Source organism: Legionella genomosp. 1, assembly GCF_900640215.1.
GTDB classification, from domain to species: Bacteria; Pseudomonadota; Gammaproteobacteria; order Legionellales; family Legionellaceae; genus Legionella_C; species Legionella_C quinlivanii_A.
This window is the reverse complement of the sequence record NZ_CAAAJH010000004.1, coordinates 1-230,686: the sequence shown is the minus strand read 5'-3', so window position 1 is coordinate 230,686 and position 230,686 is coordinate 1. Positions and strand designations below refer to the sequence as shown.

Sequence of the window (230,686 nt, the reverse complement as noted above, 5' to 3'; positions counted from 1 at the left end):
GAAAGAGAGAGTGAGTTTGCTGTTTATGATCACTTTTTTTCCCTCAGTGAAAAGACCAGGGATGCTATTTTAAGTTTGACTGAAAACAGAATGGACATTATTGAAGTTCCGTACAGCAGTTTGCATTATGCCTTTGGATCGGTGCATTGCACGATTGAAGAATTCTATCAGACTAAATCCTGAAAAGATGGCTTCGTCTTCATCAGGGATGATAGTCTTTAGGTGTTTTGCCATTCAAAAAATAAAGAAATGCCAATAGTTGTGCGACAGCGACATAAAGCTTTGGCGGTATTTCACTATCCAGTTGCACCTGTGCAAGCAAGGCAGTCAATTCCTTATTTTCCTGGAGAGGAATGCCATGCTGTTTTGCCACCTGAATAATTCGCTCGGCAATTTCGCCTTCCCCCTTGGCGGTTACACGTGGTGCTTTTTTCCCGTCATAATGCAGAGCAACTGCTTGCCTGTTCTTTTTAATCATACTTTAATATCCAATAATTTAAGATTGGCCGTATCCAGCTGATTTTCTTCAAGTCCTTGGCGCAAATGCCAACTGCGTAAGTTTAATCCGGCTTCTTTCAATAATTCACTAAAGTCCGCTGCATTTTCCTGCAGTATCTCCAGTGTAGAGGCGATTTCGCTGTTTAACTGGACATCCAGAGCATCTCCCTGCAAAGTTAATTTAGCTTGTATGGCACCTAAATGTTCCAAATTGACTGCAAAGCGAATAGACCAGTTACTTTCCTGGGCATTCCGTTCAGGTTCTTCTTTAATTAAAAGCGGGATAATATCGGCTTGCTGGCTAGTATTGACGGGCAAATCAACCATTACACTGTAAGGGATGTTGTTGGTGTGGAGTAAGTGAGTGAGCTGGCCCGCCGTAATTCGTGCCAGTACGTGTTCCAGGTGGTCACGCACCAGCGGCAGCAATTCATCAATGGCTAAATCGGCCATCGGAGAAGGTCTGGCATAGGGCTGCGGCAAAACACCAGGCAGAGGCAGATTTTCTTTTTGAACCGAGTGATCGCCGGCTATTGTGATAACGCTGCTGTTATCAGGATAATTTTTCTGAATGGCCGCCAGCAATTGCAGGCATTGGCCTTTAAAGTCATTTCCCAGATTCGATTGCTTATTAAAATTAAGCAGGGAAGCTTCCAGAAAATAACCGCTTTGTACCAAGGCCTGCTGAAATTTCTGCGGCAGATCGTTTAAGGGAACGATACTTTGCAGCAATTGCTGTGCTTGCGTTCTAAGTGGTTCAGGAAGATTTTCCTGATTCTGCATAACGCTAAGCAGGGGCATTAACTGGGTGGCTGGCAGTTGCCGCGGCAAGTAATGTAATAAGGCCTGATTTAAGGTGTTTAAGGGAACAGGGTCTTTAATGACTTGTAAAACGGTAGATTCCCCTGTTTTAGCGACTTTGATCTCCAGTAATTCGCCTGGTGTAAAATGATGAGAAGTTTTGGCATTGATGTTCTGCCCATTGATATTGATGCTGACTTCATTCGCATTTTGAAAGTTCACGACGGCTCTTAAAAGCTGCCCGATATAAAGCTCCTGACTTCTGCCAAGACGAGGTTCGCTGGAAACAGGATTTAAACGCAGGTTTTGGGCAATAACCAATTCCGTGGCCATCTTGTTCTTCCTTAGGGCCGCAGGCACTCACTCCAAGGATCACTGCCATTGAGTTAAGGAATTTTGTCCTTCCCGCAAAGGCGGGAATCCATTCCTCAACTGCCATTGTAGCTAGCCCAGAGATGGATCCCCGCCTTCGCGTGGAAGACATTAAATATACAACTAAGCTTAACTAAATGATAGTAACCCCCAAGGATAAGCCCTGCACATTTACTGCAATTCTTATAAGAGTATACACTTTTTATAACGCAAGATCTGGCTATTACCGCTTTTTTCACGTAGCTTATACGCAGATTTTCATTGAGCATGCTTGATGGTTCATGAAAGGATTGGAACTAATTGACAGGGTGTGATGATGCTGGATAGAGCAAGTGTAGTGGATGAGCAGTTCCTTAAAAAAATAAAGGCTGCTGATTTCCCGGCGGCGTTAAGTAATACGCAACCTGGGCAGGCTGGACTCGATAAAAAACTGGCCATTGAGTTATTTGATTCGCAGATTAAATCGCGCCTGCTTGATTTAATCGCCCGCCAACTGAAAGAAAAAGGTTTATCTTTTTATACGATTGGCAGTAGCGGCCATGAAGGTAATGCCGTTTTCGGACAAGTCTTTCGTTCTGCTGATATGGCATTTCTTCATTACAGAAGCGGAGGGTTTTATCTTCAGCGGGCTAAACAGGTCGCAGGCTGTGACGGGGTTCGCGATATCCTGCTCTCTCTGGTGGCGGCTGCAGAAGAGCCGATTGCCGGAGGCCGGCATAAGGTGTTTGGCAGCGTGCCTTTATCTATTCCCCCGCAAACCTCAACAATCGCCTCACACTTGCCCAAAGCGCTGGGCGCGGCAATTTCCATCACTCGTGCCAGAGAGCTGGGCATTGAATCGCGCCTACCGGCTGACTCCATTGTCCTTTGCTCATTTGGAGACGCATCTACCAATCACGCGTCTTCACAAACCACCTTAAACGCCTGCTCCTGGATTGCCAGTCAGGGTTATCCGCTCCCCCTGGTTTTTATTTGTGAAGATAATGGAATTGGTATTTCCGTGCCCACGCCCAATCATTGGATTGGATCCTCTATTAAAAACCGCCCGGCAATTCATTATCTGAGTTGTGATGGATTGAATATAGCGGATACCTTTCTGAAGGCGCAGGAAGCTCAACAAATAGCAAGGCAGAAAAAGCAGCCGGTTTTCCTGCATATGAAATGCGTACGCCTCTTGGGCCATGCGGGTTCCGATATTGAGTCGCAATATCACAGTCAGGCTGAGATTGAACGGATAGAAGCCAATGATCCCCTGCTTCATACTGCAAGAATATTACATGAACAGGACTGGATGAGCCTGGAATCAATGGCTGAGTTATACCTTGATAACAAGTCGCTGATTGAAGCGAAGGCAATGGAAGCTGTTCGTTTGCCGCGCATGAGCAGCGCCGCTGAAGTCATGTCCTCGATTATCCCCAAGCCCACATCAGCTACTCCTTATCCCGTGCCAGACGATGCTGCCCGAATCAAAGCGTTTGGCAGTGCTTATAACCAGCTGAGTCTAAAACGAAATCTTTGCCAGAATATCAATTTCGCTTTAACTGATCTTATGGCTCAATACCCTAATATGCTGGTTTTTGGCGAGGACGTGGGTAAAAAGGGCGGTGTATACCGGGTGACTGCTGATTTGCAGGCAAGATTTGGTCAGCGCCGTGTGTTTGACTCCATTCTGGATGAGACGACAATTCTTGGAACAGCGATTGGTTTATCCCATAATGGCTTTATTCCGGTTCCGGAAATCCAGTTTTTAGCCTATTTACATAACGCGGAAGATCAGTTGCGCGGAGAGGCATCAACCTTGTCGTTCTTTTCCAATGGTCAATATTGTAACCCGATGGTCATACGTATTGCCGGTTTAGCCTATCAGAAAGGCTTTGGCGGTCATTTTCATAATGACAACTCGATTGCTGTACTTCGGGATTTACCCGGTGTGATTGTGGCCTGCCCTTCAAATGGCCCTGATGCTGCTAAAATGTTAAGAACCTGCATAAAACTGGCACATGAACAAGGCCGTGTTGTGGTGTTCCTTGAGCCTATTGCTCTGTACATGACTAAAGATCTGCATGAAAATGGCGATAATGGCTGGCTGTTTGAGTATCCGCCTGCTCATGAAACCATTGAGGCGGGAGAGGTTGGTGTATTCGGTGAGGGGGATACAGTGATTCTTAGCTATGCCAATGGCTACTACTTATCACGCCAAGCCGCCAAAATTTTACGCGATCAATACCAACTCAAAGTGAAGATCGTCGATTTACGCTGGTTAAGCCCTTTGCCTGCACAAGCCATTTTACGCGAAGTAGCAAAGGCAAAGCGTGTTCTGATTGTCGATGAGGGACGGCGCAGTGCCTCCATTAGCGAAGGATTAACCACCTTGCTTGCGGAAGAAGCCTCATCACGTTTGAAAATAAAACGCATTACGGGTGAAGATTGCTTCATCCCATTAGGAACTGCATGGCAATACCTATTGCCCAGCAAAGAATCCATTGTTGAAGCGGTTCTTGATTTGAATTCAGTGAAAAGGGAGAAGGAAAGTGGACGACTTGCTGTTTCTTGAAGAACAATTACAAGATGATGAACGAATGATTCGGGACAGTGTCGCCCGTTTTGTAAACCATGATGTAATACCCTTGATGGCGGAGGCCTTTGAGCACGGTGAATTTCCGCGTCAACTCATTAAGCAATCAGCGGAATTGGGCTTACTCGGTTTAACCTTGCCTGCAGAATACGGCGGGGCAGAGGCATCCTATGTCTCCTATGGTTTGGTATGTCAGGAGCTCGAAAAAGGGGATAGCGGTTTACGAAGCTTCGTTTCTGTCCAAAGCTCTTTATGTATGTATCCTATTTTTCGCTATGGCTCAGAAGAGCAAAGGCTGCGTTATTTACCCGGCATGGCCAGAGGGGAAATCATTGGCTGTTTTGGGCTGACTGAGCCAGACTCAGGATCTGATCCTGCCAGTATGCGTACCTACGCTAAAAAAGTAGAGGGCGGCTGGCGTTTAAATGGTTCTAAAATGTGGATTACCAATGCGCCTATTGCCGACATCGCTATTGTCTGGGCTAAAACCGAAGAAGGGATCCGCGGCTTTATTGTTGACGCAAAATCCAAGGGTTTTTCAGCACCGGAAGTAAAACATAAAATGTCGTTGCGCGCTTCTCTGACAGGCGAGCTGGTATTTGAAGACGTCTTTGTGCCGGATGAAAATTATCTGCCGGGCAGCACTAAAGGTCTTGGCGCTCCACTAAGCTGTTTAAGCCAGGCGCGGTACGGCATCGCATGGGGAGCAATGGGCGCTGCAATGGCCTGCTTCGATGCGACCCGGGATTATCTGCTCGAACGCAAACAATTTGCCAAACCATTGGCTTCATTTCAATTGGTTCAGAAAGACCTGGCGGATATGTATACCGAGATCATTAAAGCCCAATGCCTTAATTTGCAAATTGGCCGCTTAAAAGATCAGCATCGCGAAACACCGGTGATGATTTCTCTCGCCAAAGGCAATGCCTGCCGGGAAGCGATAAAAATCGCCCGCTCCTGCCGTAATCTCTTGGGAGCCAATGGTATCAGTCTTGAATATCCAGTGATTCGTCATATGCTCAATCTTGAGTCCGTCTTTACCTACGAAGGAACAGATAACGTGCATACTCTTGTTTTGGGGCGCCATATTACCGGTATTAATGCCTTTGGCTGATATCGCTGCCTGCCGCGGCTTTGTCCGCGGCATCTTTAACCGAGTTTCCTGCTTTAATAAAAATTTTCAGAGTAAATTGTATTTCTGTAGACCAAATCCGGTCTTATATTGTATAATTAAATAAATAATTGTACAGGCGAAGACTCATGGGCATTCTAAAAACGCGTCCTATTCTTACTCGTGAATATACCAGCAAGTCAAAAGACGATAAGGATGATGAGAAGTCTCTTGCCAGGAAAAAGGCAAAAGACATAAAACTGGGTGAAAAGCCTGATACTTGCCTGAATCCTCTGCAACTTCTAACTCCTGAGTCCGTAAAAGAATCCCTGAAAATCGGCACCAATGAACTCATGCAACAGTCCTGTGTGGGCGATGGAATGGTTAATATGCTAGGTAACGGAGTTCCAGGTTATTACACCACTGGGGTAGATGCCGGTATTGATGAAACCGCAGAGCAGTTTGATGAGACCAATAATCTGAATAACAGCATGTAATCATATGGCCAAATAATGGACTATCCTTTAGCTAGGGATAATAAAAGGTTCAATAATGATTAATAAATTAACAAGATTCTTATTAATCAGTGCATTTTTTCCAACAAGCGTTTTAGCGCATCCTCTGGAAGCTACGGCAAAACCGCCGTTTAGCCCCTATGCCGATATGACTATCAACACCTACTGGGATCCTTCCTATCAGTCAATAGAACCAATGGACTTAAGCAAGATTGCAAAGGAGCAGGATTTAAAATCATTTCGTTTAGCATTCATCACCGATTCAGGGCACTGCCAGCCTGCCTGGGGCGGCCATGCCGCCTATCTTGTTTCGGAGAAGTGGGGCCAGCATTTAACTGACAAATTAATGAAGAATAATGTGGAGGTGACTATTTCATTTGGCGGCGCCTCCGGCACTGATTTATCCATGAACTGTAACGTTGAGCAGTTGAAATTAATTTTAAGCAAAGTCAGGGAGATTTATAATGCAAAAGCTCTGGACTTTGACATAGAAAACAATACAGCGGATGTGCCTACCCTGATTCAGGCATTACAGATTTTTCAGCAGCAAAATCCAGAAGTCACCATCAGTTTTACACTGCCCATCTTGCCAGAAGGGCTAACCAGTCAGGGAAAAGAACTGATTGAAATGGCAAAAGCGACGGAGCTGGTTTTTAACGTCAATATCATGGCTATGGATTATGGCCCAGCCTACACAGGCGATATGGGCGATTACGCAATCGAATCCGCAAACTCTCTCCGAGATGAATTGCGCATTCTCTATCCCAAAAAAACAGAATCCGAACTCTGGTCCATGATTGAAATAACCCCAATGATTGGCGTGAACGACATCAATTCAGAGCAATTTACTCTGGAAAATGCCAGAAAACTCCGTGAATTTGCAATAAGCAAAAACATCGGAACCTTATCCATGTGGTCCATCGCCAGAGACCGCCCCTGCCCGGATAAATGGGCAAGCCCCGTCTGCAGCGGCAACAACCTGCAAAAACAAGCCTACGAATTTACCCAGCAACTCCAAAAGTGATCTTGTCATTTCCAAAAGATCAGAGTATTATTCGCTATCTCGGGGCGTAGCGCAGCCTGGTAGCGTACTAGCATGGGGTGCTAGTGGTCGAAGGTTCAAATCCTTCCGTCCCGACCATCAAATCCCCTTTAAAATCAGTAGGTTGCATCATATTAGTTAAACCCATTAAAAATAAAAATTCTGCTAGGTGTGCTTCTGGGTGTACTTTACAATAACAACATTAAAAGAACATGGAACGTTTATGTTAGAAATGATTCAACAAATTTTCGTTGCGTTAATTAGCGTTGTATTTGCCAAGTGGCTAGACAAAATGTTGGATGGACAAAAATCTAGTCAACATCTATTAAAGATTAGTTCAGAAATTAATATTCTTAATCCACATAAACAATCACTCGGAGAGCAGATTAATGAGAGAGTATTTTTGTCTAACTGGACATATTATTTTGTTACTATGATATTGCTTTATTGTATTTTAGCTTTAGGTTGTATATTAGTTTTTTACTATTCAAAGTTTATTAATCACCCGATCCAAGATAATTTTATGTCTCAGCTTGCTTTAGAATATGTTCGAGGACGAATAACCCTAATTTCAGTAACAGTTACCTTTTTTCTTTATCCAATCGTTAATTTTGTTTCCTCAAGAATATTCAAATTAGTGATAAAAATTCTGAAAATTAAGAGTCTTAGCTTTTCGAGAGCAGAGGTTCAGCAAATTCGAATGGGAACGACTATGGCCCTTTCAATTGGGTTATCAATAGCTTTAATGTATTGTATTTACTAAAAATAATAATAGACAATGAACGCAAATTTCATATTGATCAATGGATTCTGATTTATCCAAGATAGGTTTTAGTAATATTCAAGCGAGAATGCCCAAGTTCACGACTAATAATTGATCTCGCTCGCCTATCAATTTTCTTCTTTTCAGAGTTGAGTTCTTTGGTAGGTTTTTCACCAGCTATTGGACAGGTTAATCCAACCTTTAAAAAATCAAATTCTTTAGTCAATTCCGTGTATCGACGTTGAGCATAAGCGTGACGTAAACCATGCAATTTACAGACGCCTATTAATTTAGCTTGTTGTTGATAATGACCTAAATGCTGCTTATAGGTTCTTTCCGTAGGAATTAGGGACTCACCACGTCTTATCTGTTGCCAGACTTTTGATAGCCATTTCATTTGGTCTTCATTGGTAATTTTAAGCAATCGACCGATACCGCCTTTTGTCCAACTGGGGTTTGATATGCAAACAATCGCCATGCCATGCTTCACTGACTATAAGTTTCATGAATTCTTCCCTACGTAAACCAAAAAGTAATTGTGCTTCAAGTGATAGGCGAATATGTGGATCGGTACATAAGTTTAAATCGATATGGTTTTGTTTTGGGTAGGAATATAAGTGCGTTTAGAAATAAGCGAGTTTACGCAATTTGGACATATAATTCTTGATAATTACTGAACTCTTGCCTTGCTTTTTCCAATGCTCGACCAGTACATAAATATGCTTGGGCTTTAAACCATTTAAATGGCCAACTTTAAAACCTGATTCATGTAAATCTTTCATGCAGCCGTTAATCATATGCTTCATATCTGCTTTACTAGCATAGGAGTAACCCTGCATTTGCTTACTTAGTTGATGTACTGAATAAAGTGCACTGCGTAGCTTATTGCTCATTGAGATAACTCCAAAGTGTGGTGCGGAATTTCAGGCCCATTTCATCCATGATGAGTAAGGACAAACGGTAAGTGGATATTTGAGATGATAATTGTGATCTTAATTGCTGGGCATAAAGATAACGCCAGCATCTCTTTCCAGGGAGCCTTAAGGACTTCATGACCTTTTGCCAGCTAAAACAGATGGCTCTATAACCATAAGTTGTAATAAGACACCCGTTCCCTTGGGTTAATAGATTAAAATCCTGTATAAGCTTTATTTGAGCTTCGGAGCGAAATAGGAATCTTCATATCCTTGCTATTAAAAGTGATTTCTCGAGTCAGTAATAATTAATGTTCTTGAACATGCACTCGAGGCAAAATGCGCATGGCTTCGCTCTAGGTCAAACTAAAATGAAGTTGGAAACCTAAAAGGATTTTGGCAACATGGTCATTGATATTCTCTACTATATCAGCAGAGAATTTTCGAGTTTTCTTCTTAGTTTTCTTTGTTTGTAAACCAAGGCTGAGATTATCGATATTTTCAGCAGTATGACCCACATGGTTTAGAAATTTCGGATGATGGTCATGTAATTCATAAGGGTCGAAGGTTTAACCTTTTTTATGCCAATGTTGAATCAGTCGCTGCAAATGGAGAGGGGGCAAACCAGGCCAATTGGATGGTGCAAGTCCAAGAACAAAGAGATCATCAATCATCCTAAGAATAACAAAGCGACGATATTTTTTACCACGAGGGCTACCGCTATTATTATGATCCAGATACTGGCTCGCTATTTGTCTTAAAGAGTGTTTGCGCATAGTTTTATTCAATCAATATATTTACCCTGTCTTTGGTTTAGTGTTAATCGAGCGATTCACTCAAAGAGGATATTCAGCTTGCGCTGCAAGGCTCGAAATGGTGGGGCAAATCAAGGTTAATGATTATTGTGGTACAACGGTTTTTTAGTGGCTTATCTCCTTATTGTTTAAATACAAAAACGCACGGCAATCCAATAGCAGCTGCCGCTGATCCATGGTTAATAAAGAAGTGATTATTAACTTATCTACCCGATGGGAGCCTATCCTAGAACTACAGATTCCCGACTATACGTCCAGCCACAGGTTATGGGATGAGAGTGGCTTAGCATAAGACCCGAAGGTTTCGCCTGAGTTGCACAGGCTCATCAGTTATGCTTATGAAAAATTTAGCAAAGGTGAGATCTGGGGGCAATAGGTTTTGAAGGAATATTTTGTTCAATCCTGTGGTGTGGGATTGAATTTTTGTAGTTAATTGGTTGATTTTAAATTTGAATTTTTTGATTATTTCTCTGCGTCACTGCAGATGAGTCTGCAGTGATGCAGAGAGTTTCATTTTTAAACTATATTTGTAATAACAATGAAATGGAATTTAAATAAATGCTTAAATGTAGCTTAGATCCGATAAATTTACTGCAAAAAATAATAGAAATATCTCGCTTCAAATCGTTATTTATTCTTGGTGCAGGGGTATCGCATTCCTATATAAAACCTCGATATGATTTAATTAACGATGCTAAAGAGGAATTAGCGAAATTTTTTTCTTATCCATTAGTAAATGATGAGTATGATATTACGGAGGAGGAAAAAATTAGGTTAAAAATAATAGGTAGCAAATTCATTAAGTATAATCCCATAGATGGTAAATTGATTATTGATAACAAAAATATGCAGGATTATTTAGAAAGAATTATTCACGCCAACCCTCAGTTTATTGAATATATATGTGCTAAAAATTATACATTAGATGAATGCCCAGAGTTTTGTCCTGAATATCAAATACTTAATTATCTTAATCCAGCCTCAATAATCATTAATTTAAATCATGATAATTTAGCTGAATTTTTTGTTAAAAAATTAAACGTAATAACTTTGCATGGAACTATTACACCTAAACAAAAAAAAATTATCATGAAGTATCTCTCATTTTCATTAGACTTAGATTTAAGGAAATATTTTTTCAAGGATTTATACTTTGCAACAAGAGAAAGTGAGAGTTTATTAACAAAGCGAGATAGCTATAAACTTCTTTCTGATACTCTTAAGGTCAATAATTTTAAAAACCTTGTTATAGTTGGTTATTCATTTTTTAAGAAAAATTTCTATGAAATTTATGATGTATATACTTATGATTTAATACGTGAATATCTTCAAAAAAATAAAACACAAGTTATTATAATTGATCCATCTCCGAATGATGTGGCCAATATTCTCTGCCGAGAACTTACTTCATTAGATATTAAATGTTATTCAGTTTATTGGAATAGTTTTGTTTGGGCTTATTATAAGACAATAGAATTTAAGCGCACTACTTCACAGTCGCTCGGTTCAATAGATCTAAAAAGGTTTATTGTTTTCTATGATTATTATGCTCAGAACAATTGTACAGATGCTGAGGATAATTATCTTTTAGACCAATTAAGGGATAAGTCTTTTGATTGGTAAGTAGATTGTTTTGCATGTGGGTTACATATGAATTATACGATGTGATATTAGACATTATTCCGCCAACTTTTTTGACCCAACCAGCCTGCAGGATAAGGCCAATAAGCTCCTGACCGATTAACTTTGACTAACTGTTCTTGTAATCCATCCATCATCTGTGCAAAAAGTTTCTCATCAGGATTAATTTGCTGAAATTGCTTCCAGGCTTCGGATTTATAGCTACGTAAGGGATAGAGATACCAAAATTGTTCAAATTTTTGGTATAGATCTTTTAGGTTACTGCTGGGCAGAACATTGAAGTCTGATTTTGAGTAAGCTGATTTTCTGGGTTTGATTGATTTCAAATTTTTTGATGGTAATGATTGATTCTGTTCTGCTTGGGTTGATGGATTTGCTTCAGGCTGAGATTTATTTTCAAGCTCTATCGGCTCATGTGGGTTAGCCAGAAGGCATTTCACAATGAGGTTTTTGGTCGTTGAGCGAATTTCTATGATGCCTTGGCGTGCCAGAGATTTAATTACACGTTTCATTTGCTGGTGACTAGGACAGCCTGTCTTTACGCCTTTGATTGGTGCGACATACAGTGTTTCTCTCAGTGATTGGTAACTGATTTTGCGTTTGATACCGACCATGAAGGTCTTTCTGTCCATGTAGGGGCGGATGCCCATGAGGTAGACTACTCTTTGCATGAGAGGGATTTCGCTGTGGAGTGCGTCCAGTTCGTATGTGGTGACGAATAAGAAATCCATTTTTACTCCTGTTTTAACCCTGTATTTTTATTTCAATTGATATCAAACGCTATCCATTGATGATATTTTAGATAACCAAGATGCATTAAACTTGATTCATTCTAGGAAATTGGTTGAGAGTGTCAATAGGGGAAATGGGTTTGATAGCAAATGATATTCAATGAACCTTATTTTTTTACTGAGAAGTTTTTGCATTGGTAATCGGTTATTTTTGTTCAAAATTGTTTAAAAATTTTTTCTTCGCGCGCGTAAAAACATAAAAAACAGATTTTGGAGTTATGAGGTGGGTCGGCCTGGAGAGTTTTGCTTTGTCGGGTTTTTAGATTCGACAGGCTTTTTCTCCTTGCTAGTCCTGAATCATCCTACGTCGGGTTTGTGCCGGGTTGATGTGTCGGGTTAAGGTCGGCCTTGTTTTGGACGGATTTAGGCTCATTGATTTGGGGAGTAAAAAAATTGTGGTGAAAGTTTAGTTTAATGGCTATCTATTGAGGATAATTGTTTAAATCAGGTTCTTTGTCAAAGGTTTTCTGTAGTTGTTATTTATTTATTGAACGTATATGAAGTTAATTTTTAACTGGTGACAATTTGTCACCGGTTTATCTTTTTCAACCGGTTATAAATTGTAACCATTTGTGATTTACTTTTGGTTTGAATATTAACCCAATATGATTTCACTCTAGCCGCGACTCTGGCCGCGACTCTAGCCGTAACCCTGGAGTGTTGAGGATACTGTTATTTATATAGATTTAATTGAATACATTTTGACTTTTTGTATTTGTCATTAATAAAATGCCGGCTTTTTAGAGGGCTGAATAAAAATTATTCTTTTCGGATGGTCTTAGTTTGTGTTTGTTCGATAATATAGAGTCGTAATACTTGTTCGGTATTTTCATTGATATTGGTTATCTCATCCCCAAATTTTTCCCATTTACTGACAGCGGTGTGTGATTCATGAACCACAGCTTCACCAAATTTACGCAGGGGCATGGAAAAATATGAGCGAATGAATTTAACTTGATTGCCAGTTAATCGTTCTTTTTGAGTAGCTAGTTTTTTATTATTTCATCGGCAATAGACTGAACGTCAATTTTAGGCAGCCATTCGTCGTTGATCTTAATCATTTCTACATTTTCTAATTCAATAGGAAAACCAAGTGCTTCATACAGGAATATGGGTTCAACTTTAGTATTCATGGTATTTCCTTCTTTTTTAGAGAATATTTCTTTCTTATTTTATACTACTCTGTTTTGTTAACTATTTTCTCAATTCGTTTTATATGTTCCAAGGTTTCATCCAAATCGGGGGCTGTACCAAAAAACATATCAACCATCTTGCTATGATCTGCTTTTAATTGCTCCATAAATAGTTTACTAGGATATAAACGCAAAGAGCCAATGACTGCCTCATCATAATTCGCCCATTTTGCAGGGAAGTAAATTGATTTATTGTTTCTAACATCCTCTAGCAATGCAATATCCTGTAATGCTTCTTGGGTTAGATTTTTATGATCTAACATAACAATATCGTAATAATGTCTAAAGAGCCGATAAGGGAGTAGTTTGTCTGGAGAACGGTGGTATTCCGCGTGTAGTAACGTGATCTTTTCCCAATAAGTACGTTTAGCCAATAAAGTACGAACGGTAATTTCTGGCGCTTTGCTTCCAAGTTCTGGTAGTGCTTGGTGACAATAAGAAGTAACACTTTTATTTTCACACGGACTCATACCTCCTCGGGCGCCGAACTCCAGCTTTATGGCTGATTGAATATAGTCATTATCTTTTTTAGGAACGCTATTTGGGTAATGAAAAATCAGACTTTGGTCATCATCTTCATCTGGCTCCAATCGCCACTCTGAATCATCAAAATATGCGGAAAGACTCTTGCTAAACTCATTTTGTAATATGGGCTTTATCTCTTCGCTAATTTTATTTTTGACTTTCTTGCTTAACTCTTCCAGCCGTTTATCTCGCTGTTTGCGTGTATTACAACTTGCAGGATCATTTTCATCGTCTATGCCCATATATTCTTTGCTGAATGTTAAATCAATATCTTCTGAAAAGCGTTCAATTATGTTGTAACATTTTGAAAGTGAAGTCCCTCCTTTAAAAATCACATGAGGAGATAGGTCTTCATTTGAGAAAATTTGTTCCAGAGTCCAGCATACCCAAAAATCCTTCTCAATTATAATTGGGTTCTTAATTGTTGTGGAACGAGCAGTGGCTTCTTCAAAAGCTTGCTGGCGCTCTTTGGGACTAAATTCCAATAGATCTTGCATTATTATTTTCCTAGGATTTTTAAAACTACGTAAATCATCCAGTCTGGTAACTGATTCAATATTTTTTTAAGTTGTGCTTTGTCTCTTTGAGACAATATTTTTTTACTTTTCTGCACCATGTCTTCTGTAATATGATTCTTTCCAATATGGTTTAATGCATTAAGTACCTTAATCACATTGGGATTTAAAGGTATATTATTCATAAATTTTGAATGACTAAATTTTATTGGATAGTTCGCTATGGTTTTTTGTCGGGAGACACCAGAAACAATATAAGATGGTGTTGCTGAAACTTGATCATCAAAGCCAAGCTGATTAGCTAATTGAGCACCACCGGGTTGAATAGTATCACCCTTTTTTGATGCAATTGCTTTTGCTATCGCATCTGGATTTGCTGATAAAGTTCCGAGTTTTGAATGTTTGACAGGAAAATCATATATCCCATGCCCAATTTTTCTGATAATACCTTTTTCAACCAGCCTGAGTAAGGTCACGCCTACTGTATTGCGAGGCGCTATATCAAGAAAATCTTTAGGCGTGAAAACCCAACCGCGTTGTTTCGCTCTGATTCGTCTTAAAATGCTGTCACTCGTTGATTTCATGATTAACCTATGTAATAAATTTTATATCAAAAACATTACATTAAATTATTTAATATGTTAAATATCTATATGATATATAACATTTATTTTTATTTTATATAAATAAGTGCTTTTTAATATTATAGCATGCATAAAACAAACAACAATGTTTTGGGCAATAAATTTTCAATTTGAATAAAATTAGAGGTAAAATGATAAAGAACATACTTTTGTGACAAAATGTCACCGGCTCTTCTTTTAAGGATGACTTTCATTCTTTATGCCAATTATAAGTTATACTTAACCAGCTTCCAACCGGCTGATATTTATGATTACCCAACATTCTTCTACGGCAGAAAAAATCGCTTTATTTCAATCTTTATTTCGAGGGCGTTCTGATGTCTATCCTCGCCGGTTTCAAAATAGAAAAACACATAAATCTGGATATGCGCCTGCTTGTAAAAATGAATGGGTTAGAAATGTCTGCCAAAAACCGCGTATCAAGTGTATGGATTGCCAACATCGACAATTTCTTCCTATAGACGATGAAGTTGTCTACTGGCATTTGCAGGGGTATGACAATAAAGGTCAAGATTTTGTGATGGGTATTTACCCTATGCTATTGGACGAAACCTGTTATTTTCTTGCAGCTGATTTTGACAAAGCAACCTGGGAGCAGGATGCTGTTGCTTTTCTGAAAATCTGTCATCAAAAAAATTTGCCAGCAGTACTTGAACGCTCTCGCTCTGGTAATGGTGCACATGTTTGGCTGTTTTTTGAGGAGTCAATCCCTGCAGCACTAGCAAGAAAATTAGGTGCATCAATTTTAACAGAAGCCATGGAGTCTAATCCTGAAGTTGGCTTGGATTCATATGATCGATTTTTTCCCAATCAAGATACTTTTCCTCGTGGTGGTTTTGGCAATCTCATTGCGTTGCCTCTACAAAAGGCAGCACGTCATGCTGGAAATAGCGTGTTTATTGATGAACAATTACAAGTTATTGAAGACCAATGGGCTTATCTTGCAGGGATTAAAAAAATAACTCGCTTTGAAATAGAACAATTAGTAAGTGAGGCGGAAGCAAAAGGGCGTGTTGTTGGTATAAGATTAGAGATTATTGAAGAAGAAAATAGAACGCCTTGGAAACCGCCAGTACCATTGCCAATCATTGATACATTGCCTAAAACGATACACTTGATCATGAGCAATGAGATTTTTATTGAAAAAGAATCATTGCCATCCCCGTTATTAAATCGACTGATTCGTATAGCCGCTTTTCAAAATCCTGATTTTTATAAAGCACAAGCTATGAGATTACCCGTCTATGATAAACCTCGTATCATTGGTTGTGCTCGTGATTACTCGCATCATATTGGGCTTCCTCGTGGTTGTTTTGATGACATTACGAAATTGCTGCGTGAACTAAAAATTAAATATACCACCCAAGAAGAATTGTTTGCAGGGGAGCCATTAGATATTCAATTTTGTGGTGAGCTTAGATCTGAACAACAAATTGCTGTGGATGCTTTAATCCAATCAGATATCGGTGTTCTTTCTGCAACGACAGCATTCGGTAAAACAGTTGTCGCAGCCTGGATGATTGCTAAGAGAAAAACTAACACCTTGATTGTTGTTCATACGAAACAACTGCAAGATCAATGGGTAGGGCGATTACAAACTTTTCTTGGGCTTCCTGCTAAAAAAATTGGTCGATTTGGTGGGGGGCGAAAGAAAGTTACAGGATTTATTGATATTGCTCTGATTCAAAGTCTTACCAAGCATACTGACATTGAAAGTATGATTTCTCAGTATGGTTATATAATTGTTGATGAATGCCACCATATTCCGTCAGTCAGTTTTGACGATATTATTCGGCAAGTTAAAGCCAAATTTATTACAGGATTGTCAGCCACACTGGTTCGTAAAGATGGTCGTCATCCTATTATTATGATGCGCTGCGGTCCTATTCTTCATCGAGTGGATGCTAAAGCACAGGCCAGTGTTCGCCCATTTGAGCATTATGTTTTTGTGCGTCCAACAAGTTTTCGTCCTTACAAGCAAATCCATGAAAACTTGCGCATTCAATTTCAAGATTTATATGAGGAATTAATGCATGATGATTATCGTAATCAAATGATTTGTAATGACGTGATTCACGCTGTCAAAAAAGGACGTTCCCCTATTATTTTAACGGAACGAAATGAACATCTTGATATACTTCATCAACAATTAAGCTCAGAAGTACAACATTTAATTGTGCTTAAAGGCGGACTCAACGTTAAGGAAATGAAACAAGCTGTTTCTCAGTTAACTTCTATCCCATTAAACGAAGAGCGTGTTGTACTTGCAACGGGGCGATTTGTTGGGGAAGGATTTGATGATGCGCGATTAGATACTTTATTTTTGACATTACCGATTTCCTGGAAAGGAACGATTGCACAATATGTTGGCCGGCTTCATCGATTACATGATACAAAAAAAGAAGTGCATGTATATGATTATGCTGATTTCGCCGTTCCTATGTTAGAACGTATGTTTCAACGAAGATCTAGTGCTTATGAATCTGTTGGTTATAAAATAATACAACCTGCAAGTGCTTATCCAGGATGGCCATCGGACGTTGTTCTACCTGTTGAACCCCTTTGGAAAAATGATTATGGCAGTACCATTAGGCGTTTGGTTTCAGATGGCATTGATAACTCATTAGCGAAATTATTTTCGGACGTTGCAATGTTAGAATCTGATCAAATTGATCGTGCACGTAGCCTCATTGAGGCCTTCTTGTTCTGCCGATTAGAGACATTGCCAGAAACTAAGGGACGGTTTCAATTAAATCACGTATTAACGATTCCATTTGATGGGCTAGGTGGTATGGAAGTGGATTTGATCTGCTGTGATGCACGAGTCGTTATTGAAATTGATGGAATTCAACATCTTTCCTCTAAACAAGCCTATCGTACAGACAGGCGTAAGGATTTGTTACTTCAGGAGCATGGTTACATGGTTTTGCGTTTTCTCGCCGAAGATGTCAGTAAACGGCTTGATATGGTACTTGATGCTATTATGCGTGTACTTACCCGTTCTAAAGTGCCTATTTTGCAATAAAAGATGAATTTATTCCTAAATTTTATTTCTTTTCATTAATTTAATTTATTGATTTATATGAATAAATTTTAATTTTATTCTTGGTTTATTCGTGATTTATTCTTTTTTATTCTTGATTTAAAGATAACTTTTAAACTGGTTACATTTTGTAACCGATTCATATACTGCACTGAATTTAACTTTAACCTTTCAATTGAAAGGGTGGTGGCAATTTGCCCCCACCCTTTGTGATTATGAGTAGGTTACACAATGTAACCTAGTGAGATATTGCTTGTTATTTGACCAATTATTATTGGCTCATTTTTTTTCTTCTTTAAATTTATTTTTTAGAAGCTTAACTGCTTTATCAAAATCTGACTCAATATGCTGCTGTTTATTAAATTTTTCATATTCTGAAAATGCTTTTTGTTCTGCTTGTTTACGAGATATTTTTCCATAACCTTCCAATATTTGGTATTCATTAAATTCGAGGAATTTGTTAACACTCTCAGCAAAACCTTCCATTGTGAGTGTGTTTCGACGCTCTATGATGCCTTCAATGTAGTCAAAAAAACCTGATACAGTCCGTTCTAGTTGTTTGATTTCTTTTTCTGAGAGGTAGTTTTTGCCTACGGTTGTATCGGATTTTAGTATTCTACCATCAGGGGCATTTTTATAAGTCATCATCCCCATAAGAGGTTTATTGGCATCCGCTTTTGAATAAACGATTTCTGATGCTGTCTGACCAGTAATGGCAAAATGAAATTTATCTTGTACGTGAGCATAAAATTGTCTGGTGATTTCAGATTTGGGATCATAATCTATACTGCATTCAGCAAAGATATCCGTGATCTGTTGATAAATACGGCGTTCGCTGGCTCGAATGGAACGGACTCTTTCCAGTAGTTCTTGGAAATAGTCTTTGCCAAAATATCGGCCATTTTTGAGACGCTCATCATCCATCGCAAAGCCTTTGATGATGTATTCTTTCAGCATCTTTGTAGCCCAGATTCTGAATTGGGTTGCCTGCGTGGAATTTACTCGATACCCAACTGAAATAACTGCATCGAGATTAAAATATTTTGTCTGATAGTTCTTTCCATCTTCAGCAGTTGTTTCCAAAATGGAAATAACTGAATTTTGATCAAGTTCATTACTTTCAAAAATATTTTTTAGATGTTTAGATATAGCAGGGATGCCTACATTGAATAGTTCAGCTATTCGTTTTTGAGTCAACCAAAGCGTTTCATTATTCAGTAAAACTTCCACTTTTACTTCCCCATTAGGCGAGGTGTAAAGTAGAAAGTCAGTTATTTCATCCTTGATTGTTAAGCTTTTGGTTGGTTTGTTACTCATATTTGCGACCTTATTATAAATTATGCAGAAGCTATTCCCTTAATTTTGGAACGAGTGAAATGGAATAGGTTGGATGCTGAGCCTGATCATGAAGAAGCTTGGCCCATTTTTCAAGAGCCTCCTTTCGCTGAGGTAGCATTTCATTCTTATTGTAAGTAGCCATGATCTTCGGCATCTTGTGCCCTAAACATTTTTCAATCACCACTGGATCAACATGTAACGCTTCACCAAGCTGAGTTGCAAAGGTTCGTCTTAAATCGTGGGCTGTCCAATGGGGGATGCCGACTCGTGATTGTATTCTGATTACTGCTCTTGGCATAGCTCGGTCGGATAAAATACTTAGGTCGTCTGCGCCTGTAATGACGTATTCTGAATCGCTGTGTGCTTGAAGCTTTCGTAATACCTTTTCAGTCATTTCTGTGAGGTGAATTCTCATGACGATATTGGTTTTTGTATTATCGGCTGGGATTGTCCACAAGGAGTTTCAAAGTCGAATTCTGACCATTTGGCTACTCGTATTTCGCCTGTTCTAACTCCTGTAAGCAGGATGATTTTCAGGGCTGCTCAGATCTGGAAGGAGGTTCCGTGTTCTTCGCTGTCGAGGAATTGCCATAGTGTTTTTACTTCATCTAGGGTTAAATAGCGTTCTCTGGGTTTTTCTATACCGCCTATGTCTCTGGCTCGTATAGTCATGGCAGGGTTAATTAGCATTTCACCACGGCTTACCGCGTAATTAAAGGCTTGCTTTAGTGTGCTTAGTACTTTGTTTGCATGAACAGGGGAGCCGCGGCCTACAATTTTATCCAGGGCTTGGGTGATTTCCCTCGTTTTTAAGTTTTCCAATTTCTTATTGCCCAGCAGGGGTATGATATCTATTTTAATGTGCTGCCAGATTTGCAGAGGTTGGGCGCGGTGTTTTTCAATGTAGTTGGTGTACCAGTTTAAGATCAAATTTTTTACCGTGCTTTGGTCTTTCTATTTTTGTTCTTCAATGTGCTCTTTGGGATTAACTTCCCCATGGCGCATATCGCTTAAATCTATAAAGCGTTTCCTAGCCTCTGATAAACTCATAGCAGGGTAGTGGCCTATACGTTCATCTATCCTTAATAGATAACTTGTTCTTGATTGCTTAATTGCTTCTTGAGTTTTTATATAAGCAAGTAATATTACTATTATTGAAAGGAGCAAAGCCAGAATGGAATAGGTCAGATCTGCCTCAAAATTTTGACCGTCCTCTAAATGAAAAAGGCACACAAGAAAAAAAATGATAACAATCGCTACAAATAATATTAGAGAAGACCATTTTGGATGATTAATAAGAAATCGTTTCATAGTATCTCTACCCTAATGTGTCAAAATAAGACTCTCCCTATTCTAAACAACTTATAACCATTCATATTTATCACTTACTTCATCTGATAGGTTGAATCTATAACCTTTTTTACTTCTTCTTCGCCAAAAGAAAGCCCTTTATTTTTAGCCCATAAGGAAAAATGGTGTAAAGAAGTTACCGTTTTTTCAGTGCCCTTTTCTTTTCTAAGCCAAAGTGCATGTGCTACTTTTTCAGGCGTTATTGTTTTGGTCTTTATTTTCAAGTCCGTTAACAAACCAGGGCAAGTGTTTTTCATGCGTTCAAAATGAGTTTCTTGCTTTATCAATTCTGCAAGAGCAGATATGGCAATGAGACGCATAGACTTTAATTCTTCAATTAAAGATAAGGGGCTAATTTTCATTGCTTCTACAAGCGCATCTCGATCCTGTGTTTTTATCATTTGCACAAAAATAGGTTGTGAACCATTTTGAGTATAAAATATAGTATAGGGGAAAACTTTTTTGTATTGAAAAATTTCATCTTCAGTCTCTTTTATAATTAAACAAAGATCACCAATGTCATAATTAATTTTCCCACTATCATTGTTAAGCATATATTTATCTCCTAATTGGAATTCACCAATGCACCTGCATGATGCAATTATAATCGTATAGATATTATTATATTCATGCCACACAAAATACCAGCAACTCGACTAACTTTCAATAAGTCTTTGAGTTGACACAATTAGATGAACACGCTCGCTCTTCCAGCTGTCGGATTGATGCAGCACTATTTTTTTGCGATTTCATATCATTACTTCCAGGTAGGGGGCTATTGTTTTTCGTGCATCATAAGAGGATTGCTCTTTTATGGTATATGCAAAATAACCCGCCGAGAGCAGTACTATACCTGTAAATGCAAAATTGGCTAAGGTGGTATAGGTCAGAATGAAAAATGACGCCAACCATAAAGCCATCACTATCAGAGCTGCTAATAGAATATTTTTAAATGAATATTCGTAGACGGCATAATCTTTTATCTGATATTTAATAATGCCCAAAACAAAGACTAGTAATCCCAATAGTTGCTAATAAATGACACAGGCCATCCAAAATAGAAGGTCAATTGGTTTGGAAAAGTACAGCCAAAAATGATCCCTGTGGTGATGCCCATATAAAAAATGGTAAACCCATTTTCTGCTTACAGGCCTAGGGCCTTGAATTTAAACCATGCGCACTTCGCTGCTCGCTTTCGCTCGGCATAGAGCTTTGTCCAGATGCCTGCCTTGGTGCAAAACCTGCGTAATAATCAGGCCGTTCTGAATACAGGGTTCTAAGATGCAATTTTCTTATTTCATCAGCTCGCGGTTCTGGCATGTACCATCTTCCTTTCAAGTCACAATAGAAATTCTCAATAAGCCAGGCACCACAGCTTGAGCCATCGGGTTGTTGCATGCAGTTGGGTGGAATGGTTAATTCGTCTTCCTTTCCAATGAAATTATTTTCTCTCAGTTGCCGGCATATCTCTTCGTATCTCGCATCCTCGCGGTAGTCAAAATTCTCACCGCGGTTACTGTCGAAATAACTGACTTTAACAATGGCTTTGTTCTGTATATCAATACGTAACCCCACCCAATGCTGATGGTCTTGAATGGGAATGAGCAGGGTTTCTGAATCTTCCAGTGGCTCATGTTCCAAATAATCAAGCAAAACATTCGCGATGTTATTGCCTGACATATTTAATTGTGCGCAGGCAAGGACAGAAACTCCGGGTAAAGACGGCTGCCGAATCAATAACTGTTTTATGCGCGCAGCCAGAACAGCTTGTATATCTTCTGTCTCATAGAAATAGTTGCAATTGATTCTAACTCTTGCAAAACCTGTTGCTCCCTCAGGTCTTGCGGGTTTTTCCCGCACTGGCTCTTGCGGGGGAGGGGAGTCAATTCGTCTTAAAGTGCGTGGGCGTTTTTGAAAAAAAGAAACTGGAGTGACCACTGGCGCCGCTTCTGGAACCGGTCTGGGTAATTTATCCAGCTCAATCTGGACCTTGGCCAATGCGGCTTCTATCAGAGGACGAGCACGGGTATGTTTGAAATGATTTTTAAGGGCTCGTTTTAAAAAGATTTTTTGCAAAACTAATAATTGAGAAGCCTCATTCAGATTTTTATCGCGCCGTGCCGCTAACTCGTCATTAAGCATTAAAACAGCCTTATGGTCCCTGTAATATTGAAACTCAAAGGTCACTATTTTTACAAATCGAGCCAATTCAGTGAGTGAGTTGAAATTTTGAATAATCAAGGGAATGCAGGCGGTGCTTTTTACCAGCTCAAAGCGTTTTTTTATAGAGCAGGCATCAAATAAGGCTAATAAATAATCCGCATTGTTAATGCGGTTTATGAGAGGATTCAGAACCTCTTCTTCAAGGGAAAAAAACGCAAATACAAGATCTTCGGAATTAGTAAAGGGAATAGGTTCATGTGTTGAGCTGTCATTGCTTTCCCCTTGTGTCAGGCGTACTCTTCTAAATTTTCGTACATATACCTTATCCTCAATGCCAAGTAAGGCGCATAATTCCGCTTTTTTGTTATTAGAGATAGCGGTGTAAAGATCAATACCTGGTCTATCAGGGATATTGATTTTCTCCGCTGTTTTTGTAGAAGTTGAATTCAATTTTCTTCCTGTCTTCGGCAGGAGGATATCTCCTTCCTCTCCCGCCGTTTCATTATCAACTTCCGAATGAAAATCATTGCCCGGTGTCTGCCAGAGGATTTCGCCTCTTTCAAGCTCACTCGCTTCTATTTCTGTATTAGCTGGCCTTATTTCTACGGAGGATCTTGTCTCTTGTCTGGAAAATGGCATGCCTGGAGCTGCTAAACGAACCATTTGGCTCGAAGGGATTTTTAACTGCTTTTGCATTATGTTCAGTAAAGAAGGCAGGTTTTTTAAATTGTCAGCCAGTGCTTCTACAAGATCCTGATGTTCCTCATCTAAACCCGGATAAGGAGGTATGCAATCAAGAGCCTTCAGGAAGCAGGGGAGATAGTTTCTATCCTTGTGAGCCAGTAATTTTACAGAATCAAGAAACTCCAAAGCATCTTCTATCTCCATGTTATCCGTAAGCACGATCCCCTCGGCCAATGGAAGCAATAACTCTTTACTGAAATCATGACAGGTTTCAGAAATCTGTGCTAATTCAGAAAAAATAGAAATAGCTTCGCCGCGATCAGCCTCATAATTAATATGCTGGCTTATCTTCTTTTTAATTAAAAGCGCGTTTAACCAGGCACCCTCCCATTGACTGATGCTTCCCTGGATGAGAAGTTCATTCACCATACTTAGTGCGACCCCCAATTGTTTAGGTGTGTAATCCTTTAAGAGTTCAGTAACTATCTTTTTGAGAAAGCCAAGCGGAATTTTTCCCTCAAAACTTCCTTTTTTTAATACTTCTTGCAGATTCACCAAAATGGACACATAGGAATGAGCAGGATTTTCATCAGGAACTGTATTCTTTTCAAGAAAGGGGGTGATGAATGCAATTAATGGGGCCAGAGGTAAACAGCCAGATAGCATATTATCTCTGGATAAAAAACCCAGAGCGACCATGCCTTGAGAAATCCTTTGCAGGGTTTTTTGCTTCAGGAAATAGGGGTAAATTTCATTAAGACTAATTCGGCCCTGAATTCGGCCATTATCCGATAATAATCCGACGCCAAAAATTGCCAATCCCAGGCTGTCATCATTACCGGAGATTGTTTTCAGGCATTTCATTAAATCAGCAGCTGTGGCCCGCCCCAGAATATGCCCCTGGAACGATAGCGTACCCAGATAATAAACATAATTACCAATATATCGGTCATATTCTGTATAAACCAGAAATTCCTTCAATACATGAATGAGATCTGACATTTCAAAACGATCAGTCAGGCATTCATAATCACCTAATGTTTTTAGGTTAAATATGATAAAACTCCGACTTTTTTTTCCGAAATTATCTTTAGTGTCGGCGTTATATCTGTTGCTTCTGCTAAGAGTAAAATGTTTTAAACAATTACTGATTAGAAGCGCACTCACCTCGCCAGAAAGAGAATTATTCTTTTTAAGACTCTTGAGTAATTCACAAAGGGCCGAGGTAATAATTGTATTATCCGAGCGTTTGACCACTAATGGAAAAATTTTTTCCAAGCTGCCTGCTTGCAGTTGGCCGTGTATTTTTTTATGTTCGTTGAGCTGCGATATCCCCATAATACAGCCTTTTAACGCTCGGTAGTCAGCATCTAGCCTGACTGCTTTGAGCACAACCTGTTCAATTAAATTGGCAGGGATGTTCTGGTCAAGAACTTGGTATAATGTCGATCCCAGGCAAGACAATATAGTGGTTAATGAATATGCAGTTGATTTCTCTTCACGGAGCATACTATTCAGTATTTTGACAATAATCGCTGTAGGGAAGGTCTTTATTGGATAACCACGGCTAACAAGCTCACGTAAATTGGAAATAAAGCGGGACAAATTTGTAGAAACGGCAGTTTTTTCAAAGTGAAGCTTAAGAAGATCGGGGGTTGTTCTCAGGATATTTTCAATATTCGCTAAGTTCTCTGACACATCTGAAACAGAGCGTCTTTCCATTGCTGAAGGTGTTTTTTTAACCAGCTCGTCAATACTACTGAATAGCTGCTCAATAGAGTATTGATTGGTTGAACTGGAATCACTATCCGTTCTTTGTCGTTTTCGAGAGCTCTGCTCTATAGGGCTGTGGCGTCGTTTATTATTCGATGATTCTGAACCTGGCATTTTAGATTCCCTGGCATATTTATACTAATTTTAACAAAGTGCGCATTATTTGCCAGATGTGTCAATTGAATAAAGCGCTATGAGGCCTTGGACTAAAGCTGAGGAAAAATGGTATCGTGATCCATATCCCTTCATAATGTGATTATGTTTTTTATTTGGGTATAATTGGTTAAAAGTAAAATTACCAGTAACTCTCCAGGTACGTCATCCTGAGCGTCATGTACGTCATCCTGAGCATAGCGAAGGATCTCAAACTGCTTAGAGCTGAGCCCGATTCAGGAGATCCTTCACTGCGTTCAGGATGACGTTGAGAGGATTAGATTGAAGTTACATTACCAGAACGCCAAAAGGGGATTAATAATAGATAAAAATTCTGTTCATTTTAAGGCTGTTATTGAATCTCACCTGATATTCAAAATAAAAGGAACAGCAAGACTACTATTCGATACCTGGACTGCGTATGCCAGAGAACGGTATTCTGATTATTTATTCCAGGCTAAAGATGAAGTGCTGGTTCATGACTTGATAATTGCTTTTGCTAAAGGTTTGGAATTTGTCTCGCGGAATGAGAATAAAACTAAACGCAGTCAGCCAGAATGGTCTGTTGGAGTTGTTTTAGATACGGCTTCAGTCGCTTTGCACACTCACTGGTCTCAAGAGTACATTTATAAGCAAACTCATGAGTATAAAGACTTATGCTTCCTGACAACGCTTTCTCAGTTTTTGAAAGTAGATGCAATATCCGTTGGGAAAATAGAGGCACTTTACAGGCATAAATTGAATAAGGAAATCAATAATAGCGAACAGAAGTTAGAGAAGAAAGAGAAAATTGTTGATTTAAATCAATTTAAAAAAAGTAAGAAGTCTGGCGATTTTTTTAAGAAAAATCTGATTGATTATTTGGATTCATTGTATTACGAAAAACATTTTCTGATATTTGGCGATATTCTTAAAAATAAATCCAGCCTAAATTTAGAAAATTTTTTTAATTATGATGAAATTAAAAGTCTTATTGACAGAGTTTCCTAGTTTTTGCTTTCAAGGAGCTTTCAGCCCTATAACTGCAAGCTGACTGCCTGGGAATCATTGGGTTGTATTGAGTTACTCATCATTGTATTAAAAAGGATTTTAATGAAAAAGTTTTCAAGCCTCATGATTTTGATTTTAGTGGCTTTACAGGTCTTTCCTGGCAAAGTATGTTTTTCATTCCCATTAGAAATTAAAGGACAAAAGCAAACTGCTGTTTTGAATAAAGCAGAGCTGCAGACTTTAAAGCTGGAAACGCTGGAGATGGACTATAGCCGCGCCTATCCTAATAGAAAGATGAAGTATCAAACAGTTAGGCTATGTGATTTATTAGATAAATATCAAATAAGTCCTGACAACATTTTAGAGTTTGTCGCAAACGATCAATTTTCTGTTTTAATTCCAGCTCGTCTAATCTTAAATTGTCAAAAGAATGCTTCTATTGCTTATCTGGCTATTGAACCCGATAAAAAATGGCCTGTTCTATTTAATCATACGAATACCACAGCTGGCCCCTATGCGGTCATTTGGACAGATCCCGAACTTTCTTATATTTCAGATGAGTACTGGGCATGGAGTGTGGTCCAAATCATTGAGCATCAGCGTATTAATGAATCGATTGTTATTTCTGCTCCTGCTCGCATACCGCAAAAAATAAAAACAAGAGTTTTAAATGGATACAATATTTACGTTAGTCATTGCTCATCCTGCCATACGTTAAAACATATTGGGAAAGCGACAATAGGCCCAGATCTCATATATCCTAAGACCATCTTTGAGTATTATCCTGACATAAATCAACTGAAACAATTTATACGAAATCCGGATTCTGTGCGAAAGCTCCCGAATTCCCGCATGAGTGGTTCTAGTTATGTGGGTTTAAAAGATGACGATCTGGACGATTTAATTGATTATTTTAAGTTTATTGCTAAAGGCAATAATCCAGGCGTTTAGCATTAATTGAAGGGGAGTGCACCCATCTCCCCTTGAAAACTTAAAGTGATGAAGGATCTTTGTCTTTAATCTTTAGCCAATTATTATTCGCTTTATTTATATAATCTTTAGTATTTTTACTCCAGATCCCCTGTACTCTTGTATTAAGATTCAAATAAAGCTTTCCATCAACGATGGCCCACGCCAGGGGATCGCTGGGTATTTTTTTGCCTACCGAAGTACCAAAAGCACACCAACCGCCATATTGAGGCAGGTATTTTTCAGGATTTCCAGTAAACATTTTCTTATGCTCATCACTGGCAAACAAGTAATTCAATCCGTCATAAAAAACCACATGATCGCCATTACCTTTGACAGGCTTTTTATCCGTAAAATACCCTACTACATCATAGCCTTGCACTGCCACACCAAAATCAGCGGCTTCAGAAAAGGCGGCAGATTGCGCTACAAAAAAAGATAGCAAAACACCCAGCAATCGGGTTTTGAAAAGTCGCATAATAAACTCCTGTCATTCTATTTTTTAATTGCAGTCACTTTGAAATTAATAGTTACTTCGTCCTTTACTTCATCGGTGCTTGACCACTCGCCCTGTCCTACTCCAAAAGCGATTCGTTTAATTCCAGTGCTTCCATTAACAACCCCCTTGTCAGGATTAGGCTGCTCTCCTGTAAACGATAAGACAACCGGCTGTGTTTTATCGCGAATGGTCAACATTCCTTTTGCCTGATAAGCGTTTTCACCTGTTTTCTCAATTTGGGTGGATTTAAACTCAGCCTTGGGGAAAAGCTTGGCATTAAACCAATCCGTAGTAATCAATGTCGCTTTTAACTCAGCATAGGAAGCACTGATGGAGCTAATATCGACAATAATGTCAATGCTGCTATTTTTTAAGTCAGCAGGGTCAACCAGGATTGTGCCGGAGAAATGCTTGAATTCCCCTGAAACTGGCGCTCCATTCTGAGTAGCGGTAAAGATCAACTGACTTTCAGCCGGAACAATCTCCCAGGAAGGCGGGGCTGCCTTTACTGACAGAGGTATCATAGCCAAACAAAGCCATGGCCACTTCCTTTTTTCAATAATCATGAAATCATCCTCCTTAATACATTGTCCCGATTAATAAAATGGTGCTTTAGAGCAGCACTGGCATGAAGAATAATCGTCACAATCAATCCATACCCCAGCCACTCATGAACAAGTTCATAGAACTGCCGCTGTTCTTCATCAGGCACAATGAGATTCGGTAAAGTAAATAAGCCAAAAAATGAAGCAGGCAAGCCGGCTGCGGAAGTAATAAGCCAGCCGGTAATGGGCATAGCGAACATGAAGCCATAAAAAGCCCAGTGCACAAGCCGCGCGGCAATAATTTCATATCGCGGTAATGATAGTTCAGGACTAATATTAATTATCCTCCAGCACAATCTGACTATCACCAAAGCGAGCGCCAATAAGCCGTATTCTTTATGCCAACCATAGAGTTTCAGTTTTTGCAGGCTGATAGGCAGTTCTACCATATAAATACCCATGATCAGCAAGCCTATGATTAGAATCGCCATAATCCAATGAAACAAAATAGCAATCAGACCAAAATGATCGTTACTGTTTTTGAGCAGCATTGTTATCTCCCGGAGTATCAGGCTGATAGGCTTCTGCACCAATTTCAATGCTGACATCATCACCCAGATCAGGCAATAAGGTTTTGATACCAAAATCTGAGCGCTTCAATTCAGTGGTCGCGACAAAACCGGCAGTCATTCGGTCATTAATAGGGTTTTTCCCAACCTTATTAAGCGTAACAGCCAGCGTTATTGGCTTGCTCACCCCGTGCACTGTGAGTATTCCGTGCACATTAGCGCTATTCTTACCCGTCATTTCCACCTTGTCGCTAACAAAAACGGCTGTAGGATAACGTTTCACATCAAAAAACAATTGGCCCTGGAGATGCTTATCTAATTCCGGTATTCCAGTAATAAATTTGGCGACATCAATTGTGGCTTCAACCTTACTGTTCTGAGGGTTCTCTTTATCCAGAATCACAAATCCGTTCACATACCATTTGCCTGTCTGGGTAGAAAAACCTAAATGTTTAATTCGCCATGAAACATAGCTATGCTGATTATCGAGTGTCCATTTTTCTGCCGCATGAAGGGGAAAGCAGGCTAGCAATGCTATCATCATCACCAGCAACTGGCGAAAGAGAACCGTTATTATCATCATTAACTCCCTTGATTATTCTTATTTTGACAAAAACGCCTGCATCTAACTGGCTGGTTTTGTCTCTGATTTAAGGCTCCCGCCAACCAATTTGTCACAGAGACCTTTGGGCATAAGTACGAATGCGTCGGGTTGACTATCCTTGGTGGCAGATCCTGCGCAAGAGGAGGTTGCTGTAGAGCAATCATTCATACCTGCTTTTACAATGCCATAGCATTTTTCATTAGACCCTGAGTCGGTGTTATCTGAGGCTGCAATGGCGCAGTGGCTGGAAGACAGCACTAAAAAAGCTGTAATTGCTGATTGCACAAGCTTGTCTTTATTAATCATTGTAAATATCCTTATTATTGAAATGAAATATCGGTAATAAATCCTGACTGAATCCAGTTTTTTAAAAGAGAAGCAGCTCGCATGCCAATTCCATCTTCATCATGCCATTGACATAAACCTTCACAGAGTTTCCCAAACGATAATCCCTTTAATGTATTGTCAAGGGCCCAGGCTTCATCATCTGCAAGTAAATAAAAGCGATTCATATACTCATGGCGCCACAATACCCAAGGCACTGGTTTAAGGCTCTTGTTCATCGTCGGTAGCTCCTGACCGTTAGCCAATGCTTCCCAGAGGTCAACCACATTCCATGAAAAATTCATGCGGTTTAGTGAGGGATGGGCTTTCAGAATCATGCCTTCCCATAATTCGGTTGGAATCGCTGCCATCTGATCTAACTGAAATACAGGGTTATCCGCGGCATCGAAGGCAAGCCTCATATTCCATTCGAATTGCGCAAGTTCGGCGATAAACGGCTCTCGATAATAACTCTCTAAAAAAGACGCCAGTTTATCCCCATACCAGCGAATGGAACAGTAGGTAGATGGATAAGAGGCCAGATAATCCAGGAACATTTGATGGAAGACCTCATTCCCTAAACAAGTCTTGAGATGAGGGAAGTTGCTGGCCATTGCCTCTTCCAGGCGTGCCTGATAGGCATCACGATATATCTGCAGACGGGTCTTCGCGCATGCAAGCGGGGTATTCACAATCGCCTGTTCAATGTCCAAATCCCCAAAATGTAAATAATTCTGGAAATCACGTTGTAATTGTTCCCAGTTAGTCATGAGCAAAGCTCCTGCATAGCAAGGCTGGCAATCTCTTTGGCCCTCCCAAGCTCGGTCAATAAATCTGCTAATGGTGGGATATGGTTATCACGCTCAATCATGGTTGATACTGAGCCAAATCGTTGCACGGCTTTTTCGTATAGTTCCCAGACCGGGTCAATTACGGATTCATCGTGGGTATCTATCAGATAATTGCCGCAGTTTGAATGCCCGGCTAAATGAATCTGGATGATTTTCTCCGGCGGCAGTGCATTCAAATAATCCATGGGATCAAAACCATGATTAATGGCACTCACATAGACATTATTCACATCGAGCAACATATAACAACCGGATTGTCTCAGGATACTGGTGATAAACTCCCATTCCGTCATCTCTGATTGCTTATAACCAAGATAACTGGAGACATTTTCTATTAGAAATGGTTTCTTCAGGTAATCCTGAATCTGTGTCAGTCGTGACACGATATGCAAAATTATTTCTTTAGTGTAGGGTACAGGCAGCAAATCGTGCATATTCAAACCATTCACACCTGTCCAGGAAAGATGGTCGGATATCCAGACTGGTTCGATGCGGGAAGCCAGCTCCTTCACCTGTTTAAGATAATCCCATTGAATTGGATCGCTGCTGCCTAATGACAGAGAGACTCCATGCATAACCATAGGATAGTGTTCGCGAATTTTGTCAAGATAATACAAAGGCTTTCCGCCTGGAATGAGATAATTCTCGCTGATGATTTCAAACCAGTCTATGTCAGGTAAATAATTCAATATGTCTTCATAATGTTGCGTTCGCAAGCCTAAACCGAAGCCCAAGTATGGCCGCTTTTCAGGCTGTATATTGTAAACATTCATAAGTTCAATAACTCAATAAATTGGGTCAAACGCATCCTGCATCTGACCACATTAAACAGTATCATGGAAGTATTCCATTGTAAATGGATTGCGATGCGCTGGCTTTCTAATTGCAGGGTCAGGTGTTTGGTAAAAAATTCTTGTTTAGCCAATCAGAAATGGCATCTTTGCTGTTTTCAATAATGGTGAGTACATGCTGATACAGCGGCTCTAATAACTCACGCTCTCCTGATTTCCAATATTGGTCAAAGTATTGACAGGCCATTTTTAGTTGAGTTGTGCCGACATACACCGCGCCGCCTTTAATCTTGTGTATCAGCTGCTGAGTTTTATCCCAGTTTCCTTGCTGATGAGCAAGTACCAATTGCTCGGTATCGACTGGCAGGGATTCAGACAGCATGAACTTAAGCATTTCAGAGAGACTGTCAATATCGTTTAAGGTCTTTAATCCTTCCTCAATATCTAACAGAGGGAACTCGGAAAGCTGAAACCAATGTTCCTGTGGGTTAAGGGTTGATATATTATTTTGCTTTTCTGCCAGAGTTTCTGCTTTTGACCTGCGGCCAGGAATAAATGTATCCAGCATATCCTCACAGTTTTTTATTGTCAGCGGTTTGCTAAGTACAGCATTCATGCCAGCTTCAATACAGCGTTTTTTGCTTTCATCACCCACATGGGCGGTTAGTGCAATGATCGGGACATGTGTTTTTTTTGCTAATTCCTGGACACGGATTTGATGAGTTACTTCATAACCATCCAGATCTGGTAAGCCGATGTCCATTAAAATTACATCATAATGGTCATCCTTCCAGAGATCGATCGCCGCTCTTCCTGATTCTGCAATTTCTGCCTCGCAGTTTAATTTTGATAAAATGGAGCGGGCAGCTGTCTGTGCAATGGCATTGTCTTCCACAACCAGAACGCGAAAACGATGATTAGTAGTAACGGCAGACTTTATTTGCTGAGCATAAGTCGTTTCATTGGCCCGATCAATCATTGCGCCGAATGTACTATCCACTCCAAATTCATCCTCCAGAAGGGGCTTTTGCAGAGGGATAAAGCAGGTGAAACAGGTGCCTTTCAGAGGCTCGCTTTCTACATAAATTTCGCCATTGAGTTCATCAATGAATTGTTTCACCACGGCCAAACCCAGGCCAGCTCCTTTATAGATCCCCTGATAGGATGGGGTAAGCCGCTTGAATTGCACATAAATTTCTTCCTGCTTATCCTTGGGAATACCTATCCCGGAATCTTCGACGGTGAGTTTAATGACCAGTTTCTGTTCGTCGCATTTGGCAAGACAGACGGACAGTTTGACAAAACCCTTATCTGTGAAATTCAAGGCATTAGCCAATAGCTCTAAGGCGACTCGGTGAAGCCGCACCTTATCACCAATCACATATTTTGGCAGGGATGAATCAAAATGCATGGAAAGAGACAATTTTTTCTGTGCAGCTTTGGCACGATTTAATCTAATCACATGCTCCAGCACCTCAAAAAGATTGAACTTTTTCTTAAGTTTGGGAATTTCGCCTGAACTCACGCGAACGGCTTCAAGGACTTCATCGAGCAGCTCTAATAGAGCGTGGCTGGAAGCGACCAAATTCTCCGCATACTCCTGAACATTATTGGAATCAGGCTCCATCTTCAACAGGTCGGCAAAGCCTACAATGCCAGTCAATGGGGTGCGAATGTCATGCCGCATATTTTCCATAAACTCATTTTTTGATTGATTGGCGGCTTCCGCACGTTCTTTGGCTTCCTTAAGTGCCTGTTCCAATTGTTTTCGCTCAGTGATATCAATTGAAATCCCAACCACGCCAATGATTTCTTTTTTGTCATCAAAAAGCGGAACCCGATGGGTTAGAAAATGAATAATACGCCCATCGCTGTGGGGAATGGGTGGCTCCTCAATGTTTAATTTGGGAAGGCCTGTGGCAATAACTTCAAGTGTGTCCTTTTTAAAAGATTGAGCTGCATCATCACTCCATCGTCCGATAGTGCGCATTTCATCGAAACTCAAGCCTTTGAATTCATCAATAGAGTCTAAGCCGAACATGTTTAAAACATTCTTGTTACAGCCCACTGCGCGTCCCTCTTTATCAAGCCAATACACGTTGCCTGGCATGCAGCCGATAATGGTTTCATAATAACGGATGACTTTTTCAAGAACTTCTTCAACGCTATGATTCTGGCGATGGTCAATGCTTAAGAGTTGCTCTATCTCACCTAGTTGCGTTTCAGGGCTAATACTTGAATTTTTCATCAGCAGGTCCTTTTATCAATCTCTTATCTCAATTTTAGTGTTTCAAAACTGGTTTTGCTTCGGGGAGCAGTGATTGCAAGTCCAGGGGGCCAGATAACTCGTCGGCAGTTTTTTCTTTGGGGCTGTTGGATGCGGATTGTGCGAAAAAGCCGAGATTGCGAGCGGCATGATGGGCGAGTTTCTGATTAGAGATTAAACCAGATAAGGTTTGCAGGCAGCAGGCGAAATAAAACAGTAAGCCTTTGGTGTTTGGCGAGTAGGTTATCACCGGTTCCATACCGGTTATATTAACAGCAGGAGAATAGGGATTCTGGTCTTTCTGAAAGTGTTTCTCGAATTGAGTATGCAAGGTTTCATAATGTAACTGGATTTGTTTTTCGGATAATGGAAGCAAAGAACAGGTTTCATAGGGTTTTTGATTTCTGGCAGATGCCGCAATAAACACTGCATTGGCTAATTTGAAGAGATCTTCTAATGTCTCTGGCAGTGTTTCCTGGGCTTTTAAAGCATCTTGCCAGACTTGCTTATGTAAAGGATTTATTTCATTTTCAGCTAAGCGATTCAGGCATAGTTTAACGAATGATTTTTCTCTTTCATACGGGTTTTGAGTGGCAAAAAAACTACTTAGACTTAATTGGCTGGATAGTGAGGCCGATGGATTCTCTGAGTTTAATTCCTGCAAAAGGTTGTCAAACGGAGATTGAAAAATGACTTTGATTCCTTGCTGAGAGGCGACTTGGCTCAGCTGTTTCTGGTAAAAAGTTTTTCGTTCCAAAATCAGTTTAATGAATTCGCCAAAGGCTTGATCGGTAATTTGTTGATGGAAGGAGAGTTTGATTCCAAATAAAAGATAATCATAAACAGGCAAATGATAATGTATTGTAATATCTGCATTGGGCTTGGCGAGTGATTTCATTAACAGACAGTTCTTCTCGAACTCATTTAACAATATTAGCTCAAAGGGATTACTGGTCTTATCCTGGGCGTTATCCAGAGGGTTGTCGTGGCGAACCGCGGTAATCCTAGCACCAGGCTCCAGGCGAATCTGATGATTCATCAGCTCAATCTCTTCTCCTTTATCGGGCACAGCCCGAAGGCTCGCTCCAAACATACATCCGGCTGTAACAAATTGACTAAACCCATTAAATTGCTGAAAAGGAGAGGATGACTTACCTAACCAGGGGTAAACATAGGTGCCAAAGGTTTCTTGCTGATTTTTAAAAAGAAGGGGTAAAAATATTTCATCCCGTCGTTGTTTATTAAACAGCACAGCGGGTTTCTCAGGCAGTGGCAAAAGATTCTGCGAGCCTGAGGTATGAGTTAGTGCTGCCAATAAGCCCTGGGTTTTTTTAACAGCACGGGCGTTCGGGCTGGGTAATCTTTTATCGTTTTGTTCCTGGTGAAAACAAAATTCACGATTGTTGATAACGAAACTCTGCGCTTCCGGGGAAACGGATTTATCCTCCGTGTGCGGTGTAACGACTAATAGCCCCCGTTTAAAAAACTCAGGATTGAGATATAAATCCGCATACTGTAGCCAGAATGGCATTCCATTATTTTCCTTAATTTCTCTTTTTTCTTCCATTGCGACTGAACCATTTCAATTAAGCATTGACATATTTATGCTTAGTTTAGCTTAAATTGAGGCTGTCATTAATAATTTTATGCAATGTGATTGAATAGTGATTAAATTTTGCTTTTGGAATTATCGTAGGTTGAGCCCTTGGCTTAATGGTGCTGCCCTAGGATAGTTACCTACGTCCCTCGGACAAGCCCTGAGGGCTCCCCTTATTTTTTCATTCAAAAAATACGTACCCTATCAGGTCAAAATGACTTTAAATAGTGTCGTTTCCGCGTAGGCGGAAATCCATCTTGCAAACAAAGTTAGGAATTACCTTGAGAAATAGATTCCCGCCTACGCGGGAACGACACGATAATAGACCTGTTTGAGCAATGTTAAGCCATCCGCTGACTACATAAAAAATGAGGAGATCCCTCAGGGACAAGCCGAGGGACGTAGGAGTATGGGTAAAGCCCTTAAGTAAGTGCCCTACCAAGGGCCCACCTACAAGTGATTGCCGGATTCCCTTGACTTAATGGCAGGGGCTAATAGGAAGACCTGGACTTTGTCATAAGTAAGAATGAATTTAGTCAGATATGATAAAAAATCAGTAGGATGATTTATGTTAGAGCAAAGCATCAGGAGTGGAAAACCTGATGCTTTGTTTATGAAGAATTAAGCGTGTACTGTCAAACTAATATAGGGTCCACGAAAGCCGAAGTCATTGGTTTCAAGCCCATTAATGCGCTGAATACCATCAAAAGCGATTGTTCCTCTGATTGTATCCAATGCATTGAGGAATTCATTAACCTGATAACCCGCTTCCAGAGTTAAATTGGCAGCATTTGAGAATGCATAAGAATAATTAGCACCCACTTTTGCTGTTATACTGCTTACGACTCTGTCCTGTTTTGGCCAGCTAAACCCGAAGTTTGTACCTGCCAGACTTACGTAGGAGTTTGTTTTGCTTTGCCCAGCTAACAAACCATAATCAAAATAGCCTACCAGTCCAACTCCATAGGCCAGCATATAATTTCCCTCGATACTGACCATTGGGCCTGCACCGTCATATTTGCTAATCATATTACCAGGAGCAGCAAAGGTAAGAGAGTGTTTCAGCTCAGCATAGCGGACACCTACTGAAGGCCGTATTGAGAAATTATGATTTACATCGGTATATTTTCTTCCAACTTTCAGATCAACCTGATCAACTTCGTATTTTAAATAAGCGTCGCTTACAAAACCGAAGGATGGAGGAACGGTTGCATCAGGAAATAAAATACTGCCAAATCCAATGGATCCATTTGAGAAATCATTGATTGCATGTGTTTTATTTTCTAAAAACAGATAGTTGGCTTCGATATTATTGGCAGACATAGGGAAATCGTATCCCAGTTTGACATTCCCTGCCCAACGATGCGGGGGGTTAAAGGGTGTGCTTCTGGCTGTAAAACCGCCTGGGCTATTAAATAACCAGCTATCAGTGACCATGCCAATTCCAGTTTCACTGGGTTTTACATAAAAAGCTGTTCCACCAATATAGAAACCACCAGGTGCATCAACAGCACAAAGTACTGATGTACATCCTGCCTCACCCATGGTTCCCGCAAAGGCAGTTCCTGAGGCGTATATACTTGCTAAAAGCAAAGATAAATATTTTTTTCTATACATCATTATTTCTAAATCCTTTTATTTCGTGACGCTGAATATAGCGGGATTTACTATATAAAAAATATAACTATTTCGCAAATCCTAAAATAACGTAGCATCATGTTTTCTGGTTTAGCTGCGCTTTTTAACTCGCAAGCGGGAAAACACTTTTTATGGTAAGCTCGGCAATAGTATAAAATAGAGCAGATTATGATTAAAGTCGGACAGTATAATAAGTTAAGGGTTATCAAAGAGGTTGCTTTTGGTGTGTATCTGGATGCCTATGATTGGGGAGAGGTTTTATTACCCAGAAAATATGTGCCCAAAGACACCGCTTTGGGTGATCTGGTAGAGGTTTTTATCTATTTTGACTCCGACGATCGAATGATTGCCACTACCTCCAGACCTGCTATTCTGGTAGGTAGTTGTGCGCTTTTGAAAGTGATTGATGTAAATCGCGTCGGCGCATTTCTTGATTGGGGGCTGGATAAGGATTTGCTTGTTCCGGTTCCTGAACAACAGCGTCCGATGGAAAAAAATAAATCCTATCTGGTCTATGCAAAACTGGATAATCAGGGACGAATAATTGCAAGCTCCAAACTGGATCGCTTTTTAGAAAAAAATCCTGGTCAGTTCACGCGTGGTGAAGAAGTGGATTTATTAATTGCGGATACCAGTCCTCTTGGTCGAAAAGTGATTATTAATAATCGTCATTGGGGGCTTATTCATTCTTCAGATATTTTCCAGCCTTTGCAGTATGGTAAAAGAACCCGTGGCTATATCAAAACAGTGCGCGATGATGGCAAAATCGATGTTGTTCTGAGGAAAATGGGGCAGGAAAATATTCTTGACCTTTCGCAGCGAATTCTGAGTGATTTAAGAAAAAATGGAGGCTTTTTACCTCTGCACGACAAGAGTACTTCTCTCGAAATAATGAGAGCGTTTAACGAGAGTAAAAAAAGCTTTAAAAGCGCCATTGGCCAGCTTTATAAACGTGGAGAAATTATTATCGAATCGAATGGTATTCGTCTTGTAGACAAGCCTAAATAATCAAATAGCTTATCTTCTTTCTTCCAGCCAATCATTAATCGCTCGAATACTCTCCGTAATGACCGCTGCGGCCTGCTGATAAAGAGGCTCCAGTAATTTTCTTTGGCCTGACTTCCAGTAGCGTTCCAGATATTGACAGGCCATTTTGATACGAAGAGCTCCCACGTAGACTGCGCCGCCTTTTATCTTATGAGCCAGTTGCTGCGTTTTCTCCCAATTTCCCTGATTATGCGCTTCCTTCATCAAAAGAAAGTCCTGAGGCAGGGAGTCTTTCACCATGAAGCTAAGCATATCGGCGAGTTGACTCTCCGTTCCATTGGTTTTTAGACCTTCTTCAAGATCTAGCAGTGGGAACGCATTCAGTTTGAACAGATGCGATTCGATTTGAGGCAGGTCGGAACGATAGCTATTTTCAGCGCCATTCTCAGGGGCATGACGTCCTGGAATAAAGGCAATGACAATATCAGAGCAATTTTTAGCGGTTAAAGGTTTGGTGAGTACTGCGTTCATCCCTGCATCAATACAGCGTTTTTTATTTTCATCACCCGCATGAGCTGTCAGAGCAATAATTGGCGTATGTGTTTTTTTAGTTAATTCATGGACACGAATGGCATGCGTTACTTCGTAACCGTCAATATCAGGTAAGCCGATGTCCATTAAGATTAAATCATAGTGCTGCGTTTTCCAGAGTTCCAACGCTTTTATTCCATTTTCGGCGATATCTACAGTGCATTGAAGCTTGGTAAGAAGCGATTTAGCCGCATGCTGGGCGATAATATTATCCTCGACCACAAGTACCCGATGTTCGAGAGATTGAACAAAAGGGCCGGGCGGTTTAATTTGCTGTGCATAGGTTGTCTCGTAGAGCTCATCTTCCGCTGTTGATGAATACTCTTCAATTCCCAAATCGTCATCAAGCAGCGGCTCTTGCAGCGGAATAATACAGGTAAAGCAGGAGCCTATCCGCGGTTCACTGGTAACATAAATTTCACCATTTAATTCGTCCACAAATTGTTTGACTACCGATAGCCCTAAACCTGCGCCCTTATAAATGCCTTGATAGGAAGGGGTAAGGCGTTTGAATTGAACATAGATTTCCTGCTGTTTATCTTTGGGGATGCCAATCCCTGAGTCTTCAATGGCCAATTTTATTACCAGCTGTTGCCCCTGACGTTTGGCAAGCAGCGCCGTTAACTTCACAAATCCCGTGTCCGTAAAGTTTAAAGCATTCGCTACTAACTCAAGGACAATCCGATGAATTCGCACCTTATCGCCAATCACATAACGCGGTATCGACTTATCAAAATCCAAAGAGAGCGATAAACTTTTTTGCGCGGCGCGGGCACGGTTCAGTTTTATCACGTGTTCTAAAGAATGCCGCAGGTCGAATTTTTTCTTCAGCTTTGGAATTTCTCCCGAGCTTACGCGAATCGCTTCCAGTACTTCATCCATCAGCTCAAGCAGCGCATGACTGGAGGCAATTAAGTTATCGGCATATTCATGAATATGAGGGGTATTGGAGTCCATCTTGAGTAAATCAGCAAATCCAACAATTCCAGTCAGGGGCGTTCGAATATCATGGCGCATGTTCTCAAGGAACTCGGTTTTGGCTTTATTGGCTTCTTCGGCCATCTCTTTGGAGCGCCTCAGGTCATCTTCCATTTTTTTGCGCTCGGTTATATCGACTGAGAACCCCAGAAGGCCGACAATTTCTCCACTGCGATTACGAATAGGTTGCTTTTGCGTCAGAAAAACCCGCTGCTCGCCTTGCGCGGTTGTGACCAGGTCCTCAAGCGTTAGTGAGGTTCCATCCTGCATTACTTTCCTATCAATCTCATCGATTTTCCTGGCAGCTTCATAATCTGTTATTATTTCATAAATTGTTTTACCTATGAAACCTTGTCCATTATGATCAAACAGGGCGATTTGATTGGTATTTGCCCCCATATAAACGCCTTCTTTGTTTTTCCAGAAAATGTAATTAAAAGGCATGCTATTAAAGAGCAATTCGAGAATTTCTAACTTCTGAGTCGGATTCATCCGTTGCGTTCATCAGATTAACATACGTCTAGTATAGATTGATTTGGATGTTAGTTGAACAACAATAGTGAGCTGTGATCGATGATATCGGTGGGCCAGCGATGAGAAAAATGCATTTTCTGAAAAAATATTGTACATTGTGTATTTAATTTGATATCATGATTGTTCAGGATACTCTACGCCTCGAGGGAAAATGACCGTTAATGTTTTTCTATACAATGTGGTTCCTGTCAAAGCCGATTTGACAGCGCTTAATAACAGGCCCGATACCCCATTTATCCTGATTGGAAGCCAATATTGTTTAAGTCATCTTTCCGCTGAGAATAAAGCGCTTTTTGATGAAATTCATCCTGTTCATAACAGGAGCTTTCATCAAATTCATTATCAGGAAGCAGAGCACATCGTATTGAGCCTTATTAAACGTTATGGCGCAGAAAATTTACGGCTCTTATCCAATGAAGACAGTACCCAATTGGTCTGTGCGCAATTAAGAGAGCAGTATGGTATCCCTGGGAACTCTCTTGCCCAGGTATTGCCTTATGTAAATAAGCTGGTGTCAAAGAATAAACTTCAGGGGCGGCTGAGAATTCCCCGGTTTACCCCTTTTGAGAAAAAAGCCTATCAGACTGACGCAGAACTTTACATCAATGAAGTGGTCCAGTCTATCGGCTTTCCAATGTTTATCAAGCCGATTGATTTAGTCAGCAGCATCGATACATTTCATGTTACCGATAGGGACAGCTTGCGAGCAGTATTTGAAAAGATAGCGGAAAAGCCCTGGGATTTTGAAATTGATGAATTCATTGAAGGCGAACTGTTCCATTGTGATGTAATTGTTCGTGAAAATCGCAGCGAGTTTTTTATGGCGGGTCAATATGCCTGGCCACTGGCACGGTTTTCCAAAGGCTCGCCTATGGGGAGCATTCCAGTAAACGATGATAGCCTGCTTTCCCGTTTAAAAGATTTCACTGAAAGGGTTTTAAACTCGCTTGGCCGTTTTTCATCGGCATTTCATATTGAAGTATTTAAGCATAGTCAAACTGGAGAATTAATATTTCTGGAAGCAGCTGCAAGAACGCCAGGCGCAATGGTTCCTGACATGTACAAAATGATCATGGGCAAGCATCTGGAGGAGTTGCATTATCACGTCCAATTATTTCCTGAGCAGGAATTAACAATTGGGAAGCCGCAAACGCTTGCGGGCTGGATCACTTTTCCGAAAATTGAAGGTACTTTGAGTGAAATTAAAAGACCTGAACTCCCTGTTAATTATCAATTTCTAAGTTTTGTCAAGAATGGGGATTCGATGGAGCAGGCCTCAAGCTTACTGGACAGTGCCTGCAGCATTCTGTTCTGGGACCAGTGTTATCAGAACATAAGCAATACATTTAATTATCTAAGATATTTTAACCCATTAACAATATCCACCAGCGAGCTTTATCTGCCTGGAAACGATTAATGGGTTCACTGAGCTAACTATTTTGGCATTCTCGGTGAGCTTGATTCTTCACTTGGAAAGAAGCCAACTATCTCTATAGGTTGTTTCTTATATCTCTTCAGTTCGGCTGCAAGGGATTTTATTTGTGTTTGCAGAGAGGCTTGCTGATGAAGAGCTTCATTGATTGTGTTTTTTGCTTCTTCTATTTTTGCTTTTATCCGCGTACTTTCAAAGGGCACCTTGGAAAAACACTCTATCGCTTCCAAAAAACGGCGTTTTTCAAAAAACTGATCGCCGGCAACCAGTAATAAATCACATCCATATCCCCAATCAATACATGTTAATGTTTTTTTAAGTGCCTCTACATACTGTTCCTCTTTAATTAACTTCTCAATATCAGTCAAAGCCTCGTCAGTAGTTCGATACATTTTATTCTGAATAAAGCCTTTAATTTTCTGCACTTCATCAGGGGCGAATGGAAGCTTATCAAGAATAACCTGCAACTTTTGTTCACATTGCTGTTCTGTTATGTAAGCAAAAATCAGCTTTGACTCATCGTCAATAGAGAGAAAATTCTCTTCATTATTAAACCAGGATGAGATCTCCTCTTCTCTGGTTTTCTTGAGTGTTTCAGGGCTGTCTGACCAAGATCGTGGGATCCTCAGGCTCAGGTTACACACTGTTTTTTTTTCATATTTTGTATTTTCATATTCTGTAATACAAATATTCACTTGATTAATAAAATCATGATGAGGGATATCGATTAAGCACCTGAATCTCACATAATAACCTGGATTTGACTCATATTTAAATTGGATAGTGGATTTAAGCATTTGCCATACAATTGTTAAAGATTTTACGCAGTATACTTTTTTTGTCCATAAAATGCCATGGATCTAACAACGATCCCCAAGGTGAGATGGGCATTTTGCCCATCTCCTGAATGTTAGTCGTTAGATGCTGGTTTGGAAGTGAGTCCATCCGTTTTTTTACCGCAGCATTTGATGTGATTTGTGGTCACACAGGAACATTGTCCTTTCGGAATGCCGGCACAGGAAGGCTGGCAGCCGTTGCTGCTTTGACCTTGCGTAGTTAAAGTTTGTGAAGCAAAGGCAATTGGGCTGGCAAGAAAACAGCTGCTCAGGAATACCAGACCTATTAATTTAGTTTTCATTGTAACTCTCCTTGTCTATAAAATGGGCATGCTCAAGAAAAGTGTAGGCTATAAACCAGAGCATTTAGTTAAAATGAATCAGTTTATATTTGAAGCAGGTGTTTTCGGGAACTGTAGTGTTCATTTTTTCTTGCATTTTTCAGAGTGATCTACAATGCTTTTCTTTAGCATCAATTAAGAGGGCAACTATCATGGCAGATCGTAAACGCATCTTCATCATTGGCCATTCCGGTGCGGGCAAGGGAGAAGCCTCTCTATTTTCCCTGAGTTCGGATGATGGCGAGATTGATACACACGTACAACAGGTTATAAATGCTTTAAAATCTAAAGATTAAATCCATTAAAAAACCATATAACCGGGGCATCGAATGACTGGTTATATTATTCAATTAAGACAAATGAATCAACTCCGGAAAGTCAGCCATCTGCTAAACTGTTAAGAATATAAACAGACTGTGAGCATAAAATGAGACTCATTATTGCTTTTTTTCTAGGATGGATTGCTTTTGATGTCTCAGCTGCCGAATCAGCCTGTAGCTCTTCAGGGGCTTTCAGAAATGCCAATGGCTGCATGCCTGTCGTTTTTGTGGTACGCCATGCGGAGGATACCGCATCGGGTCCTCATGCATTAACTGCTGAAGGAACGAAGCATGCAGAGTTATATATCAGGTTATTCAATGACTACATATGGGGTGATACGCACAGCATCGGTAAGGACAAAAATCCTGCCTGTGTCTGTCCTGTCGGAAAAATAATAAGTATTAGCGACAAGGGAGGAGATGTTTCCCCGCGTAATCCCAACCCCAATCCCAGCTCAAATCCCTATCAGACTATCCTGAAAGTTAGCGAAAGTCTTGGAATCCCGATTACTACAGATAATGGAGAAACCCAATACTGGAGCAGCTTTCAATGGAGTGCGGATGCCAAGAAAAAACTTTTTGATTACAGCGGTAACCAGGCTCAATTTTCTGTAATAATTGCCTGGGATAAGCAGGGTTTAAATCCCACCGCCGAAGATTATGCCAAGCTGGTTACCTGGCTCAGTTCACCGGAGTCGAAGATATCTTATAAAGACTTTACACCATTGCTTAAGAATTTCCCAAATAAACTTCCCGCCGACAGTTCATTTGCTCTGGATCCTTCAAGGACGACGCTCTGGGTGTATTCCGATCAGAATGAAGAAGGGAAGTTCGTTAATATGCGGGTTTACCAGCAGGTCTTTTACAAAAAGGATTGTACAAGTGATCCCTCATGGGCCCCCAAGCTCGACTCTGAATGTATCATTCCGCAACAGAGGAGTTACTAGCTTGCTTAGATACATCAATTGTAACTCCCCACGTTGTGGATAAGTTTGATATTAATTCAATCAAATCGTCTCACGTCATCCTGAACGCAGTGAAGGATCTTCTGAATCTGGCTTAGTTCTAAGCCGTCTGAGATCCTTCGCTACGCTCAGGATGACGTACCTGGGGAGTTACGTTTGTAAATTTTTCAATCCAATTGGTACCGATATTACAAACAGCTGTTTAATCCAGCTCCTAACTTTATTCAAAATTCGATCTGGGTTGCTTCACTTCGTTCGCAAAGACGACAGGTTTGCTTAATGCTTAAGCAATTCATTCTTCAATTTAAAACCACTACTGCGTTCATCGGGCTGTAAGTAATAAAACCTAAATCCAGGCCTTCACTGACTGCATAGACATAGCCTCCCTGAGTTCCGGCGAATAAAAGACCCGATGAATTAACAAAAAGACTAAACACTGTCTGAGCAATACTTCCCCAGTTACCCCCTCCTGTAAGTGCATTACTGGAATACACATATTCGTTTGCTGTGTTCGTAAACAGACTGTTATTCGCAACATAAACGCCTTTAACCGGGCTACCATCAACCAAACCATTGATTGCAGTCCAGCTGATGCCGTTATTGGAGGAATAATAGACATTTCCATTACTGGTTCCAGCATAAAAGGCACTGGTAGTTAAAAACAGAGCGTTTACCGCGCTTCCATCAGGAGAAGAAAGAAGATTCCAGCTGTTGCCATTATTGACGGAATAGTAAATAAAACCACTGGCGGTTCCTGCATACAGCTGATTATTCAGTACAAACACCGCGTTAATGGCGCTGCCATCAGGAGAGGCGGTTTGCTGCCAGCTATTCCCATTATTCAATGAATAATAAATAAAGCCATTGGCATTCCCTGAATACATCACCAGCGGGTTGATCCATAAACTATTGACCGGGCTGCCGGTTCCTGGCATTTGTGGAGTTGCACTCCAGCTTAAGCCGCCAGTAAATGAATAATAGATATTGCCGTTTTGAGCGCCGCTAAAAAAAACAGGATTGCTGGTAAAACTGACTGAAACCTGATGATTAGCGATGATGTTGGTCACTGTAAAATTGCTGCCGCCCATTTGAACTACCGAGCCATCGACAAGCCACTGATAAACAGAAAATCCTGGGGCGGGATTGGCATACAATGGCAGACTTGCGCCGCTGTTAACCACTTGGGTGCCGCTGGGAGAGACACTGCCGCCACTGCCGGCGCTGATGTTCACTGAGTATTGATTTGCTGCCTGTACGCTGATATTCAGGCTGTTAGCAGGACTGGGTTGATTACAAAGCAGTGGACTGGGATTCCCGTCAGGCGCTATCTGGCAAATAATCGGTCCCTCATTGATTTTGCCGGAAATCTGACTGGCGATAATCTTCAAACTTAGAATGCAGGATTGCTTGGCGGTCAGGATAAAAGGATTCGGACAGCTGCCGGCATCAGTTAGTTGAATGACACCGGCGATAGGTTTCATTGTAATAGTGTGCGGTTTGAGCGACTGGTTAGTCACCAGATATTTAACAATGGCTGTCTCACCGCTTACTAATTGCAAAACCACTGGTGTTTGCGGAATCATGGTGAATACCGGAGAGCCGGCTAGTGCCAGATTGCTTACGAGAGATAAAGTTAACAGGCTTAAGACTTTGAATAGTTGGTTTAATTTGTTCACTTTGCTTCTCACATTCTAGCCATCATTTGGACAAAATTAGGGATGTTTGGGGAGCCCACACCGACCACATCATTCCAGAACTGATTTTCTACAATCGTGAGTGATGAATCCCAATTAAATCCAATCTCCTGATTAAAATAAGGATCATGTAGCTTGAAGGCAGAAACAGGGCCTCCGTTGATGGGCGTTGCTCCGCTGATGACAAGATGGGGCGGGGTAATCAGGTTGATCGCCTTGTTCTGCAGTAAACTGGCGTTATAAACATAGAAATAAGGGGCGGCGAGGCCTAGGGGATGAGCGCCCCCTGCCAGTGCTGCTCGGGCCTGATTGACCAAAGTCACTGTACCTGAAAATAAAGGAGTTGCCAGGCTGGCACCGCCATCCCAACAGGGATTGCAGCCGTCTGAATAGGTTAATAAGCCGGTGTAAAGGTCGCCCAGCATAGCAATATCGGGCAGAGCTCGTTTGTTATTCGTACCTTGGGGATAGCCGCCGACAATAAAATTGCTGATAACACTTTGCCAGGCTGGCGCACTGCGATAGCGGCTGACTCCGCCCATACTGCCTGAGTAGAAGGAGCCATTGACCCGGGTTCCCCAGCCTGTTTCAAAAGCATAATTCCAGAATTGGTCAACAAACAGACTGGTGCCGCTTACAGCAGTTACAAAAGCTGAACTAACCGGATATTGCACGCTCGGTTCTGCGCCCATAATAGTGCATGGCCAACTGCTGGCATAGGTTTGATCACCGCAGTCGCCAGCCGCAAAGTTGACGCTTAAACCCTGGGCTGCAGAAAGCTGTAAAATGGCTTCCAGCATTTCAAATGGATGTTCCACATCATTATCCCAGCTGTTGGATACCACATAGGCATTGGAAAAACCGCCAATGGAAAATTGGTTGCTGGTGATGGTGGTCAGCGCATGCGCTACTTCTGCGTTGTTCACATCATCGGTCATCACCAATACGATGTTGGCGGCCGGAGCAATGGTATGTGAGGCGTCGATATCCAGGATAATTTCACCATCCCATCCATTGGGATTGGCACAGGGGCCGGTGTAGGGAGAGCCGTCAGGCTTGACTACCGCAAAGTTACTGGCATTAAGCTGGGGCAGGCTATTTTCTGTATTGTAATGATTAACATGGTTCAGTATCTGGTTTGGGGTTGAGTTTCCGCAACCATCGATGATCACAATAGTTTGATTAGCTCCATCAATGGCTACCCCATTAACCGGGGGAATTTGATTAAGCTGATAGACCGTTCTCAGATGACTGCCGGACACGCCTTGTAAAGAGGTGGTGGTTGGCAGAGCGGCCGGGGTAAACGAATCCCAAAGGAGTTTTATTTCCTCTGGCTGCCAATGTGTGGTGTCGATATTAACATCTTTAGGTTTGAACCTCCGTTTAGGACTCGCGTAAGGGATGTTGCTCAGTCCACTGACTCCTGCCACATGAGCGGCGATTTTCTGAGGGATCAGTGGGGCCTGGTCATTGCCGTAGAAAATCTTGTTTCTGTAACGATAATTATTCAGTTTGATATGAAAAATCTGCTCGATTTGCCCCGCAGTTCCCGTAATTTTCAGATTGGAGTAGAGCGGCTCAACCTGCATGCCCTGATGCTTAAAATAGCTTGTAACTGCCCTGATCATATTCTCATCGGGTAGATAATCACGTTTCACTTCATCCGCATTCAGGAATTGCTGAAAAGCTGGGCTTTGCGGGTCGTATATAGTCTTAACTATCTGATCCAGCTGTGTTTGATTACGTAATTTAAGCCAGAGAGTAAAACTAAGTCTATTCTCCTGATTGAATGGACCAAGACGTTCTGCCTTCTGGATTAATGATAACTCGGGATTGGGCAGCCGAACATCGGCAGTGTGTGCAAATAACGGTGTGATTATGCATTGCAGCAGGATAAAAAATAGTCCTTTAACCAACATTATGAAATCTCCAATGGGGCGATAAGCTAACTGAAAAACGACAAGGCAGCCATAGCATCGCTAGGGAATCGTCTTTGCGAGTGGCCATCTCTTAGCAGGCGATCTAAAGAGAAATGCAGGAGGGATTATTCTAAGCAAAGATAGAATGAGAAGCAACTAAATGCCCTCAATCATAGCGGGTGGGCTTCGTCCAGCAATTGCCTGAAGCCTGTGGCAATTTGATCCGCATTGGCAATATGATGATTTTTATAGGTAGTTAACAGGCCAATAACATGCATTCCGGCATTTTTGGCGGCATCGATCCCATGGGGTGTATCTTCAAAGACCAGGCAGCGCTCTGGAGAAATATTCAGCTTGCTGGCAGTCAATAAATACCCTTCAGGAGAGGGTTTTCCCGTTTTGACATCATCTGCTGTGACAATGGTGTGAAAATATTGCAACAGTTTGCCTTGGCTGACTTTGGAGAGTACGGCTGATATTTCAGCTCTTGAAGAGCCGCTGCAAATGGCTAACTGATTTACCCTGGAAATCACATTAAAAAGAAACGCCTCAAAATCTGCAATCAGAGGTAATTCATTGTGGGTCTGGATAAGCTGGGTGTATGCGGCGACCTTTTTATCAATCAGATCATCAATTTCTCGCGCCGATAATTTATGGTTTTTATTGTGTATCAGTCGAGGGAACATTTCCTTATCCACGAAGCCCAGATAATGCTCAACATATTCCTCATAGCTCAGTGGAGTTCCCAATGGTTTTAGTGCATGACAGCAGGCCTTGTAATGCAGGAATTCGCTATCAAAAATAACCCCGTCAAAATCAAAGATGATTGCGTCTATTTTCTTAAACAACTCGGTCCAGGGCATATTTGCTCCAGAATATAACTGATGGCCAATCCTTTTATTGTAGACAAAACTCATAGAAAAAGTTTATTCATAGGATGAGGGAGAATGATTTCATGAATGATATTTAGTACTGTTAAGGAGAATGGTATGAGAATAATCAGGAAAATGAAGCCTGAGGACAATGCAAGTATGGCTAAAATTATCGTCGATGTTTTAACCGAATACGGATATCGAGATAGCCAGTCTGGGGGTTATGACATTGATAATTTACCAGATAGAATCAGCGATCTTTATGGTTTCATCCAAAAAGAAGGAGGCGTTTATTTTGTGATTGAGGATACTGAGACCCAGCGCATTTTAGGCGGGGGCGGCTTTCGACCGAATGCGGCTTCTTTGAAATACTCTAATGCCAACCGATTCTTTTCACAGGATTTAATCAATCGAAGCTGCGCCTTGGAAAAGCTGTATTTTTTGCCGGAACTTCGCGGTCAAGGCTTCGGTCTAAAGATATTGGAGGAGATCCAGGCGGCGGCAATAGAGAAAGGATATAGCTCAATCTATGCGGGTACGGAGCCCAATCTTAAACAAGCTCAATCCCTATATAAAAAAGCAGGATTTATCCAGTTGGAAACCACCAGGAAAAACTCTGTTTGTTTTCTTAAAGCACTCAAAAACATGCCGGTGATGAAGCCTGGTACTGAAACCGGAGATGAGAAGGATTGCAATTCTGAAACATCAATTCAAAGTGTATGCGCTCGAACTCAAGCAGCCTGATAAAAATAATCTCACAGACACTGCCATTAAGTTAAGCTCAATTGTATATTAAACTGTCATCCCCGCGAAAGGCGGGGATCCATCTCTGAGCTAGCCACAATGCCGACTGAGGAATAGATTCCCGCCTTTCGCGGGAATGACAGAAGCCCTTGATTTAATGGCAGTGTCCCTGAGGGAGAGAGGGTTTTAGTAAGGTTTTTTTTAAGAGATCGTCTCTGGAAGTCTATTTACCCGCAGTGTCGTTCAAGCCAGCATTGTTCGGTGGCCTGATCGCAAATGCGCACGGTTTCGCAGGGCACATAATAGCGTGGCTCTGCTGGAATATTAATGATGACATTGGGTCCCGGTCCCCAGCCGCCACCGTAAAAACCACCCCAGCCATAACCGCGCTCATAGCCGTGATGATGGTGATCTCTATACCCTCCGCCGCCATAAACACCATACCAGGCTTGGGCATTACCCGAGAAAATTAAGCTTAGAAAGAAAGCCGGAATAAGCAGTTTACTCAATCGTTTCATATTATTCTCCGAAAGAAGCGGATAATTCGTTATGGATTTTACCAGGGCCATTTTTGTTAAAACACAACGTCCTGATTGTCGTGAGTGAGAAGAGGCAGAGTAAGGCACAAAGGATTAAATAATACCCTGGTGCCAGCTTATTCTGAGTATATTTGATTAAAAGCGTCGCAATTAATGGGGTTAATCCTCCAAAAATGGCGAAAGTGATGTTGTAGGCTATTGCTATCCCGGTAAAACGGATGGAAGTAGGGAATAAATCCACCAAAAGACTGGGATAAACCATTATCATGCTGCTTAATACGGCAATTAGCAGCAGCGCCGCACTTAAGCTTGCTGTTGTTTCAAAACTTAATATCAGGAAAATAAGATAGCCGAAAATACTAAATCCGAGGGCGCCAAGACAAAGAAGCCGACGCCGGCCAAGGCCATCGCCCATCCAGCAGAAAAAGAGCATGAGGAATGTATAGATTACCAGTGTAATCGTACTAAAGAGATGGGCCTGTTGTTTGGGATAAGTCAAAACGCCGGAGAGATATCCCGGCAGATAGAGGAATAATAAATTAATAACGGCACAGGCTAACACTGTAAGTCCTACTCCCTGCAAAATCTGCCGCCAGTGATTAGCAAGGGCTTCAAAAAATGGAAGGCGGGTTTGTTTATGTTGTGAGTGCAAGGCCAGGAAGAGGGGACTTTCGCTGAGCTGACGGCGGATAATAAAGCTGATAAGGCCTAAGGCACCGCCTAGAAGGAAGGGGATACGCCAGCCATAACTGGCTAACTGTTCTGCTGTTAATAGCTGATTGAGCAGCAGGCTTAGGCTGTTGCCTAATAGAATACCGATGTTAAGGAAAGAGAAGATTACACCGCAGGCAAAACTTCGCTTTCCCCTGGCAACATGCTCGCAGGTAAAGGTTAGTGCACCAGGTATTTCACCGCCGATGGACAGCCCCTGCAAAACCCGAAGAATAATCAGCAGCAGGCTCGCGCCCAGACCCAATTGCTCGTAGGTGGGCAAAAGACCTATTAGAAAGGTAGGAATTGCCATTAGGGCAATAGAAACGAGGAATGTTTTTTTTCGCCCGTATTTGTCGCCAAAATGACTGAAAATTATTCCGCCCAGCGGACGAATAAAATACCCAATCGCAAAAATCGCATAGACGCTCATTAATGAGGCCAGGCGATCACTTTGTGGAAAAAATATTTCACTGATTAAGGGAGCAAAGATGACGTAAATAATGAAGTCATAAAACTCAAGCGCTCCACCTAAGGCAGCCAGTACAATTGTTTTTTTCTCCTGAGAGGACAAATGAAGCTGCGGCATGAAATAGCCTCTGTGAACTTCGATGCTGCAAAATATCACGAAATTCAGGGAAGTAAAATACCCGCTGTAAGATGTTATTTTTCCCCGCCACTAAAATAAGTATCGCAAGTTGCTACCCCAAAAGGCAAAGGCACATCAGTGTTCAATCCAGCCTGGATGCACTTTGTGAGGGGTGGCTAAAGGATTGCGAGGCTTCTTTGTCTCGAAAACCAAAAAAGCGCAGTTTACGATGGCATTTTCGTTCCCCTTGGGGATGAAACCATTCAGGAAGCTCTGGCTGATCCAGCTCAGGTTTGAATATTTCTATTTCAGATTCTGCGTGCTTTAAGCGTTGAATCATCTCCGGAGAAACTCCTTCTGACTGATGCAGGGGTTCAAAGCCGGCATAATCTCTTTTTAAATTACTCAGAGTCTGCAAAATACTGTGATTAATGACATTGAACCAGCCTTCTTCGCTAAAATAACCGGCAATTTCTTTAAACTGAGACAATAACATCGCTTCTAATTCACTGGGTTTGCTGGCATAAATTCCTGATTCATAAACCAGTAAATAACGAGCCAGTTCATTATTGCGCAAGAAGGTATTGTCAATAGTATTGATTTCTTTGGTTAAGGCTAAGGACGTCAGTTGATGCAAGCCATGTAATGACAGATAAGGACATACAGCCAGAACAAAATCAATCATGGCTTCTTTTTGTGTATAAGCGCTATCACTGTAAGTGATTTTTTCATTGGAGCCTAGATCAATTGGATGAAATCGGCTGTCCTGAAGAATTTCATTTTCCAGTCTTTTGATATCCTCAATTGAAAAATCGGCAGACAGTAATTGTGTATGCCAGCGTTGTACAATACTGCGAGTATGTTGCATAGGTTCCCAGGAGTTACCTGACTTTTTTCTTGCTGCTTTAGCTAGTTTAGTGATTTTATTTGCCATAATCACAAGCTCCCTTTGCGGTTATTTTAAATATCCCTCATTAAAACTAAGCACAGATTTGGCAGGTAAACAACCTTTGGCGCAAATAGCGGTCTAATTAAATCAGGAATATCCGTAGGGATTTCTTCTTTCCCCATTGGCTCTTTTTTCAAAATGCTGATAGTCCTGCAAATCAAACCAACTGCCGCCCCAATCCCAGTGATAGGATTTGAAAAGTTGATAAAACGGGGTATTATCTGCAATTTTTCCTGGATAGGATTGCTTTCGGCTCGCAAAATTCTTAGCTTGCTGCGGTAAAATTAAAGCGCCTTTGACATAGGGATTAATCAGGGGATTAATATCAATAGCGCGTCCATAACTGTGCTGTGAATAGATGCCTGGCTGATTGGTCACTTGGCGGCAGTTAAAGGCGGAAGTATTATTCGCCTGCATGGACAATTCGTCATTGCCCTTATATTCTTCCATTAATTTCATTTGCTGAACAGGGTATTTTTTTTGGTACAGACGGCGAAAAATTTCCACTACTTCCGGGGCAATATCCTGATGAACAATCATCATTCCCTGGTGTGTTTTCTTATCAAATCCCCAGTAAGAAAGTTTGATTAAAACCAGTTGGTTAATAGGAACAGGACAGCCTGGTTTCCATGTGTATTGTTTCATCAAAATTTGAGTCGATTCAGGAATGGATTCGATGCGGCTATTAAAGTGTGAATGGGCGTCTGCATGCATTGAAAAGAGCAGTAAAGTAAAGAGAAAAGCGATGCGTCTCATATGAAAATAAACAAAGAATTTGCAGCGATTATAACATTAAGAGGTGCTGCTATCCAAATCAAACCTAACTCCCCAGGTACGTCATCCTGAGCGTAGCGAAGGATCTCAGACTGCTTGGAACTGAGCCAGATTCAGAAGATCCTTCACTGCGTTCAGGATGACGTGAGACGATTTGATTGAATTAATATCAAACTTATCCACAACCTGGGGAGTTACAATTAAACAGTTGTTTGTAATAACGGTACCAGTTGGATTGATAAATTTCATCAGGATCATACTTCTTTTTGAGTTTTAAAAATTCAATAAATTGCGGATATGCTTTTAGAACCTGATCTTTTCTGGCCCAGCGATGATAGGTCAGGAAGTAGCTGCCATTATGTTCCAGGGCCCTGTCGATAATTAATCGGAAATCATGCTGGGCTTTTGCTATGCCTTGTTTTGAATGGTCTACATGAAAATTGAAAACGATACAGGCATAATCCTGTGTGGCCCAGGGTAAATAACTTTCATTGTCTTTTTTTATCAGGCGTATTGTTCCGTATATCAGATTGATTTTGTATTTGCGAAAATCACCGCGTAATTGATTAAACAAAGAAACCAGCTGATCTCTCGGCACATAAATTTCGCTAATCATTTCCGAGGAATTGGAATCAATCAGCTGATGATAATTATTTAAATAAAATCCCATTTGATGCGTGTCAGATCGATAAAGCTGGCCATTGGTTCCCAGATAATAGTTTGAGTAAATTGTAAAGGCTGCCGATTTGTTTTTATGGGCTAATATCAGCAGTTTTGTCCAGTCCTGATTGGTCAATTCTTTCTGTGCTTTTTGCGTATCGACTTGAATATTGACTGGCTTATACAATGAATAAATGCCTTTCTTCATGAAATCATTCGAGGCGGGATCAATTGCAAACTGGAAATCGCCATACAAATAACCTTCTTTTATGCGCTGACTTACCAGAGGAATGAATTGATCGATATTAATTACCTGCACCTCTCTTTCAAGTGTGGTTACCGGTGCCAGGCGCAGTTTGACAGTTGCAATAACGCCAAAGAGTCCATAACCTCCTATAACCAGTTTGAATAACTCGGCGTTCTGAGTGCGGCTGCATTCCAGCAAATCTCCATTGGCATCCACAAGTGTAAACGATTCGACATCATCAATTATGGGAGACATGTTAAGACCTCTCCCATGAATATTGGAGGACAGGGCGCCGCCAATACTCAATTTGTCCGCCCCGGTTTGCTTTTGCCGGATTCCCCACTGTGGCGGATTCGTTTGATTCTTACGCAGCCAGGCAACTAATTCTGGCCATTCAATGCCGGCCTGAACTTCGACAATCCCTTTGTCACTGTCAAGACCAATTACTTTATTAAAGCGAGACATATTCAGATTAATAGTGCCTCTGCCATATTGTTGTCCGCCCATTGAATGTTGACCGCCGCTAATACTGATTGATAAACCCTTCTGCCTGGCTTTCTGAATAGTATTTTGAATTTCTGTTATTGAAACCGGATGAATGACTTGTAAATGCTGAGTAGGATTTAAGCCGGAATGAATATCATTAAGCAGTATGCCAGGCTGAGTTGGAACAGTTTGGGCCTGACTAATAGAAATAATCAGGCTTAAGGAACACACGACAAGAGCCTGATGCAAAGAGTTCATGACGTTTAACCTGCGAAAATAGCCTGTTTAAAATATAGATTGAATTTTAAGTAAAATCCTTTATTTGTGAACAATGTAATAAGTATTCATGATGTCATGTTCAAGATAGCTTTTTTCAATGTGGGTAAATCCGGCATCTTTTAACATTTCCTCCGCCAGTTCCTCTCCCCAGGCGGCCCCCAGCCCCGCTCCGTTTTGTGACAGTGAAACCGTCATGCAATGCAGACATGAAATGGTATAAATGAGGGGTGCAATAGGGTGATTAGTGTTTTTTTCCACCTGGCTGGAAGTTTTTATATCTTGCATCAGAAACACTCCTTGTGGTTTTAAAGCCTCATAAACAGCCTTGAGGACGTCCTTTGGGCGAGCTTGATCATGAATCACATCAAAGCTGGTAATCAAATCGTATTGATTTTGTTCATGCCATTTCGCTAAATCCCTTCGCATAAAATGAAGATTAGTCAGACCTTTCTGCAGGGCCAGTGCATTGGCATGGTCGATGGTTTCCTCACATAAATCAAATCCATAAAACTGGCTATTGGGAAAATTTTCGGCCATTAAGCTGAGCGCGCGTCCATAACCGCAGCCAATATCGAGCACTTTAATCCCTTGCTGTAGTTGTTCCCTCAAACCATTAACTAAGGGAATAATCTTATCCAGTAAAGCCAGATAAATAGTTTGTCCGCTTTGTTCCGCCATGACGCTGTGAAAACGGTGATAGGCTTCATAAGGCACGCCGCCGCCATGGATAAACGCATTCAGGATTAAATCTTCTACGTTGGCCAGAATAGGAATAAACTGGGCGATCACCGCAATATTATTCGGAGAGGCTGCCCGGGTCAGAAACGCGGCATGCTCCGCTGGTAAAGAATAGAGCTTTTGATGCGTATCATAATCAATGATGCCGCCTGTTACCATCGCATTGAGCCACTCCCGGACATAGCGTTCATTTAAGTTTGCATTCTGGGCAATCGTTTCACTATTTGCCGCGTCCATTGTACTCATTACATCGAAGAGTTTACTGCGATGACCTATTGATATCATTAAGGCTAAAGCGGCGTGGTTCAGAAGCAATAATAAATGTTGCGAAAATTGTTCTGCTTTATCCTGGTCGAAGGCTAGCATGTTGGGTCTCACTATTCCCTGTCATTTAATAAACTTAGGATTGAAATCGGTTTTTTGCAAATCTCAGGTTTGCCCTTTTCGAAGCCGAGATTTGCTATACTATAGCCATGATCTCTTCCTATCCACATAGTATCGATTGGGCTCATCCCTTAATTAAGGAATGGTTCGTTAATCAGTTTGAGACGCCTACCGCACCGCAGATTGAAGGTTGGCCAGGAATCCTGGCTGGCGAGCATACTTTAATTTCTGCGCCAACCGGTTCGGGCAAAACCTTTGCTGCCTTCATGGTTTGCCTTGATCAACTCATGCGCGCGGCAGTGGAAAACAGATTGGAGAATCAAACCGAAGTGATTTATATCTCACCTCTGAAAGCCCTGGGCAATGATATCCAAAAGAACCTTCTTGGCCCTTTAAAGCAAATTCAGGAGAATGCGAATGCGGCGGGCATAATAATGGATGATATTCGGGTGGCTGTCAGAACTGGCGACACACCGGCAAAGGACAGGCAATCGATGTTGAAAAAGCCGCCTCATATTCTGGTAACAACACCGGAATCATTCTACTTGTTGCTGACTGCAGAAAAGAGTCGAGCTTTGTTAAAAACAGTTCGCACTGTCATCGTCGATGAAATCCATGCTTTGGTTAATAGTAAGCGCGGAACTCATCTGGCCTTGTCTCTCGAGCGTCTGGAAAAACTGACCTATGAATTGCCTGTCCGGATTGGCTTATCTGCGACCCAAAAACCCATCGAAGAAGTGGCTAAATTTTTAAGCGGCAGTTCCCGCGCCGTTCCGAATATCGTTAATATCGGTCATCAGCGCCATCTGGATCTTAAGGTAGAGGTTCCTAAAACCGCGCTGGAGGCTGTGACTTCCAATGATGTCTGGGATGAAATTTATGATCGCGTAGCAGAATTGGCCATGCAGAATCGCTCCACGCTGGTCTTTGTCAATACACGGAAACTATCAGAGCGCATGTCGCATCACCTTGCTAACCGCATAGGCAAGGAATTGGTGGCCGCCCATCACGGCAGTTTATCGCGCAAATTACGATTGGCAGCCGAAAATGGGTTGAAAACCGGCGCCTTAAAGGTGATTGTGGCAACCGCGTCTTTAGAACTTGGCATTGATATTGGTACGGTGGATCTGGTGTGCCAGATTGGATCACCACGGGCCTTGGCTGCTGCATTACAGCGCGTGGGCCGTGCCGGCCATTGGCACGGCGCAATTTCAAGAGGCCATTTTTTTGCCACTACCCGCGATGAGCTGCTGGAGTGTGCCGCTTTGGTATATGGTATCTACAGCGGTGATTTGGATCGGTTGATAATACCCGAGCAGCCGTTGGATATTCTGGCACAGCAGATAGTAGCGGCTTGCGCCACCGATGAGTGGAACGAGGACGAATTATTCAAATTAGTGAAACGCAGTTATCCTTATCGTCATTTGAAAAGAGAGGTTTTTAATACCGTTCTGGAAATGCTTAGTGAAGGCATTGCCGCTTCTCGCGGGCGCTATGGAGCCTATCTCTTTCGTGATCGAATCAATGGCATTGTAAAGGGGAGAAGAGGCAGCCGCATGGCGGCCATTATGAATGGCGGTGCAATTCCGGAAACCAATTTATTTACGGTCATTGCTGCTCCTGAGGAGATTGTAGTCGGTACTCTCGATGAAGAGTTCGCTGTGGAAAGCCATCGCGGCGATGTCATTTTGTTAGGCAATACTTCCTGGAGGGTGTACAAAGTTGAAAATACCAGAGGAAGAGTCATTGTTGAGGACGCTCAGGGTGCAGCACCCACAGTGCCTTTCTGGCTGGGGGAAGCACCAGCCCGCAGTAATGAATTGTCTTTACAGGTTTCCAGCTTAAGAAACAAAATAGATGAATTACTTCCAATACCAACAGCTACTGACTCCGCAACTCAGAAAAAAGCAAGGGAATGGTTAACCGCCCACTGTCATGTCAGTGATTATGCTGCGGGCCAAATGATTGATTATGTCTTTGAAGGACGTGCTTTATTAGGGGCAGTTCCCAGCCAAAAGACGATTATCGCCGAGCGGTTTTTTGATGAGTCAGGTGGAATGCAGCTAATTATTCACGCCCCATTTGGTGCGCGTATCAATAAGGCCTGGGGGCTGGCATTACGCAAACGTTTCTGCCGTTCCTTTAATTTTGAATTACAGGCAGCGGCAACGGACGATGGGTTAGCAATCTCTTTAGCCGAGCAACACAGCTTTCCGCTTGAAGATGTTTTTCAGTTTCTCCATCCGGCAACAATAAAAAAGGTTCTGGTGCAGGCCGTTTTGCAATCACCTGTTTTCACAACCCGCTGGCGTTGGGATGCAATCAGGGCTTTGGCTTTAATGCGATACCGCAATGGCCGCAAAGTGCCGCCTAATATATTACGCATGCGTGCAGATGATCTTCTGGCTGCAGTTTTCCCGCAAGCCGCCGCTTGCCAGGACAATCTGGGTGGAAAGGATGTGGAGTTGCCTGAACATCCTTTGATCGATGAAACCATGAAAGACTGCCTGACCGAAGCGATGGATATTGAGGGCTTGCGTGAACTGCTTAAAGCGATTAAAGCGGGAACGATACACTGTATCGCCGTGGATACGCCAACCCCCTCAGTATTTTCGCATGAGATCCTCAATGCAAACCCTTATGCTTTTCTTGACGATGCGCCCTTGGAAGAGCGGCGAACGCGGGCAGTATCTATGCGGCGGATATTACCCGAATCGCTGCAGGGCAATATGGGACAGCTCGATGCGGAAGTGATTGCCGATGTTCAAAGACAGGCCTGGCCAGATATCAGAAATGCCGATGAACTGCATGATTTTCTGCAAACGATGATTGGTCTTTCCCGTGATAATCTGCGTATCCCTGATAGCTGGTCTATGTTGTTTGAACAATTGCAAAATGCGAGTCGTGCGGGTACTGCCCATGTAGAGGGTCAGGCATTCTGGGTTGCAACCGAGAAAAAGAATGCCTATCAGGTAGTTTATCCATCTGCTGTCTTTACAGAGGATTTTATTGACTGGGATAGTCAAGTCTATGAGGCAGATGACGCCTTACTGATGATGCTGAGAGGGTGGATGCAGCATCTTGGCCCAGTCAATGTAAGCGAACTTGTCGATTTATTAAAGTTATCTGAAAGCCAGATCAATAATGGTCTGTTAAAACTGGAAGCAAGCGGTCAGATTCTACGAGGACATTTTCGACAAAACCAGGGCGTAATGGAGTGGTGTGAACGGCGTCTACTGGCAAGAATTCATCAGCAGACACTGGCGAAATTACGAAAGGAAATTGAACCGGTTAGTGCTCTGCAATTTATTCGCTGGCTGGCTAAATGGCAGCATATCACGGGCAAAAGCCAGCTTAAGGGTGAGCAGGGTGTTTTAGAGGTCATCCGCCAGTTACAGGCCTACGAAATTCCGGCAAATGCCTGGGAAAAGCAGATTTTTGCCAAAAGGGTCAGTGACTACAGCCCAGATTTGCTTGACCGCCTCTGTCTCTCGGGTGTGGTGATGTGGGGCAGACCCAGCCTCCATCCCAGTATTGAATCCTCCCTGAAAGAGAAGGATCTTGAAATTAGCAGTTACAAGTCTATTCAGGCGAACAGTGTCACGCCTATAACCTTTTTAATCCGGGAAGAATCAGGCTGGCTGGCTGGAAAATCCGCCTATACTGCAGAGGAATTAAAAAGTTTAAGCTATAACGCCCAAGTGGTTTATACCTACCTGCAAACGCATGGCGCTTCATTCTTCAGCGATATTGTCAGTGATGTGCAGAAGTTAAAGACAGAAGTTGAAAATGCGCTCTGGGAGTTGGTGGCGGCAGGTTTGATAAGTGCTGACAGCTTCGATAACTTACGTGCCATGATAGACCCGCAGCGGCGGATCGGCCGACGCCCTCGCCGCCATAATTTATTCAGTCAGGGACGCTGGTCCTTATTGCGAGCCGCTAAGCCAGTAGAGCCAGAGCGGCGTATTGAGTCCATCTGTCAAATCCTGCTAAAGCGCTACGGGGTCTGTTTTCGCGAGATTGTTATGCGAGAAAAAATTGCGGCGTCCTGGTCAGAATTGCTAAGCGGTTTTCGTCGACTGGAAGCGCAGGGAGAAATCCGCGGCGGGCGATTTATCAGCGGCTTTACCGGTGAGCAGTTTGCATTGGCTTATGCCGTCGATTCATTACGAGCCGCATCCCAGCAATCTGTGGAACAGGAAATTTCAATTTTTGCGGTAGATCCTTTAAATCTGGTGGGTGTGTTATTGCCCGGCGAAAAAATCCCTTCTCGTTCTGGAAGGCAATTGATTTTAAGAACTTAGCCGCATCCTCCAAGCCCAGTTTTCAAAGATTGACCTTGTAACTTGGCGATTCGCCGCCATTAATCACAAAATCAATATTTTTTTTAATAATCATGGCAAACCCTTAAAAATCTCTCTTCCAAGCTGGGGAGAGGGTGATTAAGAGGTGATTTTAAATCCCTCTCTCTAACTCTCTCACTGCCTTTAACTTAAGCTCAAGTGAATATTAAACAGTCTTCCCCGCGCAGGAGGGGATCCATCTCTGAGCCAGCAACAATGCTAACTGAAGAATGGGCTCCCGCCTCCGCGGGAAGGACAAAATTACTTAATTTAATGGCAGTATCTCTAATTACTAATCTCACCGACTGTTATTTTGCCGCTGGTATAGGAATGAGCGCCTGCTCCACGTAGTTGATGTTTATCGACAATTAAATACTCGTCGCGAATCGGTTTTCCTGCAAACCAGCACTCCAGTATTTCGCGTGTACCTGCGGCATACCGCGCCTGGGCGGATAAGCTCGTTCCGGAGATATGAGGGGTCATGGCATGATGAGGCATGGAGCGCCAGGGGTGATCTTCCGGAGCGGGCTGCGGGAACCATACATCGCCTGCATAACCTGCAACTTTTCCATTCTTGCACGCTCTGGCAATGGCATCGCGATCACAGATTTTGCCTCTTGCAGTATTGACGATATACACGCCATTTTTCATTTTGTCGATCAAGGCGTCATTTACCAAATGTTCTGTTTCAGCATGCAAAGGCACATTAATGGTGAACACATCACAAAGCGGGATCATCGATTCCAGTGTCTCATGGTAAACCAGACCTAATTCTTTTTCGGTAGCTTCTGGCAAACGATGCTGATCAGTGTAATGCAGTTTTACATCAAAAGGTTTCAAACGTTTCATGACCGCAAGACCAATTCGTCCAGCGCCAAGAGAGCCTACCGTCATTCCTTCAAGATCGTAAGAACGGGCAGCGCAGTCGGCAATATTCCAGCCTCCATTAATTACCCATTGATAGGAGGGGATGTAATTTCTAACCAGAGCCAGTATCATCATCACCACGTGCTCAGAGACGCTGATGCTATTGGAGTAGGTAACTTCAGCCACGGTGATGCCTTTGGCTATCGCTGCATTTAAATCAGTATGGTCAGAACCGATACCGGCTGTAATCACCAGTTTCAGATTTTTTGCTTTGGCAATCCGCTCGGCAGTTAAATAGGCAGGCCAGAAGGGCTGGGAAATCACGACATCGGCATCAACCAGCTCTTTTTCAAACTCAGAATCTGGCCCTTCCTTGTCAGAAGTAACCACCAGTTGATGTCCCATTTTTTCCAAAAAAGGGCGCAAACCCAATTCGCCGGAGACTGAGCCTAATAACTCGCCTGGTTTAAAATCAATGTGCTCAGGGTTTGGAACGGTCTGACCACCTGGATAGCTATTAATCGCAGGAATATCTTCCCGAGCGTAGGATTTGGGATAGCCGTTTACCGGATCCTTATAAAGAACACAAAGTACTTTTGCCATTAACTTCTCTCCTTGAAAAAATGAGGTATTACATCAATGTATGATCATCATTCAGACTTTGCATGTCAATTACAAAACGGTAGCGCACATCACTCTTGAGGACGCGCTCATAGGCTTCATTCACATAATCAATTGGAATGAGTTCAATGTCGGAGCTGATATTATGTTTACCACAAAAATCGAGCATTTCCTGAGTTTGTTTAATTCCACCGATTAATGAGCCTGCAATACTTCGCCTTTGCGCAATCAGCGGCATAGCAACCATAGGCACATTTTCGGGTGGAATGCCAAGAATAACCATAGTTCCATTGGTTTTCAGAAGCTGCATATAATCACCCCAGTTAATCGCTGAAGACACCGTGTTGATAATCAGATCAAAATGATTAGCGAGTTTGGAAAAGATTTCGGGATTGCTGGTCGAATAAAAATGGTCGGCTCCCAATCGTTTCCCATCGGATTCTTTTTTCATCGATTGACTAAGGACCGTCACTTCGGCACCCATTGCATGAGCAAGCTTGACTCCCATGTGCCCAAGGCCGCCTAACCCAATGATGGCTACTTTTTTACCTGGGCCCGCATTCCAATGCCTCAGGGGAGAGTAGAGCGTTATTCCCGCACATAAAAGAGGTGCTGCGCTATTCAGAGGAATGTTTTCAGGAATCCGCAGAACATAATTTTCATCGACCACGATGGCATCGGAATATCCGCCATGGGTGGTATGTCCGTTAACTCTTTCTTTACTGTTATAGGTAAAAGTAGTGCCTTCCCGGCAATATTGTTCCTCATGCTCCTGACAATTTTCACAATGCCGGCAGGAATCAACAAAACAGCCCACGCCGACATGATCGCCTTTTTTAAATTGGCTGACTTTGGCGCCCACTTTACGGACAATCCCGGTTATTTCATGTCCAGGAACCATTGGAAACAGTCCTGTTCCCCATTCTTCTCGCACCTGATGAATATCGCTATGGCAGATACCACAATATTTTATATCGATTAATACATCATGATCACCGGGAGCGCGGCGTTCAAAACTGTAGGGAGTAAGTTCTTTTTTAGGTTCCAGGGCAGCATATCCTTTTGCGGGAATCATTTTAGTCCTTTTACTGATTTTTTAGTAATCCACATATTAGGCCGATAAAAACAAAAATGCAAAATAATGGATAATCGTTATTGCTTCAGTGCAGCGAGCGATGCTTTCTTGCATCCTGCGGGGAGCTGGGATTAAATTGCAAGTTATTTGTCCAATAGCGATACCATTTAACGCAAATATTTGATATAATGCGCCCCAGTTTTGGCGTCTATTTTCTGGGGGAATGCTTGTCTGACTCATTGGCCTTGGATTCGGGTGTAGTTGGTGTGCCTCGTGGTGGTATGAAAGCCTGGTTGGTTTGTCTTTCTGCAGGTTTATTTTTCTTCTATGAATTTTTTCAGCTAAACATTTTTGATGTAATCAATCAGCCCTTACGGGATGATTTCAACCTGAATGCGGCCCAGCTAAGCTGGATGTCCAGCATGTATCTGTGGGCGGACATTCTTTTTCTGTTGCCGGCAGGATTGATTCTCGATCGATTTTCACCGCGTCGGGTCATTCTGACTGCCATGTTTATCTGTGTGGCTGGCACTTTGGGTTTTGCAGTCACTCATTCGTTTCTCTTAGCCTCTATATTTCATTTTTTATCCGGGATTGGAAATGCGTTTTGTTTTTTATCCTGTGTAGTGCTGGTTTCACGCTGGTTTCCTCCGCGCCGTCAGGCATTTGTGATTGGTTCTTTAGTGACCATGGCCTTTTTAGGGGGAATGACAGCGCATACGCCTCTGGCTCAGTTAGTTAATAATTTCGGCTGGCGAAACGCCCTGCTGATTGACAGCGGCGTAGGCGGGCTGCTGTTAGCATGGATTGCTATCAATATTCAGGATAGCCCCCATAAAAGCAATGTTTCTCGTTCTGCTTCCCGGCCTGAATTACTGCCTGGCTTTTTCCAGGCTTTAAGCAACTCTCAAACCTGGTTAGCCGGTTTATATACTTCTTTTCTGAATCTGCCGATTATGGTGCTTTGCGCTTTATGGGGCGCGAGTTATCTTCAGAAAGCGCATCAGTTATCCGAAATGGCTGCCAGTAATGTAGTCAGTATGATTTTCATTGGCAGTATTATTGGCTGCCCGCTAGTGGGCTGGCTTTCCGATTACCAGGGACGCCGAAAGCTATTAATGATCGCAGGCGCTATAGGCAGTTTAATCGTGGTAATGCCGCTCTTTTTCAATATGGAATTATCGCAGTTCCAGCTAAGCGCTCTCTTTTTTATGCTGGGTTTGTTTACCAGCACACAGGTAATTAGCTATCCATTAATAGCGGAAAGCAATACGTCTGAAAATACGGGTGCTGCAACGGGCATTGCCTCTGTGCTCATTATGGGAGGCGGTGGTATTGGACAGGTTTTATTTGGCTTCCTGATTCAACACCATGCGGGCAGTGGTACACAAAATTACTCAACGGCGGATTTTCAGTTTGCAATGTGGATGTTTCCCTTAGCTATCATCCTGGCATTTATTGCCTCTATGCTCATACGCGAAACTTACTGCAACCGTATTAATTAAGGAGTGAACATGCATATGGTGGAAGAATACCGAGAAACTGGAAAACTTCGTGAGTCATTGCTCCCCTGGCTGGTTTGTGTGAGCGCTTCTCTATTTTTCTTTTATGAATTTATTCAGGGCAATATGTTTGCCTCCATTGCTGACAACATCATGCAGGATTTTCATATTCAGGCTGATAAAATGGCTTTTTTGTCCAGCATTTACTATGTTTCCAATGTAATTTTCCTGTTCGTAGCGGGTCTGGTTTTAGATACCTACTCCACTAAAAAAACAGTATTGCTGGCCATGTTTTTGTGTGTTTTAAGCACATTTATTCTGGCAAATGCTCAATCGTTTTATCTGGCATTACTTTGCCGCTTTATTACTGGTATTGGCAGCGCTTTTTGCTTTCTTGGCCCAATTCGCCTGGCCTCACGCTGGTTTCCTCCTCGCAAGATGGCAATGGTTACCGGTATTATCGTGACCATAGCCATGACTGGCGGCATGTTAGCCCAATATCCTTTAACCAAGCTGGTATCACAGGTTGGCTGGCGGGATGCGCTGATTCAGGTAGGATGGCTGGGAATGGCTATATTATGCCTAATGTTCTTTGGCATTATCGAGAAAAAACAAGTCAAACCATCCTCTTCCTCTCAATCACTGAATGTACTTTCAGTTGCTAAACAAACCTATCTGAATCCTCAAACCTTAAGGGCCGCGTTATATACCAGTCTGATGAATATGGCAATTGCAGTATTTGGTGCCATGATGGGTTCTTTGTATCTGGTACAGCGCCTGGGAGTCAGTAAAGATGATGCGTCAATGGTGAATACCTTGCTATTCCTTGGTGCAATCATTGGTGGCCCATTCATTGGCTGGATCTCCGACAAGCTGGGTCTGAGGATATTACCTATGAAAGTCAGCGTCATTGCATCGCTGGCTACATTACTGGTCGTGCTTTATGCCCCGGTTTCTCTGCCAGTAATGAAGATTTTATTTTTTCTGCTGGGATTTTTTACGGCAGGTCAGGTCATTAGTTATGCGCTGGTTGCAGAAAGTAGTCCCATATCGATTACAGCGACTGCTGTCAGCGTAATCTCGATTTTAACCCAGGGCGGCTACATTATTTATCAGAATCTCTTTAGTGTGCTATTAATGAGTCATGGGGAAATGCAAATGCACGGCGGTACACCGGTTTATTCGTTAGGCGATTACCAGTTTGCTGCCATTATTTTGCCTATAGGCTTGTTAGTCGCACTGTTTTCTCTATGGGGATTAAGAGAAACTCATGGCCGGCATGTGGAGGCGTAATATGTTGGGTCGCGTTTGTATATTATTGATGGATTCTTTCGGTCTTGGCGCGAGTCAGGATGCAATCCGCTATGGTGATCAGGGCGCTGATACCTTTGGCCATATTCACGCTGCCTGTGCCGAGGGGCAAGCCGACCGCGAAAATGTTCGTCAGGGTCCATTGATGCTTCCTAATCTGGCACGCCTGGGCCTCTATCATGCTGCTTTGGCAAGTACCGGTATTCCCCGCATCGATTTGAGCACTCTGGATGAGCCTCAAGGCTATTATGGTTATGCGGTGGAACAGAGTCTGGGTAAAGATACGCCCAGCGGACATTGGGAACTGGCAGGGGTTCCTGTTTTATTTGAATGGGGCTATTTTCCAGATACCCCAAACTGTTTTCCCGAAAAATTGATCGCTGATTTTATCAGAGAAACCAAAATCGCCGGAGTATTGGGTCTTAAACATGCGAGTGGCACCCATATTATTGATGAATTGGGTGAAGCGCATATTCTTAGTAATCAGCCAATTGTTTATACCTCCGCTGACAGTGTGTTCCAGATTGCGGCCCATGAAGATTATTTTGGTTTAGACAGGCTGTACGAAATTTGCGAAGTGGCAAGGCGCCTGGTGGATGAGTACCAGATTGGCCGAGTGATTGCACGCCCCTTTATCGGCAAGCCGGGAGCGTTCACTCGAACGGGAAATCGTAAAGATTACGCCACTTTGCCGCCGGCACCCACCTTACTGGATAAGCTCAAAGCAAATGATCGGGAAGTGATTGCAATCGGAAAAGTAGCTGATATTTATGCCCATCAGGGTTTAACTCAAACCATTAAAGCTGACGGCAACATGGCTCTGTTCGATGCAACTCTGAAGGCTATGAATACAGCACCATCCGGTAGCCTGGTCTTTACAAATTTTGTTGATTTTGATTCTTCTTTTGGACATCGCCGTGATGTTATTGGTTATGCACGGGCTCTCGAAGCATTTGATGCCCGCCTGCCTGAACTTCTGTCGATATTGCAACCAGACGATTTGGTCGTAATAGCGGCAGATCATGGTTGTGATCCCACCCAGCCGGGTTCTGATCATACCCGCGAACATATTCCGGTTCTCGCTTTTGGCAAGAATACTCCCAGCTGCTTTATTGGCAGAAGAGACAGCTTTGCTGATATTGGACAAAGTATTGCCGAATATCTCGCTATTGAGCCACTGGAAAACGGCGTCTCTTTTCTTAAGACAGCAGCCCCTGACAATGTATCCTGAGCGCTTTAATCAATATTGTAATGGACTTGTTAATCGACTGACCTCTCTTCGCAAATCAATCCTCTATATTCTTTGGTCGGCAAACAGGCCCTTAAAGGCTTATGAGATTCTTGAATTGCTGCTGGAAACGAAAATTAATGCACAGCCGCCTACTGTTTACAGGGTCCTGGATTATTTCGTTTTCGCAGGATTAGTGCACAAAGTAGAGTCGATACAGTGTTATACCCTTTGCCAGCAGCCAGAGCAGCATTTGCCATCCGAACTCTTAATGGTCTGTAACCACTGCCATCAGGTGCAGGAAGTGTATGATAACCAGCTCAGGCAATTATTCAAACAGATCACTGAAAATTCTCATTTCAACCTGGGGCAAGCAGCTATTGAATTGAAAGGCCTTTGCCAGCTCTGCGAAGAACAGGGCTGCCTGACTTGCCAGCCTGATTGAGCAGCACCGCCTGAGGCTCATAAAAAATATTTCAATATCTATTGAAAATGACTAATCTATCCCCATTTGACAGCTTTGACTTTAAAAAAGAGGAATCAGCCTTGGAGCAATATCGCGGTACTACGATTCTTTCGGTACGACGAGGGAATAAAGTAATTATTGGGGGCGACGGTCAAGTGACACTGGGTAACACGGTGATGAAGGGAAATGCCCGTAAAGTACGCCGTATTTATAAAGACAAGGTGATCGCGGGCTTCGCTGGCGGTACCGCAGATGCCTTCACTTTATTTGAACGATTTGAGCGAAAACTTGAGATGCACCAAGGCCATTTGGTTCGCGCAGCAGTTGAACTGGCAAAAGACTGGCGAACCGATAAAATGCTGCGCCGCCTGGAGGCTCTGCTGGCTGTTGCCGATCATAAGGCTTCTCTGATTATTACCGGAAATGGTGATGTGATTGAACCGGAAGCGCATGGACTGATTGCAATTGGTTCCGGAGGTCCATTCGCTCAGTCTGCCGCACGCGCTTTGCTGGAAAACACCGAATTATCAGCCCGGGAAATCGTGGAAAAAAGTCTGCAAATTGCAGGTGAGATTTGTATCTACACCAACCATAATTTAACCATTGAAGAATTGGATAGTGAGCATGAGTAATACTATGATGACTCCACGTGAGATCGTACAGGAGTTAGATCGATATATTATTGGTCAGGATGAAGCCAAAAGAGCAGTAGCAATTGCCTTACGGAATCGCTGGCGGCGCATGCAGATTCAGGATGACTCATTGCGCAATGAAATTATGCCTAAAAATATTCTGATGATTGGTCCAACTGGCGTTGGTAAAACTGAGATTGCACGACGGCTGGCCAAACTGGCGCAAGCACCCTTTATCAAAGTAGAAGCTACCAAGTTTACTGAAGTAGGCTATGTTGGGCGTGATGTCGATTCAATTATCAGAGATTTGGCTGATATCGCTATTAAGCAGGAACGCGAAAACGCGATGCGAAAAGTAGAGCATCTGGCAGAGGATGCGGCTGAAGAGCGTGTACTGGATGCCTTGCTTCCTGCCGCTCGTGGTGCCACGTTCGCCAGCGAAAAAGAGAACTCAACCCGGCAGGTTTTTCGTAAACAGCTGAGGGAAGGAAAGCTTAATGATAATGAAATTGAAATAGAAATTGCTTCTTCACCCGTAGGCATTGAGATTATGGCCCCTCCGGGTATGGAAGAAATGACCAGCCAGCTGCAATCGATGTTTCAGCAAGTGGGAGGCAACGGCCGGACTAAAACCCGTAAAATGATCATTTCCAAAGCCATGAAAATTTTGCGTGAAGAAGAGGCGGCAAAGTTAATCAATGAAGATGATATAAAGCAACGGGCTATTGAAAAGGTCGAACAGCACGGCATTGTGTTTATTGATGAGCTGGATAAAGTGGCCCAGCGCGCAGACACTGGAATGAGCAGTTCTGTTTCCAGAGAAGGAGTTCAGCGGGATCTCCTGCCTTTGGTGGAGGGTTCTACTGTGTCAACCAAATATGGAATGATTAAGTCGGATCACATTTTATTTATTGCTTCCGGTGCATTCCATGTCGCGAAGCCTTCGGATTTGATTGCTGAACTTCAGGGACGTCTACCCATTCGTGTGGAGCTGTCGGCATTAAGCGTGGAAGATTTTGTCCGTATTCTTACTGAGCCAAGCGCATCATTAACCGAGCAGTATTCAGCATTAATGGCTACTGAAGGATTAACGCTGACCTTCGACGAAAGCGGCATTCGTCGTATTGCTGAAGTGGCCTGGAAAGTGAATGAACGTACTGAAAACATTGGCGCCCGCCGTCTCTATACGGTTATGGAACGTCTTTTAGAGGTTATTTCATTTGAGGCAACGGATAAATCAGGGGAATCGGTTCACATTGATGCAGCCTATGTTGAAAAGCACTTGGGTAAACTGGTTGATGATGAGGATTTGGCTCGATATATTTTATAAGTTTGTTGCAATGTCTATTGATTAAATAGACAGCGCAATTTAATGCTATAGAATTATGACACTAGCTATTCCTCGGACTATAATCCTATAAAGGATTGAAGATCAAACATAGGTGTTAATGAGAGTGTTTACCAGAAAATCCTCTCTCTCAAGCTGGGAGAGGGCTAGGGTAACTGCCATTAAGTTAAGGAATTTTGTCATTCACGCGAAGGCGGGAATCCCATTTCTCAATCGGCATTATAGCTGGTTCAGAGATGGATCCCCGCCTTCGCGGGGAAGACAGTTTAATATACAACTGAGCTTAACTTTATACTTGAGGAGAGAGGATCTCGAAGGCAAAATGTCTTAGGTTGACGCTTATGTATTGCATTACATTTAAAGAATTGTTGTATTTGTTCCGCGGTATGGCTTATAAGGATCTGAAAGAATGCCAATTCCTTTCATATTGTTGGTAGAGGATAATTTAATTGCTTTGACCACAATTCAAAGTTTAGCCAAGCAAAGCCAGTGCCGCTGGCTATCTGCCGATAATGCTGAACTGGCGTTTAGTTTGGCTATACAAAATCAATTTGATCTGATCATCACTGATTTGGGATTACCTGATTTTTCCGGCCTGGAGCTGGCAACCAGGATCAGAGACTGGGAAGTTTTAAATAATAAAAAACCTGTTCCTATAATTGGACTCACTGTTCATGCCATGAATGAAGAAGCGCTCTCGGCTGGAATGAATGATTTATTTATGAAACCGCTGACGAAGGCTGATTTTCAAAAATTACTGGCTGATTATGTGAGCAAATAACCACTTGTTATATTGTATTTTAATTCATCTCCAGGCGTCTGTGCTTCTATACTAAAATCATACACACGATTTGTGAGATGTATTATGGCAAGACCTCCTCATTCCAAATGGCTTAAAATAAAAGAACAGACCGAAGCAGAAAATAACCATTCTCCGGTTGATACCGACGCTGAAATAAAAAGCAGATTCCTTGATACGCAAGCGGGCAGCCCTGTTGATACGGCAGAAGAGCTTGATGCCCAGGAAAATAATTTAGGGCCTGAGGATAGCCGGATTGAAACAGCTGAAGAATCATCTTTTACCATTAAGCCTTGAAGACTAATCGATAGTTTTACCCTGCTCAAAAATTGAATTTATGATATCCTGTCCTGATTAAAAAAGAGGAAGATTAAATGGTTTTTATATTTACTGTTACAACAAAAGATTACGCTCGTGATGAATTCATTCATTCCTTTGAAATGATGAAATCAGTTCCCGGATTCCAAAGTATTGAACTGTATCAGGACTGTTCTAACATCAATAAATTTACCTGTGTCGAATATTGGGATAGTCATGAAAGCCATGCGCAACATGTGAAAGAAATTCCTGATGAAATCAGAGATCAATGGCTTAACCTTCTGGAAGAACTTCCACAAGGCCAGTTCTGTAAAAAAATTACAGAAATAACCATTTAGCAGCATGCTGTATCCAGAGACTTTTGAAATCGATTACACTCGATCCCGGGCCCCCGTGAGCCCGGACTCTCTGGCGCAATGAGCGCAACAGTAAAACTCGCCGTTCGCTTCTATTCCGTGCCCTATTATTTTACAGGAACAATGCTTGCATTCAGGGGCTAATTCCTGAATAGCGCATTCAAAGCAGTCAAAAGTATAGTGATTGCCATTTTGCTGGATAACCAAAGGATTCTGATAAGCATTTCCACATACTTGACAGGTAGACATAACGATCTCCTTATCGGTGTCTCATTCTTTAACTATAGTCTTATTTGAGACCAATCAGAATCGGATGATCTCAGTTTGCTATAATTTAATAAGGATTGTATTCATTAGGGAGATTATCATGCCACGTGGAGATAAATCAAAATATACGGCCAAACAAAAACGCAAAGCCGAACATATTGAAGACAGTTATGAGAAAAAAGGCGTCCCTCATAAAGAGGCCGAAGAACGAGCCTGGCGCACTGTCAATAAACAGGATGGCGGTGGAGAGAAGAAGTAGGCGATGGACCTTGGCCCAAAGTACGGCTTTACGATGCCACGTACCGTGACTTCCCCAGCCATGTCGTCTTTGCGAACATAGTGAAGCAATCCAGATCGAAACTTGCTCGGGGGGAGACCCAATTGCTTCACTACGTTCGCAAAGACGGTTTTTTGTGCCCCTATATTCAATTTATCAATGCGCAGTTATTCGTCGATTTTTTTGGAAAAGGCCATCGCTATCTCTTTACTTTCAGCATTCGTATACAAATCTCGCAAGGATAGAGACAGTGTCGATTTTAACTCGCTGTCCGCTTCGCTAAACACCTTTGCCCAAGGCTGCCAGTCATCATGCTTCAACTCATTCTGTACCGGCAGCTGAAAGGGTAATTGTTGAGTTAACCAATAAAGCGAAACATCACTTAAATCACGGCTTAAATGATAGGTCTCATCGTTGTCAGGGTGAATCAGCTTTAAATTTTCCAGAATTTCAATCATTTTACCAATATCTACCGCATAAGGTCTTACACTGGCTTCTGTTAATTCTGCCAATGTTAATCCTTTACCTCGCTTTTGTGCTTCCCATAAAAGCTTAAGCCACAGTAAGGCATGAAGAAAACCTGGTAAAGCCGTGCCGGTTCGTCTTTGATGATGTACAGCCAATGCATAGGAAATTTCCGCACCCAATAAGGTAATAATCCATACCCAGTATATCCAGACAAAAAAGATGGGAACGGTGGCAAAAGCGCCATAAAGCAACTGATAGGTATTGTAGCGCCCCAGATAATAGGCAAAAGCCTGCTTTGCTGATTCAAATAAAATGGTTGCGAATAATGCGCCCCAAAACCCGTGGCGAAATTGCACAGGCCGATTAGGTACGACCACATACAAAAAAGTAAAACCGGTTAATGATAGAAAAAAAGGTAAATAATTGAATAAAAAAGAAGGAGTAAATGGCGTCTTCATAAGGGGGAGAGAAAAAAGATAGGAGCTCGCAGCCAGACTTAAGCCTAAAAAGACTGGTGCAAGCGACAAGATAGCCCAGTAAAGTAAAAACGCCGAAACACCGTGGCGAGAGCAATTCACTCGCCAGATTTTATTCATCGCCTTTTCAATAGTCACCATAACTAATAGCGCAGTTACTATAAGAAAAATGACTCCCCATACCGGTAACTTTGAGACTTGCGCGGTAAATTGCTGAATATAGGTCTGTATAACCGCACCGGTAGCGGGGACGAAATTATCGAAAATGAAATTCTGCAGGGGCTGGATAAGGCCCTGAAATACCGGAAATGATGACAAGATGGATAAACCAACGGTCATTAATGGAACGATCGCTAAAAGACTGGTAAATGCTAATGCAGACGCTCGATAGGTGCAGTCATCTTCAAAAAAATGATCCACCACAAAATAGACAAAACGTTTGCTGGTTTCATAGCGGTTTTTCAGCCAGATTTTCAAGTCCATTCGTTCGCACTGTCCTTTAGAGTTTTTATACCTATTGTATCATCGATACCGTTGAGAGTGTTCATCAAACTGTGTCATGGCATGTCACAGATTTGGGAGATCTCTCACTACGTTCGAGATGACGGCGTGCCTCATGCTGTCTGACTGATCTGTTTCAGCTGCTTCCTGAAGGATAATCTAAACATTAGTATTAATCCCAATAGATATACAATGCCCGCCACGAAACAAAAAAAGCCAAAATGAAGATTATTATGCTCTACATAGACATGATTAGCTATCTCCACGCCAATCGCCTGAGCACACATACTGATTAAACTGATCATTGCATATGCTGTTCCTTTTGCAACCGGCGTGCAGAATAACACATAGCGGTTTAATGGTGCCTGCAGTACGCCCAATGCAAATCCATAAATCACAAGGCCTGGCATTAACCAGATGTAACTGGAGGAGAATAGTATTGGAAGTAAATAACAAAGTAATAAACCCAAACTGAAAATCAGGGAACCATTAATAATAATTTGTCTGATCGATAGATGATGGGTGAGCCTGCGCAGATAAAAGTTACCGGCGATTCCGGCACTAAAGATAGGTAATTGCCAGAGTGCATACTGAACAACGCTTAGTTTCGCATCCGTAACTAAAATGATCGGCGAGATGGCAATCCAGGCAATACAGGGAATTGCCAGAATCCCCGAGGCAATCGCACCGATCATGAATTCACTGTTGGTTAGTAACCTGAAATAGTTTCCTGCGATTACACGAGGCGCCAACGAAATTTTCGGTATCAGCTCACCGTCTTTTTTCCGAGCCCCCACTGATTCCGGCATAAAATAGTTCAGACCAAGCAGGGCAATAAAAGTAAAAAATGCGATCAGCAGAAAAATGCCTCGCCAGTGAAATAACAGGATGAAGGCGGCACCAGCCAGCGGCCCAATAAGAGGAGCCAGAGAGGCAACATTGGATAGAACAGCGATTAAACGAATAGCGTCCATTTCGGCAAAAATTTCCTGCAGAGTGGCATAGCCCACCACCGCAATAAAACATAAGCCCATCCCCTGAAAATAGCGGGCGATCAAAAACTGGGTCATTGAGTGTGAGCCGGCAATGAGTAATGTAAAAATTCCAAACAAAGCGACTCCAACGAGCATGACCGGGCGTCTGCCGAAGGCATCCGAAAGTGGGCCTAGAAAAAGCTGCAGACTGGCTCCACCCAGGATATACACGGTTAAAGACGTAGCGATGGCTGCTTCTGAACCATTAAATGATGAAACCACCTGGATCATTCCTGGCATGATCATATCATTGGCAATGTAGGTCAGGAATTGGTACAGAACGAGGAAACCTGCAAAATATAAAGCCTGTTTCCGGGAAATATTAATTAAAGGCTGTGACATGGCAATCAACATAAACAAAGAGAGCATTCACAGATGGTGTTACCAATAGCCGCCAATCATCCAGGCCCGACTGCTGATTTTCACAAATTGGGCAAAGTGCTTTGTAGAGCGAATGAATAGTCTCAAAAAAAAGTTCACTTATTATACATTGCTTTTTAATAGATGGCTATCCGTCAAACTTCTTGCTAATATAGAGGCTCATCAGTTCTCCTGACTGTTGTCCTCTTTTTGGTTGGCTAAGAAAATGAACAACTAACTTCATATTATGCCCTGGTGCATATCAAAGTACCTGACGCTTCAATGTCGGGATTGTTACAAGAATGTAGCGCTCCTGTTCTCTCATGTTGCTATTAATATTTCAGCGGGTTATGAGAGTGCTTTATTAGGATTGAATTATGACTAAGCAAAAATCACTGACGGCAATTCTGCCTTTGTTTTTGGTATTATTTATCGATGGAATGGGGCTGGGTTTATTATTTCCCATATTAAATGCCATCATTATCGAGCCAGGATCGGGCTTTCTACCAGCTTCTCTCAGCGAAGGTATGCGCGATTTTTATTACGGACTGACCATTGGCATCTTTATGCTCTGCTGGTTTTTTGGCGCGGCAGTGTTGGGTGATCTTTCTGATAATGTCGGGCGTAAAAAATCATTGATGATCTGTCTGGTAGGGGCTTTCCTGGGCTATTTGCTATCGGCAATCGCAATTATGTACAGCAGTTTCTGGGCCTTGATTCTCGGCAGAATGATTGCAGGATTTACGGCTGGCAGTCAGCCTATTGCGCAGGCTGCGATTGTTGATGTCAGTTCCGAGGATAACAAGGCAAGAAATATCGGCTGGATCCTCCTGGCGGTTTCCCTGGGATTCGTGCTTGGCCCCGTTTTTGGCGGCCTGCTTTCAGACTCCCGTCTGGTAGGCTGGTTTAATTTTTCCACACCGATGTATTTTGCTGCGGCGATCTCGCTGTTTAACGCGATCATTCTGTCATTCTCCTTTAAAGAAACCTTCACTGGGGGGAATGAGAAAATTAATATTCGCTGGCATCATTCCATCAATATTATTATTTCAGCCTTTAAACATCCCAAAATTTCCAAATATTCGGTGGTACTTCTGATCATGATTTTTGGCTGGAGTAACTATTTTTCATTCATCCCCATGTATCTTTTCCAGTATTACCATTATTCAGTAATGGAAAACTCCTTTTTCCTGGCATTCATGGGACTTGGATTTAGTATTGGCTGCGGCTATATTGTTGATTTTTGCACCAGGCGCTTTGAATATAACAGGGTAGTGATTATTGGGTTATTGATAACCGCTTCGCAAGTGTTGATTATGCTATTGGCCGGCGAAGCCTGGGTTGCATGGACGGCTACTTTTATTATCGGTATTAGCCTGTCAGTCGCATACTCAGTGCTTTTGACTATTTTTTCTCATCTGGTAAGTGCCAGAGAGCAGGGTTGGGTTATGGGCGTTACCGGCTCGATTATGGCCTTATGCTTTGGCCTGACCTCTCTGTTCACCGGAATAATAGCGCAGGTAGGCGCCAGTTTACCTATGCTTCTGGCTGTAGGCGGATTGACGTTTAGCGCCTGGGTACTCTGGATTGTCAAATCGACCATTCGATTGGCATCTCCTCTCCATTCCCCTGTTCAGGAAATTAACGAGGAAGTTCTGTAATGAAACAAAAACCCTATATTTTGATTTTATATTACTCACGCAAAGGGGCCACCGCGCAACTGGCGAAATACATTGCCAGAGGCGTTGAAAGCATTGAAGGGATTGAGGCCCGCCTGCGAACTGTTCCAGCCGTCTCGCCGGCCTGTGAGGCGACAGCTCCTCCGGTTCCAGAGGAAGGAGCTCCCTACGCCAGTCTCGAAGACTTGCAGCATTGCAACGCTCTGGCTTTGGGAAGTCCTACTCGTTTCGGGAATATGGCGGCACCGCTTAAATATTTTCTTGATTCAAGCGCTACATTATGGCTTTCAGGTGCTTTAGTGGATAAACCAGCCTGTGTATTTACTTCCACCGGCTCCATGCATGGCGGCCAGGAGACGACATTAATCAGTATGATGATGCCTTTGCTGCATCATGGCATGATGATTTTAGGGATCCCTTATACGGAAGCGGCGCTTAACACAACTCAATCCGGAGGTACTCCCTATGGCGCTTCTCATGTGGCGGGACTCGATAATCAAAGTCCCTTAACTGAAGATGAAATCGTTCTGGCTCGCCGCCTCGGACAGCGATTGGCTCAGGCAGCCTTGAGACAGTTAGCTGAGCTATAGGGACACTGCCAGAACCAACAGCAGCCAAACCTGTCGTTGTCTTTGCGAACAAAGTAAGCAATCCAGATCAAATTTGAACAAAGTAAGGAGGTGGATTGCTTCGCTAACGCTCGCAAAGACGGTTTTTTGTGTACCTATCTTCCCTCAGTCAATATTTTTAGATAGCTCAGGGATGCATATTTCATGTTGATAACAATCTCTTCATCATGTATAGTAACAGTACATTCTGTATCAGTTTAAAATTAATCCAACTTGTTAGAGATGTCATTATGCATGCAACTTATTCTTACATCCAGATAAACACCAAAGCCTCCTCAATCTCTGCTGCTCTGGTTATTGGAACACTTAAGAATAAGATGACTGTCCTTCGCCTTCCTTGCCTCTTGTCGTTGTAACCTCGGCATTGTGCTTGGACAGGACATTATTAGCGCAACTACTTATACGCAATACCATATTTATCAATGGAACAGATAATCTTGGTTTAACTGAGAGAATCTTATGTTTAATTTTTTCAAAGCATTCAGTACACAGCAGAGTCCACGATTAACTGCTTTCCCAGGCTCACAAATGCGCAGCATATGCGGCCTGAACACTCCTGAGCATCTGGTTACCAGACAGCTCGGTTTTATATTTAGCCAGAAACATTCCAATAATGGCCACTTGCTGCAAATCAATTTACATAATCATCATGTTGCAGATGCAGCTCAAAAGAAAAATAAAGGTGAGGAAAAAGAGCAGGAATTAATCACAGAAGTGACCGACTCGGTGGAAAGAATGGTCAAAAAGCATCCTAACTCGCTATTCATAGGGGTGACACCTACTCAGAAAATGAGTAAAGGCGCTGGTTTGTATCCTGGTCATGGCTTCTCGTTTTTGACCGATACCAAGGGCCAAATCCAGGGTCATGTCAGTAAAAGACCCGATACCTTATCGATAGTGGGTAGGCGAAATGCCTATCGAGATGCCCAATTTGAGGGTAAATCTGCAAGGCAGATGCTGGATGAGCAGATGTATGTTTATAATTCGACATTTAGCCGTTTAAAGTATGATATTGGGAAGTGGCGTGAGCGATCCCTTAACTTAGAGGGCAGCTATCCTCTGTTGATTGTCCAATTACCTTTAGGTCCAGGGGTTAAAGTGAGTTCCAATGACTATTTGGCAAGAGAAAGGGAGTTGATTGAACATAAAAGGCCTTATCATTTATTCCCGGAAAGAAAACCGGATGGTAGTGTGCAACGTCCCAATAATTGTTTAACCGCGGTTGCCCAGGTTGTTTTAGGTTACGAATATTATTCAACGCTGTGCGATAGCATGTACTGCCAGCAGGCTTTGGTTGAATTGGTAAAGCGTGTCATTGAAAATCCAGATAATTTTCTGGAGCAAACCCAGAAATTAAATCTCCTGGAGGGCGTGGAGGACTGTCCTCTAAAAACTGAAGATTATCTGGGCACTTTTCTTTGCTGAAAATCCTCTCCCTCTGGGAGAGAGTTAGAGAGGGATTTAAAATCAACCCTCACCCTTGCCCTCACTGCCATTAAGTTAAGCTCTGCTGTATATTAAAACTGTGATCCCGCGAAGGCGGGGACCCATCTTTGAGCTCGCTATAATGCCAATTGAGGAATGGATTCCCGCCTTCGCGGGAAGGACATAATTCCTTAACTTAACGGCAGTGACCCTAGCCCTTTCCCAGTTTGGGAGAAGGAATTTTCTCATTTTTCTTCCAGAGCGAACCAAGATAGCTGCTGATAACATAAAACACCGGTGTGAAGACAAGTCCAAAAAAAGTAACTCCCAGCATCCCGCTAAATACCGCAACCCCTAATGCTCGTCTCATCTCAGCGCCTGCTCCAATTGCGATAACCAAAGGAAAAACTCCAAGAATAAACGCAAAGGAAGTCATCAAAATGGGTCGTAACCGAAGCCGGGCGGCTTCCATCGCGGCTTTCCAGCGGCTCTCACCCTGGTTTTCAAGCTGGCGGGCAAACTCCACAATTAAAATCGCATTTTTGGAGGCCAGGCCGACTAACACCAAAAAGCCGATTTGCGTCATGATATTGTTATCCATGCCCAATAATTTAATACCAATAAGTGAAGAAAAAAGGCACATTGGGACAATTAAAATAATGGCTAAAGGCAAAATCCAGCTCTCATACTGAGCCGCCAGCAGCAGGAATACAAAAACGACGCTTAAGGTAAAGGCAATTACCGCAGTATTACCAACCGCTCGTTCCTGAAAGGCGATTTCAGTCCATTCAAAGTCCAGGCCATAAGGCAAAAACTGCCGGGCCAGTTGTTCCATTGTGTCCAGTGCGGTTCCGGAGCTATACCCAGGCTTGGTATCCCCTAATAATTCAATAGCGGGATATAAATTAAAATGGGGAATACGCGAAGGGCCCGTAGTGTTTTCTAACCTCGCTACTGAGCCAATGGGAACCATCTGTCCTTCTTCATTACGAACTTTTAAACGGAGCACGTCATCCGGCGTCAGGCGATAATTGGCATCTGCCTGCGCGATGACTCTGAATGTCCGGCCCAGATAGTTGAATTCATTAATGAATACCGAACCCAGGTACACTTCCAGGGCTTCAATGACGCTGGCCACACGAACGCCCAGTCGCTCCGCGCGATCCCTGTCGAAATTAAGACGAAGACGCGGGGTCTTATTTTCAAAAAAGGTAAACACGGAAGTAGTGGCCTCTGCCTGATTAGCGCGGGCAGCTAAATCAAGCGTTGCTTTCTCAAGTTCATTCGTTCCAAGACCGGCCCGATCCTGAATCATCATTTTAAAACCACCGGCGTTGCCGATCCCGCGCACCGGAGGCGGTGGAATCACCACAATGGTCGCATCAAGGATACTGCCAAGCTCCTGACGCATGCGATTAAGAATGCCATCATAAGACAAATTCTTTTTTTCTCGTTTTTCAAAGGACTCGAGAACTGCAAAAATTGCCCCGTTATTTGATGAGTTCGTAAAGGTCGCGCCCGAAAATCCGGTGAAGCCAACCGCATTGGCAACGCCAGGAATTGCCAGCAGTTTGTCAATCGCCTGTTTAACTACCTCATCAGTGCGGGAAAGTGAGGCGCCTGAGGGTAACTGGATGGAGACGATAAAATATCCAATATCCTGTTTGGGGATGAAGCCGCCGGGAATGCTTCTGAACAGAAAAATAGTAGAGCTTATTAAAATCAGATAAATTACTATCATCAAGCCATTTCGGCGAGTCAGCTTACAGACCAGCCTACCGTATTTTTCTGAACCTCTTTCCATGCAGTGGTTAAATCCTCTGGCCATTCGGTGAAAGGGTTTTCGCCAGAAGGGCAGATTTTGCTGCTGATGTTCCGGTGGTTTTCTAAGTAGAAGTGCCGCCAGAGCCGGACTTAATGTCAGGGAAACAAAAACCGAGATTATCGTTGCGACGGCAACCGTGGCTCCAAACTGCTGGTAAAATTTCCCGGAAATACCCTCCAAAAATAAGGTGGGCAAAAAGACTGCGACTAAAACCAGCCCGATTGCGACCAAGGCAGAGCCCACCTCGGTCATGGTTTTCCTGGCCGCATCGCGCGGTTCCATGCCATTATGGATATTTCTTTCCATATTTTCGACGACTACAATCGCATCATCAACCACAATACCAATGGCTAAAACCAATCCAAACAAAGTCAGATAGTTTAATGAAAAACCAATCGCTTCAAGAACTACGAAACTCCCAATCAGGGAAACGGGAATTGCTATGACCGGGATAATTGCTGCACGCCAGGTCTGCAGAAAAATAATAATAACGAGCACAACCAGCGCAATTGCTTCAAAGATAGTATGCTGTACGGCATTGATTGACTCTTGAACAAATAGAGTGGGGTTATAGGCAATTTTATAGGACAAGCCTGGAGGAAAGCGAGGGGAGAGCTCTTTCATGGTGGCAACGATTTCTTTTGCCGTCTGCAGGGCATTAGTGCCTGGTCGTTGGAAAACAGGTAATGCGACTGCAGGGTATTTATTTAACCATCCCTTGATTAAATAATTCTGTGTTCCCAGCTCAACTCTTCCTATATCGCGAAGATAAACAATGCGTCCATCTTTGGACTTGATAATGATCTTCTCGAATTCTTCAGGTTTAATCAGTCTTCCCTGCGTCTCTATGTTAAATTCGATCCCGAATTGCCGATCTTGTGGCTGCTGGTTCAAAATCCCACTGGCTACCTGAACATTTTGTGAGCGAAGGGCTGCTAATACATCGCTGGCGGTAATATCGGCTGAATTCATCAGATCAGGATTGAGCCAAATGCGCATGGCGTATTCACTGGCACCAAAAAGACGAATATCGCCCACACCGTCAATCCGCCGGATTTTATCGCGCAATTGCAGGACGGCATAATTGCCGATATAGGTTTGATCATATTTGTTATTGGGGGAGAAGAGGTTAATCACTAACATTAGGTCAGGCGAGTTTTTCACTGTGGTAATGCCGATGCGCCGAACCTCTTCCGGAAGTTTTGGCTCAACAATCGCCACCCTGTTTTGCACCAAAACCTGCGCCTGATCCAGATCAGTACCAATTTTGAAGGCAATAGTCAGACGCATCTGGCCGTCACTGGTGGATTGAGAGTCCATATACAGCATATTCTCAACTCCATTGACTTCCTGCTCAATGGGTGTTGCCACCGTATCCGCTACTGTTTTGGCATCAGCCCCGGGATACTGAGCAGTCACCTGGATAGTGGGAGGAACGATGGGGGGATATTGCTCAACAGGCAGATTCATATAGGAAAGACTACCCACCAGCACAATGATAATGGCGATAACTGTTGCAAAAATAGGGCGATCTATAAAAAAGTGCGCAATTTTCATTGAGTCAGTTATTCCTTGAGCGTAATAAGTTTGGGTTTCACCAATTGATCAGCAATCTGAATGCGTTGTATCCCATCAATCACTACTTTTTCATTCGCTTTAAGTCCCTTGCGAATGATATAAAATCCACTGTCTCTTAAAGGACCGAGTTCAATATAGACTCGGCTAACCTGATTTTTATCGTTCACCACATAGACAAATTGCCGGCTCTGATCCATGCTAATGGCTTTATCGGGAAGCAATAAGGCCTCATATTCACCACTGGCTATTAAACGCGCTCTGCCAAACAGGCCAGGATAGATTACTGCATCAGAATTTGGAACCAACGCTCTGCCTTGAATGGTGCCTGTTTGCTGATCCACTATATTGTCTACGAAATCCATTTTACCCTGATGCGGGAAGCCTTTCTCATCGGGAAGCTGAATCAGAATCTGGTTAGGGTAGCGATCCGAGCTTGGACGTTTGCCGGCGCGATCCAGCCGGATGTATTTTAATAAGTCATTCTGACTCGCTTCAAAATAGAAATGGATTGGGTCAACCGAAACCACGCGGGTTAACACCGTATCATCCATGCGAACCAAGTTGCCGACACTGACAAAGTAGCGGCTGATCTTGCCATCGATTGGGGAGGTAATCTTTGTAAATTCTACATTCAGTTTCGCCTCATTGACTCGGGTTTCTGCGACTTGCATATCCTGAAGACGTTGATCAATCACTTCTGCGGAAATGAAACTTTCTTTCTGCAACTTAATTGCACGTTCATATCCGCGTTTCGCCACTTCAAACTGGGCCTGTGCGCGTGCCAGTGCGTACTCAAAAGGCCGGGGATCGATAATGAAAAGCACATCGCCTTTTTTTACACGCTGTCCGTCTTTGAATTTGATTTCCTGCAGGTAGCCGGTGACTCTTGCGCGCACATCCACTTCCTGAATCGCCTGAAAGCGCCCGGTATATTCGTCCCATTCGATGATTTTCTTTTTCAAAGGATAGGCCACAATCACTTCAGCGGGCGCTGCGGCAGGTTTTTTCTGCTCTTTATTGCAGGCGCTGAGTGAAACAATGGCAAGGACGATTAGATTAATCAGTATGGTCGTCCGTTTTAATCGCATGAAACTGTTCCTGTTGGGGCTAGAGAAATATCCTAAACGATAGTCATAACGAATCATAGAGCCTTAATGCAAAGTATTTTGCTTTGCGAGGCAATTCGGTAAAATGTGAGTTAATCTTATGACTATGGAATATTAGTTCAGTTTCTCTTTTGAGAGATACTGTATATTTTGTAAGAAGTACTAAAGGGTCAATTTGTGAAAGTTATCAGTTTTAATGCCAATGGGATTCGTGCCGCAGCGCGTGGTGGTTTTTATTCATGGTTAATGCAGCAGGATGCCGATTTTGTCTGTATTCAGGAAACCAAAGCGCAGCGCGAGCAGCTGCTTTTAGATAACATATATTATCCAGAGCCTTATTTTTGCGATTATTATGACGCTGAAAAAAAAGGTTACAGCGGCGTAGGCATTTATGCCCGCCATAAACCACAACGTATTGTAAAGGGCCTTGGGTTTGATTTTTGCGATAGGGAAGGCCGCTATATTCAGTTTGACTATCCCAGACTCAGTGTCGTTTCTCTTTATCTTCCCTCAGGAACCAGCGGTGATATCCGTCAACAGGTAAAATTTGATTTTCTTGAACGATTTGCCCTGCATCTTGATAGCCTGAAGAAAGAGGGCAGGGAGTTAATACTTTGCGGTGATTACAATATCGCTCATAAGCAAATCGACTTAAAAAACTGGCGTTCCAATCAGAAAAACTCCGGATTTTTACCGGAGGAAAGAGCCTGGATGGATAAATTATTCGGCGAATTGGGATTTGTCGATGCTTTTCGGGTAAAAAATCCTCATCCTGAGCAATACACCTGGTGGTCGCAGCGCAGTAAAACCGCCAGAGAAAATAATATTGGATGGCGGATTGATTATCAGGTGATTACTCCTGGTTTAACAGAGTCAGTAAATACCGTGTCGATTCATGCTGCAGATCGCTTTTCTGATCATGCGCCCTTAATAATTGACTACAGTGGAGATTGGTGTGCTTAAATTTGCCAGCTGGAACGTAAATTCTTTAAAAATACGCCTGGAACAGGTTATTGATTGGCTTCAGAAAAACGAAATTGATATTCTGGCCTTACAGGAAACCAAATTACTCGACGACAATTTTCCTGCCAATTTATTCAGAGAGCTAGGTTATCATGTCGTGTTCTCCGGTCAAAAATCCTATAACGGAGTGGCGGTAATCAGTCGTAGTGCACCTCAGGACATTCTTACTGATATACCCGATCTCGAGGATCCGCAACGCCGTATTCTGGCGCTCACGCTGGATGGAATACGCTTTATAAATCTTTACATCCCCAATGGTTCCAGCGTGGGTTCGGATAAGTACCTGTACAAATTGGACTGGCTCAATAAAATAACTGCTTATATTGAAGAGCAGTTGAAGCAATACCCAAAATTAGTCGTTCTCGGCGATTTCAATATCGCACCTGAAGACCGGGATGTGCATGAACCCTCAGAATGGATTGGCAATGTTATGGTTAGTCCTGAAGAACGATTAGCGTTCACCAGCATGCTTAATCTGGGACTAAAGGACAGCTTTCGCCTATTTCCGGAGAATGAGATTGAATTCACCTGGTGGGATTATCGCGCCGCCTCCTTTCGGCGTAATCGAGGTCTGCGTATTGATCATATTTTGCTTAGCCATGAACTTGCATCCTGTTGCCTTAGCTCAAGGATTGACAAAGAGCCGAGACGCGCCGAGCGTCCTTCTGATCATGCACCTGTATGGGTTGAATTAGAGCTTGGAAACTGATTAACTAGTTATTTTTTCAAGGATGAAATGAATATGAAAATGCTTAAGTATTTCTTAGCGGTTTTGATGTGGGCTTGGGGACAGGGGCTGTTTGCAGCGACAACGGAAGAGATTTTGCTGATTGAGAAGGTCAGTACTTCTGAAAAACAGCAGAACATGACTCCAAAACAAGCGTTAATGAAACTTAAAGAAGGCAACCAGCGTTTTCTGGATGGGAAAATGCTGCAGCGAAATTACAGGGTTCAGGCTAAACAATCCTCTTATGGACAATATCCCTGGGCGGTAATTCTCAATTGCATGGATTCGCGCAGCGTACCTGAGCTGTTTTTTGATCAGGGTTTGTCTGATTTGTTTATTCTGCGTGTCGCTGGCAATGTGCTCAATGATGACATGTTAGGAAGCATGGAGTTCGCAACCAAGGTGGTTGGCTCGCGTCTCATCGTGGTTTTGGGGCACAGTTCCTGCGGCGCAATGGCTGGTGCCTGCGAAAATGTGAATTTGGGTCATCTCGACCATATCCTGGATAAAATTAAACCCGTTATTTCAGAGTCGAAAAAGGAAGCGGGCACTGAAAATTGCACGAGTCCGCAGCTACTCAATCAAATTGCCAGAAATAATGCGCTCAATGTGGTTCGACAGATTAGGGAGCAAAGCCCCATCATCCGGGACTTGCTGGACAAGGGGCAGGTTGGCATTGTGGCTGGTCTGCATGATATTAAAACCGGAAAAGTCACCTTTTTTGAAGAGGAGCGCTTGTTAGGCGGGAAGTGAGATCAGATTTTTGAAGAGTTGCGTAATCGAACCAGGCAACTAACCTGTCGTCTTTGCGAACGAAGTGAAGCAATCCAGATCGTACACGAACAAAGCAATGATCTGGATTGCTTCGCTAACGCTCGCAAAGACGGGATTTAATCACCCGTCTTCACTTATGCAACAACGCTGCGCCGAAATAACACACTGCGAAGTGGAGCCTACTATCAACAATGAACCTGATCAAAATCCGGCAGCCTGAACTGACAGCCCTTAATCAGCAAGTGAACTTTTAAGTTAAGCACAAATTCATGGCTTAGTTCCTGGGTAATATTATAGTCATTTTTCTGTAATTTGCGGCCGTCGATTATAGTTAAGGTTCCTCCACCATAGCAACTGGCATGGTTACCGTTTTCAATGAGCAGGGCGGCGTTCTCTTCTATGCCATAACCCATATGCCCCGGGAAACGTTTGACCGCATGGGCAAGACGTGCAAAACGGCCCCTCTGAATGAAATGCGTATCAATGATTGACTCTGCCAGTAAGCCGATAGCTTTTGTTGTTTTCAAATGGTCATCCACCTGCGATGCTTCATTCCCGCCTTCACAAATCATCTGGTCAGCAAGGATCATCGCTCCGGCGCTTGTTCCCGCAACAATTAATTTATCTTCGTGATAGCGTTGGCTAATGATTTGAACTAACTCATTGTCCATTAAATCCAATACCTGTTCCTGGTTTCCTCCTGTAAAAAAAACAGCGTCGGCATTTTCAAGGCGGTCGCGATAGTGTTCCGGCCTGTCATCGCCGAGAATAATAAAATGCGGTCTTGTCCCCGTGATTTTATCGAATACAGTACTGTATTTTTTTCTCATTTTTTCAAATTCTTTCGAGGGTGTGGTTATCACTTCGAGTGTTTCAATACGCAATTCAGAAAAAAGTTCCTCTAATAACTCAAAGCGGTATTTTTCCGAATTCTTGGACTCATTGATTGTTTGTGTTTCCGCACCGCCTATGAACATGAGTTTCCCTATTGTCATAACTTCTCCTTAATGCAGTAAGCCAAGGAATTGGTTGGTCAAAAATGGTTCAATGCTATAGTTATAATATAAACCAGATTTCAAAACTGTTCAGGATGATGAACGCGCTAAGTCCAACTAAAAGGAGCTTTATATGGCAAGTAATTTCAGATCGATTTTAGAAGAGAAGGGCTGTCCGCTTGATAAGCAACAATTTACCTGGAAAGAATTGGCAGGAAAACCAATCAGCAAGCTGGACGATGATGCATTTACCCGTGTGCGCATTATTTTGCTAAATGGGATCGAGCTGGATGCGCTGCGCACCAAACATTTCTTATCCCGCTTTAATAAAGAACTTCAGCTTCCATTAGCTCAGGTAAGACGGGTAGAACAGCACCAGGCAACACAGATTAACTGGTTACTCTCAGCTGACCATTCACCGCTTGAAACCACCATTGCCTATGAGCAAGTGGCTATTGAAGTAACAGCCGCCGTTGCAAAATCTGAGCCTGATCCTTATCAGGCACAAACTTACCGCTTTGGATTACTTGAAGATTTTGATCATCTGTATCGCTATGCGGCAATGCTGGATCGGCTGGAAGGCAAAGATGCCAACAATATTCTGCAGGGATATACCGATTTAATTCCTGGGCGTCCCACATCAGAACATCACCGCGCCCCAAGGGATGACCTTCGCGATTCCTATCAGAAAGACAAGGCTCAGTTAATCACAAAAATACATGCAGCTATGATTACAGCCGCAGAATTCCAGACTCACGATTATTATATGAATATCGGGCCTCTTTTTGCTGATCCAATAGCAAGGCAGCTTTATGCTGAAATCGCCTCCATTGAAGAGCAGCATGTCACTCAATATGGTTCTTTAATGGATCCAGAGGAGTCTCTGATTGAAAAATGGATTATTCATGAATTAATGGAAATTTATACTTATCTAAGCTGTGTAGAGCAGGAGAGCAACCTGCGGGTTAAGGCTATGTGGGAGAGATTTCTGGATTATGAATTAGGGCAATTTCATCTTGCATGCGATTTATTCAAGCAATTTGAAAAAAGAGATCCGGCTGAATTATTGACTGGTGACTTGCCGGTAATGCTTGAATTCAAAAGTCAGCGTGAGTTTGTGCTCGAAGTTTTAAAAGCTGAAATTAATTTGCGCACCAATGGTGCTCAATATGTACCCTTGGAAAAAGAAGATAAAAGATCAATACGTTACAGGGAGCATATGAATTCAGAAGGTGTTCCGGCTGACATCGCCTCTGCTGGCTATCAGTGGCGTCCCGGTACTGAACTTAGTAGTGCAAGACACTGAAGACAAGGAGTCTATTATGAAAAATTATCAAGGACATAATTTTACCGGCGTCTTGCTGGAGCCACAAAATCTGAAATCTATGCTAAAGGCGGAAACTCAATTCCCTCCTGACGTGCCTGGAGATAGCCGCATGCTGAGTAAGCAGCGAAGCCAAATGGCTGCAGAGGCCAATCCCGTGGGTAGTATTCCTGAGGCTGAAGGCAAGAGCAGCAATCCATCGGGTTTTCAATTACTTATTGACAAACTGGGTGAACGCCTGGCTTATGAGCGTTCTGGTGTTCGCATATATGATGCTGCACTCGCAAAAGCTAAAGGACTGAATCAAGACGAATTATGTAAGGAATTTCAGCATCTGCGCGAGGAGGAAGCTCAGCATATGGCCATGTTAGAGGACGCGATAACCCGATTGGGCGCCGATCCTACTGCGATGACTCCCTGTGCAGATGTGAGCGGAGTATTGGGGATGGGCATCATTCAGGTACTAACTGATCCAAGAACAAGCATTCCGCAAACCGTGGAAGCCTTAATGACTGTAGAGCTGTCGGATAATGCAGCATGGGAAACATTGATTGAACTGTCTGCGCAAAATGGATATCCACAGTTGGCAGAGGAATTTATGACGGCTCTAAAACAAGAGCAGGAGCATTTACTAATCATTAAAAAACTATTGGCAAAAAGTCTGAATTTAAAACCCGCCAAAAACGCATTTTATCTTGTATTTGCTGATGAAGAGGGCTGGACTGTGAAAAAGCAAGGTGCATCGCGAGCGAGCGGACACTTTAAGAATAAGAAAGAGGCCATTCGTGAAGCTTTAAAGCTCAGTGAAAATGCAAAAGCAGGACTTATTATTCATAATCAATAATGGTTATGGCGGGCTGGGCTGAGCCTTGAAAACTATTGCTTATAATCATAAAACAGGGGCGCAAGCAGGCTGCTGCAATGCTGGCCAATTTTGCATAGGAACTCTTTTTCATGAGCAAATTGAGATTGGACTTGCATACAGGTATTGTTACTGCCTAATGAATAAATAAAATAGCCGCCTTCCTGCACTTGTTCGGCAATTGATGTGCCGACAGGCAGTTCATGTCTGACCTGTCGTAAATAATAAAGTTCCTCATAACGCGCCGGATGATAGAGCGATTGCCAGCTTGCCTGTTCACAACGCTGATACCAGGCAGGGTTATAAGTTAAATCGTATTCCCATAAATTACGACTAAACAGGTTAAACTCCATCGAGGGAGTAGAGGAAATAATCAGAATACGAGCATGCGAATCAATTGATAACACCGACATATGATGGATTTGATGAAGTCCTAGTACATCACTAAATATGCGCTGTATTTTATCCTTGTGACCAAATAGAAGATCCATCATTTGCGGATGTGCTGTTGCTATACGACTGGTTTCCATGAATTTGCTTAAAACGTTCCATGCTAATGGTTAAAATGCCCGGCAGATGCCAGCGCTAAATCAATAATCTTCCTGGTTTGTTCAGAATTTGCATTAATCTGACTCACGTCCTTGATGAGATCCAGCAAAAAATTGGCGATCTCCCCTCTATTGCGGCTTGCATTATATAGATCTCCTGCGCGAGTGAAAATATAGTGCAGAAGATTCTTATGAATCAGGAGGGTTTCAGCTCCTTCTGGTTGCTGCGAAATACTGTCGCCAAATAACAACCAGCCTGGAGATACGTTCAATTTTTCCGCGATTTCTACCAGTTTGGCAGGCTCAGGAATCGCTTCGCCACGCAGATAACGCCTGCATATCTGCACAGAATAGCCAGTTATACTGGCCAGTTGATGAATACACACACCGGAAGTTGAGCGCTGAGAGTTTAATCCCGCGGCAATCATAGCGTCTCTTAATCGGTAGGAAAACTGTTTACTAAGGTCGACTTTTTCCATTGTTTAATAATCAGAGGAAAGGTAATGAAGTGTAACAAATTGGAAACCATCGTGCAATTATCAAGATAAAAGGAAACTTTTGGTTTCCTTTGGAAATTAATTGTTGACATTAATTTTTGGTTTGCTATGATGTCTCTCGAAGTCAACGGAAACGACTTCACGAAGCTCTGGTAGCGATGGGAGTATGAAGACGGAACAAATTACCCCGGTAACTGCCAGCAGTGGTTTAACTCATGGCAATTAACCTCGCCGTGTAAGGCTTGAATTGATAGCAGTCTATTCAAGCCTTTTTATTATCAGAATTATTAAATAAATTGTTTGCTTTGTGAAAAAAGCTTTAATATAATGCCCGACGTTGTGCTAGGCACGTAGCTCAGTGGTAGAGCACCACCTTGACATGGTGGTGGTCGGTGGTTCGATCCCACTCGTGCCTACCAATTTCACCCTCTGCATCTAAATCATTTTTCATATATCAGCTTTTGCTTGTTAAAGCAGCAATAAAATTTATGGAATAGACGATTGTCTCTATGATATATACTATTCCTATATAGAGCTCATCGGTATTGGAATGTATTTGCAAGGATTGGATAAATGATACCTCCGCATAAGCCAGTAAATGAAGCAGATCGCCTGGCGACACTTTATAAGTTACAAATACTCGATACCGAGAAAGAAGAGCGTTTCGATAGAATAACCCGGATTGCATGCAAGCTGTTTGACGTGCCTATTTCGGTGATTTCATTCCTGGAAGCGGAGCGTCAATGGATGAAATCTACCCAAGGATTTGATATTGCCGAGGCCGCCAGAAAAACTTCATTTTGTGGTCATGTGATTCTTTCAGATGAAATTATGGTGGTAGAAGATGCAACCAGGGATGAGCGCTTTTATGATAATCCTTTTGTGATAGGGGGGCCAAATTTCAGATTTTACTTAGGCTGTCCTTTAAAAATTAAAGGCTACAATGTGGGAGTTATTTGCCTGATTGATGACAAGCCTCGATTGAAGGCTGAAGTCGATCAGAATCTTATCCATGATCTTGCTCAGATGGTTGAAAGGGATCTGGAACAATTACAGGTTTCTATAACCGATGAATTAACCGGCTTAACCAACCGCAGGGGATTTCTAAAACTGGCCGGCTACCTGTTTCAGAAATACCAGCGTGAGAATCAGATATTTACCCTCTTGTTTTTTGATCTGGATAAATTTAAATACATTAATGATCAATTTGGACATGCAGAGGGTGATAAAGTATTAAAAGATGTTGCAGACGCTCTTGTGCATAATTTTCGTTATTACGATATAATTGCCCGCTTGGGAGGCGACGAATTTTGTGTATTTTGCTCCGAACTGAATCAAAAAGATGTATCAGGAGTTATTAAACGCTTTAATCATGCATTGAAGTCAGTAGAGCCCAAAGTGTACGCCATTGAATTTAGTGTGGGCGTCATTCAGTTCAATCCAGAAGAGCATCAGACTCTTGAAGACATGCTGGCTCAGGCCGATTATAAGATGTATGCGACCAAGAAAGCGAAGTAAGAGAGAGACTGATATTTCATGCTTTACCTCTGTTCAAAAATAGGTTAGTCTGTAGGTTTTGCCAATATATAAATTAATAATGCCAGGATAGCCCATCTCTGTGCATACTGCTAAATTTGCTTCAATCTGAAGACGGAAGGAATAAAGATGCCTCATATTAAATTGCCTGATGGACAAATTAAACACTTTGAACAGCCTGTAACTGTCTATGAAGTGGCAAATACTATTAGCCCCGGGCTGGCTAAGGCCGCTTTGGCTGGCTCCGTTGACGGACATCTTGTGGATACCAGCTTTCTGATTCAGGAAGATAGTGATCTGGTCATTATCACCGAGAAACAGGAAGAGAGCCTTGAGGTTATTCGGCATTCTACCGCCCATTTATTGGCACAGGCAGTCAAACAGCTGTTTCCAAGTGCCCAGGTAACTATTGGCCCGGTAATAGAGGATGGTTTCTATTATGATTTTGCCTTTGAGCGTCCTTTTACGCCGGAAGATCTGGGGCGTATTGAAGCAAAAATGACTGAATTGGCCAAAGCCGATTATCCTGTGTCAAGACGTGAACTGCCGCGTGATGAAGCTATTGATTATTTCCGTAGTCTGGGGGAAGAATACAAAGCTAAAATTATTGCCGAAATTCCCCAGGGCGAAGTGATTTCCCTCTATCGACAGGGGGATTTTGAAGATCTTTGCCGAGGTCCGCATGTGCCTTCCACCGGCAAACTGAAAGCATTTAAACTGACCAAGCTGGCGGGGGCATATTGGCGAGGTGATTCCAATAACGAAATGCTTCAACGGGTATATGGCACAGCCTGGAATGATAAGAAGTCGCTGGAAGCCTATTTACATCGCATCGAAGAAGCAGAGAAACGTGACCACCGCAAACTGGGCAAGGCCCTTGATCTTTTCCACTTCCAGGATATCGCGCCAGGAATGGTTTTCTGGCATCCTAATGGCTGGATAATTTACCAGGAATTAGAGCGTTACATGCGCAGCCGTCTGGCAGATTTTGGTTATCAGGAAGTAAAAACTCCACAATTAGTCGATCGCTCTCTGTGGGAGAAATCCGGCCATTGGGATAATTTCAGAGATGAAATGTTTATTACTGAGACGGAAAACCGGCTTTATGCTGTTAAACCCATGAACTGTCCCTGCCATGTACAAATTTATAATCATGGTTTGAAAAGCTACCGCGATTTGCCATTGCGCCTATCAGAGTTCGGCAATTGTCACCGCTGTGAACCCTCCGGTTCGTTACACGGTTTAATGCGTGTCCGCAATATGGTGCAGGATGATGCCCATATTTTCTGTACAGAAGAGCAAATACAGTCTGAAGTAGCAATGATGCTCGAATTGGTTCAGTCCGTGTATGCGGATTTCGGTTTCAGTGAAATCAAATATCGCCTGGCTTTAAGACCTGAAAAACGGGTAGGCAGTGATGAAGTATGGGACAAAGCGGAGAATGCCTTGAAACAGGCGATGGCCGGTCATGACATTCAATGGCAGGATGCGCCTGGCGAAGGCGCTTTCTATGGCCCGAAAATTGAATGTTCCCTGGCAGATTGCCTGGGAAGAATCTGGCAATGTGGTACTATACAGGTTGATTTTTCAATGCCGGATCGTTTGGGAGCAAGTTACATTGCCGAAGATGGCGGCAAGCAAACTCCAGTGATGGTGCATCGGGCCATTCTGGGTTCGTTCGAGCGATTTATGGGAATTCTCATTGAGCATTATGCTGGAAAAATGCCGTTATGGCTGGCACCAACTCAGGCTATAATCTTTACTGTAAGTGAAAAACAGCAGCAATTTGGCGAACAAGTAACAAAAATTTTGCAAAAACAGGGGATCAGAGCCAATTTTGACTTGAGAAATGAGAAAATTGGTTTTAAAATTCGCGAGCATACTTTACAGAAAATTCCCTTCCTCTTGGTCATTGGTGACAAAGAAGTGGAAACCGGCTCCGTTTCAGTGAGAACACGTGAAGGTACGGATCTGGGTGTAATGACGATTGACAGCGTTTGCGACCTGTTGCAAAAAGAGATTGCGACCAAAGGTCGTATTTAAAACTCAGATGGAGGGTTAAACTATTACTGCACCAAATAAGCGCGATAGCGATCGTGCAAGAGTTAATGAACAAATCAATGTACCTGAGGTACGTCTCATTGACGCTGACGGCAACCAGGTGGGCATTGTGTCTACGCGAGAAGCACTACGCGCAGCAGAGGATAGTGGGCATGATTTGGTTGAGATATCGCCATCTGCCAAGCCGCCTGTCTGTAAGATTATGGATTATGGTAAATATCTGTTTGAACTGAATAAAAAATTATCTGAAGCGAAGAAAAAGCAGAAGCAAATTCAGGTCAAAGAGTTGAAATTTCGTCCTACGACGGAAGACGGGGATTATCAGGTCAAGCTACGCAACCTGATACGGTTCCTTAATCATGGTGACAAAGTCAAAATTACGCTGCGTTTTCGCGGTCGTGAAATGGCCCATCAGGACATTGGTATGAAAATCATGGAGCGTCTCATGCAAGATACAGCAGAACATGCTGTTGTTGAGCAACAGGCTAAACGTGAAGGCCGCCAATTAGTTATGGTCTTGTCGCCTAAGAAAAAAGGCTGATTGCTGAATACCTCTTTACACTGCTGCAATTCATTGCCAACAGGCAAATTGCTCGTTTTGAGTTTGAAAGTACTGGATGCCAACATTAGTAGCGAAACAAATGCGGAGTATATGCTATGCCAAAGTTAAAGTCGCATCGTGGAGCGAGTAAACGCTTCCGTAAGACAGCGGGTGGTTCTATCAAGCGTCGACGCGCTTACAGAAATCACATCCTTACCAAAAAATCGCCAAAGCAAAAACGTCATTTGCGTGTTGCGGCAGGTACACTGAAAAAGTGTGATGCTCGTCTCGCAGAACGTATGCTTCACGGTAGTTAAGGGGAGGAGTGAATAATGCCAAGAGTTAAACGTGGAGTGACGGCCAAAGCACGTCACAAAAAGATTTTAGATCAGGCCAAAGGTTATTATGGTGCCCGTAGTCGTACCTATCGAGTAGCCAAACAAGCAGTGATCAAAGCCGGTCAATATGCTTACCGTGACCGTCGTCAAAAGAAAAGACAATTCCGTGCATTGTGGATTACCCGAATCAATGCTCAGGCTCGCGAGTGTGGTTTGTCATACAGCCGTTTGATTGATGGTTTGAAAAAAGCCGCTATCGAATTAGACAGAAAAGTTCTGGCTGATATGGCGGTTTATGACAAGCAGGCTTTTGCTGCTGTTGCTGAACAAGCCAAGGCCGCTTTAGCCCAATAGATAATAATTGTTCATTGCGCTCTGATCTGCTCGCGGGATTATGCAGAGGATCAGGGCAAAAACGCATTGAACTGGAGTTTATTATCAAAGCGCTTCATTTTGTTAGATGAATAGGGAGGCTTGGGCCTCCTTTTCTATATGCAGGTCAAGATCATGCAAGACATAGTCGAATTACAGGAAAAGGCTGCCAAGGCCGTACAAGAAGCCAATAGTATACAAATCTTGGAGGCTATTCGGATTGATTATCTGGGTAAAAAAGGTCTTTTGACGGAAATTCTTAAAAGTCTTGCCCATCTGAGTGCTGAAGATAAACCCAAAGTTGGCCAGTTGGTAAATCTTGCCAAACGAGAGCTTAACAGCTTAATTGAAAATAAATTAATTGATCTTAAAGAAATAGCCCTGCAGCAAAAGCTTCGTGATGAGCGGATCGACATTAGTCTTCCCGGAAGAAATACCCAGTCAGGATCTCTGCATCCAGTGACTCAGGTCAAACAACGGGTCAATGACTATTTTAGCCGTCTGGGATTCGACATCGTTACCGGCCCGGAAGTAGAAACAGAATTTTATAATTTTGAAGCCCTTAATATACCTGGGCATCATCCCGCGCGTGCAATGCATGATACCTTTTATTTTGGGGATGGACATTTGCTGCGTACGCATACGTCGCCTGTTCAGATTCGCACTATGGAAGAACGTCAGCCGCCAATGCGTTTAATCGCACCCGGACGGGTCTATCGCTGCGACTCCGATTTAACGCATACGCCGATGTTTCATCAGGTTGAAGGCTTATTAATTGATAAAACAGCCACACTGTCTCAGTTACGCGGTCTGCTCCATGATTTTTTCGCCGACTTTTTTGGCCGTGAGCTTGCATTGCGGTTTAGACCATCCTATTTCCCTTTTACTGAACCATCTGCTGAGGTAGATATCGAGTGTACCCAATGTTCAGGAAAAGGCTGCCGTTCCTGCAAATTTACCGGCTGGCTTGAAGTGCTGGGCTGCGGGATGGTTCATCCCAATGTGCTCAAAGCCGTTAATATATCTCCAGAACACTATCAGGGATGGGCATTCGGTATGGGAATGGATCGTTTGGCGATGCTTTACTTTGGTATCGACGATTTAAGAATGATGTTTGAAAATGATCTCAGCTTTTTAAAGCAATTTTAACTAGCACCTCCTGAGCAATCGGCTTGAAAAATCCTGGTAAGAGGAAACGATGAAAGTAAGTGAAGAATGGTTACGTGAATGGGTAAGACCCTCCCTTAATGCACAAGAATTGGCCGAACTATTAACAATGGCTGGATTAGAAGTCGATTCCATCAGCCCCGTGGCCGGCTCTTTTGACCAGGTTATTGTTGCAGAAGTTGTAAATACAAAGCCGCACCCTCAGGCTGACAAGTTAACACTATGTGAAGTGAGCACAGGCAAAGAGCTGCTGCATGTGGTCTGCGGTGCGTCCAATGTCAGAAAAGGCTTAAAGGTTGCGCTCGCACAAATCGGCGCCAGTTTACCCGGTGGAATTCATATTAAAGAAACCAAATTGCGAGGCGAGTTGTCACAGGGAATGCTGTGCTCAGCTTCAGAGTTAGGCTTGACTGAAAGTTCTGACGGGATTATCGAATTAGATGGAAATGCGCCTGTTGGACAAGACTTACGTGCTTATTTATCTTTGGACGATCAGGTATTTGATATTGATTTGACACCCAATCGCGCTGATTGCCTGAGCGTGTTAGGAATCGCCAGAGAAGTCTCGGCATTAACCCGCTCTACTCTGGCTGGCGTTACTGAAACCCCGTCTCGGCCTGTCATCGATGAGCAACGTTTAGTTCAGCTCAGAAACCCCGAGGCTTGCCCGCATTATTGTGGACGAGTGGTTCAGGGTGTTAACTCCCATGCTGTAACTCCTCTGTGGATGCGGGAGCGGTTACGCCGTGCAGCTATACGCAGTATTCATCCGGTGGTCGATATAACAAATTATGTAATGATTGAGCTGGGACAGCCCATGCATGCTTTTGATTTGCAAAAGCTTGACGGCAATATTGAAGTACGTTTTGCTCGAAACAATGAGTCATTACGCTTGCTGGATGGGCAGGATACTACATTGGCCGATAATATTCTGGTGATTGCTGATCAGAGTAAGGTGCTGGCAATGGCCGGTGTAATGGGTGGGGAAGAAACAGCTGTGAGTGATGAAACCACTACTGTTTTCCTGGAAAGTGCTTATTTTACACCTGTACACATCGCGGGAGTCGCGAGAAAGTTTGGTCTGTTTACCGATTCCTCGCAACGTTTTGAGCGAGGGGTCGATCCACAACTGCAATTAAAGGCTATCGAGAGAGCCACCAGTCTGCTACTGGAAATTTGCGGGGGACAAGCGGGGCCTGTCACCGAAGTGGTTGAAAACAACTTTATGCCCCAGCTTCCCTGCATCGACTTTAATCCATCCAGGGTGGAGCAATTAACAGGCGTGGTTGTGGAAGAGGCTGAGATATTGGCACTGCTGCAGAGTCTGGGAATGACCGTCAGCAAAGAGTCATCCTGCTGGAAAGTTACGCCGCCCGCTTATCGTTTTGATATTCAGCTTGAGGTGGATTTAATCGAGGAAGTCATTCGTATTCGAGGATATGACCGAATTCCAGGGCAAAAAATGATTACGACGGTTCAGCCAGGCAGCATTGCCCCTGTCGAGTCAATCTCCAAGCGTGCAGCGCATTATTTCGCTGACCGTGGATATCATGAGACAATTAGCTATAGTTTTGTCGATCCCGAATTGCAGCAGGCTCTATACCCGCATACAAAGGCATTGAGTTTATTGAATCCTATTTCCTCCGAGCTGTCGCAAATGCGTACCGGAATGTGGCCTGGCCTTTTAGCTTCCATGATTTACAACATGCATCGGCAGCAAACATCGATTAAGTTTTTTGAGGCAGGTGTGGTGTTTGAAGTCGAGAATGACCAGGTAAAAGAACACCCTTGCCTTGCCGGTTTAATTGCCGGAGAGAGCGGCGGTATGAATTGGTGTGAACCTGCACGTTCGTTTGATTTTTATGATATCAAAGGTGATCTGCAAGGTCTGTTTGCACTGCTGCAAATTTCAGACGTAGAGTTCGTGTTAGCCGAGCATTCTGCTTTGCATCCTGGAAAAACAGCGAAAATACTAATCAATGGTAAAGTGGCGGGATGGTGCGGCAGTCTTCATCCCCGTATTGCCGATGCCCTGGATATTCAGGAAGAAGTATTACTGTTTGAGTTGTATTTGAATGAGCTGATGGCCAGCTCGGTTATACGCTATGCGCAAATTTCCCGATTTCCACAGATCCGTCGCGATCTGTCCATTCTGATGGATGATAACATCCAGATGGGGGAAATTGAAAAAGCGGTTAAATCGGTAATTCCCAATAACTGGTTGAAGTCTTTTCATGTGTTTGACATCTACCGCGGAGAGAATATTCCACAAGGCAAGAAGAGTGCTGCTATTGCGCTGGTCTTGCAGGACGACAATAAAACCTTGATAGATAACGAGATAAACCAGGTAATTGATGCTATACTCAGAACACTTGAGGATGATTTTTCAATTACGTTGAGGGATTAAAATCGTGAATGCACTAAGTAAAGCAATGATTGCAGAAACCTTGTTTAGTGAATTGGATTTGTCCAAACCAGACGCAAAAGCAATGGTTGAGGAGTTTTTCGAAGCCATTCGGAATGCTTTGGAAAATGGAAAGGATGTTAAATTATCAGGTTTTGGCAATTTTAATCTGAGAGATAAACCGCAAAGACCTGGTAGAAACCCCAAAACTGGAGAAGAGATCCCAGTGGTTGCGCGAAGGGTGGTAACCTTTAAAGCGGGGTTGAAATTAAAAACTAAAATTGAGCAGAAAGGAAAATAGTTGTTGAGTCATTATATCCGGCATGTGTTTATATGCACCAACCAAAAAGCAGCTGGCAAAGTTTGCTGTGCCAACAGTGGCGGTATCGAGTATTTTGAGCATCTGAAAGAGCGTTTGCTTGAACTTGGAGCGCATGGTCCTGGAAAAATACGTGTTAGTAAGTCAGGGTGTTTGGGTCGTTGCAACCAAGGCCCCTGTGTTGTAATTTATCCCGAAGGCGTATGGTATACTTACTCCACGCTTGAAGATATTGATGAAATTGTTGACAAGCATTTATTAAAGAATAAAATTGTCGAACAATTATTAATGGATAAGTAACGCTTAAATAATCTTTTTTTAAGATTCTGTTCAAGTTTTTACTTATTTTACTTGTAGGTTATTACAGTTTTGGTTAAAATCGCCCGTCCAAGATTGAAAGATTACCAATGATAAAAGGCGGTACGGAGTTAATTTAATGAAAACATTCAGCGCCAAAGCTCACGAAGTTAAACGTGATTGGTTCATAATTGATGCTAGCGACAAAACTTTAGGTCGTCTGGCTACTGAAATCGCTCGTCGTTTACGCGGCAAGCACAAGGCAGAATATACCCCTCACGTTGATACTGGGGATTATATCGTTGTAACAAACGCTGAAAAAGTGACTGTTACAGGCCGTAAATTCAAAGAGAAGATGTATTATCATCACTCTGGATTTCCTGGTGGCATAAAATCCACTTCTTTTGAGAAGCTCCAGGCAAAAAATCCTACAAGAATTATTGAGTTAGCTGTAAAAGGTATGCTTCCTAAAAACCCATTGGGCAGAGAAATGTACCGTAAGCTGAAAGTATACGCTGGTAGTGAACATCCACATGCTGCTCAGCAACCTAAGCAACTAGAGATTGAGGAATAAATAATATGGCTGAATTGCAGCAATACTATGGTACTGGTCGTAGAAAAAGCTCAACGGCCAGAGTCTTTATCCGTCCAGGTAAAGGCGAAATCAAAATCAATAACCGTGCACTGGAAGAATATTTTGGTCGCGAAACTGCCTGTATGGTGGTTAGACAGCCTTTAGAAACTGTTGACGTTCTTGAGCGTTTCGATATCTACGCCACTGTTGTTGGCGGCGGTATTTCTGGTCAGGCTGGTGCTGTTCGCCTGGGCATCGCTCGCGCACTGGTTCAGTACGATGAAATTGATTTGGCTGAAGATGCTGAACCTCAAGCCGATTCTTACCGACGCAAATTACGTGCGAAAGGTCTGCTGACTCGTGATTCTCGTCGAGTTGAGCGTAAGAAAGTGGGTTTGCACAAAGCACGTCGTGCCACTCAGTACTCAAAACGCTAATTATATCTTTATATCAAACCCCGCCGATGCGGGGTTTTTTTTAGAGAGTGTTTTATTAGACTGTGTCATTACTTAACTCACGGGCACCGTCATCTCGAACGCAGTGAGAGATCTCCTGGATCCTGGTTTGTGCCAGCATTCGGAGATCTCTCACTGCGTTCGAGATGACATGGCATGACGCAGTTTGATGAAGACTCTCTTTTTTAGCCTGAAAAAATCAAGCGCATCAATTGAATACCTGGCAAATGGATCTCCTGCATTTGCAAACGCTTAAATCTTTGATATAAATAGTACATTTCACCTTTATCAGAATTCTGGAATTGATTGCGTTCAAGCTGATACTGAAAGAGCAAGCTTGATGCTTCAATCATGATGTCTGAAACGGTATAAAAGGAAGTAGACAGGAAGAAAGCACCGTGAATGATGAAATCAAGCCTGAGCAGGGTGAGCTGTATCCATCGGAAGTGATTGATGAACAGAAGCGTCAATTTTTATTACGAACCACTGGAGTATTAGGTGGAATAGGGGCTGTATGTGCCTTAACTCCTTTTGTTTCCTCATGGCTGCCCAGTGCTAAGGCACAGGCTGCTGGTGCCCCTGTAGAAGTTGATATCAGTAAAATTGAGCCTGGCCAGCAGGTTACTGTTGAGTGGCGGGGGAAGCCTGTTTGGATTATCAGGCGCACACCTGAAATGCTCAAACATTTAAATGGGCATAACGATGATTTGCGCGATCCTGATTCACTGGTTGATCAGCAGCCTGAATATGCACAAAATAAATTCCGCTCGATAAATCCCGAGTATTTGGTATTGGTGGGAATTTGTACCCATCTGGGTTGTTCGCCTAAATATACTCCTAATGAAAGAGAATTACGGCCTGACTGGCCGGGAGGCTTTTTCTGCCCTTGCCACGGCTCCACTTTTGATCTGGCTGGAAGGGTTTTCAAAGGCGTTCCTGCACCAATTAATCTGGAGGTTCCCCCATACCGTTTTGTTAATAAACACCTGATTATAATTGGCGAAGATGAAAAGGATGGTCAAGCATGAGCGGAATACTGAATTGGATTGATGCTCGTTTTCCCCTGATGACAACCTGGAAAAAGCATATCAGTGAATACTATGCACCAAAGAATTTTAATTTCTTCTACTTTTTTGGATCTTTGGCTACGATTGTTTTGATAAATCAGCTGGTAACAGGTCTTTGGCTAACGATGTTTTATACCCCCACTGCAGATGGGGCCTTTGATTCCGTTGAATACATAATGCGCGATGTCAATTATGGCTGGTTTCTGCGGTACATGCATTCCACAGGCGCATCTGCTTTTTTTATTGTGATTTATCTGCATATGTTTCGCAGCGTATTGTATGGGTCTTATCAAAAGCCGAGAGAACTCATCTGGCTGATTGGAATGGTGATATTTTTATTGCTTCTGGCAGAGGCCTTTTTTGGGTATTTACTGCCCTGGGGACAAATGTCCTACTGGGGAGCACAGGTGATTACTTCGCTGTTTGGAGCAATTCCCTTTGTGGGCGATACGCTGGTTACCTGGCTGCGGGGTGATTACAATGTGGCGAATGCTACACTGCAGCGTTTTTTTGCTCTGCACGTTATTGGCATCCCATTATTGCTATTAGTTCTGGTATTTTTGCATATTGTCGCTCTACACAAGGTAGGCTCTAATAATCCTGAAGGGATTGAGATTAAGAAAAATCTGGATCCACGCGGCATCCCACTGGACGGAATCCCTTTTCATCCTTATTACACCGTAAAAGACGCGCTGGGAATAATGGTATTTCTAATTTTGTTTTTTGCCATTATTTTCTTCACCCCGGAGATGGGCGGTTATTTTCTGGAACATGCCAATTTTGTTCCTGCCGACCCGATGGTGACCCCGGATCATATTGCCCCAGTCTGGTATATGACGCCTTTTTACACCATATTAAGAGCGATTCCGAACAAATTAATCGGCGTTATCGCAATGCTTTCTTCCATTCTACTTCTATTTTTCATGCCTTGGCTGGACAGAAGTCCGGTTCGTTCAATGCGGTACAAGGGATATTTGTCACGCTGGGCATTGCTTATCTTTTTAATAAGCTTTGTAACCCTGGGGTATTTGGGAACCGTGGTGGTAACCCCTGTACGGCAATATCTCGCCCAGATTTGTACGTTTATATACTTCGCCTATTTTATCCTGATGCCATTTTATACACGTTATGAGCAGCATCTTGAGGTACCAGAGAGGATAAGCCGATGATTTCAAAAAAGCTGTTTCTTGGACTTTCTTCCATTTTCCTGTCTGGTGTTCTGCATGCTGCTGCAGAAGATAATGTCAAATTATTACCTGTAGATATTGATTTGCAGGATAAGGCCCGTTTGCAGCGCGGGGCCAAAATGTATATGAATTATTGTTCAGGTTGCCATTCCTTGAAATACATGCGCTATAACCGCATGGCTCATGATTTGGGTTTAACGACTTTCGATGGGGAGCTGGATAGTGATTTATTAATTAACAATCTGATTTTTACCCGCGCTCCAATTTACGATCCCATCAGAATTAGTATGCCCCCAGCGGATGCCCAGGAATGGTTCGGAAAAGTGCCGCCTGATCTTTCTTTAAGTGCCAGACAAAGAGGCGCATCCTGGCTTTATACCTATCTCAAAGGATTTTACGTAGATAAAACGAGACCCTTTGGCGCGAATAATATTTTAATTCCTGGGGTGGCCATGCCAAATGTACTTGAACCATTGGCAGGCAGAGTGGTCGCAATCGAGAATAAAGATGAGGCCGGATATTTATTCCTGTCCCATTTATTACTGTCTGAGCCAGGTGAAATGACTCAGCCTGAATTTGACAGTGCGGTTACTGATTTGGTTAATTTTCTGGTATATGTTGGAGAGCCGGCCAAGCTTGTGCGTTATCGTGCAGGCGGATTTGTCATCGCTTTCCTGTTTATATTTTTGCTGGTTGTCTACAGACTAAAAAAAACATACTGGGAAAAGATTGACCATTAGACCGATCGCTAATGATAAATTTGCCTATTCTTAAACATTGCTTGCTAATTTGTGCTAAAATGCACTCTTTTGCATGCTATATGCTGAGTTAACGTATGACGAGGAGTTGCGATGGCTATTGTGACAAAGCGCACGATTATGTCTTTATATTCTGACAGTGATGATGTTTACAGTCACCAGGTGAGAATTGTACTTGCAGAAAAAGGGGTTAATGTAGAAATTCTGCCCGCCAAACAAGGCGAAGCCTCGAACGATTTACTCTCTATCAATCCATATGGAACGGTTCCAACCCTACTTGATCGTGAACTGGTTCTTTATGAGGCCAGAATTATAATGGAATATCTCGATGAGCGTTTTCCACATCCGCCTTTGCTGCCTGTATATCCAGTTGCAAGAGCCGAAGCCAGGAAAATGATGCATCGTATCGAGCATGACTGGTATTACCTTTTAATGCAAATTAAAAAGAATGAGCAGGCTGAAGAGGCTCGGCAGCATCTCTTGGAAAGTCTGATTAGCCTTGAGCCGGTCTTCGCTGATAAACCCTATTTTCTAAGCGATGAATTTTCTTTACTGGACTGCGCGATGGCCCCCTTATTATGGCGTCTACCGCAATTAGGCATTGAAGTTCCTGCGAAAGCAAAGGCCTTGCATACTTATATGCAAAGACTGTTCAAGCGGGATTCATTCCAAACCAGTTTGTCTGAAGTTGAGAAACAATTACGGGCTGCCTGATATGAGTATGACATCGAACAAGCCTTATCTGATTCGGGCTATCTATGACTGGATTGTTGATAATCATATGACCCCCTACATTCTGGTCAATGCGAATTATCCTGGTGTACAGGTTCCAGAGGCTCATGTGAATAATGGAAGAATTGTACTGAACATTTCGCCTCAGGCTTGCAGAGGTTTGCATCTTGAAAATGATCGGATTGTATTTACAGCCCGATTTTCGGGTGAGACCATGCAAATCTTTGTGATTCCAGCTGCAGTACTTGCAATTTATGCAAAGGAAAATGGTCGGGGTATGGAATTTGGCGAGGAATACCATGAGCCGCCACCAGCTCCCAGGGAAGAACCCAAGCGGCCCAAACCGGCCTTAAAGCTGGTTAAGAAAGATTCTGACTGATCGCTGATCTGCGATTGGCATTGAGCTGCAAGTTTGATGCCAGTATTGAAAGCTTTGTTATTCATAACTTTATTCGCCCATATCGCGGCTTGTTCGCGGTATCCAGGCAATGCTTGGTAAATATCATGGTCAAATCAACCACATCGCTGTTCAGTACCCGACAAATTCGCAACTGTGAACAATTAATGCAGCAACACTTGAGGTTTTCTGAAGAAGACCTGATGTTGAAGGCAGGATCTGGTGCATTTAAACTTTTACAAATGCAATACCCTGCTGTGAAAAAGCTGGTTGTGTTTTGCGGTGGCGGCAATAATGCCGGTGATGGCTATGTACTGGCTAAGCTCGCTCATGAGCAGGGCTATGCCGTGTTGATTAATCAGTTTAAGCCCACGGATCAGCTGCCTCCGGTTGCTCGTTTAATGGCTGAACGTGCTCAACAGGCTGGTGTTATTTTTCAATTTATGGAAGATACGCTGGATAATGATGCTGAACTGATTGTTGACGCACTACTGGGTATTGGCCTGGAAAATGAGGTAAAAGAGCCTTTGCAGTCGGCAATTGACTTAATTAATGACAGTGGCTTACCTGTTTTATCTCTGGATTTGCCTTCAGGCTTACACGCCGATACCGGGGTTGCCCTTGGATATTGTGTCAGGGCTTCCTGCACTATTACTTTTATTGGTATTAAAACCGGATTAATGACAATGGATGGTCCGGATTACCGCGGACATTTGTTTCTTGACGAGCTGGATGGTGCTCCCTGTCTATCGCTAATTTCCCCTGCAGCAATTTTAATTGATGAAAGAGAATCCTTTAACCAGCTGGTTCCTCGCCGGAAAAATACGCATAAAGGCGATTTTGGCCATGTATTGATTATTGGTGGGGGAGAAGGCATGCCTGGCTCCGTTTGCCTTGCTGCACTGGCCGCGGCCAGATCGGGAGCGGGTCTGGTGACGGTGGCTACCAAACCTGAGCATGCCGGGCGTCCGGTGATGGGCTTGCCGGAAGCGATGATTCATGGCATCAGCTCGATTAAAGAAATAGAGCCATTAATTAAAAAGGCCAGCGTTTGTATAATTGGACCTGGACTGGGTACTGACAACTGGGCGATAGACCTGTTCAACGAGGTGATTGCCTCCCAATTGCCCATGGTCATTGATGCGTCGGCGCTGCGCATTCTCGCTGACAATCCCCAGCATGATGACAACTGGATTTTAACACCGCATCCCGGTGAAGCAGCCGGCCTCTTACATTGTAAGGTGAAAGATATTCAAACGAACCGCTTTGAAGCCGTATGCCAATTACAACAGCAATATGGCGGTCAAATTGTATTGAAGGGCGTGGGATCGCTAATACGCACTGATGCGGCGCAAACCTATCTTTGCGCCCAGGGAAATCCGGGAATGGCAAGCGCTGGTATGGGTGATGCCCTAAGCGGTATCATCGCAGGGCTTATTGCGCAGAAATTCAGTCTGGCAGACGCTGCCCGTCTTGGCGTGTGGCTGCATGCGGCGGCAGCGGATTTAGCGGCAGAGGAAGAAGGGGAGAAAGGCCTGCTGGCCAGCGATATTATGCCTTTTGTCCGTCTGCTGGTGAATAATAAGATCCGCCTGAATCCAAAGGTCGGAATATAGTTGCAACGCAGTTATTACGATATAGTAGTTTAAAAGTTGAGAAGACTGGTTCATGCAGAAAAAAATACTTCACATAGAGTTGATTGATGAAAGTGCGACGCAAGAGACTGCCTCTTTATTAGCTGCCTGCATTCACTCCCCTTTAGTGATTAGCTTCAGTGGGGAAATCGGGGCTGGTAAAACCACATTTATCCGTGCCTTGCTGACTGAGCTGGGTGTAAAATCGATTATAAAAAGTCCTACTTTTTCTTTGGTAGAAAGTTATAATTGCAATTCCTGGCCAATACATCATTTTGATTTATATCGTATCCACGATGAAGATGAGCTTGAGTTTATTGGTTTTCGCGATTATTTTGATGACAATGCGATAATTTGTGTGGAATGGCCAGAGCGGGCAAGGCATAGTATTAAAAGCCTGGATCTCTGGATAACACTCATGATAACTGGGAGCAGCCGTGAAATGATCATTGAATCGTTAAGTGCTGCTGGTGATAAGGTTTTGTTCTGCTTTGAAGGTAAAGAATGAAAATTCGGGTATTTATCCTTGGATTATTAACGCTTGTATCATCAAGCTGTTTTGCTGCCAGACTACAGTCAATTGAAATAAAAGAGCAAAACGGCAAAATGTCGCTTTTTTTTAGTCTTGACACTCCCATTGCACACAAAGTCTTCACTCTTACCAATCCCGATCGAGTGGTTGTCGATTTTGAGTCAACCGATCTGGTGTTCAATCTGAATCAACTAAAAGGGAATCAGCTCATTAAACGGGTGAGAAGCGGCCGTCCAAATCCGCAAACTTTACGTCTGGTTTTTGAAGTGACTGATGTAGTTATGTTAAGAACCAGTCCCTGGGCTTCTTCAAAATCCAAACACGCATTCACCCTTGACTTATCTACCAATAATGCTCATGCGCAGGCTGCCAAACCGGTTAAGGCGAGTACTAATTTAACGCCGCCAGCCCCTCCGGTGCGTCAGTTACCCGGCCGTTCTCTCAGAAATGTAGTGATTGTGCTTGATCCTGGGCATGGAGGAAAAGATCCAGGGGCTAAGGGGCCGCACCATAATTGGGAAAAGAATGTGACATTGGCTATCGCCAGTAAATTAAAGCATATTATTGATCGGCAGCCTGGTATGAGTGCTGTGTTAACGCGCAAAGGGGATTATTATGTCGGGCTGCGCGAACGCCTTAATATCGCCAGAAAATATAATGGCGACGTATTTATCTCCATTCATGCCGATGCCTTTATCAATCAGCAATCCAATGGGGCCTCGGTATTTGCGTTATCTCAGCGTGGTGCCACTAGTGAAGCCGCTCGCTGGCTGGCGGAAAAAGAAAACTATTCAGAGCTTGGCGGTGTTAATCTGAAGGATCTTGATGACCAGAGTGGTCTGGTCCGAACAGTATTAATTGATTTATCGCAAACTGCGACCATTGGTGCAAGTCTTCATATGGGAGAAAGAGTATTACGAAATCTTGATACGATTACTCGTTTGCATAATCGAAGAGTGGAGCAGGCCCGTTTTATGGTATTAAAGTCCCCGGATATTCCTTCGATTCTGATAGAAACCGGTTTTATTTCCAATCCTCAGGAAGAAAGTAATTTAACCAATGGAAACTATCAGGCCAGACTTACCCAGGCCATTTTCCAGGGAATAAAAGGCTATTTCTGGGATTACCCGCCGCATGGTACACAGATTGAGGCCTTGGCCAATAGCAAAGGGCAATTTCACCTGGTCCAGGCAGGCGAGTCACTGCCTAAAATTGCTGCCCGCTATAAAGTGTCTGTAGCCGCGTTGCAGGCGGCTAATCATCTGAATAATGGATCCATCAAAACAGGACAGCGTTTGACCATTCCTTCCGCCGTATCATGAGAATTCAGCAGTTACCTGTTGATGTCGCGAACCAGATTGCGGCAGGAGAGGTTGTTGAGCGGCCTGCTTCTATCGTAAAGGAGCTGCTGGAAAATGCCCTGGATGCCAAAGCCACCCAAATTGCTGTTGATATTGGCTGTGGCGGCCTAAATCACATCAAAATCAGTGACAACGGGATGGGTATTCTCGCAGAGGATTTACCTTTGGCCATTGCACCGCATGCCACCAGTAAAATTTCCTGTTTAAATGACTTGTATTCCATAACCAGTATGGGCTTTAGAGGGGAAGCTTTAGCCAGTATCGCTTCGGTTTCCAGACTGAGTATCAGTTCAAAGCCGCCTCAGCAGGCGCATGCCATGCGTTGGGAGAGCAATACGCTGGTTCCCTGCGCAAGAAACCAGGGAACAACGGTTGATGTGCGAGATATATTTTATAATGCTCCGGTTCGTAAAAAATTCTTAAAGCCCGAACGCATTGAATTCCAGGCAATTGATACGGTTCTTAGACGTTTTGCGCTGGCCGCTCCTGAGATTGCAATACAGTTTAGTCATAATGGCAAATTACTGCTAAATCTGATGCCAGCAGTTGATGAAGCAGGCCGCAGGCAGCGTATTCAAAAAATTTTAGGCAAATCTTTTCTCGATCAATCCATTCATCTCGCTAGTGAAATCAATGGCATAAGCCTGGAAGGTTTTATTAGTAATGTTGATTATCAACGCAGCCAGGTGGATAAATTATGGATTTATCTAAATGGGCGAATAATCAAGGATAAGCTTTTATACAATGCCATCCGTCAGGCATACGAGGAATATCTTTATGCCGGCAGGCATCCATCCTGTTTACTGTATTTAAACATTGCAGCCAATCAGGTCGACGTGAATGTTCATCCTACAAAGCATGAAGTGCGTTTTCAGCAGCCTCGCCTCATTCATGATTTTATCAGCTCACAAATTGCTGCTGTGCTGAAAAAATCCACGAACCAGGCAATTCCTGCTATGAGCCTGGCGGCTCCGGCCGCCACTTACGTCAGGGAAAGTCTGATTCTTCCCGTGATAGAAAAAGACGATAGGTTATTGAAACAGTCTGGGGCTGAAAGATGGTATATTTTAGACCCTGCCCATGCGATTATCCTTGTTGATGAAAAGCCATATCTTGTGCATGGCTCAGCTTTACAGAAACAAAACCTGAAAAGGCAATTGCTGCAAAGCAATCTGCCTCTGGCTGCTCGTCCGCTGCTGGTCCCGCTAAAATATACTCTGGAATCAGACCGCTTTACTAAAATAGCAGAGGCGAAAGAACTACTCGAGCATGCTGGTATCCAGCTTGTCTTCCTGTCTGAATCGGAAATAATGATCAGCTCTATTCCGCTAATGCTTCCCGATTTGAATATTAAGCAGTTTCTTGATTTATTATGCACAAATTGTCCTTCCAGTTTTAGCGAAATGGTCGATTATCTAATGTCAGCCTATGAATTTTCCCTGTCGTTCACTTCCGATGAAATGAAGCAGGAATTATTTTTCTATTTAAAAAACCAATTAATGGAATCAGGTGATTTAAGCGGGATTGCAACTCACCTGAGCGAGCAGCGTTGTCGAGATTTATTACATGCATAATCGGGTGTTCTGTCTTATGGGGCCAACCGCCTCAGGTAAAACTGCTTTAGCCAGTCAGCTGGTTCAGCAGTTTCCATTTGAAATTGTCAGTGTGGATTCTGCAATGATTTATCGTGAGATGAACATTGGCACAGCAAAGCCAGACGAGGACGAACTTGCTGGAGCACCGCATCATTTAATTGATATTCTCAATCCCAATGAAAGCTACTCAGCCGCCCGATTTTGTGACGATGTGATACCGCTTATTAATGCAATACGGGCACGCGGTAACTGGCCTTTGCTGGTGGGTGGAACGATGATGTATTTCAATGCGCTTCAGCAAGGGCTTTCGGAACTTCCTGTTGCTGATGACAGTTTACGCAGCGAATTATCCCAACGCATTGTAAGCGAGGGACTAGAGTCGCTGTACGCAGAGTTATTGACTGTTGATGCCGCCTCTGCCTCACGCCTCCATGCTAATGACAGCCAGCGGATTCAGCGCGCCCTGGAAGTTTATTACACCACGGGAAAACCCTTATCAGCATTTCTGCAGCAACAGCATAAAAAACATCAGTTTTCGTTTATCAATTGGGGTCTTTTTCCTGATAATCGAGCCTGGTTGCATGAACGGATTGCGATGCGTTTTGACCTTATGCTGGATCAGGGTTTTCTGGAGGAAGTAAAGCAGTTACAAAGTAAATGGTCGTTGACAATCGATTATCCCTCAATGCGTTGTGTCGGCTATCGTCAGGCCCTGAGCTATCTGGCCGGAGAGTACTCCTCGTTTGAGGAGTTTCGCATGAAAGGAATTGCTTCAACCCGGCAGCTCGCCAAACGGCAGCTGACCTGGCTAAGGAGCTGGGCGCAAATAGACTATTTCCCGCCTGAAGAAAGTAATACCATGCAGAAGGTCATAGCCAACATTCATAAAATAATGGATAATTCCTGAAATAACTTATTTACCCTAGTGTGATTAATGGAGAATTTCATGTCTGATACTAGCAATATTCCGGCAAGTACTGAAAAAATTTATATCGTTCATCCTGAAGATTTGCCTTTAAGTTGTCCTACCCATGAAATGATACTGTGGAATGCTCATCCCAAGGTATATCTGCCTATCGAGAAAACAGGCAAGGAAGTATGTCCTTACTGCGGCTCCATCTTTGTATTGCAAAATGAATCTGCTTAATTCAATTTCTGGCTGATGTCATGATTAAATCGATATGTATTGTTCGCCTGTCTGCTTTAGGCGATGTATTGATGCTGGTACCTCTGGTCAGACGTCTGCAGGACAGCTTACCGAATGTTTCCATCACCTGGGTTATTTCCCGGCCAGCCTATGATTTGGTTGAGGGAATGGATGGTGTGGAATTCCTGGTAATTAATAAACCCGACTCTATTGCCGATTATTGGCGATTTTACAAACAAATGCGGGGCAGAAGTTTTGATGTCTTACTGGCGCCTCAGGCAAGTTTTCGCGCTAACTTGCTTTACCCGTTAATCAAAGCAAAACGAAAAATTGGCTATGACGCTTTGCGTGCCAAAGATGGTCATGCCTGGTTTGTCAGGGAATCGATTGCCCCGGGTAATGATCATACACTGGACGGATTTTTAAAATTTGCAGATGTGCTGGACATTCCTGAGCTAGCCCCGCGTTGGGATTTGCCAATTGCCGCAGCGGATTATGAATGGGCTGAGGATCATTTACCGAAACAAGGGCCTCTGCTATTAGTCAATCCTGCTGCCAGCAAACCGGAAAGAAGCTGGCTGGTTGAACGCTACATCACAATGATTCGATATGCACAGCATAAATGGAATGCTCAGGTAGTACTGACGGGCGGGCCAGGATCCTGCGACAGGGCTCTGGCAAATCAGATTTTACAGGAAGTTGACTGTGTCGACCTGGTCGGTAAAACAAAACCCAGGCAGCTTCTTGCCGTAATCAGTAAAGCCAATTTACTGGTTTGCCCGGATACAGGGCCTTCTCATATGGCTGCAGCTGTAGGTACACCGGTGATCGCTTTACATGCGGTGACCAGTGCAGATGTTTCAGGACCTTACACGTTTCGTCATCTGGCAGTAGATTGTTATCCAGAGGCGGTTACTTCCGTTTTGAATAAGTCAGCCAGCGAAAATGTCTGGGGAACACATGCCCATGGACCAGATACCATGAAGCTTATTACAGTGGAAGCCGTTGTCAAAAGGTTGGATGAGGTGTTTCAGCCCGCTGCTCTGACTCGCAGTGATGTTAGCATTGTTGATGCATTACCGAGTTAATATTCACTTTAAGTGATTTTAATATAGCCATTATGTCCAAATGAGATTCGAAGCGAATTGCATAAAAACTCCAAAAAGTATAAAATTAGCAATATTACTCATTCCTATACAAAGCGGGGTTCTGGATGCCTTCTCTTTCATCATCTTCTCCTGAGGCTATCAGCCAATGGCTTCATTCCTTTGACCATCTTCAAGAAGATGAGAAAGCACACAGGGTTCCCGGTAGTGATGTGAAACGAGTGTTGGGATTATATGGTCTAAAAACTGCCCAGCATGTCCATGAGTTTCTCGAATCCCCTGAAGGCAAGGAAGTAAGAGTCAGAATTTACAAGGAAATCGCTGCTCATGAAGCGATTATGGATGCCATGCGTTTAAAGGCGCAAGATGATTTAATCAAGGCCCACCGTGCTTTAGCCTATCTTTTAATGCAGCTCTCTGCCAAAAAATCAAAAGCGCGAAAAGACTATAACGCAGAACTTGATAGACAAATACAGAAGGATTTAGCGCGTAACAAAGTAGTTCATGAGCAGGGAGCGGTTAAACTGGAATTACCTGCTGGCAGAGAATGGGAACTAATGCTGGAGGCTTATGAAATATCGGAAAAGATTATCCATGTTGCATTGCAACACAGCCTCCTCGCTGCTGAGAAAGTTGAGGAAGAAATTGCGGAAATTGACCGCAAACAGCTCAAACTGACGCAGAAATATAATAGCTTACAGACTTTGCTTAATGAACACGATGCCTATCTGGAAACTATTTATCAGCAAGCCAATCCTGAACAAAGTATACAGCTAATTAATCAACGACTGGAGACCTTTAATCCAGTTCCTCAGAATAAATTAGCCGGAAAACGCATTCATCAGCAAGCGGCCGAAATACACAGGCAGCAGTTGGAGAATATACTGGGTGTTCTGAAAAATGAAAAACGGATGTATGACGCCTCTGGTAACAAAGTAATTGATTTCAGACAGGCCGCCTTCTTTGTGCCTTCTCATTGTCAATTGCGGATGCAAGACCAGCATATTTATCTCTTCGAGCATGAAAATGAGCTTACGAATCGTCCCGTCAGGACACCTCATTTGATAGATCGAGCTCATAAAATTGGATTGCATCAGCATCGTGATATGCTGGGTACTCAGCAATTGCTGTTAATGAAGCAGGCTCAGGATATGAGCCGGCTGGAAAAAAGAAGGAATGTGGCTGAAGAAAAGCGCTTAGACGTGCTTGAGGATGTTGCGAAATTCAGTAAAGCACTGATTGATATCCATGACGCCAAATTATTTGCGAGGGAGAGAGTCGCTGCCTATACATCCAATAATCACATTCCAAGGCCTCAGCCTTCTTTTCAGGAGGAAATGAAAGCAAGCTATGTACACATGCTTAGATTAATGAAATTGCAGCCTACCCCTCAGGTTATTGATAGTCTTAAAGCAACGGCAAAAGCAGCACAGGTTAAAGACTTGCCTTTGCAAACGGCGCTGAATGGGTTAAAACCGGGCTCGATAGTTCCACAGGAAACGATGAATCTTCTAAATCAGGGCGCGAGATTTTTCGGTGGCCCAATTCGTCCGCAGCCCCTTAATGTCGCAGTCCGGCCAGAGCTTAATCATCCTTTTGCGGGGCGTTAGTTAGCTGCGTAAAAGAACACACTCTACTAGACTAAGTGGAAGTCCTCTCTCCCAAGCTGGGAGAGGTTAGGGTCACTGCCATTAAGTTAAGCTGAAATGTATATTAAACTGTCATCCCCGCGAAGGCGGGGATCCATCTCTGAGCTGGCTATAATGCCAATTGAGGAATGGATTCCCGCCTTTGCGGGAATGACCAAATTCCTTAACTTAATGGCAGTGAGGGTGAGGGTTGACTTTTAAACCAGGGAGCAATCCTAGTGAAAATGGACTTCAGAAAAATATTAAAAAAAGTATGGGATAATTGGAATGAAGACAAAGTGGCTACTTTGTCTGCAGCATTATCCTATTACACCATATTTTCAATAGCGCCTTTATTGATTATTTCGATTGCCATAGCGGGTCTTGTGTTTGATCCCAGGATTGTTCAGCAAAACCTGCTGGCCCAATTGGGTGAAACCTTCGGAGAGGCGCCAGCTGAGCAAATCAGACTTATGATCTCGACAGTCAAACCCTCCACTCATCTTATCGCAAAACTGGTCTCAATCATTATTCTGCTATTTGGTGCATCCGGTTTTTTTGGTGCCTTACAAACTGGCTTGAACAATATATGGGGGGTGACTCCCCGTGCGGATAGAGGATTTTGGGGACTGGTCAGCGATCGGTTTTTATCATTCACTTTAGTGCTTGGTGTAGGATTTCTTCTTCTGGTTTCATTGATAGTCTCTCTTCTTTTATCAATGATCAGTGCTGGCTTATTACAGCTTTTACCTCAGTTAGTCATTCTGGGTTACGGATTAAACATCATTATTTCTATGGCTGGAATAACCATTCTTTTTGCAATGATATTTAAAATCATTCCCGATGTATTATTGCAGTGGAGAGACGTCTGGCTGGGTGCTTTTCTGACTGCTTTAATGTTTACAATAGGCAAATTATTATTGGGACTATACCTTTCCCATTCCAATTTGGCAGAAGGATTTGGCGCATCGGGCGCGTTGATTCTCATTCTGGTCTGGATTTATTATTCCGCGCAAATCTTGTTCACTGGAGCGGAATTTACCAAAGTGTATTTTCATGAAAAAAATAAAACGATTCATCCGGCTAAACATGCAAGACTGGTAAAATAAGCAATATCAGCCTTATCAAGATATAATGAATCTTTGTTCGGGAGGAATTATGAAAAGATATTCAATCCTTTTGTTTTCATTGCTGAGTGTTTGTTCTAACTCGCCCTTTGCCAAGCAGTGTATTGATGCTCATCAGCTTTCCAGTATAGGAAAGGATATAAAGCAATATACTAAACGGTTATCCTGTCCATTAAACTTGAAATCCTCTGATATCAACTGGGTGATGGACCAGGAATTACCGAAGCTGATTAACAAGCAGTTTCTGGGTGTTGAACCGCCTGCGGATTGGCAGAACATGAGTAAGCTGTTAATACTTAGCTGTTATAGTGAAGGTGATCTCTGCGATGCAACAATTCAAAAAGAGGTGGGGACTTGCCTCACTGCAAATGGTGCTCTTTTATTGGTCAAATATGGTTCCTGGCTGTCTGATAACTGTGAAGTACTGCAAGGCAATGTAGTGGATAAATGGCAGGAGAAGAAGGCTGTGGTGTATCAATTAATTGATGAAATATTTACGCGAATAAAGCCGCCACTGAGTAACTAGTAAATTCGTGAGCAGTTACCAGTGAAACTGGCGTGTCCAGGGACACGCCATAGAAAGATATTTTAGGAAGAAGAGGCTGGATTTTGATAATCAGAATTATTGCTGCCTGCAGCCAGACCTGCATCAGGTTCCGCAGCGTGTGAATTTTGCAGTAGCAGAATAGTTTCTGTTAACAAAAGACGCTCTTGCTGCTGTCTGCTTAAATACATCTGATAGTTGATCTCGGCAAGTAAAACCGCAATTTCTTTTTGCACTGTGGCTGAGTTAGCGGTATTGATTTGCTCCACCCATTGTTGCTGAGTTTGTCCACCGCTGCTGCTTTGATTACTATTGAATAATCGCCAGGTAGCCATCGTATATTCACTTAAGGCCTGACTGGTCGTGTTACCTGAGGTTCCACTAAGATTTTGTGGCATGCGTTTGGACAAAATATAATACAGATTACCAATTCCTACCGACACTTGCGCCGCGTAAGTGCGAAGACGGGTGAGATAATCGGTGAGTGTGGTCTGAGCCTGAATCTGATCCGAGGCTTCTGTATTTTTACTCAGATTTAAAGCCTTATTATAAAGTGAATCATAGGTATTTCTATCTGGCAGAGCGACCGGGTTAACCTGTCCGCTGGCATAGCGAATAAAGTTGGCGGCCTCCTGTACCTGATTATTGGCCGTTAAACCCTGGTTCTGTGAGTCATCGGAGACCAGCGGGGAAGATGTTGTTGTCTGACCGCCAGAATTCGTGCTGAACAGCATTGGAGAAAGCAGAGCGTTGCTGTTCAACTGTGAAACAAGCCCCTGCGTATAAGAGCTATTAAAAAAATCATCGGTGGAGGGCAGAGTGCCTATCACGTTTGACATTACCAGGCTACGGTACAGATATTTACATTGCTGCTTCCAGGAGCCGTCATTGTTAACACAATAACTGCTGTTAGGGGTTGTCAGAATATTGAAAACTGCCTGGCTAACCGGATCTGACATATATTGCTTATTGGCTGTCTGATCAATCAGAGCGGAGGCACTGACGCCGCTTCCTGAGGTGCTGCCATAGGAAGGAAAGGTAGTTGCAGCCAGACTGTTAATAGTGCTGTTGCCCTGTGAACCGCCGTTCACAATGGGAGCGCCTTGCCCACTACTGCCATTGCTGGATGCACCTGGTGAAAGCAGGGCGCCGAGAAAGCTGTAATAGCTGGATAGTTGAGGAGCTAAATTATTTTGGGAGTTGATCAGCAAATTACTGAAAGTATCCGAGCCGCCCCCGCCCTGACTGCAGGTTCCTCCGGTAGTACAATACTGGGTGATGTCATAACCAAAATATTTTCCAAGATTTTGCAGATAGGTAGGCAAATCACTTTGGCCGCCGCCACCGGCGTCATCAAGGCCTCCTGTTGGAACATCAGCAATCACAGTCGATGAGCAGAGTAACAGTAAAACGGGTAAAGCCTGTTTCGGTTTCAATAGCATTTATTCTTCCCCTTCAAGAGCACGAGCAACTAGTTTTAAGCGATATTCTGAAAAAACGCGTCCCAGCAGGCGCAGGCGTTCAAATGTAATATTTCTTTTCAGAAAGAATCCGGCTGGATCATGGCTGCCCAGGCTGGTTTCTTCCGCATGGATCAGAATACGCGATGCACTGCCTGGATGTACAGTATCAATGGCTTGTAAAAGTCTCAGGCCGCGTCCTGACTTGATATTTCCTGCCAATCGAATGAATGCATCCTCCTGGCCCAGCATTCCCATATCGATTTTATCGATGTCATCAAGCTCTTCACCGAGCTTTTTGATAGCTGCTTCCAATTCCGGATTTCCATCCATTGTCCAGTCTTCCACGCTTTCCATAAAGGTAATTACGCGGTAGATCATTGGATCCACATATTCAAACCAATATTGGGCTGAAGCTTCATGACTTAGATCAGGCATACATTTACTCTTTTTTTACTGTCAAACTAATTGATAGACTGGGGGCTATGTAACTACTATAGTATAGTAAGTGGTAGAAAAATCTAATACATAGAAAGTAAATTTTATGAAAAAAGTAAGTGACTCGCGGATAGGTACGATTATCAGAAGTATCTTCAATATTCGTTATTGGGTGGACTACGATCGTTTAAAATCCTTTACCGCTTATCTGGGTAATGGGTTTAAAAAAATGTTTGTTCCCCAGCAAAGCACAACAGGTGAATCCTTTAAACAGGCGGTACGTGAGTTGCATTTGGATGACGCGGAATTGCTTGCCCGCCAGAAAGGGTTATATCGACTAAGTATTCTGATGGTGCTGATTGCCATATTCATGCTTGGATATACCGGCTACCATGTTTTATACGGTACCTGGAGATCGATATTACTGAGCGTTGTGGTGATGTTCATCGCGCTTGCTTTATCTTTCCGCTATCACTTTTGGTATTACCAGATTAAACATCGTAAACTGGGAGTTTCTATTAAGGAATGGTATCGGCAGGGTTTGTTAGGTGAAAAACATGAATAAAATAGTATTTGGTTTGCTTTCTGCATTCTTTCCCCTGTTAGCCCTTGCACAAGACAGTGGCAGCGGCGGAAGTAGTTCTATCAGTTTTGCTCCCCCGCCCAGTGATTATTCGGTTGTTTTTCTGGGAAATATTTTTGGAATCGTCGATGGGGTGCTGCATGGCACCGGCAGCCAGATTATGGGGACGATGTTTAGCGTATTCAACTCAGCGGTACTGGCTCTGGGCGGTATTATCATCATGTACACCCTCCTGGTGTCCACTGTTAATACGGCCCATGAAGGGCAAATGCTTGGGCAGAAATGGTCGTCCATATGGGTTCCGTTGCGATCAACCTTTGGTCTGGCACTTTTAATACCCAAGGCGTCTGGTTACTGCCTGATGCAGATTTTCGTTATGTGGGTGGTCGTGCAGGGGGTGGGTGCGGCTGATAAAGTCTGGCAGGCTGCGTTAAGTTATCTGAACCGCGGAGGAGTGATAGTCCAGGCCCAGATGGATCCGATGAAATCGATTCTTGGAGACAATGGCAGTATCGCAACAGGGGCTACCGCGATTCTTGCAGGTCAGGTTTGTATGCTCGGGCTGCAAAATACACTGACGAGTGTGCAGCAGGGATACAAAAATCAGGCAAGTAAAAATTCAGGTCCCTGTGTCAATGGACCCAGTAAGGAAATGCAGGATTTTTGTCAGGCCAATGTCCCTGATTTCCTTAATACAGTCAATGTGGTAACCCAACAGAATAATAATCCGAATAATTCAAAACAAAGTGTGCCAATGCCGAATTTCGACTCGGATTCAGCCTATTCCTTTTTAAACGGTATTTGCGGAAAGATAGAGTGGAATGCCTATCCTGCCGATAAAATTACCACCATTCAAAAAAATATCTCTACTCTCGACAAAAATGAAATCGATACCGTAAAAATGTCTCGAGCCATTGCCATCCAGCAGATGTATCAGGATTTGTCGCAGGTGGCCACGGTGATGGTGAATAATGATCCAAAACTGAACTCTGCTACCTCCAGCGGAGTCAATAAGGATAATGAGTTCTCCAAAGTCGCTATCCAGCAATATGGTGTTGCCTATATGTCCACAGGGGTTCCCTGCAGCAGTCCTGACAAAGATTGTATCTCCTGGGGCAGCGATTCGTCTTCTCAAAGCGCACCCCTGTTTAACGGTACTGAGTTTCAGGGCGCGGTATCGGATTATAATGGCATCATGCTGCCGACTTTAAATCTCTACACGCAGGCTACCGAAAGTAAAACCAAGGACAATGTAAGGGATTTTATTGCCAAGGCAGAGGCTCAGGGTTGGTTAATGGCTGGCAGTTATTTTATTGACCTGGCCAAGATTAACTCTTCCGATATCAAGTTGTCGAACCAAACGGATTCGGATTCCGGACTGGACAGCAGTTCCGCGGATATTAGTACCATGACCAATGCGTTTGGAGGCGATGGCACTTGTAAAGGGCAGTACTCTGAGTTATGTCAGTGGTATCAGGGCGATGATAAATATGTAAAACATATTGCCGGACTGATTGACGGCTCCACTGTATTGAACTCAGGATTGGACGTTCCCACCTTTAATTCAATTAGCCATAAGGCGGTAACCGGACTAGGCTCATCTACAACCTACGGTTATATTAGCAATGCGTCTATGGTGCAATTACCGGGTCAGCCAGGGATTGTGACAGCACCCAAGTTCGCTATGAAAATTAATATCACGTTCACGCCGTTCTACTTAAAACCGATGAGTTTTAGCTGCGGAAAAGTTCAGATCCTGTTCTTCGTATTCTGTTTGGGTGAAATGTTCGGTGTTCTGCTTTACAACGTCATCTTTGTGACGCTGTTTAATTTGTTCCTCTCCATGATGGCACAAATTATTAATATGGTCGTGTTGACCTTCCTCTCGGTTCCTCTACAGGGAATGGCGCAGATTTTTACCTATGGCGTATCTTTTATTCAGCAGCCCACGGTAAATCCGGTCATAGCGTTGGCCAATATGGGTGTGAACTATATCAATTTTGCCAATGAGCTGTGGATTTATCTGCTGATGATGGCAATTACCAGTATATTAATTCCCTGGTTTGGTGTGTTTATATTCCCGCTGATAGCAATGGTGATGCCTTTACTGATTGCCTGGTTGGGCACGATGGTCAGTATAGGATTCACGACTGCCTATTTTATTCCCTTCCTGCCCTATATGATCTTCACCTTCGGTACGATGGGGTGGTTGATTGCGGTGATTGAGGCTATGGTGGCGGCACCGATTGTTGCACTTGGAATCACTCATCCTGAGGGTGAGGGCGCCTTTGGTAAAGGCGAGCAGGCCATCATGATTCTTATGAATGTCTTCTTACGGCCCGCAATGATGATTATTGGCTATATCGCTGCCATTGCGCTCTCCTATGTGGTCGTCTGGATCATTAATGCCGGCTTCTACAACGTGGTGACTTTCATTCAGGGGGATCCAAGCGGCTCGGCATTTAGTTACAGCAGCACTTCCGGTGATCCCAGTCAACAGGCGGGTGCAATTAATACCAGTACGGGATATACCGGTTGGGCGGGTATTTATGGGTTCTTTTTCTCAATTCTTGTTTATACCATGATGTACGTGACGGCAGTGACCAAGTCCTTTACCCTGATTACTTATCTCCCTGATAAGGTATTACGATGGATTGGCGGTCAGCCTGAAGGTATTGGTCAGGAAACCTCACAATGGGCTGAAGAACCCAAGAAACAGATAAGTGACGCGGGTTCGAGCACAGCTAAAGCGGCTCAGCAGATTGATAAACAACTCAGCGGTTACGCGATGAAGGGCGTCAAAAAAGCCGCCAGTGCGGTCAGCTCGCCTGGAGCGAATGTGGAAGCAACTCAAGGCGGAGAATAATAATTTCCGCCCTGGAAGGAAGTCTCGAATTACAGGCAGGTTGAGCCTCTGCCGAATGGCTCTTAAGGAGAAAATCCTCACTTGTCATCCCGAAGCACAACGTTCGGGATGACGTGCTCCTGTTATTCCCTTTGGTATTCTTTGGTTCCGGCAATAATCAGCTTATATACCCGTTCACTGATAATTCCTTGTTCAAACTTGTTACGGGCATCAACCGTCATTAACTGTCCTTTCTGACGAACCAGTTTTCTGGTCAGGGAAGTGACCTCATTCGGATCGCCTTCCAGAAGAATATCGCGGACTTCTTCATCAAAAACTAAATATTCTCTCAAAGCCACCCGTTTTTCATCTACGGTAGGAACCAGCTTCTGCCAGATACAGAGCCGAATGGTTTCAAGAATATCGATAGTTCGTCCTAAACGCTCCTCACCGCTAAATGAGGTTACCAGTCGGCGCATGGTTTCAGCAACGCCGGAGGTATGCAGGGTGGTATACACAGGGTGACCGGTCAATGCCGCCTCTAAAGCCGCACTGATTGTTGCCGCATCACGACACTCTCCCACCATAATCAGACGTGGTTTCCTACGAAGCGCATTACGAACGCCATCAGCGAAATCGGGTAAGTGGCGGGGAATTTCAGACTGGCTGACCACAGCCGAAATTGTTTCAATCTCATCAAACACAAACTCGATAGGCGACTCATAGGTGAGAACTTTTCGATTGGAATCCTGATTCTCAATAAGTTCGCGAATAATTGAGGCAAGCAGGGTGGATTTACCAGAGCCGGTTGCGCCAGTGATAAAGACAATCCCTTCCTGTGGTGCTATAGACTCGAGAATGTTATCAGGAAGCCCCATTGTTTCCAGTCTTGGCGGGGTAGTCGGAATTGTCCGCAAGGTGATTTGGATAGCATCATGCCCCTCGACCAGGCAAGCTGTGGCATTGACCCGGTAACGATAACGTACGCCGCGGTTGGGTCGGAATTCATAATGGGTATCGATATCCTTACCTGATAATAACTGGGTGGTAGCGTTAGGGCCATAGATGGAATTAATCAGGTCACCCAGCTCGGTATTGGATAAGGTCCGGTTGGTAATTTTTAAAAGTCGGCCATAGACCTCAGCAAAGATAGGCGAGCCGGTCTGAATAGTGATATCTGAGGCATGCAGGCTTTCCGCATGCTCTAACATTTTGTCCATAAAAACGGGCGTGAATCGGGTAGGTTCATCTGGCATCAGACTAATGTTACTCATATGCAAATCCTGAAATTGAAAAGTGGACGTTTTAGTTGCTCTGTGAGCTGTATTGGCAGCGTTTGCGCTAATTTTTGCACGAAATAGCCTGGTACAGAGTGCGCAGCGAGCTGCTTTTAATTATTACAAAGCTATTGTAGTTAATTGTAGACATTCCAGCCCGGGGTCTCAACTTTGCCTGTCATCCCTCACTACGTTCGGGATGACGTGCTAAAGTATGTGCCAAGGCCCAGCTCGCAATTAATTCACCGGAGCAATAACCGGCTGCCATGCTTTGCTTGTCACTGTGATATTGGTGTTTTGTGCGAGCTTATCCATATTTTTGAATTGCTCCAGAGCATTTTCATCTTTCTCTACAGCTGCACGCCACTCTTTGCTATTAATATTAAGGCCCGGTAGCGCTGTAATACGCAATACGCGATCATCAATATGAATTTCCGAAGCATCACCGGTCACCCCTAGTTCGGTATGGGATACGAAAGGAGGCGAGACCATGTTCATTGCCAGCAGTTTTCGGTAAAGAATCATTCCGCTAAAATCTTCCTTGATACGGGCCACGCTTTCTTCGAGAATTGTATTTGCCTGATCAACGCCGTTTTTCCAGCCTTTTTCTATATACGCTACCCAGATAGCCCTTTCTTCCCTGCATTTAGGCAGCAGGCTGACATGCGGTGTTTCTGGTTTTTTGTAATCCATCCACAAGTACTGGCGCCAGGTGGGAGGTGTTGTTACAAAATGAGCTTGTTTGGAAACTTTATATACTCTATCGGAAACACGGATAGTTTGCAGATCAGCAAGATTTAACGTATTACGGCCTTCCAGCAGGACAGGAGGCAGGATATTGTTTTCGAGAATCAGGGAGTTAAAATCATAGACTGCGTCCAGAGTTCGCTGCTGTCGGGTTAATTCGTCATTAATCTGACAGGCTCTCCAGGCAAGTCCTGATTGAGCGCCAAGGCTCAAAGCCGTTTCCTTGAGAGCCATTTCCCTGATTTTACCAACGCTTTGCGTGCCACGGGCATTCGCAGGACCTGTGTTTCCCATCGCAATAAGCCCAGGCAGTGTGCTGGTATCAATTACCGTTACTGTGGATCGATGTGCGCATGCTGCCACCAAAAGGGTCAGACAGCAAACACTTAAACTAGGAATAAATTTTGACATATCGTAATTCAACTACCTGACTGTTTGGATAAACATGTATGTTCGCCTTGTGTTTGGCCTGATAATCAATGTTTCGAAGTATCTCGGCAAGGCTCTGATCTTTGGCATTAAGACTTATAAGTACTGGAATAGCGGGTTCTGGACCCAGCACTCTTAAACGGTAGTGAGCAGCTTTCGCAATACGTGCGGTCAATTCCTCAATTGGGCCAGACCAGTCCACTGAGGCTCGGGCTTGCAGATTGTAGGCATTGGGAATAGTGAGAGTATTATCCCCATGCGGCGGAACGATGCTCTTTTCAACTCTGGTCATCTGAAGCATGGAATCGCTTATGGACGAAGCGGCTTCAGCAAGTTTGATCGTTGCATCATCGCTTGGATCATTTAGAGGCGGCTTTTTATAAATGCCTGTTCCTTTACAGGCCTGCAGCAAGATAGCAGTTGCAATCAATAGTGCCAATTTTTTGTTCATTATTTGTTCGGCTATTTAATGGATCAGTACTGTAATGATTGAAACAGGAGGCTGTCACCTTGTCAAGAATTACCGTACATTTTCAAATGTAAAATAGAACTCTGGTAGCTTCCTGCGAGCGCAGCAGTTTGCTTAAGATGAATTCTATGAGTATAAACTATGATAATAGTCGTTCATAAAGCGAGAAAATGACCTGCCCGGCCTGTTTATTTTTTAAGACTTCCCATTGAGTATTGTCCAGATTCAGGGGCTCAGGAGACTCTACATAAAGCAAGCCTCCTGAAGCTAGTATCCTGTTTTTTGCAATAATATCAATGCATTCTTCCTGGAGGCGACTGGCAAAAGGCGGATCAAGAAAAATGAGATCAAACGGTTCCTTGCAATGTTTGAGATAGTGACGGGTATCACCATGAATAATCTCAATTCCCTTTGCCGAAATACTGGCTGCGGTTTTTCCGAGCTGCTCAAATACCGGCTTGGCCGACTCTACGAAAACAACATGAGCCGCCCCGCGGGACAAAGCCTCAAACCCCAGTGAACCACTGCCGGCAAATGCATCCAGACAGCGTTTACCATGCAGGGAATTCATTAACCAGTTAAACAGCGTTTCCTTTACCCGATCAGGGGTTGGCCTTAAACCTTCCACATCCGGGAAGCTGATTTTCTTTCCGCGGAAGTGACCGCTGATGATTCTTACCGTATTTTTCACATTTTCCCTACACTGACTAGCAACATGCGCTCTGGGTGGATGGTCATATCGAAGGCTTTCTTGATATCTTCCGCTGTTACCGCTTCGATGTGTGCCACATAGGTATCCAGATAGTTATCCGGGAGATTATAAAATGTCATACGCAAAAGCATACCGGCGATATTGGAATTACTTGACAGGGATAAGGGGAAACTGCCTGTCAGATATTGTTTGGCAGCATTTAGCTCATCATCAGTTGGGCCGGACTTCAGAAAATCATTTAATGTATTCTGAGTCATCTTCAGCGCTTGTTTTGCCTGATTATTCTGCGTTGAAAAACTAATCATGAACGGACCATTGCCCGGCATCGGCATAAATTGACTGCTGATTCCATAAGTTAAACCATTCTTTTCACGGATCTCGCTCGACAAGCGTGAAACCAGTGAGCCGCCACCTAGAATATAGTTTCCTACCATTAATGGAAAATAATCAGGGTTGTCGTGCTGGATACCGATTTGCCCTAATTTCAAAACTGTCTGCGAAGATGAAAAATCAAAATTGACTTGTTCTGCTCCTGCAAGCGGTGCAGATTTAGCGATTGCGGGGTTTTTAACTCCGGCAGGGATATTTTTAACCAGATTATCCGCAATTTCATGCGCTTGCTGGCTGCTGATAGCTCCCACCATCACAATGACTGCATTATTGGCGACATAATTTTTTTTATAAAAATCCCTTACTTGCCAGTTAGAAATTTTCTTTACTGATTCAACGGTGCCGTTCACGGGATGCCCATAGGGATGGTTTTTATAAAGCTTGCTGAAAAACAGATTATTGGCAATATCCGCTGGTGACTCCTGGGCCTGGGTGATTGCAATAATCTGCTGATTTTTTTCTCTGTTGAAAGCATCTTGTCTGAAGTTGGGCTTATTAACGATGAGGTTAAATGTGTCCAGTGCTTCATTTAGAGCAGGCAGGCTGGTCAGGGTTTTCAGACGTACGATAGCCATGTCGCGGCTGACTTCACTATCAAACTGGGCGCCGGTATTTGCTATTTTCTCAGCGATCTGATTGGCGTCCAGATTACTGTTTCCCTGATCCAGCAAGCGATTGGTCAGAGCTGCCAGACCAAAAAAATTATTGTCATAGGCAGAGCCCGCTGCAAAAGCGATGCTGATATCCAGCATGGGAACCTCGTTGGCCTGATAAAAGACCACACGGGCTCCGTTGCTGGTATTCCATTTTTCAGTTTTGAATGAGGCGGCCTGTGCACACAAACTTAAACTGCTGATGAGTAAAGCGGCTAAAAAATAAATTGTTTTCATTGTAATTCCTTGGACTGCAATAAGGGATACAAACGGGCTTCCGTAATCGTATTCTCTTTTAAATAACGTTGAGCTGCTTCCTGAATCTGAGCGGGTGTTATTGCTTGTATTTTGGATGTATAACTCTCGGCTGTTTCTGAACCCAATCCAATCGTTTCCAGTAAACCCAATTCCATCGCCTGTCCGAAGATAGAATCTTTCTCGAATGTTTTCTGGGCGATAATTTGCGTTTTAATACGATTTAATTCGACTCCATTGACGGGTTCGGTTTGCAGGCGGTGAATTTCACGCAGCAAAGCAGTTTTTAATTCATCCATAGTATGGTTTTGAGTGGGTATTCCGAACAGAACAAATTGCGTTTGATATCGATTATATAAATTGTAATAGATATCTACATTGCTGGCCAGGTGGCTGCCTCGAACAAGGTTTTTGGCAAATCTTGAGCTTTCTCCCGCGTCCAGAATACCGGCTATGACTTCCAGGGCATAAGGTTCCCAGTTAGTTTTGGCTGTTTTTACAGTGGGTGCCGAATATCCGAACATAAGCATGGGCAGCTTGGCAGGTGCATGAATGGCCACTGATTTAGCACCTAAATTGGGCGGCTCCAGTTGTGATTTTCTGACAAAACTGGGTTTTTTCTTTAACTGACCGAAATACAATTTCGCAAGTTCATGGACTTTTGCAGGATTGACATCCCCGACCACCACCAGCGTCGCATTGTTTGGGGTGTAAAAGCTCTGATACCAGGCGCGGGCATCATTAACATTCATTTGCTGTAAATCAGTCATCCAGCCAATAACCGGATGGTGGTAGGGGGCGGCCAGATGGGCGGTCGCCAGATAACGCTCAAAGGTCAGCGCCTGCGGATTGTCGTCGGTACGCATGCGCCGCTCTTCCTGAATAACCTTGATTTCTTTGGAAAATTCATTGGGGTCCAGGACCAGATTCTGCATGCGATCGGCTTCCAGCTCAAAGGCAATGGGGAGCTGAGAGGCCGAAATTTTCTCAAAATAAGCCGTATAATCGGTATTGGTGAAGGCATTTTCCTGGCCTCCAATACCCGCGATTGTTTTTGAAAACATGCCGATAGGATACTTTTTGGTGCCTTTGAACATCAGATGTTCCAATGCGTGAGAGACGCCGGTAATACCCCCGGGCTCATCTGCGGAACCTACATTATACCAAACCATCACGACGGCCACAGGCGCGCGATGATCTTCCTTAACAATTACCTTCAATCCATTGTCCAAAGTAAATTTTTGCACGCCGCTCATGGCAAGAGTGGATAGCAAGGTAAAGAAAATTGCAAATACAAGACGCATGGATTAACTCCCGGCGAAAAAAGGTGATAGAATTCCATATTTCCTCTCTTTTGTATACCTTATGATTAAATGGTTTAAAAAAAATCAGGATGTTTCTACAAAAAACTCACCTCCAGTGCCTGAAACTGATACTAATCAGCCTCAGCGAGAGGCTGTGACGATTGAAACACCCGAAACCGCCCTGGCTGCTGAGCAGCCCTTGCCTGAAGTACAGCCGCAAGAAGAATCACGATTAAGCTTTTATACCCGCCTGAAACGCGGACTGGCCAAAACACGCCAGCAATTTGGTGATAGCGTTGGGCGCTTACTGCTTGGAAAAAAACAAATTGATGCTGGTTTACTGGAGGAACTGGAAACTGTGCTGATTAGTGCCGATTTGGGAATTGACACCAGTCAGGAGGTATTAAAGCAGTTAAGCGAAGGAATGGCTCGAAAGCAGCTTAATGATGGGGATGCGGTATTTCGTAGTCTAAAAGATAAACTGGAATCAATTCTCAGTCCCTGCTCACAGCCCCTGCTTGTTGATAATCAGGTCCACAAGCCTTTCGTAATTCTGGCGGTTGGGGTAAATGGAGCCGGGAAAACCACGACCATTGGCAAGCTGGCCAAACAATTTCAGCAGCAAGGCAAAAAAGTTATGCTGGCGGCGGGGGATACTTTCCGGGCGGCCGCTGTGCAGCAGTTGCAGGTTTGGGGGGCCAGAAATGAAATCCCGGTGATCGCTCAGCATACAGGTGCTGACAGTGCCTCAGTGATTTATGATGCCCTACAGGCGGCTACTGCACGCGGAATAGATATTCTGATTGCAGATACTGCGGGTCGCCTGCACACTCAGAATAATCTGATGGAAGAGCTGAAAAAAGTGAAGCGGGTGATGCAAAAAATAAATCCTGAGGCACCCCATGAAACGATGCTGGTACTCGATGCCAGTATTGGGCAAAATGCTTTGAATCAGGCGCGTGAATTTCATCAGGCGGTTGGTTTGTCAGGTATAACCATGACCAAGCTTGACGGCACTGCGCGAGGTGGAATTTTATTTGCTATTGCCAATGAGTTGGCGATACCATTCCGTTATTTGGGAGTTGGTGAGGGAATAGACGATCTGCGTCCCTTTGAACCGTCACAATTTGTCAAGGCATTGTTTAATGATAATTAAATTTGAACAGGTCAGTAAACGTTATCCAGGTGGATTTGAAGCTTTAAGCCAAATCGATTTTTCCCTTGAAAGGGGCGAAATGGCTTTTCTTACCGGCCATTCAGGAGCTGGCAAAAGTACCTTGCTAAAATTAATTTCAAAGCTGGAAGACCCTTCTTCCGGTCAGGTGATTGTGAATAACGTCCGTTTAAATCAGCTGCGCAATAATGATATTGCCAGATATCGCAGCAGTTTGGGGATTACCTTCCAGTCGCCGCATCTTTTGAGCGATCGAAGCATCTTTGACAATGTGGCTTTGCCTTTGCAAATTCAGGCCATTCCCCCCGTTCAGATAGCCAAGCGTGTGCATGCGGCTCTGGACATGGTGGGTTTACTCAGCAAGGAAAAAATGCTGCCCGTGCATTTATCGGGAGGAGAGCAGCAGCGAGTAGGGATAGCCAGAGCCGTAGTGCATAAACCGGATTTATTACTTGCTGATGAACCCACAGGAAATCTTGATCCTGGCTTGTCTGCAGAGATAATGAAATTGTTCGCACTGTTTAATCAGGTAGGCGTAAGCGTTCTGATTGCCACACATGATTTGGCTTTGATTGCAGGAATGAAGCATCGGATTATCATGCTGAAAGGAGGCCGGATATGCTGAATAATTTAAAGCAGGCAGGAGCCTATCATCTGCAGGCAGCTACCAACAGTTTTAATCACCTGTGCCGCAAACCTTTAGCGACTATGATGACTGTGATTGTGATTGCAATAGCTTTGACTTTACCCACCTTATTCTGGGTTTTTTCGGAAAATCTGAATCAGTTAACGATTGACTGGCAGCAGGGCGGTCATATTTCTCTTTATTTAAAGTCCAATGTATCTTCAGCTGAGGAAACTGCCCTGCTACAGGAAGTGCGCGCAGTGGGAGGAGTCGGCCAGGCTTCCTTGAAAACCGCTAATGAGGGTATGCAGGAACTGCAGCAGCAGGAAGGCATGCATGATATTATGAAATATCTGCCGGAAAATCCCTTGCCGGCGGTGATTGACGTGATTCCCGCGGTTTCAGTTAATAATCCCCTGCAGGTCAGACAACTGTTTGAACGCCTGCAATCCATGCCCCAGGTCGAGCAGGCTAAGCTGGATATGGAGTGGATAACGCGCTTGCATGCCATATTAGGTTTTGCCGGAAAGATTGCTCATGCACTGATGGCTTTACTGGCTTCTGCTGTGGTGTTAATCGTCGGTAATACCTTGCGTCTGGCAATTCATAATCGTCATGAGGAAATCCAGGTATTAAAATTAATTGGCGCTACCGAATCGTTTATTCTTCGCCCTTTTTTATACTCTGGCATTTGGTATGGATTGCTGGGAGCAATTTTTGCGGTTCTTTTTGTCAATATTTTTATGCTGAGTATTGCCGTTGCTGTTCAGGAACTGGCCTCTGTTTATCATATGAATTACCCTTTGCAGGGCTTATCAGTGAAACAAGCTTATTCAATTGTTCTCGCTGCAATTTTATTGGGATGGCTGGGAGCGCATTTATCAGTCAGACGGCAGTTGGCTTCGATAGGGCCTTATCATTAACAGGCTTAGTTTCTGATCCTCTGTGAAGGAGTCTCTGTATTGTAATTTTCTTTACAGGGGGTGTATAATATGGTATTGAGCACTTAAGCAGTGTTTTCTGGTAATTTCCTGCTGTCCCTTACTTATAAATTACATCAAACAGGAAGACAGCGGCTTAGTTTTGATTTTTGGTGATGGAATAACTGGAGGAGTAGTATGAATCGGCAGTTACAACTAGCATCAATCAATTTACCGATTGGAAGTCTCGATGCCTACATCCATCGAGTCAATCTTATTCCAATGCTATCTGCTGAAGAAGAACATGATTATGCTGAGCGTTTTCAAAATGAAAACGATCTTGAAAGCGCACGCCAGCTTGTCCTGGCCCATCTACGCTATGTAGTGCGGGTTGCCCGCGGCTATTTAGGCTACGGCCTGCCCTTAAATGATTTAATCCAGGAAGGTAATATTGGTCTGATGAAAGCGGTAAAACGCTTTGACCCCAAAATGGGAGTTCGTCTGGTTTCATTTGCAGTCCATTGGATTAAAGCAGAAATTCATGAGTTTGTATTACGCAACTGGCGTATTGTGAAGGTCGCTACAACCAAAGCGCAGCGTAAATTGTTTTTCAATTTACGGCAGATGAAAAACCGTTTGGGATGGATGAGTCGTCAGGAAGTGGATGACGTAGCTAAAGACCTGGGGGTTTCGCGCGAGGAAGTTTTGCTAATGGAGCAGCGGCTCAACGCGATGGATTCTTCCTATGATGCCCTGGCGACTGATGACGATGATGACGCCTATAAAGCTCCGGCTCATTTCTTGCACGATGAACATAATGATCCAGCCTATTTGGTTGAGCAGGAAAGAAGCGGTGAACTTGGACGGGATAATCTCTCGGTTGCGTTTGAACGACTCGATGACAGAAGTCAGGATATTCTTCAGCAACGCTGGCTTGCGGATGATAAAACAACCCTGCAGGATTTGGCTGAAAAATACAGTGTTTCTGCGGAGAGAGTCCGCCAGCTTGAAAAAAACGCTATGAAAAAACTTCGTCAGTACATGGAAGAGATGAACTAAACCTTATTCCAGGTTTCTGCGTTGTCACTCATTGTGCATAAATAGAACCAGCAACTAGCCTGTCGTCTTTGCGAACGAAGTGAAGCAATCCAGATCGAAACTTGAACAAAGTTAGGAACAATTGCTTCGTTATCACTCGCAAAGACGGTTATATGCAGAGTTATTGGCAGGGAGCCAGTTATAATTTATTCACATAAGGTGTCAGTGCCTGTTCGGTTTGAACGATGATCTGTTGTAGTTGCTCATACATTTGCTCTGAGGAAGGGTTGTAGCCATCCTTTAATGCCTTTTCTAAAGATTCACAGGCAGAATAAAGACGTTGTGTGCCACAATAGGCTGCCCCGCTTTTTAACTTATGTGCGATTCGTTCAAGCGTTTGCCATTCATGACCTTTAAATGCATTCTGTAAAGCCTCACGGTCTTCAGGGAGCTCTTTTGTAATCAGCATTTTTAATAGATCAAGCATTTCTTTTTCGCTGCCCAATTGTGAAAGGGCTTGTTCCTTGTCAAAAATCGGAAAATGATTCAATTCATTGATTGCAGATGCGTTTGCATTCGCCAAAGGTGTATGCAACCTGATATGAGGTAATATTTGCTCAAGCGTGCTCATAGATAAGGGCTTGGTAAGGACCTGATTGACCATATTTGCCCGAGATTTATCCACCTCATTAGCACAATGTGCAGTCAATGCGAAGATAAGCCGCTCTTCCTGGTGGTGTGCTTTTTCCCATTGTCTGATTAGAGCCGCAAACTGAAATCCATCCATGCCAGGCAATTCAAGATCTGTAATGACAATATCGATAGGGTGGCTTCGTATCAATTCAAAACCGACCTCAGCATTGTCAGCTGAAATATATTCACAACCTAGTTTATCCAGCATGGTTTCTGCCATTTTTCGGGCAATCAGATTATCCTCTATCAACAGCACTCTCGATCCTTGAGATTCCAGTTTTAAAGGTACTACAGGCGCTGGTTTGCCTGGTTGCTCCAAATCAGTTAACAAGGCATTTTTAACTTGCGTTGCTGGGAGACATTCGGTTTGCGGGCTGATTTTTTTAAGAGGAATGGTTAAGCTCACTGTCGTTCCCTCACCTTCAATGCTGCTTAGTTGAAACTTGCCCTTCATTAACTGAAGATATTTTTGAACGATATGAAACCCTATTTTTTCTTGTTCCTCATTGTTTAAAGAAGATAGAGGGGAATTGAAGCGTTCAACTATTCTTTGCTGCATCTCTTTGGGGATCCCTGCACCGGTATCAATCACCTGAAATAGTAAGAATCCTTCTGAAATACGCTCCACTTTCAATATAATCGAACCGTTATGGGTAAATTTGATTGCGTTATCGATTAAATTTAATAAAACACGGTGTAGTTTATGCTGATCACCAAATAGCTGGATTGGCACATTTTGTCCAATCACCAGCACCAGCGATAACTGTTTTGTCTGAATGGCAGGGAGTTCCAGTTTTGCCAGACTGTTCAGGCAGTCGGCCAGATTGAACCAGTCGCTGTCCATCTCTTCATGTGGACTATCAGTAGAGATAGTCTTGAGAACCGCATTTAACAAGGTTAATAATTGCTCTCCGCTTTGACTAAGCCATTGCGCATATTGTTTATTTTCCGCTGTAGTCGAATTATCCTCAAGCATTTTCGACATGCCAATGATTCCGGTAATTGGTGTTCGGATATCATGGCTCATATCAGCAATAAATTCGGTTTTGACGAGGTTAGCCGCCTGGGACGTTTCAAGCGCTTTTTTCAAATTAATTTCCAGTTGTTTACGCTCGGTAATGTCTATCGAAAGTCCCAGGATCCCAATGCAAACGCCCTGCTCGTCATACATAGGTACTTTGCTGGAGAGCATGGTTATTAGTCGCCCATCGGCCCTTGCAATGGTTTCTTCAGCATTAATTCTAGAATTGCCCGACATAGCGTCCAGATCGCCTGAAACAAAGAGCTCGGCGTCCTCTTTTCTCCAGTTCAACTCAAAATCAGTTTTACCGATGATATCGCGTGGAGTTGAATTGAGTAAACTTGCAAACCGCCGGTTACAACCTAAATAAACCGAGCGAATGTCTTTCCAAAAGATAAGATGAGGGAGATTGTCGATGATTGTATTTAAGTGGATATAATTTGAAAATTGAGGCTGTTTGACGGTAACCACCCCAAGCAATCCCTTTAGCTGCCCCGTCTCTGATAATAATGGCGATTTATCCATTAGCAGGGTGAGTGTTTGATTATGATGATGAATAGTTCTGGTAATTGCCGAATGCGGAATCCTGTACATTAATACCTGGTCATCCGCTTCGGCAAAATAGCGAATGACTGGATGAGCCAAAGCGAGCTCAGCATCTGTTTTACCAACTAAAGATTCCTGGGATTGCAGACCGACAAACTCGAGAAAGTGCCTGTTGGCACCCAGGTAGAATCCATCTGCCGATTTCCAGAAGACCAGTTGCGGTATATTTTCCAATACCGCCTGCATCATTGCTAAAGATTGCATAGGTGCTCCATCACCCTGATGATTAATCAGATTATATACCATTTAGAAACGCCGGATTTGACCTGTCTAAATGTTTTATAGTCGGGATTGATTAATTCTGAGTGTGTAATAAACAACACCCAAAAGGAATCCATAGACCAAATGCCCTACCAGCGGAGGGATATTGGCTTTCAAATCAACTAAATTCCATTTTGAAAAGAGAGGAGTTCCAGCAGCCATATAAGGTAATAAGGTCATGGGGCCAGCTATCCACATACCCAATCCAAAAAGTAGTCCCAGTAATATCGCAAGACCCCAGGAATGAATGAAATAGCCAAAAACGACTGCGAATACAATACCAGTTATAATACTGACAATGGCATGGACAAGAAGCCCGCCTGTCAGAGTGGGCATTCTGATGATTGCTCCAAGGGTTTCAACCATTCCCCCCATCAACAGGAAAAAACTGAATACGATGCCGGCAATAATCCCTGCGATAATTCCGTGCAGTACATTCTTAATTGAAAACATGAAACACTCCCTATTTCAAAATTAAACCTTTCTGTATTGACAATAGGTCATCCAGCCTATAAGTCAAGAGTGAAAGTCTGTAGTTTTTCAGGCTACAGACCGAGTGTAACTATTGCAATCGCTGCAGCAATTCCTTGCGGGTTTGCTCATCGACAAAGGCATCCTCAATCGCCATGCGGGTGAAATTTAGCATTTGCTGATCGGAAAAACCGTAAATTTTCTGAGCCTGTATATATTCATTAGCCAGATTGGTACGGAAAAAAGGCGGATCATCTGAGTTTAAGCTGATTCTGATACCTGCCGCCAATAATTGAGGAAGGGGGTGGCTTTCAAGGTTTTGAAAGAGGCCCAGAGCGACGTTGCTGCCCGGACACACTTCGAGTGCGATTCCTTTGTCTTTAAGCCGAGCCATGGTTTCCGGGGATTCGATAACTCGCACACCATGTCCTATGCGTTTAACAGGCAGGTAGTCCATCGCCTCCATCATACCTTCTGCTGAGGCAAATTCACCGGCATGAACGGTGCATTCCAAACCGCCCTCAGCAGCAATCTGATAGGCTTGGGTAAATAGTTTAGGTGGAAAATTAATTTCATCGCCGCCCAGGCCAAACCCAGTGATGCAGGGAACATTTTCCTTAATAGCCTGTTTTGCCACTTTTATGGCAGAGTCTTCGCCAAAATGTCTGACTGCGGTAACAATAATTCTCCCGATAATCTGATGTTTGGCTTCAGCATCATCAATAGCCTGCTGTATAGCTGCCAAATGCTCACAGGAAGGAATCCCGCTGGACATTTCTGCGTGATCCGGAGAATACATGAACTCCACATAAATACCACCGGCATCAGCTCTTTCTTTTAGATAATCAAAAGTGATGTCATAGTAATCCATTGGCTTTTTAATCACTGCCGCGACTGAATCATAAGCTTTGAGAAAATCCAGAAAATCCTTGTATTGATAAGACTGGCCATCCGCTGCGAATAAGCCAGACGGCAGATCAATATGATTGCGCTTGGCAAGCTTTAAAGCTAATTGTGGGGAAATAGTGCCTTCTAAATGAACGTGTAACTCAGCTTGTTTAATTGCCGTCATCAAAACTCCTGATTGAGAAACGAATGTTGGTAAGTTATCATAAAAAGCGCTAAAATTAATTAATTATGTTACGTTGGAATGTACTATGAGCAAAAAAGATATTGATAAGGCTTTCGTCAGTCCTATTGATAAATTCCTGTTTCAATTTGATGCCGAGCATGAGAAATCCGCTTCTCAAAAAAAAGAGATTAAAAAGCATAAACGAATTTTTTATTTTCGTGATCATGCAAATAGAGATAATAACAAAGAAGAGATCTGGGAAGATTTTTAATTAGTATCCGCTATGTCTTAGCCTCAATACCATTAAGATAGGGTGCCCTTGGCCCAACATCGAGTTCTGGAATGGTTCAATCCATTTGTTGGGCCAAGGGCCCAACCTACAATAGTTTCCCTTAATTTAACTACGTATTGCGCATATAGCGCTAGTGCGTAGGTGTTATAGGCGCGTAATAGAAATTCTTGCGCTATACGCCATCTCTCATCCCAAAAAGAAATGCAATCCCTTATAAGCCAGAACTGTCAATAAAGAAGCGGCTGGCAAGGTTAGAATCCAGGACATGAAAATGTTGCGGATTACTATCAGATTCAATGCGCCAATGCCGCGAGCCAGACCCACACCCAGAACGGCTCCGACCAAAGTCTGAGTCGCTGAAACCGGAATGCCTGTGCTGGTTGCTACGACAACCGTAGTGGCGGCAGCCAGAGTGGCGGCGAAAGCACGGCTGGGCGTTAATGCTGTGATTGAACTGCCTACGGTCTCAATTACTTTGCGCCCATACATTAAAAAGCCAATAATAACTCCGAAACATCCCAGAAAAATAATCCAGGCAGGATATTGAGTAACCGCGATTGGTGTATTGGCCTGGGTTATCAGGCTATGAATAATTGTTAATGGACCCACAGCCAGGGAAACATCATTGGCTCCATGTGCAAATACCATAGCGCAGGCGGTTAAGGCCATCAGCACTGCGAAATATTTTTCTACTTGCAGAAAACGCTCCCGGCGTCTGATTTTAGGAACTTCGGGAATTCTGCGAATGATAATTATTCCGATAAGCGTAATAACAATGCTGGTTGCCAGAGTGACCGCCAGATCCTGCTTGAAATTAAGATGAATATCAAAATGATTTAAACCCTTAAAAACAGTAATGAATGACAGAACGGAACCAATCAAAAAAAGATAAATAGGAATATATAATTTAGCCTTCTCAAGCGGATCGCTTTTAATAAAGATGGTCTGCTGAATACTGATAAACAGGAAGTATGCGGTGATACCTGCAATCATCGGCGAGGTTACCCAGCCGGCAGCAATGCGGTATACTTGCGACCAATGAATGGCATCAGATCCCAGAACAACACTGCCAAAACCCACCATTGAACCCACAATCGCATTGGTAATAGAGACAGGGAGACCAAAATAACTGGCGAGATTCATCCAGACAGTACAGGCAAGAAGCACGCTCAGCATGCCCTCAATAAGGATTAAAGGCTGCTCGGATAATTCACTGCTGACGATGATCCCATCGCGCATGGTTTCAGTAACACCGCTCCCACCCAGAAACGCACCGGCAAACTCAAAAACAATTGCAATAATCATTGCTTGCCGAACAGTGACTGCCTTGGAACCCATTGTCGTACTCATGACATTGGCCAGGTCGTTCGCGCCGACCCCCCAGGTCATCAGAAAACATAAAGCAATAGCCGCAAAGAAAAAGAATACAGAATAATCCATAAGATATACTACCTGGCGATAAGAATTTGTAATTTGCCGCCCACAATCTGGGCATGATCAGCTAAATCACCAATCCATTGGACCAGCTTATAAAGGAAAACCACTTCAATTGGTGGTAAATCCTTTTCCAGGTCAAAAATGCGGTGTCGGATATCCGCCAATTTGTCATCACTGTCGTGCTCGATTTCATCGAGAGTCATTATCATTTCTTCAACGATTTTAACTTCGCTTCCACGAAAACCGCTTTCGAGCAATTCGTCCAGTTCATTGATGGCTTTGCAGGCCTGTTTGGCTGCATCAAGACAACGGTTTAGAAAAGGCATGAACACGACAGACAACGCGTTTGGAATAATCATCTGACGGCTGACAATTAATCCTGCGATATCTTGCGCTTTATTGGCAATTCTATCCTGAGCACTCAAGAGTTCCAGCAGGTCAGTGCGTGACACAGGTAAGAAAAGACCGGTAGGAAGATGAAGCCGTAAATCGCGCTTTATCATATCCGCCTCTTTTTCAAGAGTTGATATTTTATCCTTGATATCGCTGGCGCTTGGCCAGTCAAGTGTTAGCACTGCTTCAAAAAAAGGCAGGAGCTGCTTTGCGCATTGAGTTACCTTGCGCATGTGTTGCTCAATAGGACGGATAGGTGAAGGTCCGAACATATTAAAAATGCGTGTCATGAATTTGCTATCACCTTATTCGCGATGCCGCGATTATATACTTGTCCTCATGCAAGATGCAATTTGCGATTCATATTTTTCGTTATAATTTTCGTGCTATGCTCAAAATGTCAGTGATATGAATCAGGGAGAGCTGTTCACATGAGACGCTTGATATGGATATTATTTTTTTTTACAGGAAGCCTGTTTGCCGCTCAGATGGTTACCAAGGTTATCGAGCTTCATTATCAGCAGGCCGATAATGTAATCCAGTTAATTCAGCCCTTATTATCTCAGGGAGAGGCAGTAAGCGGCAGCGGTCAGACCTTGATTCTTAAAGTCACCCCTGACACCTTAACCCAGCTTCGTGAAGTGCTTCATAAACTGGATCAGCCCCCAGTGACTTTTGAAATTGCCGTATTCCAGGGTGACCCTGACTGGCTGAGTACGCAAAACTCTAATACGATAAGCATCAGTACCTCGTCCAATCAAAACCAGCAGCGCTATCAGTCGGTCAAAGTAATGAATGGCGAATCCGCATTTATCAGCACCGGGGAAGACCAGCCAGTAATCAGTAATGTTGGGATTGGTTTCTGGAGTGCTGGTGTCAGTTACGACCGGCGTCTGGTTCAAACCGGATTGATGGTTGAGCCATTACTGCAGGGGCATAAAGTCAGACTCTCTGTTAAGCGAATTCGCGAACAGGATACGCAAGTTAGCGATCAGAGCTTTAACCAGCAGCAGGTAATGACCACTGTAATGCTGCCTTTAAATGAGTGGGTACCCCTGGGAACTGCTCAAGGTGAACCAGCCGCTGATCAGAATACCGAAGTCATTCGTGCCGGTACTCCGTTTACCCAAAATTCAACGCTATACATTAAAGTGAAAGTGGTTGGCAAGTCCAGTTCCGGGATAGAAAAATAGAGAATGTTCATTAAACTATGTCATTACTCACAGCACGCCGTCATCTCGAACGCAGTGAGAGATCTCAGAATGCTGGCACAAACCAAGATTTGGGAGATCTCTCACTGCGTTCGAGATGACGTGACATGACACAGTTTGATGAACACTCTCGAAAAACAAGGCTTGTTGAAAATAAATGGTCTTTGTGGTAATATTTTGATCAAGTTCAGGGCTGATCAACATTGCAAATGCTTAAATTTTTAATGAGTCATTGTGGTTTTTTTTCGACTGAATCTGAGCACACAGCCCCGTCAATGAACTACTCCATGGCAGATTTTATTTATAACTCAGAGAACAAATCCAGGCTCTATCTTGCAGAGACAATAAAACAGGACCGGTCCTCCGGGCTGGGTTCTGCATTGGTCATCTAAATAAAGTGTGTCTCGACAAAATCGAAGAAATTAATCGTCCACTGCTGTACGCTCCTGCCTGATAGCTCTATTTCAGTTCAGTTTTACTATTGTACTTAATATCTTCCCCATGATTGTAGCGCTTTATTTTGTATTGAAACCGCCAATAGAGCAGGAATACGCTGCTTAAAGCTCCAATCATCATTCCCCACCAAAGCCCTGTGGTTTTCATATTGAATTGCATAGCGAAAACATAGCCGATGGGTAAGGCAAGCAGCCAGAAGCTGAAGATTGAAATCAGCAAGGTGAACCGCGTGTCTTTTAAGCTTCTTAAGGCGCCAAAGAGGGCTATCCGCACTGACTCTGCCATTTGGAACAAAGCACCGACGGCAAGGATTCTGGCAGCATCGTGAATAATGGAATAATTTTCCGGTTTGCTCAGGTCAAAATCGACAGAAATAAGTATGTAGGGTAAGAACCAGTAACAAAGTGCCACCAGAAACATAAAAGCAAAAGAAAGGTTTATCCCGGCAGTCGCTGCTTTTTTAGCGGCTTGCGTCTCTCCCGCACCCAGTAAATGGCCCATGCGAACCGTTATGGCCTGGGCAATTGAAAAAATAACCGACATCAGGGTGCCAAGATATTGCATTGCAATCTGGTTAGCGGCTAATAGTTGGCTGCCAAAAAAGCCCATAATCAGGGTCAGGGTGAAAAAGAAGCCGACTTCAATGCAGTACATAAACCCGATTGGGCAACCGATACGCAGCAGCTCGAACACATAGGATGGCTTGCTGGCATTAAACAGTTTTTTAAAGTAGGGATGGTAGGATTTATCCATAAATAAATAAAATGCCAGCAAAACTACCGTAATCCAGTAACCAATAGTCATTCCCCAGCCAGCTCCGGCGATTCCCAGTGCCGGCAGCCCCCATTTTCCAAATATCAGCAGATAACTGAAAAGGATATTCATGGCGACATAGACCACACTGAATTTTAGGATGACTCTGGCATGGCCAAGGCCAATAATGATTTCAAATAATGCGGTCATAATAAAAGTGGGTAAAAGCCCCCAGCTGATGGCATGCAGATAGGCTTGTGCTGAAGAAACCACCGCCGGACTTTGTCCCAAAACCAGAAACACCGGTGCCATATTGCGGAAAATCAAGAAGCTGGGGATAACCAGAATAAGCGCAAGCCAAAAGCCGTCTCTTACCACCCGCGTAATCCCCTGATGATCTTTGGCGCCAAATTTATGAGCCACCAGGATATTAATGGAACTTAATGTTCCAAAGAGAATGACCACAAAGGTTCCAAAGAGCCAGCTGACTAATGATCCGGCGGCCAGAATGTCGGGACCTAAGCGGGAAAGAAAAACCGTTTCAAAAAAGAAAACCCCGGATTGCAGAATACCGGTCAAAGCCAGCGGGATGGCCAGCTTAATCAGAGGGGAATAGTCATTTTTGAATCCATTCATAGTATCAGGCCGATTTTAGTTTTATTGGGATTACCAAGTGAGTCATCGTCAGTTTTTTGTTCTTCATTCAGTATAGTAGCAAAGTCATTCTCAGGAAATTTAATACCTTGACAATCCATGAGATTGACCAAACAATAGCGGCTTATTTGACATTATCAGGTTAAATTCATGCAAATTATCAGTATAAAAGGCCGTGAGATTCTGGATTCCCGCGGTAATCCTACTGTAGAGGCTGACGTAATACTAGCGAGCGGTGAAATGGGGCGTGCTGCTGTTCCTTCCGGTGCCTCTACGGGTAGTCGAGAGGCCTGTGAACTCCGTGATGGCGATAAAGCACGCTATGCGGGTAAAGGGGTCAGCAAGGCAGTTAATTTTATTAATCAGGAAATTAATCAGGCACTGCAAGGCTTTTCAGTGGAAAAGCAAGACCAGATTGATGAAACACTTTGTCAGCTGGATGGCACAGAAAATAAATCACGCCTGGGAGCCAATGCGATACTGGCGGTGTCTCTGGCTTCAGCACGCGCTTTCGCCTGTGCCCGTAAAGAGCCTCTTTACATGAGTCTTAACCAAGGCCAGCGTATGTCAATGCCGGTTCCGATGATGAATGTCTTAAACGGCGGGGCGCATGCGGATAATAATGTCGATATCCAGGAATTTATGCTGATGCCGGTAGGGGCTTCGGATTTCTTCAGTGCCTTGCAAATGGGAACCGAAGTGTTTCACGTTTTGAAAGCGGTTTTGAAAAAGCAGGGTTTGAATACGGCAGTAGGTGATGAGGGAGGTTTTGCTCCGGATCTGAAATCAAACCGTCAGGCACTTGATATGTTATCCCAGGCAGTAGAACAGGCTGGGTATAAATCAGGTAAGGATCTGGTGTTTGCACTGGACGTTGCGGCTTCCGAACTCTATAAAGAAAATTCCTATCATTTGGCTTCCGATAATAAGACCCTGGATAGCGCTGGCTTGATTGCTTACTACGAAGAACTGGTTGCCAGTTATCCCATCGTCAGTATTGAAGACGGTCTGGATGAAAATGACTGGGATGGATGGCGTGAGCTGACCCGTCGGCTGGGAAATAAAATTCAATTGGTGGGTGATGATTTGTTTGTTACCAATCCCCGTATTTTACAAGAGGGAATTTCTCAAAAGATGGCCAATGCGATTTTAATCAAGTTAAATCAGATTGGCACGCTGACAGAAACACGCCAGGCTATTCAATTGGCGCAGGCTAATGGCTACCGCTGCGTGATGTCTCATCGTTCCGGTGAAACCGAAGATACCTTTATTGCTGATTTGGCGGTGGCTACAGGTTGCGGGCAAATTAAAACAGGTTCGCTTTGCCGTACGGATCGCGTGGCTAAATACAATCAATTAATAAGAATCCAGGAGCAATCCGGATTACCCTATGCTGGTAATGTATTTTCATAATACCTCGATTCTGGACTTGGGCTATAACTTTGCTGAACTGGACTCCACAAATCCATAAAGCAAAGTTATACTGGAACAACCGCTTATTTGATTACACGCATATGCGCTCAATTATTGTCATATTACTGGTAGCTCTTATCGGCCTGCAGTACAAACTCTGGCTAGGAGAAGGGAGCATTAGCCAATGGCGTCAGCTGGATAATAAAATTGCTGAAAAAACAGTCGAGAACGAGCAGTTGCTGGCGCGCAATCATGCTATTGAAGCTGATATTCTCGAATTGAAAAGCGGCGAGCAGGCTTTGGAAGAGCAGGCGCGTTTTGAGCTGGGTATGGTAAAGGATGATGAGGTGTATTATCAGTTCATTGAGTAATTTCCTGCCTGATTACATGACTAACTAATAGGGATCCATTCCAGATTGGCAGGAACCAAAGGAGGGCTTTCCCATAAACTGATGACATAACCACCGCCGCCTGAACCGGTAGGTTTTACGGCCAAGGCACCAAGATTTTGAAGATTCTGAATATGATGACCTAAATTCTCGCTTATCAGCCCCCAGTCTTTAAAACATTGCCCAGCTTGCTGAATCGCATCGCTCAACAGGGTTAAACTGGCAGGTGAGTACTCCTCTTTCAGTGCCTTGCGGCATTTATCAACCGCGTCCTGCATGGATAAATCAATGCCTTCTGCCTGAGCGCTATCGGATTGCCACAACTGATTAACCTGGTTAATGCAGTGCGAAGTGAAGCCTATTTGCCCGCAAGATGATAAATACCAGACAGGTTTCCATTTTTGCACCATCGGGCTTACCTGACCTTGTTTAAAAGCAATACCTGATTCAGCCGAAACCCCAGCGATATCCAAACCGCTGCTTTTGCCATGAAAGAGATTTTCGAGATTTTTTGCAAAAAGGGAAGTGGTTTCAGGAGTGATCAACTTTTGAGCCGCGAACCAGCGTGCCATTGCCACACAAAGAGCTGCGGATGCCCCCATCCCCACGCCAACCGGAATGTTGCAATGCAGGTGAAAATGTCCGGTTAAACGATTTAAAGATTGGCCCAGCAATTGCTGACCCTGCTCGAGTACGCTCCAGAATAAAAGGTGCATGTCAGCGCCATTGGGCCCTTCATAATTGGCGCTTAGCTCTGAATCCGAGGGTTTATAACTGAATATCAGCTTTTTTTCCCTAATTGGAAATACCAGTGCGTCATGGCCTCTCAATACAGCGTGCTCACCCGCTAAAATCCATTTGCCATATGTTGTTGTTTGAAATTCATAAAACATCATAATTTCCAACCAAGTGTTGTTGTTTAAAGCGCTGGGACAGTTGTTCCTGATCGGGTCGGTAAAGTAAATGAATGTTAGGGCCAGCGTCCATAGTGACAATAGGACCGTCACCTTCTTTTTCCCATAGTAGCTGTAAGGATTTTAGCAGGGATTTGCTATCCGCTGTCATATAAGTGAATGGTTTTTCACAGGTAGCAAATAATTGATGCATGTCATGAAACTCGCGCCAGCAAATCTGAAAGGCATCGGCCCAGTTTTTTGCTTGTAAGGCGTTTAGCAATACTTTGAGATTTTCTACTGCTCTTTGTGTGCGTGTTGCATAGTGCTTGCTGGTTTTAACCAGACGATGCGCTTCACTTGAGGAGATTTGCTTTTCTTCCCGGCTAATGACCACTACCTGATGCAGTAATTGCTGATAGGGCAGGTCAATGGCCTGCACGCTGTCATCCTGCCAAAGAGCCCAGGGAGCAAAAAAAGAACGGCAGGAGGAACCAGAGCCTTGCCGGCTGAGATTTGCTGCTTGTGCAATAGGCGGCAACGGAATATTTTTTAGTTCACAAATTGCTCGGATGGCGCATTTGGTCAGGGCTGCAAAACTGGATGCAGAGCTTGCCAGGCCGCTGCCATGCGGAAAGTTATTCGATGAACGCACTAAAAAAGAGCCCTGATAATCAAAATGATTTTTTAGAAAGGCCAGGTGCTTTAAGAAGCGCTGCTGAGAAGCCAGGGATAATTCAAAGGGCATCGCGCCTGGTAAATGCAGTGGCTCCCAAAAATCCTGTCTGCCAGAATGACTATCGAGAGTGACATTGCTCAATAAATTGGGAAGCGTATAGGATAGGGACGGATTCGCGGGCAAATTGCTGTTATCATCCTTTTTTCCCATGTATTTTATCAGGGCTATATTTGACGGGGCCTGAGCAAACCATTGCATTAATTATTCTCCTCGCAGTTAATGACCGGGGGCGTCATTCCAAAGTATTTTATGCAGCTGAATCTGAAATCTGACCGGCAGTCGATCGGCTACAATCCAGTCTGCCAGAGTGGTCGCAGGCAATTGGTTCCAGCTTGGAGAATAAAGAATCTGGGTGCGTTCATGTAAACGTTGTTCTCGCAAAAGCTGATTAGCCCATTCGTAATCTTTACGACTGCATAATACAAACTTTATCTGGTCAGTAGGTTTTAAGTAGTCAATGTTGCTAAATAAATTTTTAGCACATTCACCGGAGTCCGGTGTTTTTAAATCCATTACGATCATAACCCGCTTGTCAACGTTTTCTATGTTGCGTGCGCCGCTGGTTTCCAGGGAAACCTGATAACCCGCATCACAAAGTTGCTGCATTAGGGTTAAACATCCTGGCTGAGCCAGAGGTTCTCCACCGGTGACGCAGACATGGCTGCATTCAAAACTGGCCACTTTTTCAAGAATAGCTGCAATTTCGGTGTTTTCCCCGCCATTAAAGGCATAGGCTGTATCGCAATACTGACAGCGAAGAGGACAGCCGGTAAGCCGTATGAAAACTGTCGGCAGGCCGACAGTGGTTGATTCGCCTTGTAATGAATGAAATATTTCAGTGATACGCAGTTGGTTGTTTAATTTGGTCATGAGGTACTAAGAGTATGTAATTTAGCCAGAGCGAGCTGTGCCGTGGGAGTGTCAGGATAATTTTTTAATACTTGCTGTAAGCTTTGTTTGGCTTCGGTTTCTCTGCCTGATGCCGCCAGCGCATAGCCCATTTTCAGGGTGCAGGCTGCCGCTTTGCTGGATGAAGGGAATTGTTTGAGTACCAGGTCAAAATGGCTAATCGCTTCGGCGTAATTTTTCTTGACCATGTATAATTCGCCCAGCCAGTAATGCGCATTGGCTGTGTAGCCTCCATGGGGATACTGAGCAACAAAAGTATTCATTGCGGCCAAAGCATTATCAAAATGCTTGTTCTTTACTAATTCATAAGCGGCAAGATAGCTTAATTGTTCATCGGCAGGATTATTTTTAGCGGAAGGGATTACCGCAGTATTTATTTCGGTTAATGCTGTATTGCTTTGCTGAACTGATTTAACTGCAGTCGGGGCTGCAGAAGGTGCTTGATTGACGCTTGCAGTCGGCGGTGTTTTGGTTTCCAGCTTTAATTCAGCTGGATTTTCATTTCGGGCAATGGATTTGGTCTGAAGCGTGTTGCTAAGTCTTGAATCGAGATCTTTGTAGAAAGACAGTTGCTGTTGCTGAAGCTGTTTTAATTCATGGGACTGCACTTCCAGTTGACCGCGAAGTTCCTGTATTTCCTGCCTCATTCCCTGAAGTTTATCCAGCAATTCTGCATTTTCACTGTGAGTCAGCTCATTATCCTGGACCAGAGCAATCTCTTCTTCAGGATAACTATCGTCAAGCTGTGCCTTGGCAACAGGCTGCTGTTCCATATCAGCCTGCTGTTCATCGAGAATCGCAAAGTTTTCGCTGTCATCCACTACAGGCGCTTCTGCAGCAGCCTGTAATGGAAGTAAACCAGCGAAACACAACGCGAGAAAGCGATGCTTCATTTGAATCATCTTGTCGCCTCATAAATAAATTCTACACGACGATTTTGCATGTGAGACGCATCGTCGTGGCCAAAATTAGCTGGACGCTCCTTACCATAACTGACCACGCGAATTTGCTGTCTGCTAACCCCAGCCATACGCATTAACTCAGCGACGGTGTTTGCACGGCGCTCACCCAGCGCAATATTGTATTCACGGCTGCCGCGCTCATCCGTATGACCCGCCAAAAGCACGCGTGCACCTGGATGAGATTTTAAATAATCGGATTGCGCATTTAAAGAGGCCATGTATTTAGGTGCAAATGTGGAGTCATCGTAAGAGAATAAGTATAACTGATTATGGGGCGCCTGAGTGGTATAGGATTCACCTGGTTCCTGACCCGCAAAACGAGTAAACTGGCCCAGACCGTGTGCCGAAGCATCAGTATCACCCATGCCGGAGTAATCACCAGCGCTGCCTGGGGTTTTTGAACAGGATGCCAGCAGGACGATGCTTGCTGCGACCAGTCCCAGTTTTAAAAATGACTTAGCTCTCATCCTTTTCTCTCCTTCTTATTCTTGGTTACAAATATTATTCGGGGGATCAAAATTTAATTCGCCCTAATGGCGAGCCATTGTACAATTGTTTTTGTATTTTCGCCATGATTTTAAGAATGGATTGAAGTGTACTATAAATCGAAGTGCGTCAAGACGTTACAAACTGTCGTCAATTGTTGCTTTAGGTATTGCAGTAAGCAAATGCTAAGTCTCTGCAGATTGATCTCTCTAGTCTAAACTTAAAAATAAAGTGTAGAGTTAAAGATGCCAAGCAAAAACGAACTTATTGACGGGTTTCTACAAATGGTTCATCAGGAGAATCGCCGTCTCAAGCCGGGTGAGTCTCATTTTGACTGGATTGTGGACGAATTGCTCGGAACAAGTGAAAGGGTTCTTCAGGATTTCTTTAGCAAAATTGCTGACCATGCCTACTCAAATAAATTAGTGGATAGGCATACAAGTTCTAATCAAACTATTTGGAATGTCTATACCATGTTAGTGGCCAAACATTTTGCCATGAATATGAGGAGAGACACCAAATTACTCAATATGATAAAAGAAATGGGTCAACATCGAGCCTTTATGGCTGATTTATTAAAGCATGGAACGGATGACGAGCGTCCAAAATATGGAAAAATAAGAGGCGAAGAATCATCACCAACGGAAATTTGTCTTGAGTTCATAGGGCCCAAAAACACTACGTATAGTAAATTTTACAATCCAATAATGCAGCGTTTAGCGCAGGACTTCGCTCCACAGGATTTTGTTTCCAGAGAATTGGAAGCTGAGACCGGGCGCCAATTGATATCCCCTTCCTTACACTACGTAGCTCAAAAATTTGAACTTGGAAAAGGTCAAACTGTAAAGTATAAAACTACTTGTCGGGATGAAAAGCCAGAGCTGAGCGATCAGTTCAATGTCCACATCTTCGAATATAAAAATACCCAGTATGTAAGTTTTACCTATCCTATGATGGATGCTAAGCCCCTTTCAGAGCAGATTCAAAAGCCTCAGGAGCTATTTGAAACACTTCTCAAATGGGATGTGAAAAAAGATCCCGTCGGTTTTTATAAAAATCTTGCGGTCTTAAATCGGGAGTTGTACCGCATACTTCCTATTCGATTAGGTTCAGCGGCTTTGGCTGAATGGATAATTCTCTCAATAGCTCAGGCGAAAGATGTTGATCTTGGAAACGTTAGAACAATGGAGATCCCGCGAGACTTTATGGCGTTTGCCACACGAAGCAGCGAATCATATGCCAATTGGTATCTTGATAATGTATTTGAAAATGTCAGGAATACGGTTCACGACAATTTTAAAAACTCAATCGTTCGCTATGTTCAAACTATGCGCAATGAATTGCCTGCCGACTCGCCAGCTCTGATGAACCTCAATGCGATGTATAATGAGTTTAAACAGTTGGAGTCATCCAGTATAAGTGCTTATCAGGAATTGATTCAAAGGCTGCGCAACAATCACCCTGTAGAGCATATTTCCTGTAAAATAGAGCATTTTTTTGATGAGGAAAATTACCCTAAACAGTGGGTGCCACCAGAGATGAGCCTGGATGATCCTTTATTATCAGCCGTTAAAGCGCAAATTGATATTCTGAGAGACGAGAGAGCGCGATTTTTTAAAGCCAGTAAAGGGCTTAAGGCCGAGAAACAAGCGGGGCTTAATCTGTTGCTTACTCTGATACCGGAATATGGATTACGCGGAGCGCTTGTCAAAGTTTTGGAGAAATATCCTGATATAGAAAAGGGCAAGGGAAGCAGGACAAAAGCAGTGTTAGACAAGTTGAGGGATAATTTACCTCCTGAAGAGGTCACGAGCAGACCTTCCTGTACGGATTATAAAGTAGCAGTTGACGGTATTAAATCGCAGCAACAAGCTCCTGTGGGAGAGAGCGCTCCCGATTTGGAGCTGTCATCAAAAGCCAGTAGTAGCAGTGGAAGATAGAAACATTGCTTAAATTTAATGGGAATCATTTTTAACATGATTTAATACAAACTTCGTAACCCCGGCTGTAAATAATCCTGTGGCCTGGTTCGCGGCAATAACACCGCCGTAGGGTGTCTCGCTTGGACAGGGAATATGCAATTCAATTATTCTGGAAGCGATAATACGATTATCACTAACATGTGTTAAAACAATCTTGGCAGTGAAATCAAGCTGGCTGGGCTTTTTGAGAAAATTCTGCTGTAATTCCAATAGTTGTGTATCGAGACGATAATCGGTTAATTCCGAAGTTGCAGTCGAAGCGACTGCATAGAAATAGCCGCTTTTCTGCAAGCTCTGCACCATGAGAGGTAAAAGCATATCGGCGGGTGGCCCCATCCAGGCATTATGGACAAAATTGCTGATTTCAAAGGGCTTATCGGTATACAGCATCTCTTCGGTGTCATAGCCGGTTGCAGCATCCGGATGGGTTATCAGAATGGAAGCATGGACCGGCTTACTGGCAGCTTTCTCGCTGCTGAAGCTTTCCAGTTTATATTCATTGGTAACTGTCGGTTTAACCGCACATCCTTGCAAAAACAGTATGCTGGCAATCAGGCCAAAGCTTCCGATTAATCTATTCAAGTCACTCTCCCGGTCCGGCTTTGGGCGTTGCAGTTCCCCGAACTACCACAGCAGGATTTTGGCGCATTAAGTTACTGACTTGTTCCAGATTAGCTGCAATCGTATTTAAACGGCGAATCAGAACAACGGCAGGCGGTATGGTTTGTTGTGAAATTTTATCCAGGGTGGTTTTGCCGGCATCCATAGCGCTGCTCACTTTTTCCCCTGCTTCACTAATTCGTTCTGTCATTACATTCAGTTTTTCCACCCCTTGTTTCACATCGCGGATAATCGCCGGCAAATCTTTACTCGCTTGGGCGAGATTGCGGGTCAGAACGTCTGTGCTTTTCAGGGTATTGTTAATGGTTTCGTTATTTTTAGCCACCACATCAGAAAAGCCCTCCAGGTTTTTTAAGGTGTTTTTAATATACAGGGCATTTTCATCATCAAAAATTTTATTAATCTTGACCGTAACGCCATTTACATTCTCAGCGACTTCTTTTAATACGCTATCCAACTGATAAAAAAGAGAAGGCTTGGCTGGAATAATGGGATAAGGTTCTTTGGGAATCTTTTTCAAGGGAGTGAGTTCAGAGGAGGAGGCTGATAAACCCACATAAGTTGTACCGGTAATCCCCTGCGAAATTAATGTGGCGGTGGTACTGGTGGTTATGGGGGTCCCCTCCTCAATATTCAATAAAATTTTAACTTGCTGAGGATCGATCTGGCTTAATTCAATTTTGGCAACTGAACCCACGGGCACGCCATTGTATTTCACCGGCGAGTCTTCACTGAGTCCAGAAACTGCTTCGTGGATATACACTGCATATATCTTGTATTTTTTCTGATCAAAACCCACTGATAGCCACAGGGCTGACGCCAGCAGAGCCGCAGTAAGAATGACAACAGTTAACCCGACGATAGTGTAATTTGTTTTAGCTTCCAAGGAATATTAGCTCCGATGGCAAATGCCAGTAGTTTAAAATTTACTAAAGTATTCAGCAATCAGTGGATGCGGATTTTTCATTAATTCTTTTAAAGGCTCCACTGCCAACACTTCTCCATTCCCTATAAAAGCAACCCGATCGGTTGATTTTAAGGATTCAAGATCGTGACTTATCATCACAACGGTTAAGTTTAATGTTTTACGTAAAAAAAGAATCAGTTCATCGAACTGACGAGCCCCTCGCGGGTCAAGACCGGTCGTTGGTTCATCCAGAAATAATAATTCCGGATCCATAGCGATGGCTCTTGCCGCGGCTGCTCTTCGCTGCATACCGCCGCTTAACTCGGAAGGGTACTTGCTCGCTGATTCTTCCGGCAATCCGACCAGCGACAGCTTGAGCATGGCCAGTTTTTCCATAAACTGCTTGTCCATGGCCGTGAATTCACGCATAGGAAACGTTATATTTTCCAAAACAGTCATGGCCGAAAACAAGGCGCTATGTTGAAATAACATGCCCCAACGTTGACGCAAGGTATTGGCTTTACGCACAGAAAGGGTCGATATATCCTGACCAAAAATCTTAATCTCGCCTTCAGTTGGCTTTAAAAGCATCAACAAACTGCGCAATATTGTGGTTTTACCGCTGCCGCTCCCTCCGATAATCGCAAGAATTTCTCCCTGATTGACAGTTAAATTGACATTCTTATGAACCCAGTGCCCGCCCAGTTTGTTTTTTAAACCAGTTACTTCAATTACAGGGGCAGCCATTATAAATCCATCCAGCTGTAAACCACTGAGAATACGGCATCGGCAATAATAATCAGGAACAAGGCCTGAACAACGCTTTTGGTCGTTTGACTTCCGACGCTGTCAGCACTGGATTCCACTTGAAATCCCTGGAAACAGCCTACCAAAGCAATCAGAAAGGCGAAGGCCGGTGCTTTATAAAGGCCTAACATCAATTGAGATAAGCCAACTGAATCTTTCAGGCGGGCGAGGTAGTCGAAATGGTTGACGCCAAGCATCCATTTTGACATGAACATCGCTCCAAACACACTGAATACATCGGACCAGAAAATCAGTAAGGGAAAAACAATCAGCAGGCCAATGACTTTGGGCATGACCAGCAACTCAGTAGGGGATAAGCCCATTGTATAAAGGGCGTCAATTTCTTCATTGATTTTCATGCTGCCAATCTGGGCAGTAAATGCTGAACTGGTGCGGCCCGCTACGATAATGGCGGTAATCAGCGGGGCGAACTCTCTGAAAATCGCCATTCCTGATAAATAAGCGATAAAGATGTTGGCTCCATAAGTTTGCAGCTGAAGCCCCATTTGATAAGCCAGTACAACACCAATTAAAAAAGAAAGCAGTGCCACGATCGGAAGAGCTTTGATACCAGCTGAATCGATAATGGAAACAATGCTCGGGAACTGAAAGCGCCGCCATTGCCCAAATGCTTCAAACAGTTTGGTGCTCAGATCGCCAAGCAAAATAATAAAGCCGTCAGCCTGATTAATTTTATGAATGGTTTCCTGACCAATCATCTCAAGAATGGGCTGAGGTTTTGCTGGGGGCACATGAAAATCAAGCACTTCCTGTTTTTCAGCAATCAGTTTAAGCAGTTCCGATTGCTGGGTATTAAAATCTTCCAGCTCCGCTTTTTTGTGGTGCTCTTTCAGAAATAAAATAAAATTATGCAGCGCTAATGCGCCTGCACTATCAAAATGCTTAAGCTGTTTTCCATTGATACGCAGGCTATCCGACTCTGGCAGCTTTTCTTTTTGCACTGCCTCAATGAAGCCATTCAGAGTGGAGACGGTCCAGGATCCTGTGCATTCATATCGCTGATGCTCTTCGTCATATTTAAGCCCGGCGTCTGAGAGTACTTTAGTCATGATTGCATTGGCTATAAGAATTGTTCAGCGCAGAGAATACAAGCATTCTGCCAGCCATTTAATTATCTCGAATAAACTATTTACGTAGAGTATCTAGGCGCGCATTTTTTTTCAATCATAAAATTCGAGAGTGTTCATTTAAACTGTGTCATGACATGTCAGTTTGGGAGATCTCTCACTACGTTCGAGATGACGGCGTGCCTGTGAGTAATGACACAGTTTAATGAACACTCTCCAAAATTCAGATCTGAAGACTTGAGAAATTGGAGAATTTGTGAGATGACTTTTAATTGAGAACCCTGCTTGTAGGTCAGGCCGGTACAGCAGTAAGGATGTAAAATTAAATAATGACGCCGATCAGGAAGTTAAGATTATTTCTTTGGGGGGTAGATCCGGGCTATTTCCGTCTCAAACATGCATTAAAAACGGTCATGGCGATTTTGATTACCTTGACGCTGAGCATAAAAGAACCTTTGTTCGGAAAATTAATGGCCGGAATCGCCTGCGGATTCTCACTGCAGGGAATCATTGCCAAGTCTTTTGCTTTGCGGGTTATTCAGGTCATCGTGTTTGATCTGGTGTATTTTATGGTTTTCATACTGGGATTGAAAGTCAGGGATTCGCATAATCTGACGGCGCTGGTTTTAATTGGATTAGGTTTTGCAGTGAACTACTGTCGTCGTTTTGGACTTCAAAACAGTATGGCACCGATGATGGCGTGGATCCTGTGTTTTTTTGCTACTATTCTGCCCTTTGATACACCGGATGCCGCCTGGATGCATTTGCATGCTTTGATTATTGGTCTTTTAGTCGCGGCATTGGTGGCAATATTCATTTTTCCGGAAAATTATCCCAAATTATATATAAAAAACTCAAATCGTTTATTTAAATTACTCGCAAGAGGAATGAGGGAAATCCGATACTATCTGGTTAAACGCGATGTTATTCAAAGTTTTGAAAAATTGTCCTTTGTGCGATTGAAACATAATATGAATCATTTGCTCGACAGCAACCAAACGATCGAGCAAAGCGATGTATTTGATGGCTACCAATCAACAGTCAGCGAAATTCTCGTCCATCAGTATGCTTTTGTGAGTGCCTACACGATGATGGTGGAAGCCTACCATGTTATAAAAATTTATGATTATCAACTGCCTCGCTCCGTTCGATTATCCTTAATCGTCATTAATCGGCGTCTCGCCGCGCTTTTTGATGCGGTGCGAATGAGGAAGGATTTTGTAATCCGGTATGAGCGCGTGAAGGTTTCTCTGCGGCAGCTGGATGAATCCATGAGCCATGAGCTTTTGACGGAGCCTACACTGGTGATGGCTTTACTCAACCTGAAATTAACATTCAATTTGCTTAATCAGCACATGGCTGAACTGGTAAGGATCCAAGATGGCGCTTCGCAATACCACTAAAATAGCATGGCAGGCTGCAACAGCAATTACCATCGCGGAAATTCTAAGTTACTTTCTTAATCTGGAAAGAGGGTATTGGATTACCCTAACAGCAATGGCATTGACTACCCAATCCTGGGGAGAGAGTCTGAAACGCTCGCTGGAACGAGTCAGTATGACAATTCTTGGCGGGGCGGGAGGTACGCTCTTGTATTGGTTAACCCCGCAGAACCAGTATGTAATTCTGGGGATTATGCTATTGTTTGTGTTTTTCGCAGTGTATCTTTTTCAGATTTTTCATTTGGCGGCAATGATTGCCCTGACGGGCTTCGTAGTTTATCTATTTGCCATGTTTGGCGACTGGAATCTGTATTTGCTGCGAGAAAGAATTCTGGATACAGCGCTTGGTGCTGCGATCGCATTGACCGTTTCCACGTATTGTATGCCGGTCAGAACCAATGTGGTTGATTTGTTTGTGCGCTATATAGAAAAAATTCAGGCCTCGTTGTCCAATGAGTTTCTGAATCGGCCAATTACTTCAGAGCCCGTTACCGTTCAGCAATTATATCTTGAGTACCAGTTGATACGGAAAAACGCATTATCTATTAGTTATGAAGTCCTTTTTCATCGCATTAACCGCAAGGATTTTCATCTTTTACTGACGCAAACCGCTTTTTGTACTCACTATGTAGTGGGGCTGATAGAGGCTTATTCCTGGCTTTCCTCTTATATCAATGAAGAGGATAAAAAACGAATTCTACTGGCAGTGGATACCACAATAAATAATCTGGATACATTAAAAAAACGTCTGAAAAAAGAAACTCATGCGCCGATGCTGCCTGCGATTAACATCATTGATATATTGACCAAGGCAATTAAAGCAGATCCCGCCCGATTTTCTACACTGGAAAGCAAATCCCTGGGATTTTTTAATCTGATGTATTTTTTTACACGCTTAAATACACGCCTGAATGAAATTTATTCCTTATTGGAAAAGGTCAAGAAATGATTCCTTTAATCTTATAGTTATCTTCTAAGGGTTTATGCTAAAGTCTGCCTTTTTTTAATGTTATTGGTTTAACCGCTAGTTATTTCAGATTTACAGGAGAAGGCATGCCGATTAGTAATCAAGCCAGCCAATTATTTCAGGGTTTTTCCAGATTGAACCGCGACGAACGATTTAATCGATTATTGGAATTAGGCGCTTTAACTAGCGATGATGTGTCTTACCTGAGGGCGGGGGGCATAAATGACATTAGCCTCGCAGATAAACTGATTGAGAATGTAATTGGCTATTTTCAGTTGCCTCTGGGGGTCGCTACCAATTTTCGTATTGATCATCAGGATTATATTATTCCACTCGCGGTGGAAGAAACCTCAATCATTGCGGCTTTATCAAAAACTGCGAAATGGGTAAGACAGCAGGGCGAAATAACAACCTGGGTCGATGGTGAATGCATTATTGGACAAATTCAGTTAGCCAAAGTCAAAAATTTTGCCCGTTTTGAAGCCTTGTTTCAGCAAAACAAGCAGATGTTAATCCAAAAAGCCAATGAGGACGTTGCCACCAATATGGTGAAACGAGGCGGCGGGGTGAGAGATTTGCATTTGCGTCATTTGATTCGGGATGATGGGGCTGATATGGCCATTATCCATCTGATGATGAATAGCTGTGACGCAATGGGAGCTAATATTATTAATCAGGTACTGGAATATCTGAAAACGCCGCTTGAGAACTTAAGCGGTGAACAGGTTTCCATGTGCATTTTGTCTAATCTAAATGATCAGAAATTAACGACCGCTCGGGTCGTAATTAATGAAGTTGATGACGAATTAGGCGAGTGCCTGCAGGAGGCGTCTTTATTTGCTGAAAAAGATCCTTACCGCGCCGCGACTCATAATAAAGGGGTTATGAACGGTATTGATCCGGTTTTGATTGCAACCGGGAATGACTGGAGAGCTGTCGAAGCTGGAATCCACGCCTATGCAGCTCACAGTGGCCAATATCGCGCTATTACCCGCTGGCGTTATAATAATGGTCAGTTAACCGGGCAATTAACGGCGCCGCTTATAGTAGGAACGGTCGGCGGGGTGACGGCGCTTCATCCCACTGCCAGCATGTGTTTGCGCATGATGGGAATTGATTCCGCCAATCATTTGGCAAGAGTTATCGCGGCGGTGGGTTTAGTACAGAATCTTGGGGCCATGAAGGCACTTTGCACCGAAGGCATTATTCAGGGACATATGAAATTGCATATTGATAATCTATTATTAGTTGCAGGAGCCAACGAAGATGAAATGCCTGTATTGAAAGATAAGCTGCAAAGCTGGCTATCATTAAATAAGCGCGTTAGTCTTAAAAATGCGCAGGAGTTATTGGCAGAGATCCGCAAAGGATAATAAGAATGAAATGGTCTATCCCTGCAAAAACATTTTTGATTGGAGAATATGCGGCTGTGATAGGGAAATCCGCTATTGTTCTCACGACAGCGCCCTGTTTTGAGTTGAGGATTAATTCAACAGAAGAAATCCAGGGAATTCACACTGAATCTCCAGCAGGAAAATGGTGGAGCAGACAAAAACAGGCTGAGGCAGGATTAAGCTGGTTTGACCCTTATCAGGGGCAGGGAGGTTTAGGGGCTTCAAGTGCTCAGTTTCTGGGGGCTTATCTGGCGAGCTGCTATTTACAAAATATTAGCCCGACGCAAGAAAATCTTTTAAATGCTTATTTTGAATGCGCCTGGAACGGCAAGGGACTTCGCCCCAGCGGTTATGATGTACTGGCTCAGTCAAATCATCACTGCGTTTACATCAATCGTGAGCAAAATATTCTCAACTCTTACACATGGCCCTTTCCTGATATCGCCTTTCTTTTACTGCACAGCGGAAAAAAACTGGCGACTCATCATCATTTACAGGATATGACTTTACCAGGTGCAATTCACTTGCTGCCATCAATAGTCGAACAGGCGAAAACGGCTTTTGAACACAAAGATAGCAAGAGTCTAACCGATGCCATTAACACCTATCATCAACGTTTGTCGGAAATGCGATTAGTGGCCGAACACAGCCGTCAGCAAATCATGGACTTAAAAGCTGATAAAAGCGTTCTCGCAGCAAAGGGCTGCGGAGCCTTGGGAGCTGATGTGTTACTGATTGTCGTAGCGGCTGAGCAATTGAATGAGCAGAAAATTAAACTGGCTAATAAGGGTTGGATAATTCTTGCCTGTACTGATCATTTATATATCGGAGAGGCATTAATTTAAAAAATAATTTAAAAAAATACTTGAAATTTTATCCTAATCCGTTATTATTCCAGCCTCTTTGGGCCGTTAGCTCAGTCGGTAGAGCAGAAGGCTTTTAACCTTTGTGTCATAGGTTCGATTCCTATACGGCCCACCATTTTTGGTGGATAATCCAAAGAGCAAATAACTATTAGTGACAAACCAATGGGTCGTTAGCTCAGTCGGTAGAGCAGAAGGCTTTTAACCTTTGTGTCATAGGTTCGATTCCTATACGACCCACCATTTCAGACCACTAATACAGATCAGCACAAGTTTTACCCGAATCTCACCAGGCGCTCGTAGCTCAGCTGGATAGAGTACTTGGCTTCGAACCAAGGTGTCGGGGGTTCGAGTCCCTCCGAGCGCACCATTTAATCGTTTTAAAATCAAATAGTTAGCTCTTCATTTTTAAATTAACCTACTGCCCTAATTTCACACTGTGGGGATTTTGTGGGGATAGTGTGGGTTCCACCTTGTTTTACTCGGAGAATTGTAAGCTCTTTACTTTCTCGTCGGCTTTGAATAATTAAATTTGCAGCCTCTAATAAATTGCTCAACTCAGCCTGAGAATAATGAGTAGTAATCCTGCCAGAACGATGCCCCAACAGATCCTGTCTATCCTCATAACTTACACCAGCTGCTCGAAGTCTTCTTCCAAAAGTGTGTTTTAAATCATGAACTCTCAGATCACTGAGATTTGCTTTTTTACGCGCATTTCGCCAAGCCGTATTGTTCATGCGTGTAATTGGCTTTCCATTGTAAGAAAACACAAACTCAGAATGAATACCTCTAACCTCCTCAATGACTGCTTTAGCTTCATCATTAAGGATAACCAGCCGATCTTCCCCATTTTTTACCAGCTGTCTTAATTCACCATCCCTATTAATATGGCTAGGGATAATGAAAACGCTCGTATTTAAACTTGGAACACGTTTTTCCCATTCCCAACGTAATTGACATACTTCTTGCTCTCGGCATCCTGTATTAACTTTAAAACGTGCCATTTGATTTAAATGAACTGGCAACGCTTCTAAGAACCTTGATTGCTCTGACCAAGATAAAGGAAATGGTGCTCGTGCATCTTTAACTGGCAATAATTTAATCTTAGGAGCAACCAGAAGCCACGTTAAACTATTCTCATCAATCCACTCAGTTGCTGCAACGTTTAAAATATGCCGAACTAACTCTAGTGTATTATTAATTGATTTTGTTTTAAGCTTCGCTTCCTGTTTTGCTTTTATAAATGATTGCAACGTTCCTATATGCACTTGCTCCAAGGTCAAATCACCAATAAACGGGCAAATAGACTTTAGGAGTATTGCATCGGTATCAATGCTGGCCTTATGTTGATTTTCATTTAAAAATCGCACCGCAGCTTCTTTAAAACTGCGTTTTGGCCTTACTCCATAAATCGTTGCCTGTCTAATCTCTTCACACCGCCTAGCTAAGTATTGCTCCGCTTCCTGGAGCGACTTTGTGCCAGTGCTTTCTCGAATGCGATGTCCAAGGACTTGCTTTTCGATATGCCAAACTTGGCCTCTTTTAAATAGTCCTGTTGTTTGTTTACGTCCCATGGCTTTGTACTCCTTTGCTCTTTGCCGCCTGGACGCCCACTACACTGCTTATATTGATCTACCCAAGCATCTAGGTCAAGTCGATCAAACGCTACGCCTTGTTTGCCTATAGGAATTTCTATAAGATTAGGTCTTACGAAAGTATTAAATCGATTTCTGTCCATGCCAATATACTTGGGGACATCTTTCAAACGAATAAGTCGAGGTAGTAAAGCGATAGTAGACATATTAAAAACCAAAAAACACGATTTGTTGTTTTATTTAAACATATCGTGTTTTTTGGTTCAATTGTTTTTCTTTAATTTTTTGAAAAATAATTTATTTAGAATATCTACTATTCATCATTGTCCCACTGTAATGCAAACTCGTGTAACTTATTTTGCAACACAGCTTTACTGATTAATTTGGTTTCATACTCTGCAATTAACGTTGGAGAAGCATGTCTATTCATCGCATATTGAACAACCTCCTCATCCTTCGTTTTGCAAATTAATATACCAATCGTTGGATTTTCATGTGCTTTTTTTATGTTTTTATCCAATACTTCTAAATAAAATTGTAATTGCCCTAAATGCGAAGGACTAAATTCTGTGCATTTTAATTCTATTGCAATCATACAGTTAAGCTCTCGATGAAAAAGCAATAGATCCACACGAAAATCTTTCATTCCTACTTGCAAAGGATATTCCTCTCCAATCAAACTAAAATCTGGGCCAAGTTCAAGTAGAAATTTTTTTAGGTTTGCGACCAAGGCTCGTCTTAAATCTTTTTCTTTGTGATCATCAGGTAAATTTAAAAACTCAAAAACATAACTGTCCTTAAACCTCCCCTTACTATCGGGTAATTCTGTCAGCACTGCTGACAGTTTTTGATCGGCAAGCACCGTTCTTTCAAATGTTCCGACGTTTATTAACCTTGCAAAATCGCGTTCAGAGTAATGATGTTTGGCGGCTAAACGCAGATAAAACTCTTTTTCTTCAATAGTTTTTGTTTTAGACAAAATGTGCAAATGATTTGTCCACGTAATTTCTGTCAGCACTGCCGACAGTTCTGTATTCTCATGATAAGTCTCGTAAAATTGCTTCATTCTCCATATATTACGCGCTGAAAACCCCTTAATTGTTGGTAGCTCTATTGATATATAGTCCGCTAGCTCTTCTACAATACCCTTGCCCCAACCATCATGTGTTATCTTATTAAATACATACTGTCCGATAGACCAATACAACTGAATAAGAGTTTTATTGACTTGTTGCCAAACTCTGGATTTAGCCTCAGTAATCATTTGATGCACTTTAGCAAAATCTGACTGATTGTTTCCTTTTAACTCTTTTGCCACTTATAAGGTTCCTAAAAAATTATTAAATTGACATACTTAACACATCGGTTGGATGAGAAAACAACCTACCTTCGCAAACCACTTTTGCACCATGCTTTTCATATAATCGATTTAAACTAGGTTTTAGCGTATCTAGCAAAACCAAATCCGAGCCTGCCACAGCTGCTAGCCGTTTTGCTTCTTCAATAATCTGCTTGCCAAACCCTAGCCCTCGATAATTTTTATCTACATAGACATACATTAGTTCACGTGCACTCAACCCACGCGAATTAGGAAACTCATGTTCTAATAGAGCAAACATCGCTACAGGTTGTCCTGCATAAGTGCCAATATAGACATCATGGCTCAACGCATGCATTACGCCTTCACGATATTCAACCCCTTTGTTTCGTATGTATCCCCATTCATCTTCAGCCCATTTGGCTGCAAGGGAAATATATTCCATACAATCACTTAATCGTGTAAAAGTAAGTTTGTGCTTTGATAAAGCGGAACTAAACAATAACATTACAAATACCTCATTTTAATAGGCTAAAGCAGATTCCAAACGTATCAATTTTCTTCGGCCTTGTTCACAAATCATTATGGAGCCTAATCCTATAATTGCCCCAAACATATAGTACCAAGCAGGTGAAATAAAATTATTGGTTGTATTCACCAACCACATCATCACTAAAGGTGTTGTACCACCAAACAATGAAATACCTACATTAAAAGCAACTCCAAACCCACTATAACGATATTGATGAGGAAATAGAGAAACCATATAGGCGTTGAGTGGTGCATAAGTAATGGCGATCAAAATAGACATGAAAACCAATCCCATGGCAATCAAAACAACATTTCCAGTGGCGAGTAGGAAAAAAATGGGAATACTCAAAAGTAACATAGCAACCATACCCAATCTAATTACTTTTAAGATCCCAGTTCTGTCTGCTAATAAAGCAATAAACGGTTCGAGTATGGCATCAACTGCTAAAGCTATAGTGATAAGTAATGTAGCTAAACCAAGTGAAATATGAAAATAACTATGCAGATACGTTGCAGTAAATATATAAGTTCCAAAGGTCATAATACTGACCAACCATGCTATCCCTATAATACCAATTACTGCCAAAGGTGCTTCTTTCAGCGCCGCCAGAAAAGGCAAGCGTCGTTTATCATGTTGAGCAATATGTTCATATTCAGGCGTTTCAGCAACATGGGTTCGTAAATAAAAAATCAAAATACCAGCAATCAAAGCTAACCCAAACCCGAGTCGCCATCCCCAGTCTGGCATAAATGATGCCGTAAAGAATGAAGCAGCCAGTCCCGCTAGTATCAAACCAGTGCTGTAAGCCGAACTGGTTAAACAACCATAAAATGCTTTCTTCTCAGGTTTAGCGTGTTCAACAAGGAAAATAGCAGATCCAGTAAATTCACTACTTGCAACAAAACCTTGAATCACTCTTAAAAAAGTAATAAGGAACGGTGCTGCAATTCCAATATATTGGTAAGAAGGAACAACGCTTATTAGAGCTGTAGGAATAGCCATTGCTAAAATACTGAGAGTTAAAGCCCGTTTCCTGCCATATTGATCACCAATATAGCCAAAAAATAGTGAGCCAATTGGTGCTAATAAATAACCAACAGCAAATACACCAAAAGCACTTAAAAGCGAAGCAAATTGATTGTCATTAGGAAAATAAGTTGCTGCAATAATTGGTGCGAAGTAACCAAAAAGCGCGAAGTCATACCACTGCAAGGCGGTGCCTGAAACACCAGCAAATAATGCTTTACTCGAAGAGGATATGTTCATCAGTTCCTATACTCATCAAATTGTTAATACCAGTTTGGTCACATTTAAATACGTGCCAATCTAATAAAGCAACCCCACCAATTTTTTTATAAAAATGTCTGGCTTCCCGATTATTTCGAGACACCCACCACTCTATTCTTGAGCAATCATCAGTAGTTGCTTTACAGGCAACATATTGGAATAAAGCACACCCAATGCCCTGACGCCGATACAGGGGAGAAACATATAAATTTTCAATATAAATCCCGCGAGTCACATTAACGCAAATATTATTTTGGGTATAATTAAACATCACCAGACCGCCAATTTTTTTGTCAATCAGTGCTAATGCAACAAAGTGGTTAGGCGCATGACAAAAAAGAAGCTCTCCAAGCTGTGATTCAGTTATTTTAATTTTATCCAGAATGTTCTCATACTTTGCCAGTTCCAGGATTATTGCATAAATTTGACTCAAATACTCAGATTTTGCTTGAATTATTGTCACCATAGGATATCTTAATAGCTATTGTAAATAATATGATCATTGGTAATGGACAAGGATATAGTACTTATTCCTGGGGCATTGGCAACCCCAAATCTTTGGAATCAACAAGAAGTCTTTCTTCAAGAGGACAGAAGATTTCATCATGTTGATGTGCTCAATAGCGATTCTATTGTAGAAATAGCTCATCGCTTTATTTCAATTGCTCCTAAAAAATTTACCTTAATTGGATTTTCTATGGGAGGCTACATTGCACTTGAATTGTATCGCCTTATCCCAGACAGAATAGAAAAGCTCATCCTAATTAATTCCGCTGCCAAATTGGTATCTGAAAAAGGGCAACTAGAGCGCGAACGTTCTCTCGATTTAATGAATAAAGGAAAGTTTGATTTCCTAATCAAGCTCATCTTTAAAAATTCAATTTATGATAAACAAAAGCACGATGCTCTATTACCTTTGGCACAAGAAATGGCTCAAGAAGTGGGTGTTGAGAACTATAAAAGACAACTGAACGCTATTTTGAGTAAACCAGATCATTCGCCTTTGTTGCCTACAATTGAATGTCCAACATTACTAATTTCCAGCAAACAAGATAACGTCATGCCTACAGAACGATCGGAGCATATGGCAAAAAATATTAAATATTCTGAATTAATTTATGTAGAACAATGTGGTCACATGGCCATGCTGGAACAACCAGAAAAAATTAACCAAATTTTGACTGGTTGGCTGTAAGAGGTATCGATGTTAGGAGTGTACCAATGCATAGCGTTAATGATGATGGAGCAATCTGCGTTAACTTAAATGATTATAATGAATTGTCTGACTCCATTCGGTTTCGTACAAAAATTGACTACCTAACTGAAAAACTCCACTGCCCAAAAGAAATCTCCAATTTTTCTATTTCAATGCTTTTTCGTGGAGGACAGCGATATTATATTTCTAACCAGTATCTTTGGGCAATTCCATACAGAACAGAAGGTTTGTATCGAGGGGACGTTGATCATGATCGAGCTCTTTACAATGGTAAAGAGTTTTTTATCCAAAGAGAGATAAAATACGATGCCATGCAAATTCCCATTATTCAAATCCTGGAGACACGCTATAATTTAAGTACTACGTTTGCTATGGTTAGGCAGTGCGATGAATGTGACTTTATTATCGAAGCCTATCATCCTGAAAAGGTCACAGATCCACAAAAACTCTACTTACAAGTGCGCGATTCTTTTGAGCGGTTTATAAGCCTTTTTCTCGATGCAATGCTGCCAGAAATAACAACTGCTATACCCATACAAAAGTGGTTGGCTGTATTCAATGATAGCGAATTCAGAAAAAATATCATCATGCGCAAAGTCGTCAAAAATTCACTAATGCATCTTACCTCAAGAGAGTTGCAATGCTTAAGTTTGATCTCTAAAGGAATGACCATTAAAAAAATCGCCGAATATCTTCATCTATCAAGTGAAACCGTAAACACTCATGCCAAATCTATCCGTCATAAAATGAGTTGCGTCAATATTACCGAAGCGGTATCGAAAGCATTTCGTTTAGGACTGTTATCATAAAAATACCCAAATTTGGGGATAGGATATCTTACCTAACATTTTATACTTCACCATGTTGTCATAATTATTTACACGGAGTTGCAACATGGTTTGTATAGTAGAGTTTAACGACGGCCTTCGATTCAATTTTGCTCAGAATAAATGTAAACAAAAGGTATGGATTGAAATTTTACTTCGATTTAGTAAAGCTGACATGAATCATTTAGCAAATCTTCTTGAGTTGCCAGTAGAAAAGTTAATTGAGATCCATCGAGGAAAACAATTCCTTGAAAAAGAGCAAGCTGACATCCTTGGAAAATTGTTTTTAGTTACATTTGGTGATTGAAGCGCTTCAGCTCCATTTTCATTAGCGAGTTTTTATTTTAACTAAAACGTTACACGCATGGGTTACCTCGTTGTCATCACTTAACTGCATATTGTTTTTCAAAATAGGAAATTTTTTGCACACTTAAAAATCGCGCACGCTTTTATTTATCCAAAAATTGCATTAACTATTTAGAACGACTATTCTAATCTGGAACGATTACTCTAAACAGGATAGTGATGAGGAATAAAAAGGAGTTGCAACATCAAGAAGCTATCAATCGCTGTATGCTTTTGTTCTGGGAACAAGGCTACTTTAAAACCTCAATCGATGATTTAGTCAATGCTAGCGGTCTTAACCGCGCCACTATTTACAATCAATTTGGTAGCAAGGACGCGTTTTTTAAAGCAATGCTGGAACAATATGAGAAAGCAGTTACCAGCCAGCTCACTGCTCCCTTAAAGCAAAAATCCAACGGAATAAAAGCCATTCATGCGTTTTTTGATCAATTTATTAGTTTAAGCGAGAGTGGCCGATTAAAAAACGGATGTTTTTATATTAATGCTGCTGCTGATGCACCTTTGCATTCCCCAGAAATTGTTGAAAAAATTAATGCTTTTATTCTGAGTCTAACCAATTTGTTTCGCAATGCCTTAACGAATGCCCAATCAGTAGGCGATATATCTCAAGATTTGAATATTGAAGATGGCTGTCAGTTCTTGGTTGCTAATGTGTTTGGGTTATTAACATTGGCTCGTGCTACCAATGACAGCAATACCTTAAGCGCACAGGTTCGACTTATTAAACAGTTTTTTAAAAAATAAAAACAAAAGGATTTGAAGATGAAGACGACAAAATATCAACAGACAGTGATGTGAGCAGGTCATTTCTATGATACTCACTGCCTTTGCCGCGATCTTTTGTTTGGCCTTGGCCTCAGCTGTCAAACTATGGGCCGACAAGTGGTATATTTCCTATCCCATGTTCATGACGCTGTCTGGTTTTTTATCTTCTGAAGCGCTGGTGGAACAAGGCGTTGATACAGGGCTTCGCTATTATCACGTTGACTGGCTTATCAGCGCCTTTCTCATTCCTACCGTAATTTTTAATACAACGCTTTCCTTTGATGAACACTCGTTGTATGAGGATAAAAGTTATTTTTTCTATCTCATTGTAGGGGTCTATAGCTTCAGCATTCTTATTGGCACACTACTTTTGTATTTTGCCATGAACCATCCAAGCGGATTCCCGTGGCTTGCAGCTCTTTTGACCAGTTGCATATTGGCTGCGACGAATACACGAGCCATCAGTGACTTATTAAAAAACTCGGGCATTTCCTTAAGGCTCCTATCTTTATTGAAAGGTGAAAGCTTAATCAGTAGCGTATTATCTTTGAGCATCGTCAGTTTTTTACTGAACAGGCTTACGCCTCAAACTCAACCAAATGATCAGATATGGCTTATCCAATTATTAATTACGTTTATTGTTCCACTTTTTACGGGCATCGGCTTGGGCCTTTTGGCGAAGCGTTTGCTTTCAAAGAGCATGGATGCTGTTGCGGCAATACTGTTTCTGACGAGCTGTGTTTACGGCTTATACTTTATCAACAGCACGTTGTTTTCTACTTCAGGAAGCATTGCCGTTTTTGTATTTGGATTATTTACCAAGGAGTCCGTTCAAACCAATCTGTCCATCAAACACTATTGGCAGGCTAATTCCTTTTTGGCCACGCTGTTAATGTTTTTTATCTTAGGTATGACCGTGACTATTGATATGTTTCCTGAGCGGTGGCTAGCCATGATAATTGGCATTGCTGCTATCTTGATTGGCCGTTATCTCAGTCTAACCGCAGGCTTTTCGCTCATCTCTAAACTGACAACCCAAAAAGTAATAACATTTAAAGAGCAATTGTTGCTCAGCATCAGTGGAACGCGCGGTGCTCTCGCTATCGCACTTGCTTTTATGCTGCCCGAAACCTTTGATTATTGGTGGACTATTCAATCGATTGTCTTTGGTGTTGTTTTATTTTCGATTTTTGTTCAAGCGCCCCTGGCGGCTTACTGGCAAAAAACAGGATTAAAAAATTTGTTCAAAGGAAACAAACATGAGAATCAGTAAATTTGAAACCATCCTTTGCTCGCCTATATGGGCTTTGGAAAAAATAAAGTTTTTGGATTTTTTGGGACCACTGGCTTTAAGACTATACCTGGCCCCAATTTTCTGGATGGCAGGCATGAATAAGCTCATGCACATGGAGGACACCATTGCCTGGTTTCGCAATACCGATTGGGGTCTTGGATTACCATTTCCAACTATTATGGCCTATCTTGCTACATTCACAGAATTGGCTGGTAGCATTTGTTTTGCATTAGGCATGGGCGTGCGGTTTATAACTATTCCACTCATGGTAACTATGGTGGTGGCGGCTGCAAGCGTTCATTTGGAAAACGGTTGGCTTGCCATTGCCTCTCAAGACTCAGAGGCCGCCCAAAGGCTACAAGACTTCCTAAAGTGGTTGCAAAACAATTATCCAGGCAGACACGATTACATTACCGAACTTGGTTCGCCGGTTATCTTAAACAATGGTGTTGAGTTTGCGGTGACGTATCTTGCCATGTTGCTCAGTTTGTTTTTTACAGGTGCAGGGCGGTTTCTAAGTATTGATTACTGGGTTAATCGTCGATTTGAATGTCGATTGGAGCAAAATAATGGATTTAAATAAGAATAATACTCAAAAGCAACTTATGTGGACTCAATTAAAGCGGTGGTTGCCTTTGCTGATCATCTTTTTGGTGCTAGTGCTTATATTTAGTACTGGACTGCAAAAATATTTAAGTTTTGAAAGCCTTAAAACGCGCCGATTTATCTTATTAGAATGGACAACCACACACTTTTTGCTGTCTTCATTGCTATTTGTGGTGATTTATACCGTTGCTGTGGCCGTTTCCATACCGGGTGCTACGTTTTTAACCTTAGCTGGCGGTTTTCTCTTTGGCCCGGTGTTCGGCAGCATCTTAGTGATTATCAGTGCCACCGTGGGGGCCACGCTGTTGTATTTTGCAGTAAAAACCTCTCTTGGTGATTGGCTTGCGCAAAAAGCGACAGGTTGGATTAGTCGAATGCGCGAAGGGTTTCAAGAAAATGCGTTTTCTTATTTATTGTTTCTTCGTCTGGTTCCATTGTTCCCCTTTTGGGTGATTAATATTGTGCCTGCTTTGCTTGGGGTGAGCGCTACCACATTCATTGTCGCGACTTTTTTTGGCATCATGCCAGGTTCGGTCGTCTACGTATTGGTCGGCAATGGGCTTAGTCATATATTTGCCACCAATCAGACCCCAAACCTAAGCATCATTTTTGACCCTAAAGTATTTTATCCGCTATTGGCATTGGCTGCTTTGTCTTTGTTGCCGGTTATCTATCAAAAATTTTTCAAGCGTACAAAAGGAACATGAGCATGAGTAATGACAACCTATTTGATTTGGCGATTATTGGTGCTGGTTCTGGCGGGCTAAGTCTAGCTTCAGGTGCAGCTCAACTGGGTCTTAAGGTTGCCCTAATTGAAAGACATAAAATGGGTGGGGATTGTTTAAATTATGGTTGCGTGCCATCCAAAGCTTTGTTGGCTGCTGCCAAGTCTATATATCAGTGCGGCAGCCTTGCGCCAAAATTTGGAGCAGAGATTGAATTCAAGTCAGTAGATTTTACCAAAGTGATGCGGCATGTCCATTCGGTCATCAAGACAATCGAACCGCATGACTCAATCGAGCGCTTTGAGTCATTGGGTGTGACTGTTTTTAAAGACCAAGGGCAATTTATTGATGAGCACACGATAAAGGCGGGCGAAGAGATCATCAAAGCTAGAAAAATTGCGATAGCTACTGGTTCCTCGCCGCTCATACCTCCTATAAAAGGGTTGGATACGACAAGCTACCTGACCAATGAAACTATTTTTGATTTAACCGTTTTGCCCAAACATTTAATTGTGATTGGCGGCGGTCCCATTGGTTGCGAATTGGCTCAAGCCTTTGCCATGTTAGGCAGCAAAGTCACAGTCGTTGAAGCGATGAAGATACTGCCCAAAGACGATAGAGACTGTGTGGCGGTTGTAAGACAATCGTTAAAAGATATGAACGTAGAAATTCTGGAAGAAGCACAAGTTAATGAAGTTTCCCAGAAGGATGAGTCCACCATTGAAGTTAAAATTTCAACATCACCAGACGATAAAACGCTCACGGGCTCACATCTCTTAGTCGCCACAGGAAGGCGTGCGAACGTAGAACATTTAAATCTTGATAAAGCCGGCATTTCCTATACAAAAAAAGGTATCGAAGTAAATAATAGATTGCAGACCAGCCAAAAGCACATCTTCGCCATAGGTGATGTAGCAGGCCCTTATCAATTTACCCATATGGCGTCCTATCAGGCAGGCATCGTGTTACGTCATGTTGTCTTCAAGATTCCGGCTAAAGTGAAATATAACGCTGTTCCCTGGGTAACCTATACCTATCCCGAGCTTGCCCATGTAGGCAAAACTGAAACGGACATCAAAGAACCTTCGGATTTTACCATAACTGAATGGCAATTCAGTCAATCCGATAGAGCGCAAACGGAAGATGAAACCGTGGGCATGATTAAAGTGATTACCGATAAAAAAGGCATAATTGCAGGGGTAACCATTGTTGGACTTCATGCCGGAGAACTTATTCTTCCTTGGGTCATGGCACTTCGAGAAGGCAAAAATCTACGTACGTTTACCGATGCCATAGCGCCTTATCCGACCTTAAGCGAGGTAAGCAAACAAGTGGCCGGTGAATTTTACAAACCAAAACTGTTTTCCAAAAAAGTTCGTACCCTTGTCTCATGGTTACAAAAATTATGGTGGTGAACAATGATTGAAACGTATGTAAGAGCACCTTATCAACGTATCTTAGTGGATCCGATAGCAAGTGTTCTGAGGGAGAGAATATCCCCTAACCAGTTGACTCTCCTTTCAGGCCTTGTTGGGATTTTGACATTACCCTGTTTGTATTTGGAAGCCCATTTCATGGCGATCATTCTATTATTGCTGTCGGGATTCCTCGATACCTTGGATGGCACTGTAGCACGGCTTGGGTCTAGTGCCTCGGATTGGGGAAGCGTACTTGATATTACTACTGACCGATTGGTTGAATTTATTATCATTTTTGCCTTATGGACGATAGCGCCTGAAGTAAGGGGCTTTTGGATCATCATGATGCTGGGCAGTGTTTTACTCTGTATTACCAGCTTTTTGGTTGTTGGTATCTTTACCACCAACGAATCAGATAAGGGATTTTATTATAGTCCAGGCATTATGGAGAGAGCTGAAGCGTTTGCATTTTTTATCGCTATGATCCTCTGGCCGACCTATTTTTCAATGCTCGCCCTTTTGTTTTCTTTTCTGGTTTTATTAACTGCCATTATCCGACTGAAACAATTTTATAACATACAACAGCTAAAACGCATGGGCGATGACCAGAAAAATAATCAGCCAGCGTTGGTCGAGTAATTAAAAAACTGTCTTTATGGCCAGTAGAAATTAACATGATTTAAAAGGAGAACATCATGGCAGAGCATTATCACATGAACGCATCCCTGAAGGATAAAAAGGAAGTTAATAACAAGGTAAAAGAGTTATTTGAGCGCGCAGAAACCGAGCTTAAAATGATTCCAAACCTTTATAAGGCCATGGCCAATGCCCCGGAAATTCTACAAGCCTACATGGATGGCGATAAAAATTTTCGTGAGAACTCTGGATTTACTCCCGCAGAGCAAGAAGTGATATTACTCGTCATCAGTTATGAAAATGGTTGTGAGTATTGTCTGGCCGCACATTCAACCATCTCAGACTTTAACAATGTTCCCAAGGAAGTGACCAACGCCATTCGTGAGGACAAATTAATTGAAGATAAAAAACTAAGCATCTTGGCCCGCATGACAAGAGAAATGTTCCTATCTCGTGGTCGCCCAGAGTTATCTGTAGTTGCGGATTTCCTTAACGCAGGGTATGGCGAAAAACAGTTACTTGATATTGTGTTGGCGATTTCAGTAAAAACCTTATCGAACTACACAAACCACCTTTTTAATACGTCGGTTGATAAAGCTTTTAAAGTCCGAGAGTTTAAGACCCTGCAATTTGCCGAACGTGTTTTTAATTATTTTAAAAAGTAGAGATCAAAAGAATGCCTGGGATGGATGATATTATTCAGTCAGCGTTGAGGGGGGATGAGGCCAGCCTCAATGCCTTAATTCGAGCCTGTTCACCGGGGTTAAAGGCCTTACTTCAACCCATGGTAGATGAGGCAACGGCAGCTGATATTATTCAAGAAGTCTGGCTGTCTGTGTTTACTCATCTGCAGGATTTTAAACAGAAATCGCATTTTAAAACCTGGCTTTATCGTATTGCCATCAATCAGGCCAAAACCCACTTAAAAAGCGCCTGGATAAAAAAAGTCATACCAGACTCAAATGATGACTTCGATGTGCGATTTGATGCTCATGGTTCCTGGAACAAAATACCTGAATCATGGGGTATGGAATCGCCTGAGTCATTATTAGAGCAAGAAGAACTATCTTTATTGATTCAAACGAATATTGAACGACTGCCGCATCAACAGCGGCTTGTATTTATAATGCATGATATAGAGCAAATTGAATTTAAGGATATTTGCGCCATGCTGGAGTTAAGTCAATCTAATGTTTTTGTATTGTTGCATCGAGCAAGAAAGGCTCTTTATGCGCAGATAGATCATTTTTTCCTAACTGGAAAATCAAAATAAACCAGGTGTTTTTATAATCGCAAAAAGGAGCTAGTGATGCGTTTATCAGCAGATCGTTTTCAGAAAATTCCTTGGTATTTGAAGCCATTTTTCTGGAATCAAAAGCGTAAATATGGTCAGCATTTAGAACCTGCTAAAGTATGGGCTAGTGTTCCACAGCTTTTTCTTTCTGTAGCTAGTATTGTCGGGACGCTGGGGAGAAAGCGTTCTCCTGTTCCCCCGATAATTCGTTCTTTGGTCAGCATACGTATATCGCAAATGAATTGGTGTTCTTTCTGTGTGGATTTGAATTCATTCACTATAATGAAATGTATAAAAGACGATGATAAGGTCCTTGCACTTGGGAATTGGCGGGGGTCGAAATTATTTTCACCGGCGGAATTTGCAGCCCTTGAATACGCAGAGCAAATAACGGATGCTAAGAAACAGGTTACAGATCATTGTTTTGAAAAATTAAAGGAACATTTTGATGAAGCGGCCATTGTTGAACTTACAGCATTAATTGCATTTCAGAACATGTCGAGCAAATTCAACAGCGCCTTAGGCATTGAGCCGCAAGGATTATGTCAGAAAAAATGAAAAAGTCAGATGTAGATAAAGGACAGGGAGGAAGGGATGCAAGCATTGAAGCGAAATAAAATCAAAGTGTCGATTTTGGTATTATTTATCCTGTGCCTCGTCTTTGTTAGCGCGTATCTTTATAATCGTTATCATACAAAGCCCGTGATGGTCCTTCATGTAAAAGAATACAAAAACAATGAGTACCCGGATAATCCGGCAACAAAAAGCCGGCAACATGGGAAATACTCGCACGAAACATTACAACTAAAAAAAGAAAACGGCTCACATTTTACGTTCACCTTTCTGCCAGGCAACAAAAAAAGTGCTACGATTATATTCAAAAATATTGATGTTGGTTTAATGACACCTTCTTTACCTTTGTGCGTTAAGGGCAATCCCAACTTAACAAGAATTTCGCTCACCGATAGACAATGGAATCGACAGCAGGTCTCTTTTGATCCCAATAGTACCCACATTGAAATTACAGGTGGAGATGGGTTTGAAAAAAATAATATTTATAGTGCAGAGCTCTCAAAAAATTGCTTGAATGCAGGGCTTTGGGAAGTGTTACTGTTTAACAAAGAAAATGGCAAGAAAACCTTATATTATCAGGGGTGGTTTACATTTCCCTTAGGGTATTACAAACAGGTATTTGAAAAGAATACAGGATTAGCCTATCGCAATCACTGGTATTATTTAGAGCATTGGTTTGATCCAGAAGGCAGTGTTGTTGATGTTAACAAACTTCGTGAGGTGACTCGTTCATATCCTGTAAAGTTAGGATCTAACTTTACAGAGCCTGCCGCTTTCGATGGTGAACAAGTCAACAAGAAGAAAAACGTGATCGTCGATCATGATATTCATCACTTTAATGATTATTATCGAAATAAAGTGAAATTTTCCACTTTCCTTCCGCCAGGAATATATCGAAAAGATAAGCCCTGGGGTAATGAGTATCAGTTAATCGCTAATCCAACGTCTGCCACTTTTAATGAGATTAAAACACCCGATGGAATAAAAAAACAGGAAGTGGTTATCCATTATCAAAGCAAAGACCGTGCCTATAGTTTTTTCTTAAGCGGTTTTGACACACATCAGCTTCCTCGCCTAGATAAACAAAATTATGCGAAAGGGAATCTTTATCTTATGGGGATAGGTACCGCGCCGTTAAAACAACGTTATAGTGATTTAATGAGTACACCACCTGAAAGTCGTTCAGAATTTTCAGTCTTTTTAAATGATCGAAATGAATGGATTAATCATCATGATATGGCAATTGATGGGGCAATATTGTTTTTAGATAAAAAAGATCCTGATTTGTTGCACATATACCTTGTTTCTTATGAAAGACATGCTGTGGTTGCGCATTATTCAATTAAGTTACCTAATACGATAACATGAAAATTCGAATTTAAAATAAGCACGTTTAGGAGAAGTTAGAATGAGCGTACTGATCATTTTTAATCGCGCCCCTTATGATGGTTCTGATGTAACGTGGAATGCTCTGAGGCTTGCTGATAAGTTAGTTGAAAAAAGTGAAGAAGTCCGCATTTTTCTAATGAATGATGCCGTAGATCTGGCTCGAGACACAAACAAACCGCCAGAAGGTTATGATCAAGATTTATCTGCTCTTTTAAAGTCACTGATTACAAAAGGCATTTCCGTTAAGGTTTGTGGTACTTGTATGGCGCGTTGTGGAGTTTACAAAAACCAGGCTTACTTTGAGGGAGCCGAAACATCAACCATGCCAGAATTAGCCGATTGGGTCGCCCATAGTGACAAGGTCATTTCTTTTTAGCCAGCCGCTTAATCAACCTTACCCCTCAAAGCCATCACATGTTGGATTTCTAGAGGTCACTCAATTAGCGCTAAATGAGCGACTATTTCCTCGGGCATGTCCGTTAAAATTAAAAATACTGAAATCGTTTGTAAGATTCTCTATATTCGTTCGTCTAATTTATGTGTGATAAAAAAGTTATTTGAGAGTGAGCGTCATTATTATGTACAGCTGCAAAGAAGTCGTCGACAAAGCAAGTCATTACACTGAGAACCAATTAAAGTGGCGTGTTCGCCTTGCTTATAAATTGCATTTGTTAATGTGCAGGCATTGCCAACGATTTATAAAACAGTTTGGATTAATGGTTCAATCTTTCCCAACGTTGAAATGGCAAGAAGACACACAGCTCAATAAAAAAATAATCAAAAAAATTCAATCGAACCATCAACATCATCAAGGAGATGACTATGAAAAGTAAATCAATACTATTAGCACTAGGCACGAGCCTAAGCTTAGGCTTAGTCAATGTAGCAAGTGCTGACGCCAACAACCCGTTTCAGGCAGAAAAACTGCAAACAGGATACAGCAATACTGATGGCAACTTTAAACTCGCTAAAGGAAAATGTGGATCCGGTAAGTGCGGAAGCAATGCAGAGACAGATAAAAACGACAAAAAGGCAAATGGTAAATGCGGCAGTGGAAAGTGCGGCGCCACTAAAGATAAAAAAGGCAGCGGTAAATGCGGCTCCGGCAAGTGTGGTTCTAAATCTTAACTCTGTGACAGGCAGTTAGGATCTAATAGCCTGGCTGCCTTATTTTGGAGCATGAAATGAGCTTTAAAACGTTAGACAACGTCGGGTTGGGATTAAGAACTGAGTTTAGTGACGAGTTATTAGAACGCCCTGACAAACCGGTGGATTTTTTGGAAATCGCCCCTGAAAACTGGATGAAAATGGGCGGGAAACGCGCCAAAGTTCTTAAAGCATTTAGTAGGCGCTATCCTTTGGTAGCTCACGGTTTAAGCTTGTCTATTGGTGGTCCAGCACCGCTTGATTACCCTTTTATTGAAGCACTAGATGATTTTTTCAAAACATATCAAATTGATTGTTACAGTGAGCACTTAAGCTATTGCAGTGATGATCAGGGTTATTTTCACGATCTGTTACCCATTCCTTTTACCACAGATGCCATTGATTACGTTAGTCAGCGAATCATGAGTGTCCAGCAGGCACTCAAACGGCAGATTGCTTTTGAAAACTCGTCCTACTATTACGCCCCAGGTCAACAAATCAGTGAAAGTGAATTTATTAAATCCGTACTTGAAAAAAGTGACTGTCTCATGCTGCTTGATGTCAATAATGTTTATGTTAACAGTGTAAACCATGGCTATGATCCCTATTTATTTATCCGCGAAATTCCTTCTGAAAAAATTGCCTACCTTCATATAGCTGGCCACTCACGGCGCGATCCTTATCTGATTATTGATACTCATGGGGCAGCAGTTATTGATCCAGTCTGGGATTTATTACGACATACCTATGAATGTCACGGTATTAAACCAACGCTTTTAGAGAGAGACTCAGATATACCGCCTCTAGATACTTTGCTGGATGAAACCAGAAGGATTCGTACCATACAATACATGGGGGTAGAAGCATGACTGACGCTCTCAAACAATTGCAGAATACATTTAGCATGGCTTGCAGAGGACATGATGGTATCAACGCTTCTGAATTTGATGAAAAGCGATTAAGTATTTACCAGGAGCTATTACTCAATAACCTTCATGAAGTCGTTAGCCCCTGCTTTCCAGTATTGCTTTCCATTTTATCCTCTGATACCTGGTGGCGTATTCTCAAAGACTTTTTAAAGCATTCTCGAGTATTAACCCCAATTTTCCATGAATTGCCTTTAAATATTGTGGAGTACCTAAAAACGCATCCTATCAGCGATTATCCTTTTGCCTCAGAGTTGGCTCATTATGAATGGGTTGAACTTGAAGTTGAACTGAGTGAATCTCAAGAAACACAACTTGTCACAAGCGCAATCAGTTTGCTTGAACAAGCATGGCACCTTTCGCCTACAGCGAGACTTTTAGAGTATAACTATGAAGTTGACAAAATTAGCCCCGATTACCAGCCTCAAATAACGGTTAAAACTTACCTGATTGTTTATCAAATGGAATCTGAGGTTGAATTTTTAAAGCTGAATGAGATGAGTTTTCAATTACTCATCATGATGCTTCATGAATCAATGTCTGCCAAAGCGATTATCCATTTACTGTGTGAAATACACCCTCAATTAAATGAGAATGAATTGGTGTCAGCCAGCATACCTTTAATCACTCACTTGTATGATGAAAAGATTTTGCAGCCTGTGAATAATCCTACCAAGGAGAATGAAAATGACTGAGAAGAAAAGCATTGAATCCATTGATCCTGCTTTAGGATATTTGGCTTCCTTCAACAAAGCAGCCCTTGGCATAAGTCATGACATTCAAGCGCTTCGGCAAAAAACCATTTTTACTGATGGTGTTCTTGATGCTAAAACCAAGGCGCTTATGGCTATGATATGCGGCATCAATGAGCGCTGTGAGCCCTGTTTAGCTTACTATGTGTTGGAAGCTAAAAAGAGAGGATTGACTGAGCAGGCGTTAGGTGAGGCGTTAGCGGTGGTGACCACCATGGGTGGCTGTGTGGGTGAAATGTGGGCCTTAAAGGCTTTTAAGGCTTATCGCGAGGAAGGAACTGGGCAAAGTTGCTGCCATACCGATAAATAATTTAAGTGGTTATCTATATCTCAAGGAGAGAATGATGAAAAAGATCGTAAATGTATGGATAATTTTAATGCTATTTTGCGCCTCAGTATGGGCCTCGCACAGTACCGTTTTTAATGAGGCGGAGTTTAAAAAACTACAAAAGCAAAATGAGTTGATATTAATTGATGTTTATGCGGGATGGTGCTCAACCTGTCAGGCACAAAGTGTAGTTCTTAACAAATATCAAAAAACATATCCAGATAGCAAATTACATATCCTACGTGTGGATTTTGATAACGATAAAAAATGGGTGCGTTATTTTAGAGCTCCAAGACAAGGAACATTCGTACTTTACCAGGGTAAAAAACGTATATGGTTTAGTGTCGGTGAAACTAGAGAAAACGATATTTTTAAAAAACTTAATGAGTTTACAGGTGCATAATGAACATTGAATTTGCGTCTTTACCGCTTGCCTGGCTGGCCGGTGTGTTAGGCATTTTATCTCCCTGTGTATGGCCCATTATCCCTGTAGTGATGGGTGCTGCCTCTATTAGTGGTTTCAGCGGCCCGTTGTTTTTATCCTTAGGACTGATGAGCTCTTTTGCAGCAGCGGGTACATTTTTAACTTTTTTGCTATTGAATATGGGGCTTGATCCGGAGTGGTTTCGTTATTTTGGAGCCTTTCTTTTACTACTTATTGCTTCAGTATTATTGGTAAGGCCTTTAGGGAGTTGGGTTTCTGATCGATTGTCCTTGCTAACTGCACGATTTAATTCAGGGCCAGCCAAAGAAGGTATTAGTGCACCAGGACAATTTCTAATTGGAGCAACCCTAGGGATTGTCTGGCTTCCTTGTGTGGGACCGACTGTAGGCGCTGCTATTGCATTAGCATCTATCGGACAGAATATGGTGATGGCTTTTGCTGTGATGCTGGCATTTGGTCTGGGAACTGCTTCCGCACTTTTATTTGCCGGTATGGCTTCGCATAAAGTGTTAAACCGTTGGCGCCCAGGATTACTTGCCAATGCTCGGTTGGGCAAGCAAATATTAGGGTGGGTATTATTAATTTTAGGATTCATGGTTATCAGTGGTATTGATAAGGTATTAGAGGCTTGGGTGGTTGAGGCTTTGCCAAAAACATTTACGTCATTTTAATAGAAACGCTCAAGATGAGGTTAAATAAATCAGTTATGAGGATTTATCTTAAATACTTCCTGATTTCAGTAACAACCCCAATAAACTGTACCTCATCTGCCTGTTTAATACTAATTGTTGCCCATAAGTCACTACTGGCTAATAACTGAAATAAACAACCATCTGCTTCTCCATATCGGCGTAATACGGTCTGTTTTTTCTGGGTTAAATAAACTAAAACATAGTGGCCTGGATTAGGTTGTAAATCTCCATCAATAACTACCACATCTCCTGGGTTAAGCTCCGGTTGCATGCTGCTATCGTCCACTGAGGTGGCGAATAACGCCGAGCTTTTAATCGAGGGATTCAGTGAATCAACTAAAATTGTTTTTTCAAAAATAAACGGTTCTTGCTGCCCTAAAATTTCTCTAGCATGTGGTGCTTCTTTCATACTCAATATAGGGATGTATCGAAACTTATTTTCAGGATTCTGGATCAGATCTCCTTGAGGATTATCCGTTAAGCACAACAAATAGGAAGCGGATACTCCCAATTGTTCTGCAAGCAATTTGGCTTCCAAAGGGCCAGGGCTTCGCGTGCATTGCTCCCAATTACTAATCCTTGCAGGTGAAAGTGTTACCGTTCTTGCCGCTAACTCCTTAATCGTAATACCCAACTCTTTGCGAGCTTTGGTAATACGATGACCTATTTGTTCTCTGATATCCATTGTGATCCTTCAAAAAATGATAAACACCCATTGACAGAAACACGTTTTGTTTTTTATTATGAGTTTAATAAAACATATCGTGTTTAATATAGTAGTAATACTTCTTATATTAAATCATAAATTCATTTAAAAATCACATCATGTTTTATTTATCTATTTTATTCATTGATAAAAGGTCATGGATATGGAATTTATTATTATCACCCATCAGGAACTTTCCGCTCTAAGTGGTTTACCTTATCTACAACAATTAACTTATCTTCAGGGCATTAAACCCTACGTCGATTATAAAACAGGATTAGTCGGTATTCGTCGTGGCATTAGTTATCAGTCATTAAGTGAAGCGCTTTACATAGAGCCTCATTCTGGTATTAAAAGTGGCAGTCCAAGTAAGGATCAATTGCGACGTGCTTTGAAAGGACTTGAGAAGGCGGGGTTGATTCAAATCCAGTCTTGGGAAAGAAAGCTTGTTTTACGTTGTTTATTACTGGATAGGCATGATTCTGTTCAGAATAAAGCCGCCATAAAAACGCTTGACTATAGCGCACCTCAAAAACCACAAAAAAATCTATTAGACTCAACAAAATCCAACACGAATACACTAGAACCCGACATAAACCAAAAGGCCGAACCCGCCACTCCTCAAGATAATAATAATTATTTTTTTATTTCTTTATCTCAAGCCTTTGAGGTGTTCTGGGATCTGTATCCCCTGAAAAAAGAAAAAGAAAACGCTTTTGAGGCATTTAAAAAACTAAAGCCTTCTCAGAACTTAGTCCAGCAAGTCATAGCCCGCTTAACCGAACAAATTCAACTAGAGATACAAAAACGCGCACAAGGCGTTTGGACGCCTGCCTGGAAATATCCAGCAAACTGGTTAGCACAGCGATGCTGGGAAACAACATCAACAATTCTTGAAGCCAAGGAGTATGACCATGCAATCCATGAAACAAATCGTAAACACGCATCACCTACAAACCGCATCGGGATTACAGAATCGAGTGAAAGCTCAAGTTTCAGTGACACCGAGTTCCAAAGCCTCTGGAAATTGCATTGAGCAAGTCAACAAACTGTTTCTGAAATTCTCAACCTTTTATGGGCACATATGGCGTAGCCAATTCAAGAATGAAGCTTATTCAAATTTTGCACGTCAAGAATGGTCAAAAGCACTAAATGGATTCGATGCCCAGTTAATTGATCAAGCAATTGATGAGTGTCTTAAAAACCGCGAAATGCCGCCTGCGCTGGCGCAATTTATTGAGTGTTGTAAGCAACTGTCAGCCAGAAAAAAACAGTGTTTTCAAAGAGAACCTTATAAACCTTGCGACCCTGTTGTTGCCAATGCTCACCTGAGGAAAATAAAAACAATCTTAAACATGAAATAAAAATAACCGGAGAAAAATAATGTTGGTACTTACAAGACGAAAAGGTGAGCAAATAGTGATCGATAAAGGACAGATTGAAATACACGTCATTTATCAACGAAGAGGTGTAGTCGCTTTAGGCATTAAGGCTCCAGCTCATATTGATGTTGATCGAAAAGAAATTTTTTTAAGAAAACAAACCAGTCCTCAAAACAACGATAAAGAGATATCAAAATGAAAACTAGCGTTCAAATATCTTTAATTAGCGCACTGGGTCTAACATCACTCTGCTCTATTGCAGCTAATGTTACCCAGATAAACCGCTATGCAACCGTTGCTAACAAACCACTGGCAGCGCAGATCAATCCGTTACTGGCCATTCAACAAGTCCATTTTCCTCAAGAAGTACAAACCATAGGTCAGGCAGTTGAATGGTGGTTGAAGTTTTCAGGATTTTCTTTTGCGTCGAAAGAAAAACAACCTGAAAGCCTGCAAACCGTCATGCGCCAAGCCTTACCTCAGATTGACAGAAACCTCGGCCCTTTGACTGTTAAGGATGGACTTGAAGTCCTTGTTGGCCAACAGTCCTTTACCTTGATTGAAGATCCTTTATTACGGCAAGTGAATTTCAAATTAAAAGCTGCGGTACGAAATGGGGGTAAATTATGATCAATCGCGCAACAACCTTAAAGTATTTATTGGTAGGAGGTTTAGGCTTGACCTTGGCGGGTGTCATTGTTGGCATTAACTATTTTCCAACAAATAAAACGAATGATTCAGATGTTGTTTCACATCGTCTTGATACCCTGCAAGCACAGCTTGGTGCTCTGCATGAGGAAGTCAAAAAACCAGTTGAAACAGTAGACTTTGCCGCTATTAATCAAGATTTCCACAAACTGATCTCCTTGATTGAACAGCTCAAAAATCATGATGAAACAGATATTAATCGCCTGATCAATGAAAATCGTGCCGAGTTAACACAAAGGTTGGATGTACTACGTGAAATGGTGACCGCTTTGGATAAAAAACAGCATCCCATTAAGTACCTGCCTGCAAGCAGCCTACCGTTTAGAGTGATTAGCATAGACAGCATTCAGCAAGTTAGTGTGGCATCAGTAGCTTATAACTTTAAAACATTGCCTTTGGAAAAAAGCGACCAATTGGCTGGCTGGACAGTATTAAGCATTGATTTTGGCCTACAACGCATGGAATTGGAAAACGGTAATAAAGAGCATGTTGTGGTGAAGACGGATGTATTGCAGGGGGAATCTGATGCTTAAGTATTCTGCTTTCCTGATTCCCATATTAGCCTGTCATGCAGTACATGCTGATCTGACTATTCCAGGATTAAATCAGCAGCCCTTAAATCACTTTGCCATTGAAGATCAAACATTGGCAAAAACAGGGTTAACAGTTAATGAAGACGATCTGACTTCAGAGCAAGACATCAATAAAATTACACTGACCGATACCCAACTGCATGAAGCTAAAGTGTGGGAATTAACGACTGATGAAGAAAAACGTTATGTCCTGCTCATGCAAAATAAAAGTAAACTCTACTATGAAGGTTTAAGGCAAACTCCAATTGATATTTTGGGGCTTAATGCCCGCAATGAAACAGAACGTAATCACTATGCAGAGCTGGCCGCAAAACAAGAAGCCCAGAAAGTAGCGAAAAATATTGCCTGGAACAATGCTTTTTATAAAGCATATAACAAGTTATTTGCTAATGTTCCTGTGGTTGGTGATTTTGATCCATCCCCTTATTCACCCTATGCCCATAAGCCAGTGCAATTAAGCCAGGGCGATACACTGTACTTCTTTATCAAAGAACAAGATGCTGTAAAAACCATTTTGCTAATGCTCTTTGATGCCATAGAGCAAACACCGAATGTACGATTGCATCTGATGTTACTGGATATGAATGATACGACCATCCAAATCTGGGCGAATCAACATCAAATACCACAGCATCTTGTACATGGTGGCCGTATTACCCTTAACCACGGCGAACTAAGCTACCAATCTCTCAAAGTCAAAAAGTCACTACCCCTGTTGCTGCTCTCCCAAAACGGCCATTCCAGCATTGTTGATTTGGGGAGGTTTTAATATGCAAAAGTCAGCCATACTCTTTGGATTGTTGATGATTACGTCCTGCTATGCCTGGCAAGCCATTAACATGGAGCAATTCATTAAAGAAAGCCAATCAAGCCTCACCGAAGAATCTTTAAAACTACAAGAAAAGCTGGATGCAAGACTGCCCGTATCAAGTAAAGCCACTGCTGGCAAAGTAGAAAAGCGAACACTAACACTCGTTCATTTCTCAAACCCCGTGTTCATCATTGGGGATGATACGGACTCATACCTTTGGTTGCAAAAAAACGCGAAAAAGCTGGAAGAAGCACAAGCCTTGGGCTTTGTCGCCAACATCGTGACCTGCGAACAACTTCAAGCGTTACAACGCCTCACCAAAGCGCCTTTATTACCGGCTAACGTGGATGACTTAATGGAACTCTTTCAGGAAACCCATTACCCACTCGCTTTCTTTGGGGAAGAATTATGGCAATAAGGACTGCAACGCCCAAACCATCCAGAAAAACGGTCATGAGTTTTATGCTGCTTGTTTTATTGGGCTGGTTGATCCTGATGGGTTGGGTATCCAGTCTTTGGTGCTGTTTAGGATTTGACAAGGCTTATAGTTCAGTTGCCACACTTTCTCAAAAACAAACGCAAGCCATTACCCCATTTAACGGAGTAATGGTTACTAATACCATTAAATCCTGGTTAAAAACCATTCCCACTCAAAAGGTTGCCAACAAAACAGCACAAACAGGCTCCCTGATTAAAAAAGGGCTGGATGAGGTAATGCCTGGTGAAACCAATGATTTAAATGACATAGCACACGATTTTATCCTAATTGCTAATCAACTCTGGTTACTGATGGGATTAACTACTCAGGTGATGTTCATCAAACTGGTTATTCTGATTTCGGCTATCCCTCTGTTTTTATTAATGACCATAGTTGGACTTGTCGATGGGTTAAATCAACGCGCTATCCGTACCGCGTCCCTTGGTCGTGAATCATCCTATGTCTTTCACCAGCTCAATCGCCACGCCAAACGAGGCCTTTTACTGTTACTGAGCTTATGGCTTGCGCTACCCATAAGCATCACGCCTGCCTTTGTTTTTGTACCTGCAAGCCTGTTGTTAGGCATCATGGTTTCAATCACCGCAAGTCGATTTAAAAAATATTTGTAGGAGAAAAACATGAAACGATTATTGTTATTATTCATATTAAGTCTGCCAATGGCCTCTCATGCGAGTGACGATGCACTCAACCAAACGCTGGTTAGAATAATCAATCAGATTAATGCCATCATGCCTTTGCTTGATGAAGCCCAAACTGAAATTGAACCCAATACCCGCATCCAATTGCACATAGAAAATTTTGAAGGTTCTGATGGAAGAACACACGCAGGCCTTCATACCGATTTACTGTCCATTCGTAATGCGCTGATTGATTACATCAATAAACCGGCCATTGAACCTAAAACCATCAAACCGTTAGCGTTGGATTTTATAGGAAAGTGACTATGAGCAAACTGGATATTGCTGCGTCTTTTGCTGCCAGTTTTAAACAAGCTGCGGGCGATACGGCTGCAAGTGCTTACTCAAACAGCATCCGATTTGTCGCCATTATGCTCGTCATCATTGGACTTATTTGGTGCATCAATCAATTCATGGGCAATGCAGAAAAAGAACAGGAGGGGTTTCTCATTCTTTTAGGTTCCCGCTTAATCCGCATTGTTCTTGGGCTTTGTTTATTCATTCTAATTTTAATCGTTAAGGGGAATTAATCATGAAAAAGTCAATTGCAGGTGTCAAACAATGGGGGCAACGGGTCGGTGCAGGACTCATTACTTTAAATTATGCACCCGCATTGTTTGCCGATAACTGGTTTCCAAAAATCTCTAATGCCGATGACATCAGTGACGGTAACAAAAGCATGATGACTGTTACAAGTAACTATGTTCGTCAAGGTCTGGGATTATTGCTTTTTATTGCTGCTGTCATGAGTTTTATTAAATTCATCACCACCATTCAGCATGGCATTGAAGAATCCAAGAAAAATGATGGCTCTATGGTGGCCTTTGGTACGTTTGCGGTGATGGGGATTACTTATCTTGCCATCAGTATTGTAGCAGGTTATGTCGGCTACAGCATGATTACCAAATTCAAGATTTAGGGGGAATTCATGAACCAACCATCTTCACGTCATCTGTCGTTTGATTATGAAGCCTATAAAGGGTTAAGCCTTAGAGAGCTGTTCTGGATAGTGGTAATAACAACACCACTAATTAGCATGGGATGTGCTTTGGCAGGACTTTTTATTGGCTATCCGCTGGCCTTTGGCTGTGTTGGTTTCATTGTGGGTTTTATTGTGTCCATTACTTTTTGCCCTAAACGGGCAGCTGCTATTAAATCTGATAAACCTCACGGCTATTTAATGAAAAAAACCATGTTGTTGATGGCAAAGTGGGGGTTAAGACACTCACCCTACATTCACCATCAAGGTGCCTGGCAAAAATCAAGACTTGTGAGGTAATCCTATGTTTCATTACTGGAAAAAAGTGGACAGTTTAAATCACATCAATCGCTTATTATTAGCCTTTGTATCCGTGCTCATTATGATTGTAATTGGCTTGATTATCACGTTGGCCAAAATACCCCATCGTTTTGAGTTTTGGTTAACACCTGCTATGAGTAGTAACGGTGGATTAATCAAGGAAAACGACATACCCAAAGAATACGTTCAGGGTTTTGTTGCCACATTGCTACCCACCTTAAACACTTGGTCACAAGGTGGTAAAAAAGAATTTGCTACTAATCTTTCAGGCTTCCATTACTACTTCACCCCGCGCCACCAGGCATTAATGGATAAGACTCTGACGGCTTATAAGGATGCTCAGCTTTTTAATCGAATACAAATGGCAAGTCTTTATCGGTTTATGGAAAGCGAAGATGTCAAAGTGATCGCCCATAACACCTGGGAAGTTCATCTGGTTTTACGCATTACCCAACGCTTAAAAGACGATAGCCCCATGGTCATTGCGGACAAGGTAGTGGATTACCATGTACGTGTGGTCAAGGTCAATCTCTCGCGTTTGCAAAATCATTTTCAATTGGCTTTGGATGGTTACACCCAACCAGAAACACTCATTACCGATTTGTTGGCAACTAACCCACGAGGTACGCAACATGAAAACAACTAACTGGTTACTCGCCGTGATTGCCTTAATCGGCAGTCAATATGCATTTGCGCTGAACGCAGAACATGTCTTATGGGATAAAACACCGATCCTGGTTGAATTGTCCTTAGACGAGGAAAGGCTCATCCATTTTCCTCAAGCCATTAGTATCGTGGATAATGAAGCAGCTTCCCAAACCGCGCTTTTGAAAATTCAGGATGCTTTGTATCTGAAAGGCAAGGACGTTTTTAAAAACAAAAGGCTCTTGGTGCAGCTCATGCCTCAAGGTGAGGTAATCATCTTAAACTTAAGCGTTAATGATAAAACTCATGATTTAAAACCAATAGAAGTGCTTTTGGAATCCAAAGAAAATACCAGTGTCCCTCAAGAAGCGGCCAATCCTCTGGATTTAAATGCAGTAACACTGACGCGCTTTGCAATCCAATCCTTGTATGCCCCACAAAGACTGTTGGTGATCCCTGATGGGGTGGGGCGTGTGCCTATGCAAACCCGAAAACGAGTAGGCCTTTTTTATGGCGCCAGTATTGAAGCGAGGCCATTGATTTCATGGCATGGCGGTGCATTTTATGTGACGGCGGTGGAATTGAAAAACCTGCTAAATAAGGAGGTGATTATTGATCCGCGCCAAATGATGGGTAACTGGCAAACCGCTACCTTTTACCCCACCAACACTTTATCGCATCAAAGCAAGAAAGAGTCCACCACGGTATTTCTGGTATCAGACAGACCCTTTGGTATAGCACTTTCCGCAAGTCGGGAGTATGTACGATGAAAAAGAATACTGGACTTAAAGTATTGACTGGCACCGTGATCGCGGTTGTTGCACTCATTATGATGAATAGCAAACATCATGATCTTGAACCCGAAGCCACTCGCCACGAGCCTAATAATCTGAACGAAGCTATTGCTAGTCAGTTTAATGACAATATCCGTGATGTTGCTGCAAGACTACAGGAAACCGAAAAGAAACTTGCCAGTCTTGAATCGGAAAACAAGCAACTTAAGCGCAAAAATAAAGATATTGCGGTGTCATATAACCCTGAGGTGCTTAAGGAAATAGAAGTACTGAAAGCTGAATTGGCTCATATTAAAAACAATCGGGATAACCAACCAAGTCCTCAACCCTACACAGTCAATGGAGAGCCTGTCCTTGCCAAAGAACAAAATGTTACAGACATCGATGCCTTATTAATGAAACGTGAAAACAATCCTAATGAACAAGCCTATTGGGAAAATTTAAAGAAAAAACAGCAGGCATTAACTCAAAAAGTTAAAACAGCGGCTTCCAACAGTGAAGATAAAAATAATATTCCCTATTACACCATTCCAGCAGGCTCTGATTTAGGCAGGACAACCTTGTTATCGGCACTAATTGGTGAAGTGCCGGTTGAAGGTAAACTCATGCAGCCCCTATTTCCGTTCTCAGCCATTATCAATCGTGGTGATTTAATGGCCGCTAATGGTATTCCTTTACCTCCCAATATTTCGGGTATGAAGGTTAATGGTTATGCAATTGGTGTTGGTTCTTTTCTGGACAACATCAGCTGTGTTCGAGCCTATGTGACTTCTGCCTTATTCGTTTTTGATGACGGTCATTTTGTGACCGTGGGTAAAGAGCAAATGACCGGAACGGCTGAAATGGTCAATAACGAAAGTTTAGGCTATCTCACCACCGCTTTTGGTAATCCATGCATTAAAGGCCAGTATTTTACTAATGCGCCCAGAGTACTTACGGCACTCGTGGCTTCCGATGGGATTAAAGGGTTTGGTAATGCACTTTCTCAATGGCAAATGACCTATACCGCCAATGCCAATGGTGCGACAGGCACACCTACCGGCTCTATGGGTAATTATGCTTTGGGTGGTGCGCTTTCCCAGGGAACGGTCAAAGCTGCTGATTGGTTAGAAAAACGTATCCAAGGCAGTTTTGACATGGTTTTTGTTCCAGCGTCTCAAGGATACAGACCGACCCAGCTTTCATTTCACGTCACACAAACCATCAACATTGATAAAGAAACTAATGGGAGAGTATTAGATTATGGCCATTTACAACAAACTGCACACGATTTTAGCCTTAGGTAGCGTCTTGCTGCTTAGTGCTTGCGCCTCAAAGACAGTTGGCTCCACGGCCATTCCCGAAGGAGGATTGACTGTTAGCCAACTTTATCAACAAAGTCTAGGTGACGCCATGCCTGGCTGGTCTGTACCAAAAAGACAGGCGAAGACCGTAAATTACTCAGGGTATACACGAGATGCTTCCAATGAGATTCAACATTTGTTCAAGCCCTTGGATAACCCGCAAATCCCTATTTATGTGTTTCCTCATGTGGCACGCATTGGTGATGAGCAATTGTTAAAACCAGGTTATACCACAGCCTTTTTTCTCTACAAACAAAATCAATTTGCACTAGCTTCCGAGCACTATTAAGAGGTAAATAATGAAATTATTCAGCCAAGTAAGTGACTGGCTGTTAGGACAACCCAATAAACCAGCATTAACTCAACAAAACATAAAAAAAAGATTTGAGAATCACAACCCTTCCTTTGCCAATCAATTGTCTATGGTGGATTTCAATGATGAACTCAATCTCTTTTTACTCAATGATGGAGTCAGCATTGGTTCAGGTTTTGAATTAGCGTCCATTCCAGCAGAGGCCACCTCTACTGAGCATTTACACGCGGTATTTAGCAAAATTCGCGATACGTTTGCCACGGTCGTACCTTTGCACAAAGAAGATCCATGGGTGATGCAAATGTATGTCAATGACGAGTACAGTTTGAAGCCGGTTCTCACTCATATTCAACAAAGTATTGCACCGGACATTGCTGAAACGTCCTTTACTCGTGACTATTTGGCACGGTTGGATGATCTGTTTTGCAAGATGACAAGACCCGAAGGATTGTTTGTTGATCCCAAAACTGATGCGCCTTATCGCGGCAGACGAAGACGAATCAGGGTTTTGTTTTATCGTCTGTATCAAAAAACGCAAACCACCAGAGAACTGGCAATTGCCGAGCATCAAGAAGTCATGGCTCAGATTGAAAGCAAATTACTATCACCTGGTCTTCAACTAAAACAACTAACCGGTAAAGATTATTACCAATGGTTGGTGCGTTGGTTTGCAACTAACGCTGAAGAACTACTGGCTTGCTTTCCTTACCCTAAAAACAAAAAACCAGCAGGCTATAGCTTAAGCCAGAATGTCTTGTTTCATGAACCGCAAAGTGATGAGCATGGGTTTATATTTGATGATATGGTTCATCGTATCCTTTATATTGATGGTCTGAAAGAAGCACCTGAAATTGGTCTTTTATCTCGTGAAAAACCACAAGCCAATCCCAAACATCGGTACGCACTTTTAGATAAGTTGCCAGAAGGCGCTACCTACACCATTCAGGTTATCTTTGAAAATGATGAAGCCTTAGATGCGCATCTGATGCGTCTTGAAAAAGGCATCGTAGGAACAAGCCTTAAACCTTCACAGGTCAGAGAAGACATCAAAACTGCACGAGATGAATTGTCTATAGGAAACCGTCTGTTTTGGGTTAATCAATCTATTTTTTATCGTGCCAGCACGAAAGACCAGGCAGTACGCATTGAAAAAGAACTAAAAGAGTTATTTATTGAAGCCAAAATGCCTTTGATTTCTTCGGGTTTCGACATTCATCCCATCAACAGTTATCTCAATGCCTTACCTTTTAATTTCATCCCGCAATATGCTCGCCAATATTTGCGCTTTGACCGATTGATGTATGCGTCTGAATTAGCCTCTTTACTGCCAGTGTATGGACGCAACCAGGGAGCAAGACACCTTCCTTGTTTCACCTTTTTTAACCGTTTGGGAGAACCAGTACTCTTTGATGTGTTGCATCATGACTTTATCAGCCAAAACTCCCACATGGCTTTGTTCGCCAATTCCGGTGGCGGCAAATCAGTGGCTACTGGCTGGATGATTAATTCGCTGATGGCCACTAAAAATGCCCGCATCATTTTATTTGAAATGGGGAATTCCTTTGACCGTATGCTTATTCATGCCAAAGCGCATGGCAAAAAGACAAAGCAGTTATTACTGAGTAATAAAAAAGATGAGGCCGTTCCATTAAACCCATTTTGTGAAGCGTATAAAGCAATTCCTGAAATTACGGATAATTTAAACGCGGAACAGGCAGCTCTAATTGCACAAAAAATTAGGACGATCAAAGCAAATATCGAACAGCCTGCCAGTTCAGAGGATTTATCCTGTGATGATGGCTCTCGTTCGTATCTAGCAGAACTGGCTTTGGCATTGCGTACCATGATTACTGAGGCCAATGAGTTGGAAGAAGAGCAATTTACCTTAGCCGATGAAACATTGTTAATTGAAGTGTTAAGTGATGCCATCTTAACGTCTTTTAACCATGACATACCGCAAATGCTGACTGAACATGTCGTGAGTGCTTTTAAACGGCGACTGGATAAAGAAACGGTGGCTCGCAAGAAAGACCGCATTTTAGATATGCACGACCGATTAAACAGTTATGTCATTAACAGCGCCAAATCACGCTTTTTTAATGTGCCGACTGAACCTTTAGGAGATTTTGATATCTTTCATGTTGATATCTCAGCTATTAAAGATGATACCGGAAAGCTCGCTTTAGTGATGGTGTCTTTGTTGCCAAGAATATTGGCTATGGCAGAAGCTACTCAAAACGACAACAGACCAACCTTTCTTTTTATTGATGAATCTCATTTGCAATTTCAAATTCCTTCAGTGGTGGCCGTGTGTTTACTGGTTGCCAAAGTAGCCAGAAAGTTAGGCCTTTGGCTGGTTGCTATTACCCAAAACGTCACCGATATGAATTCGGAAAAAGCCACCAAGATTTTATCGTTAATTGAAACCTGGATTTTATTAGGCCTTGATGAAAAGGAAATTAGCGATGTCAAACGCTTTAAATCATTAACTCCGCAACAAGAAGCCTTAATTAGAGATATTGATTCGCAAAAAGGCTTATATGCAGAAGCGGTTTTATTAGGCTCACGTTATCAAGGATTATTTCGTGTCATTCCACCTCGCTACTTGCTTGCTCTTTTAATGACTGAAAAATCAGAAAAAGCACAACGCCATACCCTGGAGAAACAACATGATGTCCTTAAAGCCGCTGAACTGCTTGCTGACCTTCTCGAAAATAAAAAGCAAAGCAAAAATCATAATGCTTATTTCTATGATGATTAGCTTACCCATCCATGCAAAAGAAAGCATAGAGCCACCGCATCCTATTGGCAGTCTTGGTATTGCCACCAAGGTATTAAGTAAGCTTTTTACTAACAGCCACTATAAGGTAATTGGCTCCTGTACCTGGGCCGTAGGAAAATTTCCGCCTAGACTAGTAGCTGTTCCTGCAATCGAGCAGTTTTTACCTGATCTAATTGTCACAGTAGCCAATCGCCCTGAAACCAATCCATGGATGGAGGCAAAAACACTGTATGAAAATCCAGCAAGCCAGGCTTTATATCAAAAAACCTACCAATTGGCGACTGGTTCAACGCTTGGTTTTGGAGATGATGCAGGACAAATCTCAGCCATGCACATCAATGAAGAACGCACACGGGTTGTTGATATAATTGGCAGCCCCGCAGGTCTTTATCGTTTCCCGTATTTATCGCATAAACCAGAAACACGTTTTGGTTATCCTTACTATATCAGTGAGGCCGATGCCGTGTCAGACCGCACAGAGCTTGCTGAAATTGCCTATATGGCAACTCATCCTCATCTGTTATTCAACCATGATATAGGCTCCACAACGCAGACGTGGGGACATGAAATCCCAAGACTTATGCGAGTCACACAGCCATCACGCTTTAGAGCATCTGTTGTTGCAGCACTTCATGCGGCAGACATCGTGACCAATAAAAATAGTCTTCATGTGACTCAGAGTACGAGCAATTCTTGTGGTGCTAATTGCATGGTAGCCAATGTGATATTCGATGGCCACAGCAAAAACATCATCTGGCAGGAAGTGTACCCCAAAAATCGCAACATCAATTTTAATGATGCAAGCGATATGGGTATAGAAGATGACAAGTCAGGTAATGGAAATTATGTCTTTGTAGTCTGGCGAAAATATCGAGGCTGTATTGCCCATGAGGGAAAATTGATTCGCGCACTTTCATTCCCAAAAGTGGGACATCCCCAAAAACGATAGGAGTTAATCATGTACAAACTTTCTATGCCTTTACTGACATTGATATTACCCCAAATGCTCTTTGCCAGTTCTTTTATGCCTAATGAATCGGATTATTATTACAAGTTGGGTGGCTCATCCAATCTATATGTACCTCCTGTTAATAATGACCAAACCATCACTATTGGCGGTAATGTCGATGGACGGCTTGGTTTTACCTGTAATGGATTTAATCCTGTAGTATCCATCACTAATACCTTTCAGGATATGAAGTCTTCTGCAATGAACATTCCTGGCGGTATTATTGATAACCTCAAAGGATCTGTTGCAGGCTTCCCACTGTATAAGCTGCAACAATCCATGCCTGCGCTTTATAACGTACTGCAAAATACTGCCAATTATGCGCAGAATGAATTTAGCGTCAAAGTCAAAGATTGCCAGGACGTGAAAAAGACCTTGGAAGAAGGTCAATCGCCTATGGAAAGCATGCTTTCTGTGTCGGATAGTCAAGGTTGGCTTGAAGCAGCAAAACGGGCGAAAACTGAAAATGTGGATGTGACTTCTACAGCTAAAAGTATTGCTAAAAAAAGGGACGAATATGGACTGCCCTGGATAGGTCGGGAAAGCGGAAATGCCGGTGGAACATACCAACGGCCTATCAAAGTCATTAATGATGTAGTCATTGCTGGTTACAACATTTTACTGAATCGAAAGCCGCTTAATAATGAAAAGAAGCCCGACACCAAAACACCCATGACGCATACTTGGCCAACACCTGCTGATGCGAGCCTTTGGGCAATTAAAGTATTAGGTGATATTCATGTAAGCACCGCTATAGATGCAGATAAAACCAAACACGATGCCAAAGCTGGCATTGGGTTATCAGCATTATTGCAAAGTTGCGACAGCTCCAACACCTGTACGTCCAATGTGTCTAAAGCACTATGGAATCTCGTAGACAAGCAGTGGCCGTTGACTGAAGAAAAACTCAAAATGGTCAGTGCATCCAACTTTATGATTACGGATGAAATCATCATCACCATACAGCGTATGCCGCGTGAAGAACAAATCTTGACTGTTTCAAAATTGGCCGAGGAAATTGCTGTACAAAACATGCTCGATAAAGCCTTGATGATGCGCCGTATTTTACAAGCTGGTCTTCAAGTACAAGAAGTACAAAACTTAAAGCCCGCGCTTGATATGGTGAAATTTGCCTTAAAGAAACTCGATGACGACATTCATTCTTTAGCATTTGAAAGCGAAGTCCGTAAAAAAATGATGACTGAAACCTTAGGTCTTTTGATGGAGATACGAGGTAGCGATATAGCCAAAGGCTTGCCTGGTGATGACCATGAACAATCACAAGTTAAAAATGGCGCAGTCTATGTGAAACCTGATTCCAAAGGAGCATAAGATGGTAGTATTTAGCCCTTTATCCTTGTACACCACCTATTTAGGCTGGCAGCAATATGAGGTGATTTTTAATGCCCTGTGGCAAACAGGGTTGTTATACCTTGGCTTTCTTATGGTTGGCTATCGGTTCTTGAAAAATGTTTTGGCACCTGCTGGTGCCACACATCACGCGGCAGAATATGCCTTGAACCATTTTCTCTATGAATTGGCAATTACTTTTTTGATTTGCGGCATCTTTATCTACCCCTGTGTGCCATTGGAAGAAAAAGCCATGAGTTTTAAACCCATGTGCGGTATAAAAAAAGGTACGGATGCAAAAACCTCCACGTTAAAAGATACAGGCACTACTTATGACGAAGCCTTTGCAGACGTACTGACTCCCAGCATCAAAATGCCTATTGGTTTTGCACTCTTACAAAATTACATGTCAGGGATTACTTACGGCTTGATGAAAGTGACCGGTTGCACCGACAGTTTGCAAGCGATTGAAGGCGATTTAATTTCCACCTATTTACCTGCCGATGTACGTGAACAAGCACTGAATTTTCACAGACAATGCTTCCTTGAGGCCAGAAGCCAATACCACAATGAACCGCACGACAAAACCAAGGTCAATGACATTTTAAAAAAATACGGTGGTGAGGAAGATTTAAAATGGGTGGGTTCCAAAGTCTATCAAACACTATACTACGATAAGATTTATGCAAGACAACCTGTACCTGGGTTTACCTTTAATGAAGCCCCCAACAAGAATCTCGAAAAAGCAGCAGAACGTGGTGATATTGATGCCAAACATCTGCCAGAGCAAGGTTATCCCAGCTGCAATCAATGGTGGAAAAAGCTCAAAACAGATTTGGTGTTCGTTGCCAATAACGCCAGTGTCTTTGACAGCCACCTGAATTACTACGCGGTTTTGGACAGGGTACGCACGTTCAAAAGTAACCATCCTAAAGCTTGGGGTTCGCAGTTAAGCTCAGAAGACTACATTGCCAAGATGTTGCTTAATGACAGTCGCGACATGCAGGCTAACAGTATGAAAAACCTAATGGGAAATACCAATGGCGCTTTTGGTGGTGCCATTTCTCATGGGTTAGTAAATATTGGGCAATTGACAAAATCATGGACATCAACGCCTTTAAAGCGTGAGGCCATTATGCAAACACTACCGGTCATGCAGGCCTTTTTGTATTTCTTCCTGATTATCTTGACCCCTGTGATTTTGGCTCTAAGTGGTTATAACCCCAAAGCATTAGGCAGTATGTGCGGTCTGTTTATTATGGCGATTTTCCTACAATACTTGTGGCATCTGGTGGGTTTTGTCGAGCGCAGTGTGCTTGATCCTTTAGGGCAAAACGATGCCATTGCGGCCATGCGCAATATGGCCGTTTTATTCTACTTTATTGCACCCATGTTGCTCTTAAAACTGTCCAGTCATTTTGGTGGAGAAGCAGGGGCAGCCCTTGGTGCTTTGGTCAATGACGCAGCGCAACACAGTAACAAAGTTGCTAACTCAGGTGTGGATACCATCAAGCAAGGGGCAAAAATAGCCAGCATGGGGAAAGTAAAATGAAACTAGTCTCCATGAATGTGTCTGGCGTATTCAGAACCACTGATTGCACCATCTTCATAAAGTTCGGTTGCCTTCCCCGCAACATAGTGTGGTTTATCTTTTTCATCGGAAGCAAAGGCAACAATCGCTTGCAAAGCAAGAAGACTTATCTTGCCAAGTGTTTTCAATCCCTTCAAAACCACCGACTGTGTTGGGTTGTTCTTCCTAATCATAGGAGTGTTTTCCATGTTAAATAAACGGTTCTATAAATCCATTATAGGCATAAGCAAATTCATTCTGCCAGTGGTATTACTTTTGTTATTAGTGCCTTTTTTGATGCGATTCAGTACTGAACTTAGCACCATGAATGACTTTTTCAAAACCCATCAAATAGGCTTTTTAATCTGCCATATGCTGTTTTATTTAGCGTTTTATTGGGCTTGGCCAAAACTGATTACAGGCATAGTAAATCAACGCCAACATGAACTTGATGAGGCTCAAATTAAATTGGCTTTGCAAGCAAAATACTACCTGCTTGCGGCCCTAATCCTTTTTGAATTACTCGTTTGGTGGAGATAAATCATGAGCCAATATCCCGTTGAAAACCTTTTGCGCGAACCCACTGAATTCTATACCTTCCTGACCTGTACTTCACTGGCATGGCTCACTGTCGCTCACCCACACCTGTTTCTACTCACACAAAACATGGGAGTCTATGCAGCACTCAGCCTTATAACATTAGGTCTAGTGAGAGGATATCAGGCTTTTCGCATTAAGCGTTATCACCGCAGACTTATTGCCATGCCTTATTATGCTTTATCCACTACCGAAGTGCCATTGTCCAAGAAATGGTTGTTTCTTGGTAAAGGGTTTCGTTGGTTGCCTCATCATACGCAGCGATTGCATCAAATTAAACAAATTAGAAATGAATCGTTTATGCAACGAAATGCTTGCTATCGCAAAGTACGTGATTATTGCAAAAACCACGACAGTTCATTATTGACCCAACTGTTTAATACCCCATTAAGATTTAATCCATTCAAACCTGATCCACCTGTAGGTGGCTGCTCATACCTACATGGGTTAGGTGAAAAAGATAGTTCTGTCTATATCCCGCAAGAAGTTCGAGTTGGTCATACTTTTGTAGTGGGTACAACTCGAGTTGGTAAAACACGCCTAGCAAGCATCCTAATTAATCAGGATATTAGAAATGGCGATGCAGTGATTGTCGTTGACCCGAAAGGAGATTTAGATTTAGTTCGTGATATGTACTCAGCCTGCAAAGCTAGTGGCAGATTGCATGATTTTAGAGTGGTGCATTTAGGTTTTCCTGAATTGTCTGCTCACTACAATCCGCTCAAAAACTATGATCAAGTCAGTGAGGTTGCTACACGTGTTACCGATGCGATTCAAGCTGAGGGCGAAGGAAAACAGTTTGCAGCCTTTGCCTGGAAATATGTGAACATTGTAGCCATCTGCCTTGAAGAAATGAAACAACTTATTTCTTATACTTCTATAGGGTTTTACATCAATCGATTGGATCAACTACTAATGGCCTACTCTGATGCCATACTCCCCACACATGATCCAAATTATCATGAAAAAATAGAAGAAATCATCGCTAATAATGATTGCCGTGTAGATAAATACGGCAATACTCCGCTACCTATGAGCCGCTCAAAGGCGGTGGTGAAATATTTACAAGAGCATATCAGTAAAACCATCACCTCAGGCAACGTTGAAAGCCTTCATGATCAAGTACTGATTGATCTGTTTGATGCGGCCATCATGGACAAGAATTATTACGATAAAATCACGGCCAGTGTCGGCCCTGTGTTATCAGAAATTAATAAAAGTAATGCATCAAAGATCTTTTCATTTCATAAAAGCACTTGTGAAATCGAACTGATGAGCGCAATAAAAAACAAACAAGTCATCTATATCGGACTGGATAGCCTAACAAACCCCAATATCGCCCAAGCGGTCGGGAAAGCCTTTTTGTCAGATTTAGTATCCACTGCTGGAAAAATATATAAGGAAAGTAACGCGAATTACCGTCTCAATTTACATTGTGATGAGCTTTCTGAAATCATCCAAGACTCGTTTGTCAAAATTTTAAATAAAGCAGGTGGCGCTGGCTTTCAAGTCACCGCTTATGCTCAGACCAAACAAGATATGGAGGTAGCACTAGGTTCAAAAGCCAAAGCAGAAGTGACTGAAGGAAATCTAAACACCCTCATCATGTTACGTGTTAAAAATGAAGAAACAGCCAATTTATTAGTTAAAGTCTTACCGAAAATTGGCGTGGTCGAGCACACTCAAGTGTCCATGGTTAACGACACACCCCATGGTGAGGATGGTGTTTATTTTAATACCACTAATGAAGATCGAGTACAAACCACCGCAGTACCTATGATTGATGTCAATGACATTATCTCATTGCCCAAAGGGCAGGCCTTTGTTTTAGTGAATGGCGGAGAGCTGTACAAAGTAAGAATACCCTTACCTGTGAACGATGGATTAGCCCCCAAGGATATCAAAAGCGCTATTCGTGCAATTAACCAATTGGATGATAACCTTGGAGATTAATATGAAAGCAGAAATTACTTTAAACCTTCGTACCCGTGAAGTGTATAAATTATTTGAGAGAAAAATCAGTGGGGATAGACTTTTTATTGAGGCTATTTTGCACAAGATTAACATTGTCATTGGGCGATGCCGCAGGCAAGATCCAATAGCCATTAAAGTACTGTACGAAATGGAACAACAGCTCAATGCGCGAACTCAGGAATTTGCCTCTGAAATTAAACGTTTTGAAGTACTGCTTTCTAAGAAGAAAGAGTTTAAAGACAAACAAATTAATTTTGTAGTGCAGTTTCATCCGAAGCTCATCGTGTATAATTCTCTAATTCTGAAATTAGCTGAGTTTTTTGAAGTTTATGACAACCTTATTGCTAATTTGAAATTACTTCGACTCATAGGGTGCTTTGACACAGATGAAGCTTATTTTATTAATACTCAGAAATACCAAAAATCTGCAAATCAAACGCTCAGTAAAATTGTACTCTTTAATTGATTAGAAAAATTAAAGCCTATAGGTTTATTATATAGATTGCATGAATTGAAAATGCGATAATTTATAATGGGTTATTAAATTATCGGAAACTAATGAGTCAATTTGTTCTAAAAAAAATAGTAGAATGGTCTAAAAATAGACCACTATGGCAAAGAGATGCTTTACGCAGAATACTTTATAAAGGAGAACTTCATGAGGAAGATGTTAATGATCTAATTGATTTATGCAAAGCTGAAGCTGGATTAATATCATCTTCTAAAAAATGCATCCCAATTAACGCGGAACATATTCCATCAACTCCAACCGAAGAAAACTCCGTTACTTTAAAAGCGATCACTGAGATTCAAAATGTTAATAGATTAGCTAGCAATCAAACCCTTTCTTTTGAACCTAAAGGTATAACAATAATATATGGTGATAATGGAGCTGGAAAATCAGGATACGTTAGAATATTAAAAAGAGCTTGCAGAGCAAGACATACAAGTGAAATATTAGATAATATATATGTGATAAAAGATAAAAATGAGAAACCTAAAGCTTTTTTTCATTTCAATATAGGCGGTAAAGAACAAGCTAATGTAGCATGGGAGGATAGTGATATCCCACATCAAAATTTATCTGCGATTAGTGTTTTTGATAGACAATGTGCAGATATACAAATTAGCAAAGAAAATGAAATTGCATTTCGCCCTCATGGATTGGACATACCAGACGAGTTTGTGAGAATATGCAAACTGATTAACCAAAATCTTGCTAATGATAAAAAGTTGTTAGAGGAAAAAAATGATTTTTTATTTACAAATCCATTCTGGAATAAAAAAACACCAACTGGAATTTTATTAGATAACATAACTCATGCAACTAATGTTGAGGAGCTAAAAAACAGTTGTTTATTAACACAAGAGAATAAACATAGACTTGAACAACTAAGAGTAGATTTAGGAAAAAATCCAAGTAAAGCAGCTGCTGAACAAAAACTAAAAGCAGATAATATACAGCGACTGAATTCCATATTAAATAATATTGAAAAAGTTTTGTCAGAAATTTCACTTTCTCATATAACTAACTTGAAACAAAAGGCAGAAACAATAAAGGCAAGTATCGACTTGGCAGCAAGTAATGCTTTTTCAAGTGGTTCTCTTGATGGAATTGGAGGGGAGCAATGGCGCTTACTTTGGGAGGCAGCACGTAGGTACGCTACTGATGTAGCGTATCCAGATGGACAATTCCCTCCTTTAAATAAGGATATGTTATGTGTACTTTGCCAAGAACCCCTTTCATCTGAAGCTATTCAACGCATGAAAAATTTTGAGCAATTTATTCAAAACGATTTATCCATTCAAAACAAGCAAGTAAATATTGATTTATCTAAAGCCCAACAAGATTTTTTAAATTTAGATCTGAGTGTTATCTCATTAAAAGGTTTTTTAGATGAAGTTAGCTTACATGATCAAGCTATCACTAAAAATATTAAACGATTCATTGCCTCTGCCAGGTTACGTAAACATTGCTATCTAAAACAGTGGAATCAAAACAATATTTCTTTACCCTCACTTGTTTCCAGCCCAACAAAACAACTTAATATAATCGAAGAAAAAACTCGCCAGTATGCTCAGGAGCTACTTAATGCGTCAAATCAAGAGCAGAAACAAAAGCTGCAACTCGAATACGATGAATTGCAAAATAGAGCCGGAGTTGTCACAAATATTCAATTAATAACAGATACTATAGAGCGTCTAAAAACAATTAACCTTATTAACCAGTTAATTAACCAAACATTGACTGCTGATATTACAAAATTAAGCAATCAAATCTCGGATACTGTTATAACTCCAATGTTAAGAGATCGCTTTCAAGAGGAATTAACACAACTGGCTGCCGATAAAGTACGTGTTGAAATTGTTCGTTCAGGAGGGAAGCATGGAGCAGCTCAATATCAAGTGAAATTATTTGCTAATCCTAAAGCAAAAGTTAATATGATTTTAAGTGAAGGTGAACAAACCTGTGTGGCATTTGCAGCATTTTTATCCGAATTAGCTACAGCAAATCATCATTCAGCACTTATATTTGATGATCCTGTTTCTTCACTTGATCATCGATGGCGTAATAAGATCGCAAAACGTTTAATTGAAGAGTCTCATAAACGACAAGTAATAGTTTTTACTCATGATTTAGTATTCGTCAATGATCTTTATGAACTTACTTATATTCATAAAATTCCAGTAAAAACACAAACAATTACAAATGGCCCAATTGGAGCTGGGGTTGTTTCTGATGAATTACCGTGGAAAGGTAAGAGCATCAAAGATCGCATAGATAAGCTTGAGAAGCTCTTAAATAAAGCAGAGCGATATTATCAAAATAATGATGAGGATTGTTATCATCAAGAAGCTACGAGCATTTATAACAAACTTCGTGCAACTTGGGAGAGAGGGCTGGAGGAAATAGGCTTTGCACGAGTTATTCTGCGCTATAGAGATTATATTAACACAAAAGATTTGATTAAAGTGTCAGTATTAACTCGAGATGATTGCGAGATTTTTGAACGAGGATTCAAAAAATGTTGCGATATAACCGATGCTCATGATCCTGCTCTTGGGAGAAATATAGAATTGCCTTTACCCCAAGAAATTAAACAAGATATTCAAAATCTTAAGACATGGATGGATAGTATAAAATCACGCCAAAATAATGCTTAACTTTCCCGCAAGCTGCGTCACTGCATTTCCCGCAGTGACGCAGCCGAAGGGCTGCGAAATTTTCAAATAAATTCAACATACTACTCCTGATTGAGCAATCGCGTGCAACGCGATTGCTCAAAATAATCATCTAAATCCCCTTGTCCAACACAAATCGTTTTGCTAATCTGCTATTAAGCATAACTGACGAGACCGGTGCGATTCCGGCGAAACCTTAACAGGTCTTATGCATAGCCACTCTCATTCTCTAATCTTGTGGCAGAACGATAAGTCGAGAATAAAACACCATCTGCACTTCGCAGAACCAATTGCAATAAAAAGCAATGCAATTCTTTAAGAATTGAACCTCACAATATCTCTCTGTATTGCCCCATGCGCAACAATGGCTTGTATAGACTTTGTTGTATTTAAAACCATTAAACCTAAGGAGATCACCACCATAAAAAAGTAGTACCAATGTAATCAGGTCAATATAAGTTTGTAGTTTAAAACTGATTTTCCCCTGAACTGAGCCTTGAGGCTTCATGCCTGGTACTGCAGCTTTGCAGACCGCTCTACCAACACTAAACCAATATCAGGGCAAATAGTTTTAGAGGTCATATAGATGAGAAAAAACCAACTCAGACAACAAGTCGATCATTATTGCCATCATGATCACACGGGAACATACCGTGCCAGAAAGCACCGTCATTTTGTGCTGCACAAAATGATTCGTGATTTATTCCATATAGGTCATGTTCCACCAAAATGGCATGCCGTAACTCACGAACATATTCAATGCCTTGTTGCACATTGGCAAAAAGAGCGTATCAAGCCATCAACCATAATGAAGTATATGACTATCATCCGAGATTTTTTTCAAAAAATTGAACACACCATCTCAGATATTAGCAACAACACCCTGGGACTTAAAAACCATAAATACCGCTCAAAAACGATTCATTTACCAGAAGATATTTCCGCACAGTTAGCAAACCCCATTGCAAAAATATTGATCGAATTACAAGTTCATTTTGGTTTAACTTTAAGTGAAGCAATGCGCCTATGTCCAACCATTCACGTGCAGGAACATGGGCTTTGGATTACAAGAGATATTGCTACAAACAGCCACGATAGGACGATCCCTTTTAGAAATGAGGCACAAATAGAAGCGAAAAATTTACTTTTAAGTCTATGCAAAGAGCAAAGCTTAATTTTAACTTATAGCTATCATTCTGTACGAGGCGCGTACAGTAATGAATTGAAAGCAGTAGGAATACCTTCATCCAAGAGCTATCGTGGCTTTTATGCCAAAAATATATATCCAGAACTAAGTCAAACCTTATCCCCATACTTAGCCAAGCAAACCATCATGCGTGAAATGGGGCTACAATCCAGACGAACGCTTTGGAGTTATCTTAATGAGTAACACAAAATTGCGTGCAGCAAAATTTTCAATTAACGAACTGGTTAAAAAAGCTCACGGCCATTCCTATGCAAGCCAAGCAGACATGCGCCATATGCTCTTTCGGTGCGTAAAAGATTTACATGAGCTAGGGTATAAAATCGGCCACATTAAAGGATTAAAAGCAAAGCACATCCACGTGCTGGTGGAACACTGGAAATCTGAAGGAAAAAACCCAGGGACAATTAAAAACTACATGTCCAAACTACGAAAGACAGCTTATTTACTGAACGATCCAAAACTGGTTAAGCCAGATAATGCGGCATACAACATTAGCAAACGCTCGTATGCGTCAACGATTAATAAAGCAATTCATCATATCGATTTATCTAAGTGCACCGATCCTTATATTAAGCTATCACTAGAAGGTCAAAGGCTCTTTGGCCTACGCCGTGAAGAGTCCATGAAATTTACATTAAGTGAAGCTCATCATGGCGATAGTTTAATTATTAAACCCAGCTGGACAAAAGGAGGTATTGGACGCACATTGAAAATAACGAATGAGGCTCAACGGCAATGGTTAGCCAGTGTTTCTCAGCTTGTTCGCGCAGGAGAATCACTTATTCCTTCCAGTAGAACGTATAAACAGCACTTAAGTCATTACGAAGAGCAAGCCAAAGCTATGGGGGTCAGTAAATTGCATGGTTTAAGGCATGCTTATGCGCAAGAACGATATAGAGAACTGACTAAATTATTTGATCCTCATAAACAAGGAATGGCATGCCCATTTGAGGGTGGGAAAAAATTTAAAGAAATGAATTCTGCGGAAAAAGCAATCGATCGAAAAGCACGTCAAATCCTCAGTTTTGACATGGGTCACTCTCGCATTTCAATAACAAGAATTTACTGCGGATAAAATAAATCGAAACGTGTTACAGATCCAGCAATAAAACACATTTTGATTGATTTATTTGTTCTAACCGTTTAGAGTACTAGGTACATAACACAACTGACGAGCCAGCGAGACTCTGGCGAAACCAATAGGTCTTGTGATATAGAGCCATTACCATTCCCTAATCTTATGGCAGAGCGTTAGCAGGGAACCTCAGTTCATCACTGATCACCCACCAGGGTGAAACCACATTAAAACATCTCGTTTTAAACCTGTTCTTATCCATTCGTACTTTTTAATCAACGAATGGCTGCTCTTTAAAAATCAGGCGAATCAACCAAGTTTGTTGTAATCAAGCATGGGCGACTCATTGCAATTGTTACCTCTCTGGGAAAGACTTCCCTGATGGGCTGGTTTTTCCCAAATTTTTTGGAGAAAAATCATGAAAACAATTAATTCCATTGTTCCAAGAAAAGAGTATGTATTTTTTGATTTAACTCGCTGTATTAATGAACTTCATGTCTTGTGTCATGAGCTATCTGCGCAAGACATGGATGAAATTAAAAACGCTTACAAAAAATTACGTTATTTCATCAAGGATGAACAACCTCAGCTAAATTTGGCTTAACCCCCAGCAGGAGTGCTTATTCCTGCAAAGGGGTTCGTACTCCGTTATCAAGGAGAACTAAAATGGATACACCCCAAATTTATGTTGCATGCCTTGCGTCTTATAACAATGGCATACTACATGGAAAATGGATTGATGCAGATCAGGATGCGAGCAGCATTTATGACGAAATTCATGGAATGCTAGCTGATAGTCCAATTGAAGGAGCAGAAGAGTTCGCGATTCATGATTTTCAAGGATTTGGTGGTGCTCGGATTGATGAGTACGATAGCATCTATGATGTTGCCGAACTTGCTGGCCTCATTACCAAACACGGTGAATTAGGCGCTGAACTTTTTAGCTATTACTCTATTGAAGATGCTGAAAAGATGTTAGAGGAACATTATCATGGAGCTTATGACAGCGAGGTTGATTTCGCCCGTGCGCTTTTTGACGACTGCTACAGCAATGCAATACCGGAGGATTTACAGTTTTATTTTGATTATGATGCTTTTGCCCGTGATCTTTTTATAAACGATTATTTTTCGGTTGAAGCAGATGGTCAAACGCATGTTTTTTCTAACTACTAAAGCCCCTATTTTGGGGCTTTTTAATAAATTGAGTTAGTGATTTAATAAGACCCTCTGAATTTAAAAAAGGATATACATGAAATTTGGTTATACGATAATCTACATTACCGATGTAAAGGAATCTTTAACGTTTTTTGAAAAAGCCTTTGGTTTCAAAACACGTTTTTATCATGAATCTGGCTATGGTGAGTTAGAAACTGGTGAAACAATTTTGGCATTTGCATCTCATGATTTAGGAGCAAAAAATATTACAAAAGGCTATGTAGCAGCTGACTCATCACCTAAACCCTTAGGAATGGAAATCGCATTAGTTACTGAATCTGTAGTAGATGCACATAAAAAAGCCATTGAATTAGGGGCTGAATCGATAGAAGAACCCATACAAAAACCATGGGGACAAACTGTTTCTTATATTCGTTGTCCTAATGGCACATTAATCGAACTGTGCTCGCCGATTCATTAATAGCTTCATTTTAACAATTAGGCCTATGTATGCTAATTATTTTTGGTGGACTTCCAGGAACAGGGAAAACAACACTTTCAAAACAAATTGCTAAACAATTAAATGCAGTTTATCTACGAATTGACACAGTTGAGCAAGTACTGAAAAAATTCTCTAGCTCAGATCATTTAGTTGGGCCAGAGGGCTACATGGTCTGTTATGCGCTTGCACTAGATAACCTAAAATTAGGACTTCCTGTCGTTGCTGATTCGGTGAATCCCATTGCAATTACACGCAATGATTGGCGACAAATTGCGATGGATGCAAGCAAACCTTTCATTGAAATCGAGCTAGTTTGTTCCAATACCAAAGAGCATCAACGCCGAATTGAAACCAGAAAAGCCGATATACTAGGACATAAGCTACCTAAGTGGGTTGACGTATTAAATCGAGACTATGAACCATGGCAATCAAAATCAATGGTATTAGACACCACTGAACATTCTATTAACGAATCAGTGAAGATAATTATGGATTTTATTAGTCAAAAAATTAAATGAATTGCCTACAGCCAATAATTACTACGAATTTTTGACTGTGGGGATTTTGTGGGGATCAGTACAGTGCTGTTATGCACTGTACTGCAATTGTAGTGGGTGGCGACATTTAATTATATAATAAATTCAATAAGTTAGTTTTCAATTACAGGGCTTCGAACCAAGGTGTCGGGGGTTCGAGTCCCTCCGAGCGCGCCACTTAAAATCAAGCACTTAGCTCTAGTTTGTGACCCAAAAACCAAGCTACTGTGACCAAAACGTGTCTAAACACGTTCAGCCGCAGCTCTGAGATGTTCACTTGAAAAGATCTTACCACCAATTAATAAAGATATCTCTGATGAAGATGCTCAACTTTTATTTGATAGTAAAGACTTAAAAGAAGGTGGTCCGCACAATAGCTTATGCAAAGTTACAGTTCACCAATATGAGTAATTCTTAACGAGAAGAACTTAGAAGCGCTTTATTGAGATACTGCGAATTAGATACATTGGCCATGGTTATGATTATTGAAGCATGGCAGCATATGCTTCAAATTTAAAAACTCATTATGAAGTCTCATCGAAAGTCATGCACCCTACATAATAACTTTAAAAAAGTAATTAGTTTACATTTGTTAATATACTTCCACCTATAGTTTAATTGTACATAAAAATATAAACCAAATAATACTAATTAAGCCAGCAATCTCACGTGGCTCTAGAGGTAAATACGCTAGATCTATATCCACAGATAACCTCGGGAAATCTCGCACAAATAAATTAATAGCAGTACCTCCCTTTAAAGCAAAACAAGTTTCCTTTTCGACGAGAGGAATTAAACGAATGAGCAACAAAACCTGCTTATAATATGGTGACTGTTTATTCATATTTTAATCGCTACTTATAAATTGTTCTGGAACGGTGATTTGATATTGTTTTTCTAATTTTCCATCAGAGACTATTTGACGCTTACCTGCACCAAGATTAATTAAAGACTCATTTATCCGTCCGGTCCATGGATGCTTATAGAAATGACCAAAAAATAAAAAAAGTCGGTTCGTTTGAATAGATCCACTTCTTTTTAAAATATGTTCTACTTTTCTTGGACTTAAGTTTACTAATCCTTGAAAAAGTTCTGCTGCATGCTCAAATGACAAAGTAGAAGGTACAGCCTCCAGGACCTCGAATGCAGCTAACTCTTGATTGCTTGCTTTTAACTTAATTCCGTCTACTTCTACAGTAGTTAAGTCATTATTATCTTGAGTATTTAACTTGGATGTTTTAATGATTTCCCAATTTGGTATTAGTTTATCCGAAACAACTAATTCTGGAAAATTCTTAAACCACTTTGGCAAAATCGTTTTTGCTTGAATGTTTATCCAAATGGAATTTGCTGCAAACTGTAGGTAATGCGATTTGCCCTGCTGCGCCAAACTTGTTAAACCTGCAAGATGGATCATGTACCGACTCTGATTCTGAAGACAATAAACTGCATTTTGCCATCCAGGTTTACGCCCTGCACGATAATAAACACCTGCATTCTTATACTGCCTAGACCATTTTTCATAAATTAACCTGATTTTTTAGTGAACAGTTCGGCGCTTGTGAACCACTGTCATTTAGAGTTTCATTCATTTAAAACAAAGATTAAATTATTGGTCTAAAATTATACTAATAATTAATATGCGCTAAGCTAACCCGGGGAGGCTATTGTGCCAGAAAAAACGGGATGGGATATTCGGCCACCGGATATCATCAAGTTCTTGGAAAATATACGTCTTGGGACCTATGATGAAGATAGTCTGGAGGCCACTACTACGTTTACTATGCTCAGAAATGCAAAAAGAGGTGAGACAGAGATAGCTGAACTTGTAGCGGCTATTGGAGCAGACGAATGGGGCGTAGGGAAGCTTATTGCATTTCCTTTGGAGCGTTTGATTTTATTCGAAACAGTAGCTGCTTTGGCGACAGAAGTTCAAATGAAAGAAGATGATCTTAGTTCGCTTGTTCAGGACATGTATCGCCATCACATGACGCCTAAAAAGCCCGTTATAAAACAAATGGAAGATTTGATTCTAAAAGAAGCAAAATGGAAATCATTAAAAATTATAGGTGAAATAGATGGAGCTACGAAAGATGTAAGCCGAAAAAAAGAAATAATATCCAAAGGGGGAGCAGAGGCTGACGCTCTCAATACCTTCGAGATAATAAAAAACAGACTTATTTCAGGTGTATATAAGCCGGATGAAACGATATACGATTTAGCCGGTAAAAAAATTTACGATCCCTCTACAGCGGTCACTGCAGCTAATGTGGATGATATAGCTCTCGCTCTTACAGAAAAAATTGTCAATGACAAATTCTACATGCAAATCGCACGAGATACTGCAAAGAAATATGTTGATGATAAATTGAAAAGTGTTGTAGATAAAGGCTTGGTTAAATATCCTGGCAGTAATGAACCACTCAGGAGATTAAGTATCCATACAGGGGAGGAGCGTCGTACCTTCATGCTGGCGGGCGCACCAGCATGCGGTAAAGGCACAATTGTTGCAGCAATGGAAATGCAAGCAAAAGAGCAATTTGATTTAGATTGGGATGATACTGTTAAAATTAATACAGACAATTATAGAGAAATTGTCTCTACTGCTCCAGGATTGGGTGATGATATAACAGTTCACTCAGACTTGAATACCTTTGAAGCGAGTTTTATTTCTGACCTGGCGAATAAGAGAGTTCAGGAGCAGTTAAACAGAAATCAAGGGCATCATTTAGTAATCGATGGTGTATATCCATCAGCAAATAGATTGAGAATGGGTACTCAGAATGGGGGCTCATTACATATTGCATGTGTTTCTGTACCCGTAGATGTTTCTGTTGGAAGAGCATTTAAACGTGGACAAGAAATAGGGCGATTTGTTGGCTCAGAATATTTAATTAGTGCTCATAAGGCCGTTTCTAAAGACATATTGAAAAATATAGTTACAACATGTAAAGATACTAATGCCGAATTGTCTGTTTTTAACACCAATGTACCTCGGGGAGAGCAGCCAATTCAAGCAATGCAACTGAATTTAAGCACTAAAAAGGCTATAATTTACGATGCTGATGCTATGGCTGAAATTTATGGAAAAAAGAACATCGATCCTAAAGCACTGGATAGTGATCATTTATATCCTCCAGGGGTTCAAGAACTGGATTATTCGTATCTCTCTGAACTAGAGTCCTTGGGTATAACAGTGGAGTTTGAAGATCCGGAAATGCAGCTGAAGGTAGAAGAGATAATTCGCCCAGCTTCATCAATGTCAATGTAAGCCGTCATTAGGTAATGAATGAGGTTATTATGAAAAAAAAACACTCTCTCTTTAATTCAGGAAATACAATGTTCAAACCTGACGAATGGGAAAAATACAAAAGAGAAATTGGAGAAAAAGCAGAAAAATATAATATTAAACATGATATTAGTCTAAAAGATGAGCAGCTTATAAAAAACAGCCTCGAAAATGATAGTGAATCAGTTAGCACTAATACATTTATTCAAAAATGATAGCATCAAGTTGTGGCAGGGTATTTGGATAATATGAATTAGTTTTGACTTAATCTGACACAAGCACTTGAAAAGGTGAGAGTTTCCGGTTTTGATAGAAGTGCGAACTTTTAATCAAACAAGAGGAAAACTCTCATGATAGATAATAACGTTAAAATAATTAAACATAAAGTTGGATTGTTTAATTTAGCCGAAGAATTAGGCAATGTATCTAAAGCCTGTAAAGTAATGGGGTTGTCGCGAGTCTTGCACAAGGATATGGGGACAGCTTTAATCGGGTCACGCCAATATTATTGTACCATTTGTAGTTCTTTATTTAGCGGAGTGCGTAGTTCGTCATATAATTTAGAAAAATATAGCTTTCAAGAAAACCTGCTTGCCGCAAGGCGTCAACCAGGCTACTGCTAATTAAAATCATTTAGGGTCTTAAAATTCATCGGAGATATTGATTTAGGTAAAGAAGGATTGCCGGTAACAGGTAGTTTAAAAAATAAATTGCTTCCCTGGTCTTGCGTATAGGATGTTCTATTATATTTTGCCCGAGCTTCTTTAGAGGCTGCAAAGGAGTCGGTTTCCCATTCATAAGGGGAAAGGGGCTGGCCTGTTTTTCCAACCTGTTCCCTACGTTTGGAATTTTCGAATAAATTGAGTAAATCCTGGAATAAAGGCTCACTATCATTTTCTTTGCATTTATCCAGGACCAAATTAAGTTGCTTTGGAGAGATTAGCTCGCGACTTGTTATGGGATATTTTGAACGGTAGCTTTTCCCCTGGTTTATCATTTCTAATTCAAAGATCCAGAAATGAAGTATATAGCTGGTGCGTTCATCTATTTTAATTTTGTTAGTTTCAATGAAATTCAAAAACAATTGGGCTACGGAAGAGCGGCCAACGGGCCCCTTTAAGTTCCATAAACCAATATCAAATTCGGCGTGTTCCCTGATATTGGGTGGGTTTGAACGACAACTTTCAGTATAGCCAAATATCTGTGTCTCTTTATCAAGAATATTGTATAACTGCCTTACAAGATCTGTATCTCCTTTTATGTGAATTTCTTTTTCGTAATTATCAGTGAATTGTATTTCAAACATTTAATCCCTCCCTACGAGAAAATTGACAAAGAAGCTCTGTGTAAACTTGTTTTGCACCCCCAAATTGCTCTGTGGATGCCACAGCAAAGATTCTTATACAGACAATCCATTTACGTTCGGCTGTCGTAATGTAAGAATGCATTATATATTATTGAGCAACAATTGGTCAAATTGATTAATTTGTTAGGAGATTGCTTTTACGAAAGCACGGTTACCTTCGCTATTTCGCTCTGGTGAACAAAAACCTGTTAAACACTAGTTTACAGGCAATGCTCGAACCAATAAGGGAAAAGAATTTGTGAGTTCCACATATTTTAAAAATATTAGATATTCAATTTCCTCTTCGGGATTACAACATCATTGAATATTTATTGATCTAAAAAGGAGCGGCTGTGAGTTTAGGCACAGGATCCAAGCTTTGAGTGTGATCAAGATATTTGTAGTATGATTAAATTTTTTGCATGGGGTATATTTTTATGGTAGTGTAAGATTGATGCCAATTCAAATCTACAGGAGATTACTATGCGTTCACTCTCTGAAATAAATAAGCTCATTCACTTAAACCTTAGTTTGTCTACTCAATGTCGGGGGTATCTTTTTAAGCGCTAAACCCAAAAATTTAAATCTCTCCATCCATTCTAAAGCAACTGACGAATCCATCTTATCCACCACTCGTAAAATGGGAAAAAACTTCCTGGATTACCACAGACGTACATCCCTTTCTCAACCCTTGACAAATATTGATCACGTTATCACTTATCACAACGGCCTTTTGGAATTATGGAGTAAACGAAATGATCATAGTTTGCATATTCAGGACTCTGCTGAGACTGAAGCACTAAAACCAACCTATAATATCTTGAAATCACTGTCCCATAATTCAGTGATATTAGACTGTGTTCTTCGATCGATATGTACTCATCATATCAGGACAAGTCAAGATGAGCTTGACTTATTGAATTTAGTTGAATTACTGACTGAGCTCAGCTCCGGGGATCCCTACTACATTAAACCTCATCAGGCAGCAATTGAGCAATTAATACTCGTTGCCGATAAGGCTCGCTTATCTGCTTGCATGAGTGAGATAAGTTGCTTACAGACTCGATATGCAAGGCAAATCAGTTCTGTAAATGAAGGGTATCTAAAGCAGGCAGCGGAACTTCAATTGACTGGAATGCATCAAATTATTTCTCGCTGGAATTTGGCTTTTAATAAAACACAGGTACTCTTTGCAGTCGCTGAGGGGCCTAAAGAAGATCTGATAGAAGGGCAGTATTTTGATGCGCTATATAAAGAAAAAGGCGAGGATAAACCCTGCCTTGATTATGTAGTAATGCTGCCTAAACAATTAGGCACAATTACTGGTGCCTGTTTAATTGATAATTTAAGAGAGCGATTGCTTAATCAAAGCATTGCAAAAAATATGCTGGGTTGTCCCAAAAAAATGGCAAGAGATGTCTTGGGACCCTATGCACCAGCAATTCTGGAAAGACTACTACCCTCGTGCAGTCAATCCACTAAAATAATTAAGCCTGATCGACATTCATTCTTCCACCAGGCAGTGGAAAGGACTGGTAGCCTGCAAAATGTATCCTGTCCTAAAATGCGAGGATGATAATTTTCCTTTGCCAAAACCGCCAGGAAAACGCTGGTTTTCAAGGTGGTTTCTTTTTAACTTGAACATGCCTAATATTACCTGGAAAGATTCACCAGTAAATCGATGAATTGGTCATGATCGTTAATACAGGGGATTACTTTCAACTGCTGCCCAGTTAGTTGATGCCATTGCCTTTGCGCTTGTATTCCGATTTCCTCCAGGGTTTCCAGACAATCTGCAACAAACGAAGGACAAACAATAGCCAGATCAGTAATGCCATCACTGGCAAGTCTGGTTAGCATTTCATCGGTATAAGGTCTAATCCAGGGCGTTTTACCAAGACGGGATTGAAAGCTTTGCGTATACTGGGATTCGTTAAGCCCCAGTTTTTCTGTAATCAATCGGGTTGTTTCATAGCATTGAGCGCGATAACAGAAATGATTCTCTTTATTAACAGGCTTGCAGACGGGGTTACAGATTTCCGTGCAACCGCCCTTAATCAGCTGGCGCTCAGGCAGACCATGATAGCTAAATAGATAATAGCTTGCCGGGGTTTTCCGTATTTGATCCGCATAGGCTTCAATAAATTCATTGTACTGATAAAAATCCCTGATAACGGTTAACTCCGGTATAATCTGCCAGGACATGATGTGATTGAGGGCTGCTTCAATCGCACTGCCTGTTGCCGCAGAAGAGTATTCAGGAAATAATGGGATAATTGTTATTTCCCGCAAGTCTTTTAAAGGATCTAATGCTGTTTTAAGACTAGGGCTCCCATAACGCATACCTAAGGAAACAACATAGTCTTCGCCCAGTTTTTGCTGCAATTTCTGGGCGATCCTCTCACTAATGCGCAACAAGGGAGATCCATCCTCTCCCCATATGGATTGATAGGCGTGCGCTGATTTTTTGGGCCGAAAAGGGAGGATGAAGCACTCCACTAAAATGGTTCTTAAAACGGCAGGCAGGTCAATAACGCGTTTATCGTGAAGGAATTCTCGCAAATATCGCCTGACATCAGAGATGCTATCGGATGCGGGAGTGCCTAAATTTGTCAGTAATACCCCTTTCTTCATGGGCCATCCTATCTTAGCTTGTTGAAAATAAAAAACTAAATTATGTACGGAACTTTGATTAAAAATCCAGATGAATGCGAATCAAATGAGAGATTGTAGAATTATAACTCCCCAGGTTTTGGATAAGTTCGATTTTAATTCAATTCAAATCGTCTCAACGTCATCCTGAACGCAGTGAAGGATCTCCTGAATCTGGCTCAGTTCCAAGCAGTTTGAGATCCTTCGCTACGCTCAGGATGACGTACCTCGGTGTTACGTAGAATTAATTAAACTTAAGCAATTGATTTTTAAATACTAGAATATTTTATGTAAAACAACAAAGTCAACCATGGCTCTCTCAAAAAGATATTTATGGTCTAGTATTAACATAAAGATTAATTCCAATTCAGAAAGAGCTGTTAAGGAGCAATAGGGAATAAGGAGATACATTATGATGGCAGCTGATAGTCTCGTAAATCGCTTACATATTAATCCAAAGCATGAGTTAGCATCGAATACGCCGTTTATGCTCAGGATGTTGTTTAAAAAAGAAGATGATTTACCAGAAAAAACCGATATAGTTAATTAGTTTATTCAGTACATTCCACTTTATAAAGCGATGGAAACTCGATTGGAAGAGCTGACTAAACAGGGCACAGTGAATTATCTCGATATTTTTTGTAAGGAGCCCTGGCTTAATCGATCCTGTTTGGTTGAGCAAGACATTTCCGAAATGATTAACTATGTTTCTGATGAAGAGCAGCACAATTTATTGCCTGTAGATTACATATTTCCAGCAACCAAGGCTATGGCCAGCGCTGTAGAGCAGGTCGACCCAATGCATTTACTCACTTATCTGGCAGTTAGGAGTTTAGCCGATTGTTATGGTGGGTAGGCACTGGGCCGTTTAAACCAGAAAGCATTTGGCGAGGAGTATCCTCTTAGCGCCAGGTTTTATAAAAGCGCATCAAGACAGGCTAGAAATCTGGGGGAAGAAGTGAATAACCTCAGTCTATCTAAAGAAGAAGAGCAAAAGCTATTGCAAATTAGCGATGATTTTTTTCAAATGCACATCGATTTATTCGAGGAAATGGAAGCCAAAAGACATCATTGATGAGTGAAATAGTCAGACAGGAGAGTACGCTCCTAATTTTTGAAAAGCCTGGGAATGATACTCCTGGCATTCGCATTTTGTTTGGAGCTATATAAATTCCCAGTCCTCATTCCTTCTTAAACAAAAACCTTTTTATTATTAATAGGTAAAAAAGATATCCGTAACTCTCCAGGTACGTCATCCTGAGCGTAGCGAAGGATCTCAAACTGCTTAGAACTGAGCTAAATTCAGGAGATCCTTCACTGCGTTCAGGATGACGTACCTGGGAGTTACGTATTCAAATTTTGGTTACTAAGAAAAAAACAATAAGAATTGCTACAAGACAATCAAAGCTTGCATTGGCTCAAGCTGATATCATCAAACAGCGGCTGTTAGGCCGATTTATTACCCTGATGCAGGTATACGAGTCACTCGCTGAACGCACAAAGGCACTGGTAAATGGCTTGATTGAGCGGGCTCAAGCCAGGAACATTCCTCTGATTGCTGACTATGAGGGAGGAATGTTTGGATTCTTCTTTACCGAAGAACCTGAAGTCCGTAATTTCAAGCAGGTACAGAAAAGCAATGAATCACGATTTAAAACATTTTATCATGGTATGTTGGAATCAGGCGTTTATCTTGCACCTTCTATGTATGAAGCAGGATTTGTATCCTGTTGTCACGGGGAAGAAGAGATTGCCAAAACCCTGAATGCGGCAGATGAAGTGTTTAGGACTTTATAAATTTTGAATCATGGGTATTTTATCAAGAAGAGGGATTAAAGATGTTATTTTTGTGGCTCAAAGCTTTTCATATCATTGCCATGGTCGCCTGGTTTGCTGGATTATTCTACTTGCCCAGGTTGTTTATCTATCACAATGAGGCCCGCGATAAAGTGAGTATCGAGCGCTTCAAGGTGATGGAATACCGGCTGTTTTATGCAATCACTTATCCTGCTGCAATTGTGACCACTATTCTGGGCATTGGTTTAATTTCAATGAACTGGCAATACTATTCAAGCGCCGTCTGGATGTGGCTCAAACTGTTTTTGGTTATCCTTCTATGGGGATATCATATTCATTGCGGAATTTATTTAAAACGGTTCCGTGACGATAAAAATAAACAATCTACCCGTTTTTTCAGAATTTTTAATGAAATACCGACTCTATTTTTAATTTTGATCGTTATTCTGGTTGTCACCCGGCCGTTCTAGAAAATCAATTCTATACTTAAGTAAAGCAAGTGGATGAAATAATGCCATCTTTATCTACGAGGTATTTATGAGCAACGGATTTTCGAGAAACCAGAAAATGGATAATACTGACTATTACAAGAGCCGCAAAAAAACGGCTCTGACCAGGTCTCATGGAAAAAGAGGTAAGCACACCCCGGAAAATAAAGAATCCTGGATTATTGAATTTATGGCAAACACCATTTTTAATGGCTAAGTTCTGATTTTGGTCTGCGGGTTTGCTAATATAATTTCCTTTTACCGCAGATACTTATGGATCATAGAATAAAAAAAATTGCTCTTTTTTCCCTCCCGGTCAGTGCCAATAATCTTGTTAATATTCTGGGAAACATTATCGGGGTTATTTTAGTAGCCAAATTGGGAATAAAAGAAATAGCGGCAGTCAATATTTCAACATCGCTGTATATTATTCTACTAACTATCACCAGTACCTGTACTTATGCAACCTCTATCCTTACCGGCATGGAAGTAGCAAAAGCCGAGAGTGGCCAGGATTCGTCTCATGCCAGAGTCTTTCAGTCATCGATTGTCGCTATTATTCTATTTAGCCTGCCGATTGCGGTCATTATGTGGTTTGGCAGCAACCTGTTGGAACTGGCTGGCCAGCCAGGGAAACTGACTCAACTGACTGTACCGTATTTTCATTATGCCGCACTTGCCATTTTCTCCATTAATCTCGGAATGGTGAACTCACAGTTTTGTATTGGCCTCAAAAAACCAAAAGTAAGTTTTTATTTCTCTTTGCTTCGACTGCTGCTGGTTTGTATTTTATCCTATGGATTAATTTTAGGGCATATGGGGCTTCCCAAACTGGGAATCGCTGGCATTCCAGCTTCGGCTTTTTATGCGCAAAGCATCGTTTGTTTATTAATGTATGCTTATTTCATGGTGAGCCCCGATTTTAAGCGGTTAAAGTTATTTAAACACTTTAACCAGTTAACTCTGGGTTCTCTCATCTGTTTTTACAAACTGGGTGCTCCCATTGGCGTTCAATTTGGTGGAGAACTAGCGGCAATATTCGTCAATACGATGATGATAGGCTATTTGGGCACCGATGCTCTGGCTGCTTCTCAGGTATCAATCCAGTTCGGACTCTTACTGATTATGATTTTCCTGGGACTCTCACAAACTCTCTCAGTATTCACCAGTATTAATTATCAGGAAAATCAGGTTCACACTATCAAACAGGATTGTCTCGCTGCTGTTAAATTGCATTCCATGCTTTTTGTTGGGTTGGGCGTGTTATTTGCCATTGCTTATAAGCCTCTTATTTCATTATATTTCGATGTTAATTTAGTGAAAAATTGTTATTTGCTAAATTTAATACTCACCATTACCGCTATACGCTGGTTTATTCTCTACTTTGATGGTTTACGCAGCCTTTTTTCCGGGGTATTAAGGGGCTTGGGGCAATCGGCTTATCCGATGAAAATTGGTCTCTTTTGTTTATGGTTTATTTCAAACCTCTGTTCCTATTTGACTGGCTTTGTCTTGAAGGGTGGAATTATTGGACTCTGTATTGGATTTAGTAGTGGCTTTATTGTAGCGTCTCTGCTGTTGTGGCTTCGCCTGAATTCTCTTCTTAAAACGGAACGCGAAAATATAAATGCTGAATATGCAAAACAATCCTGATTCATTTGAGGGAACATTATTGCCCTTACTGTATCGTGTTCCTGATTATCCTGTCGTGCTTGTCAATGAGTGAATGCACTTCCTGAAGCATAGTCGAATCATGGTTTTTGCAAGACTCTTTTAACAGTAATGTGCCCATGTGGAGTAATACACCAGAGAGATCTTTTATAACTATTGATAACTTTTTATCATCGCTGTCTTTTGGTAAACAGGTTTGAACATGTTCAATATATTCTTTTAAATGGGCTCTTTCCATTTGAATTACTTTTTGCATGAATTTTGTATCTAATTCTTTACAGAGTTGAAAGATCGATGTTTCAATGAACAAATCAAGCTCTACTTCTATTGCTTTACTCAAAAGGTTACATTTTTGTTCTGAAAGGGCAGCCAGGTCATCAATATCATAATAAGTAATATTTTCATATTTTCTAACCGTTGAACACACTGCGGGAGGCAAGGATGAGTCAGAAATGAAAATATTCTTATCTTTGTCAAACATATCTAAATGGGAAGAATTAATAATGGTCTCGCTCACATTAGTCGCTGTAAAACAGGCATCAACATGGGGAAAATTTTCGACAATTTCATCGATAATACCAATATGATGAGCTGCGCCCCGTAAAAAGCCGCAAACCCTGCCGGGGTTTCTGGAGACGATATAGAGTTTTTTGGGCTCGTGCTTTAGAATTTTCTTCACGATTTCTGTACTCAATTTGCCAGAACCGAAGGTGACAAAGATTTTTTGTCTTGGATCCGGAAAATGTTTTTCAAACGCTTTTTCAAAGCAATTTGCCAGGGAGTTAACAGGTAGTGCCAAACTGTTGTGGATTTTCTTCGAGGCCTTATACACATTCTGGTAGATAAAATTCAGCGTTTTACCCGCTAGTTGGTGGTTGGTGGCAATTCCCAGAGATAGAAGAGATTGTCCGCTTAGGCAAAAAAAATACAGTCTGTTTGTTTTTGTTATCATCATGTTAATGATAATCGTTCTTATTTCAAGTTTCTTTGCCAAGAGGAATTATTAGCTTTATGGATATCGCTAAAATAACAAACTATACTCAAAACCATGCCTGTTCCTGTTACCCCAAAGGCAATAACATCAACTCCATACGGCTATTTATGAAACAATCATTACAGGGCTTACGCATTTTAAATACTCGACCACGCAAGCAGGCACAAACCTTAAGCAAAGAAATTGAAGCAGCAGGAGGTATTGCTGTTGAATGCCCCACCCTGGAAATCGAGGCTTGTGATACTGCCTGGCTCAGTTCCTTACCTGGTTTGGAACAAGTACAGCATGCTATTTTTGTCAGCCCAAATGCCGCCCAGATCAGTATGCAGCATTTGAGGGAAAAACAACTGCGCTGGCCGTCTGATATTAATGTAATAGCCGTTGGCCACGGCACAGCCAGAACGTTAGAGGAATTCAATATACAGGTAAATGCGATTCCCACTGTACCGGACAGTGAGCATTTACTGGCGCTTAAGTCATTACAAACCTTAAAAGATCAAACCATATTATTATTTAAGGGCGAAGAAGGCAGGACGTTGATTGAAGAAAGCCTATTGCAAAAGGGAGCGAATTTATTCAGTGTGCCTGTGTATCGACGAGTAATGCCACAAATGGATGAGCAATTTATGAAGGCTTTATGGCGTGATGATTTAGTCGACATAATATTGCTGACAAGCGAGCAGTCCATGCATAACCTATTCAAAATGCTAGGCATGGATGCACACCCCTGGCTACAACAAAAGCCTTTCCTGGTGATTAGCCAGCGGATCGCAGAAAAAGCAGCTTCCTTGGGCATTAAAAAAATTATCCTCAGCCATCCTGAAAGAATGCTGGAGACTTTGTACACTTATGCGGAATGAGCCCTGGATATCAATTGATGAGTACTGCGGACAATCCGCAGCACTTATGCAATGGACAAGCCTCAGTATGTGAGCTATAAAAAATCATGGACTTTTTGGAGTCATACATGCGTATTGACGAGCTACTGCTTGCATCCAGACAGGCATCAATCCCGATTCACTTCCCTTATGAAACGGTTGAAAAAACATTCAGAGAGCATGGGGTAGTACTGACGAAAGCTGATTATGAAAGTTTCACCAGTTTATTGGCAATTACTTATCAGGCAGTCTTGACGGAAACTCCTTACTATACCGCGAAGGAGCGTAGCGAATCCGCTTATGAAAATGCCATTAAATTGACAATTGCTTTTGAAACCGAAAAAAAGCGATTCAATATTTGAAAAATTTTGAAAAACAAAAGTCGGGAGTGGGTAATGACCATCTGGTACACGATGCTTGTTTATTTGTACTGCCTGCAGGGCATTGGGATGTTGCGGTCTGGCGAGGCATAATTACGAACTTTTCTCCAGTATCCCCCAAGAGTGTCGTTTTAAACGCTCTTTCTCTAGCCTCTGAAATTACTCAATATGTTAATGATAATTCCCAAAAGAATGCATCAACAGGTGACGAGTTATCTTTTCTCTGTCTAAAGTAAGTCCATTAGGCCGTTTATTTAGCGTCAGGCCCTGCAGTATTTGAATTGTTTATTTCATCTACCCACTGAAACTGATTATCCCTTTCCTGAAGAATGTTAATGGGTTCCGGTGCTTCTCTTCTATTCCTTTTTGTCTCAGAAAAAAAGCCGGCATTATATTTCTGAGTTTCAAATTGCCCTCGTTGGTATAAGGCATGATAGAGTTTGATTAATCGCCAGCTAAACACTAATACTTGCCCCGGGTTGCTGTCAGCTTTCGCCTTATGAAAGAATAATTGCTCTCTGAGCGCTTCCGATACCTCTCTTTCTTCAAACACATAGTGTTTTAATTTCCCATACATTTTCTTCTTTTCCTGGTTATCGAGAGCTCTATTTGTTTCTACGATATCATTTGATAATGCAATATCTTCAAGACTCCTTAGAACTACGAAATTTAAAGGATGGGGGGTGTGCATTTTTGACTGCAAATCCTCACAACAGAGTAGATGCGGTATGCCGTTAGGAAAAATACGTCTTTTACTGACATTGTATTTTTCATGTGTAAGTCGATCATCGCTATGCAGGTTAAGAAAACGAAGACCCGAAGCATCATCCAGTTTTAAATTTTTTGGCAAGTTGCTCGTGGTTAAATCCAAATTGATCATCGCGTCAATGCCCTGTTTCCAAACCAGAATACAATCGTAATCGCTATGGGGTCCAAAAGCTTTGGCTGCCTTTTCATTTGCATAGGAAAGACCGGTCACACTACTGCCTTTGAAACATAGATATTCGGGTGGCTCATAGTCCGTTACTTTATCTACGAAATGACCTTTATCAAAATTAGTTACCAGGTAATTACAAAGTATGGCAAACTGATGATTGCTCATGCCTAATGGCAATTCATTCGAGCTAAGGGGTTTGCTTTCTGTGTTCCCCAAGACCCCTTCAGTGGAGGAAACGAGGGTTCTTTTAGACCCAATTTGAGTGTTAGAGGATTTCCTCAATCTTCCGATACTTAAATTCGGGGCTTTTTTGTCAGTCTCAGTATGCCTTGGCGACTGGACATCCAGACCGCCTGTTTTGTTTCTGTTTAAATTGGTTTTTATTCCTTCCTCGACTTCCCGCATAAATTTTTCTGTCTGGGCTTCAATAATCTCCTCTATTGTTAAATCAGTATGAAGTGATTCTCTTTCAATTGCTTTTTTCAATAGTTCAAGCTTCCCACACCAACGCTCGATACATTTATTGCGCCTTTGCTCATCTTCAAAATAATGATTGGCCAGAATTGTTATCTTTTTCTTAACGGAATACGCCAGGAAGTAAGGATTGAGTTCATGTTTACTTTGCATTACACACCTATGGGCTATTAGTTTGTTGTGTAAATTATATGCTTAATGGGTAAATATTATTAATAGCTAGTTTGGAAAATAATTATTTCCTTTTCAAACAAATTCCAAACGTAGACTCTTATAAGATGCTTCAATTCCATTGCTCTGACGTAACAAAGTCTTCATAATAAAAAAACAATGATGAATTCCATTAAATCAGAGTCCTGCTTTGTTCTCTGTTCTAAGATTAATTTATGAAAATGATAAAATCCTGGCTAAATACGAAATTAAAAAAACTGACGGATGATTCGGCTCTCAGTGAGCAGCCGGTATCCTATAGCCTCAAAAAAGCGCAGCCAAATGCTGATTTTTATAAAAACTATTTTTCACTCATCGCAAATGGCGCACGTCTCAAATTGGTTGAAGCCATGTTCAACCTGAATCTCTTTGATTTATTTGAAGGCAGGGAATACGTTTTAGAAACTGAGATTATTGAAAAACTGGGATTAATGCCGATTCGTGCCAAAAAATGGCTGCATCTTTTAAGCAGTGAGCATTTTTTAATAAAAGCGAAATCCAGAGACTATCGAGTGGCCTACAGACTGCCTGAAGAATTTATTCAAATAATCAATAGCGATAAATGGTGGGGGATGAAGTTCTTTTTTAACACCTGGCAGGTCGCCGCTGAGGAAAATTTGAGTGATGTATTGCGCTATGGGAAGGTCAAAATCAGTGTCTCCTGGCCGCCAAAAACCGATGGCGAAGTTCAGTGGCTGGAAGACTGGATGAGAAATACCATACGCCGGCCAGCCGAACGTTTTCTGGAGTCTATCGATTTTACAAAAGTGAAAAGCGTGCTTGATATTGGCGGCGGCGATGGATCATTGGCCTGTCAACTGGTGAATGCTCACCCTCATTTAAAAATAGCAGTATATAATTTACCCAAGTCAGCGGTGCTGGCTCGAGAAAATATTGAGGCCCAGGGATTAAGTAAGAAGATAAGCGTAGTGGAAGGTGATTTTATTGCGGATGATGCATTTCCAACCGGTTTTGACCTGCTTCTTTTTTCCCGGGTTTTATATGACTGGGATGAAGGGGTAAACAGGAAACTATTACGAATGGCTTACCAGGCATTGCCTAAAAATGGTTTAGTGGCAATTTGTGAAACATTTAAAGAAAATAATAACGATCTTTGCCTGTCTGCAGAATACCGCTATATGTTCCATGATGATTTCTCTCCTCATGTCATGAAAGCTGCGGCAGACTATTACAGGATGCTCGAGAAAATTGGGTTTACTGTCGTTTTGCCCACAACAAAAAAAACAGATGTTCTGTATTATTCGATCATTGTTGCGCGTAAATGATGCCTAAGTGCTTATAAAATGCCTACTACAAAAGAATTAAGAGTCAAACAGACAGAAGACATGCTAGGCCAGTTTGCGCGCTCTTATGAGGCCTTAAGCTGGTCTAAACAAAGAATAGGCGAGTATCGCAATTATCAGCTAAGAAAACTTCTGCAATATGCCAAAACGCATTCGCCCTGGTATCAAAAACAACTAGCCTCTATTAATCTTGAGCTGTTCACAGAAGAACAGCTTCCAGAAATTCCTGTGATGGATAAAAAAACCTTGATGGAAAACTGGGATGAAATAGTGACTGATACGCGATTGTCACTAGAGATGGTTGAAGAGCATATTCATAAGATGAAAAACGATGGCGAGACCTTATATTTACTGGATGAGTATCATGTTCTGGCAACCAGCGGCTCCAGTGGTAAAAGAGCAATTTATGTTTATAACTGGAACGAATGGAATACTTACTATTTGCACAGCGTACGTTATGCTCCGCGCCAGCCAATTCCGCATCGGGCAAACCAGGGCGCTACAAAATTAAAAGTGGCAATGATCCTGATACCAAACACCGTTTACGCCATGTACTCTCTGATAAAGACTTTTCAGCATGATCATATTGAACAGTTTCTCATTTCAATTACCCAGCCAACCGATCAAATCATTGGCGAACTAAACAAAATCCAACCGGATTATTTGCTGGGAACACCTACCACTATTGCAAGAGTATGCCATGAACCTTATGTGAGCCGCTTAAAGATTGATCCCGTTCTAGTCTCGCTTTCCGGTGAACCTTTATTCATGCCCATCCGTAAGTTAATTGAAAAGACATGGCCTAATGCCAGAATCAATAATGCTTACGGCTGCTCCGAAGGTCTGGCAGGGATTAACTGCGGGGTTAATAGCCGTGAAATGCATCTGAATGATGATGGCTGTATTCTCGAGCCTGTTGATGAACAAGATAAGCCTGTTCCCCTGGGGATGGTTCCCAAGAAGATGTATTTAACTAATTTGTATTTTTATACCTTGCCGCTCATACGCTATGAATTTTTTGATCAGTTATTATTTTTAGATAAAACCTGTGTTTGCGGGGTCAATCATCAGTTAATTGCAGAGCCAGAGGGACGTCCTGAATATGATTTTACCTATTCTGGAAATGTGTTTGTACATCACTTAGCCTTTGTGACGCCGCTGTTACTTGAAAAAAATATTCAGGAATATCAGGTGGTGCAAACTGAAAAAGGCGCACATATCAGAGTGATGACTACAGGTCTGATTAATGAGCAGGGGATATCTCAATCTATAGGCAATTCTTTAAAACAGGCGGGCCTGGAAAACCCTGAAGTTACATTTTCGGAAGTTACTGAATTTGAATATTTGTCCTCAGGAAAACTGCGTCGATTTTTAAAGTTGAGGTAAGAAGAGATTTTATTCCCTATAGAATTGGGCGTTGTTGCATAAATGAAGATGGTGTATAAAACCGTCTTTGCGAGCGTCAGCGAAGCAACCCATCCCCTGATTTTATTCAGGATTCGATCTGGATTGCTTTACTTCGTTCGCAAAGACAGACGGTTTCTATTTATGCAACAATACTTAATTGACGCCTATGCGCAAGCCGGCGGCTTCTTACCAATGCCTTTGAATTATAACTTTCGTTTTCTCGTTAACATATTCTCGATCTGACGTAAAAGATCGCCGCTATCCTTGAAATGAATATCTGATCCAACATAAAACAAGGGTTGTTTTTTTAATCCAGACAGGTTTTGCGGGTCGTCAACCAGGATGGGAGTTGCTCCCTTGCCTTCCAGTAAGAGAACCGGATGGGTATAGAATTTAATCTTATTGTTGGTGGTCAGTTGACATACAGCACTGCCGTGCCATGGCTGAACCGGATCGCCCTGTCCTGCGGTGGTTAACAAGGCTAACTGACCCCGCTTGGCATGAATAGTCCAGCGGATAGTACCAGGAAAACAGGTCAGGACGGGATCAGCAGCTAAATCCCTGTCGCTTCTGATTTCAGCAATATAATAAATAGCTGCCAGCCAGGCTTCCCCCAGCATTTTTTGCCGTAAATATTCCAACGTTTTCGACCTGGAATCTGCTGCTTTTGTAAGAGTATAAGGTTCAAAAATCCGGCGAATAATTTCTGTATAAAGCGAATCATACTCCATACCGTTTATCAACGCATGATGCTGTAAGCACTGATAAGAAATGGTATATACCAGCGATTTGAAAAGAGGTACAAATCGTCCTTCTGAGTAATCCGTTTCGGGATCAGGATCTCGGGCTATAGCCTCATTTAACGTCTGGGTCATCGCAGAGGGGTTCAGAATGGGGATCATTAATTCTGTGTATAATTGAACGACCTGATTTCTAATCGTATTTTTCTGTAAATACTGGGCTTTAGGCAAGGAGTATTCAATACTTTGCTGATAGTCAGCAATCTCAACATACTCTCCAATTTTTAATTGATTAATCCACCAGTTTAATTGCTGCTGATAGTTATGAATATATTCAAGCGGCTCATTTAGAAAGCGGTTAAATCGGCTGCCGTCTGAAATGACAGTAAATTTAGCTGGAATTTTGGGCGCTGAAGGCTGTTCAGCATAAATATGAGCAATGGTTTGGGCAATCTCGGCTAAGCCAAGCAGAAAATTGACCTCCGATAAATCAGGAAGTATACCTCGGCTTTTTAGCGGTGAAGTGGACTTGTAAGGAAGGGCGGGAATGACCATGCGTATAATCTGGTTTTTCCTAATTAGCTCTTTAATGTCACTGACTAAAGCCAGGCGTGAATAATTGGTTTTTCGTCCTTTAAGGAATTGGCGATCGAACATTACTTCGGCTATGAACTCTGCTGTTCCAATATCACCGGGTTCATTCAGACTATACTCTTTGAAGTTGAGAATAGCTCTTTTTTTTGCAGCAGAAACTCTTTCAGAAACAAACTGTCGGGACGCTTTTAGCAGAATGGGAATTAAACCCTTAAAAACCCAGTCGGGGGAAACATAAATGGCTCGTTCAACAAATATTTCTGAATTGTATAATGTTAATTCGCTATTACGATTAATTTTATCCATAAAATGGGCACTGATTACAGCCTCATTTTTTTTATCCAGGCCCGCCTGATAGGCATTTGAGCTATTTTTTTTCATCCTGACCGACCCAGAAATGGTGTATAATTTTTGATTTCCTCAATTGTTCTGCATCCAGTCAATTTCATTGCCAGTGCAAACTCATCCTCCAATAGTTTTAACATTGTCTCAAGCTCATTTTTACCGCCAACTGCCAATGCCCAAAAGACCGGTCTGCCAATCAGTACCGCATCTGCACCAAGAGCCAGCGCTTTAAAAAGATCAGTGCCGCGTTCCATCGCACCATCAATAAGAATCATAGCTCGACCTGCCACAGTGCTTACTATATCCGGCAAAGCGATTATCGGGGATTCGGCGGTATCCAGTTGTCGGCCGCCATGATTGGAAACAATAATTCCGGCAATGTTGCGTCGGCAGGCTTCTTCAGCGTCTAAAGGATTGAGAATACCTTTGAGAATAACGGGCAGTCTGGTTTGCGATTGCACCCATTCTACATCTCCCCAGGTTAGTGAGGGATCCAGGTGGTTGGCAATAAAATGATGAATTGTCTGCTTACCGACCTCTGTTTTGAAGTTACCCGTGGTCAGTGTATCTGAAAGAGAAAATTGATTAAGAAGATCACGCTCTCTTTTCCCGCCAACTGGTACCCCAACTGTTAGAACAATGGCTTTATAACCGGCTTTCTCTATCCGTTTAATTAATGACTGCGTTAAGGCTCTGTCTTTGAAAATATACAACTGCGACCACAGGTGATCGCTACCAGCAGAGCCTGCAATGTCCTCAAGAGAACGATTAGACATACAGCTAACTATCAGATTAATACCCGAAGCCTTAGCCGCAAGGCTGGTACTAAGCTCGCCTTTTGCCTCAACCAGCTGATGAAAAGCCATAGGAGCGATCAATAAAGGGAAGGCCAGCTTTGAACCCAGTACCGTCGTTGAAGTATCTATATTGGATACATCGCGCAGACAATAAGGGCGTATGCTGATTTCATCCAGGGATTTTCTATTATTCGATTTGCTGATTTCATCGCAGGCGCCGCCATCAATGTAGTCAAAGATATCCGCTTTAAGCCGGCTTTGAGCCAGGGGTCTGTAATCTGCTATTTTCACTGGATTCATTTGCCTGCCTGTTAAATCAAATCGCCTATCTTCGCTTTATTCGCCAGGATAATCAAATGATAGAAATCCTGAGGGGGAATACTTATTCTGGTTTTACGAGTAATTGATTATGCAACCAGAAATGTAGTTTTTGCACGATGTAAGCTGCGGCATTTTCTTCTGTCATTTTATAAGAAATTTGCTCGCAGATATCCATAAATGTCGCCCCTGCCCGGATTGCATTAATTAAAAGTAATTCAAGATGATCAAGTTTTTGATGGCATACTTCAAGCTGTCGCCGCCAAATAAGCACAAATTGTAGGTTTTTAAGTTTTTTGGGCTTAAGGATTGAACGACCCTGTCCTGCGGTTTCAGCCAGTATCAGGCTATTCCAGTGCATGCCAATAACTTCACAGGAAGGGTGAAGATAAAATTTCAGATTCAGCCATTCTTCCGGAGATAATTTCTGTAAATCAGCCTCGTAAAGGAGGGTTGCATCATGGCTGGTTATCGCAGTAGATCGCGCCCATTCAAAAGCAGCAATTTCACTCAAATAAGGTTTTCTGTTAAAAGGCACTGTTTCCAATAGAAATTGGCGAAGCTGTTGACCGAATAAATCGAGCGAATAGTGAGAGGAAGGATACGCATTAATGTATTTTCGGCTCATATTATGAAAATTCGACTCTCCCATTACTGTAACCAGTGCAGGATAATCATCCATCAGTGCTTCTTCGAGACGATTGTAAAATCCATTCGCATAAATTGAAATGCGATCTTCAATTGAACCGCGCGGGGGCTGACAAAGATGAGGCTTAACAACAGGTTCCAAGGTCAGCATGGAGTTTTGCAGTAATTCTGAGAGCTCCTCAAATTTCATGCTCTAGGCTCGCTTTTATCGGGAATAAAGAATTTTGTTTAATCGCCCTGGCGTAGTCTAATTCTTGCATCAATTCCTCGAGAGGTGGAATATTATCATCGCGCTCGATCATTGTAGGAATATCCTCAAAGCGTTTAACTGCCGCTCTATAAAGTTCCCATACTTCTGGGATAACGGGGTGATCATGAGTATCAATAATATAATCTTTACAATTCAAATGACCTGCCAGATGAAATTGTTGCACCCGGTTTACAGGAATAGAGTCGATATAGGTCAGCGGGTCAAAGCCATGATTAAAAGCGCTGACAAAAATATTATTGATATCCAGCAAAATCAGGCAATCCGCACGATTTGCAATTTCAGTCAGAAACTCCCACTCAGGCATTTCTGATGACTGGTAACTAATATAACTGGAAACATTTTCCAGTAATATTTGTCTCTGATAAAAATCCTGCACGCATTTAACGCGCTCAACCACATGAGATATCATTTGTTCGGTATAGGGTAAGGGTAACAAATCATGCATATTACGCTGATGCACTCCTGTCCAGCAGAGATGATCAGAAATCCAGCTCGCCTCAATGCGATCAGCTAACTGTTTAACCTTCTTTAAATAGTTGTCATTGAGAGGATCCAAATTCCCAATGGATAAAGAAACGCCATGCATACACATGGGATACTGTTCACGGATTTTGTCCAGGAAATAGAGCGGTCGTCCTCCGTTTACCAGATAGTTTTCAGTCAGGATTTCAAACCAATCAATGTTTGGAAGCCGTTCCAGGATATTTTGATAGTGATCAGGACGCAAACCTAAGCCCATACCGGAGGTATGGGCTGAGTTATGTTTTTCCATTAATTATTCATTCCCTTTATGCAATTACTGCATTAGTAGCTCTTGCAGTTATTTTTATATTTACAAGAGTTTTTATATTTGCAGGAATTGTAACTTTTGCAATTGTTATAGCTTTTGCAATTGTTATGACTCTTGCATTTGTTATAGCTCTTACAATTGTTGTAGCTTTTGCAGTTATTATAGCTCTTGCACTTGTTATAGCTCTTGCACTTGTTATAGCTTTTGCAGTTGTTATAACTCTTGCACTTGTTATAGCTTTTGCAGTTGTTATAACTCTTGCACTTGTTATAGCTTTTACAGTTGTTATAGCTCTTACAATTGTTATGGCTTTTGCAGTTATTATAGCTCTTGCACTTGTCATAACTTTTGCATTTGTTTTGACTCTTGCAGCTATTCGAGCTCTTGCAGGAGTTTTTGCCTCCACCACCGTATCCTGAATCACCAGATCCACCATAACCGCCACTGGAACCGCTATTTTTTGAATCTCCCCCGTAACCTCCCTGACTGTTATTTGTTCCCCCGTATCCTGAGTTGCTTGGGCTAGCATATAGGCCAGATGCAAAAAGGGCTGCTGCTGCAGTGGCAATGATGAGACCTTTTTTATCCATGTCAATCTCCATTTGAGCAAATATTGCTCATTTAAGAATAGATGAGCGCCCCAGTATCTTCAAGTGCATAGTTTTGAAAGCTAATGTTCAGGCTTAAATTTTTGCCATGGGAGATGTGCTTGCTTATTAGCATATCAGCGGTGAACCTGAGGAAGACAATGAAGTTCACTATCTTGCCTAGCTTAGGACCTGCGATATCAGGTATTCAGAGCAAATGCAGAGGTAACAAATTCTGTTTTCTCTGGTTGTTCTTTTCGCGATACTTTGACTTCATGCATAAAAAATCTGACTTTTGAAAACCAACCTTTATCCCAGCCAGCATTATTCTTTGCCGTAGTTTCCAGTGCTTCCCAGTTTTTTTCACTTGGTTCACTGGCATATTTTTGCATGGCCTTCATCACAGCCACTTTGGGCTTATGTATAAGATCTGTCTTGTCACCGCGATCAAATTTTTGCAAATAGCTGTTAATAGCAGTATTTACTTTATTTTTTATAATGCCCGCGCCATTTTTCAAGTCACTAATTTTGTTATTGTTCTGGGCAAGTCTGCCTATCAGATTTTCCAGTTCTTTGCTTTTCTTGTCTGCAGGCTGGGTTGCAAAATAGATATTGTTCGCATCATACACTTGTTTCCAATCCGCTGCTGTCGGGTTTGGCTTGTCACAGTAAGTCTTTAACTCAGCATATAAGTGTTTGAGCGGGGTATCATGACTTTGCTCCTGAATCACTTTCTTATTAGTGCTTAAGATATTGCTAAATTTCATATGAGTTGATGTTTCAGTCAACTTGCCTGCTTCTATATCTTTCTCTTGCTGAATTATAATGAGAGCTATAATGTCTTCGCGTTCTGCTTTCGCATAAAGCATCTCAGTAGAATAATGTTTTAAAGCGATGCGCAATTCGTTTATAAACTCCTCCGCCCCATAAATACTCCGCCAGATTTTCTCGAAAAAGCTGTCTTTTTGAAGCATTCTGGCTAAATACTCTTCGTCTCCCTCAATTTTTTGTGCAAGGGATTCTGTTTTAGAAGCAGGTTGAGACAGATTCATTGCCGCATTTTTAGCGTTTAGGAATCCGCTGAGCTCATTTTTAATTCTCTTTCTCCAGCTGGAGTTTACACCTTTCACTTTGGCATCCAATAAAGCCAGAATTGCTGCTTGCTTCTGTGAGGAATCATCCTCAATTTGCCTGATTAAATGAGCATAATATTCCACCTCTGTTTTATGATGCTGAATTGCGTGCAGACGTCTTTTTGATCTCAGGAAATCCAGGGCAATTACTGCATCCAGGCTGGCTACTGCCTGCACGCCCCTATGAGTATAGCAATTTTGGGGAGCATCCAGATCCTCAATATTATCCAGGAGTTTGATAAGGCAGAAGTCGGCAGATTGTTCATTGAATTCGGTAAAATTATGATACGGGGCAGCCAGAGCACGCATTTGGCTTTCCTGCTGATTCGTCCGTCCACGAATACGTTTTAATTTATTCCATTCTAAGTAATCAGCGGTCTTCTGATTGCCGTACATGATCGCGGATACCATCCCATCCTCATTACCCGTCAGCATGGAGGTTCCCATCCGGGTAGTTACAGAAACGAAGCCGCCAATTTTACTTTCCTTAGGATGGGTAGCTGCTTTCACTACAACCTGTTTAAACCCTCGTTTATACAAGGCTTCCGCAACTTGCTGTGCCAAAGGCCGAGTTCCAAATCCACCCTCGCAAGCCACTAATTTAATGGATTTAAGCCGTGACAAGTCTTTACCCTTAAATTGAGCGGCCAGTTTTTGTGATAATTCTTCTGGTGTTAAATCCCCGATATATTGGCGTGTATCATCACTATGAGCCATCAAAATAATTTCGTCTGGTATCTCCCTGCTTCTGCTGCCAAATTGAAGTAAGGCAATCTCATTTGTACTTCTATTACTATGTTTAGCCAGGTTTTCCTGAAGCTTAAGCGCTGATTCACGCTCTGATTCATCTCCAATATAGTAAATTTCTACTTTTGCTTTACTCATACTTCATTCTCAAAAAATTTAGTTGGCCATTATAACTTAAAGCCGGGGTTAAATGCTGGTTTTGTAAAACTATGTATTCAGCTGCATCAAATAGCTTTTGAGAATTATACTACCACAGGTATTATGAAATTATTAAGGATAAATTTTTTGTAAGATTTAATTGGATAATTGTAAAAAAAAGTAAATTTCATGGTTAAATATATTTACAATTCATTGATGCGATTTTGTATTTCTGCGAGTTTAATTTTGATTCTTTTATAAACGGAAATAACAAGTTCTGTGAATTTAGAATAGTCGAGACACTCTGGTGAAAGGGCTGCAAAAAAGGTTTTTTTAGTTGGGATTATTTTAAAACAGTTTATGTGGATATCCGAAACAACCCATGGGTTTATTATTTCTCCAGAGCTGATTTTAATAATTGATGTCTTCTGATTGTCCTTATCTACTAAAATCTGTGCCTCTCCCTCAATCATTATCAGCAAGAATTGATTAGTAATTGTTATAGGTATATCGGAATTTTTATCATAATAGTAAAAGCTGACTTTTTTTAGATAATCTTGTTTATTCAGCTCGGGTAAATAAGAAAATATATCGAAAGACGCAACGCGGGCTTTTTGTCTGCTGCTCAGCTCATCAAATGTCTGCCGGCGTCTCGATTCCTTGTTTATTATGGGGGTGAAATTAAGTTTGCAGCATGTTTGTTCAATGTGCCGTGCCACATAGTTGATGATTCTTTGGGTGAATATAAATGCTGAATAGTTGGAATGGTTGAAAATCGCATCCAGGATATTTTTTTGAATGAAAAATACCTGGCTATCGGTTTTGGCAATGGCACTTGCCGTTCTTGGTATATTGGCTAAAATGCCAAGCTCTCCAAATAGTTCTCCCGCACCAAGGGTTGCAACTACCTTCATACTGGATTGAGCTGTAATCGTAACTTCACCCGTAATAATGATGTACATTCCATCTGCTGGGGTATATTGCTTAAATATACAAGTATTCGCTGGAAATGATTCAATCGTTGATATTAGACCAATATCATGAAATATAATCGGATCAAGACCAGAAAAGACCGTTAATTTTTCAATGAAATCGCTAAAATACAATGAATTATAGTTGGATTTATTTCTTAAATCTGATGGGCTTTTTACGCTTTGCAAGAGCTTGTTAGCTACTTCAATTCCACTAATAAATGCAGACTCATGTACGTGGGGAGGGATGAGATAGGAACCACAATACCAGGTATTATTTTCACCTTGAATTTCATTTATATACTGCCTGCTGATTTGGCTGGAATGGATCATCGATGGGTGAATATAAAACTTCTGCTGATAGATTTTATCAGGGGCAATTTGCCTGAATGGGTTAAGTGTCAGAAAAACATCAGGAATCTGTGCAGGGAGGTTTTTAATTTTATTGATATAAAAAGTAATGGTGGGTCTTAAAATAGTCGAGGACTCTGGCGCATACAGGCAATTATATCCTCCCCAATGCGCTTTTTCTTTTGGCATAATGCTGCTATCGCTATGAATAGTGAATGTCGCCCGCTGCCAGGGAAAATTGACTAGTAAATTCTTTTCATATTTTTTAGCATCTTCAAAAAGACTGATGGCGTGGTATGGATTAATGCTGATGATTACATGATCAAAAGTCAGTGATATATTTTCTCCGGAGGTACTGCTTGCCCGAATAGAAATTTTATGACCATGACGAGCAATTCCGAGAACTCGTTTATTAAGCATGATCCGATTATTGCTGTTTTTTTTAATAAACCAGTCTTTGAATACTTCAGTATAACTAAACATCCCGTCATTTAAAGCCATTCGTTTCCCAGTGGAACCAATAATTCCATGAATTTGCCAAAACTGAAGTAATGGAATCAAACGATAATTTTCAGGATTACTATTGGGAACCTGAAAGCAGGCTGTTGCTCTTGGATAAATATATTCTTCACTAAAAATTTTGCTGTAAGATTGGTTTTTGAGATAATTACCCAGGGAAATTTCTGAATTTGGATTGCTCAACAAAAATTCCAGACTTTCCATGCGGAAACGATTGATTTCTTTCAAATAGATTTCCCGGTCAAGAGGGCAATCTTTTCGGATGAAGACCGTACCGTCAATATTGGCAAACACCAGGTTATTGCGTTCATCTATGATCGATAAGCTTTGATTAATAGGATGATAAGGGATCTTGAAAAAATCGATAAATTCTTTGAAGTGATGAAATTGATCCTGGTTAAAATCAGTCACGCCGGCATCCAGAGCCCAGGACTGACCCTGGTTATCAAACACCTTTACTCCAAAGCAATGCCCACCCAGATGCTCGAGTTCTTCAATGATAGTCACGTTGTGATTTTCATTGGCTAAAGTGAAAGCAGCGGCAATACCCGATGCGCCGCCTCCAACAATAACTATATCCATATCATTCCCTTAGATGAAACGATAATGCCTTTCAGTTTATTTAAATTAAAGCAGAGTCTGAATTAAAATGCTGCAAAAACAACTTCTTATTAGCTACCTCATGTTCAAACTTAATAACGAATGAGAGTCAGTTTTGTCTAAAGCCGCTAATAATTCATCCTCGGACTCTTTAACTCTTGTATCATATAGTCTTGAGAAATTATTGCGATCTATTTCTGCTGACCTAGACCATGGCGATACGGATGCACCCCATCGGGTGTTTCCTCGAGTAATGGTCACGTCTTTTCCAAGAAGAGGGAGAGCTACATCCATTATTGCAAAATATGGCTGATCATCAGGGGCACTTTCATTTTCAACGTAACCTATAAACTGAAGTGGAGGCCGTTCATTTTCCTTGATATGAAAATCGTGCTTCTCATCCCACACAAATGAAGGGGAAAAAATCATCTGATCTTCAACTGCAACTCGGCCGCCGCCTTCAAGTGTTGGGCGAAATATTTCTAATAACATATGGCGTGGCATTTTCTTCTGCTCTTCGCCCACCTTGTTAAATTCTGCAGTTAATATCATCTCGATTTCTTTTTTTGTTTCTATAGTGCCATTGTTATATCGTTCTCTGTATTCTTCAAATATAGCTAAATAACTGTCATAGGCCTTTAATAAAGGCACAATAGTATAATGTTCCTGTTGATCCTTTATTTGCTGGCTAAATTGCTCCTGATTGTCGGTTAGCTCCAAAAACATTGCCCACATGTAACTATCATAGTTTTTAAAAGCTAATTTTAAGGGACTGATATATTCTGGCGATGCTGGGCCATATAGGGATTTGAGATCAAGTCCTTGGGGAACTTGATCTGGATCTATAATTTGGGTGTTGCTGTAATGAATAGCATGTTGAAAGATCAAATTCGGGTTTGCTTTGACCAGTTTTTCTGCTTCAGCGTAATCTGCATGAGCAACTCGATCCAGTAAACGATAGATGTCTAATGGTGGAAACTGTTTCTTGCAATTTTCAAATTTTTCCCTGGCTTCAGGATTATCTTTTATGTATTTTTCAAAAAGAGCCAGCATACGCTCATGATTAATTTCCAGAGCATATTGCAAGGGGCTGGTATATTTAAAACTGGAGACTGATTCGATAGGAGTGGTCGCCTCTTTGGTATCAGCTTGTAGATTAAAACAATAATTAACAGGCAAAAACATTGCATCAGGATTTTTATTTATAATTTCTTCTGCTGTATCATAGTTTCCCTCAACAAAACAATTCATAAGAGCATAGGCATCTCTGAAAAAACCTTGTCGTCCAAAAAATGAAAATTTCGTACAGGTCATTGCCAGAGTTTTGATGGTTTTAAAATCAAAGGGGAAGTGTTGTACATACCTTTCAACGGGTATTTCAAGGGGATAGGAGATATCAGATTGACCGGTCATTGTATTTCCCGCGCAAGTTATAGCCAAAATAAGCGTTAAGCTCCATAGTATAAAAGAGGATGGCGCAAGGTGGTAGTCTAAATTTTGTTAAGAATCCACTCGTTGAGCAACAGAATGAAATCAAAGATCCAGCAAGCGATATCTTTCACGGTCCTTCTCCTCACTTTCTTCGTGGATAAAGCGGAAGTTTTTAATAGTTTTTCCTCCCAGTGAATACATGGTTTTGGGGGTATTCTATCATTAGTAGAATTATAAATAGCTAATTGCGTCTGGTGCTTAAAGTTATTATTAAATTAATCAGGCAAGAGTTCAGTGTCGAAAAAAACGTAACTTCCCAGGTACGTCATCCTGAGCGTAGCGAAGGATCTCAAACTGCTCAGAACTGATCCAGATTCAGGAGATCCTTCACTGCGTTCAGGATGACGTTGAAACGAAATAGGGAAAGTGCAATATTTTTGTAACTCCGCCGGTACGTCATTCTGAGCGTAGCGAAGGATCTCAAACTGCTTAGAACTGAGCCAGATTCAGGAGATCCTTCACTGCGTTCAGGATGACGTTGAAACGAAATAGGAAAAGTGCAATATTTTGTAACTCCCCAGGTACGTCATCCTGAGCGTAGCGAAGGATCTCAAACTGCTCAGAACTGATCCAGATTCAGGAGATCCTTCGCTACGCTCAGGATGACGTTGAAACGAAATAGGAAAAGTGCAATATTTTGTAACTCCGCCGGTACGTCATCCTGAGCGTAGCGAAGGATCTCAAACTGCTTAGAACTGAGCCAGATTCAGGAGATCCTTCACTGCGTTCAGGATGACGTTGAAACGAAACAGGAAAAGTGCAATATTTTGTAACTCCCCAGGTACGTCATCCTGAGCGTAGCGAAGGATCTCAAACTGCTCAGAACTGATCCAGATTCAGGAGATCCTTCACTGCGTTCAGGATGACGTTGAAACGAAATAGGAAAAGTGCAATATTTTGTAACTCCCCAGGTACGTCATCCTGAGC

General features: G+C 42.1%; 225 protein-coding genes, 5 tRNA genes and 4 pseudogenes (1 of these 234 cut by a window edge). 144 read left to right on the top strand and 90 right to left on the bottom strand.

All coding sequences use genetic code 11. The features are described from left to right. Positions 1-183: the 3' end of an arginine deiminase-related protein gene (locus tag E1O89_RS06220; protein WP_133139401.1), read on the top strand. The gene continues 888 nt to the left of window position 1, outside the view; only the last 183 of its 1,071 coding nucleotides appear in the window; its start codon lies beyond the left edge, outside the window; the stop codon is at positions 181-183. Between the two features lie 19 nt (positions 184-202). Here E1O89_RS06220 and E1O89_RS06215 read toward each other — a convergent pair whose 3' ends face one another. Together E1O89_RS06215 and E1O89_RS06210 are read right to left on the bottom strand one after the other, a co-directional pair. Further along, positions 203-478: an EscU/YscU/HrcU family type III secretion system export apparatus switch protein gene (locus E1O89_RS06215; protein WP_133139400.1), complete on the bottom strand. Its 276-nt coding sequence runs from the start codon at positions 476-478 to the stop codon at positions 203-205. Next, positions 475-1,632 carry a flagellar hook-length control protein FliK gene (locus tag E1O89_RS06210; RefSeq protein ID WP_133139399.1) on the bottom strand — a complete coding sequence of 386 codons (1,158 nt, stop codon included), beginning with the start codon at positions 1,630-1,632 and terminating at the stop codon, positions 475-477. Before E1O89_RS06210 ends, E1O89_RS06215 begins: the two co-directional genes overlap by 4 nt. 355 nt (positions 1,633-1,987) lie before the next feature. Between E1O89_RS06210 and E1O89_RS06205 the strand changes: the two genes are divergently transcribed. From E1O89_RS06205 to E1O89_RS06180, 6 genes are all read left to right on the top strand, one after another. Beyond that, positions 1,988-4,225 (top strand): thiamine pyrophosphate-dependent enzyme, encoded by a 2,238-nt coding sequence (locus E1O89_RS06205; protein ID WP_133139438.1) that lies wholly within the window; start codon positions 1,988-1,990, stop codon positions 4,223-4,225. 25 nt (positions 4,226-4,250) lie between these two features. After that, positions 4,251-5,360, top strand: coding sequence for an acyl-CoA dehydrogenase family protein (locus E1O89_RS06200; RefSeq protein ID WP_316043237.1), 1,110 nt, complete (start codon positions 4,251-4,253; stop codon positions 5,358-5,360). Positions 5,361-5,506: 146 nt separating this feature from the next. Next, entirely contained in the window at positions 5,507-5,854 is a 348-nt protein-coding gene (locus E1O89_RS06195; protein WP_133139397.1) for a hypothetical protein, read from the top strand. A 55-nt stretch (positions 5,855-5,909) separates the two neighbouring features. After that, the gene (locus E1O89_RS06190; protein ID WP_133139396.1) at positions 5,910-6,896 is read left to right on the top strand and encodes a chitinase; all 987 of its coding nucleotides are present in this window, start codon (positions 5,910-5,912) and stop codon (positions 6,894-6,896) included. Positions 6,897-6,936: 40 nt separating this feature from the next. After that, a tRNA-Pro gene (locus tag E1O89_RS06185) sits at positions 6,937-7,013 on the top strand. 124 nt (positions 7,014-7,137) lie between these two features. Further along, entirely contained in the window at positions 7,138-7,677 is a 540-nt protein-coding gene (locus E1O89_RS06180; RefSeq protein ID WP_133139395.1) for a hypothetical protein, read from the top strand. Positions 7,678-7,729: 52 nt separating this feature from the next. Here the strand turns inward: E1O89_RS06180 and E1O89_RS06175 are convergent. Continuing rightward, positions 7,730-8,570, bottom strand: a pseudogene (locus E1O89_RS06175) (phage integrase N-terminal domain-containing protein). 590 nt (positions 8,571-9,160) lie between these two features. Continuing rightward, positions 9,161-9,367: a hypothetical protein gene (locus E1O89_RS15650; RefSeq protein WP_262337435.1), complete on the bottom strand. Its 207-nt coding sequence runs from the start codon at positions 9,365-9,367 to the stop codon at positions 9,161-9,163. A 597-nt stretch (positions 9,368-9,964) separates the two neighbouring features. On the opposite strand from E1O89_RS15650, the gene E1O89_RS06165 reads away from it, so the two are divergent. Next, positions 9,965-11,029: a hypothetical protein gene (locus tag E1O89_RS06165; protein WP_133139394.1), complete on the top strand. Its 1,065-nt coding sequence runs from the start codon at positions 9,965-9,967 to the stop codon at positions 11,027-11,029. 47 nt (positions 11,030-11,076) lie between these two features. On the opposite strand, the gene E1O89_RS06160 is transcribed toward E1O89_RS06165, so the two are convergent. The 5 genes from E1O89_RS06160 to E1O89_RS06145 form a co-directional block, all read right to left on the bottom strand. Next, a complete protein-coding gene (locus tag E1O89_RS06160) occupies positions 11,077-11,778 on the bottom strand; it encodes a Vir protein (RefSeq protein WP_133139393.1) in 702 nt (233 codons plus the stop codon). Between the two features lie 819 nt (positions 11,779-12,597). After that, positions 12,598-12,765 carry a hypothetical protein gene (locus tag E1O89_RS15645; RefSeq protein ID WP_262337434.1) on the bottom strand — a complete coding sequence of 56 codons (168 nt, stop codon included), beginning with the start codon at positions 12,763-12,765 and terminating at the stop codon, positions 12,598-12,600. 59 nt (positions 12,766-12,824) lie between these two features. Then, positions 12,825-12,971, bottom strand: a complete 147-nt coding sequence (locus E1O89_RS15640; protein ID WP_262337433.1) for a hypothetical protein — start codon at positions 12,969-12,971, stop codon at positions 12,825-12,827. Between the two features lie 44 nt (positions 12,972-13,015). Then, positions 13,016-14,053, bottom strand: a complete 1,038-nt coding sequence (locus E1O89_RS06150; RefSeq protein ID WP_133139392.1) for a nucleotidyl transferase AbiEii/AbiGii toxin family protein — start codon at positions 14,051-14,053, stop codon at positions 13,016-13,018. Positions 14,054-14,055: 2 nt separating this feature from the next. Then, positions 14,056-14,655 (bottom strand): DUF6088 family protein, encoded by a 600-nt coding sequence (locus E1O89_RS06145; RefSeq protein ID WP_133139391.1) that lies wholly within the window; start codon positions 14,653-14,655, stop codon positions 14,056-14,058. Between the two features lie 307 nt (positions 14,656-14,962). On the opposite strand from E1O89_RS06145, the gene E1O89_RS06140 reads away from it, so the two are divergent. Further along, entirely contained in the window at positions 14,963-17,740 is a 2,778-nt protein-coding gene (locus tag E1O89_RS06140; RefSeq protein WP_133139390.1) for a TOTE conflict system archaeo-eukaryotic primase domain-containing protein, read from the top strand. Positions 17,741-18,037: 297 nt separating this feature from the next. On the opposite strand, the gene E1O89_RS06135 is transcribed toward E1O89_RS06140, so the two are convergent. The 5 genes and pseudogenes from E1O89_RS06135 to E1O89_RS06115 form a co-directional block, all read right to left on the bottom strand. Beyond that, entirely contained in the window at positions 18,038-19,075 is a 1,038-nt protein-coding gene (locus E1O89_RS06135; protein WP_133139389.1) for a virulence RhuM family protein, read from the bottom strand. Positions 19,076-19,106: 31 nt separating this feature from the next. Further along, positions 19,107-20,164, bottom strand: a pseudogene (locus tag E1O89_RS06130) (tyrosine-type recombinase/integrase); the annotation flags it as partial. 317 nt (positions 20,165-20,481) lie between these two features. Continuing rightward, complete coding sequence (locus tag E1O89_RS06125; protein WP_133139388.1) at positions 20,482-21,000, bottom strand: hypothetical protein; 519 nt, start codon at positions 20,998-21,000, stop codon at positions 20,482-20,484. A 195-nt stretch (positions 21,001-21,195) separates the two neighbouring features. Beyond that, complete coding sequence (locus E1O89_RS06120) at positions 21,196-21,471, bottom strand: hypothetical protein (RefSeq protein WP_133139387.1); 276 nt, start codon at positions 21,469-21,471, stop codon at positions 21,196-21,198. A gap of 127 nt (positions 21,472-21,598) precedes the next feature. After that, positions 21,599-25,180 carry a Ulp1 family isopeptidase gene (locus E1O89_RS06115; protein ID WP_133139386.1) on the bottom strand — a complete coding sequence of 1,194 codons (3,582 nt, stop codon included), beginning with the start codon at positions 25,178-25,180 and terminating at the stop codon, positions 21,599-21,601. 507 nt (positions 25,181-25,687) lie between these two features. Between E1O89_RS06115 and E1O89_RS06110 the strand changes: the two genes are divergently transcribed. Then, complete coding sequence (locus E1O89_RS06110; RefSeq protein WP_133139385.1) at positions 25,688-26,209, top strand: hypothetical protein; 522 nt, start codon at positions 25,688-25,690, stop codon at positions 26,207-26,209. 102 nt (positions 26,210-26,311) lie between these two features. Beyond that, entirely contained in the window at positions 26,312-27,160 is an 849-nt protein-coding gene (locus tag E1O89_RS06105; RefSeq protein WP_133139384.1) for a c-type cytochrome, read from the top strand. A gap of 40 nt (positions 27,161-27,200) precedes the next feature. Here E1O89_RS06105 and E1O89_RS06100 read toward each other — a convergent pair whose 3' ends face one another. The 10 genes from E1O89_RS06100 to E1O89_RS06055 form a co-directional block, all read right to left on the bottom strand. Then, positions 27,201-27,656, bottom strand: coding sequence for a YHS domain-containing (seleno)protein (locus E1O89_RS06100; protein WP_133139383.1), 456 nt, complete (start codon positions 27,654-27,656; stop codon positions 27,201-27,203). Between the two features lie 17 nt (positions 27,657-27,673). Continuing rightward, positions 27,674-28,243 (bottom strand): YceI family protein, encoded by a 570-nt coding sequence (locus tag E1O89_RS06095; RefSeq protein WP_133139382.1) that lies wholly within the window; start codon positions 28,241-28,243, stop codon positions 27,674-27,676. After that, positions 28,240-28,773, bottom strand: a complete 534-nt coding sequence (locus tag E1O89_RS06090; RefSeq protein WP_133139381.1) for a cytochrome b — start codon at positions 28,771-28,773, stop codon at positions 28,240-28,242. The genes E1O89_RS06095 and E1O89_RS06090 overlap by 4 nt, the downstream gene beginning before the upstream one ends. Further along, the gene (locus E1O89_RS06085) at positions 28,754-29,335 is read right to left on the bottom strand and encodes a YceI family protein (protein ID WP_262337442.1); all 582 of its coding nucleotides are present in this window, start codon (positions 29,333-29,335) and stop codon (positions 28,754-28,756) included. The genes E1O89_RS06090 and E1O89_RS06085 overlap by 20 nt, the downstream gene beginning before the upstream one ends. An 81-nt stretch (positions 29,336-29,416) precedes the next feature. Then, on the bottom strand, positions 29,417-29,701 hold the full coding sequence (locus E1O89_RS06080; protein ID WP_133139380.1) for a DUF2282 domain-containing protein: 285 nt from the start codon (positions 29,699-29,701) through the stop codon (positions 29,417-29,419). A gap of 14 nt (positions 29,702-29,715) precedes the next feature. Continuing rightward, positions 29,716-30,489 (bottom strand): DUF2063 domain-containing protein, encoded by a 774-nt coding sequence (locus E1O89_RS06075; protein WP_133139379.1) that lies wholly within the window; start codon positions 30,487-30,489, stop codon positions 29,716-29,718. Next, positions 30,486-31,343 (bottom strand): DUF692 domain-containing protein, encoded by an 858-nt coding sequence (locus E1O89_RS06070; protein ID WP_133139378.1) that lies wholly within the window; start codon positions 31,341-31,343, stop codon positions 30,486-30,488. Before E1O89_RS06070 ends, E1O89_RS06075 begins: the two co-directional genes overlap by 4 nt. 118 nt (positions 31,344-31,461) lie before the next feature. Then, positions 31,462-33,609 (bottom strand): response regulator, encoded by a 2,148-nt coding sequence (locus E1O89_RS06065; RefSeq protein ID WP_133139377.1) that lies wholly within the window; start codon positions 33,607-33,609, stop codon positions 31,462-31,464. A gap of 34 nt (positions 33,610-33,643) precedes the next feature. Then, a complete protein-coding gene (locus tag E1O89_RS06060) occupies positions 33,644-35,194 on the bottom strand; it encodes a hypothetical protein (RefSeq protein WP_133139376.1) in 1,551 nt (516 codons plus the stop codon). Positions 35,195-35,845: 651 nt separating this feature from the next. Next, positions 35,846-36,844 (bottom strand): Lpg1974 family pore-forming outer membrane protein, encoded by a 999-nt coding sequence (locus E1O89_RS06055; protein ID WP_262337423.1) that lies wholly within the window; start codon positions 36,842-36,844, stop codon positions 35,846-35,848. A gap of 186 nt (positions 36,845-37,030) precedes the next feature. Between E1O89_RS06055 and E1O89_RS06050 the strand changes: the two genes are divergently transcribed. Beyond that, entirely contained in the window at positions 37,031-37,870 is an 840-nt protein-coding gene (locus E1O89_RS06050; protein ID WP_133139375.1) for a S1 RNA-binding domain-containing protein, read from the top strand. A gap of 9 nt (positions 37,871-37,879) precedes the next feature. Here the strand turns inward: E1O89_RS06050 and E1O89_RS06045 are convergent, their stop codons facing one another. After that, a complete protein-coding gene (locus tag E1O89_RS06045) occupies positions 37,880-39,910 on the bottom strand; it encodes a response regulator (protein WP_133139374.1) in 2,031 nt (676 codons plus the stop codon). Between the two features lie 193 nt (positions 39,911-40,103). Between E1O89_RS06045 and E1O89_RS06040 the strand changes: the two genes are divergently transcribed. After that, the gene (locus tag E1O89_RS06040) at positions 40,104-41,369 is read left to right on the top strand and encodes an acetyl-CoA carboxylase biotin carboxylase subunit family protein (RefSeq protein WP_133139373.1); all 1,266 of its coding nucleotides are present in this window, start codon (positions 40,104-40,106) and stop codon (positions 41,367-41,369) included. Positions 41,370-41,386: 17 nt separating this feature from the next. On the opposite strand, the gene E1O89_RS06035 is transcribed toward E1O89_RS06040, so the two are convergent. Together E1O89_RS06035 and E1O89_RS06030 are read right to left on the bottom strand one after the other, a co-directional pair. Then, a complete protein-coding gene (locus E1O89_RS06035; RefSeq protein ID WP_133139372.1) occupies positions 41,387-42,130 on the bottom strand; it encodes a hypothetical protein in 744 nt (247 codons plus the stop codon). A 164-nt stretch (positions 42,131-42,294) separates the two neighbouring features. Then, on the bottom strand, positions 42,295-42,522 hold the full coding sequence (locus E1O89_RS06030) for a hypothetical protein (RefSeq protein WP_133139371.1): 228 nt from the start codon (positions 42,520-42,522) through the stop codon (positions 42,295-42,297). A 191-nt stretch (positions 42,523-42,713) separates the two neighbouring features. On the opposite strand from E1O89_RS06030, the gene E1O89_RS15405 reads away from it, so the two are divergent. Both E1O89_RS15405 and E1O89_RS06025 read left to right on the top strand, forming a co-directional pair. Continuing rightward, a complete protein-coding gene (locus E1O89_RS15405; protein WP_165483078.1) occupies positions 42,714-42,857 on the top strand; it encodes a hypothetical protein in 144 nt (47 codons plus the stop codon). 131 nt (positions 42,858-42,988) lie between these two features. Further along, positions 42,989-43,828, top strand: a complete 840-nt coding sequence (locus tag E1O89_RS06025) for a hypothetical protein (protein WP_133139370.1) — start codon at positions 42,989-42,991, stop codon at positions 43,826-43,828. 317 nt (positions 43,829-44,145) lie between these two features. Here E1O89_RS06025 and E1O89_RS06020 read toward each other — a convergent pair whose 3' ends face one another. The 3 genes from E1O89_RS06020 to E1O89_RS06010 form a co-directional block, all read right to left on the bottom strand. Continuing rightward, entirely contained in the window at positions 44,146-45,522 is a 1,377-nt protein-coding gene (locus E1O89_RS06020) for a WD40/YVTN/BNR-like repeat-containing protein (RefSeq protein ID WP_133139369.1), read from the bottom strand. Between the two features lie 8 nt (positions 45,523-45,530). After that, complete coding sequence (locus E1O89_RS06015; protein ID WP_133139368.1) at positions 45,531-47,459, bottom strand: protease pro-enzyme activation domain-containing protein; 1,929 nt, start codon at positions 47,457-47,459, stop codon at positions 45,531-45,533. Positions 47,460-47,629: 170 nt separating this feature from the next. Beyond that, positions 47,630-48,322 carry an HAD family hydrolase gene (locus E1O89_RS06010; RefSeq protein ID WP_133139367.1) on the bottom strand — a complete coding sequence of 231 codons (693 nt, stop codon included), beginning with the start codon at positions 48,320-48,322 and terminating at the stop codon, positions 47,630-47,632. A gap of 126 nt (positions 48,323-48,448) precedes the next feature. On the opposite strand from E1O89_RS06010, the gene E1O89_RS06005 reads away from it, so the two are divergent. Next, complete coding sequence (locus E1O89_RS06005) at positions 48,449-49,075, top strand: GNAT family N-acetyltransferase (protein ID WP_165483077.1); 627 nt, start codon at positions 48,449-48,451, stop codon at positions 49,073-49,075. A 227-nt stretch (positions 49,076-49,302) separates the two neighbouring features. Here E1O89_RS06005 and E1O89_RS06000 read toward each other — a convergent pair whose 3' ends face one another. From E1O89_RS06000 to E1O89_RS05975, 6 genes are all read right to left on the bottom strand, one after another. Then, a complete protein-coding gene (locus tag E1O89_RS06000) occupies positions 49,303-49,593 on the bottom strand; it encodes a hypothetical protein (protein WP_112220092.1) in 291 nt (96 codons plus the stop codon). A gap of 1 nt (position 49,594) precedes the next feature. Beyond that, complete coding sequence (locus tag E1O89_RS05995; protein WP_133139365.1) at positions 49,595-50,914, bottom strand: MFS transporter; 1,320 nt, start codon at positions 50,912-50,914, stop codon at positions 49,595-49,597. Between the two features lie 142 nt (positions 50,915-51,056). Beyond that, positions 51,057-51,848 carry a hypothetical protein gene (locus E1O89_RS05990; protein WP_133139364.1) on the bottom strand — a complete coding sequence of 264 codons (792 nt, stop codon included), beginning with the start codon at positions 51,846-51,848 and terminating at the stop codon, positions 51,057-51,059. A gap of 102 nt (positions 51,849-51,950) precedes the next feature. After that, positions 51,951-52,577, bottom strand: coding sequence for a M15 family metallopeptidase (locus E1O89_RS05985; protein ID WP_165483076.1), 627 nt, complete (start codon positions 52,575-52,577; stop codon positions 51,951-51,953). Positions 52,578-52,812: 235 nt separating this feature from the next. Continuing rightward, positions 52,813-54,288 (bottom strand): FAD-binding oxidoreductase, encoded by a 1,476-nt coding sequence (locus E1O89_RS05980; RefSeq protein ID WP_133139362.1) that lies wholly within the window; start codon positions 54,286-54,288, stop codon positions 52,813-52,815. A gap of 60 nt (positions 54,289-54,348) precedes the next feature. Beyond that, complete coding sequence (locus E1O89_RS05975) at positions 54,349-55,413, bottom strand: class I SAM-dependent methyltransferase (RefSeq protein ID WP_133139361.1); 1,065 nt, start codon at positions 55,411-55,413, stop codon at positions 54,349-54,351. A 107-nt stretch (positions 55,414-55,520) separates the two neighbouring features. On the opposite strand from E1O89_RS05975, the gene E1O89_RS05970 reads away from it, so the two are divergent. Then, the gene (locus E1O89_RS05970; RefSeq protein ID WP_133139360.1) at positions 55,521-59,735 is read left to right on the top strand and encodes a DEAD/DEAH box helicase; all 4,215 of its coding nucleotides are present in this window, start codon (positions 55,521-55,523) and stop codon (positions 59,733-59,735) included. Positions 59,736-60,059: 324 nt separating this feature from the next. On the opposite strand, the gene E1O89_RS05965 is transcribed toward E1O89_RS05970, so the two are convergent. Beyond that, positions 60,060-61,244 carry an NAD-dependent formate dehydrogenase gene (locus tag E1O89_RS05965; RefSeq protein ID WP_133139359.1) on the bottom strand — a complete coding sequence of 395 codons (1,185 nt, stop codon included), beginning with the start codon at positions 61,242-61,244 and terminating at the stop codon, positions 60,060-60,062. A gap of 28 nt (positions 61,245-61,272) precedes the next feature. Further along, complete coding sequence (locus E1O89_RS05960; protein WP_133139358.1) at positions 61,273-62,337, bottom strand: NAD(P)-dependent alcohol dehydrogenase; 1,065 nt, start codon at positions 62,335-62,337, stop codon at positions 61,273-61,275. Positions 62,338-62,564: 227 nt separating this feature from the next. Here E1O89_RS05960 and E1O89_RS05955 point away from each other — a divergent pair, with 227 nt between their 5' ends. From E1O89_RS05955 to E1O89_RS05915, 9 genes are all read left to right on the top strand, one after another. Continuing rightward, positions 62,565-63,842, top strand: coding sequence for an MFS transporter (locus E1O89_RS05955; protein WP_165483075.1), 1,278 nt, complete (start codon positions 62,565-62,567; stop codon positions 63,840-63,842). Positions 63,843-63,851: 9 nt separating this feature from the next. Next, positions 63,852-65,132 (top strand): MFS transporter, encoded by a 1,281-nt coding sequence (locus E1O89_RS05950; protein ID WP_133139356.1) that lies wholly within the window; start codon positions 63,852-63,854, stop codon positions 65,130-65,132. A gap of 1 nt (position 65,133) precedes the next feature. Next, positions 65,134-66,381 carry a phosphopentomutase gene (locus E1O89_RS05945; RefSeq protein WP_133139355.1) on the top strand — a complete coding sequence of 416 codons (1,248 nt, stop codon included), beginning with the start codon at positions 65,134-65,136 and terminating at the stop codon, positions 66,379-66,381. Then, on the top strand, positions 66,371-66,823 hold the full coding sequence (locus tag E1O89_RS05940) for a Fur family transcriptional regulator (protein ID WP_133139354.1): 453 nt from the start codon (positions 66,371-66,373) through the stop codon (positions 66,821-66,823). The genes E1O89_RS05945 and E1O89_RS05940 overlap by 11 nt, the downstream gene beginning before the upstream one ends. 101 nt (positions 66,824-66,924) lie before the next feature. Then, a complete protein-coding gene (gene hslV / locus E1O89_RS05935; RefSeq protein WP_112220188.1) occupies positions 66,925-67,476 on the top strand; it encodes an ATP-dependent protease subunit HslV in 552 nt (183 codons plus the stop codon). Positions 67,477-67,480: 4 nt separating this feature from the next. After that, on the top strand, positions 67,481-68,806 hold the full coding sequence (gene hslU / locus E1O89_RS05930; protein WP_262337422.1) for an ATP-dependent protease ATPase subunit HslU: 1,326 nt from the start codon (positions 67,481-67,483) through the stop codon (positions 68,804-68,806). Positions 68,807-69,233: 427 nt separating this feature from the next. Then, positions 69,234-69,605, top strand: a complete 372-nt coding sequence (locus E1O89_RS05925) for a response regulator (RefSeq protein WP_133139353.1) — start codon at positions 69,234-69,236, stop codon at positions 69,603-69,605. A gap of 84 nt (positions 69,606-69,689) precedes the next feature. After that, on the top strand, positions 69,690-69,920 hold the full coding sequence (locus E1O89_RS05920; protein ID WP_262337421.1) for a hypothetical protein: 231 nt from the start codon (positions 69,690-69,692) through the stop codon (positions 69,918-69,920). 77 nt (positions 69,921-69,997) lie between these two features. Further along, the gene (locus tag E1O89_RS05915) at positions 69,998-70,279 is read left to right on the top strand and encodes an antibiotic biosynthesis monooxygenase family protein (RefSeq protein ID WP_133139352.1); all 282 of its coding nucleotides are present in this window, start codon (positions 69,998-70,000) and stop codon (positions 70,277-70,279) included. Positions 70,280-70,312: 33 nt separating this feature from the next. Here the strand turns inward: E1O89_RS05915 and E1O89_RS05910 are convergent, their stop codons facing one another. Further along, positions 70,313-70,546, bottom strand: coding sequence for a hypothetical protein (locus E1O89_RS05910; protein WP_133139351.1), 234 nt, complete (start codon positions 70,544-70,546; stop codon positions 70,313-70,315). Between the two features lie 118 nt (positions 70,547-70,664). On the opposite strand from E1O89_RS05910, the gene E1O89_RS15400 reads away from it, so the two are divergent. Further along, the gene (locus E1O89_RS15400; protein ID WP_165483074.1) at positions 70,665-70,823 is read left to right on the top strand and encodes a hypothetical protein; all 159 of its coding nucleotides are present in this window, start codon (positions 70,665-70,667) and stop codon (positions 70,821-70,823) included. 185 nt (positions 70,824-71,008) lie between these two features. Here the strand turns inward: E1O89_RS15400 and E1O89_RS05905 are convergent, their stop codons facing one another. Next, on the bottom strand, positions 71,009-72,268 hold the full coding sequence (locus E1O89_RS05905; protein WP_133139350.1) for a YihY family inner membrane protein: 1,260 nt from the start codon (positions 72,266-72,268) through the stop codon (positions 71,009-71,011). A 131-nt stretch (positions 72,269-72,399) separates the two neighbouring features. After that, positions 72,400-73,662, bottom strand: a complete 1,263-nt coding sequence (locus tag E1O89_RS05900; protein ID WP_133139349.1) for an MFS transporter — start codon at positions 73,660-73,662, stop codon at positions 72,400-72,402. A gap of 395 nt (positions 73,663-74,057) precedes the next feature. On the opposite strand from E1O89_RS05900, the gene E1O89_RS05895 reads away from it, so the two are divergent. From E1O89_RS05895 to E1O89_RS05885, 3 genes are all read left to right on the top strand, one after another. Next, positions 74,058-75,341, top strand: a complete 1,284-nt coding sequence (locus E1O89_RS05895) for an MFS transporter (protein WP_133139348.1) — start codon at positions 74,058-74,060, stop codon at positions 75,339-75,341. Continuing rightward, entirely contained in the window at positions 75,341-75,949 is a 609-nt protein-coding gene (gene wrbA / locus E1O89_RS05890; RefSeq protein ID WP_133139347.1) for an NAD(P)H:quinone oxidoreductase, read from the top strand. Before E1O89_RS05895 ends, wrbA begins: the two co-directional genes overlap by 1 nt. Before the next feature lie 498 nt (positions 75,950-76,447). Then, complete coding sequence (locus E1O89_RS05885; protein WP_133139346.1) at positions 76,448-77,413, top strand: hypothetical protein; 966 nt, start codon at positions 76,448-76,450, stop codon at positions 77,411-77,413. Positions 77,414-77,624: 211 nt separating this feature from the next. On the opposite strand, the gene E1O89_RS05880 is transcribed toward E1O89_RS05885, so the two are convergent. Both E1O89_RS05880 and E1O89_RS05875 read right to left on the bottom strand, forming a co-directional pair. Beyond that, positions 77,625-80,795 (bottom strand): efflux RND transporter permease subunit, encoded by a 3,171-nt coding sequence (locus tag E1O89_RS05880; RefSeq protein ID WP_133139345.1) that lies wholly within the window; start codon positions 80,793-80,795, stop codon positions 77,625-77,627. Between the two features lie 8 nt (positions 80,796-80,803). Next, the gene (locus tag E1O89_RS05875) at positions 80,804-81,904 is read right to left on the bottom strand and encodes an efflux RND transporter periplasmic adaptor subunit (RefSeq protein ID WP_133139344.1); all 1,101 of its coding nucleotides are present in this window, start codon (positions 81,902-81,904) and stop codon (positions 80,804-80,806) included. A 195-nt stretch (positions 81,905-82,099) separates the two neighbouring features. Between E1O89_RS05875 and E1O89_RS05870 the strand changes: the two genes are divergently transcribed. The 3 genes from E1O89_RS05870 to E1O89_RS05860 are packed head-to-tail and all read left to right on the top strand — an operon-like array spanning position 82,100 to position 84,425. Continuing rightward, the gene (locus E1O89_RS05870; RefSeq protein WP_133139343.1) at positions 82,100-82,885 is read left to right on the top strand and encodes an exodeoxyribonuclease III; all 786 of its coding nucleotides are present in this window, start codon (positions 82,100-82,102) and stop codon (positions 82,883-82,885) included. After that, positions 82,878-83,654 (top strand): exodeoxyribonuclease III, encoded by a 777-nt coding sequence (gene xth, locus E1O89_RS05865; RefSeq protein WP_133139342.1) that lies wholly within the window; start codon positions 82,878-82,880, stop codon positions 83,652-83,654. Before E1O89_RS05870 ends, xth begins: the two co-directional genes overlap by 8 nt. Before the next feature lie 39 nt (positions 83,655-83,693). Further along, complete coding sequence (locus E1O89_RS05860) at positions 83,694-84,425, top strand: carbonic anhydrase family protein (RefSeq protein ID WP_262337441.1); 732 nt, start codon at positions 83,694-83,696, stop codon at positions 84,423-84,425. A 206-nt stretch (positions 84,426-84,631) separates the two neighbouring features. On the opposite strand, the gene E1O89_RS05855 is transcribed toward E1O89_RS05860, so the two are convergent. After that, the gene (locus E1O89_RS05855; protein WP_133139341.1) at positions 84,632-85,441 is read right to left on the bottom strand and encodes a cyanophycinase; all 810 of its coding nucleotides are present in this window, start codon (positions 85,439-85,441) and stop codon (positions 84,632-84,634) included. A gap of 133 nt (positions 85,442-85,574) precedes the next feature. Between E1O89_RS05855 and E1O89_RS05850 the strand changes: the two genes are divergently transcribed. Next, positions 85,575-86,747, top strand: coding sequence for a hypothetical protein (locus tag E1O89_RS05850; RefSeq protein ID WP_133139340.1), 1,173 nt, complete (start codon positions 85,575-85,577; stop codon positions 86,745-86,747). A gap of 16 nt (positions 86,748-86,763) precedes the next feature. Continuing rightward, on the top strand, positions 86,764-87,609 hold the full coding sequence (locus E1O89_RS05845) for a demethoxyubiquinone hydroxylase family protein (RefSeq protein ID WP_222845427.1): 846 nt from the start codon (positions 86,764-86,766) through the stop codon (positions 87,607-87,609). Positions 87,610-87,641: 32 nt separating this feature from the next. Here E1O89_RS05845 and E1O89_RS05840 read toward each other — a convergent pair whose 3' ends face one another. Next, positions 87,642-88,157, bottom strand: coding sequence for a hypothetical protein (locus tag E1O89_RS05840; protein ID WP_133139339.1), 516 nt, complete (start codon positions 88,155-88,157; stop codon positions 87,642-87,644). 23 nt (positions 88,158-88,180) lie between these two features. Then, positions 88,181-88,654, bottom strand: coding sequence for a helix-turn-helix domain-containing protein (locus E1O89_RS05835; RefSeq protein ID WP_058507825.1), 474 nt, complete (start codon positions 88,652-88,654; stop codon positions 88,181-88,183). A gap of 362 nt (positions 88,655-89,016) precedes the next feature. On the opposite strand from E1O89_RS05835, the gene E1O89_RS05830 reads away from it, so the two are divergent. The 27 genes from E1O89_RS05830 to E1O89_RS05700 all read left to right on the top strand — a co-directional run bounded on the left by E1O89_RS05830 (position 89,017) and on the right by E1O89_RS05700 (position 113,533). After that, positions 89,017-89,091 (top strand) — tRNA-Val (locus E1O89_RS05830). A 154-nt stretch (positions 89,092-89,245) separates the two neighbouring features. Then, a complete protein-coding gene (locus E1O89_RS05825; RefSeq protein WP_133139338.1) occupies positions 89,246-90,190 on the top strand; it encodes a sensor domain-containing diguanylate cyclase in 945 nt (314 codons plus the stop codon). Between the two features lie 147 nt (positions 90,191-90,337). Then, a complete protein-coding gene (gene thrS / locus E1O89_RS05820; RefSeq protein WP_133139337.1) occupies positions 90,338-92,251 on the top strand; it encodes a threonine--tRNA ligase in 1,914 nt (637 codons plus the stop codon). A 22-nt stretch (positions 92,252-92,273) separates the two neighbouring features. Beyond that, positions 92,274-92,810 (top strand): translation initiation factor IF-3, encoded by a 537-nt coding sequence (gene infC / locus E1O89_RS05815; RefSeq protein WP_058507822.1) that lies wholly within the window; start codon positions 92,274-92,276, stop codon positions 92,808-92,810. A gap of 116 nt (positions 92,811-92,926) precedes the next feature. After that, positions 92,927-93,127, top strand: a complete 201-nt coding sequence (gene rpmI / locus E1O89_RS05810; protein WP_112220062.1) for a 50S ribosomal protein L35 — start codon at positions 92,927-92,929, stop codon at positions 93,125-93,127. 15 nt (positions 93,128-93,142) lie between these two features. Continuing rightward, positions 93,143-93,502, top strand: coding sequence for a 50S ribosomal protein L20 (rplT, locus tag E1O89_RS05805; RefSeq protein ID WP_112220061.1), 360 nt, complete (start codon positions 93,143-93,145; stop codon positions 93,500-93,502). A 153-nt stretch (positions 93,503-93,655) separates the two neighbouring features. After that, a complete protein-coding gene (gene pheS, locus E1O89_RS05800) occupies positions 93,656-94,669 on the top strand; it encodes a phenylalanine--tRNA ligase subunit alpha (protein ID WP_133139336.1) in 1,014 nt (337 codons plus the stop codon). A gap of 49 nt (positions 94,670-94,718) precedes the next feature. Then, positions 94,719-97,094 carry a phenylalanine--tRNA ligase subunit beta gene (pheT, locus tag E1O89_RS05795; protein WP_133139335.1) on the top strand — a complete coding sequence of 792 codons (2,376 nt, stop codon included), beginning with the start codon at positions 94,719-94,721 and terminating at the stop codon, positions 97,092-97,094. Between the two features lie 4 nt (positions 97,095-97,098). After that, positions 97,099-97,392 carry an integration host factor subunit alpha gene (locus tag E1O89_RS05790; protein ID WP_058507819.1) on the top strand — a complete coding sequence of 98 codons (294 nt, stop codon included), beginning with the start codon at positions 97,099-97,101 and terminating at the stop codon, positions 97,390-97,392. Further along, complete coding sequence (locus tag E1O89_RS05785; protein WP_172463589.1) at positions 97,393-97,710, top strand: (2Fe-2S) ferredoxin domain-containing protein; 318 nt, start codon at positions 97,393-97,395, stop codon at positions 97,708-97,710. 136 nt (positions 97,711-97,846) lie between these two features. Further along, complete coding sequence (gene rplM, locus E1O89_RS05780) at positions 97,847-98,281, top strand: 50S ribosomal protein L13 (RefSeq protein ID WP_058507818.1); 435 nt, start codon at positions 97,847-97,849, stop codon at positions 98,279-98,281. Between the two features lie 5 nt (positions 98,282-98,286). Further along, positions 98,287-98,718, top strand: coding sequence for a 30S ribosomal protein S9 (gene rpsI, locus E1O89_RS05775; RefSeq protein WP_058507817.1), 432 nt, complete (start codon positions 98,287-98,289; stop codon positions 98,716-98,718). Between the two features lie 416 nt (positions 98,719-99,134). Further along, positions 99,135-99,764, top strand: a complete 630-nt coding sequence (gene petA, locus E1O89_RS05770) for a ubiquinol-cytochrome c reductase iron-sulfur subunit (RefSeq protein WP_058507816.1) — start codon at positions 99,135-99,137, stop codon at positions 99,762-99,764. Further along, entirely contained in the window at positions 99,761-100,972 is a 1,212-nt protein-coding gene (locus tag E1O89_RS05765) for a cytochrome b (protein ID WP_133139334.1), read from the top strand. Before petA ends, E1O89_RS05765 begins: the two co-directional genes overlap by 4 nt. Further along, positions 100,969-101,730, top strand: coding sequence for a cytochrome c1 (locus tag E1O89_RS05760; protein WP_133139333.1), 762 nt, complete (start codon positions 100,969-100,971; stop codon positions 101,728-101,730). The genes E1O89_RS05765 and E1O89_RS05760 overlap by 4 nt, the downstream gene beginning before the upstream one ends. A gap of 111 nt (positions 101,731-101,841) precedes the next feature. Continuing rightward, complete coding sequence (locus E1O89_RS05755; RefSeq protein WP_112220057.1) at positions 101,842-102,462, top strand: glutathione S-transferase N-terminal domain-containing protein; 621 nt, start codon at positions 101,842-101,844, stop codon at positions 102,460-102,462. A 1-nt stretch (position 102,463) separates the two neighbouring features. Further along, the gene (locus E1O89_RS05750) at positions 102,464-102,859 is read left to right on the top strand and encodes a ClpXP protease specificity-enhancing factor (protein ID WP_058507812.1); all 396 of its coding nucleotides are present in this window, start codon (positions 102,464-102,466) and stop codon (positions 102,857-102,859) included. Positions 102,860-102,984: 125 nt separating this feature from the next. After that, a complete protein-coding gene (locus E1O89_RS05745) occupies positions 102,985-104,493 on the top strand; it encodes an NAD(P)H-hydrate dehydratase (RefSeq protein ID WP_133139332.1) in 1,509 nt (502 codons plus the stop codon). A 52-nt stretch (positions 104,494-104,545) separates the two neighbouring features. After that, positions 104,546-105,019, top strand: a complete 474-nt coding sequence (gene tsaE / locus E1O89_RS05740) for a tRNA (adenosine(37)-N6)-threonylcarbamoyltransferase complex ATPase subunit type 1 TsaE (RefSeq protein ID WP_112220056.1) — start codon at positions 104,546-104,548, stop codon at positions 105,017-105,019. Beyond that, positions 105,016-106,365 (top strand): N-acetylmuramoyl-L-alanine amidase, encoded by a 1,350-nt coding sequence (locus E1O89_RS05735; RefSeq protein WP_133139331.1) that lies wholly within the window; start codon positions 105,016-105,018, stop codon positions 106,363-106,365. The genes tsaE and E1O89_RS05735 overlap by 4 nt, the downstream gene beginning before the upstream one ends. Next, on the top strand, positions 106,362-107,978 hold the full coding sequence (gene mutL / locus E1O89_RS05730; RefSeq protein ID WP_133139330.1) for a DNA mismatch repair endonuclease MutL: 1,617 nt from the start codon (positions 106,362-106,364) through the stop codon (positions 107,976-107,978). Before E1O89_RS05735 ends, mutL begins: the two co-directional genes overlap by 4 nt. Beyond that, entirely contained in the window at positions 107,971-108,906 is a 936-nt protein-coding gene (gene miaA, locus E1O89_RS05725; RefSeq protein ID WP_133139329.1) for a tRNA (adenosine(37)-N6)-dimethylallyltransferase MiaA, read from the top strand. Before mutL ends, miaA begins: the two co-directional genes overlap by 8 nt. A gap of 39 nt (positions 108,907-108,945) precedes the next feature. Beyond that, a complete protein-coding gene (locus E1O89_RS05720) occupies positions 108,946-109,146 on the top strand; it encodes a zinc-finger domain-containing protein (protein WP_058507807.1) in 201 nt (66 codons plus the stop codon). Between the two features lie 20 nt (positions 109,147-109,166). Next, on the top strand, positions 109,167-110,234 hold the full coding sequence (locus E1O89_RS05715; protein ID WP_133139328.1) for a glycosyltransferase family 9 protein: 1,068 nt from the start codon (positions 109,167-109,169) through the stop codon (positions 110,232-110,234). Between the two features lie 125 nt (positions 110,235-110,359). Continuing rightward, complete coding sequence (locus E1O89_RS05710) at positions 110,360-111,862, top strand: hypothetical protein (protein WP_133139327.1); 1,503 nt, start codon at positions 110,360-110,362, stop codon at positions 111,860-111,862. A 263-nt stretch (positions 111,863-112,125) separates the two neighbouring features. Beyond that, positions 112,126-112,989: a YihY/virulence factor BrkB family protein gene (locus E1O89_RS05705; RefSeq protein WP_233012047.1), complete on the top strand. Its 864-nt coding sequence runs from the start codon at positions 112,126-112,128 to the stop codon at positions 112,987-112,989. A 49-nt stretch (positions 112,990-113,038) separates the two neighbouring features. Further along, on the top strand, positions 113,039-113,533 hold the full coding sequence (locus E1O89_RS05700; protein WP_133139325.1) for a hypothetical protein: 495 nt from the start codon (positions 113,039-113,041) through the stop codon (positions 113,531-113,533). 62 nt (positions 113,534-113,595) lie between these two features. Here the strand turns inward: E1O89_RS05700 and icmX are convergent, their stop codons facing one another. Then, a complete protein-coding gene (gene icmX / locus E1O89_RS05695; protein WP_133139324.1) occupies positions 113,596-114,993 on the bottom strand; it encodes a type IVB secretion system protein IcmX in 1,398 nt (465 codons plus the stop codon). Further along, positions 114,994-115,449, bottom strand: coding sequence for a type IVB secretion system protein IcmW (icmW, locus tag E1O89_RS05690; protein WP_112220046.1), 456 nt, complete (start codon positions 115,447-115,449; stop codon positions 114,994-114,996). 106 nt (positions 115,450-115,555) lie between these two features. Between icmW and icmV the strand changes: the two genes are divergently transcribed. Both icmV and dotA read left to right on the top strand, forming a co-directional pair. After that, on the top strand, positions 115,556-116,014 hold the full coding sequence (gene icmV, locus E1O89_RS05685; RefSeq protein ID WP_112220045.1) for a type IVB secretion system protein IcmV: 459 nt from the start codon (positions 115,556-115,558) through the stop codon (positions 116,012-116,014). Next, a complete protein-coding gene (dotA, locus tag E1O89_RS05680; protein WP_133139323.1) occupies positions 116,007-118,898 on the top strand; it encodes a type IVB secretion system protein DotA in 2,892 nt (963 codons plus the stop codon). Before icmV ends, dotA begins: the two co-directional genes overlap by 8 nt. Before the next feature lie 122 nt (positions 118,899-119,020). Here dotA and dotB read toward each other — a convergent pair whose 3' ends face one another. From dotB to E1O89_RS05650, 6 genes are all read right to left on the bottom strand, one after another. Further along, on the bottom strand, positions 119,021-120,133 hold the full coding sequence (dotB, locus tag E1O89_RS05675; protein ID WP_165483081.1) for a Dot/Icm type IV secretion system ATPase DotB: 1,113 nt from the start codon (positions 120,131-120,133) through the stop codon (positions 119,021-119,023). A 258-nt stretch (positions 120,134-120,391) separates the two neighbouring features. Then, complete coding sequence (locus E1O89_RS05670; protein WP_058507800.1) at positions 120,392-121,312, bottom strand: type IV secretion system DotC family protein; 921 nt, start codon at positions 121,310-121,312, stop codon at positions 120,392-120,394. Beyond that, the gene (dotD, locus tag E1O89_RS05665) at positions 121,293-121,781 is read right to left on the bottom strand and encodes a type IVB secretion system lipoprotein DotD (RefSeq protein ID WP_058507799.1); all 489 of its coding nucleotides are present in this window, start codon (positions 121,779-121,781) and stop codon (positions 121,293-121,295) included. Before dotD ends, E1O89_RS05670 begins: the two co-directional genes overlap by 20 nt. Before the next feature lie 157 nt (positions 121,782-121,938). After that, the gene (gene rsmD, locus E1O89_RS05660) at positions 121,939-122,490 is read right to left on the bottom strand and encodes a 16S rRNA (guanine(966)-N(2))-methyltransferase RsmD (protein WP_133139321.1); all 552 of its coding nucleotides are present in this window, start codon (positions 122,488-122,490) and stop codon (positions 121,939-121,941) included. Further along, on the bottom strand, positions 122,487-123,791 hold the full coding sequence (locus tag E1O89_RS05655; RefSeq protein WP_133139320.1) for a M16 family metallopeptidase: 1,305 nt from the start codon (positions 123,789-123,791) through the stop codon (positions 122,487-122,489). The genes rsmD and E1O89_RS05655 overlap by 4 nt, the downstream gene beginning before the upstream one ends. After that, positions 123,788-125,113 carry a M16 family metallopeptidase gene (locus E1O89_RS05650; protein ID WP_133139319.1) on the bottom strand — a complete coding sequence of 442 codons (1,326 nt, stop codon included), beginning with the start codon at positions 125,111-125,113 and terminating at the stop codon, positions 123,788-123,790. Before E1O89_RS05650 ends, E1O89_RS05655 begins: the two co-directional genes overlap by 4 nt. 61 nt (positions 125,114-125,174) lie before the next feature. On the opposite strand from E1O89_RS05650, the gene ftsY reads away from it, so the two are divergent. The 4 genes from ftsY to rpoH all read left to right on the top strand — a co-directional run bounded on the left by ftsY (position 125,175) and on the right by rpoH (position 128,891). Beyond that, positions 125,175-126,269 carry a signal recognition particle-docking protein FtsY gene (gene ftsY, locus E1O89_RS05645; RefSeq protein WP_112220039.1) on the top strand — a complete coding sequence of 365 codons (1,095 nt, stop codon included), beginning with the start codon at positions 125,175-125,177 and terminating at the stop codon, positions 126,267-126,269. After that, complete coding sequence (gene ftsE / locus E1O89_RS05640; RefSeq protein WP_058507914.1) at positions 126,262-126,912, top strand: cell division ATP-binding protein FtsE; 651 nt, start codon at positions 126,262-126,264, stop codon at positions 126,910-126,912. Before ftsY ends, ftsE begins: the two co-directional genes overlap by 8 nt. Continuing rightward, complete coding sequence (ftsX, locus tag E1O89_RS05635; RefSeq protein WP_133139318.1) at positions 126,906-127,835, top strand: permease-like cell division protein FtsX; 930 nt, start codon at positions 126,906-126,908, stop codon at positions 127,833-127,835. Before ftsE ends, ftsX begins: the two co-directional genes overlap by 7 nt. 195 nt (positions 127,836-128,030) lie before the next feature. Continuing rightward, positions 128,031-128,891 carry an RNA polymerase sigma factor RpoH gene (rpoH, locus tag E1O89_RS05630; RefSeq protein WP_112220037.1) on the top strand — a complete coding sequence of 287 codons (861 nt, stop codon included), beginning with the start codon at positions 128,031-128,033 and terminating at the stop codon, positions 128,889-128,891. 178 nt (positions 128,892-129,069) lie between these two features. Here the strand turns inward: rpoH and E1O89_RS05625 are convergent, their stop codons facing one another. The 3 genes from E1O89_RS05625 to E1O89_RS05615 all read right to left on the bottom strand — a co-directional run bounded on the left by E1O89_RS05625 (position 129,070) and on the right by E1O89_RS05615 (position 132,994). Then, positions 129,070-131,394, bottom strand: a complete 2,325-nt coding sequence (locus tag E1O89_RS05625) for a PAS domain-containing protein (protein ID WP_165483073.1) — start codon at positions 131,392-131,394, stop codon at positions 129,070-129,072. A 75-nt stretch (positions 131,395-131,469) separates the two neighbouring features. Further along, the gene (locus E1O89_RS05620) at positions 131,470-131,904 is read right to left on the bottom strand and encodes a hypothetical protein (RefSeq protein ID WP_112220035.1); all 435 of its coding nucleotides are present in this window, start codon (positions 131,902-131,904) and stop codon (positions 131,470-131,472) included. A 109-nt stretch (positions 131,905-132,013) separates the two neighbouring features. Next, complete coding sequence (locus E1O89_RS05615) at positions 132,014-132,994, bottom strand: adenosine deaminase (protein ID WP_133139316.1); 981 nt, start codon at positions 132,992-132,994, stop codon at positions 132,014-132,016. A gap of 85 nt (positions 132,995-133,079) precedes the next feature. Between E1O89_RS05615 and E1O89_RS05610 the strand changes: the two genes are divergently transcribed. Beyond that, a complete protein-coding gene (locus E1O89_RS05610; RefSeq protein WP_058507789.1) occupies positions 133,080-133,265 on the top strand; it encodes a CBU_0585 family protein in 186 nt (61 codons plus the stop codon). A gap of 207 nt (positions 133,266-133,472) precedes the next feature. Here the strand turns inward: E1O89_RS05610 and E1O89_RS05605 are convergent, their stop codons facing one another. Both E1O89_RS05605 and E1O89_RS05600 read right to left on the bottom strand, forming a co-directional pair. Beyond that, positions 133,473-134,726 (bottom strand): inorganic phosphate transporter, encoded by a 1,254-nt coding sequence (locus E1O89_RS05605; RefSeq protein WP_133139315.1) that lies wholly within the window; start codon positions 134,724-134,726, stop codon positions 133,473-133,475. An 8-nt stretch (positions 134,727-134,734) separates the two neighbouring features. Next, the gene (locus tag E1O89_RS05600) at positions 134,735-135,406 is read right to left on the bottom strand and encodes a TIGR00153 family protein (protein WP_133139314.1); all 672 of its coding nucleotides are present in this window, start codon (positions 135,404-135,406) and stop codon (positions 134,735-134,737) included. A gap of 141 nt (positions 135,407-135,547) precedes the next feature. On the opposite strand from E1O89_RS05600, the gene E1O89_RS05595 reads away from it, so the two are divergent. Continuing rightward, a complete protein-coding gene (locus E1O89_RS05595) occupies positions 135,548-136,309 on the top strand; it encodes a type II/III secretion system protein (RefSeq protein WP_133139313.1) in 762 nt (253 codons plus the stop codon). A 477-nt stretch (positions 136,310-136,786) separates the two neighbouring features. Here the strand turns inward: E1O89_RS05595 and E1O89_RS05590 are convergent, their stop codons facing one another. Next, the gene (locus E1O89_RS05590; protein ID WP_133139312.1) at positions 136,787-138,172 is read right to left on the bottom strand and encodes an MATE family efflux transporter; all 1,386 of its coding nucleotides are present in this window, start codon (positions 138,170-138,172) and stop codon (positions 136,787-136,789) included. Between the two features lie 168 nt (positions 138,173-138,340). Here E1O89_RS05590 and eno point away from each other — a divergent pair, with 168 nt between their 5' ends. Together eno and ftsB are read left to right on the top strand one after the other, a co-directional pair. Continuing rightward, positions 138,341-139,603, top strand: coding sequence for a phosphopyruvate hydratase (eno, locus tag E1O89_RS05585; RefSeq protein ID WP_133139311.1), 1,263 nt, complete (start codon positions 138,341-138,343; stop codon positions 139,601-139,603). Positions 139,604-139,704: 101 nt separating this feature from the next. Next, entirely contained in the window at positions 139,705-139,974 is a 270-nt protein-coding gene (gene ftsB, locus E1O89_RS05580) for a cell division protein FtsB (protein WP_058522223.1), read from the top strand. Between the two features lie 20 nt (positions 139,975-139,994). Here the strand turns inward: ftsB and E1O89_RS05575 are convergent, their stop codons facing one another. Genes E1O89_RS05575 through pal form a run of 5 tightly spaced genes read right to left on the bottom strand, consistent with a single transcriptional unit; the run spans position 139,995 to position 143,962 of the window. Next, complete coding sequence (locus E1O89_RS05575; RefSeq protein ID WP_133139432.1) at positions 139,995-140,885, bottom strand: mevalonate kinase; 891 nt, start codon at positions 140,883-140,885, stop codon at positions 139,995-139,997. Further along, positions 140,875-141,822, bottom strand: a complete 948-nt coding sequence (locus E1O89_RS05570) for a diphosphomevalonate/mevalonate 3,5-bisphosphate decarboxylase family protein (protein ID WP_133139310.1) — start codon at positions 141,820-141,822, stop codon at positions 140,875-140,877. The genes E1O89_RS05575 and E1O89_RS05570 overlap by 11 nt, the downstream gene beginning before the upstream one ends. A gap of 18 nt (positions 141,823-141,840) precedes the next feature. Further along, on the bottom strand, positions 141,841-142,494 hold the full coding sequence (queE, locus tag E1O89_RS05565; protein WP_112220024.1) for a 7-carboxy-7-deazaguanine synthase QueE: 654 nt from the start codon (positions 142,492-142,494) through the stop codon (positions 141,841-141,843). Next, on the bottom strand, positions 142,491-143,435 hold the full coding sequence (gene ybgF, locus E1O89_RS05560) for a tol-pal system protein YbgF (protein WP_112220023.1): 945 nt from the start codon (positions 143,433-143,435) through the stop codon (positions 142,491-142,493). Before ybgF ends, queE begins: the two co-directional genes overlap by 4 nt. Beyond that, the gene (gene pal, locus E1O89_RS05555) at positions 143,432-143,962 is read right to left on the bottom strand and encodes a peptidoglycan-associated lipoprotein Pal (protein WP_112220022.1); all 531 of its coding nucleotides are present in this window, start codon (positions 143,960-143,962) and stop codon (positions 143,432-143,434) included. Before pal ends, ybgF begins: the two co-directional genes overlap by 4 nt. Before the next feature lie 264 nt (positions 143,963-144,226). Here pal and E1O89_RS05550 point away from each other — a divergent pair, with 264 nt between their 5' ends. After that, positions 144,227-145,921 (top strand): hypothetical protein, encoded by a 1,695-nt coding sequence (locus tag E1O89_RS05550; protein WP_133139309.1) that lies wholly within the window; start codon positions 144,227-144,229, stop codon positions 145,919-145,921. 15 nt (positions 145,922-145,936) lie between these two features. Here E1O89_RS05550 and E1O89_RS05545 read toward each other — a convergent pair whose 3' ends face one another. Genes E1O89_RS05545 through E1O89_RS05530 form a run of 4 tightly spaced genes read right to left on the bottom strand, consistent with a single transcriptional unit; the run spans position 145,937 to position 149,368 of the window. Continuing rightward, the gene (locus E1O89_RS05545; RefSeq protein WP_165483072.1) at positions 145,937-146,545 is read right to left on the bottom strand and encodes an ABC-type transport auxiliary lipoprotein family protein; all 609 of its coding nucleotides are present in this window, start codon (positions 146,543-146,545) and stop codon (positions 145,937-145,939) included. A gap of 1 nt (position 146,546) precedes the next feature. Continuing rightward, positions 146,547-147,470: an MlaD family protein gene (locus E1O89_RS05540; RefSeq protein WP_133139308.1), complete on the bottom strand. Its 924-nt coding sequence runs from the start codon at positions 147,468-147,470 to the stop codon at positions 146,547-146,549. 33 nt (positions 147,471-147,503) lie between these two features. After that, positions 147,504-148,238 carry an ABC transporter ATP-binding protein gene (locus E1O89_RS05535; protein ID WP_133139307.1) on the bottom strand — a complete coding sequence of 245 codons (735 nt, stop codon included), beginning with the start codon at positions 148,236-148,238 and terminating at the stop codon, positions 147,504-147,506. Beyond that, positions 148,238-149,368 (bottom strand): MlaE family ABC transporter permease, encoded by a 1,131-nt coding sequence (locus E1O89_RS05530; RefSeq protein ID WP_133139306.1) that lies wholly within the window; start codon positions 149,366-149,368, stop codon positions 148,238-148,240. The genes E1O89_RS05535 and E1O89_RS05530 overlap by 1 nt, the downstream gene beginning before the upstream one ends. A gap of 347 nt (positions 149,369-149,715) precedes the next feature. Between E1O89_RS05530 and E1O89_RS05525 the strand changes: the two genes are divergently transcribed. The 7 genes from E1O89_RS05525 to E1O89_RS05495 all read left to right on the top strand — a co-directional run bounded on the left by E1O89_RS05525 (position 149,716) and on the right by E1O89_RS05495 (position 154,422). Next, the gene (locus E1O89_RS05525) at positions 149,716-150,789 is read left to right on the top strand and encodes a hypothetical protein (RefSeq protein WP_133139305.1); all 1,074 of its coding nucleotides are present in this window, start codon (positions 149,716-149,718) and stop codon (positions 150,787-150,789) included. After that, positions 150,767-151,777 (top strand): FUSC family protein, encoded by a 1,011-nt coding sequence (locus tag E1O89_RS05520; protein WP_133139304.1) that lies wholly within the window; start codon positions 150,767-150,769, stop codon positions 151,775-151,777. Before E1O89_RS05525 ends, E1O89_RS05520 begins: the two co-directional genes overlap by 23 nt. A gap of 104 nt (positions 151,778-151,881) precedes the next feature. Further along, on the top strand, positions 151,882-153,168 hold the full coding sequence (locus tag E1O89_RS05515) for a hydroxymethylglutaryl-CoA reductase, degradative (protein ID WP_133139303.1): 1,287 nt from the start codon (positions 151,882-151,884) through the stop codon (positions 153,166-153,168). Between the two features lie 5 nt (positions 153,169-153,173). After that, on the top strand, positions 153,174-154,034 hold the full coding sequence (locus E1O89_RS05510) for a hypothetical protein (protein WP_133139302.1): 861 nt from the start codon (positions 153,174-153,176) through the stop codon (positions 154,032-154,034). 60 nt (positions 154,035-154,094) lie between these two features. Beyond that, a tRNA-Lys gene (locus tag E1O89_RS05505) sits at positions 154,095-154,170 on the top strand. 49 nt (positions 154,171-154,219) lie between these two features. Continuing rightward, positions 154,220-154,295, top strand: a tRNA-Lys gene (locus tag E1O89_RS05500). A 50-nt stretch (positions 154,296-154,345) separates the two neighbouring features. Continuing rightward, a tRNA-Arg gene (locus E1O89_RS05495) sits at positions 154,346-154,422 on the top strand. A 43-nt stretch (positions 154,423-154,465) separates the two neighbouring features. Here E1O89_RS05495 and E1O89_RS05490 read toward each other — a convergent pair. The 5 genes from E1O89_RS05490 to E1O89_RS05470 form a co-directional block, all read right to left on the bottom strand. Continuing rightward, positions 154,466-155,626: a tyrosine-type recombinase/integrase gene (locus E1O89_RS05490; RefSeq protein ID WP_133139301.1), complete on the bottom strand. Its 1,161-nt coding sequence runs from the start codon at positions 155,624-155,626 to the stop codon at positions 154,466-154,468. A 334-nt stretch (positions 155,627-155,960) separates the two neighbouring features. Then, on the bottom strand, positions 155,961-156,965 hold the full coding sequence (locus E1O89_RS05485) for a YhcG family protein (protein ID WP_133139300.1): 1,005 nt from the start codon (positions 156,963-156,965) through the stop codon (positions 155,961-155,963). A gap of 22 nt (positions 156,966-156,987) precedes the next feature. Further along, positions 156,988-157,473 (bottom strand): GNAT family N-acetyltransferase, encoded by a 486-nt coding sequence (locus E1O89_RS05480; protein WP_133139299.1) that lies wholly within the window; start codon positions 157,471-157,473, stop codon positions 156,988-156,990. A 15-nt stretch (positions 157,474-157,488) separates the two neighbouring features. Next, the gene (locus tag E1O89_RS05475) at positions 157,489-158,763 is read right to left on the bottom strand and encodes an MFS transporter (protein ID WP_133139298.1); all 1,275 of its coding nucleotides are present in this window, start codon (positions 158,761-158,763) and stop codon (positions 157,489-157,491) included. After that, a complete protein-coding gene (locus tag E1O89_RS05470) occupies positions 158,741-159,250 on the bottom strand; it encodes a GNAT family N-acetyltransferase (RefSeq protein ID WP_133139297.1) in 510 nt (169 codons plus the stop codon). The genes E1O89_RS05475 and E1O89_RS05470 overlap by 23 nt, the downstream gene beginning before the upstream one ends. Positions 159,251-159,292: 42 nt before the next feature. Between E1O89_RS05470 and E1O89_RS05465 the strand changes: the two genes are divergently transcribed. The 20 genes from E1O89_RS05465 (at position 159,293) to E1O89_RS05370 (ending at position 174,161) form a co-directional block, all read left to right on the top strand. Beyond that, on the top strand, positions 159,293-159,979 hold the full coding sequence (locus E1O89_RS05465; RefSeq protein WP_133139296.1) for an alpha/beta fold hydrolase: 687 nt from the start codon (positions 159,293-159,295) through the stop codon (positions 159,977-159,979). A 26-nt stretch (positions 159,980-160,005) separates the two neighbouring features. Beyond that, positions 160,006-160,809 carry a response regulator transcription factor gene (locus tag E1O89_RS05460; protein ID WP_133139295.1) on the top strand — a complete coding sequence of 268 codons (804 nt, stop codon included), beginning with the start codon at positions 160,006-160,008 and terminating at the stop codon, positions 160,807-160,809. Between the two features lie 85 nt (positions 160,810-160,894). Continuing rightward, positions 160,895-161,134 (top strand): hypothetical protein, encoded by a 240-nt coding sequence (locus tag E1O89_RS05455; protein WP_133139294.1) that lies wholly within the window; start codon positions 160,895-160,897, stop codon positions 161,132-161,134. A gap of 218 nt (positions 161,135-161,352) precedes the next feature. Beyond that, positions 161,353-161,937 (top strand): TetR/AcrR family transcriptional regulator, encoded by a 585-nt coding sequence (locus E1O89_RS05450; RefSeq protein WP_133139293.1) that lies wholly within the window; start codon positions 161,353-161,355, stop codon positions 161,935-161,937. 67 nt (positions 161,938-162,004) lie between these two features. Further along, complete coding sequence (locus E1O89_RS05445; protein WP_133139292.1) at positions 162,005-163,231, top strand: cation:proton antiporter; 1,227 nt, start codon at positions 162,005-162,007, stop codon at positions 163,229-163,231. Further along, positions 163,218-163,835, top strand: a complete 618-nt coding sequence (locus E1O89_RS05440; RefSeq protein ID WP_133139291.1) for a DoxX family protein — start codon at positions 163,218-163,220, stop codon at positions 163,833-163,835. Before E1O89_RS05445 ends, E1O89_RS05440 begins: the two co-directional genes overlap by 14 nt. Continuing rightward, a complete protein-coding gene (locus E1O89_RS15635; RefSeq protein WP_262337412.1) occupies positions 163,822-164,565 on the top strand; it encodes a TVP38/TMEM64 family protein in 744 nt (247 codons plus the stop codon). The genes E1O89_RS05440 and E1O89_RS15635 overlap by 14 nt, the downstream gene beginning before the upstream one ends. Positions 164,566-164,567: 2 nt before the next feature. Further along, the gene (locus tag E1O89_RS05430; RefSeq protein WP_133139290.1) at positions 164,568-165,998 is read left to right on the top strand and encodes a dihydrolipoyl dehydrogenase family protein; all 1,431 of its coding nucleotides are present in this window, start codon (positions 164,568-164,570) and stop codon (positions 165,996-165,998) included. A 3-nt stretch (positions 165,999-166,001) separates the two neighbouring features. Continuing rightward, a complete protein-coding gene (locus tag E1O89_RS05425) occupies positions 166,002-166,640 on the top strand; it encodes a CDP-alcohol phosphatidyltransferase family protein (RefSeq protein WP_133139289.1) in 639 nt (212 codons plus the stop codon). Between the two features lie 56 nt (positions 166,641-166,696). Continuing rightward, complete coding sequence (locus E1O89_RS05420) at positions 166,697-167,302, top strand: carboxymuconolactone decarboxylase family protein (RefSeq protein ID WP_133139288.1); 606 nt, start codon at positions 166,697-166,699, stop codon at positions 167,300-167,302. A gap of 20 nt (positions 167,303-167,322) precedes the next feature. After that, positions 167,323-167,910, top strand: coding sequence for an RNA polymerase sigma factor (locus E1O89_RS05415; RefSeq protein WP_165483071.1), 588 nt, complete (start codon positions 167,323-167,325; stop codon positions 167,908-167,910). A 36-nt stretch (positions 167,911-167,946) separates the two neighbouring features. After that, on the top strand, positions 167,947-168,489 hold the full coding sequence (locus tag E1O89_RS05410) for a carboxymuconolactone decarboxylase family protein (RefSeq protein ID WP_133139286.1): 543 nt from the start codon (positions 167,947-167,949) through the stop codon (positions 168,487-168,489). Between the two features lie 36 nt (positions 168,490-168,525). Next, entirely contained in the window at positions 168,526-169,872 is a 1,347-nt protein-coding gene (locus tag E1O89_RS05405; RefSeq protein ID WP_133139285.1) for a hypothetical protein, read from the top strand. 40 nt (positions 169,873-169,912) lie between these two features. Further along, positions 169,913-170,269 (top strand): DsrE/DsrF/TusD sulfur relay family protein, encoded by a 357-nt coding sequence (locus E1O89_RS05400; RefSeq protein ID WP_133139284.1) that lies wholly within the window; start codon positions 169,913-169,915, stop codon positions 170,267-170,269. A 446-nt stretch (positions 170,270-170,715) separates the two neighbouring features. Continuing rightward, positions 170,716-171,021, top strand: a complete 306-nt coding sequence (locus tag E1O89_RS05395; protein ID WP_222845426.1) for a hypothetical protein — start codon at positions 170,716-170,718, stop codon at positions 171,019-171,021. Positions 171,022-171,077: 56 nt separating this feature from the next. Beyond that, positions 171,078-171,908, top strand: coding sequence for a DUF692 domain-containing protein (locus E1O89_RS05390; RefSeq protein WP_133139282.1), 831 nt, complete (start codon positions 171,078-171,080; stop codon positions 171,906-171,908). Then, positions 171,905-172,660 (top strand): DUF2063 domain-containing protein, encoded by a 756-nt coding sequence (locus E1O89_RS05385; protein ID WP_133139281.1) that lies wholly within the window; start codon positions 171,905-171,907, stop codon positions 172,658-172,660. Before E1O89_RS05390 ends, E1O89_RS05385 begins: the two co-directional genes overlap by 4 nt. Next, positions 172,653-173,027: a carboxymuconolactone decarboxylase family protein gene (locus E1O89_RS05380; protein ID WP_133139280.1), complete on the top strand. Its 375-nt coding sequence runs from the start codon at positions 172,653-172,655 to the stop codon at positions 173,025-173,027. The genes E1O89_RS05385 and E1O89_RS05380 overlap by 8 nt, the downstream gene beginning before the upstream one ends. 31 nt (positions 173,028-173,058) lie before the next feature. Continuing rightward, a complete protein-coding gene (locus E1O89_RS05375) occupies positions 173,059-173,448 on the top strand; it encodes a thioredoxin family protein (RefSeq protein WP_133139279.1) in 390 nt (129 codons plus the stop codon). After that, positions 173,448-174,161: a cytochrome c biogenesis CcdA family protein gene (locus E1O89_RS05370; RefSeq protein ID WP_133139278.1), complete on the top strand. Its 714-nt coding sequence runs from the start codon at positions 173,448-173,450 to the stop codon at positions 174,159-174,161. Before E1O89_RS05375 ends, E1O89_RS05370 begins: the two co-directional genes overlap by 1 nt. Positions 174,162-174,204: 43 nt before the next feature. On the opposite strand, the gene E1O89_RS05365 is transcribed toward E1O89_RS05370, so the two are convergent. Beyond that, on the bottom strand, positions 174,205-174,867 hold the full coding sequence (locus E1O89_RS05365; RefSeq protein ID WP_133139277.1) for a LexA family transcriptional regulator: 663 nt from the start codon (positions 174,865-174,867) through the stop codon (positions 174,205-174,207). 184 nt (positions 174,868-175,051) lie between these two features. Between E1O89_RS05365 and E1O89_RS05360 the strand changes: the two genes are divergently transcribed. From E1O89_RS05360 to E1O89_RS05265, 20 genes are read left to right on the top strand one after another with little or no spacing between them, the layout of a single operon-like run. After that, a complete protein-coding gene (locus E1O89_RS05360; RefSeq protein WP_133139276.1) occupies positions 175,052-175,924 on the top strand; it encodes a Vir protein in 873 nt (290 codons plus the stop codon). Further along, positions 175,869-176,252 (top strand): Vir protein, encoded by a 384-nt coding sequence (locus tag E1O89_RS05355; protein ID WP_262337411.1) that lies wholly within the window; start codon positions 175,869-175,871, stop codon positions 176,250-176,252. The genes E1O89_RS05360 and E1O89_RS05355 overlap by 56 nt, the downstream gene beginning before the upstream one ends. A 19-nt stretch (positions 176,253-176,271) precedes the next feature. After that, positions 176,272-176,469, top strand: coding sequence for a carbon storage regulator (locus E1O89_RS05350; protein WP_133139275.1), 198 nt, complete (start codon positions 176,272-176,274; stop codon positions 176,467-176,469). Then, on the top strand, positions 176,466-176,900 hold the full coding sequence (locus E1O89_RS05345; protein WP_133139274.1) for a hypothetical protein: 435 nt from the start codon (positions 176,466-176,468) through the stop codon (positions 176,898-176,900). The genes E1O89_RS05350 and E1O89_RS05345 overlap by 4 nt, the downstream gene beginning before the upstream one ends. Then, on the top strand, positions 176,897-177,511 hold the full coding sequence (locus E1O89_RS05340; protein WP_133139273.1) for a hypothetical protein: 615 nt from the start codon (positions 176,897-176,899) through the stop codon (positions 177,509-177,511). Before E1O89_RS05345 ends, E1O89_RS05340 begins: the two co-directional genes overlap by 4 nt. Further along, complete coding sequence (locus E1O89_RS05335) at positions 177,504-178,340, top strand: TIGR03759 family integrating conjugative element protein (protein WP_133139272.1); 837 nt, start codon at positions 177,504-177,506, stop codon at positions 178,338-178,340. The genes E1O89_RS05340 and E1O89_RS05335 overlap by 8 nt, the downstream gene beginning before the upstream one ends. Before the next feature lies 1 nt (position 178,341). After that, a complete protein-coding gene (locus E1O89_RS05330; RefSeq protein ID WP_133139271.1) occupies positions 178,342-178,800 on the top strand; it encodes an integrating conjugative element protein in 459 nt (152 codons plus the stop codon). Next, complete coding sequence (locus E1O89_RS05325; RefSeq protein ID WP_133139270.1) at positions 178,791-179,489, top strand: TIGR03747 family integrating conjugative element membrane protein; 699 nt, start codon at positions 178,791-178,793, stop codon at positions 179,487-179,489. Before E1O89_RS05330 ends, E1O89_RS05325 begins: the two co-directional genes overlap by 10 nt. A gap of 9 nt (positions 179,490-179,498) precedes the next feature. Next, the gene (locus tag E1O89_RS05320) at positions 179,499-179,822 is read left to right on the top strand and encodes a hypothetical protein (RefSeq protein ID WP_133139269.1); all 324 of its coding nucleotides are present in this window, start codon (positions 179,499-179,501) and stop codon (positions 179,820-179,822) included. Positions 179,823-179,824: 2 nt separating this feature from the next. Continuing rightward, positions 179,825-180,088 (top strand): hypothetical protein, encoded by a 264-nt coding sequence (locus tag E1O89_RS05315; RefSeq protein ID WP_133139268.1) that lies wholly within the window; start codon positions 179,825-179,827, stop codon positions 180,086-180,088. 2 nt (positions 180,089-180,090) lie between these two features. After that, entirely contained in the window at positions 180,091-180,477 is a 387-nt protein-coding gene (locus E1O89_RS05310) for a hypothetical protein (protein ID WP_165483070.1), read from the top strand. Positions 180,478-180,486: 9 nt separating this feature from the next. After that, entirely contained in the window at positions 180,487-180,837 is a 351-nt protein-coding gene (locus E1O89_RS05305) for a TIGR03750 family conjugal transfer protein (protein WP_133139267.1), read from the top strand. A 4-nt stretch (positions 180,838-180,841) separates the two neighbouring features. Beyond that, positions 180,842-181,504 (top strand): DUF2895 family protein, encoded by a 663-nt coding sequence (locus E1O89_RS05300; protein ID WP_133139266.1) that lies wholly within the window; start codon positions 180,842-180,844, stop codon positions 181,502-181,504. After that, positions 181,491-182,273 carry a TIGR03749 family integrating conjugative element protein gene (locus tag E1O89_RS05295; RefSeq protein ID WP_133139265.1) on the top strand — a complete coding sequence of 261 codons (783 nt, stop codon included), beginning with the start codon at positions 181,491-181,493 and terminating at the stop codon, positions 182,271-182,273. Before E1O89_RS05300 ends, E1O89_RS05295 begins: the two co-directional genes overlap by 14 nt. Continuing rightward, positions 182,270-183,583: a TIGR03752 family integrating conjugative element protein gene (locus E1O89_RS05290; protein ID WP_133139264.1), complete on the top strand. Its 1,314-nt coding sequence runs from the start codon at positions 182,270-182,272 to the stop codon at positions 183,581-183,583. Before E1O89_RS05295 ends, E1O89_RS05290 begins: the two co-directional genes overlap by 4 nt. Continuing rightward, complete coding sequence (locus tag E1O89_RS05285) at positions 183,540-183,929, top strand: TIGR03751 family conjugal transfer lipoprotein (RefSeq protein WP_133139263.1); 390 nt, start codon at positions 183,540-183,542, stop codon at positions 183,927-183,929. The genes E1O89_RS05290 and E1O89_RS05285 overlap by 44 nt, the downstream gene beginning before the upstream one ends. 10 nt (positions 183,930-183,939) lie before the next feature. After that, positions 183,940-186,714, top strand: a complete 2,775-nt coding sequence (locus E1O89_RS05280; RefSeq protein WP_133139262.1) for a conjugative transfer ATPase — start codon at positions 183,940-183,942, stop codon at positions 186,712-186,714. After that, the gene (locus tag E1O89_RS05275) at positions 186,704-187,684 is read left to right on the top strand and encodes a TIGR03756 family integrating conjugative element protein (protein ID WP_410054760.1); all 981 of its coding nucleotides are present in this window, start codon (positions 186,704-186,706) and stop codon (positions 187,682-187,684) included. Before E1O89_RS05280 ends, E1O89_RS05275 begins: the two co-directional genes overlap by 11 nt. Before the next feature lie 9 nt (positions 187,685-187,693). Continuing rightward, positions 187,694-189,076, top strand: a complete 1,383-nt coding sequence (locus E1O89_RS05270) for an integrating conjugative element protein (RefSeq protein WP_133139261.1) — start codon at positions 187,694-187,696, stop codon at positions 189,074-189,076. 1 nt (position 189,077) lies between these two features. Continuing rightward, complete coding sequence (locus tag E1O89_RS05265; RefSeq protein ID WP_133139260.1) at positions 189,078-190,646, top strand: conjugal transfer protein TraG N-terminal domain-containing protein; 1,569 nt, start codon at positions 189,078-189,080, stop codon at positions 190,644-190,646. 2 nt (positions 190,647-190,648) lie between these two features. Here E1O89_RS05265 and E1O89_RS05260 read toward each other — a convergent pair whose 3' ends face one another. Then, entirely contained in the window at positions 190,649-190,858 is a 210-nt protein-coding gene (locus E1O89_RS05260; protein WP_040523623.1) for a hypothetical protein, read from the bottom strand. Between the two features lie 13 nt (positions 190,859-190,871). Here E1O89_RS05260 and E1O89_RS05255 point away from each other — a divergent pair, with 13 nt between their 5' ends. The 10 genes from E1O89_RS05255 (at position 190,872) to E1O89_RS05210 (ending at position 200,875) form a co-directional block, all read left to right on the top strand. Beyond that, a complete protein-coding gene (locus E1O89_RS05255; RefSeq protein WP_019235724.1) occupies positions 190,872-191,204 on the top strand; it encodes a hypothetical protein in 333 nt (110 codons plus the stop codon). A 3-nt stretch (positions 191,205-191,207) separates the two neighbouring features. Next, on the top strand, positions 191,208-193,214 hold the full coding sequence (traD, locus tag E1O89_RS05250) for a type IV conjugative transfer system coupling protein TraD (RefSeq protein ID WP_133139259.1): 2,007 nt from the start codon (positions 191,208-191,210) through the stop codon (positions 193,212-193,214). 1 nt (position 193,215) lies between these two features. Then, positions 193,216-193,701 (top strand): AcaB family transcriptional regulator, encoded by a 486-nt coding sequence (locus E1O89_RS05245; protein ID WP_133139258.1) that lies wholly within the window; start codon positions 193,216-193,218, stop codon positions 193,699-193,701. A 92-nt stretch (positions 193,702-193,793) separates the two neighbouring features. Beyond that, positions 193,794-196,400: an AAA family ATPase gene (locus E1O89_RS05240; protein WP_133139257.1), complete on the top strand. Its 2,607-nt coding sequence runs from the start codon at positions 193,794-193,796 to the stop codon at positions 196,398-196,400. 604 nt (positions 196,401-197,004) lie between these two features. Continuing rightward, positions 197,005-197,808, top strand: a complete 804-nt coding sequence (locus E1O89_RS05235; RefSeq protein WP_133139256.1) for a phage integrase N-terminal domain-containing protein — start codon at positions 197,005-197,007, stop codon at positions 197,806-197,808. Next, positions 197,801-198,700 carry a phage integrase N-terminal domain-containing protein gene (locus E1O89_RS05230; protein ID WP_133139255.1) on the top strand — a complete coding sequence of 300 codons (900 nt, stop codon included), beginning with the start codon at positions 197,801-197,803 and terminating at the stop codon, positions 198,698-198,700. The genes E1O89_RS05235 and E1O89_RS05230 overlap by 8 nt, the downstream gene beginning before the upstream one ends. Before the next feature lie 418 nt (positions 198,701-199,118). Beyond that, positions 199,119-199,304, top strand: a complete 186-nt coding sequence (locus tag E1O89_RS05225) for a hypothetical protein (RefSeq protein ID WP_187347030.1) — start codon at positions 199,119-199,121, stop codon at positions 199,302-199,304. Positions 199,305-199,366: 62 nt separating this feature from the next. After that, positions 199,367-199,873 (top strand): antirestriction protein ArdA, encoded by a 507-nt coding sequence (locus E1O89_RS05220; protein ID WP_133139254.1) that lies wholly within the window; start codon positions 199,367-199,369, stop codon positions 199,871-199,873. Positions 199,874-199,949: 76 nt separating this feature from the next. After that, entirely contained in the window at positions 199,950-200,336 is a 387-nt protein-coding gene (locus E1O89_RS05215; RefSeq protein ID WP_133139253.1) for a VOC family protein, read from the top strand. 29 nt (positions 200,337-200,365) lie between these two features. After that, positions 200,366-200,875 (top strand): AAA family ATPase, encoded by a 510-nt coding sequence (locus tag E1O89_RS05210; protein ID WP_133139252.1) that lies wholly within the window; start codon positions 200,366-200,368, stop codon positions 200,873-200,875. Positions 200,876-201,551: 676 nt separating this feature from the next. Here the strand turns inward: E1O89_RS05210 and E1O89_RS05200 are convergent. Both E1O89_RS05200 and E1O89_RS05195 read right to left on the bottom strand, forming a co-directional pair. Then, positions 201,552-201,737: pseudogene (locus E1O89_RS05200) on the bottom strand (nucleotidyl transferase AbiEii/AbiGii toxin family protein); the annotation flags it as partial. A gap of 3 nt (positions 201,738-201,740) precedes the next feature. After that, positions 201,741-202,421 carry a type IV toxin-antitoxin system AbiEi family antitoxin gene (locus E1O89_RS05195; protein ID WP_262337440.1) on the bottom strand — a complete coding sequence of 227 codons (681 nt, stop codon included), beginning with the start codon at positions 202,419-202,421 and terminating at the stop codon, positions 201,741-201,743. A 141-nt stretch (positions 202,422-202,562) separates the two neighbouring features. Between E1O89_RS05195 and E1O89_RS05190 the strand changes: the two genes are divergently transcribed. The 3 genes and pseudogenes from E1O89_RS05190 to E1O89_RS05180 form a co-directional block, all read left to right on the top strand. Further along, complete coding sequence (locus E1O89_RS05190; RefSeq protein ID WP_133139250.1) at positions 202,563-204,164, top strand: zeta toxin family protein; 1,602 nt, start codon at positions 202,563-202,565, stop codon at positions 204,162-204,164. Between the two features lie 29 nt (positions 204,165-204,193). Then, positions 204,194-204,397, top strand: coding sequence for a hypothetical protein (locus tag E1O89_RS05185; protein ID WP_133139249.1), 204 nt, complete (start codon positions 204,194-204,196; stop codon positions 204,395-204,397). Between the two features lie 135 nt (positions 204,398-204,532). Further along, positions 204,533-204,640: pseudogene (locus E1O89_RS05180) on the top strand (helix-turn-helix domain-containing protein); the annotation flags it as partial. 161 nt (positions 204,641-204,801) lie between these two features. On the opposite strand, the gene E1O89_RS05175 reads toward E1O89_RS05180, so the two are convergent. Beyond that, positions 204,802-205,488 (bottom strand): hypothetical protein, encoded by a 687-nt coding sequence (locus E1O89_RS05175; RefSeq protein ID WP_133139248.1) that lies wholly within the window; start codon positions 205,486-205,488, stop codon positions 204,802-204,804. A gap of 955 nt (positions 205,489-206,443) precedes the next feature. Between E1O89_RS05175 and E1O89_RS05170 the strand changes: the two genes are divergently transcribed. Beyond that, a complete protein-coding gene (locus E1O89_RS05170) occupies positions 206,444-207,103 on the top strand; it encodes a hypothetical protein (protein WP_133139247.1) in 660 nt (219 codons plus the stop codon). A 77-nt stretch (positions 207,104-207,180) separates the two neighbouring features. Here E1O89_RS05170 and hemH read toward each other — a convergent pair whose 3' ends face one another. Then, entirely contained in the window at positions 207,181-208,161 is a 981-nt protein-coding gene (gene hemH, locus E1O89_RS05165) for a ferrochelatase (protein ID WP_133139246.1), read from the bottom strand. A gap of 430 nt (positions 208,162-208,591) precedes the next feature. Between hemH and E1O89_RS15395 the strand changes: the two genes are divergently transcribed. The 6 genes from E1O89_RS15395 to E1O89_RS05145 all read left to right on the top strand — a co-directional run bounded on the left by E1O89_RS15395 (position 208,592) and on the right by E1O89_RS05145 (position 212,117). Beyond that, on the top strand, positions 208,592-208,729 hold the full coding sequence (locus tag E1O89_RS15395) for a hypothetical protein (RefSeq protein WP_165483069.1): 138 nt from the start codon (positions 208,592-208,594) through the stop codon (positions 208,727-208,729). A gap of 30 nt (positions 208,730-208,759) precedes the next feature. After that, complete coding sequence (locus E1O89_RS05160; RefSeq protein ID WP_133139245.1) at positions 208,760-209,035, top strand: hypothetical protein; 276 nt, start codon at positions 208,760-208,762, stop codon at positions 209,033-209,035. Positions 209,036-209,538: 503 nt separating this feature from the next. Next, entirely contained in the window at positions 209,539-209,976 is a 438-nt protein-coding gene (locus E1O89_RS05155) for a hypothetical protein (RefSeq protein ID WP_133139244.1), read from the top strand. A gap of 41 nt (positions 209,977-210,017) precedes the next feature. Further along, positions 210,018-210,446, top strand: a complete 429-nt coding sequence (gene hemJ / locus E1O89_RS05150) for a protoporphyrinogen oxidase HemJ (RefSeq protein WP_112219253.1) — start codon at positions 210,018-210,020, stop codon at positions 210,444-210,446. 67 nt (positions 210,447-210,513) lie between these two features. Further along, a complete protein-coding gene (locus E1O89_RS15390) occupies positions 210,514-210,681 on the top strand; it encodes a hypothetical protein (RefSeq protein ID WP_165483068.1) in 168 nt (55 codons plus the stop codon). Between the two features lie 56 nt (positions 210,682-210,737). Continuing rightward, positions 210,738-212,117, top strand: coding sequence for an MATE family efflux transporter (locus E1O89_RS05145; RefSeq protein ID WP_133139243.1), 1,380 nt, complete (start codon positions 210,738-210,740; stop codon positions 212,115-212,117). 25 nt (positions 212,118-212,142) lie between these two features. On the opposite strand, the gene E1O89_RS05140 is transcribed toward E1O89_RS05145, so the two are convergent. Continuing rightward, a complete protein-coding gene (locus E1O89_RS05140) occupies positions 212,143-213,090 on the bottom strand; it encodes a hypothetical protein (RefSeq protein WP_133139242.1) in 948 nt (315 codons plus the stop codon). Between the two features lie 146 nt (positions 213,091-213,236). Here E1O89_RS05140 and E1O89_RS05135 point away from each other — a divergent pair, with 146 nt between their 5' ends. Both E1O89_RS05135 and E1O89_RS05130 read left to right on the top strand, forming a co-directional pair. Then, complete coding sequence (locus E1O89_RS05135) at positions 213,237-213,989, top strand: uroporphyrinogen-III synthase (protein WP_133139241.1); 753 nt, start codon at positions 213,237-213,239, stop codon at positions 213,987-213,989. A gap of 107 nt (positions 213,990-214,096) precedes the next feature. Further along, positions 214,097-214,369 (top strand): hypothetical protein, encoded by a 273-nt coding sequence (locus E1O89_RS05130; RefSeq protein WP_133139240.1) that lies wholly within the window; start codon positions 214,097-214,099, stop codon positions 214,367-214,369. A 268-nt stretch (positions 214,370-214,637) separates the two neighbouring features. Here E1O89_RS05130 and E1O89_RS05125 read toward each other — a convergent pair whose 3' ends face one another. Further along, complete coding sequence (locus E1O89_RS05125) at positions 214,638-215,951, bottom strand: hypothetical protein (protein WP_133139239.1); 1,314 nt, start codon at positions 215,949-215,951, stop codon at positions 214,638-214,640. A gap of 233 nt (positions 215,952-216,184) precedes the next feature. Here E1O89_RS05125 and E1O89_RS05120 point away from each other — a divergent pair, with 233 nt between their 5' ends. Continuing rightward, on the top strand, positions 216,185-217,294 hold the full coding sequence (locus E1O89_RS05120) for a methyltransferase (RefSeq protein ID WP_133139238.1): 1,110 nt from the start codon (positions 216,185-216,187) through the stop codon (positions 217,292-217,294). Between the two features lie 18 nt (positions 217,295-217,312). Beyond that, positions 217,313-218,698 (top strand): phenylacetate--CoA ligase family protein, encoded by a 1,386-nt coding sequence (locus tag E1O89_RS05115; RefSeq protein ID WP_133139237.1) that lies wholly within the window; start codon positions 217,313-217,315, stop codon positions 218,696-218,698. A 224-nt stretch (positions 218,699-218,922) separates the two neighbouring features. Here E1O89_RS05115 and E1O89_RS05110 read toward each other — a convergent pair whose 3' ends face one another. From E1O89_RS05110 to E1O89_RS05075, 8 genes are all read right to left on the bottom strand, one after another. Further along, positions 218,923-220,434 carry an L-tyrosine/L-tryptophan isonitrile synthase family protein gene (locus E1O89_RS05110; RefSeq protein WP_133139236.1) on the bottom strand — a complete coding sequence of 504 codons (1,512 nt, stop codon included), beginning with the start codon at positions 220,432-220,434 and terminating at the stop codon, positions 218,923-218,925. After that, complete coding sequence (locus E1O89_RS05105) at positions 220,431-221,495, bottom strand: alpha-hydroxy acid oxidase (RefSeq protein WP_133139235.1); 1,065 nt, start codon at positions 221,493-221,495, stop codon at positions 220,431-220,433. Before E1O89_RS05105 ends, E1O89_RS05110 begins: the two co-directional genes overlap by 4 nt. A gap of 82 nt (positions 221,496-221,577) precedes the next feature. Next, a complete protein-coding gene (locus E1O89_RS05100; RefSeq protein WP_133139234.1) occupies positions 221,578-222,351 on the bottom strand; it encodes a DNA-binding domain-containing protein in 774 nt (257 codons plus the stop codon). Then, positions 222,341-223,204: a DUF692 domain-containing protein gene (locus E1O89_RS05095; protein ID WP_133139233.1), complete on the bottom strand. Its 864-nt coding sequence runs from the start codon at positions 223,202-223,204 to the stop codon at positions 222,341-222,343. The genes E1O89_RS05100 and E1O89_RS05095 overlap by 11 nt, the downstream gene beginning before the upstream one ends. A gap of 16 nt (positions 223,205-223,220) precedes the next feature. Next, positions 223,221-223,817 carry a hypothetical protein gene (locus tag E1O89_RS05090; protein WP_165483067.1) on the bottom strand — a complete coding sequence of 199 codons (597 nt, stop codon included), beginning with the start codon at positions 223,815-223,817 and terminating at the stop codon, positions 223,221-223,223. Positions 223,818-224,009: 192 nt separating this feature from the next. Next, positions 224,010-225,827, bottom strand: coding sequence for a hypothetical protein (locus tag E1O89_RS05085; protein ID WP_133139231.1), 1,818 nt, complete (start codon positions 225,825-225,827; stop codon positions 224,010-224,012). Between the two features lie 203 nt (positions 225,828-226,030). After that, positions 226,031-228,250, bottom strand: a complete 2,220-nt coding sequence (locus E1O89_RS05080) for a cyclic nucleotide-binding domain-containing protein (RefSeq protein ID WP_133139230.1) — start codon at positions 228,248-228,250, stop codon at positions 226,031-226,033. Positions 228,251-228,343: 93 nt separating this feature from the next. Beyond that, complete coding sequence (locus E1O89_RS05075) at positions 228,344-229,519, bottom strand: hypothetical protein (RefSeq protein ID WP_133139229.1); 1,176 nt, start codon at positions 229,517-229,519, stop codon at positions 228,344-228,346. Between the last annotated feature and the right edge of the window lie 1,167 nt (positions 229,520-230,686).

What these genes read in the sequence shown, in the direction of transcription:
- E1O89_RS06215 (WP_133139400.1), bottom strand. Translation starts at nt 478, where the DNA reads ATGATTAAAAAGAACAGGCAAGCAGTTGCTCTGCATTATGACGGGAAA.
- E1O89_RS06210 (WP_133139399.1), bottom strand. Translation starts at nt 1,632, where the DNA reads ATGGCCACGGAATTGGTTATTGCCCAAAACCTGCGTTTAAATCCTGTT.
- E1O89_RS06205 (WP_133139438.1), top strand. Translation starts at nt 1,988, where the DNA reads ATGCTGGATAGAGCAAGTGTAGTGGATGAGCAGTTCCTTAAAAAAATA.
- E1O89_RS06200 (WP_316043237.1), top strand. Translation starts at nt 4,251, where the DNA reads ATGATTCGGGACAGTGTCGCCCGTTTTGTAAACCATGATGTAATACCC.
- E1O89_RS06195 (WP_133139397.1), top strand. Translation starts at nt 5,507, where the DNA reads ATGGGCATTCTAAAAACGCGTCCTATTCTTACTCGTGAATATACCAGC.
- E1O89_RS06190 (WP_133139396.1), top strand. Translation starts at nt 5,910, where the DNA reads ATGATTAATAAATTAACAAGATTCTTATTAATCAGTGCATTTTTTCCA.
- E1O89_RS06180 (WP_133139395.1), top strand. Translation starts at nt 7,138, where the DNA reads ATGTTAGAAATGATTCAACAAATTTTCGTTGCGTTAATTAGCGTTGTA.
- E1O89_RS15650 (WP_262337435.1), bottom strand. Translation starts at nt 9,367, where the DNA reads ATGCGCAAACACTCTTTAAGACAAATAGCGAGCCAGTATCTGGATCAT.
- E1O89_RS06165 (WP_133139394.1), top strand. Translation starts at nt 9,965, where the DNA reads ATGCTTAAATGTAGCTTAGATCCGATAAATTTACTGCAAAAAATAATA.
- E1O89_RS06160 (WP_133139393.1), bottom strand. Translation starts at nt 11,778, where the DNA reads ATGGATTTCTTATTCGTCACCACATACGAACTGGACGCACTCCACAGC.
- E1O89_RS15645 (WP_262337434.1), bottom strand. Translation starts at nt 12,765, where the DNA reads ATGCCCCTGCGTAAATTTGGTGAAGCTGTGGTTCATGAATCACACACC.
- E1O89_RS15640 (WP_262337433.1), bottom strand. Translation starts at nt 12,971, where the DNA reads ATGAATACTAAAGTTGAACCCATATTCCTGTATGAAGCACTTGGTTTT.
- E1O89_RS06150 (WP_133139392.1), bottom strand. Translation starts at nt 14,053, where the DNA reads ATGCAAGATCTATTGGAATTTAGTCCCAAAGAGCGCCAGCAAGCTTTT.
- E1O89_RS06145 (WP_133139391.1), bottom strand. Translation starts at nt 14,655, where the DNA reads ATGAAATCAACGAGTGACAGCATTTTAAGACGAATCAGAGCGAAACAA.
- E1O89_RS06140 (WP_133139390.1), top strand. Translation starts at nt 14,963, where the DNA reads ATGATTACCCAACATTCTTCTACGGCAGAAAAAATCGCTTTATTTCAA.
- E1O89_RS06135 (WP_133139389.1), bottom strand. Translation starts at nt 19,075, where the DNA reads ATGAGTAACAAACCAACCAAAAGCTTAACAATCAAGGATGAAATAACT.
- E1O89_RS06125 (WP_133139388.1), bottom strand. Translation starts at nt 21,000, where the DNA reads ATGCTTAACAATGATAGTGGGAAAATTAATTATGACATTGGTGATCTT.
- E1O89_RS06115 (WP_133139386.1), bottom strand. Translation starts at nt 25,180, where the DNA reads ATGCCAGGTTCAGAATCATCGAATAATAAACGACGCCACAGCCCTATA.
- E1O89_RS06105 (WP_133139384.1), top strand. Translation starts at nt 26,312, where the DNA reads ATGAAAAAGTTTTCAAGCCTCATGATTTTGATTTTAGTGGCTTTACAG.
- E1O89_RS06100 (WP_133139383.1), bottom strand. Translation starts at nt 27,656, where the DNA reads ATGCGACTTTTCAAAACCCGATTGCTGGGTGTTTTGCTATCTTTTTTT.
- E1O89_RS06095 (WP_133139382.1), bottom strand. Translation starts at nt 28,243, where the DNA reads ATGATTATTGAAAAAAGGAAGTGGCCATGGCTTTGTTTGGCTATGATA.
- E1O89_RS06090 (WP_133139381.1), bottom strand. Translation starts at nt 28,773, where the DNA reads ATGCTGCTCAAAAACAGTAACGATCATTTTGGTCTGATTGCTATTTTG.
- E1O89_RS06085 (WP_262337442.1), bottom strand. Translation starts at nt 29,335, where the DNA reads ATGATGATAGCATTGCTAGCCTGCTTTCCCCTTCATGCGGCAGAAAAA.
- E1O89_RS06080 (WP_133139380.1), bottom strand. Translation starts at nt 29,701, where the DNA reads ATGATTAATAAAGACAAGCTTGTGCAATCAGCAATTACAGCTTTTTTA.
- E1O89_RS06075 (WP_133139379.1), bottom strand. Translation starts at nt 30,489, where the DNA reads ATGACTAACTGGGAACAATTACAACGTGATTTCCAGAATTATTTACAT.
- E1O89_RS06070 (WP_133139378.1), bottom strand. Translation starts at nt 31,343, where the DNA reads ATGAATGTTTACAATATACAGCCTGAAAAGCGGCCATACTTGGGCTTC.
- E1O89_RS06065 (WP_133139377.1), bottom strand. Translation starts at nt 33,609, where the DNA reads ATGAAAAATTCAAGTATTAGCCCTGAAACGCAACTAGGTGAGATAGAG.
- E1O89_RS06060 (WP_133139376.1), bottom strand. Translation starts at nt 35,194, where the DNA reads ATGGAAGAAAAAAGAGAAATTAAGGAAAATAATGGAATGCCATTCTGG.
- E1O89_RS06055 (WP_262337423.1), bottom strand. Translation starts at nt 36,844, where the DNA reads ATGATGTATAGAAAAAAATATTTATCTTTGCTTTTAGCAAGTATATAC.
- E1O89_RS06050 (WP_133139375.1), top strand. Translation starts at nt 37,031, where the DNA reads ATGATTAAAGTCGGACAGTATAATAAGTTAAGGGTTATCAAAGAGGTT.
- E1O89_RS06045 (WP_133139374.1), bottom strand. Translation starts at nt 39,910, where the DNA reads ATGAATCCGACTCAGAAGTTAGAAATTCTCGAATTGCTCTTTAATAGC.
- E1O89_RS06040 (WP_133139373.1), top strand. Translation starts at nt 40,104, where the DNA reads ATGACCGTTAATGTTTTTCTATACAATGTGGTTCCTGTCAAAGCCGAT.
- E1O89_RS06030 (WP_133139371.1), bottom strand. Translation starts at nt 42,522, where the DNA reads ATGAAAACTAAATTAATAGGTCTGGTATTCCTGAGCAGCTGTTTTCTT.
- E1O89_RS15405 (WP_165483078.1), top strand. Translation starts at nt 42,714, where the DNA reads ATGGCAGATCGTAAACGCATCTTCATCATTGGCCATTCCGGTGCGGGC.
- E1O89_RS06025 (WP_133139370.1), top strand. Translation starts at nt 42,989, where the DNA reads ATGAGACTCATTATTGCTTTTTTTCTAGGATGGATTGCTTTTGATGTC.
- E1O89_RS06015 (WP_133139368.1), bottom strand. Translation starts at nt 47,459, where the DNA reads ATGTTGGTTAAAGGACTATTTTTTATCCTGCTGCAATGCATAATCACA.
- E1O89_RS06010 (WP_133139367.1), bottom strand. Translation starts at nt 48,322, where the DNA reads ATGCCCTGGACCGAGTTGTTTAAGAAAATAGACGCAATCATCTTTGAT.
- E1O89_RS06005 (WP_165483077.1), top strand. Translation starts at nt 48,449, where the DNA reads ATGAGAATAATCAGGAAAATGAAGCCTGAGGACAATGCAAGTATGGCT.
- E1O89_RS06000 (WP_112220092.1), bottom strand. Translation starts at nt 49,593, where the DNA reads ATGAAACGATTGAGTAAACTGCTTATTCCGGCTTTCTTTCTAAGCTTA.
- E1O89_RS05995 (WP_133139365.1), bottom strand. Translation starts at nt 50,914, where the DNA reads ATGCCGCAGCTTCATTTGTCCTCTCAGGAGAAAAAAACAATTGTACTG.
- E1O89_RS05990 (WP_133139364.1), bottom strand. Translation starts at nt 51,848, where the DNA reads ATGGCAAATAAAATCACTAAACTAGCTAAAGCAGCAAGAAAAAAGTCA.
- E1O89_RS05985 (WP_165483076.1), bottom strand. Translation starts at nt 52,577, where the DNA reads ATGCATGCAGACGCCCATTCACACTTTAATAGCCGCATCGAATCCATT.
- E1O89_RS05980 (WP_133139362.1), bottom strand. Translation starts at nt 54,288, where the DNA reads ATGAACTCTTTGCATCAGGCTCTTGTCGTGTGTTCCTTAAGCCTGATT.
- E1O89_RS05975 (WP_133139361.1), bottom strand. Translation starts at nt 55,413, where the DNA reads ATGCTAGCCTTCGACCAGGATAAAGCAGAACAATTTTCGCAACATTTA.
- E1O89_RS05970 (WP_133139360.1), top strand. Translation starts at nt 55,521, where the DNA reads ATGATCTCTTCCTATCCACATAGTATCGATTGGGCTCATCCCTTAATT.
- E1O89_RS05965 (WP_133139359.1), bottom strand. Translation starts at nt 61,244, where the DNA reads ATGGCAAAAGTACTTTGTGTTCTTTATAAGGATCCGGTAAACGGCTAT.
- E1O89_RS05960 (WP_133139358.1), bottom strand. Translation starts at nt 62,337, where the DNA reads ATGATTCCCGCAAAAGGATATGCTGCCCTGGAACCTAAAAAAGAACTT.
- E1O89_RS05950 (WP_133139356.1), top strand. Translation starts at nt 63,852, where the DNA reads ATGCATATGGTGGAAGAATACCGAGAAACTGGAAAACTTCGTGAGTCA.
- E1O89_RS05945 (WP_133139355.1), top strand. Translation starts at nt 65,134, where the DNA reads ATGTTGGGTCGCGTTTGTATATTATTGATGGATTCTTTCGGTCTTGGC.
- E1O89_RS05940 (WP_133139354.1), top strand. Translation starts at nt 66,371, where the DNA reads ATGTATCCTGAGCGCTTTAATCAATATTGTAATGGACTTGTTAATCGA.
- hslU (WP_262337422.1), top strand. Translation starts at nt 67,481, where the DNA reads ATGATGACTCCACGTGAGATCGTACAGGAGTTAGATCGATATATTATT.
- E1O89_RS05925 (WP_133139353.1), top strand. Translation starts at nt 69,234, where the DNA reads ATGCCAATTCCTTTCATATTGTTGGTAGAGGATAATTTAATTGCTTTG.
- E1O89_RS05920 (WP_262337421.1), top strand. Translation starts at nt 69,690, where the DNA reads ATGGCAAGACCTCCTCATTCCAAATGGCTTAAAATAAAAGAACAGACC.
- E1O89_RS05915 (WP_133139352.1), top strand. Translation starts at nt 69,998, where the DNA reads ATGGTTTTTATATTTACTGTTACAACAAAAGATTACGCTCGTGATGAA.
- E1O89_RS05910 (WP_133139351.1), bottom strand. Translation starts at nt 70,546, where the DNA reads ATGTCTACCTGTCAAGTATGTGGAAATGCTTATCAGAATCCTTTGGTT.
- E1O89_RS15400 (WP_165483074.1), top strand. Translation starts at nt 70,665, where the DNA reads ATGCCACGTGGAGATAAATCAAAATATACGGCCAAACAAAAACGCAAA.
- E1O89_RS05905 (WP_133139350.1), bottom strand. Translation starts at nt 72,268, where the DNA reads ATGGACTTGAAAATCTGGCTGAAAAACCGCTATGAAACCAGCAAACGT.
- E1O89_RS05900 (WP_133139349.1), bottom strand. Translation starts at nt 73,662, where the DNA reads ATGTCACAGCCTTTAATTAATATTTCCCGGAAACAGGCTTTATATTTT.
- E1O89_RS05895 (WP_133139348.1), top strand. Translation starts at nt 74,058, where the DNA reads ATGACTAAGCAAAAATCACTGACGGCAATTCTGCCTTTGTTTTTGGTA.
- wrbA (WP_133139347.1), top strand. Translation starts at nt 75,341, where the DNA reads ATGAAACAAAAACCCTATATTTTGATTTTATATTACTCACGCAAAGGG.
- E1O89_RS05885 (WP_133139346.1), top strand. Translation starts at nt 76,448, where the DNA reads ATGTTTAATTTTTTCAAAGCATTCAGTACACAGCAGAGTCCACGATTA.
- E1O89_RS05880 (WP_133139345.1), bottom strand. Translation starts at nt 80,795, where the DNA reads ATGAAAATTGCGCACTTTTTTATAGATCGCCCTATTTTTGCAACAGTT.
- E1O89_RS05875 (WP_133139344.1), bottom strand. Translation starts at nt 81,904, where the DNA reads ATGCGATTAAAACGGACGACCATACTGATTAATCTAATCGTCCTTGCC.
- E1O89_RS05860 (WP_262337441.1), top strand. Translation starts at nt 83,694, where the DNA reads ATGCTTAAGTATTTCTTAGCGGTTTTGATGTGGGCTTGGGGACAGGGG.
- E1O89_RS05855 (WP_133139341.1), bottom strand. Translation starts at nt 85,441, where the DNA reads ATGACAATAGGGAAACTCATGTTCATAGGCGGTGCGGAAACACAAACA.
- E1O89_RS05850 (WP_133139340.1), top strand. Translation starts at nt 85,575, where the DNA reads ATGGCAAGTAATTTCAGATCGATTTTAGAAGAGAAGGGCTGTCCGCTT.
- E1O89_RS05845 (WP_222845427.1), top strand. Translation starts at nt 86,764, where the DNA reads ATGAAAAATTATCAAGGACATAATTTTACCGGCGTCTTGCTGGAGCCA.
- E1O89_RS05840 (WP_133139339.1), bottom strand. Translation starts at nt 88,157, where the DNA reads ATGGAAACCAGTCGTATAGCAACAGCACATCCGCAAATGATGGATCTT.
- E1O89_RS05835 (WP_058507825.1), bottom strand. Translation starts at nt 88,654, where the DNA reads ATGGAAAAAGTCGACCTTAGTAAACAGTTTTCCTACCGATTAAGAGAC.
- E1O89_RS05825 (WP_133139338.1), top strand. Translation starts at nt 89,246, where the DNA reads ATGATACCTCCGCATAAGCCAGTAAATGAAGCAGATCGCCTGGCGACA.
- thrS (WP_133139337.1), top strand. Translation starts at nt 90,338, where the DNA reads ATGCCTCATATTAAATTGCCTGATGGACAAATTAAACACTTTGAACAG.
- rpmI (WP_112220062.1), top strand. Translation starts at nt 92,927, where the DNA reads ATGCCAAAGTTAAAGTCGCATCGTGGAGCGAGTAAACGCTTCCGTAAG.
- rplT (WP_112220061.1), top strand. Translation starts at nt 93,143, where the DNA reads ATGCCAAGAGTTAAACGTGGAGTGACGGCCAAAGCACGTCACAAAAAG.
- pheS (WP_133139336.1), top strand. Translation starts at nt 93,656, where the DNA reads ATGCAAGACATAGTCGAATTACAGGAAAAGGCTGCCAAGGCCGTACAA.
- pheT (WP_133139335.1), top strand. Translation starts at nt 94,719, where the DNA reads ATGAAAGTAAGTGAAGAATGGTTACGTGAATGGGTAAGACCCTCCCTT.
- rplM (WP_058507818.1), top strand. Translation starts at nt 97,847, where the DNA reads ATGAAAACATTCAGCGCCAAAGCTCACGAAGTTAAACGTGATTGGTTC.
- rpsI (WP_058507817.1), top strand. Translation starts at nt 98,287, where the DNA reads ATGGCTGAATTGCAGCAATACTATGGTACTGGTCGTAGAAAAAGCTCA.
- E1O89_RS05765 (WP_133139334.1), top strand. Translation starts at nt 99,761, where the DNA reads ATGAGCGGAATACTGAATTGGATTGATGCTCGTTTTCCCCTGATGACA.
- E1O89_RS05760 (WP_133139333.1), top strand. Translation starts at nt 100,969, where the DNA reads ATGATTTCAAAAAAGCTGTTTCTTGGACTTTCTTCCATTTTCCTGTCT.
- E1O89_RS05755 (WP_112220057.1), top strand. Translation starts at nt 101,842, where the DNA reads ATGGCTATTGTGACAAAGCGCACGATTATGTCTTTATATTCTGACAGT.
- E1O89_RS05750 (WP_058507812.1), top strand. Translation starts at nt 102,464, where the DNA reads ATGAGTATGACATCGAACAAGCCTTATCTGATTCGGGCTATCTATGAC.
- E1O89_RS05745 (WP_133139332.1), top strand. Translation starts at nt 102,985, where the DNA reads ATGGTCAAATCAACCACATCGCTGTTCAGTACCCGACAAATTCGCAAC.
- tsaE (WP_112220056.1), top strand. Translation starts at nt 104,546, where the DNA reads ATGCAGAAAAAAATACTTCACATAGAGTTGATTGATGAAAGTGCGACG.
- E1O89_RS05735 (WP_133139331.1), top strand. Translation starts at nt 105,016, where the DNA reads ATGAAAATTCGGGTATTTATCCTTGGATTATTAACGCTTGTATCATCA.
- mutL (WP_133139330.1), top strand. Translation starts at nt 106,362, where the DNA reads ATGAGAATTCAGCAGTTACCTGTTGATGTCGCGAACCAGATTGCGGCA.
- miaA (WP_133139329.1), top strand. Translation starts at nt 107,971, where the DNA reads ATGCATAATCGGGTGTTCTGTCTTATGGGGCCAACCGCCTCAGGTAAA.
- E1O89_RS05720 (WP_058507807.1), top strand. Translation starts at nt 108,946, where the DNA reads ATGTCTGATACTAGCAATATTCCGGCAAGTACTGAAAAAATTTATATC.
- E1O89_RS05715 (WP_133139328.1), top strand. Translation starts at nt 109,167, where the DNA reads ATGATTAAATCGATATGTATTGTTCGCCTGTCTGCTTTAGGCGATGTA.
- E1O89_RS05710 (WP_133139327.1), top strand. Translation starts at nt 110,360, where the DNA reads ATGCCTTCTCTTTCATCATCTTCTCCTGAGGCTATCAGCCAATGGCTT.
- E1O89_RS05705 (WP_233012047.1), top strand. Translation starts at nt 112,126, where the DNA reads ATGGACTTCAGAAAAATATTAAAAAAAGTATGGGATAATTGGAATGAA.
- E1O89_RS05700 (WP_133139325.1), top strand. Translation starts at nt 113,039, where the DNA reads ATGAAAAGATATTCAATCCTTTTGTTTTCATTGCTGAGTGTTTGTTCT.
- icmX (WP_133139324.1), bottom strand. Translation starts at nt 114,993, where the DNA reads ATGCTATTGAAACCGAAACAGGCTTTACCCGTTTTACTGTTACTCTGC.
- icmW (WP_112220046.1), bottom strand. Translation starts at nt 115,449, where the DNA reads ATGCCTGATCTAAGTCATGAAGCTTCAGCCCAATATTGGTTTGAATAT.
- icmV (WP_112220045.1), top strand. Translation starts at nt 115,556, where the DNA reads ATGAAAAAAGTAAGTGACTCGCGGATAGGTACGATTATCAGAAGTATC.
- dotA (WP_133139323.1), top strand. Translation starts at nt 116,007, where the DNA reads ATGAATAAAATAGTATTTGGTTTGCTTTCTGCATTCTTTCCCCTGTTA.
- dotB (WP_165483081.1), bottom strand. Translation starts at nt 120,133, where the DNA reads ATGCCAGATGAACCTACCCGATTCACGCCCGTTTTTATGGACAAAATG.
- E1O89_RS05670 (WP_058507800.1), bottom strand. Translation starts at nt 121,312, where the DNA reads ATGTCAAAATTTATTCCTAGTTTAAGTGTTTGCTGTCTGACCCTTTTG.
- dotD (WP_058507799.1), bottom strand. Translation starts at nt 121,781, where the DNA reads ATGAACAAAAAATTGGCACTATTGATTGCAACTGCTATCTTGCTGCAG.
- E1O89_RS05655 (WP_133139320.1), bottom strand. Translation starts at nt 123,791, where the DNA reads ATGAAAACAATTTATTTTTTAGCCGCTTTACTCATCAGCAGTTTAAGT.
- E1O89_RS05650 (WP_133139319.1), bottom strand. Translation starts at nt 125,113, where the DNA reads ATGCGTCTTGTATTTGCAATTTTCTTTACCTTGCTATCCACTCTTGCC.
- ftsY (WP_112220039.1), top strand. Translation starts at nt 125,175, where the DNA reads ATGATTAAATGGTTTAAAAAAAATCAGGATGTTTCTACAAAAAACTCA.
- ftsX (WP_133139318.1), top strand. Translation starts at nt 126,906, where the DNA reads ATGCTGAATAATTTAAAGCAGGCAGGAGCCTATCATCTGCAGGCAGCT.
- rpoH (WP_112220037.1), top strand. Translation starts at nt 128,031, where the DNA reads ATGAATCGGCAGTTACAACTAGCATCAATCAATTTACCGATTGGAAGT.
- E1O89_RS05625 (WP_165483073.1), bottom strand. Translation starts at nt 131,394, where the DNA reads ATGCAATCTTTAGCAATGATGCAGGCGGTATTGGAAAATATACCGCAA.
- E1O89_RS05620 (WP_112220035.1), bottom strand. Translation starts at nt 131,904, where the DNA reads ATGTTTTCAATTAAGAATGTACTGCACGGAATTATCGCAGGGATTATT.
- E1O89_RS05615 (WP_133139316.1), bottom strand. Translation starts at nt 132,994, where the DNA reads ATGACGGCAATTAAACAAGCTGAGTTACACGTTCATTTAGAAGGCACT.
- E1O89_RS05610 (WP_058507789.1), top strand. Translation starts at nt 133,080, where the DNA reads ATGAGCAAAAAAGATATTGATAAGGCTTTCGTCAGTCCTATTGATAAA.
- E1O89_RS05605 (WP_133139315.1), bottom strand. Translation starts at nt 134,726, where the DNA reads ATGGATTATTCTGTATTCTTTTTCTTTGCGGCTATTGCTTTATGTTTT.
- E1O89_RS05600 (WP_133139314.1), bottom strand. Translation starts at nt 135,406, where the DNA reads ATGACACGCATTTTTAATATGTTCGGACCTTCACCTATCCGTCCTATT.
- E1O89_RS05595 (WP_133139313.1), top strand. Translation starts at nt 135,548, where the DNA reads ATGAGACGCTTGATATGGATATTATTTTTTTTTACAGGAAGCCTGTTT.
- E1O89_RS05590 (WP_133139312.1), bottom strand. Translation starts at nt 138,172, where the DNA reads ATGAATGGATTCAAAAATGACTATTCCCCTCTGATTAAGCTGGCCATC.
- eno (WP_133139311.1), top strand. Translation starts at nt 138,341, where the DNA reads ATGCAAATTATCAGTATAAAAGGCCGTGAGATTCTGGATTCCCGCGGT.
- ftsB (WP_058522223.1), top strand. Translation starts at nt 139,705, where the DNA reads ATGCGCTCAATTATTGTCATATTACTGGTAGCTCTTATCGGCCTGCAG.
- E1O89_RS05575 (WP_133139432.1), bottom strand. Translation starts at nt 140,885, where the DNA reads ATGTTTTATGAATTTCAAACAACAACATATGGCAAATGGATTTTAGCG.
- E1O89_RS05570 (WP_133139310.1), bottom strand. Translation starts at nt 141,822, where the DNA reads ATGCAATGGTTTGCTCAGGCCCCGTCAAATATAGCCCTGATAAAATAC.
- queE (WP_112220024.1), bottom strand. Translation starts at nt 142,494, where the DNA reads ATGACCAAATTAAACAACCAACTGCGTATCACTGAAATATTTCATTCA.
- ybgF (WP_112220023.1), bottom strand. Translation starts at nt 143,435, where the DNA reads ATGATTCAAATGAAGCATCGCTTTCTCGCGTTGTGTTTCGCTGGTTTA.
- pal (WP_112220022.1), bottom strand. Translation starts at nt 143,962, where the DNA reads ATGAGAGCTAAGTCATTTTTAAAACTGGGACTGGTCGCAGCAAGCATC.
- E1O89_RS05550 (WP_133139309.1), top strand. Translation starts at nt 144,227, where the DNA reads ATGCCAAGCAAAAACGAACTTATTGACGGGTTTCTACAAATGGTTCAT.
- E1O89_RS05535 (WP_133139307.1), bottom strand. Translation starts at nt 148,238, where the DNA reads ATGGCTGCCCCTGTAATTGAAGTAACTGGTTTAAAAAACAAACTGGGC.
- E1O89_RS05530 (WP_133139306.1), bottom strand. Translation starts at nt 149,368, where the DNA reads ATGACTAAAGTACTCTCAGACGCCGGGCTTAAATATGACGAAGAGCAT.
- E1O89_RS05525 (WP_133139305.1), top strand. Translation starts at nt 149,716, where the DNA reads ATGACGCCGATCAGGAAGTTAAGATTATTTCTTTGGGGGGTAGATCCG.
- E1O89_RS05520 (WP_133139304.1), top strand. Translation starts at nt 150,767, where the DNA reads ATGGCGCTTCGCAATACCACTAAAATAGCATGGCAGGCTGCAACAGCA.
- E1O89_RS05515 (WP_133139303.1), top strand. Translation starts at nt 151,882, where the DNA reads ATGCCGATTAGTAATCAAGCCAGCCAATTATTTCAGGGTTTTTCCAGA.
- E1O89_RS05510 (WP_133139302.1), top strand. Translation starts at nt 153,174, where the DNA reads ATGAAATGGTCTATCCCTGCAAAAACATTTTTGATTGGAGAATATGCG.
- E1O89_RS05490 (WP_133139301.1), bottom strand. Translation starts at nt 155,626, where the DNA reads ATGGGACGTAAACAAACAACAGGACTATTTAAAAGAGGCCAAGTTTGG.
- E1O89_RS05480 (WP_133139299.1), bottom strand. Translation starts at nt 157,473, where the DNA reads ATGTTATTGTTTAGTTCCGCTTTATCAAAGCACAAACTTACTTTTACA.
- E1O89_RS05475 (WP_133139298.1), bottom strand. Translation starts at nt 158,763, where the DNA reads ATGAACATATCCTCTTCGAGTAAAGCATTATTTGCTGGTGTTTCAGGC.
- E1O89_RS05470 (WP_133139297.1), bottom strand. Translation starts at nt 159,250, where the DNA reads ATGGTGACAATAATTCAAGCAAAATCTGAGTATTTGAGTCAAATTTAT.
- E1O89_RS05465 (WP_133139296.1), top strand. Translation starts at nt 159,293, where the DNA reads ATGGACAAGGATATAGTACTTATTCCTGGGGCATTGGCAACCCCAAAT.
- E1O89_RS05460 (WP_133139295.1), top strand. Translation starts at nt 160,006, where the DNA reads ATGCATAGCGTTAATGATGATGGAGCAATCTGCGTTAACTTAAATGAT.
- E1O89_RS05455 (WP_133139294.1), top strand. Translation starts at nt 160,895, where the DNA reads ATGGTTTGTATAGTAGAGTTTAACGACGGCCTTCGATTCAATTTTGCT.
- E1O89_RS05450 (WP_133139293.1), top strand. Translation starts at nt 161,353, where the DNA reads ATGAGGAATAAAAAGGAGTTGCAACATCAAGAAGCTATCAATCGCTGT.
- E1O89_RS05445 (WP_133139292.1), top strand. Translation starts at nt 162,005, where the DNA reads ATGATACTCACTGCCTTTGCCGCGATCTTTTGTTTGGCCTTGGCCTCA.
- E1O89_RS05440 (WP_133139291.1), top strand. Translation starts at nt 163,218, where the DNA reads ATGAGAATCAGTAAATTTGAAACCATCCTTTGCTCGCCTATATGGGCT.
- E1O89_RS15635 (WP_262337412.1), top strand. Translation starts at nt 163,822, where the DNA reads ATGGATTTAAATAAGAATAATACTCAAAAGCAACTTATGTGGACTCAA.
- E1O89_RS05430 (WP_133139290.1), top strand. Translation starts at nt 164,568, where the DNA reads ATGAGTAATGACAACCTATTTGATTTGGCGATTATTGGTGCTGGTTCT.
- E1O89_RS05425 (WP_133139289.1), top strand. Translation starts at nt 166,002, where the DNA reads ATGATTGAAACGTATGTAAGAGCACCTTATCAACGTATCTTAGTGGAT.
- E1O89_RS05420 (WP_133139288.1), top strand. Translation starts at nt 166,697, where the DNA reads ATGGCAGAGCATTATCACATGAACGCATCCCTGAAGGATAAAAAGGAA.
- E1O89_RS05415 (WP_165483071.1), top strand. Translation starts at nt 167,323, where the DNA reads ATGGATGATATTATTCAGTCAGCGTTGAGGGGGGATGAGGCCAGCCTC.
- E1O89_RS05410 (WP_133139286.1), top strand. Translation starts at nt 167,947, where the DNA reads ATGCGTTTATCAGCAGATCGTTTTCAGAAAATTCCTTGGTATTTGAAG.
- E1O89_RS05405 (WP_133139285.1), top strand. Translation starts at nt 168,526, where the DNA reads ATGCAAGCATTGAAGCGAAATAAAATCAAAGTGTCGATTTTGGTATTA.
- E1O89_RS05400 (WP_133139284.1), top strand. Translation starts at nt 169,913, where the DNA reads ATGAGCGTACTGATCATTTTTAATCGCGCCCCTTATGATGGTTCTGAT.
- E1O89_RS05395 (WP_222845426.1), top strand. Translation starts at nt 170,716, where the DNA reads ATGAAAAGTAAATCAATACTATTAGCACTAGGCACGAGCCTAAGCTTA.
- E1O89_RS05390 (WP_133139282.1), top strand. Translation starts at nt 171,078, where the DNA reads ATGAGCTTTAAAACGTTAGACAACGTCGGGTTGGGATTAAGAACTGAG.
- E1O89_RS05385 (WP_133139281.1), top strand. Translation starts at nt 171,905, where the DNA reads ATGACTGACGCTCTCAAACAATTGCAGAATACATTTAGCATGGCTTGC.
- E1O89_RS05380 (WP_133139280.1), top strand. Translation starts at nt 172,653, where the DNA reads ATGACTGAGAAGAAAAGCATTGAATCCATTGATCCTGCTTTAGGATAT.
- E1O89_RS05375 (WP_133139279.1), top strand. Translation starts at nt 173,059, where the DNA reads ATGATGAAAAAGATCGTAAATGTATGGATAATTTTAATGCTATTTTGC.
- E1O89_RS05370 (WP_133139278.1), top strand. Translation starts at nt 173,448, where the DNA reads ATGAACATTGAATTTGCGTCTTTACCGCTTGCCTGGCTGGCCGGTGTG.
- E1O89_RS05365 (WP_133139277.1), bottom strand. Translation starts at nt 174,867, where the DNA reads ATGGATATCAGAGAACAAATAGGTCATCGTATTACCAAAGCTCGCAAA.
- E1O89_RS05360 (WP_133139276.1), top strand. Translation starts at nt 175,052, where the DNA reads ATGGAATTTATTATTATCACCCATCAGGAACTTTCCGCTCTAAGTGGT.
- E1O89_RS05350 (WP_133139275.1), top strand. Translation starts at nt 176,272, where the DNA reads ATGTTGGTACTTACAAGACGAAAAGGTGAGCAAATAGTGATCGATAAA.
- E1O89_RS05345 (WP_133139274.1), top strand. Translation starts at nt 176,466, where the DNA reads ATGAAAACTAGCGTTCAAATATCTTTAATTAGCGCACTGGGTCTAACA.
- E1O89_RS05340 (WP_133139273.1), top strand. Translation starts at nt 176,897, where the DNA reads ATGATCAATCGCGCAACAACCTTAAAGTATTTATTGGTAGGAGGTTTA.
- E1O89_RS05335 (WP_133139272.1), top strand. Translation starts at nt 177,504, where the DNA reads ATGCTTAAGTATTCTGCTTTCCTGATTCCCATATTAGCCTGTCATGCA.
- E1O89_RS05330 (WP_133139271.1), top strand. Translation starts at nt 178,342, where the DNA reads ATGCAAAAGTCAGCCATACTCTTTGGATTGTTGATGATTACGTCCTGC.
- E1O89_RS05325 (WP_133139270.1), top strand. Translation starts at nt 178,791, where the DNA reads ATGGCAATAAGGACTGCAACGCCCAAACCATCCAGAAAAACGGTCATG.
- E1O89_RS05320 (WP_133139269.1), top strand. Translation starts at nt 179,499, where the DNA reads ATGAAACGATTATTGTTATTATTCATATTAAGTCTGCCAATGGCCTCT.
- E1O89_RS05315 (WP_133139268.1), top strand. Translation starts at nt 179,825, where the DNA reads ATGAGCAAACTGGATATTGCTGCGTCTTTTGCTGCCAGTTTTAAACAA.
- E1O89_RS05310 (WP_165483070.1), top strand. Translation starts at nt 180,091, where the DNA reads ATGAAAAAGTCAATTGCAGGTGTCAAACAATGGGGGCAACGGGTCGGT.
- E1O89_RS05305 (WP_133139267.1), top strand. Translation starts at nt 180,487, where the DNA reads ATGAACCAACCATCTTCACGTCATCTGTCGTTTGATTATGAAGCCTAT.
- E1O89_RS05300 (WP_133139266.1), top strand. Translation starts at nt 180,842, where the DNA reads ATGTTTCATTACTGGAAAAAAGTGGACAGTTTAAATCACATCAATCGC.
- E1O89_RS05295 (WP_133139265.1), top strand. Translation starts at nt 181,491, where the DNA reads ATGAAAACAACTAACTGGTTACTCGCCGTGATTGCCTTAATCGGCAGT.
- E1O89_RS05290 (WP_133139264.1), top strand. Translation starts at nt 182,270, where the DNA reads ATGAAAAAGAATACTGGACTTAAAGTATTGACTGGCACCGTGATCGCG.
- E1O89_RS05285 (WP_133139263.1), top strand. Translation starts at nt 183,540, where the DNA reads ATGGCCATTTACAACAAACTGCACACGATTTTAGCCTTAGGTAGCGTC.
- E1O89_RS05280 (WP_133139262.1), top strand. Translation starts at nt 183,940, where the DNA reads ATGAAATTATTCAGCCAAGTAAGTGACTGGCTGTTAGGACAACCCAAT.
- E1O89_RS05275 (WP_410054760.1), top strand. Translation starts at nt 186,704, where the DNA reads ATGATGATTAGCTTACCCATCCATGCAAAAGAAAGCATAGAGCCACCG.
- E1O89_RS05270 (WP_133139261.1), top strand. Translation starts at nt 187,694, where the DNA reads ATGTACAAACTTTCTATGCCTTTACTGACATTGATATTACCCCAAATG.
- E1O89_RS05265 (WP_133139260.1), top strand. Translation starts at nt 189,078, where the DNA reads ATGGTAGTATTTAGCCCTTTATCCTTGTACACCACCTATTTAGGCTGG.
- E1O89_RS05260 (WP_040523623.1), bottom strand. Translation starts at nt 190,858, where the DNA reads ATGATTAGGAAGAACAACCCAACACAGTCGGTGGTTTTGAAGGGATTG.
- E1O89_RS05255 (WP_019235724.1), top strand. Translation starts at nt 190,872, where the DNA reads ATGTTAAATAAACGGTTCTATAAATCCATTATAGGCATAAGCAAATTC.
- traD (WP_133139259.1), top strand. Translation starts at nt 191,208, where the DNA reads ATGAGCCAATATCCCGTTGAAAACCTTTTGCGCGAACCCACTGAATTC.
- E1O89_RS05245 (WP_133139258.1), top strand. Translation starts at nt 193,216, where the DNA reads ATGAAAGCAGAAATTACTTTAAACCTTCGTACCCGTGAAGTGTATAAA.
- E1O89_RS05240 (WP_133139257.1), top strand. Translation starts at nt 193,794, where the DNA reads ATGAGTCAATTTGTTCTAAAAAAAATAGTAGAATGGTCTAAAAATAGA.
- E1O89_RS05235 (WP_133139256.1), top strand. Translation starts at nt 197,005, where the DNA reads ATGAGAAAAAACCAACTCAGACAACAAGTCGATCATTATTGCCATCAT.
- E1O89_RS05230 (WP_133139255.1), top strand. Translation starts at nt 197,801, where the DNA reads ATGAGTAACACAAAATTGCGTGCAGCAAAATTTTCAATTAACGAACTG.
- E1O89_RS05225 (WP_187347030.1), top strand. Translation starts at nt 199,119, where the DNA reads ATGAAAACAATTAATTCCATTGTTCCAAGAAAAGAGTATGTATTTTTT.
- E1O89_RS05220 (WP_133139254.1), top strand. Translation starts at nt 199,367, where the DNA reads ATGGATACACCCCAAATTTATGTTGCATGCCTTGCGTCTTATAACAAT.
- E1O89_RS05215 (WP_133139253.1), top strand. Translation starts at nt 199,950, where the DNA reads ATGAAATTTGGTTATACGATAATCTACATTACCGATGTAAAGGAATCT.
- E1O89_RS05210 (WP_133139252.1), top strand. Translation starts at nt 200,366, where the DNA reads ATGCTAATTATTTTTGGTGGACTTCCAGGAACAGGGAAAACAACACTT.
- E1O89_RS05185 (WP_133139249.1), top strand. Translation starts at nt 204,194, where the DNA reads ATGAAAAAAAAACACTCTCTCTTTAATTCAGGAAATACAATGTTCAAA.
- E1O89_RS05175 (WP_133139248.1), bottom strand. Translation starts at nt 205,488, where the DNA reads ATGTTTGAAATACAATTCACTGATAATTACGAAAAAGAAATTCACATA.
- hemH (WP_133139246.1), bottom strand. Translation starts at nt 208,161, where the DNA reads ATGAAGAAAGGGGTATTACTGACAAATTTAGGCACTCCCGCATCCGAT.
- E1O89_RS15395 (WP_165483069.1), top strand. Translation starts at nt 208,592, where the DNA reads ATGATGGCAGCTGATAGTCTCGTAAATCGCTTACATATTAATCCAAAG.
- E1O89_RS05160 (WP_133139245.1), top strand. Translation starts at nt 208,760, where the DNA reads ATGGAAACTCGATTGGAAGAGCTGACTAAACAGGGCACAGTGAATTAT.
- hemJ (WP_112219253.1), top strand. Translation starts at nt 210,018, where the DNA reads ATGTTATTTTTGTGGCTCAAAGCTTTTCATATCATTGCCATGGTCGCC.
- E1O89_RS15390 (WP_165483068.1), top strand. Translation starts at nt 210,514, where the DNA reads ATGAGCAACGGATTTTCGAGAAACCAGAAAATGGATAATACTGACTAT.
- E1O89_RS05145 (WP_133139243.1), top strand. Translation starts at nt 210,738, where the DNA reads ATGGATCATAGAATAAAAAAAATTGCTCTTTTTTCCCTCCCGGTCAGT.
- E1O89_RS05140 (WP_133139242.1), bottom strand. Translation starts at nt 213,090, where the DNA reads ATGATGATAACAAAAACAAACAGACTGTATTTTTTTTGCCTAAGCGGA.
- E1O89_RS05135 (WP_133139241.1), top strand. Translation starts at nt 213,237, where the DNA reads ATGAAACAATCATTACAGGGCTTACGCATTTTAAATACTCGACCACGC.
- E1O89_RS05130 (WP_133139240.1), top strand. Translation starts at nt 214,097, where the DNA reads ATGCGTATTGACGAGCTACTGCTTGCATCCAGACAGGCATCAATCCCG.
- E1O89_RS05125 (WP_133139239.1), bottom strand. Translation starts at nt 215,951, where the DNA reads ATGCAAAGTAAACATGAACTCAATCCTTACTTCCTGGCGTATTCCGTT.
- E1O89_RS05120 (WP_133139238.1), top strand. Translation starts at nt 216,185, where the DNA reads ATGAAAATGATAAAATCCTGGCTAAATACGAAATTAAAAAAACTGACG.
- E1O89_RS05115 (WP_133139237.1), top strand. Translation starts at nt 217,313, where the DNA reads ATGCCTACTACAAAAGAATTAAGAGTCAAACAGACAGAAGACATGCTA.
- E1O89_RS05110 (WP_133139236.1), bottom strand. Translation starts at nt 220,434, where the DNA reads ATGAAAAAAAATAGCTCAAATGCCTATCAGGCGGGCCTGGATAAAAAA.
- E1O89_RS05105 (WP_133139235.1), bottom strand. Translation starts at nt 221,495, where the DNA reads ATGAATCCAGTGAAAATAGCAGATTACAGACCCCTGGCTCAAAGCCGG.
- E1O89_RS05100 (WP_133139234.1), bottom strand. Translation starts at nt 222,351, where the DNA reads ATGAAATTTGAGGAGCTCTCAGAATTACTGCAAAACTCCATGCTGACC.
- E1O89_RS05095 (WP_133139233.1), bottom strand. Translation starts at nt 223,204, where the DNA reads ATGGAAAAACATAACTCAGCCCATACCTCCGGTATGGGCTTAGGTTTG.
- E1O89_RS05085 (WP_133139231.1), bottom strand. Translation starts at nt 225,827, where the DNA reads ATGAGTAAAGCAAAAGTAGAAATTTACTATATTGGAGATGAATCAGAG.
- E1O89_RS05080 (WP_133139230.1), bottom strand. Translation starts at nt 228,250, where the DNA reads ATGGATATAGTTATTGTTGGAGGCGGCGCATCGGGTATTGCCGCTGCT.
- E1O89_RS05075 (WP_133139229.1), bottom strand. Translation starts at nt 229,519, where the DNA reads ATGAATTGTTTTGTTGAGGGAAACTATGATACAGCAGAAGAAATTATA.